This is a genomic window from Leclercia sp. TB492 (assembly GCF_049974505.2).
GTDB lineage: Bacteria > Pseudomonadota > Gammaproteobacteria > Enterobacterales > Enterobacteriaceae > Enterobacter > Enterobacter adecarboxylatus_C.
The window spans coordinates 4,396,704-4,627,389 of record NZ_CM127572.1; the positions used below are offsets into that span (position 1 = coordinate 4,396,704).

A 230,686-nucleotide genomic window follows, 5' to 3' on the forward strand; every position below is an offset into this window, starting at 1 on the left:
GGCACCTTCAATGGTAGATGCCCGCTGCCTGGATTGCTTCGCCGGAAGCGGTGCGCTGGGTCTCGAAGCCCTGTCGCGCTACGCCGCCAGCGCCACGCTGCTGGAGATGGATCGCAGCGTGGCCCAGCAGTTGCAGCAAAACCTGGTCACCCTGAAGGCCGCGCACGCGAAAGTCGAAAATACCAACACCCTCGCCTTCCTTGCGCAGGCGGGCAGGCCGCACGATGTGGTGTTTGTCGATCCGCCTTTTCGCAAAGGGCTGCTGGAAGAGACGCTGACGCTGCTGGAAAACAACGGCTGGCTGGCGGATGATGCGCTAATCTACGTCGAGAGCGAGGTAGAAAATGGTTTACCGCCGGTGCCCGCCCACTGGGATCTGCACCGGGAAAAAGTGGCCGGCCAGGTCGCCTATCGTCTTTATCACCGTCAATCACAAGGAGAGACTGATGCCGGTACTGATTAATCTGGGTCGTTTGCTGATGATCGGGGTCTGGGCCTTTTTGTTGCTTAACCTCGTCCACCCCTTCCCGCGTCCGATGAATATCTTCGTCAACGTGGCGCTGATCTTCACCTCATTTATGCACGCCCTGCAGATGGTGATGCTCAAAAACGGCATGCCGAAGGATGGCCCGAAAATGACCGGCTGGCAGCAGCTGCGGGTGTTTATTTTTGGCGTGTTTGAACTGCTGGTGTGGATGAATAAGTTTAAGGCGCAGGCGAAGAAGTAATCTGCGCGCTGTTGCCCGGTGGCGCGATGCTTACCGGGCCTACGGTTCGTCCGGGTCGATAATCACGGCGCCGGACTAAACCCCTCAAACCGCGACCCTTTGTAGCTCAACGTCCCTTTATCCCCCACCGTCAGTTGATGATACTGCTTCTCGTCGAGGCGAAAAGTCATCTCCAGACCGCCGCTCTCCGGCTTAAAGCTCGCCTCATAGCGCATTGCAGTGCCAGCGGGCGTCACCTGCTGCTGCCGCGATCGGCGATCGTTGAGCGCTTTTTCCCGTTTATTGCTCACCACCACCTGCTTTTGCTGCAGCGGGGCGGCGTCGTTATCCGCCTTTTCCCGACGCTGCTGCACAAAGCGAAACGAGGCGGCAATGACGATAATCGCCAGCACGATAATAAAAAAAAGCGGCATCTTGCTCATTAGACAATCCTTAAGACCAGGCTGAAATCAGGATAGCGTGCCACGCTGTGCATTGCTATTGGCCCGTCTGCACCACTACACTGAAGTGAAACTGTTTGTTCAACAATAACAGATACAGGGACTTAATATGCTTTGGTCATTTATCGCTGTCTGTTTCTCCGCATGGCTGTATGTCGATGCGTCCTACCGCGGCCCTGCCTGGCAGCGCTGGCTGTTTAAACCCGTCACCTTGTTGCTCCTGTTACTGCTGGCCTGGCAAGCGCCGATGTTTAACGCCATCAGTTACCTGGTGCTCGCCGGGCTCTGCGCGTCGCTGGTGGGCGATGCTCTGACCCTGCTGCCGCGCCAGCGTCTGCTCTATGCCGTGGGGGCGTTCTTCTTATCGCACCTGCTTTATACCATCTATTTCGCCAGCCAGATGACGCTGTCGTTCTTCTGGCCGCTGCCGCTGGCGCTGCTGGTCATTGGCGCGCTGCTGATCGCCGTGATCTGGTCGCGTCTGGAGGAGCTGCGCTGGGCGGTATGTACCTTTATCGCCATGACCCTGGTGATGGTCTGGCTGGCGGGCGAGCTGTGGTTCTTCCGTCCGACGGCTCCTGCCCTGTCGGCCTTCATCGGCGCCACGCTCCTGCTGCTGGGCAATATCGTCTGGCTGGGTAGCCACTATCGTCGCCGTTTCGGCGCCGATAATGCCATTGCCGCCGCCTGCTACTTCGCCGGGCATTTCCTGATCGTGCGTTCGCTGTATATTTAAATAGCGCTTGACTCTGGAGTCGACTCCAGAGTGCATACTGCGGTTAATGAGAAAATTATCATTGCCGGAGAGTGCCATGTCGACTCCAGAAACGCCAAAAAAAGTGCCGCAGTTTTCGGCACTTAAGCTCGCCCCCCTTCCCGCCAAAGAGGCCTGCTGCGCCGCGGATCACGGTCCTGTGCAGGCCGAACCCGTGGCGCCCGTCCAGGGCCAGCGTTACAGCTGGGTGGTCAACGGCATGGACTGTGCCGCCTGCGCTCGCAAAGTGGAAACCGCCGTCCGCCAGGTGGTGGGCGTCAATCATGTCCAGGTCCTGTTTGCTACCGAAAAACTGCTGGTCGATGCCGACAGCAACGTCAGCGCCCAGGTCGAAGCGGCGGTCATCAATGCGGGCTATACGCTGCGCAATGAGAACGCTCCCGCCGAAAAAGCCTCGGTGCTGCGCGACAATCTGCCGCTCATCACGCTGGTTCTGCTGATGGGCATAAGCTGGGGGTTGGAGCAGTTCAACCACCCGCTCGGCAATCTCGCCTTTATCGCCACCACTCTGGTCGGGCTCTGGCCGGTGGCCCGCCAGGCGCTGCGCCTGATGAAAAGCGGCAGCTGGTTCGCCATTGAAACCCTGATGAGCGTGGCCGCCATCGGGGCGCTGTTTATCGGCGCCACGGCGGAAGCGGCGATGGTCTTGCTGCTGTTTTTGATTGGCGAGCGGCTCGAAGGCTGGGCGGCAAGCCGGGCGCGTAAAGGGGTCAGCGCGCTGATGGCGCTGAAGCCTGAAACTGCAACTCAGGTCATTAATGGCGAGCGTAAAACCGTGTCTATTGCCGCGCTGCGTCCGGGGGATGTGATTGAAGTTGCCGCCGGGGGTCGTCTGCCTGCTGACGGGACGCTGCTCACCGCCGCGGCCAGCTTTGATGAAAGCGCCCTCACCGGCGAATCCATTCCGGTCGACCGTGCGGCGGGTGAAAAAGTCCCGGCGGGGGCCACCAGCGTCGATCGTCTGGTACAGCTGACGGTCTTGTCCGAACCGGGCGACAGCGCTATCGACCGCATCCTGAAGCTGATCGAAGAGGCGGAAGAGCGCCGCGCCCCGGTGGAGCGCTTCATCGACCGCTTCAGCCGGATCTATACCCCGGTGATTATGCTGATTGCTCTGCTGGTCGCCGTAGTGCCGCCGCTGCTGTTCAGCGCGCCCTGGGAGGGCTGGATCTACAAAGGGCTGACCCTGCTGCTGATTGGCTGCCCGTGTGCGCTGGTGATCTCCACCCCGGCGGCCATCACCTCCGGGCTGGCGGCCGCCGCACGCCGTGGGGCGCTGATTAAGGGCGGTGCCGCACTGGAGCAGCTGGCGCAGGTGCAGCAGGTGGCATTCGACAAGACCGGCACCCTGACGGTGGGCAAGCCGCAGGTGACGGGCATTTATTCGGAGATGAGCGAGCAGGATCTGCTGGCGCTCGCCGCCGCGGTGGAGCAAGGTTCCACCCACCCGCTGGCGCAGGCGATTGTGCGTGAAGCGCAGACCTGCGGGCTGGCTGTTCCGACGGCTACCGGCCAGCGGGCGCTGATGGGCTCGGGGATCGAAGCCGAAGTCGCGGGCAGCAAGGTGCTCATTTGCGCGGCAGATAAATTCCCTGCTCCGCACCTGGCGGCGCAAATCGGTACCCTGGAGCAGGCCGGGCAGACGGTAGTGATGGTGGTTCAGGACGGCGAGGCAAAAGGTCTGATCGCCCTGCGTGATACCCTGCGTAATGACGCGAAAGAGGCCGTTAGCGCCCTGCATCAGCTCGGCGTCAACGGCGTGATCCTGACCGGCGATAACCCGCGCGCCGCCGCAGCCATTGCCGGCGAGCTGGCGCTGGATTACCGGGCGGGGCTGCTGCCAGCCGATAAAGTGCAGGCGGTAACGGCCCTGAATGCGCAAGCGCCGCTGGCGATGGTCGGGGACGGGATTAACGACGCCCCGGCGATGAAGGCGGCAACGCTTGGCATTGCGATGGGTAGCGGCACCGACGTGGCGCTGGAGACCGCCGATGCGGCGCTCACCCACAACCGCCTGACCGGGCTGGCGCAGATGATCGGTCTGGCCCGCGCCACCCGCGCCAATATCCGGCAGAACATCGCCATCGCGCTGGGGTTGAAGGGGATTTTCCTGGTGACGACCCTGCTGGGCATGACGGGATTGTGGCTGGCGGTGCTGGCGGATACCGGGGCGACGGTGCTGGTGACCGCGAACGCGTTGCGGCTGTTGCGCCAGAGGTAAAAAAATGCCCGGTGGCGCTACGCTTACCGGGCCTACAAAAACCCATGAACCGTAGCGCCGCCCGGCATTATCACTACTGCATCCCCAACATCCGCGGTAACCACAGCGATATCGCCGGAATATAGGTCACCAACCCTAACACCACCAGCAGCATGCCGTAGAACGGCAGCATCTCACGCACCACGGCTTCGATCTTCTGCTTACTCACCGCGCTGGCGACAAACAGCACCGATCCCACCGGCGGCGTAATCAGCCCCATCCCGAGGTTCACCATCATGATCATCCCGAAATGCACCGGATCGATACCCAGCGCATTGGTCACCGGCAGCAGCACCGGAGTCAGGATCAGAATGATCGGTGCCATGTCCATCAGGGTGCCAATCAGCAGCAGCATGATGTTGATGTACATCAGGATCACGTACTTGTTGTCCGAGAGCGAGGTGAAGAACTCGGTGATCCGCATCGGCAGCTGCATATAAGTCATCACCGCGCCAAAGGCCGCTGCAAAGCCGATCAGGATCATCACGATCGTTACCGTCTTCACCGTGCGGCACATCAGCTTCGGCAGCTCGTTCCACTTGTAGTCGCGGTAGATAAACATGGTGACAAAGAACGCCCACAGACAGGCAACCGCCGCGGATTCGGTGGCGGTAAAGATCCCCGACAAAATGCCGCCGAGAATAATCACCACCGTCATCAGACCCCACAGGGCATCGAAGAAAATCTTCAGCGCCTGCTTAAAGGGGATCCTCTCGCCTTTTGGGTAACCGCGCTTGTGGGCAAAGCCCAGGCACAGCACCATTAGTGAGACCCCGAGCAGCAGGCCCGGCAGGACGCCGGCGATAAACAGCGTCGCAATCGACACCGTACCCCCCGCCGCCAGGGAGTAGATCACCGAGTTATGGCTGGGGGGGATCAGGATCGCCTGTACCGAGCCGCTGGCGGTCACCGCCGCTGCGTACTCACGCGGATAGCCCTTCTTCTCCATCTCCGGGATCATCACGGTACCGATGGAGGCGGTATCTGCCACCGACGAGCCCGAAATAGCACCGAAGAAGGTCGAGGCGACAATATTCACCAGCGACAACCCGCCGCGAATAAAGCCGACAAAGATATAGGCAAAGTTCACCAACCGGCGGGCAATGCCCCCTTCCGCCATGATCGCCCCCGCCAGGATAAAGAACGGGATCGCCAGCAGGGTAAATTTATTCACCCCGCTGGTGATCTGAATCATCAGTGCCTCCAGCGGCAGATCAATCCACAGCGCGCCAGCCACGGCGCTTAAGCCCACGGCGAAAGCCACCGGCATCCCCAGCGCCAGTAAGATGGCGAGGGTGAATAACAAAACAAATGCGTCCATCACTCACCCCTTAACTGTGGTTGCCGATCATGACGACCGGGCGATGTTCCTGAGAGCCAAACAGCAGGCGCTCAAGAACAAACAGGAGCAGAACTGCCGATCCAATCGGCAGCGGCAAGTAGCTTTCACCGGAGGTCAAAATGGGAAACTCCGCTACCGGCTGTTCCCACAGTTCAACGCAAAGCAAATAGCTGTACCACAACATCAGGCCCGAAATGACCAGCATCAGAAGATCTACGATCCGCGCGCATACAATTTTCATCGCGTCAGACAGCCGGTCGGTAAGCATATTCACCGCAATATGCGAGCCGGCGCGGTAGCTCACCGCCGCGCCGATAAAGGTGAATGTCACCATACAAATAATGGCAATCGGCTCCGGCCAGGACTCACCACGGTTAAGGACATAGCGCGAGAAAATGCCAATCGGAATAACAATGGTCATCACCAGCAGCGACAGGCCTGCCACGCCCATCGCCAGCAAATAGAGACGGTCCATCCACTTAAGATAGAGTTCGGACATAAGTCCCCCGGTTACTTAACGTCAGCGATAGCTTTCATCAGATCCTGATGCTTATCGCCATACTGGGCGCGCACCGGCTCTGTCGCCTTCACGAAGACCGCTTTATCAATGTCGTGGAACTGCACGCCGCCCGCCTTCATCTTCTGCAGAGCTTCGTCGTTATAGGCCTGCCACAGCTTGCGCTGCTCAAACTGCGCTTCGCGGGCCAGGGTCAGAATTTTTTGCTGTTCGTCGGCGCTCAGCTTGTCCCATTTCACTTTGGAGTAGAGCAGCATTTCCGGGGTGATGAAGTGGCCGCTGAGGGTGTAGTTTTTGGCGACAGGCATGTAGTTGTGAGCGATGTAGGTTGGCGGGTTGTTCTCGGCACCGTCGATAACGCCGGTCTGCATGCCGCTGTAGACTTCACTTACCCCCATTGCCACCGAGTTGGCTCCCATATCTTTCAGCGTGGCCAGCGCCACCGGGCTACCCTGCACGCGGATTTTTTTACCCTTTAGATCTTCCGGTTTAACAATGGGATCTTTGGTGATCAGGTTACGGGTGCCGGAGTCCATCCAGCCGAGGAACACCAGCCGCGATTTCGGGTTGGCGGTGAGTTTATCGCCGATCGATTTCCCGATATCGCCGTCGATCACTTTGTGCATATGGTCTTCGTCACGGAAGACATAGGGGAGCGTAAAGACTTCAATATCCGGCAGGATGGCGGCAACCGGGGCCATGGAGACGCGAATCATATCGATTGCCCCCATCTGCGCCTGCTCAATCATCTGCTTTTCATCGCCCAGCACGCCGCCAGGGAAGACTTTGATCTCCAGCTTGCCGTCGGTTTGTTGTTTGAGTTTTTCACCCATGTGCTGTACTGCCACCACGTTCGGGTAGCCTTCAGGATGCACATCAGCGGCTTTAATGGTTTGAGCAGAAACAGAGCAGGCAAAAGCAGACAGGCACAGAGCGGCCAGCAACGGCTTGAGGGTCGTTTTCATTGAGTCAACTCCAGGGTAGTGAGGTAAGTATCGGAACGTTGTTTTAGTTTTAACGTTTAGAAACTAGCCCAATGCCTGGAAAGCGTAGGTGAAGCGCCTCACAAAAAGCGCTAAAAATTGAAATGGTGGTTTATTTTGGTGATGGAGGTCAAACGAAATGGCAATCGTAGGCCCGTGCAAGCGCAGCGCCGCCGGGCACGCCGGGTGGCGGCGATGCCTTACCCGGCCTACAAGGTCTATTACCCTTTGCGGATAAGATATTTGTACGGCAATACCCCGGTCTCCTGCGCCAGCAGCTCATGTTCCATAAAGGTACAGAAGCCCGGAATATCGCGGGTCGTGGCCGGATCGTCGGCGATAATTAACAGCGTTTCGCCGGACTGCATCGTGCGCACGGTTTTGCGCACCATCATGACGGGTTCCGGGCAGCGCAGGCCCTGCGCGTCAAGGGTGTGGTCCGGGTGGGTAAACAGATCGGTCATCTTGGTCTCGTCCAGATAAAAACGGCAGTAGTTTACGCCGCGAGCCGGGCAAAGCAAACCAGGTTAACGATTGCGTGAAAATTAGCCATTGCAAACTGTCGTTAAAGCAGTATCATGCGGCGGCTTTCAGAATCTGGCCCATTAGGCGTTATTGTTGAAGCCAGTCTGGAGACGGACAGCGCGCAGAAACCGGAGCGTACACTTAGTACGTGAGGATTTCGAGCACTGCCCGGATTCAGAATGGCGAATAAAATAGCCTAATGGGCCAGATTCATATTGGGTTCCCTCACCCCAAATTCTAATCAAAAAGGTCACAATATGACGCAGTTCTCTCAATCGCAGCGCGTAAAAGCGTTGTTCTGGCTTTCGCTTTTTCATCTGCTGGTGATCACCTCCAGTAACTACCTGGTGCAGCTGCCCATCTCCATTTTTGGTTTTCATACCACCTGGGGCGCATTCAGTTTCCCGTTTATCTTCCTTGCGACCGATCTCACCGTCCGTATCTTTGGCGCCCCGCTGGCCCGACGCATTATTTTTGCCGTCATGCTTCCGGCGCTGTTTGTTTCGTACGTGATCTCCTCGCTGTTCTATATGGGTAGCTGGCAGGGCTTTGAGGCGCTGACGCACTTTAACCTGTTCGTCGCCCGTATCGCCGCCGCCAGCTTTATGGCCTATGCGCTGGGACAGATCCTCGACGTACATGTGTTTAACCGCCTGCGGCAGAACCATCGCTGGTGGATGGCACCGACCGCCTCCACGCTGTTTGGTAACGTCAGCGATACCCTGGCCTTTTTCTTTATCGCCTTCTGGCGCAGCCCGGATGCGTTCATGGCGCAACACTGGATGGAAATTGCGCTCGTGGACTACGCCTTTAAGGTGCTTATCAGCCTGGTCTTCTTCCTGCCAATGTACGGCGTGCTGCTGAATATGTTGCTGAAAAGATTCGCGGATAAATCTGAAATCCCGGGATTGCAGGCTGGTTAAGGGTTCCCCTGAACAGTTGTGATAAGATGGATTGATGCGCCGTTATGGCCGTTTATCGAAAGGAAGAATGTAATGCGCAATCTGGTTAAATATGTCGGGATTGGCCTGCTGGTGATGGGGCTGGCAGCCTGTGATAACAGCGACACCAAAACGCCTGCTCAGGCTGCGTCTGCTGAAAGCAACGCCACGGGCCAACCGGTCAGCCTGATGGATGGCAAACTCAGCTTCTCTCTGCCGGCGGATATGACCGATCAGAGCGGCAAGCTGGGCACCCAGGCGAACAACATGCACGTTTATTCCGATGCTACCGGGCAAAAAGCGGTGATCGTGATCGTTGGTGATGACACCAATGAAGACCTGGGCGTGCTGGCGAAGCGTCTGGAAGATCAGCAGCGCAGCCGTGACCCGCAGCTGCAGGTCGTGACCAATAAAGCCATCGAGCTGAAAGACCACAAGCTGCAACAGCTGGACAGCATTATCTCTGCCAAAGGCCAGACGGCTTACTCCTCCGTAGTGCTGGGCAAAGTGGACAACAAGCTGCTGACCCTGCAGATCACGCTGCCTGCTGACGATCAGCAGAAAGCGCAAACTGCCGCAGAGAACATCATCAATACCCTCGTGATTCAGTAAGTTCTCACGATGAGATGGCCTCCTCCGGAGGCCATTTTTTTAGCCGCCACGTCAGCAGTAACGCCACCGCCACCAGCCCCGCTGCCGCCAGATAGATAACAGGTACCCCGGCCCACGCCATCACCAGCCCGGCCAGCGGCCCGGTGACCCCCAGCGACATATCCATAAACACCGTATAGGTCGCCAGCGCCGCGCCCTGGTTCTGCTGCGGCACCGCTTTCACCGCCACCACCCCCAGCGCCGGGAACACCAGCGAGAAGCCCGCGCCTGCGAGGAACACCCCGATCCGTGCCATCCAGGGCGCATCGGCAATTCCGGTCAGCAGCAGGCCGGCAATCTCAACGCTAAAGCAGATGATGGCCACGTTCAGCCCGCCCAGTCGGTTGATGCCGTTCGGGAAAAGCAGCCGCGTCCCGACGAAGGCACAGCTGAACAGGGTCAACGCAAAGGCCGCGCCGTCCCAGCCTTTATCGGCGTAGAACAGGGTGATGAAGGTGGCGATCACCCCAAAGCCTGCCGAGCCAAGGGCCAGCGCCATGCCGTAGGGCCAGACACGCCCCAGCACCGCGCGAAACGGCATCGGCTTGCCTTTGCTGGCTTTGACTTTCGGTCGCGGCAGCGCAAATACAATCGCCAGCAGCGCCACCACCATAATGGTAAGCGCCAGCCCGCTCAGGCCGGTGTAGCGATAGCAGAGCACGCCGAGCGGGGCCCCCATCGCCATCGCGCCGTAGGTGACGATCCCGTTCCAGGAGATCACCCGCCCGATGTGCGATGCCCCCACCACCCCGACGCCCCACAGCGTGGAGCCGGTTCCGGCGAGGCTTTGCCCGACCCCAAGGATCACCCGGCCAAGACAGAGCAGCGCCAGGCTCACCATCGGCCAGGCGCTGGTTAACCCGGCGAGGAGATAGCTCACTCCGCTCAGGAAGCAGCCGCAGAGCCCCAGCACCACAATGCTTTTCGGGCCAAACAGGTCGGCATAGCGCCCGGCGTAAGGACGGCTTAACAGCGTGGCGAAGTATTGCAGGCTGATCACAAGGCCCGCCCAGAAGGCGCTAAAGCCCATAATGTCATGGACATAGCCCGGCAGCACGGCCAGCGGCAGGCCGATGGTCAGGTAGCTGGCAAAGTTGAAAATAACGACGGAAACAATACGCAGGTTGAGGCGTAATCCACTCAGTGCCGGTTCGGCGGCGGGTTCGGGCATCAGGTTCACCAGAATTTTTACAACAGTGTTTCACTATTACCATGACAGGGGCCGAAATGCAGCAGCGACTTTAAGATTAACGGCCTCCGCCGAAGCGCTGCGCGCGCACTACACTTATGAGCATCTCATAAGAGGAAACACTATGTTAACCACGCCACCCGGTAAACCGGGTCTTACACAGCCTGATAAATCCGGTCTTCATATTCTGCTCAAACTGGCCTGCCTGGTGGTGATCCTCGCAGGTATTCACGCCGCAGCGGATATTCTCGTGCAGCTGCTGCTGGCGCTCTTTTTCGCCATCGTCCTCAACCCCCTCGTCACCTGGTTTTTGCGTCGCGGATTTAGCCGCCCCCTGGCCATCACCATTGTGGTGGTGGTGATGCTGATTGGCCTGACGGCGCTGTTTGGGGTGCTGGCGGCCTCACTTAATGAATTTGCTGCCATGCTGCCGAAATACAATAAAGAGCTGACGCGCAAACTGGTCGATGTGCAGGAGATGTTTCCCTTTCTCAACCTGCATATCTCCCCGGAGCGGATGCTGAAACGGATGGACTCGGAAAAGGTGATGACCTTTGCCACCGCGCTGATGACCCAGCTTTCCGGGGCGATGGCCAGCGTCCTGCTGCTGGTGATGACGGTGGTGTTTATGCTGTTTGAAGTGCGCCACGTGCCGTACAAAATGCGTTTTGCCCTCAATAATCCGCAGATCCACATCGCCGGTCTGCACCGGGCGCTGAAGGGCGTTTCCCACTATCTGGCGCTGAAAACGCTGTTAAGCCTGTGGACGGGCGCGATTGTCTGGCTGGGGCTGACGCTGCTGGGGGTACAGTTCGCCCTGATGTGGGGTGTGCTGGCCTTCCTGCTGAACTATGTGCCTAATATTGGCGCGGTCATCTCCGCCGTCCCGCCGATGATCCAGGCGTTTCTGTTCAATGGTCTCTATGAGTGCGCCATGGTGGGGGCGCTGTTCCTGATCGTCCATATGGTGCTGGGCAATATCGTTGAGCCCCGGATGATGGGCCACCGGCTGGGGATGTCCACCATGGTGGTGTTCCTGTCGTTACTGATCTGGGGCTGGTTACTGGGCCCGGTCGGGATGTTATTGTCCGTTCCGCTGACCAGCGTCTGTAAGATCTGGATGGAGACTACCCAGGGGGGCAGCAAGCTGGCGATCCTGCTCGGCCCGGGCCGACCGAAAAGCCGCCTACCGGGATAACGCATGTACGAAAAGGACACCCTCAGCGCGCTGGAGGCCATCACCGAAGCGCAGCGTATCGCCTTTGCCCCGATGCTGTTTCAGACCGCGCTTTGTCTGCGTAACACCGGCATCCTCGCCTGGCTGGATAAACAGGGCACGCGCGGCGCTTCTCTCGAGGAGATCGTGGCAAACAGCACGCTCAGCGAATATGGCGCTGGCGTATTGCTGGATATGGGATTAAGCGGGCGGATAGTGACCCACAGCGAGGGGCGATATTATCTGGCCAAAATTGGTCACTATCTGCTGCATGACAGCATGACCCGCGTCAATATGGATTTCACCCAGGATGTTTGCTATCAGGGCCTGTTTCATCTTGCCGATGCATTGAAAGCGGAAAAACCGGCCGGGCTCGCTGTCTTTGGTGAATGGCCGACCATTTATCCGGCACTCTCCGCCCTACCCGAACAGGCGCAGCGGAGCTGGTTTGCTTTCGATCACTTCTATTCCGATGGCGCATTTGATGCCGCGTTACCCTATATATTCGCAAGCTCGCCGACAAAATTGTACGATGTCGGCGGAAATACGGGTAAATGGGCGCTACGCTGCTGTCGTTACGATGAAAATATCGCCGTGACGCTGCTCGATCTGCCGCAGCAAATTGCCCTGGCCCAGGAAAATATCGCAAAAGCAGGATTATCTCATCGTATTGGGCTCTATCCTGTCGATATGCTTAGCGACGCTGCTCTGCCGGATGACGCTGATATCTGGTGGATGAGCCAGTTTCTGGACTGCTTCTCTCCCGATCAGATTGTGAACCTGCTGAGCAACGTGGCGAAGGTGATGAAGCCAGGTGCCCGCCTGTGCATTCTGGAGCTGTTCTGGGATGCGCAACGATTCGAAGCGGCCTCCTTCAGCCTGAACGCAACCTCGCTCTATTTCACCTGTATGGCGAACGGCAACAGCCGTTTTTACAGCGTAGAGAAATTTTATCACTATCTGGAGAGAGCAGGATTCCGGGTAGAACAACGGCATGACAATCTCGGTGTGGGCCACACCTTATTGATTTGCCAGAAAATAAACAATAACGCGACCTGACCTTCGGCTGCGTTACTGGATAACGGGTTTATCGCGGACGCGCGCAGATGAAATTTGCACTTAACATTCTCGACTGGCAAGCCAGAGCGCCAGGCCTTAGTGATGCCAGCCACTGGCAGGCATGGTCACAGGGTTTGCATGCCATCGATTCTGCTGCGCCGCAGGCCAAACTGTCCGAACTGCCGATGATGACCGCCCGCCGCCTCAGTTCCGGCAGTAAACTGGCGGTCGATTGCGGTATGGCGATGGTGCGAAAGCATGCCATCGATGCCGTGGTTTACACCAGCCGTCACGGTGAGCTGGAGCGTAACTATCGCCTCCTGCATGCGCTGGCGACCGGGCAGGATGTTTCCCCGACCGATTTCGCCATGTCGGTCCACAACTCTGCGGTGGGCAATCTGACTATCGCGGCGCGTCAGCCGATTGTCTCGTCATCCCTCTCCGCCGGAATGGACACCTTCCAGCAGGGGTTGTGCGAAGTGCTGAGCCTGCTACATGCCGGATATACGCGGGTGTTAATGGTCGATTTCGATGGCGCCCTGCCCGATTTTTACCGCTCTGCACTCCCGCCGCAGATGCCGACCTGGCCCTATGCCCTGGCGCTGGTCATCGAAGCCGGTGACACTCTGCGCTGCGAAACGCAATCCGTCCGTTGCCCCGAAGCGCTCTCGCTGCCGCAGAGCCTGCTGTTCCTGCGCCACTACCTGCGAGACGATCGGCAGTTTGTGGTGCCCGGCGAGCGCCTGCTGTGGCAGTGGACCCGCGCATGATACGCGTAAGGGCGGCCCTCAGCCGCGGCTGGCGGCTGGTGATGACCGGCTTGTGCTTCGTGCTGTTTGGCGCGGGCGGACTGCTGCTGTCGCTGGTGTGGTTCAACCTGCTGAACCTGGTCCAGCGCGATCGCGCGCGTCGTCGTCGCCTCGCCCGACGCAGTATTGCCGCCAGCTTCCGTGCTTTTTTAACCGTCGCCCGCACCCTCGGCGTGCTCGATTACCGATTCAATAACCTCGACGCGCTGCGCCACGAACGCGGCTGTCTGGTAGTGGCGAACCACCCGACGCTTATCGACTACGTGCTGATCGCGTCGGTGATGCCGGAAACCGACTGCCTGGTGAAAAGCGCCCTGCTGCGTAACCCTTTTCTCAGCGGGGCGATCCGGGCGGCCGATTACCTGATCAACAGCGAAGCCGACGCCCTGTTAAGCGCCTGTCAGCAACGGCTGAGCCAGGGCGACACCCTGCTGATCTTCCCGGAAGGGACGCGCACGCAGGCGGGGAAAGCCATCACGCTGCAACGCGGTGCGGCCAATATTGCCGTGCGTTGCGCCAGCGACCTGCGGGTGGTGCTCATCCACTGCAGCGAGCACCTGCTTGATAAACACAGCCGGTGGTATGACATACCGCCAGACAAACCCTTTTTCACGATCGATGTCCGTGAGCGGGTCAATATTAGTGATTTTTACGATGCAGCAGTACAGGAGCCAGCCCTGGCGGCAAGACAGCTCAACCGGCACCTGCAGCATCGCTTAACATCCGGTCTTCAATCTTTGTCAGGAATGAATGATGCAAGCGCTCTACCTTGAAATTAAAAATCTTATCATTACTACCCTCAATCTGGACGAATTGACCGCAGAGGATATCGATACGGATGCCGCGCTGTTTGGCGATGGGTTGGGCCTTGACTCGATCGATGCCCTTGAGCTGGGGCTGGCGGTAAAAAACCAGTACGGCGTGGTGTTGTCTGCCGAAAGCGAAGAGATGCGTCAACATTTTTACTCCGTCGCCACCCTGGCCTCTTTCATCACCGCCCAACGCGCCTGAGACCGAATTTACTATGACTACAGAACACAAATCCGTTTATCAGGAAGTCATCACTCTCCTGATCACCCTGTTTGAAATTGCGCCGGAAGCCATCACCCCGGAGGCGCGCCTGTATGAGGATCTGGAGCTGGACAGCATCGACGCCGTCGACATGGTTGTTCACCTGCAGAAACGAACCGGCGCCCGAATCAAACCGGAAACCTTCAAGTCGGTACGTACCGTGCAGGACGTAGTGGATGCGGTAGAAAAGCTCCTGCGTGAAGCATAAGACACCATGCGTGGCGGACGATCCTTCCCGGCAATCCCACTGCTGACGGGGTTAATGCTGGTCGCATGGCCCTTTCTGATTGGCTTCGGGTTGTCGCACAACAGCCTGCACTGGCTGCTGCCGCTGATGGCAATCCTGCTGCTGTTCCGTTTTCGCCAGGCGCGGCTTAATTCCGGACCGATGCGCTATGTGACCCAGAGCGTTGCCCTGGCGGGTATCGTCCTGTGCGCCGCCAGCTACTTCCTGAAAGCGCATCAGTGGCTGCTGTTCTATCCGGTGATCGTTAACCTGGCGATGCTGGCCGTTTTCGGCGGGTCGCTGTGGACGGCGATGCCGCTGGTCGAACGGCTGGCGCGACTGCGGGAACCGAATTTATCCCCTTCCGGTGTGCGCTATACCCGCGTTGTCACCCGGGTTTGGTGCGGCTTTTTCATCTTCAACGGGGGAGTGGCGCTGTTCACCGTGTTGCGGGGGGACATGCGGCTCTGGACGCTGTGGAACGGCATGATCGCCTATATCCTGATGGGAACGTTAATGGCAAGCGAGTGGATGGTGCGTCAACGGATGATCAAAAAAGAGCAGCGCGATGCATAACCCCCTCCCGCTGAGCCAGTGGCTGAACGCCCCACGCCCGGACGACACCCCTGTCGCCTGGTCTGGTGATCGCTGCTGGACGCTCGGGCAGCTGCGTGACGACGTCAGCGCCCTGACGGCCTGTTTGCAGCAGCAGGAAGGCGATCGCTGGGCGCTCTGTTTTGACAACAGCTATCTGTTTATCGTTGCCCTGCTGGCAACGCTGCATGCGGGCAAAACCCCGGTGCTGCCCGGACACAGCCGGGAATCGCTGCTGGAGGAGCAGCAGGGACTGTTCAGCGGCGTGCTGAGCGACAGGACGCTGAGCTTCCGGGGCCGCCTGCTGGTGGTCAGCTCTGCCCGCCGAAGTGCGCCGCCGTTCATGCCGCTGCCGGCCATTGATGACGCCCGCGTTATCGAACTGTTCACCTCCGGCTCGACCGGAGCCCCTGAACGGATCGTCAAGCGTGTCGCCCAGCTCGATCGGGAAGCCAGGCTGCTGGCAGCCCGCTTTGGCGAGCGGCTGAACGGCTGCTGCGTGGTCTCCTCGGTTGTGCCCCAGCATCTGTACGGCCTGACGTTTCGCATTGTATTGCCGATGGCGCTGGCGCTGCCGCTGCATGCGGAGATGATCTCCTATGCCGAACAGCTGGCGGCCGTGGATCATACCCGGCGCTACCTGTTTATCAGCAGCCCGGCGTTTCTGAAGCGGCTCGATACGCAGCTCGCTCCGCCGCCCGTTGCCGTCCTGGTCTCGGCCGGAGGCGTACTGATGTGGGAGTCGGCCTGCAATACCTACCGTTGGCTGGGACTCTGGCCGGATGAAATTTACGGCAGTAGCGAAACCGGCGTCCTCGCCTGGCGTTACCGTCAGGCGGACAAATGCCTCTGGCAACCCTTCCCCGGGGTGACCTTTAGCCGCGATAATGGCGCCCTGCGCGTCACCTCGCCGCTGATCGATGAGGCGGACGGCGTTCTGCTCGACGATATTCTGCACGTCGGGGATGATGGTCAGTTCAGCCTTATTGGCCGCCAGGGACGGGTGGTGAAAATCGAAGAGAAACGTATCTCGCTGACCGAGGTTGAACAGCGTCTGCTGGCGCTGGACGGCATCTGCGAAGCGGCGGCGCTGCCGGTTACGCGCGGTGGACGCCAGGGCGTTGGCGTACTGCTGGTGCTGGATGACGCCGCGCGTCAACAGCTGCACCAGCGCGGCAGTAAAGCGCAGATCATGGCCTGGCGACGCGCCCTGCGGCCGTGGCTCGAACCGGTCGCGATCCCTCGCTACTGGCGCATCATTGATGAAATGCCGGTAAACAGTATGAACAAGCGTGTCTATGCGCAGTTACAGGAGTTATTTCATGAAAATCCATGAAATCGAGCGCCATCAGGCACAACCGCAGCAACTTGAGATCGTCCTGCACCTCGATCCGGCGCTGTTCTGGTTCCAGGGCCATTTTGCCGTGCAGCCGCTGCTGCCCGGCGTCGCTCAGCTTGACTGGGTAATGCACTACGCCACCACGCTACTGGCACCGGAGTATCGTTTTCACAGTATCCAGAACGTTAAATTTCAGGCACCGCTGCTCCCCGATGCCACCGTAACGTTGACCCTCGACTGGAACGCGGAGCGCCAGACCCTCACCTTCAGCTATCAACGCCACGACGGTGAACAGCGCCTCCTGGCCAGCAGCGGGAAGATTCGCTTATGCCGTTAACCTTTCGCCCCTGCATTCTGATCCCCTGCTACAACCATGGGGCGATGATGGCGAACGTCCTGAGCCGTCTGGCGCCGTTTCAGCTGCCGGTGATTGTGGTCGACGATGGCAGCGATGCCAGCACCCGTCAGGAACTGGATCGCCTGGCTGCCGACAATGCGCAGGTGACGCTGGTGCGGCTGATACACAACGCCGGCAAAGGGGCGGCGGTGATCCGTGGACTGAAAGTCTGCGCCGGGGCAGGTTTTACCCATGCGGTGCAGGTGGATGCCGACGGCCAGCATGCCATTGAGGATATCCCCCGGCTGCTGGCGCTGGCAGAGCGCCACCCGCAGGCGCTGATCTCCGGCCAGCCGGTCTTTGATGACTCGATCCCCCGCTCGCGACTGTATGGCCGCTGGATCACCCATGTCTGGGTCTGGATCGAAACCCTGTCATTGCAGCTCAAAGACAGCATGTGCGGCTTCCGGGTCTACCCGGTGGCCCCGACGTTACGGGTCATCAACAGCGTGCCGCTCGGCAAGCGAATGGATTTTGATACCGAAATCATGGTGCGCCTCTACTGGCAGGGCAATACCAGCTATTTTCTGCCCACCCGGGTGACCTATCCGCAGGATGGCATCTCCCATTTCGATGCCCTGAACGACAACCTGCGCATCTCCTGGATGCACACCCGGCTGTTCTTCGGCATGCTGCCGCGCATCCCTTCCCTGCTCTTTCGCCGCCGCAGCCAGCACTGGGCGCAGCAGCAGGAGGTGAAAGGCCTGTACGGCATGCGCCTGATGTTACGGGTCTGGCAGCTGCTCGGCCGCAGGGCGTTTACCCTCCTGCTGTGGCCGGTGATTGCCGTCTACTGGCTGACGGCCCGCCCGGCCCGCCAGGCATCGCAACAGTGGATCGCCCGCGTGAGCGAGACGCTGGCGCTGCGCCAGCAGCCCAAGCCCGCGCGCCTGAACAGCTTTTTCCACTTCCTGCGTTTTGGCAATGCGATGCTGGATAAGGTCGCCAGCTGGCAGGGCGAACTCAGACTGGGCAGGGACGTGGTCTTCGCCCCTGGCGCACGGGAAAAGCTCGATCTTAGCGTGCCTGAGGGCAAGCTGCTGCTGGCCTCCCATCTTGGCGATGTCGAGGCGTGCCGCGCCCTGGCGCAGCTCGACGGCGGCAAGACCATCAATGCGCTGGTCTTCAGCGATAACGCCCAACGCTTCAAACAGATTATGCAGGAGATGGCGCCGCAGGCCGGGCTGAACCTGATCCCGGTGACCGATATTGGCCCGGAGACCGCCATCCTCCTGAAAGAGAAGATCGATCGCGGGGAATGGGTGGCGATCGTCGGGGATCGGATCGCCGTCGATCCGCAGCGCGGCGGCAGCTGGCGCGTGGTATGGAGCGACTTTATGGGCCAGCCTGCGCCGTTTCCTGAGGGGCCATTTATTCTCGCCTCGCTGATGCGCTGCCCGGTGATGCTGATTTTCGCCCTGCGCCAGCAGCAGAAGCTGCATATCCACTGCGAAGACTTTGCCGATCCGCTGCTGTTGCCGCGCAGCGGGCGCCAGCAGGCGTTACAGCAGACCGTCGACCGTTATGCCCAACGGCTGGAGCACTTTGCGCTGCAGGCCCCGCTCGACTGGTTTAATTTTTTCGATTTCTGGCGTCTGCCGGATGCCAAAGAGAAGGAGTAAAGGGTGCTGACCGATCCCCGCTTTACGACCGAAGTAGAGCTGACCGTGCCGTTTCACGACGTCGATATGATGGGCGTGGTCTGGCATGGCAACTATTTCCGCTATTTTGAGATTGCCCGCGAGGCCCTGCTCAACCAGTTCGATTATGGCTATCGCCAGATGAAGGCATCCGGCTATCTCTGGCCGGTGGTCGACACCCGGGTGAAATACCGTGATGTCCTCACCTTTGAGCAACGGATCCGCGTCCGGGCCCATATCGAAGAGTTTGAGAACCGCCTGCGTATCGCCTATCAGATTTTTGACGCCACCAGCGGCAAACGGACCACCACCGGCTACACCATTCAGGTGGCGGTGGAAGAGAAGAGCCGCGAGTTGTGTTTTGTCAGCCCGGCGATCCTGTTTGAGCGTATGGGAGTTACGCCATGAAGAGGTTATTGCTGCTTGCCCTGCTGATCAGTCCGTGGGTCAACGCCGTCACGCTGGATGAATTACAGCAGCGCTTTACCGAACAGCCGGTAGTACGCGCCCACTTTGAGCAGACCCGCACCATCAAGGATCTGCCCCAGCCGCTGCGATCCCAGGGTGAGATGCTGATCGCCCGCGACAGCGGGCTGCTGTGGGATCAAAAAGCGCCTTTCCCGATGACGCTGCTGTTGGACGACAAACGGATGGTGCAGGTCATCAACGGCCAGCCGCCGCAGACCATCACCGCTGAAAACAACCCGCAGATGTTCCAGTTCAATCACCTGCTGCGCGCCCTGTTCCAGGCGGATCGCAAGGTGCTGGAGGAGAATTTCCGCATCAACTTTAAAGATCTTGGTGAAGATCGCTGGTCGCTGGTGCTGACTCCCACCACCACGCCGCTGGACAAGATTTTCGCCTCGCTGGATCTGAGTGGTGCAACCTATGTGGAATCCATCGTGCTGAACGATAAGCAGGGCGATCGTACCGCTATCGCCCTCTCCCGCCACCAGCTCACGCCCGCCAGCCTGACCGATGCCGAACGCCAACGCTTTGCCGCACCGTAACGCCCGACGCCCGGCCCTGGTGTGGGCCGCGGTATGCCTGGTGCTGCTGGGCATGCTGCTGACGCTGCTGCCGGGGGCGCGGCTGAACAGCAGCGTGCTGGCGATGCTGCCCAAACAGAGCCTCGGGGCGATCCCCCCGGCCCTGAACGACGGCTTTATTGAACGCCTCGATCGTCAGCTGGTGTGGCTGGTCAGCCCCGGAAAACAACCCGACCCGCAGGTGGCGCAGCATTGGCTGAGCCTGTTGCAGGGGGCGGGATCGCTGCACGAGGTAAAAGGGCCGATGGACGCCGCCGGGCAGAAAGCCTGGGGGGCGTTTTTCTGGCAGCACCGCAACGGCCTGATCGACCCTGCCACCCGCGCGCGCCTGCAAAACGGCGGCGAGGCGCAGGCCCAGTGGGTTTTATCCCAGCTGTATTCGGCCTTCTCCGGAGTCAGCGGTAAAGAGCTGCAAAACGACCCGCTGATGCTGATGCGCGGCTCCCAGCTGGCGCTGGCACAAAACAGCCAAAAGCTACGGCTGATGGACGGCTGGCTGGTGACAAAAGACGATGCCGGAAATTACTGGTATCTGCTGCACGGCGAGCTGGCCGGTTCGTCGTTCGATATGCAGGAAACCCACCGGCTGGTGACCCGGCTCCACGACCTCGAAAGCCAGCTGAAAACGCAGTATCCGCAGGCGCAGCTGCTGTCGCGCGGCACGGTGTTTTACAGCGACTACGCCAGCCAGCAGGCAAAGCGGGATATCTCGACCCTCGGCGTCGCCACCGTGCTGGGGGTGATCCTGCTGATTGTGGCGGTGTTCCGCTCCCTGCGCCCGCTGCTCCTGTGCCTGCTCTCCATCGCCATGGGCGCGCTGGCCGGCACGGTCACGACGCTGCTGCTGTTTGGTGAACTGCATTTGATGACCCTGGTGATGAGCATGAGCATCATCGGCATCTCGGCGGACTACACGCTTTATTACCTGACCGAGCGGATGGTTCACGGCGGCCAGGACTCGCCGTGGCAAAGCCTGGCGAAAGTGCGCAACGCCCTGCTGCTGGCGCTGCTCACCACCGTGGCGGCCTATTTCATCATGATGCTGGCGCCCTTCCCGGGCATCCGCCAGATGTCGGTGTTTGCCGCTGCGGGCTTAAGCGCCGCCTGCCTGACGGTCATTTTCTGGCATCCGTGGCTGTGCCGCGGCTTACCGGTGCGACCGGTTCCGGCGAGGGCGTTCATGCTGCGCTGGCTGTCGGCATGGCGCGACAGACGCGTGTCGGTTGGCCTGCCGGTTGCGCTGGCCCTGGCCGCTCTCGCGGGTATCGCCACGCTGCGGGTGGATGACGATATCGCCCAGCTACAGGCCCTGCCGCAGGATATTCTGGCTCAGGAGAAAACCATTACCGCCCTGACCGGGCAGCGTGTCGATCAGAAATGGTTCATGGTGCATGGCGCATCGGCCCAGCAGACGCTGGAGCGGCTGGAGGCCTTTACCCCGACGCTGGCACGGGCGCAGCAGGCGGGTGACCTGAAATCCTGGCGCACCCTGCCGCTGAACTCGCTGGCGCAGCAAGAGCGCGATCTGGCGCTGCTGCGCCAGGCGGCTCCGGCAGTAACGAGGGTCCTGCAAAACGCCGGGATGACGACGGTATCACCGGATTTGAATGCCACCCCGGTGCAGGTCGATACGTGGCTTGCCAGCCCGGCCAGTGAAGGCTGGCGTCTGCTGTGGCTCACGTTGCCCGGCGGCGAAAGCGGCGTGCTGGTACCGGTGGATGGGGTGAAAAACAGCCCGGCGCTGCGCGAGCTGGCGGAGCAACATCCGGGCGTGGTGTGGGTGGATCGCAAGGCGAGTTTCGACAGCCTGTTTGCCCTCTACCGCGCAGTGCTGACCGGCCTGCTGGTTGTCGCCCTGGCGACGATCGCCTGCGGTGCCATGCTGCGCCTCGGCTGGCGTAAGGGGCTGATCACCCTCGTGCCCTCGCTGGTGTCGCTGGGTTGCGGCCTCGCCGCGCTGGCGGTCTCGGGTCATCCGGTTAACCTGTTTTCCCTGCTGGCGCTGGTGCTGGTACTCGGCATCGGGATCAACTACACGCTATTCTTCAACAACCCACGCGGCACGCCGTTGACCTCGATGCTGGCCATTACCCTGGCGATGATGACCACCCTGTTAACCCTCGGCATGCTGGTATTCAGCGCCACGCAGGCGATCGGCAGTTTCGGCATTGTACTGGTCAGCGGTATTTTCACCGCCTTTCTGCTGGCTCCTCTGGCGATGCCAGCCCAAAAAGAGAGAAAACAATGATCACCCCTTTTTACCGCGCCGCCGCCCTGATCGGCGCGCTGTTGCTGGCCGGTTGCAGCCACACGGCCCCGAAGCGTGACGATGCCCGACCGCAGGCATGGCTCCAGCCGGGTACCCGGGTGACGCTACCGCCGCCGGGTATTACTCCGGCGCTGAGCTCCCAGCAGTTGCTGACCGGCAGCTTTAATGGCAAGACCCAGTCGCTGCTGGTGATGCTGAATGCCGATGCGCAGAAGGTGACCCTCGCCGGGCTGTCATCGGTGGGTATTCGCCTGTTCCTCGCCACCTATAATGAAACGGGCATCCATACTGAACAGTCGATTGTTGCGCCAGAGCTGCCTCCGGCCAGCCAGGTGCTGGCGGACGTGATGCTCAGCCACTGGCCGATCGACGCCTGGCTGCCGCAGTTGCCGAAGGGCTGGACGTTGCAGGATCGCGGCGACCGTCGCGAGCTGCGCAATGCCGACGGCAAGCTGGTGACGGAGATTGTCTACCTGCAGCGCAAAGGCAAGCGCGTGCCGATCAGCATCGAACAACAGGTGTTCCACTACCACATCACCATTCAATATCTGGATGACTGAGATGATCTACATTTCTGCCGTTGGCCTGATCAATGCCCTGGGCAATTCGCCTGACGAGATTGCCGCTAACCTGACGCGCGGGGTCGCCCCCGGTATGCGCCTGCGCAGCGGCTGGCTGCAGGGTCAGGATGCGGTGCTGGGCGGCGTCGACGGCGAGCTGCCTGCGATCCCGGAAAGCTTTGCCCTGCACCGCTCGCGCAATAATCAGCTCCTGCTGGCGGCGCTGGCGCAGATCCAGCCTGTCGTGGATGAGGCCATTGCCCGCTACGGCCGTGACCGGGTGGCAGTGGTCATGGGCACCAGCACCTCCGGGCTCGACGAGGGCGACGAACATGTGCGTCTGTCGATGAGCGGCGAAGCCAGCGTCAACTGGCACTACGCCCAGCAGGAGCTGGGCGATCCGTCGCGCTTTCTGGCGAACTGGCTCGGTCTGGAGGGCCCGGCTTACACCCTGTCGACCGCCTGCTCCTCCAGCGCGCGGGCAATCATCAGCGGACGTCGGCTGATTGATGCCGGGCTGGCAGATATCGCCATCGTCGGCGGGGCAGATACCCTGAGTCGGATGCCGGTGAATGGCTTTAACAGCCTTGAGTCACTCTCCACCACGCTGTGCGAGCCCTTTGGCCGTGACCGGCGGGGGATCACCATTGGCGAAGCGGCAGCTCTGATGGTGCTGACCCGCGAGCCCCAGCCGGTGGCGCTGCTGGGTACCGGCGAGTCGAGCGACGCGTACCATATTTCCGCCCCCCATCCACAGGGTGAAGGGGCCATCAGCGCCATTAACCAGGCGCTGAAGGAGGCCGGAATAAAACCGGATGAGGTGGGCTACATCAATCTGCACGGTACGGCAACGCCGCTGAATGACCAGATTGAATCGCAGGTGGTGCACGATCTGTTTGGCGAGGCGGTGCCCTGCAGCTCCACCAAGCACCTGACCGGCCATACGCTGGGGGCGGCGGGGATCACCGAAGCAGCGCTGAGCTGGCTGATCCTGACCCGTGACCTCCCCTTACCCGCCCAGGATTTCACCCGCTATACACCGGATCCGACGCTCGCCCCCTGCGGCGTGCTGCATCAGCCCACCGCGCTGAAAAAAGCGGTGATCTTGTCAAATTCGTTCGCCTTTGGCGGCAATAACGCCAGCATCCTGCTGGGGAGAGTGTCATGAGTTATTTATCCCCGACCGAGTATCTGCCCCACGATGCCCCCATGCTGCTGCTGGAATCTGTCCACAGCGTGACCGCTGAGTCTGCCGTCTGCCGCGTCACCGTCAGTCCGCAGGGCGTGCTGGCGCCCTTTCTGAATACCGCGGGCGATCTGCCGGGCTGGTACGCCCTTGAGTTGATGGCCCAGACCGTTGGCATCTGGTCAGGCTGGCACCGTCAGCAGAAGGGTCAGGAGAGCATTTCGCTCGGCATGGTACTGGGGGCGCGGGAACTGGTTTGCGCCGCAGGGTGCTTCCCGGCCAGCAGCCTGTTAACCATCACGGTCACGCTGCTGATGCAGGATGAACGCTTTAGCAGCTTCGAGTGCGCCATCCTCACAGATGAAGAGACGCTGGCAACCGGGCGCGTCAATACCTTCCAGCCAGGCCAGCAGGAATTAGCATCACTGTTTAAACAGGGAGTGAATCAATGAGTCGTTCCGTTCTGGTCACCGGTGCCAGCAAAGGCATTGGCCGGGCTATCGCCCTCAAACTTGCCGCAGACGGGTTCACCCTCGGCGTGCATTACCACCGCGACGTCGCTGGCGCACAGGACACCCTGAATGCTATCGAGCAGGCGGGGGGAAACGGGCGTCTGCTCTCGTTTGACGTGGGCAATCGCGCGCAGTGCCGCGAGGTGCTGGAGCAGGATATGGACGTTAACGGTCCCTGGTATGGCGTGGTCAGCAACGCCGGGATCGCCCGGGATGGTGCCTTCCCGGCGCTCAGCGACGAGGACTGGGACAGCGTGATCCACACCAATCTCGACAGCTTTTACAACGTCATTCACCCCTGCATCATGCCCATGATTGGCACCCGCAAAGGCGGACGTATTATTACTCTGTCGTCGGTTTCAGGGGTGATGGGCAACCGCGGCCAGGTAAATTACAGCGCGGCCAAAGCGGGTATTATCGGTGCCACCAAAGCCCTGGCGATGGAGCTGGCGAAGCGCAAAATTACCGTCAACTGCATCGCACCCGGGCTGATAGATACCGGGATGATCGAGATGGAAGAGGCCGCGCTGAAAGAGGCAATGGCCATGATCCCCATGAAACGGATGGGTCAGGCAGACGAGGTGGCCGGACTGGCCAGCTATCTGATGTCGGATATTGCGGGCTATGTGACCCGCCAGGTGATCTCCATTAACGGGGGCATGTTATGACGCGTCGGGTGGTGATTACCGGCATGGGCGGCGTGACCGCCTTCGGTGAAGAGTGGCAGTCGGTTTCTGCCCGCTTGCTGGAGTATAAAAACGCGGTACGCAAGATGCCGGAGTGGACGGTGTATGAGGGTCTGCATACCCTGCTGGCGGCACCAATCGATGATTTTACCCTGCCGGAGCACTACACCCGCAAGCGCATCCGCGCCATGGGCCGCGTGTCTTTACTGTCGACCCGCGCCACCGAACTCGCGCTGGCGCAGGCCGGGCTGATTGACGATCCGATCCTGACTCAGGGCGAAACCGGCATTGCTTACGGCTCGTCGACCGGCAGCACCGGCCCGGTCAGCGAGTTCGCCACCATGCTCACCGAGAAGCACACCAACAACATCACCGGCACCACCTACGTGCAGATGATGCCGCACACCACGGCAGTCAATACCGGCCTGTTCTTCGGCCTCCGCGGGCGGGTGATCCCCACCTCCAGCGCCTGCACCTCCGGCAGCCAGGCGATAGGCTATGCGTGGGAAGCCATCCGCCACGGATATCAGACGGTGATGGTGGCAGGAGGGGCCGAAGAGCTCTGCCCGTCGGAAGCGGCGGTGTTCGATACCCTTTTCGCCACCAGCCAGCGTAATGACGATCCGGAAGCCACCCCGTCACCCTTCGATATCCAGCGCGATGGGCTGGTAATTGGCGAAGGGGCGGGAACGTTGATCCTGGAAGAGCTGGAGCATGCGCAGGCGCGTGGCGCGACCATTTACGGAGAGATCGTCGGCTTCGCCACCAACTGCGACGCGGCGCACATCACCCAGCCGCAGCGGGAAACCATGCAGATCTGCATGGAAAAGTCGCTGCGCATCGCCGGACTGAGTCCGCAGGATATTGGCTACATTTCGGCGCACGGCACCGCCACCGACCGGGGGGATATTGCCGAAAGCCTGGCCACCGCCGCCGTATTTGGCGACAGCGTACCTGTCTCGTCATTGAAGAGTTATTTCGGCCACACGTTGGGTGCCTGCGGTGCGCTGGAAGCCTGGATGAGTCTGGAGATGATGCGCGAGGGCTGGTTCGCACCGACCATCAATTTAAGACAACCAGATGAGCAATGCGGCGCGTTAGATTATATTATGGGGAAAGCCCGTCACATTGATTGCGAATATCTGCAAAGCAATAACTTCGCGTTCGGCGGCATTAATACTTCCATAATCATTAAACGCTGGGCGTGACTATGTACCAGTTCCTGCTGGGAAAAATTTCTACCCTCAGCGCTGACCCTCTGGCGTCAGCGCTGGCCGAACAGGCGCCTGAGGGCGCGCGTCGCACTCCCTGGCTGGCCGGGCGGACCCTGCTCGCCCGGGCGTTATCGCCCTCCCCGGTGCCGGAGATCGTCTTCGGTGAACAGGGGAAACCCGCCTTCGTTGATGCTCATCCGTACTGGTTTAACCTCAGCCACAGCGGGGATGATATCGCCCTGCTGTTAAGCGATGAGGGCGAAGTGGGCTGCGACATCGAAGTGATCCGCCCCCGGGATAACTGGCAGGCGCTGGCGAATGCCGTCTTTAGCGTCGCGGAACACGACGAGCTGGAGCGGGAGGCGCCCGAGGCAAAGCTGTCGGCCTTCTGGCGAATCTGGACGCGCAAAGAGGCTATCGTCAAACAGCGCGGCGGGAGCGCCTGGCAAATTGTCAGCGTCGATAGCACCTTTACCTCCGCGCTGAGCGTCAGCCACGTCCAGCACGGCGAACTCAGCCTCGCCGTCTGTACGCCAACGCCCTTCACCCTCCATAACGGTGCGCTTCAGGTTCTGTAACCCGCTTATTTCAAATTATTCGGAAAGTCTGCCGGCAGCTCGCTGGCAGCACAGTCAATGACAGCATCGTTATTGGCGCCGCAGTCGCGCACAAAGGTAATGGTGGCGAACTCATCAATAACCTCGGTTGGGTAGGCCGGGCCCGCCTCGCGATAAGAGACCATCAGCGGAATATGATCGTTCTGGAAGCAGACGGTTTTTTCCGGGTTATTCATCACCCAACGCGGGAAGAAGATAGTGCCGTGGAACAGCCTGTCGCCGAGGTTCACAATCAGGCTCACATCGGTACCGGTCGGTTCAGTCCACGAAATTTTATAAATACTCTCGCCCACGCGAACGATATAAGCCTGCTGATCTTTTACCCAACGGTTTGCCACGATCCCGCTGTGAATACGGTAGTCGAGGGTCTGCTCGTTTTTGACATAAATCTCGTAGTTCCAGCCGTTATCGTAGGTGTAGACCAGATGTTTGCCGACGAAACCGCTCAAATCATGTTTATCAAAATGGCTCATATTCTGTCTCCTCTGTTTCAATGAGCCCATCTTACGCCTGCAAAAATTGGATGAATAACGCTATGATTTAATCAAATTCATTCAAAAATTAGATGAGTCATGCACAAAACTACCCTTGAGCAGTGGGCACTGCTTGAACGCGTCGTTGAGTTAGGCAGCTTTGCCCGCGCCGCAGAGGAGACGCACCGCAGCCAATCTTCCGTCAGTTATAACCTGGCGTTGTTGCAGGAGCGGCTGGGCGTGGCGCTCCTGGTTCAGGCGGGGCGTAAGGCGGTGCTGACCCCGGAAGGGGAGCTGCTGTTAAATCAGGTCAAACCGCTGCTAAACGCCTTTACCCTGCTGGAGACTCGCGCCACGACGCTACGCAACGGGATGCGTACCCGACTGGATGTGGTGGTGGACAGCATTTTCCCTCGCCGTCATCTGTTTGCCATTCTGCGCCAGTTTCAACAGCGCTATCCGCAAACCGAGGTGCATCTGACCGAAATACTTGAGAACGCCGGCGAGGCGCTGACCCAGAGCGAAGCCGACGTGATGGTGCTAACCCGCCGCCAGGATGTGACCGGGCGCGGCGAGTGGCTGATGAATATCGATTTTGTCGCCGTGGCGCATCGGGAGCATCCACTGTTTGAACGCGACACGCCGCTCACTGATGAAATGCTACGCCCCTGGCCAATCATCCAGATCGCCGGGCAGAACTACGCCGCGCCTCCCGGCGGCGAAGCCTGGACCTTCTCCACCATCGATGCCGCTATCGATGCGGTGATGTATCAGGTGGGGTATGGCTGGCTGCCGGAAGAGCGAATTCAGCAACAGCTGGAAAGCGGTGTGCTGAAAACACTGCCCCTGAACCACGGCACGCGCCGTGCTACACCGCTGCATCTGATTGTAAAACGCACGCTCGCCCCGCTCGACGAACAGGTTGAGACCTTACTGCACCTCTTCCGCCAGCCGTCGTAAAGGTGAACTGCTACGCTTAACGGTCTGAACTTCAACTATGAAAAGGAGCAGACCGTGAAAATCGATCTTACGGGAAAAGTGGCGTTAGTAACCGCCTCCACAGGCGGCATTGGCTTCGCCATTGCCAGAGGGCTGGCGGAGAGCGGTGCCGAGGTGATTGTTAACGGGCGCAGCGTCGACTCGGTCAACCGGGGGATCCAACAGCTGCAGCAGGTCATACCCGGCGTCCAGGTGCGGGCGGCGATTGCCGACCTCAGCACCCCTGACGGGGTGGATGCTCTGCTGAAGGTTGCCACCGGCGTCGATATCCTCGTGAACAACGCCGGGATTTATGGGCCGCAGGATTTTTACGCCACCGACGATGAGACCTGGGATCGCTACTGGCAAACTAACGTGATGTCCGGCGTACGCCTGTCGCGCGCCCTGCTGCCCGGCATGGTGCAAAAGGGCTGGGGCCGGGTAGTGTTTATCTCCTCGGAGTCGGCCTGCAATATTCCGGCAGACATGATCCACTACGGGGTGACCAAAACCGCCCAGCTGTCGCTGGCGCGCGGGCTGGCGAAATTTGTCGCGGGCAGCGGCGTTACCGTGAACAGCGTTTTGCCGGGCCCGACGATGTCGGACGGCTTTGCCGACATGATGAAAGACGAGATAGAGAAAACCGGCAAATCACTGGAGACGCTGGCGAAAGAGTTCGTCATGGTGCACCGTCCGAGCTCGGTTATTCAGCGGGCCGCCACGGTAGAAGAGGTCGCCAACATGGTGGTCTACGTCTGTTCACAGCAGGCGTCCGCTACCTCCGGCGCGGCGCTGCGCGTCGATGGCGGCGTGGTGGACGATATTATCTAGCCATGCCGTTGCCGCCCGTCCGCTGGCGGGTGGCATCTGACGCTAAAGCAGGTAAACTGATGGGCAGAATGTGTATTTCAGCTAAGACGTAGCTATGACCAATATGATTGCCGATGAGGCAGTGGCAAAATCCAGCGTACTTTCGGTGTTCGACTTCGACGGCACGCTGACGCATCACGACAGCTTTATCCCTTTCTTACGCTTTGCGTTCGGCAAACGCTATTTTGCCGGTCGCCTGGTCCGGATGGCCTTGCCTACCCTGCACTGTGTGCGCCGCAAGCTGACCCGTGATGAGCTGAAAGAGGTGCTGATCAGAACCTTTCTGACCGGCGTGGATGAGCACTGGCTGCGTCAGCAGGCAGAGCTGTTCTGCGAGAAATACTGGAACAAACTGATGCGCCCGCAGGGCGTACTGGCGGTGGCCGCGGAAGTCAATTCCGGTGCGGAAGTGACGATCTGCTCCGCCTCGCCGGCCCTGGTATTGCAGCCCTGGGCCGACAAGCTTGGCATTAAGCTTATCGGCACCCAGCTGGAAGTGAAAGACGGCAAGCTGACCGGGCGGATCACCGGCCATAACTGTCGCTGTGCGCAGAAGGTGGCCCGGCTGGAGCACGTGTATGGCAGCCTGACCAATTACCACGTGCGCGCCTGGGGCGACACCCGCGGCGATCACGAGCTGCTGGCCGCGGCGCAGGATCCGCACTGGCGCCATTTCCACCCGCCGCGCGCGCGCCGGAATTCACCTATTAAACCGTAAAACATGCCGGGTGGCGGCTTCGCCTTACCCGGCCTACAACATCCACAGGCCGGGCAATACCACTCAGGCTTCCCGTTTCCCCGGGAACAGCAGGCTCGCCACAATCCCCACCGCCAGTACGCCCAGCACCACTAACAGACTCGCCGTGGCGCCGATGCCGTAGCCGTGATGCCAGAAGTGATCCGTGGCGTTCAGACCGAGCTTGAAGGCCACAAAGAACAGCAGCGCGATCACCGCTTTCTCCAGATGGACCAGATACTGCTTCAGCGCCTCCAGCACGAAATAGAGGGTACGCAGGCCGAGGATCGCGAACATCATGGCGCTGTAGATAATCAGCGGCTCGCGGCTAACGGCGATGATCGCCGGCACCGAGTCAAAGGCGAACATCACGTCTGACAGCTCAACCACCGCCACGCAGAGCAGCAGCGGCGTGGCATAGCGCTTCGCCTTCTTCACACGGCCGACCATCACATCCTGGTTCTCTGGTTTTTCCAGCTCGGCATCCACCTCTTTCTGGCTCAGCAGGAAGGCGTTGCCGGTGATTTTTGGCCAGATCGGATAGAAGCGTTTGACCGCGCGGTAGGCCAGGTGCTGAGAGTAATCTTCGATCTCGTCCTGCTCTTCACCGCGCTTGAGCATCATCACCGCCGTCCAGGCCACAATCAGGGCAAAGACCACTTCCACGTACGGCCCGAGGCTCAGCAGGCTGGTGCCGATGGCGACGAAGATCCCACGGAAGACGATAGCGCCAATCACCCCCCAGTAAAGCACCCGGTGACGGTACTGATCCGGCACGCCAAACCAGGCGAAGATCGCCATCATCACGAACAGGTTGTCGACGGAGAGCACCTCTTCCAGCGCGTAACCGGTGAGGAACAGGCTCGCCACCTCAGCACCGTGGTGAACGTACAGGAACCCGGCGAACGCCATCGCGGTCATCACCCAGAAGATCGACCAGAGCGAAGCACTTTTCAGTGAAATCGGTTTGTCATGGCGATGCATGAAGAGGTCGATAAACATCGCCCCGACAGCCATAACCACGAATACAACAACGGTTTCCGTCGGGAAACCGAGATGAGCAGATGACATACACAACCCTTTTTGAAGACAAAATACAAACCATGCAGACTGGCGAAGCCAGTAAAGAAAAAGGGGGGGCCGTTAACAGCCTTCTCCCCTTAAGAAGTAAACCGGCGCAGGATGTACCTGCGCCGGATAGTCTATTTTAACTCACATCAACGCGGTTCTGCATACCCGGTCAGTTTTTATTCTCTGCCGCCAGCGCCTCTGCGCAGGCCCAGGCGCTGGCCCACGCCCACTGGAAGTTATAGCCGCCCAGCCAGCCGGTCACGTCCACCACCTCACCGATAAAATAGAGCCCCGGCACGTTGCGGGCCTCCATGGTGCGCGAGGAGAGTTCGTTGGTGTCCACCCCGCCGAGCGTCACTTCCGCAGTGCGATAGCCTTCGGTGCCGTTGGGCTGGACGCGCCAGGCGGTTAAGGTCTCCACCAGCGTCTGCTGGTCACGGCTGTTGAGCTGCTTCAGCGACACATCGGGAATTTGCCCCAGCAGCTGCAGGCACTCCACCAGCCGCTTCGGCAGCTGCATGGCTAACGTGTTTTTCAGGCTCTGGTTGGGGTGCGCCGCGCGCTGTTCATCCAGGAAGCTCGCCAGTTCGCAGTCCGGCACTAAATTGACGGTGACGAACTCCCCCGGCTGCCAGTAGCTGGAGATTTGCAGGACCGCCGGGCCGGAGAGGCCGCGATGGGTGAACAGCAGGTTCTCACGGAATACGGTGCCGTCTTCAGCCGTGATGACCGAAGGCACCGAGACGCCGGAGAGGGTTTGCAGCTGCTCCAGCAAGGGTTTATGCAGGGTGAACGGCACCAGACCGGCTCGGGTCGGAAGCACCTTCAGGCCAAACTGTTCAGCAATTTTATAGCCAAACGGCGACGCGCCCAGCCCCGGCATCGAGAGCCCGCCGCTGGCGATCACCAGCTTTTCCGCGCTCACCGTTTCGCCATTGAGTTGCAGGGTATATCCCGCCTCGTCACGGGCGACTTCCAGCACTTCACTGCGCAGACGCAGGGTAACCTGGCCTTTTTCGCACTCGGCCACCAGCATATCGACAATCTGTTGCGCCGAATCGTCGCAAAATAGCTGGCCCAGGGTTTTTTCATGCCAGGCAATGCCGTGTTTACCCACCAGGTCAATAAAGTCCCATTGGGTATAGCGGGCAAGAGCAGATTTACAAAAATGGCGGTTCTGGCTCAGATAGGCCGCGGGTTCGATATAAAGGTTAGTAAAGTTGCAGCGGCCCCCGCCAGACATGAGGATTTTACGACCAGGTTTTTTACCGTTATCGAGCAGCAGAACCCGGCGCCCTGCCTGTCCGGCCATTGCCGCACAGAATAAACCCGCCGCACCGGCGCCAATAATGATGGCATCATACTTTTCCACGTCTCGATTCTCCTGGTTTTGAGGGCGCGGATTGTAAAGTTTCCTCAAGAAGCGTGCCAGCGTAAATATCCGCGATCTCGTTCATTTTATTGAAATTTAAAAAATAATTCTTTTACTGCTACGCTTATGTCAGTAGGCAAATCAAAAAAAGTCTATATTTCACTTTGCCCGTTGCGCATTTGTCCTGGATAATGCGCCGCGTTCATGTCCTCAAGATGGCGTAACGTCCTATGCTACATTTGTTTGCCGGCCTGGATTTTCATACCGGGCTTTTACTCTTGCTTGCTCTGGCCTTTGTATTGTTCTACGAAGCGATTAACGGCTTCCACGACACTGCGAACGCAGTCGCAACCGTTATTTACACCCGTGCTTTACGATCGCAGGTTGCGGTTGTGATGGCTGCGGTGTTTAACTTCTTTGGTGTTCTTCTGGGGGGTCTGAGCGTAGCCTACGCCATTGTGCATATGCTGCCAACGGATCTGCTACTGAATGTCAGTTCCGGCCATGGCCTGGCCATGGTGTTCTCTCTGCTGTTTGCTGCAATTATCTGGAACCTCGGTACCTGGTATTTCGGCCTGCCAGCATCCAGTTCTCACACGCTCATCGGCGCCATCATCGGTATTGGTTTAACCAATGCGCTGATGACCGGTACGTCTGTGGTGGACGCACTGAATATTCCTAAAGTTCTGGGTATTTTCGGTTCACTGATTGTTTCTCCCATTGTCGGTCTGGTTGTGGCGGGTGGCTTAATTTTCCTGCTGCGTCGTTACTGGAGCGGCACCAAAAAACGTGCCCGTATCCACCTGACGCCAGCCGAGCGTGAAAAGAAAGACGGTAAGAAAAAGCCGCCATTCTGGACGCGTATCGCCCTGATCGTTTCTGCTATCGGCGTGGCCTTCTCTCATGGCGCGAACGACGGTCAGAAAGGGATTGGTCTGGTTATGCTGGTGCTGATTGGTGTGGCACCTGCGGGCTTCGTGGTGAACATGAATGCCACCGGTTACGAAATTACCCGTACCCGCGACGCCATCAACAACGTCGAAACCTATTTCCAGCAGCGTCCCGACCTGCTGAAAAAGGCGACTGGCGTTGATCAGCTGATCCCTTCTCCGGAAGCAGGCGCAACCAAACCGGCTGAGTTCCACTGCCATCCGGCCAATGCGATTAACGCACTGGAGCGGGCAAAAGGCATGCTGACGGATGTCGAAAGCTACGAGAAGCTCACTCCGGAGCAGCGTGGCCAGATGCGTCGCATCATGCTGTGCATCTCTGACGTGACCGAGAAAGTCTCTAAGCTGCCTGAAGTCTCTGCTGACGATCAGCGTCTGCTGAAGAAGCTGAAGGTCGACATGCTGAATACCATCGAGTACGCACCGATCTGGATCATCATGGCGGTCGCACTGGCGCTGGGTCTCGGTACGATGGTCGGCTGGCGTCGCGTGGCGACAACCATTGGCGAGAAGATCGGTAAGAAAGGCATGACCTATGCCCAGGGGATGTCTGCTCAGATGACGGCAGCGGTCTCTATCGGTCTGGCCAGCTACACCGGTATGCCGGTATCCACAACCCACGTTCTCTCTTCGTCCGTGGCGGGTACCATGCTGGTTGATGGCGGTGGTCTGCAACGCAAAACCGTGACCAGCATCCTGATGGCCTGGGTGTTTACCCTGCCAGCATCGATTCTGCTGTCTGGTGGTCTGTACTGGATCTCCCTGCAATTCCTGTAATTGCAGGCAGGTTACGCGAAGAGCGGGTCAGGTAACTGGCCCGCTTTTTTTTGCGCTCAATGCCAGATGAGGAGAGCAATCATACTCACCACCACCAGGCCGCACAGTGCGCTGGTCAGGATGAACTGACGACGCAGGCGTTCACAGCGGCGGATAAACTCATCATCATGATGATCCCGATAACGCTGGGCGTAGATATACCACACCAGGCGCATCTGTTTGCTGGGCTGCCCGTGCGAGGTGAAAAATCCCCCGCCGTCCACATATTGATAAAGCAATGGATCGCAGCCACGCAGTACCACTAACAGGGCGCGTAAAGACGAGAAATAACGCGCCATATTCACGATGCAAACTACACATAACGCCCAAAATAATGCGACGGTGCTAATCATACTTCCTCCCCGGCGTCCGCCCGCGAAGCAATGCTCCGGGACTACCGCACCCATGCCCTGACAGACGGTTCAGTGAAAGAGAGACTCAAAAGCCGATCGGCTTCACATTTTAGTATCCGAACGGCTTATTCAATAGTGTAGGAGATCCGCTAATTTTTTTGCCACAAGGTTAATCGTTATCAACACCAATGCTTGAAAATTTTGTTTAACTGGGCCGTAATGAAGGCAGGTAGACGACTGCTACACGCATTGGTCATCGATAACTTAAGGAAGGAGTAACACTATGGCTTATAAACACATTCTTATCGCGGTTGACCTCTCCCCGGAGAGCAAAGTCCTGGTTGATAAAGCGGTATCCATGGCGCGTCCGTACAATGCGAAAGTTTCCTTGATTCACGTGGACGTGAATTACTCCGATCTCTATACCGGCCTGATTGACGTGAATCTGGGCGACATGCAGAAGCGTATCTCCGAAGAGACCCACCAGGCGCTGACCGAACTCTCCACCAACGCGGGCTATCCGATCACCGAAACCCTGAGCGGCAGCGGCGACCTGGGCCAGGTGCTGGTTGATGCAATCAAGAAATACGATATGGATCTGGTGGTCTGCGGTCATCACCAGGACTTCTGGAGCAAGCTGATGTCGTCAGCGCGTCAGCTGATTAACACCGTGCACGTGGACATGTTGATTGTGCCGCTGCGCGACGAAGACGACGAGTAAGTGTAAAAAAGCCCGGTGGCGCTAACGCTTACCGGGCCTACAAATGGCACTGCACGTAGGCCGGGTAAGGCGAAGCCGCCTCCCGGCTTTTTTATTCCGGCGTACCGGAGTAGATATCAAACCGGTGCCCTTTGGTGGTCACCGCATTGGTGGTGGCGACCTCCGCCAGCGGCGGTGCATAGTCAGGACGTTTCACCACTACCCGCTTTGTCGCCAGCAGGCGAGCAGGCTCCAGCAGGCCATCTGCGTCTAAGTCCGGCCCCACCAGCGACTGAAACACCCGCATCTCTTTCTTCACCAGCGCGCTTTTCTGCTTATGCGGGAACATTGGGTCGAGATAGACCACCTGCGGACGCGGGGTGATATCCGTCAGTGCCGTCAGGCTCGAGGCGTGGATCAGCTGTAGTCGCTCCTGCAACCAGCCGCCGATTTCCGGATCGGCATAGCCGCGAGCAAGGCCATCATCCAGCAGGGCGGCGACCACCGGGTTGCGCTCCAGCATCCGCACCCGACAGCCTACAGAGGCGAGCACAAAGGCATCGCGCCCCAGTCCGGCGGTGGCATCCACCACGTCCGGCAGATAGCTGCCTTTGATCCCGACCGCTTTGGCGACCGCTTCGCCACGTCCGCCGCCGAACTTGCGCCGGTGTGCCATGGCGCCACCGACAAAGTCGACAAAAATCCCGCCGAGTTTCGGTTCGTCACGTTTACGTAACTCCAGATGCGCTGTAGTCATCACCAGCGCCATCAGGTTTTCTTCATCGTGTTCCAGCCCCCATCGGGCCGCCAGAACAGATAAGGCGCCGTCTCCGGCGCCTGTCTCATCTACTAAGTGAATCTTCACGAATCAACTAACCCTTGATGCCGTAATGCTCAAGCATCGCGTCCAGCTGCGGCTCGCGGCCACGGAAGCGTTTGAACAGCTCCATTGGCTCTTCGGAACCGCCGCGGGTCAGGATGTTATCGAGGAACGACTGCCCGGTTTCGCGGTTGAAAATCCCCTCTTCTTCGAAGCGGGAGTAAGCGTCTGCCGCCAGCACGTCCGCCCACAGGTAGCTGTAGTAACCCGCCGCATAGCCGCCAGCAAAGATATGGCTGAACGCGTGCGGGAAGCGACCCCATGCCGGGCCAGGGATCAGGGCCACCTGCTTCTTGATCTCCGCCAGGGTTTCGAGGACCTTCGCCCCTTGCTCCGGGCTGAACTCGGCATGCAGACGGAAATCGAACAGGCCGAACTCCAGCTGGCGCAGGATAAACATCGCCGCCTGGTAGTTTTTCGCTTCCAGCATCTTATCCAGCAGCGCTTTTGGCAGCGGCTCGCCGGTCTCGTAGTGACCGGAGATAAACGCCAGCGCGTCCGGCTCCCAGCACCAGTTTTCCATAAACTGGCTCGGCAGCTCGACCGCATCCCACGGCACGCCGCTGATACCGGCCACGCCTGCAGCTTCGATACGGGTCAGCATATGGTGCAGACCGTGACCGAACTCGTGGAACAGGGTGATCACTTCGTCATGGGTAAAGAGCGCAGGTTTACCGCTGACCGGACGGTTGAAGTTACAGGTCAGGTAGGCCACCGGCTTTTGCAGCGAGCCGTCGGCTTTACGCATCTGGCCTACGCAGTCATCCATCCACGCCCCGCCGCGCTTGTTCTCACGGGCATACAGGTCAAGGTAGAAGCTGCCGCGCAGTTCGTTTTTATCGTCATACAGCTCGAAGAAACGCACGTCGTCATGCCACACTTCCACATCGTTGCGCTCTTTAGCGGTAATGCCATAGATGCGCTTCACCACTTCGAACAGGCCGTTAACGGCTTTGTTTTCCGGGAAGTATGGGCGCAGCTGCTCATCGCTGATGCTGTAAAGGTGCTGCTTCTGTTTCTCGCTGTAGTACGCGATATCCCACGGCTGCAGCTCATCGACGCCGAACTCCGCTTTCGCAAAGGCGCGCAGCTGGGCCAGCTCTTTCTCGCCCTGAGGACGGGCGCGTTTGGCCAGATCGGTTAAGAAATCGAGCACCTGCTGGGGGTTTTCCGCCATTTTGGTGGCGAGGGATTTATCCGCGTAGCTGTCAAAGCCCAGCAGCTGTGCCAGCTCGTGACGCAGGGCGAGGATCTCCGCCATCACCGGGGTGTTATCCCACTTGCCGGCGTTCGGGCCCTGATCGGAGGCGCGGGTGCTGTAGGCGCGATACATCTCTTCACGCAGGGCCTGGTTGTCACAGTAGGTCATCACCGGCAGATAGCTCGGGATATCCAGGGTCAGCAGGAAACCTTCCTGCTCTTTCGCCTCGGCCTGGGCTTTCGCCGCCGCCAGCGCGCTCTCCGGCATACCCGCCAGTTCGGCTTCGTCGGTAATCAGCTTCGTCCAGCCCATGGTGGCATCCAGCACGTTGTTGCTGTACTGGTTGCCCAGCTCGGACAGGCGGGTCGCGATTTCGCCGTAGCGCTGCTGTTTATCTTTCGCGAGGCCAATGCCCGACAGTTCAAAATCGCGCAGGGCGTTATCAACCGCCTTTTTCTGGGCGATGTTCAGGGTCGCATAGTTATCGCCCTCGCGCAGGTCGCGGTACGCTTTATACAGCCCTTCGTGCTGCCCGACCCAGGTGCTGTATTCCGACAGCAGCGGCAGGGTTTGTTCGTAGGCTTCACGCAGCTCCGGGCTGTTTTTCACCGAGTTCAGGTGGCTGACCGGGGAGAAGATGCGGCCGAGCACATCATCTACTTCCGCCAGCGGCTGACACAGGTTTTCCCAGCTGTAAGGGGCGCCCTGCGCAACCACGCTCTCGACGGCGGTACGGCAATCGTCCAGTGCTTTGGTGACAGCGGGAACAACATGTTCAGGCAGAATGGAGGAAAACGGTGGCAACGAAAAAGGCGTCAGTAATGGGTTGGTCATAAGCACTGTCCTGTTAAATGAGTGAATGAAGCGCGCATCCTGCGCGAGCATATTGTTTCCAGGATGGGGTTAAGTGTAGTGAATTTCAATGGCTGAGGTGACAGAAAAACCGCCGCCGCGACGGTGCGTGCCGGGCCTGCGGGTAATCTGCGCCGTTCTGCTGTAAACTGTGGCCAATCGACATTATCGGAACATATCTACCCATGCTCAGTTATCGCCACAGCTTTCACGCGGGCAACCACGCCGACGTTCTTAAACATACCGTTCAGAGCCTGATTATCGAGGCGCTCAAAGAGAAAGATAAGCCTTTTCTCTATCTGGACACCCATGCCGGCGCGGGCCGCTATCAGCTGAGCGGTGAACACGCCGAGCGCACCGGGGAGTACCTCGAAGGCATCGCCCGTATCTGGCAGCAGGACGACCTGCCGGCCGAGCTTGAGCCGTACATCAGCGTCATTAATCACTTCAACCGCAGCGGCCAGCTACGTTACTACCCGGGCTCGCCGCTGATTGCCCGTCAGTTGCTGCGCGAGCAGGACAGCATTCAGCTGACCGAACTGCACCCGAGCGACTACCCGCTACTGCGCTCTGAATTCCAGAAAGACAGCCGCGCGCGCGTCGAGAAATCGGACGGCTACCAGCAGCTGAAAGCGAAATTACCACCGGTGTCCCGTCGCGGCCTGGTGCTGATCGACCCGCCTTATGAGATCAAAAGTGACTATCAGGCGGTGGTGGCGGGCATCCACGAAGGGTACAAACGCTTTGCCACCGGCACCTATGCCCTGTGGTATCCGGTGGTGCTGCGTTCGCAGATCAAGCGCATGATTAAGGATCTGGAAGCGACCGGTATCCGTAAGATCCTGCAAATTGAGCTGGCGGTTCTCCCCGACAGCGATCGACGCGGCATGACCGCCTCCGGCATGATCGTGGTTAACCCACCGTGGAAGCTGGAAGCGCAGATGAACAACGTTCTGCCGTGGCTGCACAAAAAGCTGGTTCCGGCCGGTACTGGCCACGCCACCGTCAGCTGGATCGTGCCTGAGTAATTACAGCAATCGGTGGAAGCTATTGATTTCAGGTATACAATCGCGGCAATTAACGATTAAGGATAAGACCATGACTAAGCATTATGACTACATCGCTATCGGCGGCGGCAGCGGCGGTATCGCCTCGATTAACCGTGCGGCCATGTATGGCCAGAAGTGCGCCCTGATTGAAGCGAAAGACCTCGGCGGCACCTGCGTCAACGTCGGTTGTGTACCGAAGAAAGTGATGTGGCATGCGGCGCAGATCCGTGAGGCCATCCACCTGTATGGCCCGGATTATGGTTTTGACACCACCATCAATAACTTCGACTGGGATCGCCTGATCGCCAGCCGTACGGCATACATTGACCGGATTCATACCTCCTACGACAACGTGCTGGGTAAGAACAACGTCGATGTAATCCGCGGTTTCGCCCGTTTTGTGGATGCGAAGACCATCGAAGTGAACGGCGAGACGATCACCGCCGATCATATCCTGATCGCCACCGGCGGCCGTCCGAGCCATCCGTCTATTCCGGGCGCGGAATATGGCATCGACTCCGACGGTTTCTTTGAGCTGCCTGCCCTGCCGAAACGCGTTGCCGTTGTGGGCGCGGGCTACATCGCCGTAGAACTGGCGGGCGTGATTAACGGCCTGGGCGCGGAAGCGCACCTGTTCGTGCGCAAACACGCCCCGCTGCGCAGCTTCGATCCGCTGATCGTCGATACGCTGGTGGAAGTGATGAACGCAGAAGGCCCTCATCTGCATACGGAAGCCATTCCGAAAGCGGTCGTGAAAAACGCCGACGGCAGCCTGACCCTGGAGCTGGAAGATGGCCGCAGCCAGACCGTTGATTGCCTGATCTGGGCGATCGGTCGTGAACCGGCAAACGACAACTTCAACCTCGCCGTAACCGGGGTTGAGACCAATGAGAAAGGCTATATCGTTGTCGATAAGTTCCAGAACACCAGCGTGCCGGGCATTTACGCGGTGGGCGATAACACCGGTGCCGTTGAGCTGACCCCGGTAGCGGTGGCCGCGGGCCGTCGTCTCTCCGAGCGTCTGTTTAACAACAAACCGGACGAGCACCTCGACTACAGCAACATCCCGACCGTGGTCTTCAGCCATCCGCCGATCGGCACCGTCGGTTTAACCGAACCGCAGGCGCGCGAGCAGTATGGCGACGACCAGGTGAAAGTGTATAAATCGGCCTTCACCGCCATGTATACCGCCGTCACCGCTCACCGTCAGCCATGCCGCATGAAGCTGGTCTGCGTTGGGCCGGAGGAGAAGATCGTCGGTATTCACGGTATTGGCTTCGGTATGGATGAGATCCTGCAGGGCTTTGCCGTGGCGCTGAAAATGGGTGCGACCAAGAAAGACTTCGATAACACCGTGGCGATCCACCCAACGGCGGCAGAAGAGTTTGTGACCATGCGTTAATACGCTTTGCCACTCGCGATTCTGCGCTTATAAAGACCGGTCCTCAGTGGCCGGTTTTTTTATGCCCCCTCAGCCCGGCTGTACAAACGGTAACAAAATTCACCGGAAACGGCGGCAGACCTGGCTAACCTTAAAAAGTATTAATTGCTTATCTGGATCGATTATTTAAGGTTAGAGAAAACATAATGCAAGTGAAGATCAACGCAAAAAGCCTGGCTAAATTCCACCTGATTCTTGCCCTTGTCTGGGCGATGTTAACCATACCCACCCTGCTATGGTGGAAAAACAGTATCCTCTGGGTCTCGCTGATGAGTATTTACGCTATCGTGGTTTCGCATCTGGCGGCCTATAGCGCGGCGCATGCGGAAAAAGCGGCCAGCAATGCCCTGAATCAGAGCTAAGAGACGAAGCAAAAAACGGAGAAACTGACTGGCGATCCACGGCAGGCGCATTAACGCTGCGTCACCGTACTCTCTGGCAAAAGCCCTCTGATTCATACTCTGTCGCAAAGCGAATGATCCGAATTTTAGATCGCCTCCGCACTGCTGGATCGGCTGTTTATTGCCTGTAATAACATCAACATGCCACCCGCAGTGCCGGTTTTTCTCTTCCAGTAAAATGTGATCTACCGCACATATACCTCTTCACAGACCGAAGCGAATGTCTAAGCTTAGTAGGCAACCGGATAAAACCAGACCCGAGACAACGCTAACCGGAGGTCCTGACCACCATGTTCAACCAGAATATACGCACTGTAGAGACCGTAGAGTTCGATATAGAACAAGAACTTCTCTACGAAATCGATCCCTGCGAGTTAAAACTGGATGAAATGCTCGAGGCGGAGCCGGAACCTGAAATGATTGAAGGGCTGCCCGCATCCGATGCGCTCACCCCTGCCGATCGCTACCTTGAGCTCTTTGAGCATGTGCAGTCGACGCGACTGTTTGCCGACAGCAAAACTTTCCCCGACTGCGCACCAAAAATGGATCCGCTCGATATCCTCATCCGCTACCGTAAGGTAAGACGTCACCGGGACTTCAATCTGCGCCAGTTTGTGGAGAATCACTTCTGGCTGCCGGAAGTCCTGTCGAGCGAGTATGTTTCCGATCCGTCCCTCTCGCTCAAGGAACATATCGACAACCTGTGGCCGGTGCTGACCCGTGAGCCCCAGGATCACATCCCCTGGTCGTCGCTGCTGGCGCTGCCGCAGGCCTATATTGTGCCCGGCGGGCGATTCAGCGAAACCTACTACTGGGACTCCTATTTCACCATGCTGGGGCTGGCCGAAAGCGGACGCCACGACATGCTTAAGTGCATGGCGGATAACTTTGCGTGGATGATTGAACGCTACGGCCATATTCCCAATGGCAACCGTACCTACTATCTGAGCCGCTCTCAGCCGCCGGTTTTTGCCCTGATGGTTGAGCTGTTTGAAGAGGACGGCGTGCGCGGCGCCAAGCGCTATCTGGATCACCTGAAAATGGAGTATGCCTTCTGGATGGACGGCGCGGAGTCGCTGCTGCTCAACCAGGCCTACCGCAGCGCGGTGCGCATGCCGGATGGCTCTCTGCTTAACCGCTATTGGGATGACCGCGACACTCCGCGGGACGAATCCTGGATAGAGGACGTTGAAACCGCCCGCCACTCCGGTCGTCCGCCTAACGAGGTTTATCGCGATCTGCGCGCCGGGGCCGCTTCCGGCTGGGACTACTCCTCGCGCTGGCTGCGGGATCCGAGCCGGCTGGCGAGTATTCGCACCACCCAGTTTATCCCAATCGATCTCAACGCCTTCCTGTTCAAGCTGGAGAGCGCCATCGCCAATATCTCGGCCTCGAAGGGGGACAAAGAGACGGCAGAGATCTTCCGCCAGAAGGCGAGCGATCGTCGCGCGGCGGTAAACCGCTATTTGTGGGATGAGGAAAACGGCTGCTATCGCGATTACGACTGGCGCCGGGAGGCACTGGCGCTCTTTTCTGCCGCCAGCATTGTGCCGCTGTACGTCGGTATGGCCACCCACGAGCAGGCTGAACGTCTGTCGGATGCCGTAAAAGCCCGCCTGCTGACGCCGGGCGGTATTCTGGCTACCGAGTACGAAACCGGCGAGCAGTGGGATAAACCCAACGGCTGGGCGCCATTGCAGTGGATGGCAATCCAGGGCTTCAAGCAGTACGGCAACGACTCGCTGGGGGATGAAATCGCCTGGAGCTGGCTGCAGACGGTTAACCATTTCTACAAGACGCACTACAAGCTGATTGAGAAGTACCACATCGCCAGCAGCCAGCCTCGCGAAGGGGGCGGGGGTGAGTACCCCCTGCAGGACGGGTTTGGCTGGACCAACGGCGTGGTTCGCCGCCTGATTGGCCTGTATGGGGAGCCGTAACTCCCCGACCTCTCAGCGAATCACTTCATAAATGGCCGTCTGGATCGACTGCCATTTTTTAGTGCTTTCGTTCGGCTGTGCTTGTGCCCGCCGCTTCGCCTGATCCATCTCGCGTCGCTGACGTTCAACCACCGCCGGGACGGTACAAAATGCCTGGAGATACTCCTTACGCAGGCCCGTCAGCGGTTGCCCTGCTGACATCGCATGGCCGAGGTTGGTAATAAACTGCCGACAGGGCTTTGGCTGCGCCATTTGCAGACGATAGCGCATCAGGACCTCCAGTACCTCGCGATGGCCGACGGAGAGCGCATGCTCCGTCCAGGAGAGTTTCCAGTTCATCCCCGCTTTCAGGAACAACAGTGCCACCCGTGTATCGTTGCGGTCTATCGCCGCGCGGAAGTTATTCTCATCCCAGGTGACACCCATCCGCGTCAGCGTTTCGCGGGAGGAAGGCGTCTCGCGCATCTCTTCCACCACTGCCTTCACGGGCGCTACGGTACTGGCCGCCTGGGTCGGGGCGCTGCTTTCAATTAACAGCCAGGTGCCCATCATCATCATCCCCATCACCATGACCCCAACCGCACCCCATAGCACGACGGAAATCAGGTAATCGCGCTGCTCCGGAGTGCGCGCAGGCCGACGGTTCGGTTTATCGATGGTGTCGCGCACCTCAAAAATATCGTCGCCGGTGGCTTTATTTTTTTTGCGCGCGTTCTCCCAGAAGAGATTCAGCTCGTGAACGCCTTCAGCCATCAGCCCGGCCGGGTTGACGGCGGTGCGGCCCTCTTCAAATGCCCGCTGCACGGGACCGGCGATCTGGGCATAGTAGTTATCCAGCAGCAACGTCTGCGCTGAGGTCAGCGGCTGGCTGGCAATGATGTTGTTGCGGATCAGGCGGATATCATCAAGAAAGGACTGGAGCGTTTTACGCGGCTCCACCATCAGCGTCAGCAGAGACGGATCGCTGAACAGCGCCGAGTAGGAGCGGGAATACTCTTTTTTATCCACCAGCATCAGGGCCAGCTCGCTGAACATCATGCCGCCGAGTGCGTCATTACGTTCCCCCTGCCGCAGCCAGCCGCGCACCCGATCGGCGCTGAACAGGGTTTTCAGGTGATTATTCAGGCGCGTCGGATCCGGCCACGCCTGCATAATCAGCCCTTTAATCATCAGCTCCAGCGCCCGCACCTGCTTTTGTGCGAGCTGCTGACGTAGCTCATCGCTGGGGCCCATTTCCGTACTGTAGGTCAGCAGCGGCTGCTGCAGACGCAAATGTTCAAGCGCCGTCACAAAGCGCGTCGCGGCGATCAGCTGGTTGTCGCTTACATCCTGTCCACTTTCATACTGCGGCACTCGCTGCTGTAACAGCCGCAGCTGTAACGTGAACTGCGACAGTTCCGCATCGTTCAGGTTGAGCTGCTTTGCCACCCTCGCCCAGCCCCCCAGCGCCAGCCTGGCGGAATCGAGCTGCTCAAGGAACCAACGGGGATCTTTGCCTTCGGCAACGTGTACCTTTAACAGGAGCAGAATTTCCACGGAGGCCTGACGAATAATTCCCAGACAGCGTTCAAACTGCTCGCGGATCAGGTGCGATTTACTGAGGGTCATCATTTTCCTTTACGTGCTGCGCACATATGCAGAGGCAGCTGTCGGAGAGCGGTCTTTTTTCAAGTGGTTATACCAGATTAAACATAACCGATAACGGTCACTATTTCAGTGATAATGTTAAAATCATTTACAAAAGTTCAGGAGACCTGGCATGCCTGTATTGCACACCCCGCGTTTAACCTGCTCCCCGCTGCAGGAAGGAGACTGGCCCTTTTTTCTCTCGCTTCAGCAGCACCCCGATGTGATGCGCTACGTGGCCGAAGCCCGCCCGGAGGAGGCCATTCGCGAGGCTTTTGATGCGCGTCTGCCGGCATGGTCGCCGGGCAGCGATCGCTGGCTGTGCCTGGTGGTGTGCGATAACACCAGCCAGATGCCGCTCGGGGTCACCGGGTATATTCATCATGATGAGGATTGCGCCGAAGTGGGATTCTTGTTTGCTCCCCTGGCTCAGGGAAAAGGCTACGGCTTTGAGTCCTTACAGGCGGTGTGCGATTACGCCTTCGGCCAGGGAGGCATTCGCCGCTTAACCGCCACGGTGACGGCGGGCAACGTGGCCTCGAAACGCCTGCTGGAAAAGGTGGGATTTGTGCTGGAAGGGGAACTGCGCGAAAGCTACTGGCTGGCAGGCCAGTGGCACAACGACTGGCTGTTTGGGCTGTTAAAGAAAGAGTACCGCTAAGGGTGCCGCGGGGATCCCTCCCCGGCACCAGGTTACAGAAACATTCCCCCGGAGAGTTCAATCCGCTGCGCATTCATCCAGCCAAGCTCGTCGCTGAGCAGGGCCGCAATCGCATCGCCAATGTCGTCCGGCAGCCCGACGCGCCCCAGCGCCGTCTGTGAAGCAATGTGCTGGTTCAACTCCTTGTTATCGCGCACGCGCCCGCCGCCAAAGTCAGTTTCAATGGCGCCGGGAGCAATAATATTGGCCGTGATCCCACGCGCCCCCAGCTCTTTTGCCTGATAGCGGGTAAGCACTTCCATCGCCCCTTTCATCGCCGCGTAGGTGCTCGAGCCCGGCAGGGTGATACGTGCCAGACCGGAGGAGACATTCAGGATCCGCCCGCCGTTTTTTATCAAGGGTAACAGGCACTGCGTCAGGAAGAAGGGGCCCTTGAAATGGATGTTCATCACCTCATCAAACTGCGCTTCGGTGGTCTCAACATAAGGGGCGTATAAACCCACGCCTGCGTTGTTCAACAAATAATCGAAGCTGTTGCGCTGCCATACCGAATGCAGTGTTTCCCTCACCTGTCCGGTAAAGGCGTCGAAGCTGGCAACTTCCCCGACGTTCAGCTGCAATGCCGCCGCCTTTACCCCTTTTAGCTCAATTTCGCGCACAACTTCGAGCGCCTCCTGCTGGCTACGGTTCCAGGTCAGGAGGATCCCGACACCTTTGTCTGCCAGCTTCAGCGCAGCGTTTTTACCGAGCCCGCGGCTGCCGCCAGTCACTAATGCAATACGTTCAGTCATAAGAAACCTCGTTTCGGCTGTGGTGGTGATTGAGAAAGAGCTTATTAGGTGATAGAAAATCAATAAATATGGCTAGCAACGCTTCACTGTTTCATATCCAACAACAATGAGTGCTCCCTATGGATAAAATTCAGGCAATGCAGTTGTTCATTCGCGTCGCTGAACTGGAGAGTTTTTCCCGGGCAGCAGACTTGATGGGCCTTCCTAAAGGTAGCGTATCCCGTCAGATCCAGGCCCTGGAGAACGGGCTTGGCACCCGGCTGCTGCACCGCACCACGCGGCGCGTCAGCCTGACTCAGGACGGAATGGTCTATTACGAGCGGGCCAAAGATCTGCTGACCAACATGGATGAACTGGATGGTCTTTTTTTGCACGACCCTGCCAGCGTCAGCGGAAGACTGCGGGTGGATATGCCCGTAAGCGTTGCGCGAAATTTAGTCATCCCTCGCCTGCCGCTTTTTCTACAACAGTATCCCGGCATAGAACTGGAGCTGAGCAGCAGCGACCGGCTGGTGGATGTGGTGCGGGAAGGGTTCGACTGCGTGGTGCGCGTTGGCACCCTGAAGGATTCCGGCTTAATTGCCCGACCGCTTGGCAGGCTGTCGGTAATCAACTGCGCCAGCCCCGATTATCTGTCGCGTTTCGGCTATCCCGACGGGCTGGAGGATTTAGCCTCCCATGCGGTGGTGCACTACGCGGCGCACCCTGGCACCCGATCACAGGGTTTCGAATACTACGACGGCGAGGCGAGCCACTGGGTTAAAACCGGCGGCGTGTTGACGGTCAACACTACCGAGACTTATAACGCTTCGGCACTCGCCGGGCTGGGGATTATTCAGGCACCGCGGGTAGGCGTGCGTGACGCGCTGCGCACCAAAAAGCTGCTGGAGATCCTGCCGCAGTACCGCGCCCGACCGATGCCGGTGTCGCTCATCTATCCCCACCGCCGCAACCTCTCCCGCCGGGTGCATCTGTTTATGGCCTGGCTCACGGATATCATGAAAGCGTACGTTGACTGAGTGCAGGCTATAATTTTAAGGACCTCCCGCTAATCAATAAGGAAAGTGCGCGTGACGCCGGAAAATAGTGAGCAACGCCCCACCCATGATCTGGACTTCGAACCGATTAAAAAACTGGAAAACAGTCCGCCTCCGCCGGCTGAACCTAAAGTCACCTCTATACGTAAAACGGGGAGCCTGCTGGACAAAGCGAAGGACGCCTTCCAGCTGATTCAGCAGCAGCCGGTCATTGCCCACCTGCTGCGTGCCACCGAGCGGTTTAACGATCGACTGGGCAATCAGTTTGGCGCGGCGATCACCTACTTCTCATTTTTGTCGATGATCCCCATCCTGATGCTCTCTTTTGCCGCGGCGGGTTTCATTCTGGTGTCGCACCCGACCCTGCTGCAGGACATCTTCGGTAAAATTCTGCAGAACGTCAGCGATCCAACGCTGGCGGCCACCCTTAAAAGCACCATCAGCACCGCCGTACAGCAGCGTACCACCGTGGGGATTGTCGGGCTGTTTGTGGCGCTCTACTCCGGCATTAACTGGATGGGCAACCTGCGGGAAGCGATCCGCGCCCAGTCGCGTGACGTCTGGGAGCGTAAACCGCAGGATGAGGAGAAAATCTGGATCAAGTATTTCCGCGATTTCGTTTCGCTGATTGGCCTGCTGGTGGCGCTGATTATCACCCTCTCCATCACCTCTGCGGCAGGCGCAGCGCAGGAGATGATTATCTCTGCGCTTTATCTCGATACCATCGAGTGGCTGAAGCCCGTCTGGCATCTGGTGGGGCTGGCGATCTCGATGCTGGCGAACTATCTGCTGTTCTTCTGGATCTTCTGGCGTCTGCCGCGCCACCGGCCGCGGCGAAAAGCGCTGATCCGCGGCACCTTCATTGCCGCGATTGGTTTTGAGGTGATCAAAATTGTCATGACCTACACCCTTCCGTCGCTGGTGTCTTCTCCATCCGGGGCGGCATTCGGCTCCGTGCTGGGGTTGATGGCCTTCTTCTACTTCTTCGCCAGGCTGACGCTGTTCTGCGCGGCGTGGATCGCCACCGCCCAGTACCCGGATGACCGGAGAATGCCCGGCAAAACACACCGTTAAGCACCTCATCGGGCTGGATAAGAATGCAATATTTCAGCCCGATTCATCATTTCAGCATATAAATCCAGCCTGTAACTTTTATTTAACCAAAAACCAGTTTTATCCTCTAAGTATTAATTTCTGTGAAGCATTTCATAGATGTGAATTTCCAGGTCTGAAAATTATTCACTTTTTGCCGGCTTTTTCGCCATTCGCTGCGTTTGTTACAGATTGAAATGTCGCTTTTGCTGTGCGTAATATGGCCTTTCGTTCGCCAAAAATAAGAAAAGTTTATGCAAGCCACAGCCACAACACTCAATTCAGAGCAGGAAAACGCCCCGGTTAACTCGCGCAATAAAGTCGTCGTCGCATCGCTGATTGGCACCGCCATCGAATTCTTCGACTTCTATATTTACGCGACCGCTGCGGTCATCGTTTTCCCGCATATCTTCTTCCCGCAGGGCGACCCGACGGCGGCTACCCTGCAGTCGCTGGCGACCTTCGCCATCGCCTTTATCGCACGTCCTATTGGTTCAGCGCTGTTCGGCCACTTCGGCGATCGCGTCGGGCGTAAGGTGACGCTGGTCGCCTCGCTGCTGACCATGGGGATCTCTACCGTCGCCATCGGCCTGCTGCCGACCTACGAAACCATCGGTATTCTGGCTCCGCTGCTGCTGGCGCTAGCCCGTTTTGGTCAGGGTCTGGGTCTGGGCGGTGAATGGGGCGGCGCGGCGCTGCTGGCCACCGAGAATGCGCCACCGCGCAAGCGCGCGCTGTACGGCTCCTTCCCGCAGCTGGGCGCGCCGATTGGCTTCTTCTTTGCCAACGGCACCTTCCTGCTGCTCTCCTGGCTGCTGACCGACGAGCAGTTCATGACCTGGGGCTGGCGTATTCCGTTTATCTTCTCGGCGGTGCTGGTGCTGATCGGCCTGTATGTGCGCGTCTCCCTGCATGAGACCCCGGTGTTCGCCAAAGTGGCCGCCGCGAAGAAACAGGTAAAAATCCCGCTCGGCACGCTGCTGACCAAACACGTCCGCGTGACGGTGCTCGGTACCTTCATCATGCTGGCGACCTATACGCTGTTCTACATCATGACCGTCTACTCCATGACCTTCAGCACCACCGCTGCGCCTGTGGGTCTGGGTCTGCCGCGTAACGAAGTGCTGTGGATGCTGATGATGGCGGTGATTGGTTTTGGCGTGATGGTGCCGATTGCAGGGCTGCTGGCTGACCGCTTTGGTCGTCGCCCGAGCATGATCGTTATCACTTCACTGATCATTCTGTTTGCGCTGTTCGTCTTCCCGCCGCTGCTGGGTTCCGGTAACCCGGCGCTGGTGATGGCTTATCTGCTGATTGGTCTGAGCCTGATGGGGCTGACGTTCGGTCCGATGGGTGCGCTGCTGCCAGAGCTGTTCCCAACCGAAGTACGTTATACCGGAGCGTCATTCTCCTATAACGTCTCCTCGATTCTGGGGGCCTCTGTAGCGCCGTATATCGCCACCTGGCTGCAGGCGAACTACGGTCTGGCGTATGTCGGGTTCTACCTGGCGGCAATGGCGGCGCTGACGCTGATTGCCCTGCTGCTGACCCACGAGACCCGCCATCAATCATTGTAATTCAAACTACCCTCTCCCAAAGGGAGAGGGTGAATAACACCCAGGCCCGGCAAGCAATACGCCGCCGGGCAAATCCCCGCTCTATTTCTTCATCTGCGACAGAATCACCTGACACTGATTGGCCTGCCCCTCTGACGGGGAAATGAGCGCCAGCAGTGCTGCCGCTGGCGTCACCAGCGTTGCCAGCGCCGCAGCCACCGCACCACGCGCAATCAACGGCCCCGCCTTCACTCCCGCATCCGGATCTTTAAAGCTACCGCGTACGTACAACGGCGAGCGCAGCGTCACGATGCGAATGCCTTTACTTTCAGGGTTAATCGTCAGATCCAGCTGCTCAGAAGCCATGCTGGCCGTGCCGGTAATATTGATCACCGCATTTTCAGTATCAAAAGCAAAGATCTGCGGACGGGCAACGCCGTTGACCAGGTCGATATTGGCCGCCGCACAGTTGACCCTCACCTCATCGTCACCAAAAATCTGCCCGACCAGGAAGTTGCCAACGTTAAGCCCGAGGATCTCCATCAGGTTGCGGCTGACCAGCCCATCGTTCATCAGCAGCTTCAGGTTACCGTTACCGTTGCCCAGCAGGGCCGCCACGGAGTTACCCGTGCCACGGATGGTCGCATCGCCGTTCATCTCCCCGAGGGTTTTTTGCATCAGCTCCACATCGGGCATCAGCTGTTTAAGCTTCAGCCGGCGGGCCTGGATCTCCGCCTGGCCGCGCATCGGTTTCTTGTCACCTTCCAGCTTGATGTTGGCCGAGATCGTCCCGCCCGCCATGCCAAATTTCAGCGGCTTCAGCTGCAGGTCAGCATTTTTGAGAATGATATGGGTCGAGAGATCGCTGAGCGGCAGGCTGCTGCCATGCTCGATTCGACGCCCCTTGAAGCGCACGTCGGCATCCATCACATCCCATTTATCGGTTTCGAAGCGGTCGTTAGGCAGCACTTTCCCTGACGGCGGTGCCTCCTTTCTCACCTTCTGCGCCTTGGTGCCTTTGCCGGAGTCAACGCCAATCAGCGGCCCCAGATCGGCCAGCCTCAGCTGCCGGGACTCCATGTCGCCTTCCAGCTTCGGCCGTGGTTTACCGGTGCTGTAGGTCAGCGAGCCATGAATATCGCTGTCACCGATCCGGCCATTGAAGTCGCGGTAGTCATAGACGGACGATTTTTCAGGGTCGATTTTTGCCACCAGATGGCCGTCGGTTTCAAACGGTGGGGTATCCGGGAGCAGTACCCCGGTCAGTTCGTACAGCTCGCCCAGCGAATCCCCGGAGAATTTGAGGCGCAAATCGACCCCGCCCATCTTCATGGGATCGCTCACCGTGCCGACAAAGGCCACCCGGGTGTTGCCGGAGCGGAAATCGGCCTGCACCGGGAAGGGAGTGCCTTCGCTGCGCAGGGCCAGCATGCCGCCAATTTTGCCGCTACCTTTCAGAGGCTGATCGTTGTAACGCCCCTCGGCTTTCAGGCCAAAGACGTAATCGCCCACTTTGCCTTTATCATCTTTGCCCTTCGCGCCGGTGACTTCGCTAAAAGGCAGCGCTTTACCCAGCGGATCGACGAAGATTTCGAGGTTGGCTTTGCTCACCGTATCGTCAATGGTGACGCGCCCGCGATCGAAAATAATGTTGTCGAGACGGAACGACCAGGACGAGGGTTTAGCTGCGGCCTCTTTGTCTTCGCTTTCGGCGAAATCAAAGGTCCAGTTGTTGGTCTTTTCCGACAGGCGGATCAGCCGGGCATCGGGCTTCTGGAGTTTGATCCACGGCAGATAGACCGTTTTGGTCAGCAGCGACAGCGGGGCCAGCGTGGCTTCGACGCGCGGCAGATGCACCATAGTGATTTCAGGAATATCGGGTGGGTTGCCGAGAATAACGTCGTCGGCATGCACGTGTGGCCATGGGACCCAGCTGCGCCAGCCCGTTTCGCCCTTCTGGCGCTCCCATACAACGCCCAGATCGCCGCGAATGGCGAATGGACGGTTGAGTTCAGTCGAGACTTTCTGGTTGATGGTCGGTTTGAGGCGGTTCCAGTCAAATGTCGCGATCACGACAATAAGCACCACAATCAGCAACAAGAAGACCCCCCCGGACCAGGTGATAATCTTCGCTGTTTTTGTCATCCCATATTTCCCTTTTTACCTTGCCAGTCATGAATATAGTTCAGACAAGCAAAAAAGGGGCGGCAGCGTCCGGTAATAACGCGTTAACCACGCGCTATTATGGGAAGCAGCCAGGGATTACAGAGTGATGATAACGTTGTCGAGCGTCTCCATCGGTACCGGACGGGAAAGGAAATAGCCCTGCGCGGCGGCGGCGGGTGAGTTTTGCACATCGCGCCACTCTTCCAGCGTCTCGACACCTTCGACAATCACGCCCTGGCAGTAGCGGTTCATGAGCTGTAATAACAGCGTGAACAGGTTGCGGCCTTCCGGGGTCTGACGCAGCATAATGAACAGGTCCCGCGCCACTTTGATGTAGTCGTAACGCACTTCGCTCAGGGCGGAGAAGTTCGCCATGCCGGTGCCAAAGTCGTCCAGCCACAGGGGGCCAAATTCGCACATGGTGGCAAACGAGGAGTCCTGCGGCAGACGCACGTGCTCCACCAGCTCAAAGCGCAGCCACGGCAGCTGTTGAATCAGCTTCTGCAGGCTCTCATCCTGACGCACCGCCAGCAGGGTTGGACCATCAACGTTGACCGAGGCCAGAATGCTGTTGTCGGCGAAGAAGTCCTGTTTTGCCGTCAGCATGCTGAGCTGCTCTTCAAGGATATCCAGGCGGTGGCGCACCGGCAGTTCCGCAAAATAGCGATCCGGGGCGATCCGCTGTGCCGGGTTGGAGGGATGGGTCACGACGGTCAGGATCTCGATCGCCATCAGTTTACCGTCGGTGCGGTAAATGGGCTGATAAGTATAAGCACGCTGACATTGCAGCCAGTAGCGATGTTCCTGCAAGTTCTCAATACTTGCCTCAGGGATGCTCAGCAGCTGGATGTCCTGCCTTAACTTCATTTCAGATATCCTGTTGAATAGGGAAGAGCCTGTCGGGACTGGTCAAAGGATTATCGGCCCGGGCTAAGAGAACTTTATGTTCGGTTGCGGACGAATATTAAAATCTGGGATCTGAAACTCCCCCGAAACTTGTCCGGGTTCAAAAAAATAATGGAACGTCGTTTTAATACAGTTGACCACTCTCGGGCTGCAGCGCACACTAGCGCTAATTTAACTGTTCAGGTTCACGACTATGTCTAAGAAAATTGCCGTGATCGGCGAATGTATGATCGAACTGTCCCAGAAAGGCGCGGAAGTGAACCGTGGCTTTGGTGGCGATACCTTAAACACCTCGGTGTATATTGCCCGTCAGGTTGATGCTGATGCGCTGGCGGTCAACTATGTGACTGCCCTGGGCATGGATAATTTCAGCCAGCAGATGCTGGACGCCTGGCAGAGTGAAAACGTTGATATCTCTCTGACCCAGCGGATGGAAAACCGCCTGCCGGGTCTCTATTACATTGAGACCGACAGCACCGGCGAGCGCACCTTCTACTACTGGCGTAACGAAGCCGCCGCCAAATTCTGGCTGGAGAGCGACAGCGCCGATCGCATCTGCGAAACGCTGGCCCACTTTGACTATCTCTACCTGAGCGGCATCAGCCTGGCGATCCTCAGCCCAAACAGCCGTGAAAAACTCTTCTCCCTGCTGCGCGAATGCCGCGCCAACGGCGGAAAGGTGATTTTCGACAATAACTACCGTCCACGCCTGTGGGCCAGCCGCGAAGAGACGCAGCAGGTTTATACCCGCATGCTTGAATGCACCGATATCGCCTTCTTAACCCTCGATGACGAAGATGCCCTGTGGGGCGAAAAGCCGGTTGATGAGGTGATCGCCCGTACTCAGGCTGCTGGTGTATCTGAAGTCGTGATTAAGCGCGGGGCAGACTCCTGCCTGGTGGCGGTTGCCGGGGAAGCGGTTGTTGACGTGCCTGCGGTGAAGCTGGCGAAAGAGAAAGTGATTGATACCACCGCGGCGGGTGACTCCTTCAGCGCCGGTTATCTTGCGGTGCGTCTGACGGGCGGAACCCCGGAAGCGGCAGCGCAGCGCGGCCACCTGACCGCCAGCACGGTGATTCAGTATCGCGGCGCGATCATCCCGCGTGAGGCGATGCCTGCATAACTGCGGTCTGGTGCCCTCGTCCCAACCCTCTCCTTTAGTCTGAGGGAGCAAACATTAAAAAAGGCAACTTACGTTGCCTTTTTGCTTTTATTTCGCGGGTGCCATAATCCCATCCCACGTCGCCTGCAGATCCTTCATGTTGTATTCCGGCTCGCCTTTCGGCTGCATCAGAATCAGCGACATATCCTGTGAAAGCTGCTGACGCAGATCCTGGCTCAGCATCTCTGCGGTCAGGCTGTTAAGGAAGTCCTGACGCAGTTTCTGATACTGCTCCGGCGCGATATCCACCACCTGGTTTTGCAGCGAGCGAATACGCTGGCTGATCAGAATATCGGTATCGGTCCGGGCATAGGTGGCGAACAGTTTTTGCAGCTCGAGGTTTTTCTGCGCCACCAGCGCGTTGAACTCCTCTTCGCTCAGGCCGTTCTCACGCACCTTCGCCAGCTCTTTGGCGACCACCGCCATATTGGCGTTCAGCTTGTCGCCCGGCGACTCCACGTTAATGGCGCACTGGGCGCGCTGGAACAGCACCCGGCAATCAAAGCCCAGACCAATGTCTTTGGCGTTGTTCTTGCTCAGGGTTTGCTGAACGTGCCAGAACAGCGCCTCACGGGCTAAATCGGCGCGCCAGTAACGCAGCAGCGCGGCAGATTCGCGAATCGGCTGCCACGGGCTGTCCCACATAATAGAGAGTCGCTCCTGACGCACGGCATCGGTCATGATGCTGACCGGCTCTGCACGCAGCGGCGACAGGGTGGGTACCGGCGCAGGGGTACTGCGTTTGCCCTTCAGCTCGCCAAAGGTTTTGCTGATCTGCTCGATCACCGAGCGGCTATCAATGTTGCCGACCACAATCAGGGTCATGGCGTCCGGGGTGTACCAGGTCTGGTAGAACGATTTGACCTGCTCGATATCAACCGGTTGTTTCAGCGGCTCCGCCGGATCGTGGCCCAGCAGCGCAGAGCCTTTCAGGCGATAGCGCCACCAGCCCTCTTTGGTATCCGCGGGCCAGGTCGCCACCATATCGCTGTTGCTCAGGGCATAATTCACGGTATCAGGCGTAATCGAGACGCTACCGGCGGTATCGGACAGCCAGGTCAACGCCTCTTTGAGCAGATCGTTACGGTTGTTTGGCAGGCTGAGGTTAAACATGGTGTAGTCATAGGAGACAACGGCAGGCGGCAAAGGACGCTTAGGGTCAATACCCTGTTGCCACAGTGAACGAACCTGTACGGCCTGCAGGCTGCCGCTTTGGGTCAGCGCCAGACGGGGAAGAAAATGGCTGAAACCGCTCTGTTGCGTACTCTCGGTCAGGGAGCCGGTATTGACGGAAAGGCGGATTTCAATGCGGTCGCTGGGGCGTTGTGGTGTGGCTAAAACCTGCCACTGAAAACCGTTCGCCAGCGTACCCTGTTGCCAGGCCGGGTCCGGCTGGAGCGCGTCAGCCTGCACGTAACTGGCTGCTGCCATCATGAGCAAACCGCCGGTTAAGAGTCGAATTTTTGTGCCCTGCATGTGAACCCCTGATCAACATTCCTGGTTATAAAGAGTGCCACACGCCCTGTCGCACTCTAAAGATGATGTTCAAAACACTCCGATTAGACCGCGCGTGAAGCGAAACGTCACGGCAAGAAGTGAAATATACCCGAAATAAATCTTGTCCGATTATGACAAGTATTCAGGGCCATTATGCGCAGGAGCCCGCACCCCGACAAGGGAATGCGGGCCAGAGAGAAGATTTTAGGAGGACAAACCCTGTGTTTTGCCGTCTGGCGCACGATTATTCAGCGTATCGTCGAGTTTTTTGTGGTCCAGCTCTTTCACCCACTTCGCCACCACGATGGTCGCCACGCCGTTACCCACCAGGTTGGTCAGCGCGCGGGCTTCAGACATAAAGCGATCGATACCGAGGATCAGCGCCAGCCCGGCCACCGGCAGGTGCCCTACCGCAGAGATGGTGGCTGCCAGCACGATAAAGCCGCTGCCCGTCACCCCTGCTGCGCCTTTCGAGGAGAGCAGAAGCACCACCAGCAGCGTGATCTGATGGAAGATATCCATATGGCTGTTGGTGGCCTGAGCGATAAACACCGCCGCCATCGTCAGGTAGATCGAGGTGCCATCAAGGTTAAAGGAGTAACCGGTCGGGATAACCAGCCCCACCACCGATTTACGACAGCCCAGCTTCTCCATCTTGTCGAGCATGCGCGGCAAAGCCGATTCGGACGAGGAAGTACCCAGCACGATCAGCAGCTCTTCACGAATATAGCGGATGAACTTAAAGATGTTGAAGCCTGTGGCACGCGCAATACTGCCCAGCACCACCACCACAAACAGGATACAGGTAATATAGAAGCAGATGATCAGCTGGCCGAGCTGCACCAGGGTGCCAACGCCATATTTGCCGATGGTAAAGGCCATCGCCCCGAAGGCCCCGATCGGTGCCAGGCGCATAATCATGTTGATAATGCCGAAGATGACCTGCGAGAAGCTTTCAATCACGTTGAAAATCAGCTGGCCTTTGCTGCCGAGGCGATGCAGAGCGAAGCCAAACATCACGGCGAACAACAGCACCTGCAGGATGTTGCCGCTGGCGAAGGCGCCAATCACGCTGCCGGGGATCACATCCAGCAGGAAGGCGACCACGCCCTGATCCTTCGCCTGCTCGGCGTAGACCGCCACCGCTTTCGCATCCAGCGTCGAGGGGTCAACGTTCATACCCGCGCCTGGCTGAACCACGTTCACAATGATCAGGCCGATGATCAGCGCGAGGGTGCTGACCACTTCAAAATAGAGAAGCGCAACCGCACCCGTGCGGCCCACGGCTTTCATGCTTTCCATGCCTGCGATGCCGGTCACGACGGTACAAAATATAACCGGAGCGATCACCATCTTAATCAGCTTAACGAAGGCATCGCCAAGCGGTTTCATTTGGGCGCCTAATTCAGGGTAGTAATGGCCAAGCAGAATACCGATGGCGATGGCGGTTAAGACCTGAAAATAAAGACTTCTGAAGAGAGAGGTTTTCATAAGATGTCCTTGGGAAGAAAAACCGCAGGCAGTGTAGGGTTACTGCTCACCTGCGGCCTTAAAATAGCACCCAATAATCAGGACAAATAGAAGCTCAGGCTGAATTTGAAACACAAATGTTAAGAAACTTGAGCTGGCTCGCACAAGCCAGCAACATTTCATTCAACTGTGTGATTGTCATTCTGGTGAAGGTAACGGCTTTCAAAAACATCGCCTGGAACGGCTTTAGCAAACAAAAATCCCTGTCCGCACTCCACCCCGGCATCAGCCAGCCAGCGTCGCTGAGCGTCGGTCTCGACACCCTCGGCGATAATCTCCAGCTTCAGGCTGTGCGCCATCTGGATAATCGCCTCCACCATGCTGCTGTCGTCAGGCAGCTCCTCGACAAAGGCCTTATCGATTTTCAGCACGTCTACCGGCAGGGTTTTCATATGCTGGAGTTGACGCAGCCCGGCGTACCCCATGCCAAAATCGTCCAGCGCAATGCGCACGCCGGCATTACGTAGCGGGCGGAGTATCGCCACGGCTTCGTTAGGATCGTCGATCCGACGGCTCTCGGTCACTTCCAGTATCAGGGTATCAGGCTGGATGCGGTAGCGACCGATCATCTCCAGCAGCTCCGGGACCATGTTCGGGTGCATCAGCTGTAATGCCGACAGGTTAACCGACAATGGCATCATTATTCCCCGCGACTGCCAGGCTGACAGCAAACGGCAGGACTCCTCCAGCACCCAGTGACCTACGGTCACAATCAGACCGCAGTTCTCAATGCGGTCGATCAGCCCTTCCGGGAGCTCCCAGCTGCCATCGGCCTGGCGCATCCGCAGCAGCGCTTCAGCACTCCTTACCTTGCCGGTATGCAGATCCACCTGTGGCTGTAGCCAGATAGCGAAGTGGTTGTGATCCAGCGCGGTCAGAATATCGTTCTCTTCTGAGAGCCGCTGCTGCGCCTTCTCCATCTGCTCCGGTTCGAAGAACTGGATCTGGTTCTTTCCTTTCTGCCGGGCAGTAAATGCGGCAGAGAATGCCCGGCGGTAGAGCTGCTCGCCGGTCAGGTTGCCGTTAAACATGGCGATGCCGATACTGGCGCTCGGGCGCAGCTGGATCCCCTGTACCGGCAACCGTTCATTTATAACAGTGAGTACTTGCTGACCCAGCGTAATGGCGTGCCACGGTTCTTTGACGCCATTGGCGATAATCACAAAGTCATAGGCGCTTACCTGGGTCAGCACCATCCGTGGTGCCAGTACGGATTTGAGCTTTTCGACCAGCGTCAGCAACACCATTTCCCGCTGGCTCTCCTTCAGCACACCAGCGGTGTCCTGCAGGGTTTCACAGGCCACCACCATCAGTGCGGTAGTCTGCTGGCGTTTCACCGCCTGCTCCAGCAACGCCATCAGAAATGCCTTGTTGGGCAGATCCGACACTGCGAAGCGGGTGGCGTTGTGGTTGAGCTCTTCATGCTGGCGCATCATGCGCTGCTGATTCAGATTGTAGCTGCGTACCAGCATGCCAATTTCGTCGTCATGATGCAGACGAGGGACGGGTAGCTGATGCCCGATCTGCTGCTGCGGCGAAAGGGTATCCAGCTCGCGGGCAATCCGGCGCAGCGGGTGGACGATCAGCCGGTTGATGCACCAGGTCAGCGCCACGGTGAGCATCAGCGTCAACAATAAGTAAGTGGTTACCAACGTTGAGACCCAACTGATCACGAATTTGTACATTCGCCATGAGTCCGATTGCAGCACCAGATACGCCAGCGGCTGCGGGTTCGCCGGACGCTGCAGGGAATAGACCGGCAGCGAGATTTGTACCGGCAACTCAAACAGGCGCTTCACCATCACCGGTACCGGACGCTCCGGAATAAAGTTCATGCGCAGCGCCTGAAACTGATTGGGCAGCACCACATCGGCCTGGCTGACGACGCCTGCCGGCCTGATGCTCTTAATAATGGATTCCGCCTGGGGAATGTCGCCCTTAAGAATGGCCGCAGAAAGGGGCTCACGGATTGAGCGGGCAATACTTTCGAGTTGCGAAGCCGTGTTGTAGCGATTCTGCTGAATGGCATGAAACAGCAAAATGACGCAAAAGACAAAAACAAACACCATAGTGACGGCAGTCACCATCGCCATTTGTTTGATAGTTAAAGAGCGGCTGACACGCAAAATGAATCTCCAGAAACGCGAAACGCAGGTTAATCAACTGTTACCCCGCTGCTTTCAGAGTATACCTTATCGTGATGTATTTAAGAGAGTGTAACCAACCGTTTAGGGATTATTCTGGTTCCCGCTCCGCACAGGGTGTGGAGCGGTTGTTCAGGCCGGCTACAGCCCCGTATAACGGGGGCTGTAGCCTGGTGCCTTATTCGGCGCTGCGCAGTGAAATCTCACCACCTACCCAGGGTTTTATAACTCCATCCTGCTCCAGCAACAGTGCGCCCTGCTCGTTAATACCCCGCGAGGTGCCGTAGATCTCTTTATCGCCGATAATGAGCTTCACCGGACGGTGAACAAAATTATCCAGCTTCTCCCAGCGAGGCAGGAACGGCGTTAACCCTTCCTGTTCGAAGATTTTCAGCGAGTGACGCAGCTCATTGATGACCTGCACCGCCAGGACGTTACGATCGATAGCGATCCCCGCTTCCTGCAGGTTGATCCAGCCCTGATTGATATCGTCTGCCTGCACGTTACGCATCACCAGATTGATCCCGGCACCCATCACGATCTGCGCCGCGTCGCCGGTTTTACCCGTCAGTTCGACCAGAATGCCGGCCAGTTTGCGATCCTTAAGATAGAGATCGTTTGGCCACTTCACCCGCACGTCATCAGCACCAAGGGATTGCAGGACCTCTGCCAGCACAATACCAATCACCAGGCTAAGACCGATGGCGGCAGCGGGCCCCTGCTCCAGACGCCAGTACATAGACAGGTAGAGGTTGGCGCCAAAAGGCGAAAACCATTTACGTCCCCGGCGGCCGCGACCTGCCTGCTGGTACTCAGCCACACAGCTGTCGCCTGACTTCAGTTCGTTGAGCCTGTTGAGCAGATACTGGTTGGTGGAATCAATCACCGGCAGAACGGCGACGCTGTTATCGACAATCTGACTGTGGATAAAGGCTTCGTTCAACAGCTGAACCGGCTCCGGCAGGCTGTAGCCTTTGCCCGGCACGGTAAAGACATCCACGCCCCAGTCGCGCAGGGTCTGAATATGCTTGTTAATAGCGGCACGGCTCATTCCCAGCTGTTCACCGAGCTGTTCACCGGAATGAAAATCGCCGTCGGCCAGAATGGCGATCAGCTTCAGGGGGACAGTATGGTCTTTCATGCAATGGTCTCCACCGCGTTCACTTCACCGTGATGCCCGATAAAGCGCACTTCCGGCTCCAGCCAGACATTGAACTTCTCACCCACGCGCTGACGCACCTGATGGGCCAGCTGCACGACGTCATCGCTGGTCGCATTATTTTCGTTGATAAGCACCAGCGCCTGCTGGCGATGTACCGCCGCGCCGCCAAAGGTGGTGCCTTTGAGCTGACACTGATCGATCAACCAGCCAGCAGCCAGCTTAACGCTGCCATCTGCCTGCGGATAGTGCGGCGCATTCGGCCACTGGGCAAGCAATGTTTGCGCATTTTCGGCGCCGATCACCGGGTTTTTAAAGAAACTCCCGGCATTACCATTCACTCTCGGATCGGGCAATTTGCTCATGCGCATCTGGCAAACTGCCGTAAAAATCTCTTTCGCGGTCACAGTAGCGGGATCCAGACGGGTTAAATCACCGTAGGAGAGAACCGGCTTCCAGTTTTTTGTCAGGCGCAGACCGACCGCGACGATGACATATTTGTCCTGATATTCATGTTTGAAAATGCTGTCGCGGTAGCCGAAACGGCATTCATCAGCTTGTAAACGACGTGCTTCACCGGTAGCCAGCTCGATACAGTCTACATATTCACAGACGTTTTTGAGTTCAATACCGTACGCACCAATGTTCTGAATAGGGGATGAACCGGCACAGCCTGGGATCAGAGCAAGGTTTTCCAGCCCCGGCATGTTGTGTTCAAGGGTAAATTGCACCAGATCGTGCCAGTTTTCTCCGGCACCCACGTGCAGACGCCAGCATTCTTGCGTCTCCTCAACCGCGATCCCACGGATGCGGTTAACGATCACCGTGCCGGAAAAGTCTTCCAGAAAGAGAACGTTACTGCCCTCGCCCAGAATAAGAACGGGTTGGTGGTGTTGCGTGGCATGATTCCATGCGGCCAGCAGCTGCTGCGCATCGTCGGCTCGCACGATCTGTCGGGCATTTCGGTCGATACCGAAGGTATTCCAGGGCTTAAGGGAGTGATTCATAGAGGCTATCCAGATGCAAAAACCGGGATAGTTTACCCCATCGGGGGATCTTTGTCGGCTGGAATTGCCGGGCCAGGGGGTGTTGTAGGCCGGGTAAGGCGCAGCCGCCGCCCGGCGGGTTTCCCGGCGCAACGCAAAAAGCCCATCCGGGAGGATGGGCTTTCGCATGATTTGATGCCTGGCAGTTCCCTACTCTCGCATGGGGAGACCCCACACTACCATCGGCGCTACGGCGTTTCACTTCTGAGTTCGGCATGGGGTCAGGTGGGACCACCGCGCTACAGCCGCCAGGCAAATTCTGTTGTCACCCCGCCCGCAGGCGCAGTGACTAATCTGTATCAGAGCTGAAAATCTCTCAAATCCGCCGAAACAGCTTCGGCGTTGTAAGGTTAAGCCTCACGGTTCATTAGTATCGGTTAGCTCAACGCATCGCTGCGCTTACACACCCGACCTATCAACGTCGTCGTCTTCAACGTTCCTTCAGGACTCTCAAGGAGTCAGGGAGAACTCATCTCGGGGCAAGTTTCGTGCTTAGATGCTTTCAGCACTTATCTCTTCCGCATTTAGCTACCGGGCAGTGCCATTGGCATGACAACCCGAACACCAGTGATGCGTCCACTCCGGTCCTCTCGTACTAGGAGCAGCCCCCCTCAATTCTCCAGCGCCCACGGCAGATAGGGACCGAACTGTCTCACGACGTTCTAAACCCAGCTCGCGTACCACTTTAAACGGCGAACAGCCGTACCCTTGGGACCTACTTCAGCCCCAGGATGTGATGAGCCGACATCGAGGTGCCAAACACCGCCGTCGATATGAACTCTTGGGCGGTATCAGCCTGTTATCCCCGGAGTACCTTTTATCCGTTGAGCGATGGCCCTTCCATACAGAACCACCGGATCACTATGACCTGCTTTCGCACCTGCTCGAGCCGTCACTCTCGCAGTCAAGCTAGCTTATGCCATTGCACTAACCTCCTGATGTCCGACCAGGATTAGCTAACCTTCGTGCTCCTCCGTTACTCTTTAGGAGGAGACCGCCCCAGTCAAACTACCCACCAGACACTGTCCGCAACCCGGGTAACGGGTCTACGTTAGAACACCAGCCATTAAAGGGTGGTATTTCAAGGATGGCTCCACGCAGACTGGCGTCCACGCTTCAAAGCCTCCCACCTATCCTACACATCAAGGACCAGTGTTCAGTGTCAAGCTATAGTAAAGGTTCACGGGGTCTTTCCGTCTTGCCGCGGGTACACTGCATCTTCACAGCGATTTCAATTTCACTGAGTCTCGGGTGGAGACAGCCTGGCCATCATTACGCCATTCGTGCAGGTCGGAACTTACCCGACAAGGAATTTCGCTACCTTAGGACCGTTATAGTTACGGCCGCCGTTTACCGGGGCTTCGATCAAGAGCTTCGCGTTGCCGCTAACCCCATCAATTAACCTTCCGGCACCGGGCAGGCGTCACACCGTATACGTCCACTTTCGTGTTTGCACAGTGCTGTGTTTTTAATAAACAGTTGCAGCCAGCTGGTATCTTCGACTGATTTCAGCTCCACCCGCAGGGGCTTCACCTACACATCAGCGTGCCTTCTCCCGAAGTTACGGCACCATTTTGCCTAGTTCCTTCACCCGAGTTCTCTCAAGCGCCTTGGTATTCTCTACCTGACCACCTGTGTCGGTTTGGGGTACGATTTGATGTTACCTGATGCTTAGAGGCTTTTCCTGGAAGCAGGGCATTTGTTGCTTCAGCACCGTAGTGCCTCGTCATCACACCTCAGCGTTAACAAGGCTCCGGATTTACCTGGAACCTCCGCCTACATGCTTAAACCGGGACAACCGTCGCCCGGCCAACATAGCCTTCTCCGTCCCCCCTTCGCAGTAACACCGAGTACAGGAATATTAACCTGTTTCCCATCGACTACGCCTTTCGGCCTCGCCTTAGGGGTCGACTCACCCTGCCCCGATTAACGTTGGACAGGAACCCTTGGTCTTCCGGCGAGCGGGTTTTTCACCCGCTTTATCGTTACTTATGTCAGCATTCGCACTTCTGATACCTCCAGCATGCCTCACAGCACACCTTCGACGGCTTACAGAACGCTCCCCTACCCAACAACGCATAAGCGTCGCTGCCGCAGCTTCGGTGCATGGTTTAGCCCCGTTACATCTTCCGCGCAGGCCGACTCGACCAGTGAGCTATTACGCTTTCTTTAAATGATGGCTGCTTCTAAGCCAACATCCTGGCTGTCTGTGCCTTCCCACATCGTTTCCCACTTAACCATGACTTTGGGACCTTAGCTGGCGGTCTGGGTTGTTTCCCTCTTCACGACGGACGTTAGCACCCGCCGTGTGTCTCCCGTGATAACATTCTCCGGTATTCGCAGTTTGCATCGGGTTGGTAAGCCGGGATGGCCCCCTAGCCGAAACAGTGCTCTACCCCCGGAGATGAGTTCACGAGGCGCTACCTAAATAGCTTTCGGGGAGAACCAGCTATCTCCCGGTTTGATTGGCCTTTCACCCCCAGCCACAGGTCATCCGCTAATTTTTCAACATTAGTCGGTTCGGTCCTCCAGTTAGTGTTACCCAACCTTCAACCTGCCCATGGCTAGATCACCGGGTTTCGGGTCTATACCCTGCAACTTAACGCCCAGTTAAGACTCGGTTTCCCTTCGGCTCCCCTATACGGTTAACCTTGCTACAGAATATAAGTCGCTGACCCATTATACAAAAGGTACGCAGTCACACCCCAAAGGGTGCTCCCACTGCTTGTACGTACACGGTTTCAGGTTCTTTTTCACTCCCCTCGCCGGGGTTCTTTTCGCCTTTCCCTCACGGTACTGGTTCACTATCGGTCAGTCAGGAGTATTTAGCCTTGGAGGATGGTCCCCCCATATTCAGACAGGATACCACGTGTCCCGCCCTACTCTTCGAGTTCACAGCAAGTGTATCTTCGTGTACGGGAGTATCACCCTGTACCCTGCGACTTTCCAGACGCTTCCACTGACACACATGCTGATTCAGACTCCGGGCTGCTCCCCGTTCGCTCGCCGCTACTGGGGGAATCTCGGTTGATTTCTTTTCCTCAGGGTACTTAGATGTTTCAGTTCCCCTGGTTCGCTTCGTTAAGCTATGTATTCACCTAACGATAGTGTGTCGAAACACACTGGGTTTCCCCATTCGGAAATCGTCGGTTATAACGGTTCATATCACCTTACCGACGCTTATCGCAGATTAGCACGTCCTTCATCGCCTCTGACTGCCTAGGCATCCACCGTGTACGCTTGGTCGCTTAACCTCACAACCCGAAGATGTTTCACTTCTGATTGCGAAAATTTGAGAGACTCTGACACACCGCTTATCTGCTCTTATTACGGAGAACAGACAGGGCATGTCGTTTCAATTTTCAGCTTGATCCAGATTTTTAAAGAGCAAAACTTCGCAGCGCACCTTCTCAGGTACACTCTGAAGTTTTCTTGTTGTCGCAGTAAAGGATGGTGGAGCTATGCGGGATCGAACCGCAGACCTCCTGCGTGCAAGGCAGGCGCTCTCCCAGCTGAGCTATAACCCCATCGCAAAATGCTAATCTCTGTACCGCTAATTCTTTCTGAGACAAGGCGTGGAATAACGAAGCATACTTAAGTATGTGAGTTATTCTGCAACGCAGTATCAGGAAGAATTTGGTAGGCCTGAGTGGACTTGAACCACCGACCTCACCCTTATCAGGGGTGCGCTCTAACCACCTGAGCTACAAGCCTGCAGAGATTTTTACTGCTGTTTTTTCATCAGACAATCTGTGTGAGCACTGCAAAGGCAGGTTCTTTAAGGTAAGGAGGTGATCCAACCGCAGGTTCCCCTACGGTTACCTTGTTACGACTTCACCCCAGTCATGAATCACAAAGTGGTAAGCGCCCTCCCGAAGGTTAAGCTACCTACTTCTTTTGCAACCCACTCCCATGGTGTGACGGGCGGTGTGTACAAGGCCCGGGAACGTATTCACCGTAGCATTCTGATCTACGATTACTAGCGATTCCGACTTCATGGAGTCGAGTTGCAGACTCCAATCCGGACTACGACGCACTTTATGAGGTCCGCTTGCTCTCGCGAGGTCGCTTCTCTTTGTATGCGCCATTGTAGCACGTGTGTAGCCCTACTCGTAAGGGCCATGATGACTTGACGTCATCCCCACCTTCCTCCAGTTTATCACTGGCAGTCTCCTTTGAGTTCCCGGCCTAACCGCTGGCAACAAAGGATAAGGGTTGCGCTCGTTGCGGGACTTAACCCAACATTTCACAACACGAGCTGACGACAGCCATGCAGCACCTGTCTCAGAGTTCCCGAAGGCACCAAAGCATCTCTGCTAAGTTCTCTGGATGTCAAGAGTAGGTAAGGTTCTTCGCGTTGCATCGAATTAAACCACATGCTCCACCGCTTGTGCGGGCCCCCGTCAATTCATTTGAGTTTTAACCTTGCGGCCGTACTCCCCAGGCGGTCGACTTAACGCGTTAGCTCCGGAAGCCACTCCTCAAGGGAACAACCTCCAAGTCGACATCGTTTACGGCGTGGACTACCAGGGTATCTAATCCTGTTTGCTCCCCACGCTTTCGCACCTGAGCGTCAGTCTTTGTCCAGGGGGCCGCCTTCGCCACCGGTATTCCTCCAGATCTCTACGCATTTCACCGCTACACCTGGAATTCTACCCCCCTCTACAAGACTCTAGCCTGCCAGTTTCGAATGCAGTTCCCAGGTTGAGCCCGGGGATTTCACATCCGACTTGACAGACCGCCTGCGTGCGCTTTACGCCCAGTAATTCCGATTAACGCTTGCACCCTCCGTATTACCGCGGCTGCTGGCACGGAGTTAGCCGGTGCTTCTTCTGCGAGTAACGTCAATCGATGAGGTTATTAACCTCACCGCCTTCCTCCTCGCTGAAAGTACTTTACAACCCGAAGGCCTTCTTCATACACGCGGCATGGCTGCATCAGGCTTGCGCCCATTGTGCAATATTCCCCACTGCTGCCTCCCGTAGGAGTCTGGACCGTGTCTCAGTTCCAGTGTGGCTGGTCATCCTCTCAGACCAGCTAGGGATCGTCGCCTAGGTGAGCCGTTACCCCACCTACTAGCTAATCCCATCTGGGCACATCTGATGGCAAGAGGCCCGAAGGTCCCCCTCTTTGGTCTTGCGACGTTATGCGGTATTAGCTACCGTTTCCAGTAGTTATCCCCCTCCATCAGGCAGTTTCCCAGACATTACTCACCCGTCCGCCGCTCGTCACCCGGGAGCAAGCTCCCTGTGTTACCGCTCGACTTGCATGTGTTAGGCCTGCCGCCAGCGTTCAATCTGAGCCATGATCAAACTCTTCAATTTAAGTTTGATGCTCGTGAATTAAACTTCGTAATGAATTACGTATGTTCACTCAGAGACTTTGGTATTCATTTATTGTCCGGAGACATTAAGAATCCATGTCACTTTGAGTGCCCACACAGATTGTCTGATAAATTGTTAAAGAGCAGTGCAACGCGGCTTTCGCTCACCGTTGCGAGGTGGCGTATATTACGCTTTCCTCTTTCAGAGTCAAGCGATAATTTCACGCTTTTCTCTGCTGACCCGGCGGCTTGTTTGCCGTTGTTCCGTGTCAGTGGAGGCGCATTATAGGGAGTTCTTCGGCGGTGACAAGCATAAATCTCAAAAAGTTTTCCGTTCGCTTACTTTTCAATCTTTACGTTTATTAAAGCCGCGGATTGCCGGTTAATTGTGCGATTTCCCGGGCAAAACTGGAGACCTGGGACCAGTCGGTGTAGACCACTTCTTTGCGTGTATCCGTTTCGCCGCCGGTCATCTTCATAATAAGACGGATCATAAAGCGATCGTACCAGCGATAGCGTGGGTAACGCAGGGCACCGGCAAAGACGGCACAGGCCGTTGGCTTCCAGGGCGAGTTCAGCAAAAACTTACGCGTGTAGCTGTTGGTCTGCGGGGTACGCTTTTCCGCTTTACGCGCCACCAGGTTAACGGAGAAGAAAGCGCCGGGCAGGCTGTTCAGCGTTGCCGTATGCTTTTTCACAAAGCGATCCACCGCCGGATGGAAATGGCCGTAGCGGATGGAGGCGCCGATCACCACCCGGTCATACTCCTGCCACGCAATCTCTTCGGTGCGGTTCAGGTTAATGACGTCGGCATAGATGCCCTGCTCTTTTAACTCAGAAGCCAGAAAAGCGGCAATCTCGCGCGTTTGCCCGTCGCGTGTTGAAAATAGAATGAGTGTTTTCACAAATGGCTCCCTTTATTCGCGCCAGAATGTTGGCGTAAAGAGGACCAACAGCGTAAAGACCTCAAGACGCCCGAACAGCATGTTGGCAATCAGGATCCACTTCGCGGTCGGATTCATGCTGGCAAAGTTATCTGCGACCACGCCAAGGCCCGGTCCCAGGTTATTTAATGTAGCCACAACGGAGGCAAACGCCGAGAAGTCATCCACGCCCGTCGCGATAATCGCCAGCATGCTGACGATAAAGACCAGCGCGTAGGCGGAGAAGAAACCCCACACCGCTTCGAGAATACGTTCTGGCAGCGCACGGTTACCCAGCTTGATGCTGTAAACCGCATTCGGGTGCACCAGACGCTTAAGCTCGCGGTTGCCCTGCTTAAACAGCAGCAGGATGCGGATCACTTTTAACCCGCCCCCCGTCGACCCGGCGCAGCCGCCGATAAAGGCCGAACAGAGCAGCAGAACCGGCAGGAAGAGCGGCCAGCGCGCAATGCTGTCGGTGGTAAAGCCTGCGGTCGTCGCCATCGACACCACCTGGAAGAAGGCCTGGTTCAGCGTGGTGACCGCCGAGGCGTAGACATCGTGTAGCCACAGCACCAGGGTGCAGATCACTACCAGCGTCAGCTGCACGCCGATAAACATGCGGAATTCCGGATCGCGCCAGTAGACCTTCAGGTTACGGCCACTGAGTAGAGAGAAGTGCAGACCATAGTTACAGCCGGAGATCAGCAGGAAGATTGCAATAATAGTGTTGATGGTCGGGCTGTCAAAATAGCCGATGCTGGCATCATGGGTGGAGAACCCGCCAATCGCGATGGTGGCAAAGCTATGGCCGATGGCGTCAAAGGCCGGCATGCCGGCGAACCACAGCGCCAGCGCGCAGGCGACGGTCAGCAGCACATAGATGAGCCACAAGGTTTTCGCTGTCTCAGCAATACGCGGGCGCATCTTGTTATCTTTCAGCGGCCCCGGCATCTCGGCCCGGTAGAGCTGCATCCCCCCGACGCCCAGTATCGGCAGGATCGCCACGGCCAATACGATGATCCCCATCCCGCCGAACCACTGCAACATCTGACGGTAGAAGAGGATGGCATGAGGCAGTGAGTCCAGCCCTACCAGCGTGGTAGCCCCGGTGGTGGTCAGCCCGGAGAAGGATTCAAAGAACGCATCGGTGATGGTCAGGTTGGGCTGTTCAGAGAAGATAAAGGGCAATGCCCCTACGCTGCCCAGCACGGTCCAGAACAGCACCACGATAAGGAAGCCTTCGCGGGATTTCAGCTCCCCTTTCTCACGGCGGTTAGGCCACCACAGCAGGGAGCCAATCATCAGCGCGACGAAAAAGGTCTGCGTAAAGGCACGGCCCGCACCATCCCGATAAATAAGCGCCACCAGTCCGGGGAGGATCATCGTCCCGGAAAAGAGTATGACCAGCAATCCAACGATTCGGGTTATGGCACGAAAATGCATCTCTGCCGCTTCCTTAGGTATTCAATAAGTAAGGTGGGGATTATTCTTCAATCGGCCGTAATTGCAACGAACCACGACTAAAATCAGCCAGTTTTGCTGAGAATACCGGAAGCGACGCCTGGGGTAGCGCCACACGCAATTGCACCGTCGCCTGGTAATCACTGTGCACAATCAGGCCCTGATACTGCTTCAGCAACGCTTCGATGCCGGATAACTGGGCGTAATCACACAATAAAGTATATTCGGTAAGTGGCGTTTTGCGGATCGTTGTCAGATGATTCAGCGCCTGCTGAACCCCGCCGCCATAGGCCTTGACCAGCCCGCCTGTGCCTAATAATACGCCGCCGTAGTAACGCACCACGACGGCGGTGATTTCGCCCACGCCGCTGCCCATTAACTGAGAGAGCATTGGTTTGCCCGCCGTGCCCGCCGGTTCACCATCATCCGAGAACCCCAGCTTCTGTGAATCGTCGGGCGGCCCCGCTACCCACGCCACGCAGTGGTGGCGGGCGTCAGGATGTTCTGCCCGTACTGACTCAACAAAGGCTTTTGCCGCCTCCACGCCGTCGGTATGCGCCAGCAACGTGATGAAACGGCTTTTTTTGATCTCTTCCGTAAAGGTGACCGGCGCTGCCGGTATGAGCCAGCTTTCCATTACGCCAGCTTCAGGTCCCGCGTCATGTTTTCAGTACCGTTTTCGTGGATCACCACGTTATCTTCGATACGGATGCCACCAAACGGCTTCAGCGCCTCAATTTTCTGCCAGTTGAAGTGCTTGCTGAACTGCCCTTCGCGCCACGGCGCCAGCAGAGACTCAATGAAGTAGATGCCCGGCTCGATGGTCAGCACCATGCGCGGTTGCAGGATGCGGGTGCAGCGCAGGTAAGGATATTTGGACGGCGCTGCCAGATGGGTGCCGGTGTCATCCTGCATAAAGCCAGCGGTGTCGTGCACCTGCAGACCCAGCGGGTGGCCGATACCGTGCGGCATAAACGGCCCGGTCAGGTCGTTTTCCACCATCGCCTCTTCACTCATATCGCTGACGATCTGGTGCTTACGCAGCAGCTTCGCAATGCGCTGATGGAACTGGATGTGGTAATCCACATAGCTCACTCCGGCCTTCATGGTAGCGATCAGGGCCAGTTGCTCTTCATTGACGTCTTTGATCAGCTGAGCGAACTCGGTATCGCTGTTCCCGGCCCAGGTGCGGGTCAGGTCCGCGGCATAGCCGTTATATTCCGCACCGGCATCCAGCAGGAAGCTGCGCATTTCGGACGGCGCGCGGTGATCGAGTTTAGTGTAGTGCAGCACCGCCGCGTGCTCATTCAGCGCCACAATGTTGCTGTACGGCACGTCGGTGTCACGATGGCCGGTGGCCGTCAGGTAAGCCAGGTTAATGTCGAACTCGCTCATGCCGGACAGGAAGGCTTCGTGTGCTGCACGGTGGCCGTTGACCGCGGTTTTTTGCGCTTCACGCATGCACGCCAGCTCATAGTCGGTCTTATAGGAGCGGTAGTAGTGCAGATAGTCGATCACGCCTTTCGGGTTGATGTTATCTGCGGCGATTTCCAGACCGCGCGCACGTTCCGGTACCGGGCCAATATAGGCGATGTTGCCGCGGGCAGCAGGTAACTGGTTGCCAATGCCGTCGGCTTTAGGCAGGGCAATCACCTCGATCTCTTCCGTCCAGAAGGAGGTCGGCAGCGGTTCAACGTTGTGCCAGTAATCCACCGGTAGATAGAACCACAGTTTCGGCTTGTTCACGCCGTCCACCAGCAACCAGCAATTGGGAACCTGGGTTACCGGCACCCAGGCTTTAAATTGCGGATTCACCTTGAAGGGATAAGCGTGATCGTCGAGAAAGACATTGAACAGCTCGCCGGAGTGGATGAGTAGGGCATCCAGCTTAAAGCGAGCCAGTACGTCGCGGGTACGTTCCTGTAACGTAACAATGTGATTTTTATACAGCGCGGCCAGTGAGTCCATCATTTTTCCTTTTGTTTTGACCTCAAGTCACCGCATCTTAGCACACCTCAGAAAGGCTGCGTGATCTCCGCCGATCGTGATCAGACCTACAATTATTTAATGAGTAATTTGCATTTCATTAACACAAATCCCACACTCCGAATCATCTGGTATGACCAGATCCAATTGCTGGATTCAGGAGACCGACATGCTCTACAAAGGCGACACCCTGTACGTAGACTGGCTGGAAGGTGGCATTGCCGAACTGGTGTTCGACGCCCCCGGCTCAGTGAATAAACTGGACACCGCAACCGTGGCCAGCCTTGGCCATGCGCTGGACGTGCTTGAAAAAGAGTCCGACTTAAAAGGTCTGCTGCTGCGTTCCGAAAAAGCGGCATTTATCGTCGGCGCAGACATCACCGAATTTCTCTCCCTGTTCCTGGTCCCCCAGGAGCAGCTGAGCCAGTGGCTGCATTTTGCCAACAGCGTCTTTAACCGCCTGGAAGATCTGCCGGTCCCGACGATTGCTGCGGTCAACGGCTATGCGCTCGGCGGCGGCTGCGAATGCGTGCTGGCGACCGATTACCGTCTGGCTACGCCGGATCTACGCATCGGCCTGCCGGAAACCAAACTGGGCATTATGCCGGGCTTTGGCGGCTCGGTCCGTCTGCCGCGCCTGCTGGGTGCCGACAGCGCTCTCGAGATCATCGCTGCCGGTAAAGACGTCGGTGCCGACCAGGCGTTAAAACTCGGTCTGGTGGATGGCGTGGTTAAGCCTGAAAAACTGCATGAAGGAGCGCTGGCCATTCTGCGTCAGGCGATCAACGGCGACCTTGACTGGAAAGCGAAACGCCAGCCGAAGCTGGAGCCGCTGCACTTAAGTAAAATTGAAGCCACCATGAGTTTCACCATCGCCAAAGGCATGGTGATGCAGACGGCGGGTAAACACTATCCGGCGCCTATCACCGCGGTGAAAACCATTGAAGCCGCCGCACGTCTGGGCCGTGACGAAGCACTGAAATTAGAAAACCAAAGTTTCGTCCCACTGGCTCACACCAACGAAGCCCGCGCGCTGGTCGGTATTTTCCTCAATGACCAGTATGTGAAGGGTAAAGCGAAGCAGCTCACCAAAAACATCGAGACGCCAAAACAGGCGGCGGTGTTGGGCGCAGGCATTATGGGCGGCGGCATTGCCTACCAGTCGGCCTGGAAAGGCGTGCCGGTGGTGATGAAAGACATCAACGAGAAGTCGCTGACCCTGGGCATGACCGAAGCGGCCAAGCTGCTGAATAAACAGCTCGAACGCGGCAAAATCGACGGCCTGAAGCTCTCCGGGGTGATCTCCACTATTCATCCGACGCTGGAATACAGCGGCTTCGATCGCGTGGATGTGGTCGTCGAAGCGGTGGTCGAAAACCCGAAAGTGAAAAAAGCGGTACTGGCAGAAACCGAAGATAAAGTACGCCCGGACACCGTGCTGGCCTCCAACACCTCCACCATTCCAATCAGCGAACTGGCCAGCGTTCTCAAGCGCCCGGAAAACTTCTGCGGCATGCACTTCTTTAACCCGGTGCACCGTATGCCGCTGGTTGAAGTGATCCGCGGTGAAAAAACCTCTGACGAAACCCTCGCTAAAGTCGTGGCCTGGGCCAGCAAGATGGGCAAAACTCCGATTGTGGTGAACGACTGCCCGGGCTTCTTCGTCAACCGCGTGCTGTTCCCCTACTTTGCCGGTTTCAGCCAGCTGCTGCGCGACGGAGCGGATTTCCGCAAGATCGACAAAGTAATGGAAAAACAGTTTGGCTGGCCGATGGGCCCGGCGTATCTGCTGGATGTGGTCGGCATTGATACCGCGCATCACGCTCAGGCGGTGATGGCGGCAGGTTTCCCGCAGCGCATGCAGAAAGATTACCGCGATGCCATCGACGCCCTGTTTGAATCGAACCGCTACGGTCAGAAAAACGGCCTCGGCTTCTGGCGTTATAAAGAAGACAGCAAAGGCAAGCCGAAGAAAGAGGAAGACGCAGCCGTGGATAGCCTGCTGGCCGACGTCAGTCACGCGAAGCGCGATTTCAGCGACGAAGAGATTATCGCCCGCATGATGATCCCGATGGTCAACGAAGTGGTGCGCTGTCTCGAAGAGGGTATTATCGCCAGCCCGGCGGAAGCAGACATGGCGCTGGTGTACGGCCTGGGCTTCCCTCCGTTCCACGGCGGCGCGTTCCGCTGGCTGGATACGCTGGGCAGCGCCCGCTACCTGGATATGACGCAGCAGTATGAACATCTCGGCGCGCTTTATCAGGCACCGGAAGGTCTGCGTACCAAAGCGCGTAATAACGAAGCGTACTATCCCCCGGTTGAGCCCGCCCGTCCGGTTGGCGCACTGAAAACGGCTTAAGGAGTCACAATGGAACAGGTTGTCATTGTCGATGCAATTCGCACCCCGATGGGCCGTTCGAAGGGCGGCGCATTTCGTAACGTGCGCGCGGAAGATCTCTCCGCACATTTAATGCGTAGCCTGCTGGCGCGCAACCCGGCTCTGGAAGCCACCGCGCTGGACGATATCTACTGGGGCTGCGTGCAGCAGACCCTGGAGCAGGGCTTTAACATCGCCCGTAACGCGGCGCTGCTGGCGGAAATCCCGCATTCGGTACCGGCTGTCACCGTCAACCGCCTGTGCGGTTCATCGATGCAGGCCCTGCACGATGCGGCGCGTATGATCATGACCGGCGATGCGCAGGTGTGCATGATCGGCGGCGTGGAGCACATGGGCCACGTGCCGATGAACCACGGGGTCGATTTCCATCCCGGCATGAGCCGCACCGTAGCGAAAGCCGCAGGAATGATGGGGCTGACGGCAGAAATGCTCTCCCGCCTGCACGGTATCAGCCGTGAAATGCAGGACAGCTTTGCCGCCCGCTCCCACGCCCGTGCCTGGGCCGCGACGCAGTCCGGCGCATTCAAGAATGAAATTCTGCCCACCGGCGGTCACGACGCTGACGGCGTGCTGAAGCAGTTCTATTTCGATGAAGTGATCCGCCCGGAAACTACCGTTGAGGCCCTCTCGACGCTGAAACCGGCCTTTGATCCGGTCACCGGTACCGTGACGGCGGGCAGCTCTTCTGCCCTGTCCGATGGTGCGGCGGCGATGCTGGTAATGAGCGAAAGCCGCGCCCGCGAGCTGGGCCTGACGCCGCGCGCGCGCATCCGCTCGATGGCGGTGGTGGGTTGCGATCCGTCAATCATGGGTTACGGCCCGGTGCCAGCCTCAAAGCTGGCGCTGAAAAAAGCCGGGCTTTCCGCCAGCGATATCGACCTCTTTGAGATGAACGAAGCTTTCGCCGCACAGATCCTGCCGTGTATTAAGGATCTGGGCCTGATGGATCAGATCGACGAGAAGATTAACCTCAACGGCGGTGCCATTGCGCTGGGTCACCCGCTGGGTTGTTCCGGGGCGCGTATCAGCACCACGCTGATTAACCTGATGGAACGCAAGGACGCCCAGTTTGGTCTGGCAACCATGTGTATCGGCCTGGGTCAGGGGATCGCGACGGTATTTGAAAGGGTGTAATCGAAGAATATTCCCCTAAATCATTCGCGTTGCATCGCGGCGGCAACTGCGCGAATCCCCGGGAGCATAGTTAACTATGTGACCGGGGTGAGCAAAGGCAGCCAACAAAGAGGCAGCGTGAATGATGACGGGGAAAGGTTTAGTTGCCGTTTTCCCGCCTGTCAGGGGCGGGTTTTTTTCGTCTCAAATAAAGGCAAACGCGTCGCCAAACAGACGATCTTCACGGGCGTTACGTTCGTTGCAGAACAGATCCCGGGCAATTTTCGCCATCTCAAAACGACCGGCAATATAAATATCGTGATTCACCAGCGTGCCATGATCCTGCAGCACCGCCGTTAACACGGTGCCGCTGCGACCGCGCCAACCCTCTTCCGGCTGTTCAACTACTGGCTCAACGCGCAGGTTCGGATGGGTCACGCTCAGCGCTTCCAGCTCAGACAGATCGTAGAGATGCTTCGCCTCGCGGCCACCCCAGTAGATGGTAATATCACGGTCCGGGTTACGCGCCAGCGCCGTCAGCAGGATGGAGCGCGCGTAGGAGAAACCGGTGCCGCCCGCAATCAGGATCAGCGGACGCTCTTCGTCATCACGCAGCCAGGCTTCGCCGTGAGGAATATCAATCTCGATCTCATTCTCTTTCAGAATGCGATCCATGACTGCCATCGCATACAGGTTGAGCTCAGACGCCCCAATGTGCAGCTCGATAAACTCTTGCTCGTCCGGCGTCGAGGCCATTGAGAAAGGGCGCTTATCCCGCTCATCCATCACCACCATCAGATACTGGCCAGCGCGGAAGGAGAACGCCGATTCAGGTACTAAACGGACGCGATATACGGTGTCGGTGATAGCGTCTACCGAAGTCACTTTACAGCTTAAGGTTGTCATTCGCTCTCTCTGTCGGGAAGTCTATAGGGCATAACGGCGCATTCAGGCGTCTTTACCGTTATTCATTATGGCCAGTTCATCCCAGATCGCGTCAATTCGCGCAGTCACCTCAGGATCCTTTTTGATCGGACGACCCCATTCACGTTGGGTTTCGCCGGGCCATTTATTGGTGGCATCCAGTCCCATTTTTGAGCCAAGACCGGAAACCGGCGAGGCAAAATCCAGGTAATCTATCGGCGTGTTTTCCACTAACACGGTATCGCGTGCCGGATCCATACGGGTGGTAATGGCCCAGATCACGTCATTCCAGTCACGGGCGTTGACGTCATCATCGCAAACGATCACAAACTTGGTATACATAAACTGGCGCAGGAAAGACCATACGCCCATCATCACCCGTTTAGCGTGACCCGCATACTGCTTCTTAATGGTTACCACCGCCAGGCGATAGGAGCACCCTTCCGGCGGCAGATAGAAATCAACGATTTCCGGGAACTGCTTTTGCAGGATCGGCACAAACACTTCGTTCAGCGCCACGCCCAGCACCGCGGGTTCATCCGGCGGACGTCCGGTGTAGGTGGAGTGGTAAATGGCATCTTCACGCTGGGTAATGTGCGTCACGGTAAACACCGGGAAGCTGTCGATTTCGTTGTAATAGCCGGTGTGGTCGCCATACGGCCCTTCCGGTGCCATCTCACCCGCCTCAATGTAGCCTTCGAGCACGATTTCAGCGCTGGCAGGTACTTCCAGATCGTTCGAAACGCACTTCACCACTTCGGTTTTGGTGCCGCGCAGCAGCCCGGCAAAGGCGTATTCCGACAGGGTGTCCGGCACCGGCGTGACGGCACCGAGAATGGTGGCCGGATCGGCACCCAGCGCCACGGCGACCGGGAAGCGTTCGCCCGGATGGGCCTCGCACCACTCCTGAAAATCAAGCGCACCGCCGCGATGCGACAGCCAGCGCATAATCAATTTATTTTTACCGATCAGCTGCTGACGATAGATCCCAAGATTCTGCCGCTCTTTATGCGGCCCGCGCGTCACGGTCAGACCCCAGGTAATCAGCGGGGCGGCGTCTTCGGGCCAGCACTGCATGATCGGGATACGCGTCAGATCGACCGCATCGCCTTCCACGATTTTCTGCTGGCAGGGCGCGCCGCGCAGCCGTTTGGTCGGCATATTCAGGACTTGCTTAAACTGCGGCAGCTTATCGAAGAGATCGCGAAACCCTTTTGGCGGCTCAGGCTCTTTTAAAAAGGCCAGCAGCTTACCCACTTCACGCAACGCGCTGACATCCTCCTGCCCCATCCCCATCGCCACACGTTTTGGTGTGCCAAACAGGTTACAGAGCACCGGCATGGTGTAGCCTTTCGGATTTTCAAACAGGAGCGCTGGCCCACCCGCGCGGAGCGTGCGGTCGGCAATCTCTGTCATTTCCAGGTAAGGATCGACAGGAAGGGTGATGCGTTTGAGTTCGCCCTGCTTTTCCAGCAGTTCCAGGAAGTCGCGTAGATCGTTGTATTTCATGCAGTTAGTCAAGCTCTCTCTGTAAGCGTTTCATTATACGGCGTAAGACTGCCTGATGCTGTATTTTTGTTAAATTAGCGTGAAGATTCACGGCTTCTTCTGTGTATGGCCATTATAATCAGCTTAGCGATCCCGCCAGGGTTTTGATATGCTTGCCGGCATAACAAGCGGAAAAGAGTCATTATGCAGGCCTGGTATTTACTGTATTGCAAACGCGGACAACTTCAGCGTGCTCAGGAACATCTGGAACGCCAGGCAGTGAACTGTCTGACGCCAGCGATCACGCTGGAAAAAATGGTCCGTGGTAAACGCACAACCGTCAGTGAACCGCTGTTCCCTAACTACCTGTTTGTTGAATTCGACCCCGAAGTGATCCACACCACCACCATCAATGCGACGCGCGGTGTCAGCCACTTCGTACGCTTTGGCGCGCACCCGGCTACCGTGCCCTCTTCCGTGATCCACCAGCTCTCGGTCTACAAACAGCCTGAAGGCATTACCGATCCCGATACCCCCTTCTCCGGCGACGATGTAGTCATCACCGAAGGGGCCTTTGAAGGGCTGGTAGCCATTTTCGCTGAGCCGGACGGTGAAGCCCGCTCCATGCTGCTGCTGAACTTACTGAATAAAGAAGTGAAGCAGAGCGTAAAAAATACCAGCTTCCGCAAAGTTTAAAAGTCGACGCCAAACAGACGACGTACGTTGTCATCCGTCTGCGCTGCCAGCCACTGCGCCTCTTCGCCGCGCCAGTGGGCGACCCGTTCCATGATATGTCCCAGATAAGCCGGTTCATTGCGTCGCGATGCCGGTTTTGGACGGAGATCGCGCGGCAGCAGATAAGGTGCATCAGTCTCAACCAACAGGCGTTCGGCAGGAATAACCGGCAGCAGCTCGCGCAGCTCCAGCCCGCGCCGTTCATCGCAGACCCAGCCGGTGATCCCCAGATACAAACCGCGATCCAGACAGGCTATCGCCTCCTCGCGCGTGCCGGTAAAACAGTGCAGCACCGCCCCGGGCAGTTTATCCAGCCAGGGCTCCAGCAGCGCCAGAAAACGGTCATGAGCGTCGCGGCAGTGCATAAACACCGGCATGCCCAGCTCCGCGGCTAATGCCAGCTGGGCACTAAAGGCATGCTCCTGCTCGGCGGGAGTAGAGAAGTTGCGATTAAAGTCGAGACCACACTCACCGATAGCCACCACCTCAGGGGATGCGGCTAAAGCCCGGAGTGCGCTGGCACTTTCCGTCGTCCAGTGGCTGCTGTCGTGCGGATGGACGCCCGCCGTTGACCAGCAGCGGTCGTAGCGCTGCGCCAGCTGTCGCGCCTGTTCACTTTCGTGCAGGTTGGTGCCCGTCAGCAGTAAGCCGTTGACCCCGGCGGCGATGGCCCTTGCCACCACCTCGTCACGATCCTGGGCAAACTGCGGGCTGGTCAGATTCAGACCGATATCAAACATACTGGCTCCCATATGACAACCGCCCTGGCGGGCGGTTGGGGTTATTCTTCTGTTCCTTCGGACTCTTCGTCGTGATCTTCACGTCGCTTGCCGGTATAGAAGCGTGCGAAGAAGACACCGACTTCAAACAGGCAATACATCGGGATTGCCAGCAGGGTTTGCGAGAAGACATCCGGCGGCGTTAAAAGCATGCCCACTACAAAGGCACCGACCAGAATGTAAGGCCGTTTTTTGCGTAATTCATCCGGGGTGGTGATCCCCATCCAGCAGAGCAGCACGATGGCAACCGGCACCTCAAACGCCACGCCGAAGGCCATAAACAGCGCCATCACGAAGCTGAGATAACTGGCAATATCGGTGGAGACCTGGACCCCTACCGGTGCGGTATTTGCCAGAAAGCCAAAGGCCAGCGGGAAGACTACGAAGTAGGCAAAGGCCATGCCGATATAAAACAGCAGCGAGCTGGAGACCAGCAGCGGGATCACCAGGCGGCGTTCATGCTTATACAGCGCGGGGGCAATAAAGGCCCAGACCTGATAGAGGATCACCGGCGCAGAGGCAATCAGCGACACCCAGAAGGTCAGCTTAATTGGCGTGAAAAAGGGCGATGCCACGTCGGTGGCGATCATGGTGGCCCCAAGCGGCATCTGCTTAATCAGGGGGGCAGAGACCACCTGATAGATATCGTTGGCAAAATAGACCAGGCATAAAAAAATGAGCAAAACCGCAATAATGCAGTTCAGCAGGCGTTTACGCAGCTCGATCAGGTGCGCAATCAGCGGTTGAGTTTCATCTACTGCCATGTTTACGCTTTATCACTCGACGAGAGGGACGCGTCAGCGGCGGGTGCAGGCTTTTTCTCTGCGGGCGCTGGCGTCGGTTCTTGTTTTGGGGTCACCGGCTCGGCTGGCGCCTGTTCGGGCGCAGTGGCCTGATGCTCAGCAGTGGCAGGCGTCACGCCTTCATGCTGCGCTTCGTTATCTTTGACCAGCGGGTTGCGAATGGTATTGGCTTCATCGCTCGCTTTTTCCGGATCGTTGACGCTGTAGGAGCGCTTCATGGATTCCGCCGCTTCGCGCAGTTCGTCCATCGAGGCTTTCAGTTCCGGCGTCAGGTTATCCATGCTCGCCTTTTCAACCTTTTTCAGGCTGTCCTGAAACTCCTGCAGCTTAAGCTCCTGCGCCAGCTCATTTTGCACCGTAGTCGCCAGCGATCGCAGCGCACGCACCCAGCCTGCAACCGTTTTTACTGCCACAGGCAGACGTTGTGGCCCCAGAACAATGAGACCAATCACGAAGACCAGCAGCAGTTCACTAAAACCGATATCGAACACGAATTACACCTGCTCGTTATCGTGGCGTTTAGCATTTTCCTTTTTGGCATCGTCTTGTTTATCAGCGATGGATTTAGCAGTGAAATCCGCATCCTGGCTGGATTTATCCTGCTTCTCGTCATCATCTTTGATCGCTTTTTTAAAGCCTTTGATGGACGCACCGAGATCGGAACCGATAGAACCGAGTTTTTTGGTACCGAACAGCAGCACGACGATGACGGCAATGATCAACAATTGCCAGATACTGATACCACCCATACATCTTCCCCAGTTATAGATGAATAATTAATCAGGCCGCATTATACGTTATGCGGCCCTGCTATAGCGACGCAATTCAGCGCGTTTTGCGCCATCCGGCTAGCCAGACAACCACGCCGCCCGCCATCAACCAGGCAGGCATGAGCTCCCACTCAGGACGATTGATCAGCAGCAGCGTGCCGCTTAACAACAGTGTCGCCCCAATGCCAAACAGATACCGGGACTGCCCCTGACGCACATGGTTGGTTTGCAACTCGCGGGCAATTTTATCCACGCTGTGTTGCAAGTTTTTGCTCTGACGCAAACTGTCATACACCAGTTCAGGAATTTCAGGCATTTTTTCAATCCAGAACGGCGCTTTCTCTTTCAGGGAGCGCACCAGCGCCGGAAGACCCACCTGGTCCTTGATCCACGACTCAAGGAAGGGTTTTGCCGTTTTCCATAAGTCTAACTGAGGATAAAGCTGTCGCCCCACCCCTTCAACGTAAAGTAATGTTTTCTGAAGTAAAACTAACTGGGGCTGTACTTCCATATTAAAGCGGCGGGCGGTATTGAACAGGTTCAGCAGCACATGGCCGAACGAGATCTCAGCCAGCGGCTTCTCGAAAATAGGCTCACAGACCGTACGAATGGCGAACTCAAACTCTTCTACGTTGGTATCCGGCGGAACCCAGCCGGAATCGACGTGCAGCTCGGCCACTTTACGATAATCGCGGTTAAAGAAGGCGATAAAGTTCTCGGCCAGATAGCGCTTATCTTCTTTGTTCAGCGAGCCGACGATACCGCAGTCGATGCCGATATACTGCGGATCTTCAGGATGCTCGTAGCTGACGAAGATATTCCCCGGGTGCATGTCGGCGTGGAAGAAGCTGTCCCGGAACACCTGGGTGAAGAAGACCTGCACGCCACGCTCGGCCAGCAGCTTCATGTTGGTACCCTGCTTTTCCAGGGTTGCGACGTCCGAGACCGGGATCCCGTAGATGCGCTCCATCACCATCATGTCCTGGCTGCAATAGTCGGAATAGACTTCCGGCACATACAGCATCGGGCTGTTTTCAAAGTTACGGCGCAGCTGAATGGCGTTCGCCGATTCCCGCAGCAGGTTCAGCTCATCAATTAGCGTCTTTTCATATTCGCGCACCACTTCCATCGGGCGCAGGCGGCGGCCGTCAGGCAGCAGACGCGGCACCCAGCGGGCCAGGCGGTAGATGAGTTTCATGTCGGCTCGGATGATCGGCAGAATGTCCGGGCGGATCACCTTGATGACCACCTCTTTGCCATTCTCTTTCAGCCGTGCGGTGTGAACCTGCGCAATGGAGGCGGAAGCCAGCGGCTGGATGTCGAAATCATCGAACCAGGTTTCAACCGGGAGATCGCCCATCGCTTTTTCGATCTGCTGCTTTGCCAGCTTACCGTCGAACGGGGCAACTTTATCCTGCAGCAGCGCCAGCTGATCGGCGATCATTGGCGGGAACAGGTCACGACGGGTGGAGAGCATCTGGCCGAACTTGATCCAGACAGGCCCCAGCTCCTGAAGCGCCAAACGCAGTCGCTCACCAAGCAGTTTGTCCTGATGGCGATTTGGCATCCAGAATAGCGTTCGCCGCCAGATACGCAGCGGCAGTGTGATGCGCATTCGGGGGATAAGCTCGTCGAGCCCGTAACTTAAAAAGGTGCGGATGATAAAGTAGAGGCGCCGAATTTCACCAGGCGTCATTTGCCCTCCAGTTTTTCAAGCCGTTTTGTCAGTGCATCAACTGCACGCTCAACCGCGGCGGTCTCTTCTGCAAACCATGCCGCTTCCAGCGGCCCCGGCGCCATGCGCCACTCCTCGGTCAGCACTTCCGCGGCATAGCGCTGCTGGCGCTGAAACCCCTTCTTCAGCAACGAGGCACCGCCGCGCAGTACTTTACCAATCCCCTCAGCGGCAATATCGCCGGTCCAGGGGGCCAGCAGCTCTGCCGGGTCGAACTCGGCCAGATCGGCCAGCGCGACAAAGTTCTGCACCACCTGGATATCGCCTTGAACCTCCAGCTCGCCGCTGCGGATCAGGGCGGTAAGCTGCTGGCGATCGCGCAGTTTAGGCAGGGTGCTCATATGGGTGATGACGGAGCAGTCGGCCTCGCCTTCCCACTCCCCCAGCACGTCGAGCTGACGCTCGCTGAACACCAGCACCAGCGGAGTCGAAAACTCTTTTAATACTACCCGCAGCACTTTGCCGTTCAGACGCTGACGCGCCGTTTTTAGCGCGGGAGACCGGTACAGAAAGGTATTGAGTACGTTTTCCACACCGGCTGTGATCAAGGGTTTAAACGGCATTTGCCACCTCCACTCAGAACTTATAACCGCGATGCAGCGCGACAACGCCTGCCGTCATGTTGAAGTAATCAACATTGTCAAAGCCTGCATCCTGCATCATGGCTTTTAAGGTGTCCTGGTTTGGGTGCATACGGATGGATTCGGCCAGATAGCGATAGCTGTCTGCATCGTTGGCAACCATTTCGCCAATGCGCGGCAGAATATGGAACGAATAGGCGTCGTAGGCTTTGCTCAGCGGCTCAATAATCGGCTTCGAGAACTCCAGCACCAGCAGACGTCCACCCGGTTTCAGCACGCGGTACATGGAACGCAGCGCTTTCTCTTTATCGGTGACGTTACGCAGACCGAAAGAGATGGTAATGCAGTCAAAGGTGTTATCCGGGAAAGGCAGCGCTTCAGCGTTCGCCTGGACATATTCAACGTTGCCGACCACGCCAATATTGCGCAGTTTTTCACGACCCATTTTCAGCATGGAGTCGTTGATATCAGCCAGCACCACGCGGCCCGTTTCGCCCACCAGACGCGAGAATTTCGCTGTCAGGTCGCCGGTGCCGCCTGCCAGATCCAGCACGGTTTGTCCACGACGCACGCCGCTACAGTCAATAGTGAAGCGCTTCCACAAGCGATGAATGCCGAATGACATCAGGTCATTCATTACATCGTACTTCGCCGCCACGGAATGGAATACGTGGGCCACCATGTCAGCTTTCTGCGCTTTAGCGACAGTCTGAAAGCCAAAGTGCGTTGTGTCTTGTGAATCTTCAACCATCTCAGAGCCTGCTTATCAGTCAAATGTTTGAGAAGTGTAACAGATTGGGCGCATTTGCCCTACGATTCAACCACCCCGGGAATAACGCTCCAGGGGGTCTGCCGACGCCTGCGCGCCTGCTAAGGTGTTGTTTGTATTTTGAACGGGCTCATCACTGCGCAGCCGGTACTCTTCATCCTGCGACGTGGCCTGTTCAACTAATTCCGGATTAATCTCGCGTTTTACTTCCACGCCCAGGCTGCGGAACGATTCGGCCTGAGCCAGCAGGTTACCCCGCCCGGAGGCCAGCTTTTTCATCGCCTGACGGTAGTTATCCTGGGCGCGATCCAGGCTCTGCCCGACCGACGACATATCATCGACGAACAGGCGCATTTTGTCATACAGGCGGCTGGCGCGATCGGCAATCTGCTGGGCATTGCGGCTCTGGTGCTCATAGCGCCACAGATTAGTAATGGTGCGCAGCGCCACCAGCAGCGTGGTGGGGCTGACCAGCATAATGTTGTTTTTCAGCGCCTCGGAGATCAGCTCCGGCTGGCGGTCCAGCGCCAGTAAAAAGGCTGGTTCAACCGGGATAAACATTAGCACGTAGTCGAGCGAACGCAGGCCGGGCAGCTGCTGATAGTCTTTGCGTCCCAGCAGACGGATATGGTTACGCACCGAGGCGATATGCTCCTGCAGCGCCGACTCGCGGGTGTAGTCATCTTCGGCGTTGAAGTAGCGCTCATAGGCCACCAGGGTCATTTTGGCATCGATGACCACGTCCTTATCCTGCGGCAGACGCACAATGACGTCGGGCTGCATTCGCGCGCGGCTCTCAGTTTCAATGCTGACCTGGGTTTGATATTCGTGGCCCTCTCGCAGGCCAGAGGCTTCCAGCACGCGGGTCAGGACGACTTCGCCCCAGTTACCCTGGGTTTTATTGTCGCCTTTCAGCGCTTTAGTGAGGTTGATGGCCTCCTGCGCCATCTGGGCATTCAGCTGCTGGAGGTTGCGGATTTCATGGGCCAGCGTGTGGCGCTCCCGCGCCTCCTGACCGAAGCTGTCCTGCACCTGGCGACGAAAGCCGTCCAGCTGTTCGCGCAGGGGCGACAGCAGGCCGTTCAGGCTCTGGCGGTTTTGTTCATCGACGCGGCGGTTACTCTGCTCAAAGATGCGGTTGGCGAGGTTTTCGAACTGCTCGCTCAGGCGCTGTTCGCTGTTGATCATCTGGCGGATTTTGTCTTCCGCATGCAGCTGGGTGGACTCCAGCCGGGTAGTGACTTCGCGCAGGTCAGCTTCCAGCGAGGTGTTGATATCCCGCAGATTGCGCAGCTCGTTGTTGAGCAGCTCGCATTCGTCGCGCCAGTGCCCGCTCTGGGCTATGTTCTGTCTTAATGCACTGAGATCGGCCACCATCTCTTCGCGTTCGGCAAGCTGATCGGCCTTCTGCTGCGCATGCTGATAGCTGGCGAACAACCAGCCCACGCCGACGCTGACCAGCGCAATAACGGCATAAAAAAGGTTGGAAATATCCACGACGCCCCCTGCATCAAGGTATGACCCGCACAAAATAGAATTGTGCTGTATAAACGTCCAGTTTGAAAAGGGTTTTCTGCGAGGCGCTACGCAAAGAAAAAGGCCGAACAGGTCGGCCTTTGGCAAGGAAAAGGGGAAATTACAGCAGGCGGCGGGCCGCTTCCACCACGATTTTCACCGCGTGGCTTTCGGTCTGCTTCATGGTCTCGGCGTTAGGGATCTCTTGCTGGGTGCGGTTAACAATGACGCCCGCAACCATACCGGCACGCAGACCCTGGCTTGCGCACATGGTCAGCAGCGTGGCAGATTCCATTTCATAGTTCATCACCCCCATCGACTGCCACTCTTCCATCGAGCCTTTGAAACGGTTGACTACGCGACCGGAGAAGGTGTCGTAGCGCTCCTGGCCAGGATAGAAGGTATCAGAGGAGGCGGTCACGCCAACGTGCGTGGTCGCGCCGACGGATTTCGCGGCTTCTACCAGCGCGGTGGTGCACTCGAAATCGGCCACTGCCGGGAACTCCATTGGCGCAAAGTGCAGGCTCGCGCCGTCCAGACGCACGGACGCGGTGGTAACCAGTACGTCGCCGACATTGATATGCGGCTGAATCGCACCGGTCGTACCGATACGCAGGAAAGTACGGATGCCCAGCTGCGCCAGCTCTTCAACGGCAATTGAGGTAGACGGGCCACCGATTCCGGTAGAGCACACGATCACCGCTTTGCCATCCAGCTCTGCCCGCCAGGTCGTGAATTCGCGATGGGCTGCCAGCTTAACCGGCTTATCCATCAGCGCGGCGATCTTTTCCACACGCTCAGGATCGCCAGGGACGATAGCGAGCGTAGCCCCTTGTAAATCGTTTTTAGTGAGGCCGAGATGAAAAACATCAGACTTAGACATAGAAAACTCCTCTGTGGGTCAGTTTGTCAGCAGAAGCAAAGCGGTACTTTACCGGAGGAACCGGCCTTGTTTCGTGACAGACATCACCATGAATAAAATTGATTGCAGTTAATTACCATGAAATAGTGATTAACATCACATTAACGAGTTATATCGTTATCTGTTGCACAAAAGATAGCCTGTTTCGGGCACTGTGGATTGTTAACCTGCGGACTATATTTACTTTTGCGCTAATTGGTACGGAGAATGCCATGACTGGAAAATCTGGATTTGCCCCTGCTGCTGACCTGCAAGCCTCAACCGTTGTCACTACCCCCGAAGAGGCGATTACCGCCGGGGAGACTTCGATTCCGACCCAGGGCGATAATATGCCCGCTTACCATGCCCGGCCCAAAAATGCGCAAGGGGCATTGCCGATCGTCATCGTGATTCAGGAAATTTTCGGCGTACATGAGCACATTCGCGATCTCTGCCGTCGCCTGGCGCTGGAAGGCTATCTGGCCGTCGCGCCTGAGCTCTATTTCCGTCAGGGCGACCCGAACGATTACAACGACATTCTTGGCCTGTTCAGCAACTTGGTCACTAAAGTGCCGGATGCGCAGGTGCTGGCGGATCTTGACCACGTCGCCAACTGGGCGGCGCGCAACGGGGGCGATCCCCATCGTCTGCTGGCAACCGGCTTCTGCTGGGGCGGCCGTATCAGCTGGCTGTATGCCGCGCACAACCCGCAGCTGAAAGCCGCCGTGGCGTGGTATGGCAAGCTGGTGGGCGAAAAGACGCTGAATTCACCGAAGCATCCGGTTGATATTGCAACCGATTTGAACGCGCCCGTCCTCGGGTTGTATGGCGCAGAAGATACCGGGATCCCGCTGGATACGGTAGAGACCATGCGTCATGCCCTGCGTGCGGCAAACGCAACGGCGGAGATTGTGGTTTATCCGGGAGCCGGACACGCTTTCAACGCTGATTATCGCCCGAGCTATCACGCGGAATCAGCCAAAGATGGCTGGCAGCGGATGCTGGCCTGGTTCCAACAATATGGTGGTAAAAAAGGTTAAGCGGCTCACATTTCGCTACGCAAAGTGACGCGACTGTTTGACTTTTAAACACAATCTGGACGATATAAAAACCACAGGCGTGTAACTACGATCCGTAGGCAAGACCTGAACCCCCTCTCCGTTTTCGAGCGGAGAGGGGGTTCAGGTCTTTTTTTTTGCTCTGGAGACAGGGGCCAGAACATGAACCACTTGCAAACAGCGCTGGACATCATCGCCCAGGTCGGCGGTGCTGAGAATATCGAACATATCGAACACTGTTCCACCCGTTTACGGCTGAGCCTGTACGACAATGGCAAGGTCAACGAAGCGGCGCTGGCAAAGGTCGACGGCGTGCTGGGCGTGCGGGTGAACGTGCAGTGCCAGGTGATTATTGGTCACGAAGTGGTGCAGGTCTTTGAGGCGGTGCGCTCGCTGGTGGGGGCCCCTCAGGCGGGCGGACAACATACACCTGTCAGAATCAGCCGTGGCGCGCAGGTTGTCGATTTCGTGATAAGCATTTTTCAGCCGCTGGTGCCTGCCATTGCTGGTGGCGGCGTCCTGAAATCGCTGCTGCTGTTGCTGGACGTCATGGGCTGGCTCAGCCGGGACAGTTCGACCTACAAGGTACTGGATAATATCGGCTCCGCGCCGCTCTACTTCCTGCCGATCCTGGTGGCGATCACCACGGCGATGAAGCTGAAGGTGAACGTGCTGGTGGCCGTCTCGGCAGTTTCCGTGATGGTGCTGCCGGCGATGACCAAACAGCTGGCCGACGGGACGGCATTCATGTCGTTCGATCTGCGCAACGTCGCCTACGCCTCGCAGGTATTCCCGGCCATTCTGTGCGTGCTGTTTTACGCCCGGACGGAGAAGCTGTTCAACCGCTACTCCCCCGGCGCGCTGCGCATTTTTCTCTCGCCGATGCTCTCTCTGCTGGTGACGGTCCCCGTTACGCTGCTGATCCTGGGGCCGCTGGGCTACGAGCTGGGGGCCGGCCTGGCAACGGTGATTTTATGGCTCTACGGCAAACTCGGTTTTGTCGCCACCGGGCTGCTGGCCGCCGCCCTGCCCTTCATGGTCGCCGCCGGGATGCACAAGCCGATGCTGCCCTACGCCGTGGCCTCCATGAGCCAGTTCGGGCGCGAGATGCTCTATCTGCCCGCGTCGCTGGCGCACAACATTGCCGAGTCCGGCGCGTGCCTGGCGATTGCGCTCAAGAGCAAAGACAAGGTGCTGAAATCTACGGCCTTCTCCGCCGGGATCTCCGCCCTGTTCGGCATTACCGAACCGGCGCTGTATGGCGTTACGTTGCTGAATAAAAAGGCGCTTTACAGTGTGATCCTCGGCAGCATCGTGGGTGGGGCATTTATTGGCTGGATGGCGATTCAGGCCTTTGCCCTTGTCGGCCCTGGCCTTGCCAGTATCTCAATGTTTGTCTCTCCGGATAACCCGATGAACATCGTCTGGGCCTTCGCCGGGGCGGGGCTATCTTTTGCCGTCGCCTTTATCAGCGCCTTCGTGCTGTGGCGTGATAAAGCGGCTGAACACACCGACGCGCTGAGCCTCACCCGCCCGGTCGAAGGGCAGATCATCCCGCTTGAAAACGTTAACGATGACGTCTTCTCCCGCAAAATCATGGGCGACGGCATCGCTATTATTCCTTCCCAGGGCGTGCTGCGGGCCCCGGCGGATGGAACCATCGTGAACGTATTTGACAGCGGCCATGCGCTGAGCCTGCTCACCGACGCGGGCGTCGAGCTGATTTTCCATATCGGCATCGACACCATCCGGCTGCAGGGTGAAGGTTTCTCCCCACGGGTGGTGGAGGGCCAACATGTGAAGAGCGGCGACACGCTGATTGAATTTTCACTCGATACCATCACTTCCGCCGGGCTCGATCCGGTGGTGATGATGGTGGTGACGAACGGCGAACGCTTTTCGCTGACACCAGGTAATACCGACGATAAGAATCCAGACCCGCATATCATCATGACGCTTAAGGAGTCCGTGTAATGGAGAAATCCCTCCCGTTTCCGCAAGGTTTTTTATGGGGTGGCGCTATAGCCGCTAATCAGGCCGAAGGGGCATGGAATGTGGATGGCAAAGGGCCGTCCGTAGCTGACGCCATCACCTGGAAGCCCAACCTGTCCGTGAAGGATTACAGCGGCCATATGGCGCTGACGGACGAGAACATCCGCGACGCGTTTGAAGGTAAAAATGACGCGCTCTACCCGAAACGCCGCGGCATCGATTTTTATCACCACTATAAGGACGATATCGCCCTGTTTGCTGAGATGGGCTATACCGTGCTGCGGGTGTCGATCGCCTGGTCGCGTATCTTCCCGACCGGTGAAGACGCTGCGCCAAACGAGGCAGGATTGCAGTTTTATCAAGAGATGTTCCGCGAGCTGCGTCGCCACAACATCGAGCCGCTGGTGACCCTCTCTCACTACGAAATGCCGCTGGCCCTGAGCGAAAAGTACAACGGCTGGGTGCACCGCAACGTGGTGGATGCTTTTGTGCGCTTCAGCAACGTCTGTTTCGATCGCTATAAAGATCTGGTCCGCTACTGGCTGACGTTTAATGAGATCGACAGTATCCATCGCCACCCCTTTACCACGGCGGGCATCCGGGAAGAGAAAAGCGCGCCGGGCAAAGCCCAGCAGGATATCTACCAGGGGCTGCATCACCAGTTTGTCGCCTCTGCGCTGGTGACGCGCGACTGCCACGCCAAAATCCCGGGCAGCCAGGTCGGGTGCATGCTGACCAAACTCACCACCTATCCGCACAGCTGCCGTCCCGAAGACGTGGAAGCGACGCTGAAGAAGAATCTGGAGAACTATTTCTACGCCGATGTGCAGGTGTTTGGCGAGTATCCGCCGCTGATCCTGCGCGATCTGGCGCGGCGGGATATCCAGATTGCGATGCAGGCCGACGATCAGCGCATCTTAAAGGATCATACCGTCGACTTCGTCTCCTTTAGCTACTACATGTCGATGACAGAATCGACCCAGCCGGACGTGGAGCGCATCCCGGGGAATACCGTTCTCGGGGTGAAAAACCCGTACCTGCCGGCATCCGAATGGGGCTGGCAGATTGACCCTGTCGGGCTGAAAATCTCCCTGCTGGAGCTGTATGACCGTTACCAGAAGCCACTGTTTATCGTGGAGAATGGTCTTGGCGCGAAAGATGTCGTGGAAAACGGCGCGATCCACGACAGCTACCGCATCGACTACTTCCGCGCCCACTTCGAGCAAACGTTGGCAGCTATAAATGAAGGGGTGGATGTGATGGGATTCACCACCTGGGGCTGCATCGACATTATCAGTGCGGGCACCTCGCAGATGTCCAAGCGCTACGGCTTTATCTATGTCGATCAGGACGATGAAGGCAAAGGCACGCTGAAGCGCCTGAAAAAAGACTCCTTCTGGTGGTACAAAAAAGTGATTGCCAGCAATGGCGCAGACATGAGCTAACCGGCCATGCCGCAGGAATAACCGTGATAACGATAAAAAAGTCGCTTAATAACAGCATGCTGCTGGTCGATAACGACCAGCGGGAGATGATTTTGTTCGGCAAGGGGATCGGCTTTGGGGCGAAACCCGGTACCCATATCGACCTGGCGCAGGTGGAGAAAGTGTTCCTGCCGCTGAGCGATCTCAAATCCCGCCATTTTTTATCCCTGACGGACACCATTCCTGCGGCGTTCTTCGACATTAGCCATGAAATTCTTATCCTCGCGCGCCGCCTGTGTGGGGATAAGCTCAATTCCGTATTGCTCTTTACCCTTGCGGAGCATCTGCACTTTGCGGTGGAGCGCAGCCGCAGCGGGCAGACGATCCTCAATAAGCTGAGCTGGGAAGTGAAGCGTTACTATCCGCAGGAGTACAGTGTCGGTTTGCAGGCACGCGCCCAGGTGAATGAGAAGTTTGACATCGAGTTACCTGAAGAAGAGGCGGTAAATATCGCCTTTCATCTGATCAACGCCAGCAGCCAGGACGACGACAGCACCGCCCACCAGCAGGTTGAGCTGGTCAACCGCATCGCCGATATCGTGCGCTATAAGATGGGCAAGAGCATCGATACGCAGTCGGTTAACTATATGCGCTTTATCACCCATCTGCGTTATTTTGCCGAGCGGGTGCTGGCCGGGAAAATCGCCCTCAGCGAGACTGAAGATTTTTATCAGGAGCTGATGCGCCACCGCCCGGACGCAATGACCGTGGCGTGGGTGATCCGTGATTATGTGCAGGATAAATATCAGCTCACTCTGCCGAAAGATGAGCTGACGTGGTTGAGCATCCATATTAGCCGGCTGATGGATGGGCAGGCGTAAATCGCCCGGTGGCGGCTGCGCCTTACCGGGCCTACAAATGACATTTAATCGTGCTTCGGGGTTAACCTCTTCATCTATTAATTTCGTGATCCTTCACAAAGTACAAACGCTTTAGGAAATTAACCATACTTTTATGGTTCCCTGTTTTGTATGCCGGGCGTACGCTGGATTTAATATCCATCGTTAAAACAGGAGGTTATAAGATGGCTATACCCGTCTATCTTTGGCTAACAGACTACGCAGGAAATCATGTTAAAGGCTCTGTTGATATACGAGGAAGAGAAGGAAGCATTGAGATTATAGAGTTTATGCATTCTGTCGATCTTCCCACGGACAACCTTACAGGCAAAATTACCGGCAAACGTATCCATGGTGATTTTGCTTTAATTAAAGAAATCGATAGTTCATCGCCTTACCTTTATAAAGGCGTATCTACTGGTAAAACCTTTAAGCAAGCAGAACTTAAATTCTATCGTATAAATCATAATGGTCAGGAAGAAGAGTATTTCCGTATAACGATGGGAAATGTAAGGGTTAATGGAATAGAACCGTTAATGTTCGACATTAAAAACCCCACTTTTGAAAGGCACAATCATCTTGAAGCCTTTTATTTAGCTTATGAGATAATTACGTGGCACTATCTGGATGGGAATATTATTCATACAGACAGATGGGGTGCTGAGCAGGAGGCTGTAGTATGACGTGGGTTTATAAAGTAAGTTCGCACTCTTTTTATCTGGATGGCACTTATCAGTTTGATGCTCAGTATGCAGGGAGGCCTGGGTTTAAAAACGACTCGGCAAATGAATGCGTAAAAAACAAAGGCCCGTTACCAAGATGAACTTATACAATAGGGCCTGCCTTCTATCACCCTAAAACCAAAGCATGGACGATGAGATTAACATCTTATGCCGGTATCGACATGTGTGGTCGGGATGGCTTCATGATACATGGTGAAAGTTCAGTTCACCCGGGAGAAGCATCCGATGGCTGTATCATTCTGAACATATCCAGTCGAAAAATTATTGCCGCAAGCAGCGATAAAATATTAGTCGTGGAGGATTAAATGTTTAAAAAAACACTTCTCTGGATATTAATAATGGTTCCGTTGTTCTCAGAGGCACAGAACAAGGGGTGTGCTATTGTCGGTGCCTCAATGGAAACCACTTTATTTAATACTATTTCACGAGATTTGCAGATCGATACATCGACCATTCTGAGAAACAAAACGATTGTTAACGTTATCGATACCTCTTCCGTATCAAAACTTTACGCAAGATCGTTAGCTAAGATCGATTATGAAATTGCGATGGCACAGGGTAAAGCGACAATACCTGAAAGTGCTTACTTTGACAGTTATTATGAAAATCATACGCAATCGCTAATAGCCAAATACATTTATATTAATAAGGAGATGAAGAGAAATGTATTCATTGCTTCCGGCCTTATAAATAAAGATGAATGCTCTGTCAGGTTTAATGGCTATATTACGCTTTCAAGGGAATTTTAATTTCTCTGGAAGATTAACCCAGGCCGGGCAAGCGTCAGCGCCGCCCGGCAATCGTGCGCCGGGATTAACCCTGGCGCAAATTCTGCGCCGCCTTAACCATGTTCGCCAGCGCGCTACGGGTCTCCGGCCAGCCGCGGGTTTTCAGGCCGCAGTCCGGGTTCACCCACAGGCGCTCTGCGGGGATACGCTGCGCCGCTTTCTTCAGCAGGGCTTCAATCCACTCCACGCTCGGGACGTTCGGGGAGTGAATGTCGTACACGCCCGGCCCGATCTCGTTCGGGTAGTCGAACTCTTCGAACGACTCCAGCAGCTCCATGTCTGAGCGCGAGGTCTCGATGGTGATCACGTCAGCATCCAGGGCGGCGATGGAGTCCATGATGTCGTTAAACTCGCAGTAACACATATGGGTATGGATCTGGGTGTCATCCTTCGCCACGGCGGCGTTGATACGGAAGGCTTCCACGCCCCACGCCAGGTAGGCATCCCAGTCGCTGCGACGCAGCGGCAAACCTTCGCGCAGCGCCGGTTCGTCGATCTGGATGATGCCAATGCCCGCCGCTTCCAGATCCGCCACTTCATCACGCAGCGCCAGGGCAATCTGTTTGGCGATGGTCTCACGGGTCACGTCTTCGCGCGGGAAGGACCAGCAAAGGATGGTCACCGGACCGGTCAGCATGCCTTTTACCGGCTTGTCGGTCAGAGACTGAGCATATTTCGCCCACTCCACGGTGATCGCTTCCGGACGGCTGACGTCGCCAATCACTACCGGCGGCTTCACGCAGCGGGAGCCGTAGCTCTGCACCCAGCCGTTCTGGGTAAAGACAAACCCATCGAGGTGTTCACCGAAGTACTCCACCATGTCGTTACGCTCGGCTTCACCGTGCACCAGCACGTCGAGTCCTAAACGCTCCTGCTCCACAATGGCCTGTTTGATGTGTTCGGCGATGCCGGTGCGGTAGTTACCCGCATCCAGGTTGCCCTTTTTGAAGTCCAGACGCAGGCCGCGGATCTCGGTGGTCTGCGGGAAGGAACCGATGGTGGTGGTCGGCCAGGCCGGCAGGTTGAAACGGGCACGCTGGGCTTCGGCACGCACCTCATAGCCATTCTGACGCTGGCTGTCCTGGGCAGTGATGGCCGCCAGACGTTTTTCCACGGCGGCATTGTGCACGCGCGTCGAGTGACGACGGGCCTGAATCGGCGCGCTCCATTCGGTGATAGCGGCGGTGTCACCCGTATTCAGCGCATCACGCAGCAACGCCAGCTCTTCGCATTTTTGCAGGGCGAAGGCGAACCAGCTCTTCACTTCCGCATCCAGGCGGGTCTCGACGTTCAGGTCGATTGGGCTGTGCAGCAGTGAACAAGAGGAGGCGACCCATAGCTCGCGCTTGTCAATAATGCCCTTGATTTGATTATATTTTTCTTTCAGGTCGGCGCGCCAGACGTTACGCCCGTTCACCAGTCCGGCAGAGAGCAGCCAGTTCGCAGGCAGACGGGTGTGCAGCTCGGCTACCTCATCTTTACCGTGAACCAGGTCTACGTGCAGCCCCTGCACCGGCAGCGCGGTGATGGTGTCGAGGTTCGGCGTCACCCCTTCGAAATAGGTGGTCAGCAGCAGTTTTACCCGGCCCGCGAGCGCGTCGTACGCCGGTTTGAAAGCATCCAGCCATGCCTGCGGCAGCTCCAGCACCAGCGCCGGTTCGTCGATCTGCACCCACTCAACGCCGCGTTTTGCCAGCTCGCCCAGCACCTGCTGATACACCGGCAGGATGTCGTTCAGCAGGCTCAGGCGGTCAAACTGCTCGCCCTTCACTTTACCCAGCCACAGATACGTAACCGGGCCCAGCAGGACAGGTTTGACCTTGTGGCCCAGCGCCAGCGCTTCGTCCACCTCATCCAGCAGCTGGGTCCAGGTCAGTTTGAACTGCTGACCTTTAACGAACTCCGGCACCATGTAGTGATAGTTAGTGTTAAACCATTTGGTCATTTCCGCTGCCGCCGCGGGCTCGCCGGTCGGTGCGCGGCCACGGCCAATACGGAACAGGGTGTCGATATCCACCGATCCATCGCTGTTCTGATGACGAGCCGGCACGTTGCCAAGCAGCAGGCTGGTGGTCAGAACATGGTCGTACCAGGCAAAATCGCCCACCGGGAGCAGATCCACGCCAGCCTGCTTTTGCTGGTCCCAGTGGCGGGCGCGCAGCTCGCGCCCTACCGCCAGCAGTTCTTCACGCGTGGCGTTGCCCGCCCAGTAGCTCTCTTGTGCTTTTTTCAGTTCGCGACGAAGGCCGACGCGTGGAAAACCGAGGGTGTGGTTACGAATTGTCATGGTATGCCCCTTATGGAATTTTCAGGATTTAGACGTCCAGATGTTTACACTTCCATATTGTAAAGGTACTGTATATTCCTCAAGCGCAAATTGCTCATGGCGAAGTGAAGGACTTTCATGATCGAGATAAAACACCTGAAAACGCTCCAGGCGTTGCGGAACTGCGGTTCTCTCGCGGCGGCGGCGGCCACGCTGCACCAGACGCAGTCCGCCCTTTCCCACCAGTTCAGCGATCTGGAACAACGCCTTGGCTTCCGTCTGTTCGTGCGTAAAAGTCAGCCGCTGCGCTTTACGCCGCAGGGCGAAATCTTGCTACAGCTGGCCAATCAGGTGCTGCCGCAGATCGCCAGCGCGCTGCAGGCCTGTCATGAGCCGGAGCAGACCAGGCTGCGCATCGCCATCGAGTGTCACAGCTGTATTCAGTGGCTGACCCCCGCGCTTGAGAACTTCCGCCAGAGGTGGCCGCAGGTGGAGATGGACTTTAAATCCGGCGTGACCTTTGATCCGCAGCCCTCCCTGGTGCAGGGCGAGCTGGATCTGGTGATGACCTCGGACATTCTGCCGCGCAGCGGCCTGCACTATTCGCCCATGTTTGATTTTGAAGTGCGTCTGGTGCTGGCCCCGGACCATCCTCTGGCCGCCAGAGCGCGCATCACGCCGGAAGATCTGGCGACGGAAACGCTGCTAATCTACCCGGTTCAGCGCAGTCGTCTGGATATCTGGCGTCACTTCCTGCAGCCGGCGGGCATTAGCCCGCAGCTGAAAAGCGTGGATAACACCCTGCTGTTGATTCAGATGGTGGCGGCCAGAATGGGCATCGCGGCGCTGCCGCACTGGGTGGTGGAGAGTTTTGAACGCCAGGGTCTGGTGGTGACTAAAACCCTGGGCGAGGGATTGTGGAGCCGGTTGTACGCCGCCGTGCGCGATGGCGAGCAGCGTCAACCGGTTACCGAGGCCTTTATTCGCTCAGCGCGGAACCATGCTTGCGACCATCTACCGTTTGTCCGGAGCGCGGAGCGACCCAACGGCGATGTACCCACAGTGAAGCCAGGATCACCGTCCCCCCAATAATGAAGCTCGGCCAGTGCGGTTGTTCCTGCCAGATGGCGAGGTTCACCAGCAGGCCCGCAGGGACGTGGACGTTGTTCATGATCCCCAGCGTCCCGGCGTCCACCTGCGTGGCGCCGTAGTTCCACATGAAGTAACCCAGCCCGGATGCCACCACCCCCAGCCAGATCAGCACGCTCCACTGCAGCGTGGTGGTCGGCAGCTTCTGCGGATTACCCAGCATGAACCACGCCGCCACCGCTACTATCGCTGCCCCCATATAGAACCAGGCAAAGGCGTTGTGCTGCGGCATTGGCCGGGTCTCCATCAGGCGTTTATAGCCCACCATGCCAATCGCAAAGCTGATGTTGGCGAGCTGGACGAACATCAGTCCGGTCCAGAAATGATCGCTCACTTTGTCATAGCGAATGATCGCCGCACCCACTACCGCCAGCGCGGCGCTCAGCAGGTAGCCCCAGCGCAGCCGGCGCTTGCTCAGCAGATCGTAAATCAGGGTGATATAGAGCGGCGTCAGCACGGTAAACAGCAGGAATTCCGATACCGACAGATAAACGTAAGCCCGGAAGCTGAACAGATACATGATGCCAAGCTGCATCGCGCCCACCAGCATATAGAGCAGGATAGTTTTCAGCGTTTGCCCGCGCGTACGCAGGAACGGCAGGAACACCAGCGCCGCCAGCCCGACGCGCATCAGCACCGAGAAGTAGCTGTCGACATGTCCGGCAAGATATTCACCGATCAGGCTAAAGGAGAAGGCCCACAGGATAGTGGTGATGATGAGTAGCGCCACAATGCTTGTCTCTCTGGAAGATGGACAGGCATTGTAGCGAACTCTTTGGTTGACAACTGAACGTTAAACAACCAAATGAAGATTATTCAAGGAACAGCTTACGCAGGTATTTTGGCACCGCGTTGTCACCGTTGGTGCCGATCACTTCCAGCTCCGGGTGCAGGTCTTTCAGGCGCTGGTGGGCGTTTTCCATGATGCAGCCTTTCCCCGCCATGGAGAGCATTTCGGCGTCGTTCATACCGTCGCCAAAGGCAATGCAGTCCTGCAGATCAAAGCCCAGACGTTTGGCAACCGCTTCCAGAGCATGACCCTTGGAGACGCCGCCCGCCATTACTTCCAGACAGGTAAGCGTGGAGAAGCTGACGTTAACCCGATCGCCCCAGCGGGCGTTGATCGCCTGCTCCAGCGGCAGCAACGCTTCGTGGCTGTCGGTGGTGAAGAATACCTTGCTGATGCCTTCCGGCTCCAGCAGGCCCGGTTCATACAGCGAATAGTTGAAGACCGCCTCTTTGAAGAAACGCATCTCGTCCGGGCGGTGACGGTTCATAAACCACTCATCATCGCGATAGACGTTGGTGATGATATCGGGGTTGTTATGCATGATCCCGAACAGATCGGTGGCGATGTCGCGATCGAGGTTATGGGTGAAGATCAGATTCCCGTCCAGATCGTGCACGCGGGCACCGTTGGAGGTGATCATGTAGGACTTGATCTCCAGATTATCGCGGATCTGCCCCACATCAACGTGGTGGCGGCCAGTGGCGAAGACGAAATTCACGCCACGGGCAGTCAGGAGTTTTAAGGTCTCTTTCGCGTAAGGCGATAAAGTGTGGTCGGGAGAGAGCAGCGTGCCATCTAAATCAGACGCGACAACCTGGTACATAGAAAAATTTAACCTCTGGTGAATATCAGTTATGCCTGCCGAAAAAGTCGACGATGGCGTTGAGTGCGACTGAGCGCATGGCGTCCTTTTCAAAAAGGATCTCATGGTACGCGCCGTTTATGACCAGCGGTTTACCCCCTTCGCAAGGGTGACCGGCTGCGGCTCGCAGTTCACAGAAGCGGTCGTGCATGCGGTTATCCACTACCCGCTCCTCTTCTGCCTGAAGGATAATTGTGGGGGTATCGTCCTGGCCGGCGCCCGCCATCGCCTCCTCACCTGCCAGAATGCCTTCGCGCACCCAGTGGTAAGTGGGACCACCGACGCGTAAACGCGGTTCATCCGCATAAAAGCGCAGGTTGCGGCGATAACGCTGCCGACTGTGGGTTAACACGTTAATGGCAAACGGCAGTGCGCGCCAGCGCCCGGTGCCGATGGCGTAGCCTTCACGAATGCGCTGATGGCCCTCAGCCCAGTCGAGGATATGGCGTACCATCCAGTCCGGAAAACGCATGACGATGCCAAACATCGGGGCGCTCAGGGCAATGGCATCACACTGATGCTGCGGGTGGCGCTGTAAAAACAGCGTGGCGATCGCGCCGCCCATCGAGTGCGCCAGAATAAACCGTTTTCGCCAACGGCCGGGCTGCACTTCCTGCTGCCAGAAGGCGGCAAAATCATCGACGTAATCGCTGAAATGACTTACATGGCCGCGGTGCGTGTCGGACAGCATTCGTCCGGAGCGCCCCTGACCACGGTGGTCGATAATCAGCACGTCATAACCCAGCCGGAAGAGATCGTATGCCAGCTCGGCATACTTGACGTAACTTTCGATCCGTCCGGGACAAATTATTATCACCGAATCATGGGCTTCGGCCTGAAAACGAACAAAGCGCACAGGAACATCATCGACGCCTGTAAACCCGCCCTCTTCGCGCTGGCGCCAGAAATCGGTCAACGGCCCCATAGAGAAAGCGGCAAAAGCCTTTTCTCGCGTTTCCCAGTCCTTATTCTGCTGAAACATCGGGTTTACACCCCTGTAAGCCAAGGAATATCGTTTTTTCGTGACAGGTCGTAAAATGACGCAACATTAGCGTATTGTGGCATAAAAATAGACGATTCGGGAGCTTCAAATGACCTTCGAGTGGTGGTTCGCCTACCTGCTGACATCCATCATCCTCAGCCTTTCACCGGGTTCCGGGGCCATCAATACCATGACCACCGCCATGAACCATGGCTATCGCGGAGCGGCGGCGTCGATTGCCGGATTGCAGACCGGGCTGGGGATTCACATCGTGCTGGTCGGCATAGGGCTCGGCACCCTGTTCTCCCGCTCGGTACTGGCCTTCGAAGTGCTGAAGTGGGCCGGCGCGGCCTACCTTATCTGGCTGGGGATCCAGCAGTGGCGCGCCGCGGGTGCCCTGGATCTGAATACGCTCGCCCAGACCCAGAGCCGGGGCCGCCTGTTTAAACGCGCGGTGTTTGTGAACCTGACCAACCCGAAAAGCATCGTCTTTCTGGCCGCCCTGTTTCCGCAGTTTATCGTGCCGCATCAGCCCCAGATCATGCAGTACGTGGTGCTGGGCGTGACCACCATTGTGGTCGATATTATTGTGATGATTGGCTATGCGACGCTGGCAACGCGGATTGCGACATGGATTAAAGGGCCTCGTCAGATGAAGGCCCTGAATAAAGTGTTTGGTTCGCTGTTTATGCTGGTGGGCGCGCTGCTGGCGTCAGCAAGGCACGCTTAGCGCGACAGGATCAGATGAATGCCGAAGCCGGCGAATAACGCGCCGGCAACGCCGTCAATCCACTTCGCCAGGCGTTGATATCCGCGGCGCATCGAGGGCAAAGCAAACAGGCTCGCAACGATTGTGAACCAGGCGAAGGTCTCCAGCACGATCAGCAGGAAAATGCCCCAGCGCGCACCGGCCCCGACGTCTTCACCCACGAACAGTGAAAATACCGAGCCAAAATAGATGATTGCTTTTGGATTGGCGAGGTTGGTCAGCAGCCCTTTCACAAAGCTGCGCCCGCTGGCCGCCAGCTCCATTTTTGGCTCCGGTGCATCGCTGTCCTCTTTCTTAAACGCCCCACGCAGCATCTGATAGCCCATCCAGCACAGATACAGACCGCCGCCGACCATAATGATGTTGTGCAGCCACGCCATTTTTTCGAGGATCAGGTTCAGGCCCAGCAGCGCCACGGCAGCCCAGACCATGACGCCAAGGGTAATACCCAGCACGCCCATCATCGCCTCTTTGCGGGAGCGGCTCACCGCCGTCTGTGAGACGAAGAAAAAGTCAGGGCCAGGGCTCATCAGCGCCACAATATGCACCAGCGCCACGGTCAGAAACAGGGTTAACATAATTAACTCGCGGGGAAATAGTTCAGGGAGTCATCATCCTGGCACTTTTTTGCCGGACTGACTACTCCTCATCATCGCCATCCGTATGGGAACGAATCAGCGCCATAAACTCTTTACCAAAACGTTCCAGCTTACGCGTGCCGACGCCGTTGACGCTGAGCATTTCGCTTGCGCTGAGCGGCATCTGTTCGGCCATCTCAATCAGCGTCGCGTCGTTAAACACCACGTACGGCGGGATATTCTCTTCATCCGCGATGGCTTTGCGCAGCTTACGCAGCTTGGCGAACAGCTTGCGATCGTAGTTACCGCCGTAAGATTTCTGCATCACCCGCGGTTTCAGCGCCACCACGCGCGGCACGGCCAGCTGCAGCTCCACGACGCCACGCAGCACCGGGCGGGCAGCTTCGGTGAGCTGCAGCGCAGAGTGCTGGGCAATGTTCTGGGTCGCAAAACCGAGGTGGATCAGCTGACGGATGACGCTCACCCAGTGCTCATGGCTCTGATCGCGACCAATACCGTAGACCGGCAGCTTGTCATGACCCATCTCGCGGATACGCTGGTTGTTGGCACCGCGCAGCACCTCCACCACGTAGCCCATACCGAAGCGTTGATTGACGCGGCCAATGGTGGAGAGCGCCTTACGCGCGTCCATCAGGCCATCGTACTGCTTCGGCGGATCGAGGCAGATATCACAGTTGCCGCACGGCTCCTGGCGCCCCTCGCCAAAATAGTTCAGCAGCACCAGGCGGCGGCAGGTTTGCGCTTCGGCAAAGGCCCCCATCGCGTTGAGCTTGTGGCGCTCGATATCCTGCAACGGCCCCTGCGGTTTCTCTTCCAGGCAGCGGCGCAGCCAGGCCATATCGGCCGGATCGTAGAACAGCATCGCTTCCGCAGGCAGGCCGTCACGCCCGGCGCGGCCCGTCTCCTGATAGTAAGATTCGATATTGCGCGGAATGTCGAAATGCACCACAAAGCGCACGTTCGGCTTGTTAATGCCCATGCCAAAGGCGACGGTCGCCACCACGATTTGCAGGTCGTCGCGCTGGAACTTCTCCTGCACCTCGGCGCGAATGTGGTTTTCCAGCCCGGCATGATAGGCGGCTGCGCTGAAACCCCGGCTTTGCAGTCGCGCGGCGGTGTCTTCCACCTTCGCCCGGCTGTTGCAGTAGATGATGCCCGACTTGCCGCGCTGCTCCTGGACATAGCGCAACAGCTGATCCAGCGGCTTGAATTTTTCCATCAGCATGTAGCGGATATTCGGGCGGTCGAAGCTGCTGACCTGGATTAGCGGATCGTTAAGGCCCAGCAGACGAACAATATCCTGGCGGGTGGTGTCGTCGGCGGTGGCGGTGAGCGCCATAAACGGCAGCTCGGGGAAACGCTGGCGCAGATGACCGAGGGCCGCGTACTCCGGACGGAAATCATGACCCCACTGGGAAATACAGTGCGCTTCGTCCACCGCCAGCAGCACCGGATTCCAGTGCGCCAGATGCTCAAGGAAGTTATCCAGCATCAGGCGTTCCGGGGCGATATACAGCAGACGCACCTGCCCGGTGCGGCACCCGGCCATGACTTCCTGCTGCTGCTCGCGGGTTTGGGTGGAGTTGATACAGGCCGCCGCAACGCCGTTCGCCAGCAGCTGGTCGACCTGATCTTTCATCAGCGAGATCAGCGGTGATACCACCACCGTCAGGCCGTTCATCACCAGGGCGGGAACCTGATAACACAGGGATTTCCCGCCGCCGGTCGGCATCACCACCAGACAGTCACGGCCCCCAAGAGCAGTATTAATGATGGTTTCCTGGCCCGGGCGGAACTGCTGGTAGCCAAAGGTTTCGTGCAAAACCTGTTTAGCCAGCAACTCCTGATTTACGACTTCCGCCTGCACCACATCAACCCCATTTGCCTGAAATAAAAACAGGCGCTATTTTCAGCGCCTGCGAGAGAAACTTCAACGTTTAAGACAAAAACATTCGAGGAGGCTAGAAAAGATCGTTCAGCATCACGCCCACGCCGACGCGGGTCTGGTTGAAGTTGTAGTCGATCAGCGATTCGCCGTAACCGCTGTAGACCTGGGTATAGAAACGAACATGTTTGGTTAACGGGTAGCTGACGCCCATCTCCGCGCCGCCGTAGCCGGTGTTCCAGTTGTACTGCCCCTTCACGCTCAGCACCGCTTCGCCCAGCTGATAGCCCACCCGCAGCTGGTAGTAGCCCATGTATTTGGTGATATCCGGGTTATCGTCGGTGTTGCCCACCACGTACCAGGGCTTCACCTCCACCAGCCAGTTGCCGTTCTGCGCCATCAGGCGGGTATAGAGGCGGTTCCAGCTGCGCGACGTTGGGTCGGAGCGGCCATTAGACATGTGGTTGTAGCCAAACTCAACGTCCCGCAGGGTCCAGCCCGCCAGCGAGTAATCGGTGGCAAAGCCAAGGAAAAGCTGCGGCTCATAGTTGGTCTCACGAAACGGCGAAGATTCATCGCTGTTCGACAGCTGCCACCAGGATTTTTGCGTGTAGGAGCCACCGAGAATCGAATTCGGCCCCAAAATGCCGCGCCATAGCGGGAAGGCAAGGCTCAGCTGAAACTTCACCTCATCTTTTTGCGAATCGTCGGCCCAGTCATAGGTGCGGATCGCCTCTTTATTGAGGTCGCTGGTGGCGGTATAGATGAGGTAGTTGCTGTCATAGGGATAGAGCGTAAAAGGATTATCGTGCTCTTCCAAAAGGTTAGCGATGATGCTGCCCCGTACAGCAGGCACCTCCTGAGTTACCGCTTCCTGCGCGAATGCCACAGAGGGCAGCGTAACCGCCGCCAGGAACCCGGCCTGATATATCCGCATCGGTGATGCTCTCCTGCGAAATTGTTTTAATGAATAGTTATGGTTTATTCATTTTACAGAATTAATGATTAACTGCTTATATCCGGGGTCTGAAAGTAGAAATTCACACTAATGAGGCATAAAATCAACAGCCTTTTAACAATAAGGATGTGACGCGCTATGTCTGCCACGCTAACTGCCGACCAGGCCCTGAAGCTTGTCGGGGAGATCTTCGTCTACCATATGCCGTTCAACCGTGCGCTGGGGCTCGAGCTGGAGCGTTACGAAAAAGATTTTGCCCAACTGAGCTTTAACAACCAGCCGATGATGGTCGGTAACTGGGCGCAAAGCATTCTCCATGGCGGGGTGATCGCCTCTGCCCTTGATGTTGCCGCTGGTCTGGTCTGCGTCGGCAGCACCCTGACCCGCCACGACACCATCAACGAAGACGAGCTGCGCCAGCGCCTGTCGCGGATGGGCACCATCGACCTGCGCGTCGATTATCTGCGCCCTGGCCGTGGGAATCGCTTTACTGCCAGCAGCAGCCTGCTGCGGGCGGGCAATAAAGTCGCGGTCGCGCGCGTCGAGCTACACAACGAAGATCAGGTTTATATCGCCAGCGCAACCGCCACTTATATGGTGGGTTGAGAAGGTAAAATCGGGTAAAATTGCGTTACTTTTTTGTAACGGATTTTCCTGATGGATGCTAAACAGACGCGGCAGGGCGTTTTACTCGCCCTTGCCGCTTATTTTATCTGGGGTATCGCGCCCGCCTACTTCAAGCTGATTCACTACGTCCCCGCTGACGAAATTCTTACCCACCGCGTGATCTGGTCGTTTTTCTTTATGGTGGCGCTGATGAGCGTAAGCCGTCAGTGGTCGGGGGTGAAAACGCTCCTGCAAACGCCAAAGAAAATTTTCCTGCTGGCCCTCTCTGCCGTATTGATTGGCGGCAACTGGCTCCTGTTTATCTGGTCAGTCAATAACCATCATATGCTGGAAGCGAGCCTCGGCTACTTCATTAACCCACTGGTGAATATCGTGCTGGGGATGCTGTTCCTTGGCGAGCGCTTCCGCCGGATGCAGTGGCTGGCGGTGATGCTCGCCCTCTGCGGCGTTCTGGTTCAGCTCTGGACCTTCGGCTCGCTGCCGGTCATTGCCCTGGGGCTGGCGTTCAGCTTTGCCTTCTATGGCCTGGTGCGCAAGAAAATTGCAGTTGAAGCGCAAACCGGGATGCTGTTTGAAACCCTGTGGCTGCTGCCAGTGGCCGCGATTTACCTGTTCGGCATTGCCGACAGCAGCACCAGCCATATGGGCAGTAACCCGTGGACGCTGAACGTGATGCTGATGGCGGCCGGTGTGGTCACCACCATCCCGCTGCTGTGCTTTACCGGTGCGGCAACGCGTCTGCGCCTGTCGACGCTGGGTTTCTTTCAGTACATCGGCCCGACGCTGATGTTCCTGCTGGCGGTGCTGTTCTACGGCGAAGTGCCGGGCGCGGATAAGATGGTGACCTTTGCCTTTATCTGGGTGGCGCTGGCGGTGTTTGTGGCAGATGCGATTTATACCCAGCGCAGGACGCGCAAAGGGTTGTAGTGCTTTTTGCCGGATGGCGGCTGCGCCTTATCCGGCCTACGGGATCTGTAGGCCCGGTAAGCGTAGCGCCACCGGGCGCAACCATCACAGCCAGTTACGGCGCTTAAAGTAGAGATACGGCGCGAGACCGGCGAGCACCATAAAGACAATCGCTCCCGGATAACCAAAGCTCCATTTCAGCTCCGGCATAAACTCAAAGTTCATCCCGTAGCTGGAGGCCACCAGCGTAGGCGGCAGGAACACTACCGAGACCACCGAGAAGATCTTGATGATGCGGTTCTGCTCGATGTTGATAAAGCCCATCGCCGCCTGCATCAGGAAGTTCACCTTCTGGAACAGGGATTCGTTGTGCGGCAGCAGGGATTCGATATCGCGCAGGATCTCACGCGCCTGCTCCAGCTGACCGCCCGGCAGACGCGCCTTGCGCACCAGGAAGTTCAGCGCGCGCTGGGTATCCATCAGACACAGACGCACCTTCCAGCCGATATCTTCCAGCTCTGCCAGGGTTGAGAGCGCTTCGTCGTACTCATCGCCCTGATGGCCTTCCATGATCACCCGGCTCAGCGCTTCCAGATCGCTGTAGATGTTTTCGATTTCATCCGCCAGCTGTTCGATTTTAGTTTCAAACAGGTCGAGCAGCAGCTCATAGGCATTGCCGTCCACCATCGCCTGGCTACGGGCGCGCATGCGGTAGAGACGGAACGCGGGCAGTTCACGCTCACGCAGGGTAAACAGGCGGCCATCGCGGATGGTGAATGCGACGGTAGAGTTACCGGCGTGATCTTCCGCATCTTCGAAGAAGAAAAAGGAGTGGATGTGCAGACCGTCTTCGTCTTCGAAGAAACGGGCCGACGCCTCGATGTCTTCCAGTTCCGGGCGGGTGGCCAGGCTTTGTCCAAGTTCAGATTGTACGCGCAGGCGTTCGTCGTCATCCGGCTCGACCAGATCCACCCAAACGGCATCAATGAGGGGTTGTGACTCTTCAGCTTCAAGCCGAATCAGTCGGTTCTTTTCCAGTTGAAATGCGCTCAGCATGACCGGGACTCCCAATGCAAAAAATATCGGACAGTTCGGTGGGCACACAGAAACAAATTGGGTTTCAGACCATTAAACAGCCTGACTCAGCGCGACGGGAATAACTGTCGCTGACAACCACTAAGGGCATCAGCGTGAGGAGATAGCCTTAGGAGTTGTTCCTGGATGACAGGGAATTGAGCCAGCATCTACTGGGTGTGTCCAAGGCGAATGTCCTCTTAGCGTAATCGTGCGCGCATGTTACGCCAGCAGTCACAGCGGCGTCAACACGCAACGAAACGCTGAAGAACTTTAAATGCCCTTCAGCGTTTAAGCCTGGCAGCTTATTAAAAAATAGTGATATTTTTCGGAAAGTTACACTGCTTCCAGTCGGGCGTAAGCGGCCACCAGCCATTTGATACCCTGCCCCTGGAATGCCACCTGCAGGCGGCTGTGTTCCCCGCTGCCCTCCAGGTTCACAATGGTGCCTTCACCGAATTTGGCGTGGCGCACGCGCTGGCCGAGTTTGAATCCGCTGTCGTTTTCCGAGACTGGCGCACCCAGACGCTGATGGCTGACCGGGCGGCTGATGCTGGCCCGCAGACGAACCTCTTCCACGCACTCTTCCGGCAGTTCGCCAACAAAACGCGACGGCCGGTGGTAAACCTCTTTGCCGTACAGACGGCGGGTTTCCGCATAGGTCAGGGTCAGCTTTTGCATCGCGCGGGTCACGCCGACGTAGGCCAGGCGACGCTCCTCTTCCAGACGACCGCCCTCATCCAGCGACATCTGGCTCGGGAACATCCCCTCCTCCATGCCGACGATAAACACCTGCGGGAACTCCAGCCCTTTGGCCGAGTGGAGGGTCATCAGCTGGACCGCATCCTGCCAGGTGTCGGCCTGCCCTTCGCCCGCTTCCAGCGCGGCATGGGACAGGAACGCCTGCAGCGGCATCAGGTCTTCATCTTCTTCGTTGTAGCTGAACTGGCGCGTGGCCGTCACTAGCTCCTCTAAGTTCTCGATACGGGTCTGGCCCTTCTCGCCCTTCTCCTGCTCGTACATCATGCGCAGGCCGGAGTCTTTAATCACCCGGTCGGTCTGAACGTGCAGCGGCATGTCGGCGGTTTCCTGAGCCAGGGCTTCGATCAGCTCCAGGAAGCGCTGCAGCGCGCTGGCCGCACGTCCGGCGAGGGCCTTCTCCTGCAGCAGCTCGCGACACGCCTGCCACAGGGTCAGCTGGCGATCGCGGGAGGTCTGACGCACCACGTCAAGGGTGCGATCGCCGATGCCGCGCGTGGGGGTGTTGACCACGCGCTCAAAGGCCGCGTCGTCGTTACGGTTGGCAATCAGCCGCAGATAGGAGAGCGCGTCTTTAATTTCCTGGCGTTCGAAGAAGCGCATCCCGCCATAGATGCGGTACGGCATGCTGGCCTGCAGCAGCGCCTCTTCCAGCACGCGCGACTGGGCGTTGCTGCGGTAGAGAATGGCGCACTTCTCCAGCGCGCCGCCGTTGTCCTGCCAGGTTTTGATCCGGTTGACCACGAAGCGGGCTTCGTCCAGCTCGTTGAAGGCGCAGTAAAGCGAGATCGGCTCGCCGTCGATGCCCTCGGTCCACAGCTTTTTACCCAGACGCCCGTTGTTGTTCTCAATCAGGGCGTTGGCCGCGCTCAGAATGTTGTTGGTGGAGCGGTAGTTCTGCTCCAGGCGGATGGTTTCGGCGCCCGGGAAGTCCTTGAGGAAGCGCTGGATGTTCTCCACCTGGGCGCCGCGCCAGCCGTAGATCGACTGATCGTCATCGCCGACAATCATCACCTTGCTGGAATCGCCCGCCAGCAGGCGGATCCATGCGTACTGAATGTTGTTGGTATCCTGGAATTCGTCCACCAGGATGTTGGTGAAGCGTTCGCGGTAGTGCTGCAGGATATGCGGCTTGTTGAGCCACAGCTCATGGGCGCGCAGCAGCAGCTCGGCAAAATCCACCAGCCCGGCGCGATCGCAGGCCTCCTGGTAGGCCTGATAGACCTTCTGCCAGGTCTGCTCAATCGGGTTGCCAAAGCTCTGGATGTGGTGCGGGCGCAGCCCTTCGTCTTTCTGGCTGTTGATGTACCACATCGCCTGACGCGGCGGCCACTGCTTCTCGTCGAGGTTCATGGCCTTGATCAGGCGCTTCAGCAGGCGCAGCTGGTCTTCGCTGTCGAGGATCTGAAAGTCCTGCGGCAGGTTGGCATCCAGATGGTGTGCACGCAGCAGGCGGTGCGCCAGCCCGTGGAAGGTGCCAACCCACATGCCGCCCTGGCTGGTGCCCATCAGCTGGGCAATACGGTGGCGCATCTCCGCCGCCGCTTTGTTGGTGAAGGTTACCGCCATAATCGAGTACGGGGAGCAGTTCTCCACGCTCTGCAGCCAGGCAATGCGGTGTACCAGCACGCGTGTCTTACCACTGCCCGCCCCTGCCAGCACCAGCATATTGGTGCGCGTCGCGGCAACCGCGTCACGCTGTTTGTCATTAAGGCTGTCGAGCAGGTAAGAAACGTCCATTGGCACCGTCACGTAGTAATCAGGAACACGGCAAAACGCCCGCAGGCGCTTCGCTTACCGGGCCTACAACTGCAAAACCCTGGTAATTTATACAATACTACTGGTGATTATATCAGCGTGGTGAGGGATGCCAACCGTGAAATTTCGATGTGCGGCAGCAGGCGGCTGTCAGCGGTCTGCATCAGATCGGCATTTTCCGGCTTGATCCAGCAGGCCTGCATTCCGCAGCGGATCGCCCCCGCCACGTCGGTGGTGAGGTCATCGCCCACGTGCAGGATCTCCCCCAGCGGCAGGTCGAGCTTCTCTGCCGCCAGATGGTACATATCGTTGAACGGCTTGGAGCGCCCGTGCGGGCCCGCGCGCAGTACAAACTCGAAGTAGTCGCCCAGGCCGAACAGCTCCGGCTGCGCATTGCCGTTGGTGATGGCCACCAGCGGCCACTTCTCGCCCAGTTTCGCCAGGGTGTCGTGGGTCTCCTGCGGCACGTCGATACGGCTGCGCCATTGGGCGAAGTGCGCCATCGAGGCTTCTGCGCCAAGCGCGGCTTCGGCGGCGGTCAGGCCAGCATTCAGCATTGCCTGCTCAACGGCGCGGCGGCGCCACTCGGTGACGTCGTGGTAAATTTCCGGCTCGGTTTGCCGTAACGCCTGGCGCAGGCGGTGAAACTCTTTGTTTTCCAGCGTTTTTAACGCGGGATGGTAGTTTTGCACAAACGCCAGCGCTTCCTGCTCGGTACGCAGGATCACCTCGCGGTTGTCGTAAAGGGTGTCATCAAGGTCGAACGTCAGTGCTGAAATATGGCCTAAAGGACGATAAAAACGCATTATTTCCCCCGTTTGGCGCGTGGATGCGCCGCGTCGTACACCGAGGCAAGGTGTTGAAAATCAAGATGGGTATAAATCTGGGTGGTGGACAAATTGGCGTGGCCCAGCAGCTCCTGCACCCCACGCAGATCGCCGCTGGACTCGAGCATGTGCGTGGCGAAGGAGTGGCGCAGTTTATGCGGATGCACATGGCTGTTCAGCCCCTGCTTGATCCCCCACTCGGCAAAACGTTTCTGCACGTTACGCGCCGAGATGCGCTTCCCGAGCTTCGAGAGGAACAGCGCATCGTCTTCGGTGCCAAACAGGCCGCGCAGATCGAGCCAGTGCTCAATCCACGCCACGGCGTTACGGCCAATGGGCAGGCGGCGCTCTTTGCTGCCTTTGCCCATCACCCACACTTCGCCGGTGTCCAGATCGAGGTGTTTGATATCGAGGTTCACCAGCTCGGAAAGACGTAACCCCGCGCCGTACATCACCTCCAGCATCGCCCGATCCCGTACCGCCAGCGGATCGTTGAGATCGATATCCAGCAGGCGGTTAACGTCATCGACATCGATATTTTTGGGCAGGTGGCGCGGCGCTTTTGGCGCGGCGATCCCTTTGGCCGGGTTGGCGTTAAGCTCGCCCTGGCTTACCTGCCAGTCGAAGAAGCTGCGCAGGGCTGAAAGACGCAGCGCGAGGCTGGCAGGGCCAAGCCCTTTCCGGCGGCTGCGCACGGCAAAGGTCCGAACCGTGGCGGCATCACATTGCTGCCAGCTCTTCAGGCCGATCTCGTCGGCCAGCTGCATGATGGCATCAAGCTGACGCTGGTAGTTTACCAGGGTGATTGGGCTGAGCTGGCGCTCAACGCCCAGATAGCGCAGAAAACGCGTAACGGCAGGCGCCAGCAGAGCATCCGTCATACGCGTTCAATCCAGCGCTCCAGCAGCTCGGGCAGCATCTGCGCGATCTCCTGGAGCAGCTGCGTCCCTTGTCCCTGCTGATAGTGCTGCGGATCACGGCTGGTAAACAGCATCACCCCGAGATCGCCATCGCGTCCCATCAGCGACATCGCCACCGAACCGATGGCCTTGGCCTCCGGCAGAACGATCAGCAGTTCCGGGCCATGCAGCGGCCCGAGGTAGTGGTTCTCATGCCCCATGCGCTGAATGCGCAGCGGCTCAAACGCCTGCCGCGATAGCGCCAGCTGGGTAAAGCTGGAGGGGGCGCCAATGCGCCAGCGATCCGGGAACAGGCGCAGGGTCGCCCCAGCCAGCCCCAGCTCGCGCGCCCAGCGATGCAGGCGGAGCAGAAATTCGTCCAGGCTGCTGGCGGAGGCCAGTCGCGACTGCAGGTGCAGCAGACGATAGAACAGGCTCTCATTACTGGTGGCCTGCTCCATCAGCAGCGAAATATTCTCTTCCAGATGGTTGATATGATTGCGCGCGCGCGCCATATGCCATTCGACCAGCGAGACCGTCCCGCGGATCGGATGTGGCACGCGCATCTCTTCAACCACGCGGGCATTACGAATGAAAAACTCAGGATGGCGCAGCAGATAATCAACAACCGCCCGGTCGTCCATCTCCGTCAGCGTTTCCTGCAGTTCTTCTCCTGGTTGTTTCATAGATGGATAAACCCGTCGTAGACTTGTGTCGCCGGGCCGGTCATATACAGCGGCTGGCCCGGGCCTTTCCAGGCGATATCAAGACGGCCGCCTGGTAAATCCACGCGAACCTCTTCCGCCAGTAAACCCTGCGCAATCCCCACCGCGACGGCCGCACAGGCACCGCTACCGCACGCCTGTGTTTCACCAGCTCCGCGTTCAAAGACGCGCAGACGGATGTGATCGCGAGTGATGACCTGCATAAATCCAATATTGGCGCGCTCAGGAAAACGTTCATGGCTTTCCAGCACCGGACCAAGCGTCTCAACGGGCGCGGTCGCGACATCATCAACCTGAATCACGCAGTGCGGATTCCCCATGGAGACCACGCCGCACAAGACTGTCTGTTCCGCGGCGCGCATGATATAGGTCTTTTCCGCTTTGTTGGCGCGGAACGGCACCTGCGATGGCTCGAAGTTCGGCTCGCCCATGTTGACCCGCACCAGCTCATCGTCGGTGACGCTCAGCACCATTCGCCCATTAGCAGTGCTGACGCGAATATCACGCTTGTTGGTCAGCCCTTTCAGCCGGACAAAGCGGGCAAAACAGCGCGCGCCGTTGCCACACTGAGAGACTTCGCTGCCGTCAGCATTAAAGATGCGGTAGTGAAAATCGAGATCGGGATCGTAAGGCGGCTCAACCACCAGCAGCTGATCAAACCCGACCCCGAGGTGCCGATCGGCCAGGCGGCGGATCAGCTCCGGAGAAAAGAAGACATTCTGCGTTACCGCGTCGACGACCATAAAATCATTGCCAAGGCCATGCATTTTAGAGAACTGCATTATTTACTCCATTGCGCGGTTCGCAACGCGCGTCAGTAATTCACCTGGCTTGGGCCGCCATTGTCGCCGCGATCGTTACGATCTGGCATGGTGGTTTGTACGGGGCTTTGCGCTTTTTTGGTCGGTGGCGGCGCGGTTTTATCTGCCGGTGGGAAATAGAGCGGCCCTTTCAGACCACAGCCACTCAGGCTAAACAGTGCGAGGAGAACGGCAAGCGTTCCAAAAACGTTTTTCATTATCAGGTTGCCTGTAAGTTCATGCTTTCTGTTTTCTATCATCGCAGGAGAAGGCACAAAAGCAAGAGTTTGCCGCTAACCTGCAACCGGAATTATTTAGCGTTATACTGCCGCCATCACGAAAAACAGGAACAGAACCATGAATGACAGTGAATTCCATCGCCTCGCCGATAACCTGTGGCAAACCATCGAAGAACGTCTTGACGACTGGGATGGCGACAGCGACATCGATTGTGAAATCAACGGCGGCGTGCTGACCATCAGCTTTGAAAACGGCAGCAAGATCATTATTAACCGTCAGGAACCGCTTCACCAGGTGTGGCTGGCCACCAAGCAGGGCGGCTACCATTTCGACCTCAAGGGCGACGAGTGGATTTGCGATCGCAGCGGTGAAGCGTTCTGGGATCTGCTTGAGCAGGCCGCGACCACGCAGTCGGGCGAAGAGGTGAGCTTCCGCTAAGGTTTATTGCCCGGTGGCGCTGCGCTTACCGGGCCTACAACGGCTCGAACCGTAGGCCGGATAAGCAAAGCGCATCCGGCACAGCGGCTCAGGAGAAATACTGCTGCAACAGCGGGGTGTTGGCGTCCTGATTGGCCGGTGCGGCTGCAATCACCTGGGTACGGAACGGGATCACCTGCGCACGGCCATCGACCTTCACAATCTGGTAGAACTGCGGCAGGTTGAAGTTGATGAAGCTGGAACCGTAGGTAAAGCGATCGTGTGAGGACGAGTAGAAGCGGCTGACGTCGCGCACCAGCTCCTCTTTGCTGCCTTCACAGTGGTGATACACTTCGGCGCGGTTGGTTTCATCAAGGATATAGATATTGAAACCGGCATCGTCGCCCGACTCTTCAAAGAAGAACTGAATAATCCCTTCGCTGGCAAAACCATCCACCACCTGCGGCAGCTTGACGTGGTTAGTCTCAACCTGTACCGACAGACCGTGCAGTTTATTGTGCGAAATGGCGCCATAGAACTCGATGGCATTTTCCAGCTTCTGCACCGAGACGTTCAGACGCTCAAAGAACAGGCCCCAGGTTTGCCCGGAGACGCGCAGCGCTTTGAAGCGGCCGGTTTCCTGACGGGTACTGGAGAGACGCAGGTCGATACACTCGGAGACCAGCTGCTGCACGCGGGTACGGATCAGGCCGCGCAGATGCTGGCTGTAGCAGAAGACCTCGACGCTGTCCGGTGGAGCAGCATCCTGGTGCATCTTGCCAAGAATGGTTTTCAGCGCTTCGATCATCGCCTGCTCGCCGTTGAAATGCAGAGTACGCACTTCGTTCCACGAGTTGCGGTACAGCAGGTCGACGCTGCCCACCAGGCAGTTTTGCTGCTCGCCAAAGCTGAACACGTCCAGCTTGCGGAAATCAAAATGCACCACCTGATTGCGGAACGCCGCCGTCGGGTCGTATTCCAGGTTGACGATGATCGCCAGATGGCGAATTTCGCACGGGCTGTAGAGCGCTTTCGGCGTCGGCGCAGGCAGACGCAGCGGGAAGTGATGCGACACATCCGCCACCATCTCCTGCAGTTTGGCGAGATCGACGATCTCGTTACCCTTAATAAACAGGCGGGTACGCGACGTCAGCAGGCCGTTAAACCAGGCCCAGGCCACCAGCTTGTTCAGATAGCGGTTATATTCCAGCGGCTGATGGCTGATGATCGAATCCATGCTCGGCGCACGGTTGTACAGATACCACCCGGTGCGGTTCGCGCGACCCGGCGGCACATAGATAAAGGTCAGGTTTGGTTCAGACAGGTCCGGCGAAATCTGCGGGTTCACCAGCGTCACTTTACCCGGCAGCGCTTCAAACGCGGCGTACAGCTTACGGGTCAGAACACCGATATCCTGCGGGCTGGCGGAAACGCTGAGGTTGTTACGACGGGCAAAGCGGATCAGGTTACGGTAGCTCTGCATCATGGCATCGAGCAGCTCGTTGTGCGCTTCACGCACCTGATCGATCTTCCAGTTGGCGCGGTTATCGAGCATCGACAGACGCTCTTCGTCCCATCCCCACTCTTTGACTAATTGACTAACCACTTCACGACGCCAGCCGACACATGCCCGTTCGCGGCTGAGCTTCTCACAGACTTTGAGATAGAAACATCGACGGACCAGGTCCAGACGGGTCGGATCGTCAATGGCTTTCAGGTATTCGGTGACGCGCTCGAGCATCATGCAGTAGGCATCAAGACCGAAAGAGACGATCTCGCCATCATGCAGACGCTGTTTAATGTCTTTCGCCAACAGGCGCGGCGTCGGGTATTCCCACGAGTAGGCTTCAAGCAGCAGGGTTTTCAGCACCGCTTTGTACGGAGAATCGATACTTTTATACAGCTGCCACAGGCTTGCACCGAAATACTCTTCGGCGGACAGGGAGCTTAAGCCGCCCAGATCCAGCCACTCGTTTGGCGTCAGGACCCCCTGGGCGTAGAGCTTCATGACGTAATCGTCGTAATGCTCTTCTTCGTCGCACGGCACCATACTCCAGAGAATACGCTTCCCGGCCAGGCGCACGGCGGTACGGTAAAACTCATCCAGCAATAAGATGTGCTGCGTCGAGCCGCAGTCTTCACCCCCCAGACTGCCGCTTTCATTATGGCGGAAACGGTTTTCATCAATCAGGAAGAAGCTCACTTCCACGCCGAGCGAGGCCGCCCAGCTCTCCAGCAGGCTGCATTTACGCTGCAGCAGCTGACGCTCGTCGTTATCGAGCCAGGACTGATGGCAGACCCAGATATCCAGATCCGAAGAACAGCTTTGCCCTACCGAAGAGGTACTGCCCATGGTGTAGAGGCCGGTGATCGGCAGTTCACCTTTCGGAGACTCCTGCGGCGGCATGCCACGGTAGAGCTCCAGCTCTTTCAGGTAGTGTTCTTGGGTTTCATCAGGCGTGAAAAGGCAGATGCCCTTGGGAACGTTACCGTCGAGGTAACCCGGCATCAGTGGGTGGTGATAGTGCAACAATGTCGGCAGAAGACTGTAAACCTGCTGGAAAGCAGGGCCCATCGCAGCAAGCGCGCGATCGACACGCAGTTGGTTGATGGCATCCAGTCTCTGTTTCAGAGTCTCAATATAGAGGTACAAGACGTATCGCCTGATGTTCAGAAGGCACTAATCCTCACCAGGACCGAGGATTACGCGTTCACAGTATTTCGAAAGTAACCGTCGCCCTTTTTCGCCCTTATCTTTCTGGTCTCGGAGACGAAAAAATGGTCTAAAACGTGATCAATTTAACACCTTGCCGTTTGACCGTAAAGAAAGATGCGCTACATACAAGTGTAGCACCGTTCTGTACGTGTAAATTCCTGAATACGGCAGCAGGCAACCTCTATCGCTGCCCTGTCCTGAACCCCTCAACGTCCGTAAACCTGACACTCCCAGGACAACAATGTTAGGATGGTCAGTAGATGATTAAGACGGTAACAAGCATGTTAGACAATGTTTTAAGAATTGCCACACGCCAAAGCCCCCTCGCGCTCTGGCAGGCACATTATGTAAAGCAGCGCCTCGAAGCCTGCCATGAAGGCTTGCGGGTTGAGCTGGTGCCGATGGTCACGCGCGGCGATGTCATTCTTGATACACCGCTGGCGAAAGTGGGCGGCAAAGGCCTGTTCGTGAAAGAGCTGGAGCTGGCACTGCTTGAGGATCGCGCAGATATCGCGGTCCACTCCATGAAGGACGTCCCGGTTGATTTCCCTGAGGGACTGGGGCTGGTCACCATTTGCGAGCGTGAAGATCCGCGCGACGCCTTTGTTTCAAACCGCTACGACTCGCTGGATGCCTTGCCACAGGGCAGCATCGTTGGCACGTCAAGTTTACGCCGCCAGTGCCAGCTGGCCGAGTCGCGTCCGGACCTGGTTATCCGCTCCCTGCGCGGCAACGTCGGTACCCGTCTCGGCAAGTTGGATAATGGCGAATATGACGCCATCATCCTGGCGGTTGCCGGCCTGAAGCGCCTGGGTCTGGAGTCGCGCATTAAGGTGGCGTTGCCACCGGAACAGTCGCTGCCGGCCGTCGGTCAGGGCGCGGTGGGCATTGAGTGCCGACTCGACGATACACGCACCCATGCGCTGCTGGCGCCGCTCAATCACAACGAGACGGTCATCCGCGTCCAGGCAGAGCGCGCCATGAACACTCGCCTGGAAGGGGGATGTCAGGTGCCGATTGGCAGCTATGCTGAATTAATTGATGGCGAACTGTGGCTGCGCGCGCTGGTTGGCGCGCCGGACGGTTCGCAGATGGTGCGCGGCGAACGCCGTGGTCGTCCCCAGGATGCAGAACAGCTGGGTATTTCGCTGGCTGAAGAGCTGCTCGATAACGGCGCGCGTGAAATTCTCGCGGATGTCTATAACGGAGAACCCCCGGCATGAGTATTCTCGTCACCCGCCCTTCTCCCGCTGGAGATCAGTTAGTGAGCCGTCTGCGCGCACTGGGGCAGGTGGCGTGGAGCTTTCCGCTGATTGAGTTCACCCCGGGCCGGGAACTGCCCCTGCTTGCCGGTCATCTTGGTGCGCTGCAGGCCGATGACATGCTGTTTGCCCTTTCACAACATGCCGTGGAATTTGCCCACGCCCGGCTGCAACAGGACGGCCTGCGCTGGCCGGACGCGCCACGCTATTTCGCCATCGGCAGAACCACCGCCCTGGCGCTGCATACCGAAAGTGGCAAAGACGTCCGCTATCCGCTGGATCGGGAAATCAGCGAAGTATTGCTACAATTACCTGAATTACAAACCGTTGTCGGGAAGCGCGCCCTGATTTTGCGCGGCAACGGTGGACGTGAACTGCTGGGCGACACGCTGCGTGAGCGTGGAGCAGAAGTGACATTTTGTGAATGTTATCAACGTTGTAATAAACACTATGACGGTGCGGAAGAGGCGATGCGCTGGCAGTCTCGCGGCGTTACAACCCTGGTAGTAACCAGCGGTGAAATGCTGCAACACCTCTGGTCGCTGATGCCACAATGGTATCGTGAAAACTGGTTACTCCGCTGTCGGCTTCTGGTCGTCAGTGAGCGTCTGGCGAACCTCGCCCGGGAACTGGGCTGGCAAGATATTCGGATCGCTGATAACGCCGACAACGATGCGCTGCTGCGCGCATTACAATAACTCTCATAATGGGAAGCCATAATGACGGAACAAGAAAAATCCTCCGCCGTGGTTGAAGAGACCAGGGAGACTGTGGACACCACGCCACAGCCAGAAACGACAGAGAAAAAGCATGGCAGCAATAAAACCAGCCTGGCGTTAAGCGCGATTGCTATCGCCATTGCGCTGGCTGCAGGTATCGGCCTGTACGGTCTGGTGAAAAAGCAAGCCACTAATCAGACCGCCGCCAGCGACGCGCTGGTTACCCAGGTCACTGCCCTGCAACAGGCACAGCAGTCGCAGAAAGCCGAGCTGGATGCGGTGATCAAACAGCAGGCAGCCCAGCTGGCCGACGCGAACCGTCAGCAGGCCGAGCTGACGAAGCAGCTGGATGAGATGCAGCAAAAAGTGGCCACCATTTCCGGCACCGACGCCAAAACCTGGCTGCTGGCGCAGGCGGATTTCCTCGTCAAACTGGCCGGGCGTAAGCTGTGGAGCGATCAGGACGTCACAACCGCCGCCGCGCTGCTGAAAAGTGCCGATGCCAGCCTGGGAGACATGAACGACCCGAGCCTGATCGCTGCCCGTCGCGCCCTCACCGAAGATATCGCCAGCCTGGGCACCGTTTCGCAGGTGGACTACGACGGCATCATTCTGAAAGTGAATCAGCTGTCGAACCAGATCGATAACCTGCGTCTGGCAGACAATAACGACGACGACTCCCCGATGGATTCCGACAGCAGCGAACTCTCCAGCTCGCTGAGCGAGTGGCGCATCAACCTGCAGAAAAGCTGGCAGAACTTTATGGACAGCTTTATCACCGTTCGCCGCCGCGATGAGACCACCGTGCCGCTGTTAGCCCCGAATCAGGACGTCTATCTGCGCGAAAACCTGCGTTCACGCCTGCTGGTGGCCGCGCAGGCGGTGCCTCGCCATCAGGAAGAGACCTACAAGCAGGCGCTGGACAACGTCTCGACCTGGGTGCGTGCCTACTACGATACCGACGATGCCACCACCACGGCCTTCCTCGAAGATGTGGACAAGCTGAGCCAACAGAACATCACCATGAACGTCCCGGATAAGCTGGAAAGCCAGCCGATTCTGGAGAAGCTGATGCAGACGCGCGTGCGCAACCTGCTGGCACAGCCGGGCGTGGCCGCAGAGCAAGCCCCCGCTTCCGCTCCGGCCCCTGACAGCGCGCCACAAGGAGAGTAAATATGTTGAAAGTTCTGTTACTCTTCGCACTGTTGCTCGCCGGGATCGTGCTTGGTCCTATGCTGGCGGGTCATCAGGGTTACGTGCTGATCCAGACCGATAACTACAATATCGAAACCAGCGTCACCGGGCTGGTGATCATTCTGATCCTGGTGATGGTGGCGTTTCTGGCGATCGAATGGATCCTGCGCCGCATCTTCCGCACCGGGGCGCATACCCGCAGCTGGTTTGTCGGCCGCAAACGCCGTCGTGCCCGCAAGCAGACCGAACAGGCGCTGCTCAAGCTGGCCGAAGGCGACTATCAGCAGGTTGAGAAGCTGATGTCGAAGAACGCCGACCACGCTGAACAGCCGGTGGTCAACTACCTGCTGGCGGCCGAAGCGGCCCAGCAGCGCGGCGACGAAGTGCGCGCCAATCAGCATCTGGAGCGCGCCTCCGAACTGGCCGAAAACGATCCGATCCCGGTGGAGATCACCCGGGTGCGTCTGCAGCTGGCGCGTAACGAAAACCATGCCGCCCGCCACGGCGTCGATCGTCTGCTGGAGATCGCCCCGCGTCATCCGGAAGTGCTGCGTCTGGCTGAGCAAGCCTATATCCGCACCGGCGCCTGGGGCTCGCTGCTGGACATCATCCCGTCGATGGCAAAAGCAGACGTGGGTGACGATGAGCAGCGCGACGATCTGCAACGTCAGGCCTGGATTGGTCTGATGGACCAGGCCCGCGCCGATCAGGGCAGCGATGGACTGAAAGAGTGGTGGAAAAATCAGAGCCGTAAAACGCGCCAGCAGGTCCCCCTGCAGGTGGCGATGGCGGAGCACCTGATTGAGTGTGACGATCACGATACCGCACAGAGCATCATTCTTGATGGCCTGAAACGCCAGTATGACGATCGGCTGGTGATGGTGATCCCGCGCCTGAAAACCAATAATCCGGAGCAGATCGAGAAGATGCTTCGCCAGCAGATCAAAACCGTGGGCGATCGGCCGCTGCTGTGGAGCACCCTCGGTCAGTCCCTGGCCAGACATGGCGAATGGAAAGAGGCCAGCCTCGCCTTCCGCGCCGCGTTAAAACAGCGCCCGGATGCGTTCGATTACGCCTGGCTGGCGGATACGCTGGACAAGCTTCATCTGCCAGAGGAGGCCGCTGCGATGCGTCGCGATGGCCTGCTGCTGACGTTGCAGAACAATCCCCCGCAGCAATAATTACCCAGGAGGCCTGACGGCCTCCTTTTTTATTTGCTACATTCTTTGCATCATCTTCATGAGACCGCTTCCGCCAATGTAACGACCTCCTTTCATTAAACATTTTTCCTGCACACGCCTTTGCGGCGTGGACTAAATCGTTTTTGAAAGGATCGTTTCATGAACACGCTTTTGTACGCGCTTTTTCGCGCGCTCCGCAGCCATCGCTGGCTGCGCCTGCTGGCCTGCGCTTTTCTCTTTACCTCTGTGGGGAATGGCTTAACCCAGGTCATGGTCTTTGGCCTGCTGCTGGACTGGCAGGCTCCCGCCTCTTTACTGACCCTGGCATATCTGTTTGCCATGCTACCCGGCTTTGTGGGCAGCCTCGTTGGAGAGAGGCTCTGTATGCGCTTTTCGCCCATCCGCCTGCTGGTCCTGACCGAGTGGCTGGGTCTGCTCGCCCTGCTGTTTCCCCTGATGGGCATTCAGTATCACAGCATGGTGGCGCTGCTGGCGGTGCAGTCCACCGAGGCCTTTCTGGCGGGCATGAGCTGGCCGGCTCTGACCCTGCTGTTCCGTCGGGGATTATCCGAAGCCGAGCTGCCCGCGGCGACATGCCTGGAGACGATGATTTTTGCGTCGCAGGTGCTGCTGGGTACCGGGCTGGGTATGGTGCTGTTCCATCAGTTGCCCGCCCTGACACTCCTTGGGTTCGACGCGCTCACCTTTGTGGGTTCCTTGCTGATGTTGCTCCTCGCCGGCAGCGCGTTGCCTTCTCTGGCGCCTGGACAGGCAGCAGAAACCGAAAGACCGGTGGCAGTGCACTGGCAGGCGCTGGCCCCGCAGCAAAAACGCAGCCTGTTACTGCTTCCCGCCCTCGCCGCCGTGGGATCGCCCGCTATGGCGCTGCTGCCTGCGCTGGCGCAGCAGATCGAACCGGAGGATGCTGCCGGGCTGGCTCTACCCCTGCTCTTTGCCCGCAGCCTGGGGCAGCTGTGCGGCCCGCTGCTGCTGAAGAGAGAGAGCCTGCCCCGCTACGCCGGGCAAAACCGTCTCCTGCTGACCTGCCTCGGCCTCTTTTTATTCGCTTACGGAACGATCCCCCTGTTATCGGGGATGCAGGCGCTGGGGGTAGTATTTATCGCCCATCTGGCCTCAAATATCGTTTTTGCGGTGGGCACTTTTAGCCTGCTGAGCAGCTTTCAGGCTGACCAGGTTTCTTCGGCCAGCGGCAGGGCGTGGCGATGGCAAACCGCCAGTGCGTCAATTTTTACCTGCCTCACGGCACTGATTGCTGACGTATGGGGGCCGCTGCAGGCGCTGTATGGCGTTTCGGCCTGTGCCTTGCTGATTGTCGTGGGGACCCTGAGGCGCTACGGCAGATAAGGCATAAAAAAACGCCTGCTAAAAAGCAGGCGTTAAACAGGTCTGTTCGACAACTTGTGGTGCTTCACTCAACGTTGTGCCCATGGTGTTTGATGAGGCCGAAGCGACATCTGTCAGTGGACGATAAGCACCGTAAATGGCTCTGCATCATTCCGGGGTTTATGAGGCGCTAAGGCGAACATAAGAGATGGAATGAGCATCTACATGTGTATTATTGCATGCAACGTGCCAGGTTTGCATCCCGAAGTTGTCCGATCTCCAACTTTTTAAGATAAAAGGAAATTATGCTATTCAGGCAGGTCGAGAGGGGCAGAATGTATCGCGAACGCGGACAAAGTGTCTCCTGAAAACGACATCCTGGAACAGAAAGAAATATATTGTTATTTATCAGAAGGTTAAGTGTCACTTATTCACGACAGGCTGGCGGAATGCTGTCGGCGATAAGCAACAGAGGCAGGAATAGCAGAAAACAAAAAACCCCGCCGAAGCGGGGTTCAAAATTGGTCGGCGAGAGAGGATTCGAACCTCCGACCCACTGGTCCCAAACCAGTTGCGCTACCAAGCTGCGCTACTCGCCGTTGTACTGCTTTTTGAATTTTTAGTTCAATTCATTAAAAGTCGTGGTGCGAGGGGGGGGACTCGAACCCCCACATCCTAAGGACACTAACACCTGAAGCTAGCGCGTCTACCAATTCCGCCACCTTCGCAATTCACAACTCTTTAAATAATGGGGTGGCTAATGGGATTCGAACCCACGACAACTGGAATCACAATCCAGGGCTCTACCAACTGAGCTATAGCCACCACTACTTAATACTTTACTTCCACGCGGTTCTGCCTACTTAACAGACCACCGCAGCTCCAGCACCGGGTAAATGGTGCGCCCGACAGGATTCGAACCTGAGACCTCTGCCTCCGGAGGGCAGCGCTCTATCCAGCTGAGCTACGGGCGCTTAGCGCCGTTGCGGGGCTGGATATTACGGAGGTCTCGCTCTGCTGTCTAGTGCTTTTTTAAAATAAATGCGCGTTTGCTTACAGTTTGCGCACTTTGCCGCATATTACTGCGTTTTTGCTTTTTCGACGTGCCGTCCCAAGCCAAAAAGCTTATATCCCAGGCTCACGGCAGCGATAAATATCATCCCGACATACAGTGACATGCGGGTATCTTCATTGAAGTACATGCCGATGAGCACACAGATCAGGAACGCCATGGTCAGATAGTTCGCCCACGGGAACAGAATGGAGCGGAACGGATGGCTGGCAATCGCTTTTTTATGCGCCTGACGGAAACGCAGCTGGCTAATCAGGATCACAAACCACGGCACCATTCCCGGCAGCACGCTGGCGCTGTACACGTAGACGAAGACACGCTGCGGGTTCGGGATGATGTAATTCAGGCACGACCCCACCAGCAGGATGGCAATCGAGATAGCTACACCCGCTACCGGCACCCCTGCGCGGGAAACTTTGCCCACCGCCGCCGGAAGCTGGCGGTTTTTCGCCAGGGCATAAAGCATACGCCCGCAGCTGTACATGCCGCTGTTACAGCCAGAGAGCGCCGCCGTCAGCACCACAAAGTTGATAATGCCTGCCGCCGCGGTAATACCGATTTTGGCGAAAGTCAGCACGAACGGGCTGCCGGTGGTGCCAATCTCATTCCACGGGAAGATGGTGACGATGACAAAAATCGCGCCCACGTAGAAGATCAGAATGCGCCACAGCACTTTGCCTACCGCGCTGCGCAGGGTTACCTGCGGATTTTTGGCTTCACCGGCGGTGATACCGATCAGCTCAACGCCCTGGTAGGAGGCCACTACGATACAGAGCGCGGTCAGGAAACCTTTCCAGCCTCCGGCAAAGAACCCGCCGTGCTCGGTCAGGTTGCCAAAGCCAATCGCCTGCCCGCCATTACCAAAGCCGAAGAAGATCACCCCCACCCCGATGACGATCATCACGATGATGGTGGTGACTTTGATCATCGCAAACCAGAACTCGATCTCACCGTACAGGCGCACGGCTGCGAGGTTAGCCAGCGCCACCAGCCCCACGGCGATCAGCGCGGGTATCCACTGCGCCATCTCCGGGAACCAGAACTGCACGTAGACCCCGATGGCGGTAATCTCCGATATCCCGACCGCCATCCACATAAACCAGTACGACCAGGCCGTTAAATAGCCAAAAAACGGGCTCATGTAGCGGTGGGCGTAGACAGCGAACGAACCGGCAACCGGTTCGAGGAACAGCATTTCGCCCATCGAGCGCATGATAAAGAAGACGAACAGCCCGGCGATGATATACGCCAGCAGGACCGACGGCCCGGCCCATTTCAGGGTGCTGGCGGAGCCCATAAATAGCCCTACACCAATCGTCCCGCCCAGGGCGATAAGTTCAATATGACGAGCTTCCAGCCCACGCTGAAGCTCCGGTTTTTTCTCTGCCATAAATCCTCGGTTGTGCTTGCGACTCTCCCGGCCTTGGCCGGTTATTGTTATAGGTACAGATGTGCTATCACGGGCTGTGCGATATGGACCGTTTATGTTAACGGTTGATGCAAAAACAGCCTGGTACGGTAGTGCGGGGAGGAATGGTTTCTTAAATTTTGTAAAATGGCAAACGATGCGTTAAAAAAATGAATGTATTGCACAGAAAAGCAGCAGATTTGCAGGCAGGTTGCAGCGCGAACAGCAGATCGCGCTGCAAATCACAGATTAAAGTCGACCGGAGTAGTGCCAGCCAAGATAACGCAGCAGACGCAGCTGGCGGGTGATGCGGCTGGGCTGTGACAGCAGGCGATACAGCCACTCCAGCCCCAGATTCTGCCAGGCTTTTGGCGCACGCTTTACGCAGCCGGTGAAGACATCGTAGGTGCCACCAGCGCCCATATAGAGCGCGTCCGGGTAGACCTGACGGCAGTCGCGCATCAGGATCTCCTGACGCGGGGAACCCATCGCCACGGTGACAATCTGCGCCCCGCTGTCGCGAATGCGGGCAAACAGCGCCTGCTGCTGATCGGCACTGAAGTAACCGTCCTGACTACCGACGATATTCACCTGCCACTGGTCACGCAGCTTCTGCTCGGTTTGCGCCAGAATCTCCGGTTTGCCGCCAATGAGAAACACCGGCGTGCCGTCTGCGCCCGCCCGGGCCATCAGCGCTTCCCAGAGGTCAGCCCCCGCCACGCGGGAGATGTCTGCATCCGGGTATTTCTTACGCAAGGAGCGCACCACGCTGATGCCGTCAGCGTATTTAAATTCTGCCGCCTCAATGAGATCGCGTACTTGGGCGTTATCCTCAATGGTAAGCATTTTTTCTGCGTTAATGGCCACCAGCGTGCCGGTTCTCATTCCGTCACTGGCGCAGAGATAGTCCAGCGCATGTTGCATATCACGCCAGCCAATCAGCTTCAGGCCCCGCAGGTCATACAGCGGCGCAGAGGTATTGTCAGTCATTATTATCCTTACTCAGACTCGCGAAAACGCCCTGCCGCTTGCCGGCTCGCGCTTATGTACTAACCCGGCGCTGTCGAACAGCCAGTACAGCAGCTTCGCCATCAGCAGACAGGCGCCAAAAACCACCATGAAAAAGACCACGCGAGAGACGAACGAGTCCAGCCCCTCTCGCGCCAGCACGATCATATTGAAAATGGCACCGAAACAGAAACTATGCAAAATCGCTGCCTTGTAGCGATTGGTCTCCTGATTGCCCAGCGTATAGAGCCAGTCGAACCATTTGATAATCAGCCCTACGGCGATCGCCCCCGGCAGGATAAACCAGCCGCCGCCCATCACCACCAGCGAGCCGATCAGCGTCGGTGAGATCGCCAGACCGGAGTGGTTGTTAAGCACTTCCCAGGTAAAGTAGTTGGCGGTGTTCAGAACCACGCCCGGCCTGTCCGGCCACAGCCAGGTGGGGATAAAGACATAAAAATCGCGCACGATGGGCGCCAGCCCCTGAAAGTCGATTTTGTCGTAGTTCTGCAGCAGCAGGGCCAGGTTCTCCCACGGCGAGAAGGTATCCCGGGTGAGGTACAGGAAGGTGTAAAACGCCTCATCGCCGCTGACGTCCATGCCATAGCGTTTCAGCGCCAGCCAGAACATCCCGACAATCCCCATCACCCCTGCAGCAGCCAGCATCCACAGCGAGATCCAGCCGCGAATGATGCCGATAAACAGGAAGATGGCAAAGGCGATAATGATGTTCGCGCGCGTGCCGCCGACAATCATGTAGGTCAGCAGGCCAAACGCCACGGTGCTGACCAGGAAAAACAACCACGCCCGGGCATCCTGGCGCAGAAAATAGACCACCAGCATCGCCGGAATGAAGAAGTAGAAGAAGCGCTTGAGCGCCACCCCGGAGACTTCGCTGGAGAAGATCTGGCTGTAGGAGTGCAGCTTAAACAGCAAAAATCCGTTGTGCATGAAGAAGATGCCGACGGTAATTAGCGCGATCCCCATCAGCATCACCCAGGTCAGGTGGGTCTCGACCCGGTTCATGGTAAACAGCGGTCGTCGCTCAGCGCCAGAGCTGGCGGGTTTCAGCCGCGTCTTGTAGGCGACGTAGTAGACCCCATAGAAACAGGTGGCCGACAGCAGGGCCTGCATCAGGATCTCCGGCGGTACGACGGCCACGTCGAAGCGGAACACCAGCACGCTGGTCAGCGGGAAGCCAAAGTAAAAGGTCAGCAGAAACAGCAGCGAGAAAAAGACGTTGAAATTAAAGCGCACCCGCCGAAACTCGAACCAGGTCAGGGTGGCGATAAAGAGCGCGCTCAGAAGCCAGATGACCAACAGGCCGCTAAATTGCAACTGGCTCATGCTTTCTCCCCTGAGGCGATCCGCAGCGCCTTGTGCCACGGCGTAAGGTAGTTCGGGCTGAAAAAATCGATGGTGTTTTTATCCACCTGCGTCAGCTGTCGCTGCGCTTCGCGCACCACCTCTTCATTCAGGTCGTCCGTGGTGAACAGCACCGGAATGTGCTGCTCCGCCATATCCTGCCAGAACGGGTTGTCGCGATTGAGCACGCAGGGCACGCCCGCCTGGATCAGCAGACACAGCGTGCCAATCCCCTGCTGGCGCGCGAAGATGAAGTAACCCAGATCGCACTGGCGCAGCAGGGCCAGGTAGTCGTCAAAGGCCAGCTTATCGCTGAGGATCTGCAGATTCTCCGGGCTGAACAACGCCAGCCCGCTCTGGCGAACTTCATTGATGTACGCCGCGTTATTAGCAGGATAGCCCATGGGTACGATCACGTTGACCGTATCGCCAAATTGCTGATGCACCGCCTTCAGGGCCGCGATATGTTCGTTGCTGCGATCCCCGGAATTACCCACCAGAATCGTCAGCTTCCCCTCGCGCTTCACATCGCTGGCTAACCCGTTCAGGGACGGATCCATGCGGGTCGGAAAATAGAGCAGCTCGCCGCGGACGTTCGGATGACGTTGGGCGAAATAGTTCAGATCGCCGCGGGTGGCAAAGATGCAGCCCACCCGCCCCTGCGCCATGCGACGCAGCGGATAGAAAAGACGGAATTTCCAGCCCTGGGAGACTTCATACAGATCTGCCCCCCAGATATGCCAGTTAAACTGCGCGGGCTTGATGCCCCCACTCAGTAGCGCCAGCCACAGGCCGGTATTGAACTGACCGTGGAAAAAGAAACGCTGCTGGCGATCCGCTTTGGCTCTGGCGATCACCGCGTTGGCAAGCGACGCTTTATCCGGCCAGAAAGTCAGCTGCAGTGCCGGGCAGGCGGCGCTCAGGCCGGTATCCTTCCCTACTACCATAAATTCGCGCGCCAGGGCGCTGCCGGGTGCCAGCTCATCGTTAAAGAACCGCAGTACGGTCTGGTTATGGTGTGGGATATCCGATCCCAGGACGTGAATCAGTGCAGTCATGCGCGTTTATGCCAAAGTAAAAAGACGCCGCAACAGGCAGCAAAATAGACAATATAGGTGGCCATGTAGGCCTGGGCCGCCCCCAGTGCGCCATGCGTGGGGATCAGCCAGTGCGAGAATGCCGTCAGCAGGGTGAACTGGCTGATTTCCGCGAGAATATAGAGCCGCAGCGAGGCTTTGGCGATCACCAGATAGCCAAAGACGTAAGCGCCTACTTTCAGCACATCCCCCACCAGCTGCCAGGCAAACAGATCGCGCATCGCGGTAAATTTAGCGGAGAACAGCAGCCAGATGGCGACATCGCGCAGCAACCAGACGGTAAAACTGGCGATAGCCACCGCCGGCAAGACGAAGCGCAGGGAACGGAGTATCTCGCGGGTGATCTCCTGACGCCCCGTCAGACGCGACAGGGTTGGCAGCAGGTAGACGCTAAAAGAGGCGGTAATGAACTGCAGGTAGGCATCGGAGATGCTGCTGACGCCTTGCCAGATCCCCACCTCATCCCAGCTGTAGTGCGCCGCCAGCAGATTTCGCATCATCACATAGGCTACCGGCAGAGTGACCGAGGTGATAAGCGCCATCAGGGTAAATTTGCCCAGCTGTCCCGCAAGGATCTTGTCCCATTGCGGCTTAAGATAGTGCAGCGGGACAGTACCTCTGCGCATCAGCATGATAGCCGCCGGGATCACCACCAGCGCTGGCACCAGCGCCAGCCCCAGCAGCGCGCCTTCGTAGCCGCCGAGACGATAACAGGCGTAATAGGCGACAACCCCAATCACGCTGCCGACGATCAGCGCCAGCGCATTGCCGGCGGCATCGCGGAAGCCCTTCATCAGCGCCAGCAGCAGGTTAGCCCAGGCGATACCCATCTGCACCAGCGCCACCAGCCGCACCAGGCCCTGATAGCCCGTATGACCAAACAGCCCCTGGCTGATGGGCGCGGCTGCCAGTAAAAAGATCACCGCCAGCAGGGTGGAAAAGCCCAGCACCATCGCGGATGAGGTCCCGACCACCGTACGTAATTGCGCCTTATCATCATGATATTGCGCCACGTACTTAGTCACGCCGTTGAAGATACCCGCCCCGGCCAGCACGCCCAGCACGGTGACCAGCTGACGGAAGTTCCCCGCCTGCCCAACGCCCGCCGGGCCAAATGAGACGGCCAGCAGTTTGACGACTAACAGGCCCGTGCCGATCTTGACGAGTGTGGACGCGGCGGTCCACACCGATGCTTTCGCCAGAGACATATCAGCCGAAATAACTCAGAAGGGTATTAATGACCGTGCGCTGGTTGACTGCAGCGAGGTTGTAGAACAGCGGTAAGCGGAGTAACCGCTCACTTTCTTTGGTGGTGAAGCGATCGTCACCCACGAATTGGCCAAAGGCTTCCCCTGCCGGGCTGGAGTGCAGCGGAATATAGTGGAACACCGCCAGGATCTCGGCCTCTTTCAGGTATGCGATCAGCTCGCTGCGATCGTCGTTATCCCGCAGCTTGATGTAGAACATATGCGCGTTATGCACGCAGTCCGCCGGGATGGTTGGCAGCTCAATACGGCCTTTTCGCGCCAGCGGGGCCAGCGCATCGTAATAGGTCTGCCACAGCGCCAGGCGCTGCTGGTTGATGCGGTCTGCCGCTTCCAGCTGGGCCCACAGGTATGCCGCCTGCAGATCCGCCATCAGGTAGCTGGAGCCGATATCGCGCCAGGTGTACTTATCCACCTGTCCGCGGAAGAACTGGCTACGGTTGGTGCCTTTCTCACGGATGATCTCTGCGCGCTCCACCAGGGCGCGATCGTTAATCAGGGTCGCACCGCCCTCACCGCCTGCGGTGTAGTTTTTGGTTTCGTGAAAGCTGAAGCAACCAATATGACCGATAGTGCCCAGCGCGCGGCCTTTGTAGGTGGACATCACCCCCTGCGCGGCATCTTCCACCACATACAGGTTGTGCTTTTTGGCGATCGCCATGATGGTGTCCATCTCGCACGCCACGCCGGCATAGTGTACCGGCACGATGGCACGGGTCTTGTCGGTGATCGCCGCTTCAATCAGCGTCTCGTCGATGTTCATGGTGTCCGGACGGATATCCACGAAGATGATTTTCGCTCCACGCAGCACGAAGGCGTTAGCGGTCGAGACAAAGGTGTAGCTCGGCATGATCACTTCATCGCCAGGACCGATATCCAGCAATAGCGCCGCCATCTCCAGCGAGGCGGTGCAGGACGGCGTGAGCAGCACCTTCGCGCTCTGAAAACGCTGTTCCATCCACTGCTGGCAACGGCGAGTATAGCCGCCATCGCCACACAGTTTGCCGCTGCCCATCGCAGACTGCATGTAATCAAGTTCGGTGCCCACCACGGGAGGCGCATTAAATGGGATCATCTTGTCACCTGTATAGCCAGTAAGCGGTCGTTTCGATGTTGCCGCCGCTTGCAATATAACGTTTAAGCGCGGCGGTGTTGCCCATCTGGGTCGCCACCCGCAATGTGGAAAGCTGCTGTTGTCCGGCCCAGCACAGCGCCGCCTGCATCAACCGCTCGCCCATGCCGCGCCCGGCCAGCAGGCCGATACGCGCGTCGGTGTCATTCAGTTTACGCAGAGAGACAAAGCCCAGGATGGCGCCATCCGGTGCACGGAATATCAGGCAGAGGTGATCGAAGGTGCCTTTTACCGCATTTTCGATCCACTGGGCATAGAAGCGACCGCTGTCGTCCGGGGCGTACCAGGGCGCGCGAAAGCGGCTCAGGGCAAACGCCTGCGCGGCCAGCTGGCGCAGCGCCGGAATATCATGTTCGGTAGCGATCTCAGCGCCTGGGCAGGCATGCTGAGTCACCTGGATCGCGAGATCGGCTTCGCCTTCAACCAGCCTGAAGCCCTGCTGCTGGAGTGCATCCAGCCAGTCGGTGCGGGTGGCCGGAATTTTAGCCTGCACGCGTTGCCAGGCGGATAAATCGTCGGCCGCCAGCAACGGGGCGTCATCAGACAGGCGCACAATGGCCGTAGGCAGGGAAAAAAACTGACTTTCCCAGTCCAGCGGCTGTAACGCACCACGCAGCTGACTCAACGCCATACGCCTTTGGTATCAACGATAAATTCCTGACGCACGGCATCGCCCGGAATCGCTTTAAACTCGCTGTGATCCACCAGCAGCACCAGCACATCGGCGGTGGCCAGCGCATCATTAACGCGTGTCAGGGTGCAGTGACCGGCCAGCTTTTTCGGCAGCTCGTGGATATTGGGTTCCACTACCTGCGTTTCGCCACTGTGCCAGTCGGCAATCATCTCAGCAATTTCCATCGCAGGGCTTTCACGCAGATCGTCGATGTTCGGCTTAAAGGCGAGACCAAAACAGGCGATAGTCACCTCATTTGCCCGCTTGCCGCTCTGCGTCAGGTAATCCGCCACCGTGGCCTTCACCTGGTTCAGCACCCAGTGCGGTTTGCTGTCGTTCACTTCGCGGGCCGTACGGATCAGACGCGCCTGCTGCGGGTTCTGCGCCACGATAAACCACGGGTCGACCGCGATACAGTGACCGCCTACGCCCGGGCCGGGTTGCAGGATATTGACGCGCGGATGGCGGTTCGCCAGACGAATCAATTCCCAGACGTTGATCCCCTGATCGGCGCAAATCAGCGATAACTCATTGGCAAACGCGATATTGACGTCGCGGAAGCTGTTTTCCGTCAGCTTGCACATCTCGGCGGTACGGGAGTTGGTGACGACGCACTCACCTTCCAGGAAGATGTTATAGAGCTCGCTGGCGCGGGCGGAACAGACCGGCGTCATCCCGCCAATAACACGATCGTTTTTAATCAGTTCGACCATCACCTGCCCCGGCAGCACGCGCTCCGGACAGTAGGCGACGTTGATATCCGCCCGCTCGCCCGCCTGCTGCGGGAAGGTAAGATCCGGGCGCGCCTCGGCCAGCCACTGTGCCATCTGCTCGGTGGCACCCACCGGGGAGGTCGACTCCAGGATCACCAGGGCGCCTTTTTTCAGCACCGGCGCGATGGATTTTGCTGCCGCTTCGACATACGCCATATCCGGCTCATGCTCGCCTTTGAACGGCGTCGGCACGGCAATCAGGTAAGCATCGGCGACTACCGGCGTGGTGCTGGCCTTCAGGTACCCTCCCTCAACGGCCGTTTTCACTACCTTGTCGAGATCCGGTTCAACAATGTGAATTTCACCCTTGTTGATCGTCGCAACCGCATGCTGGTTGATGTCCACACCTACGACCTGTTTTTGACGGGAGGCAAATGCCGCCGCCGTTGGCAGCCCAATGTAGCCAAGCCCAATGACAGAAATGGTCGTAAAACTCATAGCGATACCCGATTATGTTTAAGTGCGTGCAAAATACGGTCACAGGCCTGGCCATCACCATAGGGATTATGGGCCCGGCTCATGGTCTGATACTCTTTATCGTCGTGCAGCAGGCGCGTCACCTCTTCCACGATCAGTCGCGAATCGGTGCCCACCAGCCGCACGGTTCCGGCTTTGACCGCTTCCGGGCGCTCGGTGGTCTCACGCATTACCAGCACCGGTTTGCCCAATGAAGGCGCCTCTTCCTGAATACCGCCAGAGTCGGTCAGGATCAGCCAGGCGTGGTTCATCAGCCAGACGAAAGGCAGATAGTCCTGCGGCTCAATAAGTATGACGTTTTTGACGTGCCCCAGGATGCGGTTGACCGGTTCACTGACGTTGGGATTCAGGTGCACCGGATAGACGATCTGCACATCTTCATTAAGTGCAGCGATTTCCGCCAGCGCATGGCAGATTTGCTCGAATCCCTGACCAAAGCTTTCCCGACGGTGTCCGGTCACCAGGATCATCTTTTTACCATTGGCCAGGAACGGATACTGCTCGGCCAGCTCCCCACGCAGGGTGTCACTCGCCAGCACCCGGTCACGCACCCAGATCAGCGCGTCGATCACCGTGTTGCCGGTGACAAAGATATGCTGGTCTTTTATGTTCTCGCGCAGCAGGTTCTGACGGGAGTTCTCCGTCGGTGCGAAGTGATACATCGCCAGATGCCCGGTCAGGGTACGGTTCGCCTCTTCAGGCCAGGGAGAGTAAAGATCGCCAGTACGCAATCCCGCTTCGACATGCCCCACTGGAATACGCTGATAGAACGCCGCCAGGCTGGTGGCGATGGTGGTAGTGGTATCACCGTGCACCAGCACGACATCAGGCCTGAACGACTCCAGAATGGGTTTTAACCCTTCCAGAATACGGCAGGTAATTTCGGTTAATCCTTGCCCCGGCTTCATAATATTGAGGTCGTAATCGGGAACAATAGAAAAGAGGTTAAGGACCTGATCCAGCATCTCCCGATGCTGTGCGGTAACGCAAACTTTCGCCTCAAAATAAGGGTCGCTTGCCAGCGCATGAACCAGAGGCGCCATCTTGATGGCTTCCGGCCTCGTACCAAAGACGGTTAGTACTTTCACATCGATTCTCTTCGATTAAGCGATGAAGGCCATAAGCCTTCATCGTAGATGGCGTTCTTAAATTTTGCGACGACGGGTTAATGCCACGCCTGCGCCAATTAAAGCACCCACAATCCCCCACATAATCATCAGGAATGCGCGACGTGGACTATCGCGTTTTACAGGTTCTTCAGGTGTTCGCAAATAACGATAGGTCTGAAAACGTGGGTCCAGTGTCGGACCTACGTTGAGGGTTGTGAGCATGGCGCGGTTTTGATCGTAGTCGAGGTCAACATCCGGACCTACGGCCTGCAGGTTTTCCAGGCGCGCCTGCAGCATTGGGCGGCCCAGCAGGAACATTTCAGAATCTGGCAGTTCGTCGGCCGGCACGTCGGTTTCGCTGCGGGAGATATTGCTCTTCTCCGCAATCTTCAGCGCTTGCTCAATATTATGAACCCGGCGATTAAAGATCGCTTTCGCCACCTCTTCCTGACGTTTGACCTGCGCTTTCATCTGCACGGTACGCGCTGCCCAGGCCCCTTTCAGCTCATCATTCAGATGACTTGCCGCTCGCTGGCTGGCGAAAGCGACATACTGACGCAGCAGATTGTTGGCATCCGGCGCGGTTTCCGCGATCAGTTTGACGCTGTCGTTAATGTTGCGCAGCGGGTCGCCCGCCATGAACTGAATATTGTTGATCAGTTCGTCCAGCAGGGCGGCATCCGCCTTGCTGTTGCCCACCATCCGCTGTTTGAAATAGTCGGTCTGGTTCCAGAAATCACGGCGCGTATCCCAGGAGGCGAGCTGCATAATGAACTCTTTGTACGACTCGTCCATCACCGAGGGCTGCTCGGCGGAGGCTGGATTTGCTTTCACATCCAGGTTACGCAGAAACTGTTGCTGAGAGTAGAAGCCCCCGAGCATGTTCACCGTCGGACGATCGGTAATGGCCGTCGCGCTCCACTCCTGTCGGGCGAAAAAGGTATACGCCAGTGCGATAAGTGCAAAGCCCAGCGCAATACCTGCAATCCAAAACTTGCCCGCCCATAACACGCGGAACAAGCCACGAACATCCAGCTCATTCTCAGTTACCACTGATTTTGCTCCCGCCAACGGTTGAGTCATTACAGTCCCGATTTACTTGGTTAAAGTTGGGTTATTGCCATTTCGACGCATTCGGCGTTTTACGCGTTTAATAAAGCGCGCCACTTTCCATGCGCGCTTTATACAATAGCCGTACAGGAAAAATGCTAGCAAGAACAATACCAACATTACCCATTCAGGGATGAAATGTGCATATTCTGCGGCGACACCAATGCTGGCCAGCAGCGCAGCGGCGAGGGTGATTAAGACAAACGCCTGACGCGAGGTGAAGCCGGCGCGCATAATCAGATGGTGAATATGTTGACGATCTGGCGAGAACGGGCTCATCCCTTTGCGCAGACGGCGATACATAATCGCCACCATATCCATCAGCGGAATGGCAATAATCCACAGGGCTGTTACCGGACTGATCGGATGGGTATTCCCCTGAGTGGTTTCCAGCAGGATCCAGATAACGGTAAAACCAATCAGCGTACTCCCGGCATCGCCCATAAAGACTTTGTAGCGACGGCCCAGGACGCCAAGGTTAAGGAGGATATATGGCAGAATGGCGGCAATCATCGCAAAGCACCACATCGACAGGCTGTACTGACCGTCGAACCACAGGATGATGCCGATTGCGGCGAACGAAACGCTGGAGAGCCCCCCCAGCAGGCCGTCGATGCCGTCCACCATGTTAAAGGCGTTAATCGCCGCCCACACGGCAAACAGCGTCAGGAAGTAGCCGAACGGCCCCAGTACCATCTCCCAGGTACCGAAAATATAGCCGAGGCTGCTGAGGTAGAGTTTCCCAACCACCATCATGATGACGCCGATGGCCGCCTGAACCGCAGCGCGGAATTTCACGCTAATATCAAACCTGTCGTCCAGCGCCCCCACCAAAACCAGCACGCCGGCACACGCCAGATAGAGCGCCGCATGCGGGATATAGTAATCCGCAATACTGAAGGTGAAACAGATGCCCGCATAAACAGAGATTCCGCCAACCAGCGGAATCAAGCCTTGATGGCGTTTACGATAGTTGGGCTTATCCACCAGACCCACTCTCTTCGCCGCCTTGCGGGCGAGAAATAAAAAGCAGGTGGTGAAAAGAAAAATACTGATTAGCTCAGTCACCGCGGTGAGTAGATTCACTATGGATACTCTCAACAAATGTTAATCCCGGAAGTATAACCTTGAAGGCTCGGCTCCAGAAGGAAAAAGCAGGCCTCACCCAAGTCCCTTTGTTTATTTTTCAGACAATTACTTTTCTGCTTTGACGAACATTCCCATTTTCGTCTCCGGCAGAGATAATTGGACAGCACACAGTTACAGCGTATAAGCCACAAAAGAAAAACGCCACGTAAAAACGTGGCGTTTCGACGCTTTATTTCCTTTACGAGCGCTTCATCATATCGAAGAAATCGTCGTTAGTTTTGGTCATCGCCAGTTTGTTAATGAGGAACTCCATCGCGTCGATTTCACCCATTGGATGGATAATTTTGCGCAGGATCCACATTTTCTGCAGCTCTTCCTGAGTGGTGAGCAGCTCTTCTTTACGGGTACCGGAACGGTTATAGTCGATAGCCGGGAAGACGCGCTTTTCAGCGATTTTACGAGAGAGGTGCAGTTCCATGTTGCCTGTACCTTTAAACTCTTCGTAAATAACTTCATCCATCTTCGAACCGGTGTCGATCAGCGCGGTTGCGATGATGGTCAGGCTTCCGCCCTCTTCCACGTTACGCGCAGCACCGAAGAAACGCTTCGGACGGTGCAGGGCGTTGGCATCCACACCACCGGTCAGTACTTTACCGGAAGCCGGAACCACGGTGTTGTAGGCACGCGCCAGACGGGTGATGGAGTCGAGGAGGATGATAACGTCTTTTTTATGCTCAACCAGACGCTTCGCCTTCTCGATAACCATTTCCGCAACCTGAACGTGACGGGATGCCGGTTCGTCAAAGGTAGAGGCTACAACCTCACCTTTCACCAGGCGCTGCATCTCGGTCACTTCTTCCGGCCGTTCGTCAATCAGCAGTACCATCAGCACGCAGTCTGGGTGGTTGTAAGCGATGCTCTGGGCGATGTTCTGCAGCAGCATGGTTTTACCGGCTTTCGGCGGTGCCACAATCAGGCCACGCTGGCCACGACCAATCGGAGACGCCAGATCCAGAACGCGAGCGGTTAAGTCTTCGGTAGAACCGTTACCACGTTCCATGCGCAGGCGAGAGTTCGCGTGCAGCGGCGTTAAGTTTTCAAACAGGATCTTATTGCGCGAGTTTTCTGGTTTGTCGTAGTTAACTTCATTAACTTTCAACAGCGCAAAGTAGCGTTCACCCTCTTTAGGAGGACGAATCTTACCTGAAATGGTGTCACCAGTGCGGAGGTTGAAACGGCGGATTTGGCTGGGGGAAACGTAGATATCATCAGGACCGGCGAGGTAGGAGCTGTCTGCAGAGCGGAGGAAACCAAATCCGTCCTGCAATATCTCCAGCACACCGTCGCCAAAGATATCTTCGCCACTCTTTGCGTGCTGCTTCAGGATGGCAAAAATGATGTCCTGCTTGCGCATACGAGCCTGGTTTTCCAGTCCCATATTTTCGCCGAGAGTGATCAGCTCAGAAACCGGCGTATTCTTTAATTCGGTAAGATTCATAATGGTGTGGGTTCTTAAACTCGGGGTGATACTCGAACTTAATTTGTGAATGGTATGGCAGGGTCATCCATGCCTGTTAGCGGCCATCAACTCATGTCTGTTCGCTGTCTGGTCACAGGGAAAGCACAGAACTGAAACGACAAGACGGATTGAGTGACAAGCCCGGAATCTATCCACTTCACGCACTGTTTATGTCAACAACGGGAAGTATCGGGTAAAACAAGATTCAAACAACAAGGTATGTTTAAAACGAAGTCATAGCTAACTTAGCACGACTCTAGCCGGGCGTCCAGAGATCCAAACAATTTAGAAACCCTGGACGCACAGCCGAGAACCTTACGCCAGGTTGGCGTCCAGGAACTCTTTCAGTTGACCTTTGGACAGCGCGCCCACTTTGGTCGCCGCAACTTCACCGTTTTTGAACAGCAGCAGGGTTGGGATACCACGAATGCCATACTTAGGTGCGGTGCCCGGGTTCTGGTCGATGTTCAGTTTCGCTACGGTCAGTTTGCCCTGATATTCGTCAGCGATCTCATCCAGAATCGGGGCGATCATTTTGCAAGGACCACACCATTCAGCCCAGAAATCGACGAGGATCAGCCCGTCAGCTTTAAGTACGTCCGTGTCAAAACTGTCGTCAGTCAGGTGAATAATTTTATCGCTCATATATAACTCCACAGGAATAAGCCTGGTGCGTTGATCTCGCTTCCATCAACGACCTGTTGATGTAGCATTAACCAACTAAAGGTTGACTTTATTTCACCGGATACGCTTTCGTAAAGCAATAGATAGCTGATATTCTACCACACTATGAGCAAAACACATTTAACAGAACAGAAGTTTTCCGACTTCGCCCTGCACCCAAAAGTGATCGAAGCCCTTGAAAATAAAGGGTTTCATAACTGCACGCCCATTCAGGCTCTCGCCCTCCCGCTAACGCTGGCAGGTCGCGATGTTGCAGGGCAGGCGCAAACCGGTACCGGCAAAACGATGGCGTTTTTAACGTCAACGTTTCATTATTTACTGACTCACCCGGCAATTGCTGACCGCAAAGTTAACCAGCCGCGCGCGCTGATCATGGCCCCGACGCGAGAACTGGCGGTACAGATCCACGCTGACGCAGAACCGCTGGCACAGGCCACCGGTCTGAAGCTCGGCCTGGCCTACGGCGGTGACGGTTACGACAAACAGCTGAAAGTGCTGGAAAGCGGCGTCGATATTCTGATTGGCACCACTGGCCGTCTGATCGATTATGCAAAACAGAACCACATTAACCTCGGCGCTATCCAGGTTGTGGTGCTGGATGAAGCCGATCGTATGTACGATCTGGGCTTTATTAAAGATATCCGCTGGCTGTTCCGTCGTATGCCTGCCGCTAACCAGCGCCTGAACATGCTGTTCTCAGCTACGCTGTCTTATCGCGTCCGTGAGCTGGCGTTCGAACAAATGAACAACGCTGAATACGTCGAAGTGGAGCCGGAACAGAAAACCGGCCACCGTATTAAAGAAGAGCTCTTCTACCCGTCTAACGAAGAAAAAATGCGTTTACTGCAAACGCTGATTGAAGAAGAGTGGCCGGATCGCGCCATCGTATTCGCTAACACCAAACACCGCTGTGAAGATATCTGGGGCCATCTGGCTGCGGATGGGCATCGTGTGGGTCTGTTGACCGGTGATGTGGCGCAGAAAAAACGACTGCGCATTCTCGAGGATTTCACTCGTGGCGATCTGGATATTCTGGTGGCAACGGACGTGGCCGCACGTGGTCTGCATATCCCGGCGGTCACCCATGTCTTTAACTACGATCTGCCGGACGATTGCGAAGATTACGTTCACCGTATCGGCCGTACCGGTCGTGCGGGCGCCAGCGGTCACTCCATCAGCCTTGCCTGCGAAGAGTATGCGCTGAACCTGCCGGCGATTGAAACCTATATCGGCCACTCAATTCCGCAGAGTAAATACAACCCGGAAGCGCTGTTAAGCGAACTGCCGCCGGCGAAGCGCCTGACCCGCGCCCGTTCCGGCAATGGCCCGCGCCGTAACAGCGCCCCGCGTAATCGTCGTCGTTCAGGCTAAAAACTATGCTCCGGTCCACCTCGCTCTATGCAGCTATTGATTTAGGTTCGAATAGTTTTCATATGCTGGTTGTACGCGAGGTGGCGGGAAGTATACAGACGCTGACGCGTATTAAGCGCAAGGTCCGTCTCGCGGCGGGCCTGAGTGCGGATAATCATCTCTCTCCTGAAGCCATGGAGCGCGGCTGGCAATGCCTGCGTCTCTTTGCCGAACGCCTGCAGGATATTCCCCCCCAGCAAATCCGTGTTGTCGCCACCGCAACCCTGCGTCTGGCGGTGAATGCCGGGGAGTTTATTGCTACCGCGCAGGCAATCCTCGGCTGCCCGGTACAGGTGATTAGCGGTGAAGAAGAAGCCCGTCTGATTTATCAGGGCGTGGCGCATACCACAGGCGGCGATGAACGTCGTCTGGTGGTGGATATCGGCGGTGCAAGCACTGAGCTGGTCACCGGTATCGGTGCGCAGGCAACCTCCCTGAATAGCCTGTCGATGGGCTGTGTCACCTGGCTTGAACGCTACTTTACCGATCGCAATCTGGCGCAAGAGAACTTCGATGACGCGGAAAAAGCCGCCCGCGAGGTACTGCGTCCGGTGGCGGATGAGCTGCGTTATCACGGCTGGAAGGTCTGCGTTGGCGCGTCCGGCACCGTCCAGGCGCTGCAGGAAATCATGATGGCGCAGGGGATGGATGAGCGTATTACGCTGGCGAAACTGCAGCAGTTAAAGCAGCGCGCAATCCACTGTGGTCGTCTGGAAGAGCTCGAAATTGAAGGGCTGACCCTTGAGCGTGCCCTGGTGTTCCCAAGCGGGCTGGCGATCCTGATTGCCATTTTCACCGAACTGAATATTCAGTGCATGACCCTTGCGGGCGGTGCGCTACGGGAAGGGCTGGTCTACGGCATGCTGCATCTGGCCGTCGATCAGGACATTCGCAACCATACGCTGCGCAATATTCAGCGCCGGTTTATGGTGGATATCGAACAGGCGCATCGGGTCGCGAACCTGGCGGTCAGTTTCCTCGATCAGGTTGAAAGCGAGTGGCATCTTGAGCCTGTCAGCCGCGAGCTGCTGGTGAGTGCCTGTCAGCTGCATGAGATCGGCCTGAGCGTCGATTTCAAACAGGCACCGCTGCATGCCGCCTACCTGGTACGCAATCTCGATCTGCCCGGTTATACCCCGGCGCAGAAAAAGCTGCTGGCCACGTTGCTGTTAAACCAGACCAATCCCGTCGATCTCTCTTCGCTCCACCAGCAAAATGCGGTGCCGCCGCGCGTGGCGGAGCATCTCTGCCGCCTGCTGCGTCTGGCGATCCTCTTTGCCAGCCGTCGGCGCGACGATTTGCTGCCCGCCATGACGTTGATGGCGGAAGGCGAAAAGCTGACGTTGAATTTGCCGGAAAAATGGCTGGATAGCCATCCGCTGGGAGCAGAAATGCTGGTGCAGGAGTGTCAGTGGCAGAGTTATGTGCACTGGGTACTTGAAGCACAATAACCCCGATTAAACGCCCGGCGGCGCGACGCCTACCGGGCCCTCAAACTAGCGGTTTTTTGCCTTCTCCATCATCGCGCGAATATTGGCGATACTGGCCTGCCCTTTATGCATCCGTTCTTCGGCGGTAATCACTTTACGCTCCTGCTCCCAGAGCACATCATCCTGCGGTAATTCCAGCAGGAAGCGGCTCGGCTCCGGACGCACCAGCTCCCCGTACTGACGGCGCTCTTTACAGAGCGTGAAGGTCAGTTCTTTCTGTGCCCGCGTGATGCCCACATAGGCCAGGCGGCGCTCTTCATCAACGTTATCTTCATCGATGCTGCTCTGATGCGGCAGGATTCCCTCTTCCATGCCCACCAGATAGACATAGGGGAACTCCAGCCCTTTCGAGGCGTGCAGGGTCATGAGCTGCACCTGATCCGCCTCTTCTTCGCTTTCTCCGCGCTCCATCATGTCGCGCAGGGTAAAGCGTGTGACGACCTGGGTCAGGGTCATCGGCTCGTCGATATCGGAACCTTCCAGCATCTCGGTCATCCAGCTAAAGAGCTGGTTAACGTTCTTCATCCGCATCTCTGCCGCTTTCGGGCTGGCGGAGGTTTCATACAACCAGGATTCATAGTCGATGCCGCGGATCAGATCGCGCACCGCCGCGATCGGCTCCCGCTCGCTCAGCAGCTGGATCTCGCGCAGCCAGTGGGTAAAGCGGGTCAGCGATTCATAGCCACGCCCGGTTAAGCTCTGGCTCAGGCCCATATCGAAGCTGGCTGTCAGCAGGCTCTTATTGCGGGTCATTGCCCACTCACCCAGTTTTTGCAGCGTCGCCGGCCCAATCTCCCGCTTCGGCGTATTCACGATCCGCAGGAAAGCACTGTCATCATCCGGGTTGGTCAGCACGCGCAGGTAGGCGAGCAGATCCTTGATTTCCGGGCGCGAGAAGAACGAGGTGCCGCCGGAAATTTTGTACGGGATACGATTCTGCATCAGCATCTTTTCAAAGACGCGCGACTGGTGATTCCCGCGATAGAGAATGGCGTAATCTTTGTAGTCGGTCTTATTCACGAAGTGATGGGCAATCAGCTCCCCCGCCACGCGTTCGGCTTCGTGATCTTCGTTATTGGCGCTCAACACCTTGAGCTCGGTGCCATAGCCCAGCTCGGAGAAGAGGCGCTTTTCAAACACGTGCGGGTTATTGGCGATCAGGATGTTGGCCGCCTTCAGTATACGCCCGGAGGAGCGGTAGTTCTGCTCCAGCTTGATCACCTGCAGCGCCGGGAAGTCTTTGCTCAGCAGGACCAGGTTTTGCGGACGAGCGCCGCGCCAGGAGTAGATCGACTGGTCGTCATCACCCACGACGGTAAAACGCGCCCGCTGCCCTACCAGCAGTTTTACCAGCTCGTACTGGCTGGTGTTGGTGTCCTGGTATTCATCCACCAGCAGATAGCGGATCTTGTTCTGCCAGCGCTCGCGCACCTCTTCATTACGCTGTAGCAGCAGCGTCGGCAGCAGGATCAGGTCATCGAAATCGAGCACGTTACAGGCTTTGAGATGATCGTTGTACAGGCTGTAGCAGTGGGCGAAGATCCGATCCCGCTCCCCTTTGGCGTTTGCAGCGGCCTGGGCAGGGCCCATCAGATCGTTTTTCCAGTTAGAGATCGTAGAGATCAACTGCTGCAGCACCATTTTATCGTCTTCAATCAGCCCTTCGGTCAACTCTTTCAGCAGCGCCACCTGATCGGTGTCGTCGAACAGGGAGAAGTTTGACTTCATACCCAGTGCCGCGTATTCGCGCTTAATGATATCCAGCCCCAGGGTATGGAAGGTGGAGATCATCAGGCCGCGGGCCTCTTTACGCCCTAACGTCTGCCCGACACGCTCTTTCATCTCGCGCGCCGCTTTGTTAGTAAAGGTCACCGCCGCGATATGGCGTGCCTGATAGCCGCAGCCGCGGATCAGATGGGCGATTTTGTTGGTGATCACGCGGGTTTTACCGGAACCGGCCCCTGCCAGCACCAGGCATGGTCCAGTTACGAATTCGACCGCTTGTTGTTGTCCAGGGTTTAAACGCATGGGAATATTGCTCAATCTTCGAACGGGGTGGGGATTGTAGCAGAAAGCCGGGCGCAGATTTACCGGCTAATGATAAAGTGAAGAAAACGCGATGAACCCCGGGAACAGAACCATGAAAAAGACCGCAGCGGCCCTGCACATTCTGGTAAAGGAAGAGAAGCTGGCGCAGGAGATCCTCGCCAAACTGGAGCGCGGCATTAGCTTCGATCATCTGGCAAAGCGCTACTCGAAATGCCCTTCCGGGCGTAACGGCGGCGATTTAGGTGAATTTAAGCAGGGTGCGATGGTGGGACCCTTCGATCAGGCGGTCTTCAGTTGCCCGTTGCTGAAGCCTTACGGCCCGGTGAAAACCAAATTTGGCTACCATATCATTAAGGTGCTGTACCGCAGCTAACGCGTGGTATATTGCGCCCCGATTTTACTCAACCCTTCAAGGCACGATCATGGCGAAAACAGCGGCAGCAATGCACATCCTGGTAAAAGAAGAGAAACTGGCTCTGGAGCTTCTGGAGCAGATCAAGAACGGCGGCGACTTCGAAAAGCTGGCGAAAAAGCACTCCACCTGCCCATCCGGTAAAAAAGGCGGCCACTTAGGTGAATTCCGTCAGGGCCAGATGGTTCCGGCGTTCGATAAAGTGGTGTTCTCCTGCCCGGTGCTGGAACCAACCGGCCCGCTGCACACCCAGTTCGGTTACCACATCATTAAGGTGCTGTACCGCAACTAATAAAAAGCCCGGTGGCGCTAACGCTTACCGGGCCTACGATTTTGCGCTTTTCCAGGTCGGGTAAGGCGTAGCCGCCACCCGACAATTTACTTAACCCGCTACGGCGATACGTTTCATATCGGTCATGTAGCCACGCAGCTTCTGACCCACTTTCTCAATCTCGTGGCTGCGAATCGCTTCGTTCACGTCACGCAGCTGGGCATTATCTACCGCGCCTTCGGTAATGGCTTTACCCAGGTCGCCGGTCTGCAGAGTGGTCATGAACTCTTTCAGCAGCGGTACGCATGCGTAAGAGAACAGGTAGTTACCGTACTCTGCGGTATCAGAGATCACCACGTTCATCTCATACAGACGCTTACGGGCGATGGTGTTCGCGATCAGCGGCAGCTCGTGCAGTGATTCGTAGTACGCAGACTCTTCGATGATGCCGGAATCCACCATGGTTTCGAAGGCCAGCTCAACGCCCGCTTTCACCATTGCAATCATCAGAACGCCTTTGTCGAAGTACTCCTGCTCGCTGATTTTGCCATCGAACTGCGCGGCGGTTTCGAACGCGGTTTTACCGGTCTCTTCACGCCAGGTCAGCAGATTTTTGTCGTCGTTTGCCCAGTCAGCCATCATGCCGGAAGAGAACTCACCGGAGATGATGTCGTCCATGTGTTTCTGGAACAGCGGCGCCATGATGGTTTTCAGCTGCTCGGACAGCGCGAATGCACGCAGTTTCGCCGGGTTAGACAGACGGTCCATCATCAGGGTGATACCGCCCTGCTTCAGCGCTTCGGTGATGGTTTCCCAGCCAAACTGAATCAGTTTTTCTGCGTATGCCGGGTCGGTGCCCTCTTCCACCAGCTTGTCAAAGCACAGGAGAGAACCGGCCTGCAGCATACCGCACAGGATAGTCTGCTCACCCATCAGGTCAGATTTCACTTCCGCAACGAAAGAGGATTCCAGAACGCCTGCACGGTGGCCGCCGGTGGCCGCCGCCCATGCTTTGGCAATCGCCATGCCTTCGCCTTTCGGATCGTTTTCCGGGTGAACCGCGATCAGCGTCGGCACGCCGAAACCACGTTTGTACTCTTCACGTACTTCGGTACCCGGGCACTTCGGTGCCACCATCACAACGGTGATGTCTTTACGGATCTGCTCGCCCACTTCAACAATGTTGAAGCCGTGGGAGTAACCCAGCGCCGCACCGTCTTTCATCAGCGGCTGCACGGAACGCACAACGTCAGAGTGCTGTTTGTCCGGCGTCAGGTTAACTACCAGATCCGCCTGCGGGATCAGCTCTTCGTAGGTACCCACTTTGAAGCCGTTTTCGGTCGCTTTACGCCAGGATGCACGCTTCTCAGCGATGGCTTCTTTACGCAGGGCGTAGGAGATATCCAGACCGGAATCACGCATGTTCAGGCCCTGGTTCAGACCCTGAGCGCCGCAGCCGACGATGACCACTTTTTTACCCTGAAGATAGCTTGCGCCATCGGCAAATTCATCGCGCGCCATAAAGCGGCATTTGCCCAGCTGAGCCAGCTGCTGGCGCAGATTCAGTGTGTTGAAGTAGTTAGCCATGGTGATACCTCGTGATGTTGTGTGTCTTATTGTTCGGTTCGCGTTTCAGCGAGAATGTACCCACATTACAACAGGAAATTTATTGCGGAAATTGATATATTCACAACGTCACGTTGCAATTTCTGCAATATAAAACCCTGGAGTGGAATCGGTGGATTTACGCGATCTGAAAATGTTCCTGCATCTGGCGGAAAGCCGTCATTTTGGCCGCAGCGCGCGGGCGATGCACGTCAGCCCCTCCACGCTTTCGCGTCAGATCCAGCGCCTGGAGGAGGACCTCGGCCAGCCCCTGTTTGTACGTGATAACCGCACGGTGACGCTCACCGAAGCCGGAGAAGAGTTGCGTACGTTTGCGCAGCAAACCTTGCTGCAGTACCAGCAGCTGCGCCACACCATCGACCAGCAGGGCCCCTCGCTTTCCGGTGAACTCCATATCTTCTGTTCGGTGACCGCCGCCTATAGCCACCTGCCACCCATCCTCGATCGCTTCCGCGCTGAGCATCCGTCGGTTGAGATCAAACTCACCACCGGCGATGCCGCCGATGCGATGGAAAAGGTGGTAACGGGCGAAGCGGATCTCGCGATTGCCGGGAAACCGGAAACCCTGCCGGGGGCGGTGGCGTTTTCGATGCTGGAAAATCTGGCGGTGGTACTGATCGCCCCGGCGCTGCCCTGCCCGGTGCGTAACCAGGTGTCGGTGGAAAAACCAGACTGGTCAACGGTGCCCTTTATCATGGCCGATCAGGGGCCGGTGCGCCGCCGCATCGAGCTGTGGTTCCGTCGCCAGAAGATCAGCAATCCGTCAATTTACGCAACGGTTGGCGGCCACGAGGCGATGGTCTCGATGGTGGCGCTCGGCTGCGGCGTGGCGCTGCTGCCGGAAGTGGTGCTGGAGAACAGCCCGGAACCGGTGCGCAATCGTGTAATGATTCTGGAGCGCAGCGACGAGAAAACGCCGTTTGAGCTTGGCGTCTGTGCACAAAAAAAGCGGCTGCATGAGCCGCTTATTGATGCGTTCTGGAATTTATTGCCGAATCATTAGCTGCGCTAACCCGGCCTACGATTCACTTAACCCGCCAGGAAGAACCTGAATGCCGGGTTGTGGGTCTCGTCATGACAGTCATAACCCAGCTCGTTGAGCCGCGTTTCGAAATCCGGCTCGTGCTCGCCCAGTTCGAATGCCGCCAGCACGCGGCCATAGTCGGTGCCGTGGCTGCGATAGTGGAACAGGGAGATGTTCCAGTGCGTGCCGAGAGTATGCAGGAACTTCAGCAGCGCACCCGGTGATTCCGGAAACTCGAAGCTGAACAGGCGTTCCTGTAACGGCTTCGATGGACGTCCGCCCACCATGTAGCGCACGTGCAGCTTCGCCATCTCGTCGTCGGAGAGATCCACCACGCTGTAGCCACCCAGGTGCAACAGGTTGAGGATCTCTTTACGCTCTTCCAGCCCGCGACTCAGACGTACGCCGACAAAAATGCAGGCATCTTTAGCATCGGCGAAACGGTAGTTAAACTCCGTCACCGAGCGACCGCCAAGCAGCTGACAGAACTTAAGGAAGCTGCCCTTCTCTTCCGGAATCGTCACCGCTAACAACGCTTCACGCTGCTCACCCAGCTCGCAACGCTCGGAAACGTAACGCAGACCGTGGAAGTTGACGTTCGCACCAGAAAGCACGTGAGCCAGACGTTCGCCGCGAATGTTGTGCTGGGCGATGTATTTTTTCATGCCCGCCAGCGCCAGCGCGCCGGACGGTTCTGCCACCGCGCGCACATCCTCGAACAGATCCTTCATCGCCGCGCAGATCGCATCGCTGTCGACGGTGATGATGTCGTCGAGATACTCCTGGCAGACGCGGAAGGTTTCATCCCCGATGCGTTTCACCGCTACGCCTTCGGCAAACAGCCCGACGCGCGGTAAGTCCACCGGATGACCAGCATCCAGCGCCGCCTTCAGGCAGGCAGAATCCTCGGCTTCAACGGCGATGACTTTGATCTGCGGCATCAGCTGTTTGATCAGCACCGCCACGCCCGCAGCTAACCCGCCGCCGCCAACCGGGACAAACACGCGGTCGAGATGGGCATCCTGCTGCAACAACTCCAGCGCCAGGGTGCCCTGGCCGGCAATCACCATCGGGTGATCGAACGGCGGCACCCAGGTGAAGCCCTGCTGCTGCGCCAGATCGATGGCTTTGGCTTTCGCTTCGTCAAAATTGGCACCGTGGAGCAGCACTTCGCCGCCAAAACCCCGCACCGCATCGACTTTAATATCTGCGGTTGCCACAGGCATGACAATCAGGGCTTTCAGCCCCAGTCGCGCGGCAGAGAACGCCACGCCCTGGGCATGGTTGCCCGCAGACGCCGTGATCACGCCCCGCGCTTTTTGCTCGTCGGTCAGCCCAGCCATCATCGCGTAGGCGCCGCGCAGCTTGAAGCTGTGCACTGGCTGGCGGTCTTCGCGCTTCACCAGAATAACGTTATCCAGCCGCGAGGACAGCTTGTCCATTTTTTGCAGCGGCGTCACCTGCACCGCTTCATAGACCGGCGCACGCAGCACCGCCCGGAGATATTCTGCCCCCTCAGGGGCAGACGATAAGGGTTGGGATTCGGCCATCATTAGCCCCCAAGCTTGGATTTATCGCGCACCGCGCCTTTATCCGCACTGGTGGCAAGGGTGGCGTAGGCGCGCAGGGCAAAGGAGACTTCGCGCTGACGATCTTTCGGCGTCCAGGCTTTATCCCCACGCGCGTCCTGTGCTTCACGGCGGGCAGCGATCTCCTGAGGGCTCAGCTGCAGCTGAATGCCGCGATTCGGAATGTCGATTTCGATCAGATCGCCATCTTCGATAATCGCGATGTTGCCGCCGCTGGCCGCTTCCGGTGAAACGTGGCCGATAGAGAGGCCTGATGTGCCGCCGGAGAAACGACCGTCGGTGATCAGCGCACAGGCTTTACCGAGGCCCATGGATTTCAGGAAGGTGGTCGGGTAGAGCATCTCCTGCATCCCCGGCCCGCCTTTCGGCCCTTCGTAGCGGATTACCACCACGTCGCCAGCCACCACTTTACCGCCGAGGATTGCTTCTACCGCATCGTCCTGACTTTCGTACACTTTTGCCGGACCGGTGAATTTCAGGATGCTGTCGTCCACGCCCGCGGTTTTAACGATACAGCCGTTTTCCGCGAAGTTGCCGTACAGAACCGCCAGACCACCATCTTTGCTGTAGGCGTTTTCCAGGGAACGGATACAGCCTTCCGCGCGATCGTCATCCAGGGTGTCCCAGCGACAATCCTGCGAGAAGGCCTGCGTGGTGCGGATCCCTGCCGGACCGGCGCGGAACATTTTTTTCACTGATTCGTCTTTGGTCAGCATTACATCGTATTGATCCAGCGTTTGCGGCAGCGTCAGACCCAGCACGTTTTTCACGTCACGGTTCATCAGCCCGGCGCGATCCAGCTCGCCAAGAATACCCAGTACGCCACCGGCACGGTGAACGTCTTCCATGTGGTATTTCTGCGTGCTCGGCGCAACCTTACACAGCTGCGGCACTTTACGGGACAGCTGGTCGATGTCCGTCATGGTGAAATCAATCTCTGCTTCCTGGGCGGCGGCCAGCAGGTGCAGAACGGTGTTGGTGGAACCGCCCATGGCGATATCCAGCGTCATAGCGTTTTCAAACGCCGCTTTGCTGGCGATATTGCGCGGCAGCGCGCTGGCATCGTCCTGCTCGTAGTAGCGTTTGGTCAGTTCAACGATGCGCTTACCGGCGTTAAGGAACAGCTCTTTACGGTCGGCGTGGGTCGCCAGCAGCGAACCGTTACCCGGCTGGGACAGGCCCAGCGCTTCGGTCAGACAGTTCATCGAGTTGGCGGTGAACATACCGGAACAGGAGCCGCAGGTCGGACAGGCGGAACGTTCAACCTGCTCGCTCTGCTCGTCGGAGACTTTCGGGTCGGCGCCCTGAATCATCGCGTCGACCAGGTCGAGCTTGATGATTTTATCGGAAAGCTTGGTTTTACCCGCTTCCATTGGACCGCCGGAGACGAAGATCACCGGAATGTTCAGGCGCAGGGAGGCCATCAGCATCCCCGGGGTGATTTTGTCGCAGTTGGAGATGCAGACCATCGCATCGGCACAGTGGGCGTTAACCATGTACTCCACCGAGTCGGCAATCAATTCGCGCGACGGCAGTGAATAAAGCATGCCCCCGTGCCCCATCGCGATCCCGTCATCCACGGCGATGGTGTTGAACTCTTTCGCCACGCCGCCGGAGGCTTCAATCTGCTCGGCAACCAGCTTCCCGAGATCGCGAAGATGAACGTGACCCGGAACGAACTGGGTGAACGAGTTGACCACGGCGATAATCGGTTTCCCGAAGTCGGCGTCGGTCATTCCGGTGGCGCGCCACAGCGCGCGGGCACCCGCCATGTTGCGGCCGTGAGTGGTGGTGGCGGAACGGTACTTAGGCATGCGTTATTTACTCCCGTCTATCTGGTAAATGGGACGGTGCGTGCCGTCCCATAATTATGCTTATTGATTAACCTGATCCAACCAACCCCATTTATCTTCGGTTTCACCGGTAAAGAGGCCAAAGAATGCTTCCTGGATACGTTTGGTAACCGGACCACGGCGGCCTTCGCCCACCTGGATGCCGTCAACGCTGCGTACCGGCGTAATTTCTGCTGCGGTACCGGACATAAATACTTCATCGGCCAGATACAGAGATTCGCGGGACAGTACCTGCTCGCGCACTTCGATACCCAGATCCTGCGCCAGCTTGATGATGGCGTCACGGGTGATGCCCGGCAGAGCTGAAGAGGTGAATGGCGGGGTGAACAGAATGCCATCTTTCACTTCAAACAGGTTCTCACCTGCGCCTTCGGAGATGTAGCCGTTCACATCCAGAGCGATACCTTCCTGATAGCCGTGGCGACGTGCTTCGCTGCCAACCAGCAGGGAGGAGAGGTAGTTACCGCCCGCTTTGGCTGCGGTCGGGATAGTGTTTGGTGCCACACGGTTCCAGGAGGAAACCATCGCGTCGATCCCCTGCTCCAGCGCTTCTGCGCCGAGGTAGGCTCCCCACGGGAACGCGGCGATGATCACATCGGTGGTGTAACCGGCTGGCGGGTTAACGCCCATCCCCACATCGCCCACAAATACCAGAGGACGGATATAGGCGCTGGTCAGGTTGTTTTTGCGCAGAACGGCGCGGCAAGCTTCCATCAGCTCGTCAACGCTCTGGGAAACCGGGAAACGATAAATTTTGGCTGAATCACGCAGACGCTGCATGTGTTCGCGATGGCGGAACACCACTGGTCCTTTGTGAGAGTCGTAGCAACGGATGCCTTCAAAAACAGACGTACCGTAGTGAAGCGCGTGGGACATCACGTGGACTTTAGCGTCCTCCCAGCGAATCATCTCACCATTGGACCAAATGAAATCAGCTTTTTTCGTCGTCATTTTTCTTCCTATTGCGCTCAGGCGCGAATTTGTTGTGTTTGCGATGTAGCGGCACGCTGCTGGATATCGACCCGTGCGACGTCGACCAGTTTGCTCAACTGGCTAAACAGTAATTCGACGGGGCGCTGGCTGGCAACGGTCAATTCGATATTTATGTTCTGCGCGTCGGTGGCGGTTTCCATGTTCATGGAACATATCTGGAAACCACGATGGCGCACCACGCGCAACACACGTTCTAATGTTTCCGGGTTGAAGCGAGCCTGCACGGCGACCTGATGTTGCATCATGATAATTTCTCCAGCATTTGTGAGTTACTGGCGCCGGGCGGCACCAACGGCCAGACATTCTCAAGCTCGTCGATTGAGACATGAAGCAGGTAAGGCCCCTTGCTTGACAGCATTTCATCAAGTGCCGCTTCAACCTGGTCTTTACGGGTGATGTGCTGGCCAGGGATGCCAAAGGCGCTGGCCAGAACGAGGAAATCGGGGTTATCGGTCAGGGTGGTTTCGCTGTAACGCTCCTGGAAAAAGAGCTGCTGCCACTGGCGCACCATGCCTAAACGTTGGTTATCCAGCAGCACGATCTTCACCGGCAGCTGCTTACGCTTGATGGTGCCCAGCTCCTGGACGTTCATCATGAAGGAGCCGTCACCGGAGATACAGATAACCGTATCGTCCGGGCGTGCGACCTGGGCACCCACCGCAGCGGGTAAGCCAAAGCCCATGGTACCTAAGCCGCTTGAGGTGATGAAGTTTTCCGGGCGCGTGTAGGTCATGTGCTGGGCTGACCACATCTGATGCTGACCTACGTCGGTAGTCACTACGCTGTCCGCAGGCTTACGATCTGAAAGTTGCTTCAACAGTAACGGGGCATAGATCGCCTCACCTGGATGATCGTAACGCCAGTCATGTTCACGGCGCATCTCTGCTGCATGCTGACGCCACGCGTCGATCGTTAAGGGCTGTTGTAATGCGGGCAGCAGCGAATTGAGATCGCCCTGCAAGGCCACGTGCGCCTGGCGGAGCTTATTCATCTCTGCCGGGTCGATATCCATATGAATGACTTTGGCATTCGGTGCGAAAGTGTTCAGCTTGCCGGTTACGCGATCGTCAAAACGTGCGCCCACGGCAATCAGCAGGTCACACTCCTGCACGGCAAGGTTGGCGGCTTTGGTGCCATGCATCCCCAGCATGCCAAGATAGTAAGGGTAGTCGGCATCCACCGCGCCCAGCCCTTTTAACGTGCAGGTCGCTGGCATTTGGGTGGCCGCGATAAATTCGCGCAGGGCCGGAACCGCCTGCGCCATCCCCACGCCGCCGCCGACATAGAGCATCGGTTTTTGCGCGTGGGCCAGCATCTGGCTGGCTTCGCTGACTTCGGCAAACGGGAACGCATCGTCATTCTCAACGGTGGAGAAGTGCGGCTCCAGATCGCCCAACGCAACCTGAATATCTTTTGGGATATCAACCAGAACCGGGCCAGGACGGCCTGAGTTTGCCACCTCAAAGGCTTCCGCCATGACGCGCGGCAGCTCTTCCAGAGATTGCACGAGGAAGCTGTGTTTCGTACAAGCCAGTGACAAACCGAGAACGTCCACTTCCTGGAAAGCATCGGTCCCGATGAAGGGAGAAGCAACCTGGCCAGTGATGGCCACAACAGGAACGGAATCAAGCAGCGCATCAGCCAGGCCGGTGATCAGGTTAGTTGCGCCCGGGCCGGAGGTCGCCATGCAGACGCCTGTTTTCCCGGTTGCACGCGCATAGCCAATGGCCGCCATCGCCGCACCCTGCTCGTGTCGGCACAACAGATGTTCCACGCCGCCGTCATACAACGCATCGTAAATCGGCATAATTGCGCCGCCCGGGTAACCGAAGATGGTATCGACTCCCTGCGCTCGCAACGCATGTACTACCCACTGTGCGCCATTCATAGTTACTTCCCCGTCGTAAATCGAGAGAAACAGAATTTTATGCTATTACTCATCGTCTGCTCCTCGCTTATGTTTTAAGGTCATAAAAAAACCCCCGGACCTTTCGGTGCGGGGGTCTTAGTTCGTTAAGGCTTGATTATTAAGCCTTTCCTCGTCCAAGTGCAGCCCCGCACGGTGGGATAATAATCACCACCACGCTAATCACGACCAGGCTAATCACTAGTAGAAGGGCTGTCATTTTCTATTCTTTTTGCATCTTGTTCGAAGGAATACCTAAAGAGTTATCACAGATATCGAGACGAAGACAACATTTTTTTATAATTCACTTTCTTATTACGCTAATAGTTTAGATAAAAATCATTGTTTTTTATGAGAAAAATAGAAAATGAATTATTTTCATTTTTTTGTTGCTTAGCCAAAGCCGAGAAGGAAAGCTTATTGCTATTTGCGAGCGGCCTTCCATAGCGATGAAAAGCTTACAATTTCGGGGAAATATTAAGGAACCGGCCGCGTAAAAACGCGATTTGCCGATAAAAATCGGCACCTCATAGTGGCATAGTGGCGCTTCAAGGAGGCTCTTTATGTCACTGTCGGTTGTTTATACCCGCGCTGCGCTAGGTGTTAAAGCGCCGCTGATTTCCGTTGAGGTTCACCTCAGTAATGGCCTGCCGGGCTTAACGCTGGTTGGCTTGCCAGAAACTACTGTCAAGGAAGCCAGAGACCGGGTACGCAGCGCAATCATCAATAGCGGTTATACCTTTCCGGCCAAAAAGATCACGATTAACCTGGCGCCAGCCGATCTACCCAAGGAAGGCGGACGATATGATTTACCTATCGCCATTGCGCTTCTCGCCGCCTCTGAGCAACTCTCCTCCCCCAGACTAAGCGCATACGAGTTTGTGGGTGAGCTGGCGCTCACAGGCGCATTAAGAGGGGTTCCTGGCGCAATATCTGGTGCCCTGGCGGCCATTCAGGCTGGCAGAGAGATTATCGTTGCCAACGATAACGCTGCCGAAGTCAGCCTTATCGAACAAAAAGGCTGCCTGGTGGCAGAACACCTACAGGAAGTGTGCGCCTTTCTTGAGGGCCGCCACGAGCTGGCTGCGCCCGTTCAGGAGCCTTTTGCAGTAGAAAACAGCGATCAGGATATCAGCGATATTATCGGCCAGGCGCAGGGTAAAAGGGCGCTGGAGATCACCGCAGCCGGCGCGCACAACCTGCTGCTGATTGGCCCACCCGGCACAGGCAAAACCATGCTCGCGAGCCGACTCAATGGTCTGCTACCACCACTCAGCAACCATGAGGCGCTGGAGAGTGCGGCAATCGTCAGTCTGGTCAACGCCACATCGATGTATAAGCAGTGGCGCCGGCGTCCCTTTCGCGCACCGCACCACAGCGCTTCGCTCGTGGCCATGGTAGGCGGGGGTGCAATCCCCGCCCCGGGAGAGATCTCACTGGCGCATAACGGCATTCTCTTTCTGGATGAGTTACCCGAGTTTGAACGGCGTGTGCTGGATGCTTTACGTGAGCCTATCGAATCGGGTCAGATTAACATCTCCCGTACCCGTGCAAAGATCAGTTATCCGGCTCGTTTCCAGCTTATCGCCGCCATGAACCCCAGCCCAACGGGTCATTATCAAGGTAACCATAACCGCTGTTCGCCCGAACAGACGCTTCGCTATCTGGGACGCTTATCGGGCCCGTTTCTCGATCGCTTCGATTTATCGCTTGAGATCCCGCTACCGCCGCCAGGTTTGCTAAGCCAGGCGCACAGAGCAGGAGAAACCAGTCTCACCGTACGAAACAGAGTGATCGCCGCGCAGGAGCGTCAGCTGGTGCGGCAGAATAAACTTAATGCCCATCTGGATAATGCGGAGATCCGCAGATTTTGCCCCCTCATGGCAGAGGATGCCCTGTGGCTGGAAGAGACCCTCACCCGATTCGGCCTGTCGGTACGTGCCTGGCAACGGCTGCTAAAGGTGGCCCGTACGATTGCCGACCTGGGGGAAAGTGAAAAGATTGAACGCAGACACCTGCAGGAAGCCTTAAGCTATCGCGCTATCGACCGTTTACTCATGCACCTGCAAAAGATGCTGGAATAAAAAAAGGGGCCGTAGCCCCTTATTCTTAATCGTCTGATTCGGTGTAGTCTTCCGCACCTTCCATCTGTGGTTTACCACCAGACAGGGTGTGGAAACGCTTTGGACGTTTGATACGTGCCATATACTTGATCCATACGCGCTCCGCTTCCGTTACCGGCTCACGTTCGCCACGGCAGACGGCAACAAACGACTTTTCGTCTTCAGTGGAGGGTTCGCGTTTTCCCAAATCCAGTTCATTGAAAGCATAACCGTGGCGCTCAAGCAGTTGTGCTTCTTTGATGGTGAAATCACCATGGCGAGAAAATCCGCGTGGATAATTTTTATTGTCGAAAAAACGATTAGTCGTCGTAAAGCTTTCCGCCATCCTACACGCTCCTATATCTTTGGCCGAGCTATTTATGGCGCGGAGTATTAGTTACGCTTGACAGAGCGTCCAACAAAACATTTAAATCATAACGACAAATTATTTTGCGGAGAAAACCGTGGATACGGAATTGCTAAAAACTTTCCTCGAAGTGAGCAGAACTCGCCACTTTGGGCGCGCCGCAGAAGCGCTTTATCTGACGCAGTCGGCGGTGAGCTTTCGTATTCGTCAGCTTGAAAATCAGCTTGGAGTGAACCTTTTTACCCGCCATCGCAACAACATTCGATTAACGCCTGCCGGTGAAAAGCTTCTGCCCTATGCAGAAACTTTAATGAATACCTGGCAGGCCGCGCGTAAGGAAGTTGCTCATACCTCAAAGCATAATGAATTTTCTATCGGTGCCAGCGCCTCTTTATGGGAGTGTATGCTCAGCCCCTGGCTTAGTCGCTTATACCGCTCTCACGCACAACTGCAGTTTGAGGCCCGCATTGCGCAGCGACAGTCTCTGGTTAAGCAGTTACATGAACGACAGCTGGATCTGCTGATCACCACCGAAGCCCCGAAAATGGATGAATTTAGCAGCCAGATCCTCGGGCAGTTCACCCTGGCGCTTTATGCTGCTGAACCTTCGGCCATGAAAAGCGACCTGAACTATCTGCGACTGGAATGGGGGCCTGATTTCCAGCCGCATGAGACGGGTTTGATTGCCATTGATGATGTTCCGGTCCTGACCACCAGTTCTGCCGAGATAGCCTGCCAGCAACTCGCATCGCTAAAAGGTTGTACCTGGTTGCCACAGCGCTGGGCCAGTCAGAAAGCCGGCCTGTATACGGTGACGGATTCAGCCCTGCTTCAGAGGCCGCTGTACGCCATCTGGCTGCAGAACAGTGACAAGCAAGGGCAAATTAAAGATCTGCTTAAAATCAATGTGATGGATTAAGGGAAGTGTTGCAGGGACGCAACGCAAAGACGACTGAGAGGGAGGTATTTGCTTTCTGACAGGCAAAAAAAATCCTTTGCCGAAGCAAAGGATTCTTATATGGCAGGGGCGGAGAGACTCGAACTCGCGACACCCGGTTTTGGAGACCGGTGCTCTACCAACTGAGCTACGCCCCTAAATTTCTTACTACTAAGCCTGCTAATAAAGCAGGCTTAGTTTAAATAGGTGGCGGAACGGACGGGACTCGAACCCGCGACCCCCTGCGTGACAGGCAGGTATTCTAACCGACTGAACTACCGCTCCACCGAATACTTCTGTAACCACCGGTTTAATGCCCCGGTTCACTACGTAATTTGATGCCTGGCAGTTCCCTACTCTCGCATGGGGAGACCCCACACTACCATCGGCGCTACGGCGTTTCACTTCTGAGTTCGGCATGGGGTCAGGTGGGACCACCGCGCTACAGCCGCCAGGCAAATTCTGTTGTCACCCCGCCCGCAGGCGCAGTGACTAATCTGTATCAGAGCTGAAAATCTCTCAAATCCGCCGAAACAGCTTCGGCGTTGTAAGGTTAAGCCTCACGGTTCATTAGTATCGGTTAGCTCAACGCATCGCTGCGCTTACACACCCGACCTATCAACGTCGTCGTCTTCAACGTTCCTTCAGGACTCTCAAGGAGTCAGGGAGAACTCATCTCGGGGCAAGTTTCGTGCTTAGATGCTTTCAGCACTTATCTCTTCCGCATTTAGCTACCGGGCAGTGCCATTGGCATGACAACCCGAACACCAGTGATGCGTCCACTCCGGTCCTCTCGTACTAGGAGCAGCCCCCCTCAATTCTCCAGCGCCCACGGCAGATAGGGACCGAACTGTCTCACGACGTTCTAAACCCAGCTCGCGTACCACTTTAAACGGCGAACAGCCGTACCCTTGGGACCTACTTCAGCCCCAGGATGTGATGAGCCGACATCGAGGTGCCAAACACCGCCGTCGATATGAACTCTTGGGCGGTATCAGCCTGTTATCCCCGGAGTACCTTTTATCCGTTGAGCGATGGCCCTTCCATACAGAACCACCGGATCACTATGACCTGCTTTCGCACCTGCTCGAGCCGTCACTCTCGCAGTCAAGCTAGCTTATGCCATTGCACTAACCTCCTGATGTCCGACCAGGATTAGCTAACCTTCGTGCTCCTCCGTTACTCTTTAGGAGGAGACCGCCCCAGTCAAACTACCCACCAGACACTGTCCGCAACCCGGATTACGGGTCTACGTTAGAACACCAGCCATTAAAGGGTGGTATTTCAAGGATGGCTCCACGCAGACTGGCGTCCACGCTTCAAAGCCTCCCACCTATCCTACACATCAAGGACCAGTGTTCAGTGTCAAGCTATAGTAAAGGTTCACGGGGTCTTTCCGTCTTGCCGCGGGTACACTGCATCTTCACAGCGATTTCAATTTCACTGAGTCTCGGGTGGAGACAGCCTGGCCATCATTACGCCATTCGTGCAGGTCGGAACTTACCCGACAAGGAATTTCGCTACCTTAGGACCGTTATAGTTACGGCCGCCGTTTACCGGGGCTTCGATCAAGAGCTTCGCGTTGCCGCTAACCCCATCAATTAACCTTCCGGCACCGGGCAGGCGTCACACCGTATACGTCCACTTTCGTGTTTGCACAGTGCTGTGTTTTTAATAAACAGTTGCAGCCAGCTGGTATCTTCGACTGATTTCAGCTCCACCCGCAGGGGCTTCACCTACACATCAGCGTGCCTTCTCCCGAAGTTACGGCACCATTTTGCCTAGTTCCTTCACCCGAGTTCTCTCAAGCGCCTTGGTATTCTCTACCTGACCACCTGTGTCGGTTTGGGGTACGATTTGATGTTACCTGATGCTTAGAGGCTTTTCCTGGAAGCAGGGCATTTGTTGCTTCAGCACCGTAGTGCCTCGTCATCACACCTCAGCGTTAGTAAGGCTCCGGATTTACCTGGAACCTCCGCCTACATGCTTAAACCGGGACAACCGTCGCCCGGCCAACATAGCCTTCTCCGTCCCCCCTTCGCAGTAACACCGAGTACAGGAATATTAACCTGTTTCCCATCGACTACGCCTTTCGGCCTCGCCTTAGGGGTCGACTCACCCTGCCCCGATTAACGTTGGACAGGAACCCTTGGTCTTCCGGCGAGCGGGTTTTTCACCCGCTTTATCGTTACTTATGTCAGCATTCGCACTTCTGATACCTCCAGCATGCCTCACAGCACACCTTCGACGGCTTACAGAACGCTCCCCTACCCAACAACACATAGTGTCGCTGCCGCAGCTTCGGTGCATGGTTTAGCCCCGTTACATCTTCCGCGCAGGCCGACTCGACCAGTGAGCTATTACGCTTTCTTTAAATGATGGCTGCTTCTAAGCCAACATCCTGGCTGTCTGTGCCTTCCCACATCGTTTCCCACTTAACCATGACTTTGGGACCTTAGCTGGCGGTCTGGGTTGTTTCCCTCTTCACGACGGACGTTAGCACCCGCCGTGTGTCTCCCGTGATAACATTCTCCGGTATTCGCAGTTTGCATCGGGTTGGTAAGCCGGGATGGCCCCCTAGCCGAAACAGTGCTCTACCCCCGGAGATGAATTCACGAGGCGCTACCTAAATAGCTTTCGGGGAGAACCAGCTATCTCCCGGTTTGATTGGCCTTTCACCCCCAGCCACAGGTCATCCGCTAATTTTTCAACATTAGTCGGTTCGGTCCTCCAGTTAGTGTTACCCAACCTTCAACCTGCCCATGGCTAGATCACCGGGTTTCGGGTCTATACCCTGCAACTTAACGCCCAGTTAAGACTCGGTTTCCCTTCGGCTCCCCTATACGGTTAACCTTGCTACAGAATATAAGTCGCTGACCCATTATACAAAAGGTACGCAGTCACACCACAAGGGTGCTCCCACTGCTTGTACGTACACGGTTTCAGGTTCTTTTTCACTCCCCTCGCCGGGGTTCTTTTCGCCTTTCCCTCACGGTACTGGTTCACTATCGGTCAGTCAGGAGTATTTAGCCTTGGAGGATGGTCCCCCCATATTCAGACAGGATACCACGTGTCCCGCCCTACTCTTCGAGTTCACAGCAAGTGTATCTTCGTGTACGGGAGTATCACCCTGTACCCTGCGACTTTCCAGACGCTTCCACTGACACACATGCTGATTCAGACTCCGGGCTGCTCCCCGTTCGCTCGCCGCTACTGGGGGAATCTCGGTTGATTTCTTTTCCTCAGGGTACTTAGATGTTTCAGTTCCCCTGGTTCGCTTCGTTAAGCTATGTATTCACTTAACGATAGTGTGACGAGTCACACTGGGTTTCCCCATTCGGAAATCGTCGGTTATAACGGTTCATATCACCTTACCGACGCTTATCGCAGATTAGCACGTCCTTCATCGCCTCTGACTGCCTAGGCATCCACCGTGTACGCTTGGTCGCTTAACCTCACAACCCGAAGATGTTTCACTTCATGATTGCGAAAATTTGAGAGACTCTGACACACCGCTTATCTGCTCTTGTTTACGGAGAACAGACACGGCGTGTCGTTTCAATTTTCAGCTTGATCCAGATTTTTAAAGAGCAAAACTTCGCAGCGCACCTTCTCAGGTACACTCTGAAGTTTTCTTGTTGTCGCAGTAAAGGATGGTGGAGCTATGCGGGATCGAACCGCAGACCTCCTGCGTGCAAGGCAGGCGCTCTCCCAGCTGAGCTATAGCCCCATCGTAGTTAATCTCTTCAAATTTGCATCGCAAATTTGGTAGGCCTGAGTGGACTTGAACCACCGACCTCACCCTTATCAGGGGTGCGCTCTAACCACCTGAGCTACAAGCCTGCAGAGATTTTTACTGCTGTTTTTTCATCAGACAATCTGTGTGAGCACTGCAAAGGCAGGTTCTTTAAGGTAAGGAGGTGATCCAACCGCAGGTTCCCCTACGGTTACCTTGTTACGACTTCACCCCAGTCATGAATCACAAAGTGGTAAGCGCCCTCCCGAAGGTTAAGCTACCTACTTCTTTTGCAACCCACTCCCATGGTGTGACGGGCGGTGTGTACAAGGCCCGGGAACGTATTCACCGTAGCATTCTGATCTACGATTACTAGCGATTCCGACTTCATGGAGTCGAGTTGCAGACTCCAATCCGGACTACGACGCACTTTATGAGGTCCGCTTGCTCTCGCGAGGTCGCTTCTCTTTGTATGCGCCATTGTAGCACGTGTGTAGCCCTACTCGTAAGGGCCATGATGACTTGACGTCATCCCCACCTTCCTCCAGTTTATCACTGGCAGTCTCCTTTGAGTTCCCGGCCTAACCGCTGGCAACAAAGGATAAGGGTTGCGCTCGTTGCGGGACTTAACCCAACATTTCACAACACGAGCTGACGACAGCCATGCAGCACCTGTCTCAGAGTTCCCGAAGGCACCAAAGCATCTCTGCTAAGTTCTCTGGATGTCAAGAGTAGGTAAGGTTCTTCGCGTTGCATCGAATTAAACCACATGCTCCACCGCTTGTGCGGGCCCCCGTCAATTCATTTGAGTTTTAACCTTGCGGCCGTACTCCCCAGGCGGTCGACTTAACGCGTTAGCTCCGGAAGCCACTCCTCAAGGGAACAACCTCCAAGTCGACATCGTTTACGGCGTGGACTACCAGGGTATCTAATCCTGTTTGCTCCCCACGCTTTCGCACCTGAGCGTCAGTCTTTGTCCAGGGGGCCGCCTTCGCCACCGGTATTCCTCCAGATCTCTACGCATTTCACCGCTACACCTGGAATTCTACCCCCCTCTACAAGACTCTAGCCTGCCAGTTTCGAATGCAGTTCCCAGGTTGAGCCCGGGGATTTCACATCCGACTTGACAGACCGCCTGCGTGCGCTTTACGCCCAGTAATTCCGATTAACGCTTGCACCCTCCGTATTACCGCGGCTGCTGGCACGGAGTTAGCCGGTGCTTCTTCTGCGAGTAACGTCAATCACTGTGGTTATTAACCACAATGCCTTCCTCCTCGCTGAAAGTACTTTACAACCCGAAGGCCTTCTTCATACACGCGGCATGGCTGCATCAGGCTTGCGCCCATTGTGCAATATTCCCCACTGCTGCCTCCCGTAGGAGTCTGGACCGTGTCTCAGTTCCAGTGTGGCTGGTCATCCTCTCAGACCAGCTAGGGATCGTCGCCTAGGTGAGCCATTACCCCACCTACTAGCTAATCCCATCTGGGCACATCTGATGGCAAGAGGCCCGAAGGTCCCCCTCTTTGGTCTTGCGACATTATGCGGTATTAGCTACCGTTTCCAGTAGTTATCCCCCTCCATCAGGCAGTTTCCCAGACATTACTCACCCGTCCGCCGCTCGTCACCCGAGAGCAAGCTCTCTGTGCTACCGCTCGACTTGCATGTGTTAGGCCTGCCGCCAGCGTTCAATCTGAGCCATGATCAAACTCTTCAATTTAAGTTTGATGCTCGTGAATTAAACTTCGTAATGAATTACGTATGTTCACTCAGAGACTTGGTATTCATTTATCGTCTTGCGACGTTAAGAATCCATGTCACTTTGAGTGCCCACACAGATTGTCTGATAAATTGTTAAAGAGCAGTGCAACGCGGCTTTCGCTCACCGTTGCGAGGTCCCGTATAATACGTTTTCCTCATTCAGAGTCAAGCAATTATTTTTCGCTTTTCTCCGTCGGCATTCATCGCTGAAGCCTGCTGTCACGGCGGTTTGTAATCCGTTGTTCCGTGTCAGTGGAGGCGCATTATAGGGAGTTCTCCGGCAGTGACAAGAGCTAATTTAAAAAAATCTTTCAACCGTCTTTTTTTTGCTCAAAAACGTGCTATAGCGCTAGTTTTTCGAGCGTTTCGAAGCCGTAACGCTGCAAAACGGGTAAAAGTTGCTCAGTCTCAGCAGTCAATGCCATGCAATAAGCGACATTCGCGTCGGCAGATTTTGCATCTGGCGCTTCATGTTCAAGTAGCCACGCAGTGCGACGAGCGATAGCCGCGCCCGAATCCACCAGTCGGGTACCTTCCGGCAGTACGGCAAGCAGCTCTTCCTGCAATAAAGGGAAATGCGTGCAGCCCAGCACTACCGTGTCTGGCGGCTCCGCCATACGCAGCCAGGGACGCAGAATACGGCGCAGCTCTTCCAGCGACACCGGTTGACCGTGCAGTTTCGCTTCTGCCATCTCCACCAGCTCGGCAGACCCTAACATCGCGATCTGACATTCATTGGCAAAGCGTTCGATCAGTTCGCGGGTATAGGGGCGCTTCACCGTACCGCGCGTTGCCAGCAATCCCACCACACCATTCGCCGTCAGGCGCGCCGCAGGTTTAATCGCAGGCACCACGCCGACAACCGGGAACGGGAATTTTTCGCGTAAGGCGGGGAGGGAAACCGTACTCGCCGTATTACAGGCAATCACCGCCAGTGCGAGAGGGTAATGCTGTTGTACGGCGGTGACGATTTCAACGACGCGTTCGACGATAAACGCTTCGCTCTTTTCCCCATACGGAAAAGCCACATTATCGAATGCATAGATGTAATGAAGATCCGGCAGGAGATGTCGAATCTCATCATAGACTGAAAGCCCACCGACACCGGAGTCAAACACCAGTACGGTGGGACGTGGGTCAGAAGGTGTAGCTGCCAGACAAGGTGTATTCCCGTCCTGCAGTTTCGTAGCCATAAACTGTCTCGTAGTCTTTATCGAACAGGTTGGCGATTTTACCACGAACTGTAAGGTGAGAGGTGACAGGATATGAAACTGCGAGATCCCACAGGCTTACGCCGCCCATTTTTACTCTGCGAGACGGGTACGAACTGAAGTCATCGTCATAACGGGTACCCAGGTAGCGATAGGCCAGATTCCAGTCGAGATCCCACACCTGCGTATCCAGCTGGTACTTCACCTGCTGCTTCGAACGGCGAGCGAGCACTTCGTTGGTTTTGGCATTCCGCGGATCAACATAGTCATAAGAAATCTGATGCCCTACCGGCCCGGTATCGAACTGGGCCGTGGCTTCGATGCCTTTGATGCGCGCTTTATTAACGTTGTAATAACGGAACGTGCGCGGGTCGCTGCTGATCAGGTTGTCAATATCGTTACGATAACCCGATACACGCCAGGTCACCGGGCCGGTCAGCCCCTCGAAGCCGCCTTCCCACTGCTTGCTCTCTTCCGGCTTCAGGTCCGGGTTGCCATAGCTCGAACTATGGATCTGGCTCATGGTCGGCGCTTTATAGGCCGTGCCGTAGGAAGCGATGATCCGGTAACCGTCGATAAACTCCCATCCGGCGCTGGTCTGCCAGGTGTTATGGTTACCAAAGTTAGAGTTATCATCATTACGCGCTGCGGCTTCCAGGGTGACGCTATCGAACTGCTGCATGGCAGACAGGAATACGCCGGTGTTGCGCTGGTCGTAGCCTTTCTCCAGATAACCCGTTCCTGCCTGGGTTTTTTGCTTCTGCCAGTCCAGACCAGCACCGATATTGCCGTGACCAACTGTGACGGTGTTCATCCACTGGGTGGTGTACTGCTTAACATCATCCATGGTAGCGGAAGAAGCATACCGGCCTTTGCTCGGATCGTAGTTCTGGTCTTTACTGCGACCGTAACCGGCTACCAGCTGCGTCTGATAGATCCCCTGGTTATAGCGCAGACCGGTGTCCCAGTTCTGGCTGTAAAGCTGACGGGTGTCCGGGCGACCATCAATACCCGTTGCGCCATAGCTATCATAGCCGTCATACGCGGTGCGGTTGTCATAACCGAGCCCACGCACGAAACCGCTCAGGTTGTCGGTGATCTGCTGCTCAACAGAGCCAAATAACGACTTACTCATAAAGCCGTCGCGATCGGGCTGGCGTGGCGCATCGGCCGCATCGATATCGAAGCCGCGGGTGTACGTGTAATTGCCAGCCATGGTGATTTTGGTTTTATCCAGTACCTGCTGGAATGAACCATCGTAGGATTGATAGCCTTTCGAGCCGACGCTGGCGGTGATTTCCGCCCCTGGCTTGTCCCGACCCGTAATGATGTTAATCACGCCGCCAATCGCATCCGAACCATACAGGGCCGAGCGCGGGCCACGAATGTATTCGACACGCTGAATGAGCGAAACGGGGATTTGGCTGAGATCAGGTGAGTTACTGATCCCGGCGTTATTCAGTGGAATACCGTCGATCAGCACCAGCACATGACGGGATTCCGTCCCGCGAATAAAGGTAGAGGAGTTGGCACCCATGCCGCCGCTTTGGGCGATATCCACACCCGGTAAGCGTGACATGACTTCAACGACGCTTTTTGCCTGCCAGCGTTCAATATCTTCCCGGGTAACAACGGAGCTGGGAGCCAGAACGGTATTAGCCGGTTGTGCAACACGGTTTGCCGTCACCACCAACGCGTCTGCGCTATCCTGCGCCCAGCCCGAAAATGCCGTGACGGAAAGCGCCGTCAGCAGCGATACTTTTTTAATCATTGTAAAAGCATCCACAATATAAGAAGGATGCCGCAGGCCTCACCCATAGCACGCGATGATGAAACCAAATGCGACGTGATCCCGGCAGGTCTTCGGGCTAGGTGGCTTTAGAAGGATGAAGACTTCCCATTTTCACAGTGTCTACAGCTCTCATCCCGCCAGTCTTTACCGCTGCGCGTCAGCTCCAGATTTGCACTGGATTCCCTTTTCACTCAAAAGAGACCGGAAACATAATGCTACATTTAGACACGTATAGATGTCCAGACTGCCGTTAACCATTAAGGCTGGACATCCCCTGCACAATCCCTACAATCCCCGCGTAATTCATCATCAATCAGGAAGCATCATGACCCCCGAACACCTCCCGACAGAACAGTACGACGCGCAACTGGCAGAGAAAGTCGTCCGTCTGCAAAGTATGATGACGCCTTTTGCTGCGCCTGCGCCTGAGGTGTTCCGCTCCCCGGTCAGCCACTACCGTATGCGTGCCGAATTCCGCATCTGGCACGACGGCGACGACCTGTATCACATCATTTTCGATCAGCAGACCAAAAGCCGTATCCGCGTGGACAGTTTCCCGGCGGCCAGCGAGCTGATTAACCAGTTAATGACGCTGATAATGGACGGCGTGCGCAATAATCCGCTGCTGCGCCATAAGCTGTTCCAGATTGACTACCTGACCACCCAAAGCAATCAGGCCATTGTCTCCCTGCTGTACCATAAAGCGCTGAATGACGAGTGGCGCCAGGCCGCAGAAGCCCTGCGTGATGCGCTGCGCGCGCAGAATATCAACGTGCACCTGATTGGCCGCGCGACAAAAACCAAAATCACGCTGGATCAGGATTTCATCGATGAGCGCCTGCCGGTAGCGGGCAAAGAGATGATTTATCGCCAGGTTGAGAACAGCTTTACTCAGCCGAACGCGGCAATGAACGTGCAGATGCTGGAATGGGCGCTGAAGGCTACTGAAGGTTCAACCGGCGATCTGCTGGAGCTGTACTGCGGTAACGGTAACTTCTCGCTGGCGCTGGCGCGTAACTTTAATCGCGTACTGGCTACCGAAATCGCCAAACCGTCGGTCGCTTCCGCACAGTACAACATCGCGGCGAACCACATTGATAATGTGCAGATCGTTCGCATGTCGGCGGAAGAGTTTACTCAGGCGATGAACGGCGTGCGGGAGTTTAACCGTCTGCAGGGGATTGATCTGAAGAGCTACCAGTGTGAGACGATTTTCGTCGATCCGCCGCGCAGCGGGCTGGACAGCGAAACCGAGAAGATGGTGCAGGCATACCCGCGTATTCTGTATATCTCCTGTAACCCGGAGACCTTATGCAAGAACCTGGAAACATTAAGCCAGACGCACAAGGTTGAACGTCTGGCATTGTTCGATCAGTTCCCGTATACGCACCATATGGAGTGCGGCGTATTACTGACGGCCCGGTAAGTCGTATTGCCGGGTGGCGCTGCGCTTACCCGGCCTACAAAACCGTTACTCTGGCAGTTGCTGCTTACGGTTACGCATTTTAAAGCCGATCCAGAAGACCAGCGCTACCGACAGCACCGCTGGCAGGAAGTTAGAGCCAATGTCCGGGTACTCTGCACGCACCACGGTGCTATACAGCAGGACACCCAGCACAAAGAACGCCGCCGACAATGCCGGTAACCCCACCGGCATGGTGCGATTCTGATAACGCTGATGCAGACAGTACACCGTCAGCACCAGAGAGATCATCGGGAAAACCGAGAACGGTACAATAGAGCTAAAAATCGCTGCAAAGGTACCGTTAATGGATAAGCCAGCGATCAATGCCAGCAACAATGTTCCTTTATCCTGTCCTGTCTGTTTCATTACTCACCTTTCACTCATCGGATTGATGCGCCAGTTTTTCTTGTTCACGGCGATACCAGTAATACGCTCCCTTAGAGATCATCCGCAGTTGCAATACCAGTCGCTCTTCGAGTTGCTTGCGTTGTTCAACGCTTACATCCAGTGCTTCGGCGCCCGCACTGAAGACTATTGTCACCATCGCCTCGGCCTGCGCTTCAGTGAAGGCGCGCGGCATATGGTTTTCGAGTTCAAGATAGTCGGCAAGTTCCGCAATAAAATGCTGAATCTCACGCGCCACGGCGGCACGAAACGCGGCCGAGGTACCCGAGCGTTCCCGCAACAGTAAACGAAATGCGTTAGGATTGTTGCCGATAAACTCCATAAAGGTGGAAACGGAGGTGCGGATCACGCTGCCCCCTTTGGCGATACGCTGACGCGCCTGGCGCATCAGCTGGCGGAGCATCAGCCCGCTCTCATCCACCATGGTCAGACCCAGTTCATCTACGTCACGGAAGTGACGGTAGAAAGAGGTAGGCGCAATCCCGGCTTCGCGTGCGACTTCGCGCAGGCTCAGACTGGCAAAACTTCGCTCGGCACTCAGTTGACTGAATGCGGCTTCTACCAGCGAACGCCGGGTTTTCTCTTTTTGTTGTGCTCTTACGCCCATCACGATAGTTGAATCCTTCCAAAGGCCCGCTGGCACTATACCAGAGAATAAAATTAATCGGTTTACCTGGCTTACAGAATGAGGGTTTCCATGTTGTTTGTGCTCCATCACGCGAAAAGAGCACAACGATAATTGGGTTATCCTGCCAATGATGTTACTATTCTGTTGCTTTTATGTATAAGAACAGGTAAGCCTTACCATGTCACATTCCTACGATTACGACGCAATAGTTATTGGTTCCGGCCCCGGCGGCGAAGGCGCTGCTATGGGACTGGTAAAACAGGGAGCCAGAGTAGCGGTCATTGAGCGCTACCATAACGTTGGCGGCGGCTGTACCCACTGGGGCACCATCCCTTCCAAAGCCCTCCGCCACGCCGTCAGCCGCATTATTGAATTCAATCAGAACCCTCTTTACAGCGATCACTCCCGTCTTCTCCGCTCCTCTTTTGCCGATATCCTGAATCATGCGGATACCGTGATTAATCAGCAGACGCGGATGCGCCAGGGTTTTTATGAGCGCAACCACTGTGAAATTCTGCAGGGCAGCGCACATTTCGTTGATGATCACACGCTGGCGCTGGAGTGTCATGACGGTTCCGTCGAGACCATCACCGCCGAGAAATTTGTGATCGCCTGTGGCTCGCGCCCGTACCGTCCGGCCGATGTGGATTTCTCCCACCCGCGCGTTTACGACAGCGACTCCATTCTGAGCCTGCACCACGAGCCGCGCCACGTGCTGATCTACGGCGCCGGGGTGATCGGCTGTGAATATGCTTCCATCTTCCGCGGCATGAACGTCAAAGTTGACCTGATCAACACCCGCGACCGTCTGCTGGCGTTCCTCGATCAGGAGATGTCCGACTCGCTCTCGTATCACTTCTGGAACAGCGGCGTCGTCATTCGTCACAACGAAGAGTACGAGAAGATCGAACCCTGCGATGATGGCGTGATCATGCACCTGAAGTCCGGCAAAAAGCTGAAAGCAGACTGCCTGCTGTATGCCAACGGCCGTACAGGTAATACCGATTCGCTGGCGCTGGAAAACATCGGCCTGACCACCGACAGTCGTGGACAGCTCAAGGTCAACAGCATGTATCAGACCGCCCTGCCGCATATCTATGCCGTGGGTGACGTGATTGGTTATCCAAGCCTGGCGTCAGCGGCGTATGACCAGGGGCGCATTGCCGCTCAGGCGCTGGTGAAAGGTGAAGCGACGGCCCATCTGATTGAAGATATCCCGACCGGCATTTACACCATTCCGGAGATCAGCTCAGTCGGTAAAACCGAACAGCAGCTGACGGCCATGAAGGTGCCTTACGAGGTGGGTCGTGCCCAGTTTAAACATCTGGCACGGGCGCAAATCGTCGGGATGAGCGTGGGTACGCTGAAGATCCTGTTCCATCGCGAAACGAAAGAGATCCTCGGCATTCACTGCTTCGGTGAGCGTGCGGCGGAAATCATTCACATCGGCCAGGCGATCATGGAGCAAAAAGGTGGCGGTAACACCATCGAATACTTTGTTAATACCACCTTTAACTACCCGACCATGGCGGAAGCCTATCGGGTAGCGGCGCTGAACGGCTTAAACCGCCTGTTTTAACGCACTGTCGAAACGGCCATCCATCGAACTGCGGATGGCCTCTGCCAGCTGCTCATAGCGGCTGCGCAGCGGCGACCCCGGACGATAGACCAGACCAATAGTACGACGTGGCTCCGGCTTGATGCACGGCAGATAAACCACTCCATCGCGACGACGCTCCGGCGGCACTGACAGCGCGGGCAGCAGTGTAATACCGCTTCCTGCCGCCACCATGTTGCGCAGCGTTTCCAGGCTGGTTGCACGGAAGTGGGTATCTTCATCGGCACCCGCTTCAAAACAGAAGCCCATCGCCTGATCGCGCAGGCAGTGGCCATCTTCCAGCATCAGCAGTTTTTCACCGGCCAGATCGGCCATCGGCACACGATCGCGGTTTGCCCACGGGTGATCCTCGTAGATCGCCAGCATCATCGGCTCGTCAAACAGCGGCACTTCGATAAAGGCTTCACTCTCTTTGACCAGCGCCAGAATGGCACAGTCGAGCTTACCGCTATCTAACTGCGCCAGCAGCTGATGGGTTTGCGCTTCGTGCAGGTACATTTCGAGTTTCGGGAAGGTCTGATGCAGCATCGGAATAATTTGCGGCAACAGGTACGGGCCAACGGTTGGGATCAGGCCAATATGCAGCGGGCCGGACATGGTCTCCCCCTGCTGGCTTGCCATTTCCTTGAGCACTTTGACCTCGCGCAGTACGGTGCGCGCCTGATCCACCAGCAGAAGACCTGCCTGGGTGAACAGCACTTTACGACTGGTGCGCTCCAGCAGCATCACACCCAGTTCGTCTTCCAGCTTACGGATCTGACCGCTAAGCGTAGGCTGACTGACGTGGCAGGAATCTGCCGCGCGGCGAAAATGGCGGTGTTCAGCTAATGCGACCAGGTATTCAAGATCACGAATATTCATTATTCATCCTCCGTCGCCACGATAGTTCATGGCGATAGATAGCATAGCAACGAACGATTATCCCTATCAAGCGTTCTGTTGAATAATGCATCACAGAGACGAGGCGGCACCGATTACCCTTGAAGTCCCGCCCCGTCTTACGAGTTTCTCTCAAAACTCGAACAACTAAAGCCAACGTGAACTTTTGCGGACCCCGTGGTCCGCTTTTTTTTTGCGTAAAAAAGCCCAACTCGAGGTTGGGCTTCAGTACGTAGGCCGGGTAAGCGAAGCGCCACCCGGCGTTTAAACCGTCATACCAGGCGGTTTTTCGCATCCGCAATCGCCTGCGCCACCTGCTTCGGCGACACGCCGCCTTTCGCCGCACGCTTATCCAGACAGGATTGCAGCGCCAGGATTGGATAAACATCATCGCCAATCACGCTGCTGAATTTCTGCAGGTCGGCCAGCGGCAGATCTTCCAGCGGTTTGCCCTGACGAATGGCCTCAACAACCGCTTCACCGACAATATGGTGCGCCTCACGGAAGGGTACGCCTTTGGCGACCAGGTAATCCGCCAGCTCGGTGGAGTTCGCATAGCCCTGCTGGGCCGCTTCCTGGCAACGCGGGCGTTTCACCTGAATGCCGTCCAGCACCAGCGCCGCCATATGCAGACAGTCCAGCCAGGTGTCGAGCGCGTCGAACAGCCCTTCTTTGTCTTCCTGCATATCTTTGTTGTAGGCCAGCGGGAGCCCTTTCAGGGTCATCATCATGCCGGTCAGCGCGCCCTGCACACGGCCACACTTGCCGCGGATCAGCTCCAGCGCATCCGGGTTTTTCTTCTGCGGCATCAGGGAGGAGCCGGAGGTCACACGATCCGACAGCTCAACAAAACCGGCTTCACCAGAGTTGAAGAAGATCAGGTCTTCGGCAAAGCGCGACAGGTGCACCATACCGATAGAGGCATTGGAAAGCAGCTCCAGCACGTGATCGCGGTCGGACACGCTGTCCAGGCTGTTGCGGGTCGCAGAGGCAAAACCCAGCCAGCCGGCCAGCTGTTCACGGTCAATTTCATAGGCGGTACCGGCCAGCGCGCCGCTGCCCAGCGGGCTCACGTCCAGACGCTTCAGGGTATCCTGCAGACGGCTCTCGTCACGCGCCAGCATTTCAACGTAGGCCAGCGACCAGTGAGCAAAAGTGACAGGCTGCGCACGCTGCAGGTGGGTATAGCCCGGCATCACCGCGTCCTGGTTGTTCTGCGCGGTCTCTACCAGCGCGTTCTGCAGCTGACGATTCGCCGCCAGCAGCTCCACCACGGTATCTTTACACCACAGCTTCAGGTCGGTTGCGACCTGATCGTTACGGCTCCGGCCGGTGTGCAGCTTTTTACCCAGTTGGCCAACTTTGTCGATCAGTTTGCCTTCCACCCAGCTGTGAATATCTTCGGCGTCGCTCTCGAGGATTTGCTGCGGGTTCAGACGCACCTCTTCCAGCAGGTTGTTTAGCGCCTCTTCCAGCTGCAGCTGTTCGTCAGTGGACAGCACGCCCACGGTGACCAGCGCTTTGGACCAGGCCACAGAGCCGACGATATCCTGTTCGGCTAGGCGGTAGTCGAAGCGCAAAGAGTCGTTGAACTGCTTGAACCGCTGATCCGCTGCCTGTGTAAAACGCCCACCCCAAAGTGCCATAACATCGTTCCTTTATTCGTTAGTTCCGCCGGGTGGCGCTTCGCTTACCCGGCCTACGGTCATTCAATAAAAACTTAGGCTAAAATACGCGTGCCAATCGGCGTGCCGTTAAACAGCGCCGGCAGTTGCTCCGCGTTGCGCCAGGAGGCGATATCCACCGGCCGACCCAGCGTGCGGGCGGCATCCAGCGCCGCATTCACTTTCACAATCATGCCGTCGGTAATAATGCCCTGAGCGATCAGCTGTTCGGCTTTCTCAGCCGTCATTTCCGCAATGCGCTGGCCTTTGCCGTCCAGAATACCGCTCACGTCAGAGAGCAGGATCAGGTCAGCACCCAGCGTCGCCGCCAGGGCGGTTGCCGCCTGGTCCGCGTTGACGTTCATTAGATCGCCCTCTTCGGTCACACCGATAGAGCTCACTACTGGCAGAAAACCACCTTCCAGCAGCGTATTAATCAGTTTTGGCGAACCCGGCTGGGCAAGCCCTACATGGCCCAGCTCTTCATCAAGCTGGGTCACTTTCACGCTGTCGCCATCGCCCAGATAAAGGCCAACGGAAGCGATATGGTGTTTCTTCGCCCAGGACAGCAGAGTTTTGTTGGCGGTGCCCGCCAGCGCGCCGGTAATAATATCGATCTGGTCAGCAGGCGTGACGCGTAGGCCGTTCTTCTTTTTCACCGGCAGGTTAAGGCCTTTCATTAACTCATCGACCACACAGCCGCCGCCGTGAACAATCACCAGCGGGCGTTGATGGGATTCGCGATAGTTGACCAGCGCGGTAAACAGACGCTCCAGCGCCTCTTCGCTGTCCAGCAGTACACCACCAAGCTTGATAATTAATGGGTTCATCATCACACCTTAAATAAGAGACTGCGTTTCAGCATAGCCAAAACGAATATTTGCGCACTGCATTGCCTGGGCGGCTGCGCCTTTGAGTAAGTTATCTTCTGCGGCCACCACAATCAGGTGCTCGCCCTGCACGGCGAAGCCGATATCGCAGAACGGCAGGCCGACCACGTTTTTCAGCGCCGGCACGCCTTTGTCATACAGACGCACCAGTGGTTTATCCGCATAGGCCGTCGTGAAGACCGCATTCACCTGGTCTTTAGTCACGCCCGGCTTCAGGCGGCAGGTAATGGTTTCGAGGATCCCGCGCGGGAAGCTGCCCAGATGCGGAGTGAAGATGACATCCGCCCCCAGATGGGTGGTGATTTCCGGGTGATGACGGTGATTGAACACGCCATACGGCTGCAGGCTCACTTCGCAGAAGCTGTTGGAGATAGCGGCCTTGCGCCCCGCTCCGCTGACGCCGCTGGTGGCGTTGATCACCGGCCACTGGTTCAGATCCAGCAGGTCCGCGTCGATCAGCGGCTTCAGAGAGAGCTGCGCTGCCGTCGGGTAGCAACCTGGTACAGCAATCAGGTTCGCTTCTTTCAGCGCATCTGCGCTCCACTCCGCCAGACCATACACCGCTTTTTCAAGCAGGTCCGGGTGCTGGTGGGTGAAGCCATAGTATTTTTCATAGAACGCGGCGTCGTTCACACGGAACGCACCGGAGAGGTCGAATACCACGCAGCCGGCGGCCAGGAACTGCGGCGCCAGGTCGTGGCTGACTTCGTGAGCGGTGGCTAAAAACACCACGTCCACGCCGTCGGTAAACTCGCTGATATCCGACATTGGCTGCAACGGCAGATCGACAATCCCTTTAAGTTGCGGATGTAAATCGGAAATTAACTTTCCTGCATCATTGCTTTGCGCTGAGACAGTCAAAGCGGTTATGGTCATATGAGGATGGCGATTCACGTAGCTTACAAGCTCTGCGCCCGCATAACCGCTAGCGCCTACAATCAGCGTATTCAACATCGGGTTCCTTTATGCTCAACGTTAATGTATTTTTATTCACATTTATTGCATGAATATTGATACTATCACGACCTAAGGTGTGTCAACAATGAAAATGAATTTACCGCCATTTATCGAGATCTACCGCGCCCTGATTGCCACGCCGTCCATCAGCGCAACGGAAGAAGCGCTGGATCAGAGTAATGAGACTTTAATCAATCTGCTGGCGGGATGGTTCAGCGATCTTGGGTTTAAGGTGGAGGTTCAGCCGGTCCCGGGAACCCGTAATAAATTTAACCTGCTCGCCAGTACCGGTCAGGGTGCGGGCGGGCTGCTGCTGGCGGGACATACCGATACCGTGCCGTTTGACGATGGCCGCTGGACGCGCGATCCCTTCACCCTGACCGAGCACGACAATAAGCTCTACGGGCTGGGCACCGCCGACATGAAAGGCTTCTTCGCCTTTATCCTCGACGCGCTGCGTGACGTGGACGTGACAAAACTGAAAAAGCCGCTCTATATTCTGGCGACCGCCGACGAAGAGACCAGCATGGCGGGCGCACGCTACTTCTCTGAAAACACGTCAATTCGCCCGGATTGCGCCATCATCGGCGAGCCGACTTCCCTGCAGCCAATCCGCGCGCACAAAGGCCATATCTCCACGGCAGTACGCGTGCTGGGCCAATCCGGCCACTCCAGCGATCCGGCGCGCGGCGTGAACGCCATCGAGCTGATGCATGACGCCATCGGCCGCATCATGACGCTGCGTGACGACCTGAAGGAGCGTTATCACTACGAGGCCTTCACCGTGCCTTATCCGACGCTGAATCTCGGCAGCCTGCACGGCGGCGATGCCTCCAACCGCATCTGCGCCTGCTGCGAACTGCATATGGACATCCGTCCGCTGCCGGGCATGACGCTTAGCGACCTCGACGGCTTGCTGAATGAAGCGCTGGCGCCGGTGAGCGAGCGCTGGCCGGGTCGTCTGACGGTTTCTGAACTGCATCCGCCGATCCCGGGCTATGAGTGCCCGCCGGACCATCAGCTGGTCGAAGTGGTGGAAAAACTGCTCGGCGAGAAAACCGACGTGGTGAACTACTGCACCGAAGCGCCGTTTATTCAGACCCTCTGTCCGACGCTGGTCCTCGGACCGGGCTCCATCAACCAGGCTCACCAGCCGGATGAGTACCTGGAAACACGCTTTATCAAACCAACCCGTGAGTTAATTACTCAGGTTGTGCATCACTTCTGCTGGCATTAATGACTGCTCCCCTCTCTCACGAGAGGGGAAAAATCTCATGATCTTCGTCACACTCTCATAAGCATCTCTTATCTGACGCAAAGCCAATTAAATTTCGTAAATTGCCCGCATTTATTCGTTTGCTGAACCGTTTTCGCAGCAATTGACGACGGGGGTTTTACGTGGCTTTATAAAGGGAGATGACAAAATAATGTCCGTTAGATGTCTGGCCGGGCATAAACAAAAATGATGGGGTGACTGGGTTTTTATGAACGAACAATATTCCGCGTTGCGTAGTAATGTCAGTATGCTCGGCAAGGTGCTGGGAGATACCATCAAGGATGCGTTGGGCGAGAACATTCTCGATCGCGTTGAAACAATCCGTAAGCTGTCTAAATCTTCCCGTGCCGGTAACGAAGCCAATCGTCAGGAGCTGCTCACCACGCTGCAGAACCTTTCCAACGACGAGCTGCTGCCTGTAGCTCGTGCCTTCAGCCAGTTCCTTAACCTGGCGAATACCGCCGAGCAGTACCACAGCATTTCGCCGAATGGCGAAGGGGCCAGCAACCCGGAAGTGATTGCCCGCACGCTCAGAAAACTCAAGGACCAGCCCGACCTCAACGAAGCGACCATCAAGAAGGCCGTCGAGTCTCTGTCACTGGAGCTGGTGTTAACCGCCCACCCGACCGAGATCACCCGCCGCACCCTGATCCACAAAATGGGTGAAGTGAACAGCTGCCTCAAGCAGCTGGATAACAAAGAGATTGCCGACTACGAACGTAACCAGCTGATGCGCCGTCTGCGCCAGCTGATTGCTCAGTCCTGGCATACCGATGAAATTCGTAAGCACCGCCCAAGCCCGGTTGACGAAGCCAAGTGGGGCTTTGCGGTGGTGGAAAACAGCCTGTGGAAAGGGGTACCTGACTACCTGCGTGAGCTGAATGAACAGCTGGAAGAGAACCTCGGCTATCGCCTGCCGGTGGATTTTGTGCCGGTGCGTTTCACCTCCTGGATGGGCGGCGACCGCGACGGCAACCCGAACGTCACCGCCGAGATCACCCGTCACGTCCTGCTGCTGAGCCGCTGGAAAGCCACCGATCTGTTCCTGAAAGACATTCAGGTGCTGATTTCAGAGCTGTCGATGGTTGAAGCCACGCCGGAACTGCTTGAGCTGGTGGGTGAAGCCGGTGCAACTGAACCTTACCGCTTCCTGCTCAAAAACCTGCGCAGCCAGCTGCTGGCCACTCAGGCCTGGCTGGAAGCGCGCCTTAAGGGCCAACGCCTGCCGAAGCCTGCCGGTCTGCTGAGCCAGAACGAGCAGCTGTGGGAGCCGCTGTACGCCTGTTATCAGTCGCTGCAGGCCTGCGGGATGGGCATCATCGCTAACGGCGAGCTGCTCGATACCCTGCGCCGCGTGAAGTGTTTCGGCGTGCCGCTGGTGCGTATCGATGTGCGTCAGGAGAGCACCCGCCACACCGAGGCGCTGGGCGAACTGACCCGCTACCTCGGCATTGGCGACTACGAAAGCTGGTCAGAAGCTGACAAACAGGCTTTCCTGATCCGCGAACTGAATTCCAAACGTCCGCTACTGCCGCGGAGCTGGGCACCCAGCGAAGAGACCCGCGAAGTGCTCGACACCTGCAAAGCGATCGTCGATGCGCCGAAAGGATCGGTGGCCGCCTATGTGATCTCCATGGCGAAAACCCCGTCCGACGTGCTGGCGGTTCACCTGCTGCTGAAAGAGGCGGGTATCACCTTCGCGCTGCCGGTTGCGCCGCTGTTTGAAACCCTCGACGACCTGAATAACGCTAACGACGTGATGACCCAACTGCTGAATATCGACTGGTATCGCGGCTTTATCCAGGGCAAGCAAATGGTCATGATTGGCTATTCCGACTCCGCAAAAGATGCGGGCGTCATGGCCGCCTCGTGGGCGCAGTATCAGGCCCAGGATGCGCTGATCAAAACCTGCGAAAAGGCCGGGATTGAACTGACCCTGTTCCACGGTCGCGGCGGCTCGATTGGCCGTGGCGGTGCCCCAGCCCATGCGGCCCTGCTCTCCCAGCCGCCGGGCAGCCTGAAAGGCGGCCTGCGTGTGACTGAACAGGGCGAGATGATCCGCTTCAAGTACGGTCTGCCGGAAGTGACCATCAGCAGTCTGTCGCTCTACACCAGCGCGATCCTCGAAGCGAACCTGCTGCCGCCGCCGGAGCCTAAAGACGCCTGGCGCCATATCATGGACGAGCTGTCGGATATCTCCTGCGATATGTATCGCGGCTATGTGCGCGAAAACAAAGACTTTGTGCCTTATTTCCGCTCGGCAACGCCGGAGCAGGAGCTGGGCAAACTGCCGCTGGGTTCACGTCCGGCAAAACGTCGTCCGACCGGCGGCGTGGAGTCCCTGCGTGCTATCCCGTGGATCTTCGCCTGGACGCAGAACCGCCTGATGCTGCCAGCTTGGCTGGGAGCCGGTGCCGCGCTGCAAAAAGTGGTGGAAGATGGCAAACAGAGCGAGCTGGAAACGATGTGTCGCGACTGGCCGTTCTTCTCTACCCGCCTCGGCATGCTGGAAATGGTGTTCTCCAAAGCTGACCTGTGGCTGGCAGAATACTACGATCAGCGTCTGGTGAAACCGGAGCTGTGGGCGCTGGGTAGCGAGCTGCGCGAGCTGCTGGAAGACGATATCAAAGTGGTGCTGGATATCGCCAACGACTCCCATCTGATGGCCGATCTGCCGTGGATTGCCGAGTCTATCCAGCTGCGTAACATCTATACCGACCCGCTGAACGTGCTGCAGGCAGAGCTGCTGTACCGCTCGCGTAAAGCGGAAGAAGAGGGTCTGGAGCCGGATCCACGCGTGGAACAAGCGCTGATGGTCACCATCGCGGGCGTTGCGGCGGGGATGCGTAACACCGGTTAAGGCTTTATGCCCGGCGGCGCTGCGCTTGCACGGGCCTACGATAAGTAGGCCGGGTAAGCGTTAGCGCCACCCGGCACATTTCGGTAGTCTCACTATGCAACACGATATAAATCCTATCCTCACCGATCTGATCAACGGCGTGTCGCCTTTGCGTCAGGTGCATTTTGCTTCTTCGGCCGAACAGATCCCCCACGCCTCTCCTCGTCTGATGATTGTGCCTGAGGGCCAGACCCATGACGCGGTGTTCTCTTCATCCGGGCATGTTCCTCTGCAACCCACAACCTGTCTCAGCATCAGCTTCGGTAAGCAACAGCTGACGATCCAGCTACAGCGTGACGCCACCGTTTTATGCCAGCAGCAGGTCGCCAGGCGCGGGCCGAGAACGGGTGCTTTTCTACTGCAAACGCTGGCCGAATTGCAGATGCAGCCGGATGAGCAGGAAACCGCCAGGCTGGTGGTCTTAAGTCTGCTCAGCCACTGTCGCGATCTGCTGGGCAGCGATATCCACACGGCTTCCCGCAGCCGGGCGCTGTTTGAAGCCATTCGGACGTATATCGAAGAACACCATGACTCAGCCCTTACCCGCGAGTCGGTAGCGCAGGCGTTTTACATTTCACCGAACTACCTTTCGCATCTTTTTCAAAAGACCGGCAGCGTTGGGTTCAATGAATATCTGACAAAGACCCGTCTCGAACATGCCCGGCAGTTACTCAAAGGCTACGACCTAAAAATTAAAGAGATCGCCACACACTGCGGCTTTACGGACAGCAACTACTTCTGCCGCCTGTTTCGCAAGCACACCGAGCGCTCGCCCTCGGAATATCGCCGCCAGTATCACAGCCATCTTACCGCCAAAAACTAGCATTGTGATCCCTCTCTCACTTCGCTAAGGACCTTACATTTGTCCAGTATTTAGCAAAATTGACCTCTGGTTCCCCCCGTCCGGCCCGCCGTATCCTTAATTCAGACCTGGAGACTTAAGGAAAAATAATGGAACTGTATCTGGATACCGCCAACGTGGCGGACGTTGAACGCCTGGCGCAAATCTTCCCGATTGCAGGCGTAACCACCAACCCGAGCATTATTGCCGCCAACGGCGAATCCATCTGGGACGTGCTGCCGCGCCTGCAAAACGCTATCGGTCCGGACGGCATTCTGTTTGCCCAGACCATGAGCCGTGATGCACCGGGCATGATCGCCGAGGCCAGACAGCTGAGTAAGGCTATCCCCGGTCTTGTGGTCAAAGTCCCGGTGACTGCGCAGGGGCTTATCGCCATTAAAACCCTTAAAAAAGAGAAAATTACCACCCTCGGCACCGCGGTTTACAGCGCTTCACAAGGGTTGCTGGCCGCGCTGGCCGGAGCGAAATATATCGCGCCGTACGTCAATCGCGTGGATGCCCAGGGCGGCGACGGGATCCGCACGGTGCAGGAGCTGCAAAGCCTGCTGGAAATGCACGCGCCGGAGAGCAAGGTGCTAGCCGCCAGCTTCAAAACCCCGCGTCAGGCGCTGGACTGCCTGCTCGCCGGCTGCGAAGCAATCACCCTGCCCACCGATGTCGCGCAGCAAATGCTCAATACTCCCGCCGTAGAGTCGGCCATCGACAAGTTTGAGCAGGACTGGAACAACGCGTTTGGTAACCTCATGCTCTAAGGGAGACACAGTATGGACCGTATTATTCAATCACCCGGAAAATACATTCAGGGTGCCGATGTGCTGACCCGCCTCGGCGATTATCTCAAGCCGCTGGCGGCACGCTGGCTGGTTGTTAGCGATAAATTTGTGCTGGGATTTGCTGAAGAGACGCTGCGTCAGAGCTTCGAACAAGCACAACTGTATGTCGAAATTGCGCCCTTCGGCGGCGAATGTTCGCAAAATGAGATCGACCGGCTGCGTGAGCTGGCGAAAAATGCCGATTGCCAGGCTATTCTCGGCATCGGTGGCGGTAAGACGCTGGATACCGCAAAAGCGCTGGCGCACTTTATGGATGTCCCGGTCGCCATCGCCCCGACCATTGCCTCTACCGATGCGCCCTGCAGCGCGCTTTCCGTGATCTACACCGACAGCGGCGAGTTCGATCGCTATCTGATGCTGCCGCACAACCCGAACATGGTGATTGTGGATACGAAAGTGGTGGCAGGGGCTCCTGCACGCCTGCTGGCTGCCGGGATTGGCGACGCGCTGGCGACCTGGTTTGAAGCCCGGGCCTGCTCACGCAGCGGCGCAACCACCATGGCGGGTGGCAAGTGCACCCAGGCCGCGCTGGCGCTGGCCGAGCTATGCTACAACACGCTGGTTGAAGAGGGCGAAAAAGCGATGCTGGCGGCGGAGCAGCATGTGGTGACCCCGGCCCTTGAGCGGGTGATTGAAGCCAATACCTATCTCAGCGGCGTCGGTTTTGAAAGCGGCGGCCTGGCAGCGGCACATGCGATCCACAACGGTCTGACCGCCATACCGGATGCCCATCATTACTACCACGGCGAGAAAGTGGCCTTTGGCACCCTGACCCAGCTGGTGCTGGAGAACGCCCCGGTGGAAGAGATCGAAACCGTCGCGGCCTTATGTCACAGCGTGGGGCTGCCCATTACCCTGGCGCAGCTGGATATCACTGCCGATATCCCGGCTAAAATGCGCTTAGTGGCGACTGCGTCCTGTGCGAAAGATGAAACCATCCACAACATGCCGGGCGGTGCAACGCCGGACCAGGTGTATGCCGCGCTGTTGGTTGCCGACCAGTATGGTCAGCGCTTCCTGCAGGAATGGGAGTAGCCATTATTGCCGGGTGGCGGCTTCGCCTTACCCGGCCTACAAAACCCGTAGGCCCGTGCAAGCGCAGCGCCGCCGGGCAAAAAAATCCCCGCCGAAGCGGGGATTTTCTGGTTTACAGCAGATCAAACCGGTCGAGGTTCATCACTTTCACCCATGCCGCCACAAAGTCCTTCACGAACTTCTCGTGGGCATCGCTGCTGGCATAAACCTCAGCCAGGGCGCGCAGCACGGAGTTGGAACCAAACACTAGGTCAGCACGGCTCGCCAGGTATTTCACGTCCCCGCTCACGCGGTCGCGGCCTTCAAACAGCTCGCTGGACTCGTCGGTGGCCTTCCACTGGGTGCCCATATCCAGCAGATTGACGAAGAAGTCCGTGCTGAGTACGCCCACGCGATCGGTAAAGACACCGCTCTTACCGCCATCGAAGTTAGCGCCCAGCACGCGCAGCCCGCCCAGCAGCACCGTCATCTCTGGCGCGGTCAGCGTCAGCTGCTGCGCTTTATCAATCAGCAACGATTCGGTGGTCGACACGTCGATCGCCGCCCGGTAGTTACGGAAACCATCGGCAACCGGCTGCAGCAGCGTAAACATGCCGATATCGGTCTGATCCTGGCGCGCGTCAACCCGGCCCGGCGTAAAGGGCACGGTGATGTTGACGCCAGCGGCTTTGGCCGCCTGCTCAACGCCCACCACACCCGCCAGCACGATGATGTCAGCCAGGGACGCCTTATGCGCCGATTTATAAATACCTTCCAGCACCGGCAGCACGCGCGCGGCTACGGCGTTGACATCCCAGCTGCGCTGCGGTGCCAGCGCCAGACGGGCACCGTTGGCCCCACCACGCTTATCGCCACCACGGAAGGTGGATGCCGAGGCCCATGCCACCGACACCAGCTCGCTGACCGAGAGCCCGGAAGCCGCAATATCCTCTTTCAGGCTTTGAATATCTTCCGCGGTCGGATGGAAGAACGGCTGTGGCAGCGGATCCTGCCAAATCAGCTCTTCTTTCGGCACTTCCGGCCCGATATAACGTGCAATCGGCCCCATATCTCGGTGGGTCAGTTTGAACCACGCCCGGGCGAAGGCTTCGTTAAAGGCCTGCGGATCGTTAAGGAAACGTCGGGAAATCTTGTCGAATTCAGGATCGAAACGCAGCGTCAGGTCGGTAACCAGCATGGTCGGTTTACGTTTTTTCGACGGGTCGAAGGGATCGGGCATGATTTCCGGCGCATTCGACGCTTCGAACTGGATAGCACCTGCCGGACTGCGGGTCTGCACCCAGTCGTATTTATACAGGTTCTCAAAGAAGTAGTTGCTCCACTGGGTCGGCGTCTGGGACCAGATCACTTCCAGACCGGAGGTAATGGTGTCGGCACCGAAACCGCTGCCGTGTGTACTGGCCCAGCCCAGGCCCTGCGCTTCAAGCGGGCCGCCTTCCGGATCGATACCCACGTGGGTCGCTTCCCCGGCACCGTGAGTTTTACCCAGCGTATGACCTCCGGCAATCAGCGCGACGGTCTCTTCATCGTTCATCCCCATGTTGCCGAAGGTGGCGCGGATCGCCGCCGCCGCAGATAGCGGTTCACCGCTGGCGTTTGGCCCTTCCGGGTTCACGTAGATCAGCCCCATCTCGGTGGCGCCAACGGCGCTTTTCGCCAGGCTTTCGGGATGACGATGCTCGAGCCAGGCTTTCTCATCGCCCCAGTTAACGTCCAGATCCGGCTCCCAGACGTCTTCACGCCCGGCACCAAAGCCAAAGGTACGGAAGCCGGAGTTCTCCAGCGCCACGTTACCGGCAAGAATAAACAGATCAGCCCAGGAGATTTTCTGCCCATATTTTTGCTTGATCGGCCACAGCAGACGACGCGCCTTATCGAGGCTGACGTTATCCGGCCAGGAGTTGAGAGGAGAGAAACGCTGTTGACCCCGGCCCGCGCCGCCGCGTCCGTCCACGGAGCGGTAGGTCCCCGCGCCGTGCCACGCCATACGGATGAACAGACCGGCGTAGCTGCCCCAGTCCGCAGGCCACCACGGCTGGGAATCGGTGAGCAGGGCTTTCAGATCGCCTTTCAGGGCGGAGTAGTCTAATTTGCTGAATTCTTTGCGGTAGTTGAAGTCTTTGCCTAGCGGGTTGGAACGTTCGGAGTGCTGATTAAGAAGGTCGATACGAAGCTGTTTGGGCCACCAGTCCCGGCTGTTGGTGCCGGCACCCGCGCTCTTGTCATAACTGCCCTGATGGAAAGGGCACTTACCTGAATTCTGATTCTCGTCGGACGTACTCATCGCTCTGCTCCCTCTATGGTTTTATCGTTAGGATATACACCACCGGGAACAAGAGATAATTGAAACCATCCACAGATTTGATAGTTAATACCGTTGATATCTGCCTGAAATATAAAAGCCCCCATATTATTGAGGGCTTTGCCGTTACAGACCCGGGCGAACCCCCAGCGTATGGCAGATCGCGTAGCTCATTTCGGCGCGGTTAAGGGTATAAAAATGGAAATCTTTCACCCCTTCGCGGCTTAAAATCTTCACCATATCCATGGCGATATTGGCCCCCACCAGCTTGCGGGTTTCGGCGTCATCGTCCAGGCCTTCGTACATCTTCGCCATCCACAGCGGGATACGCACGTTGGTCATGTCGGCAAATTTCTTCGCCTGCTTGAAGTTAGAGACCGGCAGAATGCCCGGAATAATTTCAACGTCGATACCGGCAGAGACGCAACGGTCGCGGAAGCGCAGATAGCTTTCGACATCAAAGAAGAACTGGGTGATGGCGCGGTTGGCGCCGGCATCCACTTTGCGTTTCAGGTTGAGCAGATCTGCCTGGGCGCTTTTCGCTTCCGGGTGCACTTCCGGGTAAGCCGCCACGGAGATGTCGAAGTCGCCCACCTCTTTCAGCAACGCCACCAGATCGGTCGCGTACATGTCCGGCTTACCGCTGCCCGGCGGCAGGTCGCCGCGCAGGGCCACGATGTGACGGATGCCGTTGTTCCAGTAATCCTGGGCGATAGTGCGCAGTTCGTCGCGGGTGGCGTCGATACAGGTCAGATGCGGCGCGGCTTCCAGACCGGTACGATCCTTAATGCCTTTGATGATGCTGTGCGTGCGGTCGCGCTCGCCGGAGTTCGCACCGTAGGTCACCGAGACAAATTTCGGCTTCAGGCTGCTCAGGCGATCGATAGAGGCCCACAGGGTCTGCTCCATTTCACTGGTGCGCGGCGGGAAAAATTCAAAAGAGACATTAATCTGGCCGTTTACTTCAGCCAGGCTCTGATTCAGGGCTTCCCGCTGGTTGGCGTGAAAAAAGCTCATACCTTACCTCATCAATCGCGTGTCGTTATGTGTTGTGTTCGAACTTCTATACGTTTAGACGTCCAGATGTAAAAATGACGGAAAAGCGGACTGGCGTCAACTGAAAATATCATCATTGACGGTGAGGAATGTTCAGGGAAGGTGAAAAAAGTTCAGGGTGGGGGTGACTGCTCCCTCTCCCCTGTGGGGAGAGGGAGAAACATAGGGGCTACAACAGCTGCGCCAGACGATTGATATCTGACTGGATCGCCCCGGCGGTCACGTCGCGGCCCGCGCCCGGACCGCGGATCACCAGCGGGTTATCGCGATACCAGCGGCTTTCGATGGCGAAGACGTTATCGCACGGCAGCAGCGCCGCCAGCGGATGTTCCGGGCGTACGGCCTCAACGCCGACCCGCGCTTTACCATTGGCATCGAAACGCGCCACGTAGCGCAGAACCAGACCCATTTCGCGGGCCGCTTCCAGGCGCTGTAACATCTGCTCGTTCAGGGCATCGCCGTTCTCGAAGAAGTGATCGACAGACCCCTCTTCGCAGCCTGCCGGCACCAGCGACTCCACACGCACCTGATTCGGCTCGATGTCGTAGCCCGCTTCACGCGCCACAATCACCAGCTTGCGCATCACGTCTTTACCGGAGAGATCGACGCGCGGGTCGGGCTCGGTCAGCCCCTGCTGCCACGCCTGATCCACCAGGTCGGTGAAGGGCACGGTGCCATCAAACTGCAGGAACAGCCACGACAGGGTGCCAGAGAAAATACCGCTGATCGCCAGAATGCTGTCGCCGCTTTCAATCAGATCGCGCACGGTGTGGTTCACCGGCAAACCGGCACCCACGGTGGCGTTGTACAGCCAGTGACGACCCGTTTTTTCAAAGGCGTCGTGGATCTGGCGATAGTTGCGGGTATTGCTGGCGCCCGCCAGTTTGTTGGCGCTGATGACGTGGAAACCGTGGCTGGCAAAATCGAGATACTGATCGGCCAGCTGCTCGCTGGCGGTCACATCCAGCACCACCAGGTCATCGTATGGGTGAGCGCGCATCCACAGGAACAGCGACTCTTCATCCTGCTCAATGGCTTCGTCGTTAAAGAAGGCCAGCGCACGGCTGGCATCCAGCCCTTCGTAGCTGAGCAGGCTGCGGCGGCTATCCACTACGCCCGCCAGCACAAATTCAAAGCCGGTACGTGCCGAGAGCGTGGTCTGTTCGCGGGCAAACAGCTCCAGCCAGCGGGAGCCGATGTTGCCTTTACCAAACAGCACCAGGCCGATACGTTTTTCAGCGCGGAATAGGGACTGGTGCAGGCCCTGGATCAGGCTCTCGGTTGGCCCGGTACGCATCACCGCCACCAGACTGATCCCCTCTTCCGACTGCCAGGTAAACTCTACCGGTTGACCTTTCAGCTGCTGCCAGAAGCGGTGGCAGTGCAGCGGATTACGGGTAACGCCCGCGCCTACCATCGCAATCAGCGCCAGCCCCTGACGCAGACGAAGCTCGCCCGGCAGGCCCGCTTCATCGAGGATTTTCAGCGCGCTGTCGGCCACTTCTGCGGTGTAGCAGAACTGCAGCAGGTGACGGTCAGTGTGCACCCCCACCGCCAGCGGGCGGATGTGGGCCCGCTTCAGGATCAGGTCGATCTCTTTATGCGTCTGTTTGAAATCATGTCCGGCAGGGACGAGGAATTCGATCAGGCAGATATCGTCATGGCTGGTGACGATACGCGCCCCCGTGCCGGAGGCCAGCACGCGCTCAATACGGGTCGAGCCCTGATCCGGCGTATAGCTACAACGCAGCTGCAGGTCGATATCGCTGCCGGAAACCGGCTGCAGGGTACGGGCGTGAAGCACCGGGGCCGCCAGACGGGCCAGCTCGCTGGCTTCGTCGAGACGCAATAGCGGCAGCAGGCAGGCATCTTTAACCTTACGCGGGTCAGCGCTGTAGACACCGGCTACGTCGCTCCAGATGGTGACGCGGGATACGCCCGCCAGAGCACCGATCTGCGTTGCGGAGTAGTCGGAGCCGTTACGTCCCAGCAATACGGTTTCACCCGCGTTGCTGCGGCTGATAAAGCCGGTCACGACAATACGTTTATTCGGGTGCTGCACCAACAGCTGCTGGAGCAGAGGATAAGAGAGGCCTTCATCAACCTGCGGCTGGGCGCCGCGCTCGGCACGCAGGAAATCACGTGCGTCCAGCCAGGCCGCTTCCAGGCCCTGCTGTTGCAGAACGGCTGCCATCAGACGGGCAGACCACACTTCACCGTGGCCCACCACTTCGGCATAGACGGCGTCGGTGACGCCGCTGTCGAGTAAACCGGCCAGCCGCTCCAGATCCTGGATAAAGGTGCTAATCAGGCCATCGGCCACGTCGGCAGGCAATAAACCGGCGATCAGTTCACTCTGGTAACGGCGTAACGCTTGTTGAACCTGATGCGCAGAGAGACGATCGGTCTGGCTTAACTTCAGCCAGCTAATCAACTGATTGGTGGTGCTGCCTGCCGCAGAGACAACCATCATGTCCCCCGGCATCGAATACTCTGCCATGATCCCCGCGACCCGCAGGTAACATTTCACATCAGCAAGACTACTACCACCAAACTTGTGCAGCTGGCGACCCTTCGCCCCTGCCTGCGCTATCACACTCATGATTACCCCTTGGCTGCGACCCGGAAGCCATTTTCCAGATCGGCAATTAAATCTTCACAATCTTCAATACCGGTTGAGATACGCAGCAGCGTCTCAGAGATCCCGGCGGCGGCACGCGCTTCTGGTGCCATGCCTGCGTGCGTCATTGTTGCGGCGTGGGAGATTAAGCTTTCGACTCCCCCTAATGATTCCGCCAGCGTAAACAGTGACAACCCGCTCAGGAAGCGACGCAGCGTCTGCTCATCGCCATCCAGTTCGAAACTTAACATCGCGCCAAAACCCTTTTGTTGACGCGCAGCAATCTCGTGCCCCTGATTCTCCGGCAGCGACGGGTGATAAAGCTTCTTCACCAGCGGCTGGGTCTTCAGGAAATCGACAATCGCCTGGGCATTACGCTGCGCCACCTCCATACGCGGCGACAGGGTACGCAGCCCGCGTAACAACAGATAGCTGTCAAACGCACTGCCGGTGACGCCGATATTATTCGCCCACCATGCCAGTTCGGTGACAAGCTCCGGATCTTTAGCAATCACGACCCCGGCCACGACGTCAGAGTGGCCGTTCAGGTATTTGGTGCATGAATGCAATACCAGATCTGCTCCCAGCGCCAGCGGGTTCTGCAAGGCCGGACTGAGGAAGGTATTATCCACTACACTTATCGCTCCCGCATCCCTCGTAAGCTGACAAATTTTCGCAATATCCACCACGCGCAGCAGCGGGTTGCTTGGACTCTCGATTAAAACCAGCTTCGGTTTTTCTGCCAGCGCCTGTTTCAGCGCCTGCTCATCACCCTGATCGACAAACAGCACGCGATAGCAACCGCGCTTCGCCAGGCTGTCGAACAGACGGTAGCTGCCGCCGTAGCAGTCGTGCGGGGCCACCAGCAGATCGCCAGGCTTCAGGAACACGGTGGTCACCAGGTGGATAGCCGACATGCCGGTATTGGTCATCACCGCGCCTGCGCCGCCTTCCAGTTCCGCCAGCGCACGCTGGGTGACATCACGCGTCGGGTTGCCACGGCGCGAGTAGTCATGGGCGCGTGGTTCATTAAATCCGGTGAAGTTATAGGTACTGGAGAGATGAATCGGCGGGACAACGCAGCCGTACTGTTCGTCATCATTCAATCCGCTACGCACTGCGATGGTGGCCTGTTTACGCGTCATGGTGAAGGCTTCCTGGCTTAATGGATGAAAAGTCAGGCACCAGAGTAAACATTGATTATATGGACGTCAATACATCTGGACATCTAAACTTCTTTGCGTATAGATTGAGCAATACGCAAATAGCCGTTAAAATTACATGCTTTAGCGCATAACGCAGAGGCAATATCCGTGTCACGGTGGCGTCTCTACGGTAAACTACGCAAGATTATGGCGCGAAACCCTGCGAACCGCTGCGGTATCGGCCTCATATTAATGACAGAGAGGATTAAAGGTATCTCATGGCTGAATGGAGCGGCGAATATATCAGCCCATACGCTGAGCACGGTAAGAAGAGTGAACAAGTAAAAAAAATTACGGTTTCCATTCCTCTGAAGGTGTTAAAGATCCTCACCGATGAACGCACGCGTCGTCAGGTGAATAACCTGCGTCACGCTACCAACAGCGAACTGCTGTGCGAAGCGTTCCTGCACGCGTTTACCGGTCAACCGTTGCCGAACGATGAAGACCTGCGCAAAGAGCGTAGTGACGAAATTCCGGAAGAGGCGAAGGTGATCATGCGTGAGCTGGGTATCGACCCGGATACGTGGGAATACTGATTTACAGATATAAAAAAAGCGCCTTGCGGCGCTTTTTTTTCGGGATGCATCTTACTTGGAAGAGCCCGGGATGCTGAAACGCTTGTTGAAGCGGTCAACACGGCCACCGGTTGCAACGTCACGCTGCTTACCAGTGTAGAACGGGTGGCACTGGCCGCACACGTCCAGGTTCAGATCGTGGCCCACGGTAGAGCGGATCTGGATAGAGTTACCGCAAGAGCAGTTTGCAGTAATCATTTCGTATTTAGGATGGATATCTTTTTTCATGGGGAGAACCTCAGTTAAGGCCGCGTCGCTCTTCCAGCCCTAACGCCAGACACCACGCGATGTTGAATGTAAGTTCTTTGATGCAAAGTGCACCAAAGGCGGCGAATCATACAGAATTTAACCAGGGTATGCAAACTGATCCGCACGCCGTCTTTCACTAATGTGTATACTAACGCGCCACTTTTCAAGTCAGGAAGATTCGATGCCCGTTGCTCACGTTGCCCTGCCCGTTCCGCTTCCCCGTACCTTTGATTACCTGCTCCCGGACAGCATGCAGGCCAAAGCGGGCTGTCGCGTGACGGTGCCCTTTGGCAAACAGCAGCGGGTGGGCATTGTGGTCTCCGTGAGCGAGAAAAGCGAGCTGCCCCTCAATGAGCTGAAAAGCGTGGTGGAGGTGCTGGACGATGAGCCGGTGTTCTCGGATAGCGTCTGGCGCCTGCTGCTGTGGGCCGCCGACTACTATCACCATCCCATTGGCGACGTGCTGTTCCACGCCCTGCCCATTCTGCTGCGGCAGGGTAAAAGCGCCAGCCACGCGCCGATGTGGTACTGGTTTGCCACCGAGCAGGGGCAAGCGGTGGATATCAACAGCCTGAAACGCTCCCCAAAACAGCAGCAGGCGCTGGCGGCGTTACGCCAGGGCAGGATCTGGCGTCATCAGGTTGAAAGCCTCGATTTTAACGACGCGGCGCTGCAGAGCTTACGCAAAAAGGGGCTGAGCGAGCTGGCCTGCGAAGCCCCTGCGCTGGTCGACTGGCGCGACGGCTTTAGCGTGGCGGGTGATCGCCTGCGTCTTAATACCGAACAGGCCACCGCCGTCGGGGCGATCCACAGCGCCTCGGATCGCTTCTCGGCCTGGCTGCTGGCGGGCGTCACCGGCTCCGGTAAGACTGAAGTCTATCTGAGCGTGCTGGAAAACGTGCTGGCACAGGGCAAGCAGGCCCTGGTGATGGTGCCGGAAATCGGCCTGACCCCGCAGACCATCGCCCGTTTCCGCGAGCGGTTTAACGCCCCGGTCGAGGTGCTGCACTCCGGTTTAAACGACAGCGAACGCCTCAGCGCCTGGCTGAAAGCCCGAAATGGCGAAGCGGCGATCGTGATTGGCACCCGCTCGTCGCTGTTCACACCGTTCAAAAACCTGGGTGTGATCGTCATCGACGAAGAGCACGACAGCTCCTATAAACAGCAGGAAGGCTGGCGCTATCACGCCCGCGATCTGGCGGTGTACCGCGCCCACAGCGAGCAGATCCCGATTATCCTCGGCTCGGCCACCCCTGCGCTGGAGACGCTGCACAACGTGCGCCAGCGCAAATACCACATGCTGCGCCTGACGCGCCGGGCGGGGAATGCGCGCCCTGCCGTACAACATGTTCTCGATCTGAAAGGCCAGCAGGTGCAGGCGGGACTAGCCCCGGCGCTGATCGCCCGCATGCGCCAGCATCTGCAGGCCAACAACCAGGTGATCCTGTTTCTCAACCGGCGCGGTTTTGCCCCGGCGCTGCTTTGCCATGATTGCGGCTGGATAGCCGAATGCCCGCGCTGCGATCATTACTACACTCTGCATCAGGCCCAGCACCACCTGCGCTGTCACCACTGCGACAGCCAGCGGCCGATCCCGCGTCAGTGTCCGTCCTGCGGCTCGACGCATATGGTGCCGGTCGGGCTGGGCACCGAGCAGCTGGAACAGGCGTTAACCCCCTTCTTCCCCGGCGTGGCGATCTCGCGTATCGACCGCGACACCACCAGCCGCAAGGGGGCGCTTGAGCAGCAGCTGGCGGAAGTGCATCGCGGCGGAGCGCGGATCCTGATTGGCACCCAGATGCTGGCGAAAGGGCACCACTTCCCGGACGTGACGCTGGTGGCGCTGCTGGACGTTGACGGCGCGCTGTTCTCGGCGGATTTCCGCTCCGCAGAGCGCTTTGCCCAGCTCTATACCCAGGTGGCAGGCCGCGCCGGGCGTGCCGGCAAGCAGGGCGAAGTCGTGCTGCAAACTCACCATCCCGAGCATCCGCTGCTGCAAACCCTGTTGCATAAAGGCTATGACGCCTTTGCCGAGCAGGCGCTGGCCGAGCGCCAGACCCTGCAATTACCGCCCTGGACCAGCCATGTGATTATCCGCGCCGAGGATCACAACAACCAGCAGGCACCGCTGTTCCTCCAGCAGCTGCGCAATCTGCTGCAGGCCAGCCCGCTGGTGGATAATCAGCTGTGGATTTTAGGCCCGGTTCCGGCACTGGCACCGAAACGCGGCGGGCGCTACCGCTGGCAAATCCTGCTGCAACACCCGTCGCGGATCCGCCTGCAACATATCGTCAGCGGTACCCTGGCGTTAATTAACACGCTGCCGGAAGCGCGCAAAGTGAAGTGGGTGCTGGACGTCGATCCCATCGAAAGCTAAAAAATGGTGGGAGGCGGATCGAAAAATTCAACATGCCTCACACTTTTTATGAAAATTCTGTAACCGCTTCCATTCGCAATCTGATAAAACTGATTCAGTCAGAAGAGCGGTGATACGCCGGCGAGGAGAAGAGGTTGAAGTCCAGGAAAGAGGTCGCCTCAGCGACCATGAAAGATGTTGCCCTGAAAGCAAAAGTCTCAACGGCAACGGTATCCCGAGCCTTAATGAATCCCGATAAAGTCTCTCAGACCACACGCAATCGTGTTGAGCAGGCTGCGCTGGAGGTGGGTTATCTGCCCCAGGCGATGGGACGTAACGTCAAACGTAACGAATCCCGCACCATCCTGGTCATTGTGCCCGACATCTGCGATCCCTTTTTCAGCGAAATCATCCGCGGCATTGAAGTGACCGCCGCGGCCCAGGGTTACCTGGTGCTGATTGGCGACTGCGCCCACCAGAACCAGCAGGAAAAAACCTTCATCGACCTGATCATTACCAAGCAGATCGACGGCATGCTGCTGCTCGGTTCACGCCTGCCCTTCGATGCCAGCATTGAAGAGCAGCGCAACCTGCCGCCGATGGTGATGGCCAACGAGTTCGCCCCCGAGCTGGAACTGCCTACCGTTCACATTGATAACCTCACCGCTGCGTTCAACGCCGTGAACTATCTGCAGGAGCTGGGCCATAAACGCATCGGCTGCATCGCCGGGCCGGAAGAGATGCCGCTGTGTCATTATCGCCTGCAGGGCTACGTTCAGGCGCTGCGCCGCACCGGGGTGACGGTGGATCCACACTATATTGCCCGGGGCGACTTTACCTATGCCGCAGGCGGGCTGGCGCTGGAAAAACTGCTGTCGCTGCCACAGCCGCCGACCGCGGTGTTCTGTCACAGCGACGTGATGGCGCTCGGCGCACTCTCGTATGCGAAGCGGCACGGTCTGAATGTGCCGAAAGACCTCTCCATCATTGGCTTCGATAACATTTCCCTGTCTGAGTTTTGCGATCCGCCGCTCACAACCGTGGCGCAGCCTCGCTATGAGATTGGCCGGGAAGCGATGCTGCTGTTATTGGATCAACTCAACGGCCAGACGGTCAGCAGCGGTTCCCGTTTACTGGACTGCGAATTGATCGTTCGCGGCTCAACCCAGCCGCTAACGTAAAGCCGCCGCCTTTCAGACTTCCTCGACTGGTCAAAGGCCCGCCGCTTAAGTAACATGGCGGGCTGACAAACGAATAAATACAGCGAAACGATAGTGGCACAACGAGATTATGTACGTCGCGGCCAGCCGGCACCTTCGCGACGCAAAAAGAGTAGCTCACGGAGCCCGCAACGCAGCCTGCCTGCGGTCTCGCCTGCCATGGTCGCGATTGCAGCGGCGGTACTGGTGGCATTCATCGGCGGCCTCTGGTTCATTACGCACCATAAAAAAGAAGAAGCGGAAGCGCTGCAGGGCAATAAAGTTGTCGGCAATGGCTTACCACCGAAGCCGGAAGAGCGCTGGCGCTATATCAAAGAGCTTGAGAGCCGCCAGCCGGGCGTCCGCGCGCCGACAGAACCTTCTGCCGGTGGCGAGGTGGTGGATCCTACCCAGTTAACCAACGAACAGCGTCAGCTGCTGGCTCAGATGCAGGCCGATATGCGCCAGCAGCCTACCCAGCTCAACGAAGTGCCGTGGAATGAGCAGACGGCGGCGCAGCGCCAGCAAACGCTCCAGCGTCAACGTCAGGCGCAGCAACAAATTCAGCAGCAACAGCAACAACAGCAGTGGGCGCAGAGCCAGACGGTACAGCAGCCGAAAGCGCAGCCGCGGGTAACGGAACAGCCGTATCAGCAACCGCGTACCGCGCAGACGCAGCCGGTTCAGCAGCCTAAAGCGCAGCCGGCTAAGCAAAATCAGCCATATCAGGATCTGCTGCAGACCCCGGCGCATACCACCGCCCAGCAGCCGAAAGCCGCGCCGATCACCAAAGAGACAGAGGCGCCAAAGCAGACGGCTGCGAAGAAAGACGAACGCCGCTGGATGGTGCAGTGCGGCTCCTTTAAAGGCGCAGAGCAGGCAGAAACCGTGCGTGCGCAGCTGGCTTTTGAAGGCTTTGATTCACGCATCACCACCAACAACGGCTGGAATCGCGTGGTGATTGGCCCGGTCAAAGGTAAAGACAATGCCGATGGCACCATCTCTCGTCTGAAGATGGCAGGTCACACAAACTGCATTCGACTCGCTTCCGGGGGTTGAAACCCCCAAAATCCCCCCCATCTATCATTCTATTCAGCCCTGAGCACAGGCTCAGGGCTTCTGTTTCCCGATTCTGTAACCAGGGGGTCTGCTCGTGACAACAATAGTAAGTGTACGCCGTAACGGCCAGGTGGTGATTGCCGGTGATGGCCAGGCCACGCTGGGTAATACCGTCATGAAAGGCAACGTGAAAAAAGTGCGTCGTCTGTATAACGACAAAGTGATCGCCGGTTTTGCAGGCGGTACTGCTGACGCCTTCACGCTGTTTGAACTGTTTGAACGCAAACTGGAAATGCATCAGGGCCATCTGGTGAAAGCCGCCGTTGAGCTGGCGAAGGACTGGCGTACCGACCGCATGCTGCGCAAACTCGAAGCGCTGTTGGCGGTAGCCGATGAAAATGCCTCGCTGATCATCACCGGTAACGGTGACGTGGTCCAGCCAGAAAACGATCTGATTGCTATCGGTTCCGGCGGCCCGTACGCCCAGGCCGCCGCTCGCGCGCTGTTGGAAAACTCCGACCTGAGCGCGCGCGATATCGCTGTGAAGGCGTTGGATATTGCAGGTGATATCTGCATCTACACCAACCACTTCCACACCATCGAAGAATTGCCGTCTAAGGCGTAAGGATTTCTCATGTCTGAAATGACTCCACGCGAAATTGTCAGCGAACTGAACAAACACATCATCGGCCAGGATAACGCCAAGCGTTCCGTGGCGATCGCCCTGCGTAACCGCTGGCGTCGTATGCAGCTGGATGAAGTACTGCGCCATGAAGTAACGCCAAAAAACATTCTGATGATCGGCCCAACCGGTGTCGGTAAAACCGAGATCGCCCGTCGCCTGGCCAAACTGGCGAACGCGCCTTTTATCAAAGTTGAAGCGACGAAGTTCACCGAAGTGGGCTATGTCGGGAAAGAAGTGGACTCTATCATCCGCGATCTGACCGATTCCGCAATCAAAATGGTACGCGTCCAGTCCATCGAGAAAAACCGCTATCGCGCCGAAGAGATGGCGGAAGAGCGCGTGCTGGACGTCCTGATCCCACCGGCGAAAAACAACTGGGGCCAGGCAGAGCAACCTGCAGAGCCGTCTGCTGCACGCCAGGCATTCCGCAAAAAACTGCGCGAAGGCCAGCTGGATGACAAAGAGATTGAGATCGATCTCGCCGCCGCGCCGATGGGCGTGGAAATCATGTCCCCTCCGGGCATGGAAGAGATGACCAGCCAGCTCCAGTCCATGTTCCAGAACCTGGGCGGGCAGAAGCAGAAGCCGCGTAAGCTGAAAATCAAAGATGCGATGAAGCTGCTGATTGAAGAAGAAGCCGCAAAACTGGTGAACCCGGAAGAGCTGAAGCAGGACGCCATCGACGCTGTAGAGCAGCACGGCATCGTGTTTATCGATGAGATCGATAAAATCTGTAAGCGCGGTGAGTCCAACGGTCCGGACGTCTCCCGTGAAGGCGTACAGCGCGACCTGCTGCCGCTGGTTGAAGGCTGCACCGTCTCCACCAAGCACGGCATGGTGAAAACCGACCACATTCTGTTTATCGCCTCTGGCGCATTCCAGGTGGCCAAGCCGTCTGACCTGATCCCGGAACTGCAGGGTCGTCTGCCGATCCGCGTTGAATTGCAGGCGCTGACCACCGAAGACTTCGAGCGCATCCTGACCGAGCCGAACGCCTCTGTGACCGTACAGTACAAAGCGCTGATGGCGACCGAAGGCGTGAACATTGAGTTCACCGAAGACGGTATCAAGCGTATCGCCCAGGCGGCGTGGCAGGTTAACGAAACCACCGAAAACATCGGCGCACGTCGCCTGCACACCGTACTGGAACGCCTGATGGAAGACATCTCCTATGATGCAAGCGACCTGAATGGTCAAAGCATTACCATTGATGCCGACTATGTGAGTAAGCACCTTGATGCTTTAGTAGCAGATGAAGATCTGAGCCGTTTTATCTTATAATCGCGGTCATTGCATTTTCATCACTGATGATGGGGCTGAAAAGCCCCATTTTTATTGGCTAAACATCCTATGACTAAAATCAGCCGTACGCGTGCCTGGCTGGAAAGCCTGCGTCCTAAAACCCTTCCTCTCGCTTTCGCCGCCATTGTGGTGGGCACAGCCCTGGCGTGGTGGCAGGGACATTTCGACCCTCTGGTGGCTGCGCTGGCGCTGATCACCGCCGGGCTCCTGCAAATCCTCTCTAACCTCGCCAACGACTATGGCGATGCCGTTAAGGGCAGCGATAAACCCGACCGTATCGGGCCTTTGCGCGGGATGCAGAAAGGGGTGATCACTCAGGCGCAGATGAAGCGGGCGCTGATTATCACCGTGGTGCTGATTTGTCTCTCCGGGATTGCGCTGGTGCTGGTGGCCTGTAAAACCCCTGCGGATGCGGTTGGCTTCCTCGTGCTCGGCCTGCTGGCGATTGTTGCGGCGATAACCTATACCGTCGGCACCCGCCCTTACGGATACATCGGGCTGGGCGACATTTCGGTGCTGGTGTTCTTCGGCTGGCTGAGCGTGATGGGCAGTTGGTATCTGCAGGCACATACCCTGATCCCGGCCCTGTTCCTGCCGGCCACCGCCTGCGGCATGCTGGCGACGGCGGTGCTCAACATTAACAACCTGCGCGATATCGACAGCGATCGACTGAACGGGAAAAACACCCTGGCGGTCCGTCTGGGGCCGGTAAATGCGCGCCGCTACCATGCCTGCCTGCTAATGGGCGCCCTGCTCTGTCTGGCGTTGTTTAACCTGCTTTCCCTGCACAGCCTGTGGGGCTGGCTGTTTGTGCTCGCCACGCCGCTGCTGGTCAAACAGGCGCGGTACGTGATCCGCGAACAGAGCGCCTCGGCCATGCCGCCAATGCTGGAACGCACGGTAAAAGGGGCACTGCTTACTAACCTGTTGTTCGTGGTGGGAATAGTGCTCAGCCAGACGCTGAGCTAGCTGACAAATATCAATTAACAATTGATGATTTTGCCAACAATGCGTTTCGCGCGATATACTGAAATCACTCGCAGCAACTGAACCTTAAGCCTATGAAATACGATACCTCTGAGCTTTGTGACATCTACCAGGAAGATATCAACGTCGTAGAACCGCTGTTTTCCAACTTTGGAGGACGGTCATCGTTTGGCGGACAGATCATCACGGTGAAATGTTTTGAGGACAACGGGTTGCTGTACGATCTGCTCGAACAGAACGGCCGTGGTCGCATTCTGCTGATTGACGGCGGCGGCTCCGTGCGTCGCGCATTAATCGATGCAGAACTTGCCCGTCTCGCCACGCAAAACGAGTGGGAAGGCATGGTGGTGTATGGCGCAGTGCGCCAGGTGGACGACCTTGAAGAGCTGGACATCGGCATTCAGGCAATTGCTGCTATTCCGGTGGGTGCCGCAGGTGAAGGCATTGGCGAAAGCGACGTCCGCGTCAATTTCGGCGGAGTGACGTTCTTCTCCGGCGACCATCTGTATGCCGATAATACCGGTATTATCCTGTCGGAAGATCCGCTGGATATTGAGTAACAAAAAGCCGGGTGGCGGCTTCGCCTTACCCGGCCTACAAATTCTACTCTGCCTTTTGCAGAAACAAAAAAAGCATCCTCAGGATGCTTTTTTATGTCGAAAGAAAATCACACTTCTTCCATACGTCCCAGCAGGGCGTGCAGACGATCCTGCCAGCCGGTCTGCTGTTCGCGCAGATGGTGGTTTTCACGCTCCAGCTCTTCACGACCTTGCTGAGCAGTCTGAATTTCCTGCGACAGCGCGTTGTTTTTTTCTTTCAGCTCTTCGATTTCCATCTGCAGCAGGGTGATGGTATCAATCGCCTGCTGTACTTTGGATTCCAGTTTCTCAAACACTTCTAAAGACATAATCCTACCTCTCCTGAATTTGCAAGGCGACGCTTTGACGTAAACGCGCACAACACCTGGTGTCGATTGTATGGAGCCCCGCCCTCCCTGTCCAGCGGCAGACCGCGCAGATTGCGGTTTGCAACACTTTTCAGCCTCCTCCTGGTGCGTTCGCATCATATACCCCTAAATTGTTAACACTTTAGTTAATGGAATGCTTCAGCCCGCCTCCGCGTATAAACGCTAACGCACACTTAATGGCGCGTTATCGCTCATTTTGTTGACGCGGCACACACATTTTAAGTTCGATATTTCTCGTTTTTGCTCGTTAACGATAAATTAACACTGTGTCTACAGGACATCGTGGCAAGAGTAACGATCGCCGCGATGACAATAACCATTAATTTTCTGTCAGGATCCGATTATGAGTGAAACATCAACCTTGAAAGGCCAGTGCATCGCAGAGTTCCTGGGTACTGGGTTGTTGATTTTCTTTGGCGTAGGATGCGTGGCGGCGCTGAAAGTAGCGGGCGCCAGCTTTGGGCAGTGGGAAATCAGCATCATCTGGGGTCTGGGCGTGGCGATGGCCATCTACCTGACGGCGGGTGTTTCAGGTGCCCATCTTAACCCTGCGGTTACCATCGCGCTGTGGCTGTTTGCTTGCTTCGATAAACGCAAGGTTGTGCCCTTTATTGTGGCGCAGTTTGCCGGTGCCTTTTGTGCAGCGGCGTTAGTTTACGGGCTCTATTACAATCTGTTTATCGACTTCGAACAGACGCACCAGATGGTGCGTGGCAGTACCGAGAGCCTCGAGCTGGCCGGCATCTTCTCAACCTATCCGAACCCGCATATTAACTTTGTGCAGGCCTTCGCGGTGGAGATGGTGATCACCGCTATCTTGATGGGCGTCATCATGGCGCTGGGTGATGACGGCAACGGCATTCCACGCGGCCCGCTGGCACCGCTGCTGATTGGTTTACTGATTGCGGTCATCGGCGCATCGATGGGACCACTGACCGGCTTCGCCATGAACCCGGCACGTGACCTGGGGCCGAAGACCTTTGCCTTCTTCGCGGGCTGGGGCAACGTGGCCTTTACCGGTGCGAAAGATATTCCCTACTTCCTGGTGCCGCTGTTCGGCCCGATCGTTGGGGCATCGCTGGGCGCATTCGGCTATCGTAAGCTGATTGGACGCCATCTGCCGTGCGACACCTGTGTGGTTGAGGAGAAAAAAAGCCTCTCCCCGACTGAATCAAAAGCTTCGCTGTAATCTGACTACGGGACTCATAAAATGACCGACAAAAAATATATCGTTGCGCTCGACCAGGGCACGACCAGCTCCCGCGCTGTCGTTATGGATCATGACGCGAACATTGTCAGCGTGTCACAGCGCGAATTCGAGCAAATCTATCCTAAGCCAGGCTGGGTTGAACACGACCCGATGGAAATCTGGGCCTCGCAAAGCTCGACGCTGGTTGAAGTGCTGGCGAAAGCCGATATCAGTTCCGACGAGATTGCGGCCATTGGCATCACCAACCAGCGTGAAACGGCCATCGTCTGGGAACGCGAAACCGGTAAACCGATTTATAACGCCATCGTCTGGCAGTGTCGCCGTACCGCGGATATCTGCGAGAAGCTCAAGCGTGACGGCATGGAAGAGTACGTGCGCAGCGCCACCGGCCTGGTGGTGGACCCGTATTTCTCCGGCACCAAGGTGAAGTGGATCCTCGACCATGTGGAAGGCTCTCGCGAGCGTGCCAAACGTGGTGAACTGCTGTTCGGCACGGTGGATACCTGGCTTATCTGGAAGATGACTCAGGGACGCGTCCACGTTACCGACTACACCAACGCCTCGCGCACTATGCTGTTCAACATCCACGATCTGGACTGGGATGACAAAATGCTGGACGCGCTGGATATCCCGCGTGCCATGCTGCCGCAGGTGCGAAAGTCCTCTGAAGTGTACGGCCAGACCAACATCGGCGGTAAAGGCGGCACCCGTATTCCGATTGCCGGGATCGCCGGGGACCAGCAGGCGGCGCTGTTTGGCCAGCTGTGCGTGAAAGAAGGGATGGCGAAAAACACCTACGGCACCGGCTGCTTTATGCTGATGAACACCGGCGAGAAAGCGGTGAAATCAGAGCATGGCCTGCTGACCACTATCGCCTGCGGCCCTCGCGGAGAGGTGAACTACGCCCTCGAAGGCGCGGTGTTTATGGCCGGAGCCTCTATCCAGTGGCTGCGCGATGAGATGAAGCTTATCAGCGACGCTTTCGACTCGGAGTATTTCGCTACTAAAGTGAAAGACACCAACGGGGTGTACGTCGTACCGGCCTTTACCGGGCTGGGCGCGCCGTACTGGGATCCCTATGCTCGCGGGGCGATTTTCGGCCTGACGCGTGGGGTGAACTCGAACCACATCATTCGCGCCACGCTGGAGTCAATTGCCTATCAGACCCGCGACGTGCTGGAAGCGATGCAGGCCGACTCCGGCATTCGTCTCCACGCCCTGCGCGTGGACGGCGGCGCGGTGGCTAACAATTTCCTGATGCAGTTCCAGTCCGACATTCTGGGCACCCGCGTGGAGCGTCCGGAAGTGCGTGAAGTGACGGCGCTGGGGGCGGCTTACCTTGCCGGTCTGGCGGTCGGCTTCTGGCAGAACCTGGACGAGCTGCAGGAGAAAGCGGTCATCGAACGCGAATTCCGCCCGGGCATCGAAACCACCGAGCGTAACTTCCGCTACAGCGGCTGGAAGAAAGCCGTGAAACGCGCGCTGGCGTGGGAAGATCACGACGAGTCGTAATCCACTTCACATTCCCTCTCCCTTTGGGGAGAGGGGTCCTCAGCCCGCACCCCACCCCACTCTGTGATAAACTTCGTGCAATTCCTTTTGACCGCACGAGTACCCAATGAAACGTGAACTTGCTATCGAATTTTCCCGCGTGACCGAAGCCGCCGCTCTGGCGGGCTACAAGTGGCTTGGCCGTGGCGACAAAAATATCGCCGACGGTGCAGCCGTCCATGCCATGCGCATTATGCTTAACCAGGTCAATATCGACGGCACCATCGTGATTGGTGAAGGCGAAATCGACGAAGCGCCAATGCTGTTTATCGGTGAAAAAGTCGGGACCGGCAAGGGAGACGCGGTGGATATCGCCGTCGACCCGATTGAAGGCACCCGCATGACCGCCATGGGTCAGGCTAACGCCCTGGCCGTACTGGCCGTGGGCGACAAAGGCACCTTCCTCAACGCGCCTGATATGTATATGGAGAAGCTGATTGTCGGGCCGGGCGCCAAAGGGGTTATCGACCTCAACCTGCCGCTGGCGGACAACCTGCGTAACATCGCCGCCGCGCTCAATAAACCGCTGAGCGAACTGACGGTCACCATCCTGGCCAAACCGCGTCATGATGTCACCATCGCCCATATGCAGCAGCTGGGCGTGCGCGTCTTTGCTATTCCCGATGGCGACGTGGCAGCCTCCATCCTTACCTGCATGCCGGACAGCGAAGTGGACGTGCTGTACGGCATCGGCGGCGCGCCGGAAGGGGTGGTTTCTGCCGCAGTGATCCGCGCCCTCGACGGTGACATGCAGGGTCGTCTGCTGGCCCGCCATGAAGTGAAAGGCGACAGCGAAGAGAACCGCCGTATCGGTGAACAGGAGCTAGCCCGCTGCGCCGCGATGGGCATCGAGGCCAATACCGTGCTGCGTCTGGATGATATGGCGCGCAACGATAACGTCGTCTTCTCGGCCACCGGTATCACCAAAGGCGATCTGCTGGACGGCATCACCCGCAAAGGCAATATGGCGACCACCGAAACGCTGCTGATCCGCGGTAAATCACGCACCATTCGCCGCATCCAGTCGATTCACTATCTCGACCGCAAAGATCCCGACGTGCAGACTCACATTCTGTAAAACCGTTTGATCAATTGAGCTTTCCGGCCTGCACGGGCTGGAAATCTCTCCCTCAGGTAAGGAAGATAGAACCCGAGATCAGTACAGGAGAACATCATGGCAGACTGGGTAACAGGTAAAGTCAAAAAGGTAGAGTTCTGGACCGATGCGCTATTTAGTCTTACCGTCAATGCGCCCATCCATCCCTTCACGGCCGGACAATTCGCCAAGCTGGGGCTGGAAATCGACGGTGAACGCGTGCAGCGCGCCTACTCCTATGTCAACCCGCCGGATAACCCGGATCTCGAGTTCTATCTTGTCACCGTTCCCGATGGCAAACTCAGCCCGCGCCTGGCGGCCCTCAAACCCGGTGACGAGATCCAGATAGTCAGCGAAGCCGCAGGCTTCTTCGTGCTGGATGAAGTGCCGGACTGCGACACCCTGTGGATGCTGGCGACCGGTACCGCCATCGGCCCGTACCTTTCGATCCTGCAATACGGGAAAGACCTGGAGCGTTTTAAAAATATCGTGCTGGTGCATGCCGCACGCTATGCCGCAGACCTGAGCTACCTGCCGCAGATGCTGGAGTTGCAGCAACGCTATGAAGGGAAAGTGAAAATTCAGACGGTGGTGAGCCGTGAAACGGTGGCGGGCTCACTGACCGGCCGCGTGCCGGCCCTGATTGAAAGCGGTGAACTGGAAGCTGCGGTTGGCCTGCCGATGACGGCCGAAAGCAGCCATGTCATGCTGTGCGGCAACCCGCAGATGGTGCGCGACACCCAACAGCTGCTGAAAGAGACCCGGCAGATGACCAAACATTTACGCCGCCGTCCGGGCCATATGACTGCAGAACACTACTGGTAATTAGCGGTACTTTACGTCGATCGTATCTTTACCGTATTTATTCTCGCCCTGGGTGCCCACGAACGCGCCCAGGTCGACAATAATCATCACAAAAATAATGGTAGGGATCAGCCTGCCAACCGCCCACGGCAGCATGGAGGGCAGCATCGACCAGTTGCCTGCCAACAGCATCCACGCCAGCACCACCAGCAGCGACCACAGCCCCGAGCGGCCACGATCGTGCAGACGTTTCACTAACACCGCCGCGGTCGGCCACAGCAGCGAAACCAGCGCGAATGCCGCCGTCTGGGTATTCAGCCACGCGTTATTCGCAAAAATAAACAGACCCAGCATGGCGACAATCCATACGCCAATCCAGATCCAGAAATCACGGCGTCCAATACGCCCTTTGAATGAAAACAACCACTGCTGTATGGTCATGTCAGGTTCCTTAAAATCATTGCGGAGCGTAGTTTACCCTGGAGTCGCATCCTTTTGACAAGCCAGCCAGATATCGTTTTAATCGTGACAGTAACATTCAGAGACTTTATTGATGAAGATGTGGTTTCACCTTATTTGGCTGGGTTTAACACTGTCGTGCGCGAGCGTTTCTCTGCGCGCTGCCGAGACCTCCGCACCTGCCACTGCCCCCTACGTGATGCCGGGCGCGCCGTCGTTTGATCAATCCATTAGCCTGTTCCGCGAGGCCTTCAACAGCGCTAACCCTGGCCTGTCGCTGAATGAGTTTCGCGCCATCGATGGCACCCGCGATACCCCCAACCTGACCCGTGCCGCCAGCAAGATTAACGAGAATCTGTACGCCTCAACGGCGCTGGAGCGTGGAACGCTCAAAATTAAGAGTATGCAGATTACCTGGTTGCCGATTCAGGGGCCGGAGCAAAAGGCCGCCAAAGCCAAAGCGCTGGAGTATATGAGCGCCATTTTACGGGCGTTCACCCCGGCGTTAACCAAATCACAAAGCCAGCAAAGGCTGCAAAAGCTGCTGGCTGCCGGTAAAAACAAACGTTATTACGCCGAAACGGAAGGCGCGGTTCGCTATGTGGTGGCAGATAACGGCGAAAAGGGGCTGACCTTCGCTGTTGAACCGATTAAGCTGGCGTTATCTGAGACCCTCGGCGGGGCGAATTAATGACAAAAAGCAAAGCCTTTCGAGGGAAAATCTCTATACTGATTCACAGACCATGCTGCCCAGCCGGGTGGCCATATTCCTTAATTCGCTCTTGAGCGTGGAGAATTGAAATGCGACATCCTTTAGTGATGGGTAACTGGAAACTGAACGGCAGCCGCCACATGGTAAACGAGCTGGTAGCTAACCTGCGTAAAGAGCTGGCTGGCGTGACTGGCTGTGCTGTTGCGATCGCTCCGCCGGACATGTACCTGGATATGGCTAAACACGCCGCTGACGGCAGCCACATCGTTCTGGGTGCGCAGAACGTTGACGTTAACCTGTCTGGCGCGTTCACCGGTGAAACCTCCGCTGAAATGCTGAAAGATATCGGCGCAAAATACATCATCATCGGCCACTCTGAGCGTCGTACCTACCACAAAGAGTCCGACGAATTCATCGCTAAAAAATTCGCGGTACTGAAAGAGCAGGGTCTGATCCCGGTTCTGTGCATCGGTGAAACCGAAGCTGAAAACGAAGCGGGCAAAACTGAAGAAGTGTGCGCACGCCAGATCGACGCAGTGTTGACCACTCAGGGCGCGAGCGCGTTCGAAGGCGCGGTCATTGCTTACGAGCCAGTATGGGCGATCGGTACCGGCAAATCTGCAACCCCAGCTCAGGCTCAGGCGGTTCACAAATTCATCCGTGACCATATTGCTAAAGCAGACGCGAAAGTGGCTGAGCAAGTAATCATCCAGTACGGCGGTTCCGTAAACGCAGCGAACGCAGCAGAGCTGTTCACCCAGCCGGACATCGACGGCGCGCTGGTTGGCGGCGCATCCCTGAAAGCAGACGCTTTCGCGGTGATCGTTAAAGCAGCAGAAGCGGCTAAACAGGCGTAAAAAACCTTTGCGGCGGGTGGCGCTTCGCTAACCCGCCCTACGGTTCTCCAGGCCCGGTAAGCGCCAGCGCCACCGGGCTTTTTTACAGCCGTCCCAGGATACTAAACCACAGATAATCCAGCGGCAGCAGCACCAGATAGGTTGCCACCGCTAGCGCCAGGCAGAGCAGCATCCCCGCCCGCGCAGGCACTCTTCCCAGCCCCATCGCCACCACTATCGGCGACGCCTGATACGGCAGCAGCGGCGTGGAGTATCCCAGCACCTGAATCATAATCACCGACAATAACGGGAAGCCGGTGGCGTCCGAGAAGCTTTGCGCCAGAGTGGTATACAGCGCCGGAACACCGTTGGCGGTCATGATAAAATTCAGCGCGGTAGTGATGCCGGTTAACGCCAGGAAACTGGTGAAGGGTGCGTCGGCATCCAACGGCATCACCCGCATCAGCGCCTCGCCCACGGCACTGCCGATCCCGGTCTGCGTCACGGTGATCGCCAGCCCGAGAATGCCCGCCACGTAAATACAGGTGCGCATGTTCACCCCGGCCGAGAACTCCTCCCCGGTGATAAAACCGATCCGCGGCAGCATCACCACCAGCGATGCCGCAAGCCCGGTCCATGCCGGGCCGATACCGTGCCAGCTCTCCGTCACCCACATCACCAGCACTACCGCCAGCAGCCAGGCGAGGCGCTTTTCATCACGGCCCATGGGCTCCGGCGGAGACAGATCTTTCGCCGGTTTGGGGACGCCGGGAAACAGCCAGCAGATCAGGCCGATCAGAATCAGGCCCTTGAGAATGCCCAGCACCGGAGTGTGCAGCAGCAGGTACGGAACATAGTTGAGATGAATACCGTACGATCCTTCCGCCGCCCCGCTCATTACCAGATTAGGTACGTTAGCCGGGAGGATAGTGGCCGATAGCTGGAAGGTGCCAAACCCCACCGCCAGCGCCAGGCCAAACCACGCCCGGGAGCCATCGGCAATGCCCGCCCGCTTCGCCATCGCCGCCACAATCGGCATCAGCAGCGCGATGCGCCCCATGTTGGAGGGCATCACAAACGCCAGCGCATAGGTAAGCAGCACGACGCTGGCCACCATCAGCGGCCAGGAGTCGGTCAGCCTGGACGACAACGCCCGCGCGGCTCTGTCCGCCAGCCCGGTTTTACGGATCGCCACGCCCAGCACAAACCCGCTGAACACCAGCCAGAATGCCGACGAGGCAAACCCGCCGAATATTACCTCCGGCGGCGCAATTTTGGCGATCATCGCTGCGGTAAAGAACAGCAGCGCGGTGAGGAATTCCGGCAGCAGCGAGGTCGCCCACAGGATGATGGTGACGACGATAATCAGCGAGGGCAGAAACAGCGGGTGAGTGATCCAAAGCGACATGCCTGTCTCCTGTAGAATTTTTCAGCAAGTCTACGGCGGCAGGCAGCGGGAGTAAACGCTATTTATGGTGGGGTCAATTCAGGATATGACATTGATGATCCTGTAATTCCTCAGCGGAGGCCAGGTTGAACGTCAGCAGATTGCGCTCGGTCGCCAGCAGGACAAAAGAGCCGTCCGCCTGCTGCGCCATCGCCAGCGCAAAGCGTCCCATATGGTCGCGCGCTTCCGGCAGCTCTTCTGCCAGCATCATAAACGGGCTGCGTTTCACCAGCTCCGCTTCCGTTACCCGACGCGCCAGATATTCGTGCCCTTCCAGCCCACCGGGAAACGGCAGCCATTGGGTGCTGATTTGCCCCTGATGAGTATTGAGCTTCTCGCGCACGTCCGGCCGCAGGCACGAGATATGGATATGAAAATGATTTTGCGTACGGCCCGTTGGGGAGTTAATGGTCAGGGAAATGGCGCTGTCAGGCACTTTGGTACCCCGCTTCATGCTCATAAAGTTGCGCGACTGCCACGCCAGCCAGAAGAAGTTCGGCGTATAGGCCTCAGTCAGAAGCGGGCTTTCGGTGCCGTTGATGCGGTACGTTGGCATCAGAAGATATTGCAGGGGGCCGTTGCGGTCTTTGAATACCACATATCCCGCATCCCTCTTCACCAGGACACAGGGCGCCGGGTTACGGTTTTGCATCTGACTGGGTACACACTGGTCGAGAACGATATGCCGTAATGCGTTTGGGTTACCCGACTTCATCCAGAACCAGCCCCCCGTAGCAAGCGCGATGAGGATCAGTACCAGCACAATTATTTTTTTCACAACGCGTTCCCTGTATCCGGTTGAACCAAAAGAGTAACGCACTTTGATGACAAACAAAAAAGCCCGGCAGTATGATTCTGCCGGGCTTTTTAAACGCTATGGGTGATTAACGTTTGCTGATCTGATCGAAGGTGCCGCCATTCGAGAAGTGATCTTTCTGCGCTTTGGTCCAGCCGCCAAACTCTTCATCGATAGTGAACAGCTTCAGTTTCGGGAATTCGTTCTCATACTTCTTCGCCACCGCTTCATCACGTGGACGATAGAAATTCTTCGCGGCGATCTCCTGACCTTCCGGGGTGTAAAGGTACTTCAGGTAGGCTTCCGCCACGGCCTGGGTGCCTTTCTTATCCGCCACTTTGTCGACCACAGAGACGGTCGGCTCAGCCAGAATCGATTCGCTTGGGGTCACGATTTCAAACTTGTCTTTACCCAGCTCGTTGGTCGCCAGCAGCGCTTCGTTTTCCCATGCAATCAGCACATCGCCAATGCCGCGTTCAACAAAGGTGTTGGTTGCGCCACGCGCGCCGGAGTCCAGCACTTCAACGTTTTTAAACAGCGATTTCACGAAGTCCTGGGCTTTGGCCTGATCGCCATTGTTGTGGTGCAGGGCGTAGCCCCAGGCTGCAAGATAGTTCCAGCGCGCGCCGCCGGAGCTTTTCGGGTTCGGGGTAATCACGGAAACGCCCGGCTTAATCAGGTCGTTCCAGTCGTGGATCTGTTTCGGGTTGCCTTTACGCACCAGGAAAACGATGGTGGAGGTGTATGGCGCAGAGTTGTCTGGCAGACGTTTGATCCAGTTTTTATCGATACGACCGCGTTCCGCAATGGCGTCCACGTCGTACGCCAGCGCCAGAGTCACGACATCGGCTTCAATACCGTTAATCACCGAGGTCGCCTGCTTGCCGGAGCCGCCGTGCGACTGACGGATCACCACGTTATCGCCGGTTTCCTGTTTCCAGTGTGCGGCAAACGCTTTGTTGTACTGTTCGTACAGTTCACGTGTCGGATCGTAAGACACGTTCAGTAACTGGATATCCTTTGCCAGAACGCTGGTCGATGCCAGCAATAAAGTTAACCCCACGCCCCACTTGTTCATCGTCCCACTCTCTTAATGTTGTGTTTGATGAATGCAGCGTGCCAGAAAGGAAACCAATGATTAAAGAATAAAAAAAGATTGGCTATAACTTCAGGGAATAAAAAGCGGTATTGTGCACACAAAAAAGCCCGGTGGCGCTTCGCTTACCGGGCCTACGCACCCTGCTTTTGTAGACCGGGTAAGGCGTAGCCGCCACCCGGCAACAATCTGCTGATTAGTACAGTTTTTTCGCGCAGTCCAGCCAGTCACCTTTGAACGGACGCTTCATGTTTTCGATAGCGTCGATGATGTCATGGTGAACCAGTTTTTCGTTCTGAATGCCGACGCAACGACCGCCGAAGCCCTGCTGCAGCAGTTCAATCGCGTACGCACCCATACGGGAGGCCAGGATACGGTCGTAAGGACCCGGGGAGCCGCCGCGCTGGATGTGGCCGAGAACGGTGGCGCGGGTTTCGCGTTTGGTTTCGGTTTCGATGTACTTCGCCAGCTCGTCAACGTCGCAGATGTGCTCGGTGATGGCTACGATGGCGTGTTTCTTACCTTTCGCGATACCGGCTTTGATTTCCGCAACCAGGTCTTCACGGCTGAATTCCACTTCCGGAACCACGACAAACTCACAGCCACCGGCAATCGCCGCGGCCAGAGTCAGGTCGCCACAGTAGCGGCCCATTACTTCAACGATAGAGATACGCTGGTGAGAAGAAGAGGTGTCGCGCAGGCGGTCAATCGCTTCAACCACGGTGCCCAGGGCAGTGAAGTAGCCGATGGTGTAGTCGGTACCTTTGATGTCATTGTCGATGGTGCCAGGCAGACCGATGCACGGGAAGCCCATTTCGGTCAAACGTTTGGCGCCCATATAGGAACCGTCACCACCGATAACGACCAGCGCGTCGAGGCCGCGTTTTTTCATGTTTTCGATAGCCACTTCACGGATGCGGTCATCGCGGAATTCCGGGAAACGAGCGGAACCCAGGAAGGTACCGCCGCGGTTAATCATGTCGGACACGCTGTAGCGGTCGAGCTGCACCATGCGATCTTCATACAGGCCCAGATAACCGTCATAGATACCAAAAACTTCCAGACCTTCCGTCAACGCAGCACGAACTACACCACGAATTGCTGCGTTCATGCCGGGCGCATCACCGCCGCTTGTCAACACACCGATTTTCTTAATCATGACTACCTCTGAACTTAGGAATGCAAAAATGAAATCTGTTGCCGGAAGACTTCTGACGACCAACGAATACTGCAAATAGTATATCAATCACTTCCAGCTGAATTGATTCAGGTCAGGCCATATGGCGGTTATTTTTCCACAAAATGCTGGCCCGGTTCACTTTTTTACAACGAATTACGAAAGCTCAAAATGTCCATTGCCTGGCTTAGGTACGACTGAACAGGGATCCTGGTGAATAATGACGTCTGACCCCGGGAAACGCTGCAAAATCGCCTGCTCAACCTGCTCAGCCACCAGATGTGCCTGAACCAGCGGCAGGTTATCTTCCATTTCTAAATGAATCTGAATAAAGCGGGTCGGCCCTGACTGCCGCGTGCGAAGATCGTGAGCGCCGCTGACGCCGGGCCAGGAGGTCACAATTTCGAAGATTTCATGCCGTTCTGCGTCTGGCAAGGCGCGATCGAGAAGCGATTGCACCGCATCGTACCCCATGCGCAACGCACTGTATAAAATATAAAAGCCAATCCCTAACGCAAATAGCGCATCGGCCCGATGCCAGCCATACCAGGCCAGACCGAGCGCAATCAGGATCGCGCCGTTCATCATAACATCAGACTGATAATGAAGCATATCGGCCCGTACCGCCTGACTTTGCGTTTTGCGCACAACCCAGCGTTGGAACGTTACCAGAATCAATGTGCTAATAAGTGCAATAACCGTGACGACAACGCCCACGCCCGGATCTTTCATCGGTGACGGGGTATACAGATGCTGAATACCGGTCAAAAAGAGGAACAGCGCCGAACCGGAAATAAACATGCTTTGTGCCAGCGCCGCCAGCGACTCGGCTTTGCCGTGACCAAAGGTATGCTCTTCATCCGCCGGCTGCAGCGAGTAACGCACCACCCACAGGTTAGTGAGCGAAGCGGCAATATCCACCAGCGAATCGACCAGCGCCGCCAGAATACTGACTGAACCGGTATACCACCACGCAAAAATTTTAATCACTAACAGGCACGACGCCATGATCGTCGCAGCCAATGCGGCCCGGCTTACCAGCCGCCCATAGGATTGATTCATAAACACTCCTGTCATGCTATGCCGCTAGTATAACGGATGCAGAGGAGTCATTAAGATGAATAAACGGTTACTACGTTTGAATGACGGGCAAAAAAAACCCCCTCATCATGAGGGGGAAGACAGGGATGGTGTCTATGGCAAGGAAAACAGGGTCTACTGGTTACTACGGGTATTGCTACTAAAAAGCGTCGATTCAGCGTTCTTTTGCATCCGTGCAACCTCACGCAACTGATCCATACGTTGCTGGTGTTTCTGGTTCAAAACCGCTTGCTGCTCGGGCGTTAGCAGGTGGAACATCTGGTTGCGGACTTTAGCCATTTCGACCTGTCGGGCAACCTGCTCCTGCGCCATTTTGTCTGCCTGAGCGCGCACAGCGTTTTCGTCAAAATTTTCTGCGGTGACAAGGCGATGCATTGTCTCCATTTCGCTAACATTAACAGGGGGCTGGTCATGTCGAGCCCGCTGCATCAGATCTCGCATCTGTTGACGCTGATGTTCGGTTAAACTTATGCCGTCGAACATATGGCCCTGGCCACTCTGCTGCGCGATGCCCTCTGCTGAAGGACGGTTATCGCCGGTGATGACTCCAGCAGCCTGGCTAAATGCACTAAACGCCAGCGTTGAGGCCATGACGGCAGCGGTAACTTTGCGCATCACTTACTCCCAAAATCTTTCGTGTCGCGATTCAACGAGAACCAGTCTACGATTCAGGCTGCAAACATGCGTCAGGGGGTGTAAAACAACGTAAAGTCATGGATTAGAGAGCCTTGATGACGTAATTTCTGCCTCGGAGGTATTTAAACAATGAATAAAATCCTGTTAGTTGATGATGACCGAGAGCTGACATCCCTTTTAAAGGAGTTGCTCGACATGGAAGGCTTTGACGTGTCGGTGGCCCATGACGGGGAGCAGGCGCTGAGTCAACTCGACGATAGCATCGACTTGCTTTTGCTCGACGTCATGATGCCGAAGAAGAACGGTATCGACACCCTTAAAGAGCTGCGCCAGACTCACCAGACCCCTGTAATTATGCTGACCGCGCGCGGCAGCGAACTCGATCGCGTGCTGGGCCTTGAGCTGGGTGCCGATGACTATCTGCCTAAGCCGTTTAACGACCGGGAGCTGGTGGCACGTATTCGGGCGATCCTGCGTCGTTCCCACTGGAGCGAGCAGCAGCAGAACACCGACAACGGTTCGCCAACCCTTGAAGTGGACTCCCTGAGCCTCAACCCGGGCCGCCAGGAGGCCAGTTTCGACGGCCAGGCGCTGGAGCTGACCGGCACCGAATTCACCCTGCTTTATCTGCTGGCGCAGCATCTGGGCCAGGTGGTATCGCGTGAACATCTGAGCCAGGAAGTGCTGGGTAAGCGCCTGACCCCGTTCGACCGTGCCATTGATATGCACATCTCCAACCTGCGCCGCAAATTACCGGAGCGCAAGGATGGTCACCCGTGGTTTAAAACCCTGCGCGGACGCGGCTATCTGATGGTGTCCGCTTCATGATAGGCAGCTTAACCGCCCGCATCTTCGCCATCTTCTGGCTGACGCTGGCACTGGTGTTAATGCTGGTTTTGATGTTACCCAAACTCGACTCACGCCAGATGACGGAGCTCCTCGACAGCGAGCAACGTCAGGGTGTGATGATCGAGCAGCACGTAGAAGCAGAGCTGGCCATCGATCCGCCCAATGATTTGATGTGGTGGCGCAGGCTGTTTCGCGCTATCGAAAAATGGGCGCCGCCGGGGCAACGCCTGCTGCTGGTCACCAGCGAAGGCCGCGTAATCGGTGCCGATCGCAATGAAATGCAGATCATCCGCAACTTCATTGGCCAGGCGGATAACGCCGATCATCCGCAAAAGAAAAAATATGGTCGGGTAGAGATGGTGGGGCCGTTCTCCGTCAATGACGGGGAAGATAACTACCAGCTCTATCTGATTCGTCCGGCGAGCAACTCCCAGTCCGACTTTATCAACCTGCTGTTTGACCGCCCGCTGCTGCTCTTAATCGTCACTATGCTGGTGAGTTCACCGCTGCTGCTGTGGCTGGCGTGGAGCCTGGCGAAACCGGCGCGTAAGTTGAAAAACGCCGCGGATGAAGTGGCGCAGGGTAACCTGCGGCAGCACCCGGAACTGGAAGCCGGGCCGCAGGAGTTCCTGGCGGCGGGTGCCAGCTTCAACCAGATGGTGACGGCGCTGGAGCGGATGATGACCACACAGCAGCGTCTGCTCTCTGATATCTCCCACGAACTGCGCACTCCGCTGACGCGTCTGCAACTGGGCACCGCCCTGCTGCGCCGCCGCGGCGGAGAGAGCAAAGAGCTGGAGCGTATCGAAACGGAAGCGCATCGTCTGGACAGCATGATCAATGACCTGCTGGTGATGTCTCGCAATCAGCAGAAAAACGCGCTGGTGAGCGAAACGGTGAAAGCTAACCACCTGTGGCATGAGGTGCTGGATAACGCGGCATTCGAAGCCGAGCAGATGGGGAAATCCTTCACGGTTAACTTCCCACCGGGGCCATGGCCGCTGTACGGTAACCCCAATACGCTGGAAAGCGCGCTGGAAAATATTGTACGTAACGCCCTGCGCTACTCGCATACCAAAATCGAGGTGGCGTTCTCGGTGGATAAAGACGGTATCACCATCAACGTCGATGACGATGGTCCTGGCGTGAGCCCGGAAGATCGCGAGCAGATTTTCCGTCCGTTCTATCGTACCGATGAGGCACGCGACAGGGAATCTGGCGGTACCGGGCTGGGCCTGGCGATTGTCGAAACCGCCATTCAGCAGCACCGCGGCTGGGTGAAAGCCGACGACAGCCCGCTGGGCGGATTACGGTTAACGCTCTGGTTGCCGTTGTACAAACGATCGTAGCTATTGTGCCGGGTGGCGGCTTCGCCTTACCCGGCCTACCTTCCCCATAATCTCCGGGAATTATCCTCGATCTTGTTGCTAATTCGCCGCTTCTGCATGGTTCTTGTCCAGCTGGTCGATAGCCCCGCCGCCGACAGCAGGCGGCGGTACTGGTCATCGTCAAAGGGCATGTGCCAGGCGATGGCGCAGGCGTCATGCACCGACACATCGCTCAGGCGGGAGACCAACGTCAGCGGCGCATCAGCCGAAACCTGCCCTGCCAGTACCACGCGATAGAGCCAGCCGGTTTTCGCTGCGTTCTGTAACTGCGTGGCCATGTCGTTAATGCCGAAATGGAAGTTGAGTTTGAAGCACGGGGAGCGCGGCTGGGTCACCTGGATCAGGGCGTCGCCCCAGCGAAAGATATCCCCGATAAAGACGTTCTTCTCCGTCAGCCCCTCAGTGGAGAGGTTTTCGCCGAACGCCGGCGCGACAAAAAGCCCGGCCTGGGCAGGATATTCGCTCGCCCAGTGCTGATAATGCTCGCGTGGATAGTGGCACAGCGCCCGATCCGGCCCGCCGTGGATTTTCTTCTCCGCTTGCTCATCTCCCGTCAGACCCAGTTCGGTTAACGTCAGTTCTCCGTCAACCTGCAGTTTGGCAATCGCGCTCGGGCGGCTACCGTCATAGTCCCTTATTTTTCCGGTGAATACATTAACGGGATAGTTCATCGCGGCTCCTTGTGCAGATTGTGGGTATAAAAAAAGCGAGTCATCAGACTCGCTTCTCACAGGCGGCTTTGCAACCTTATTTTTTAGCGGCGAAACGTGCTGCTGCTTCGTCCCAGTTCACCACGTCCCAGAAGGCTTTGATGTAGTCCGGGCGACGGTTCTGGAATTTCAGGTAGTAAGCGTGTTCCCACACGTCCAGGCCCACGATTGGGAAGCCAGACGCGCCAGAAATTGCTTCGCCCATCAGCGGGGAATCCTGGTTCGCGGTAGAAACCACAGCCAGTTTGTCGCCTTTCAGTACCAGCCACGCCCAGCCAGAGCCGAAACGGGTCGCAGCGGCTTTTTCAAACTCAGCTTTGAAGTTATCAACGGAGCCGAAGTCGCGCTCGATAGCGGCTTTCAGGTCACCCTGCAGGGTGGTGCCGGTTTTCAGGCCTTTCCAGAAGAAGCTGTGGTTAGCGTGGCCGCCAGCGTTGTTACGCAGTACGGTTTTCTTGTCAGCTGGCAGTTGATCCAGTTTGGTGATCAGCTCTTCAGCAGGCAGGCTGGCGAACTCTGGCAGGCTTTCCAGCGCCGCGTTGGCGTTGTTAACGTAAGTCTGGTGGTGTTTGGTGTGATGGATCTCCATCGTCTGCTTGTCGAAATGCGGCTCAAGGGCGTCGTAAGCGTACGGCAGGGATGGCAGGGTATAGCTCATAATCATCTCCATTATAGTCGGGCGGCAAACGTGTTAATGCCGCGTAAGCAGTTGGTTCATTATAGTTAATTAAATGATATTGAAAATGTTTATCAATGCCGTAGTTTTAATAAGGTTATTCAGTTTTGATAAATAACGAATTTGTGAGTCTGCTCACGCGGTTAACGCGTTGATTGCCATTCAAAACGAAGGTGCGGCAACCTACCGAAGGTACCCAAACCGCCTAATTTTTACACTCATCAAGTCGGCGGGAAGCTACTGACTATAAAAACGATGAGGATGTAAAAATGAATCATGTGATTACGATGGGTATTTTCTGGCATTTGATAGGCGCGGCCAGTGCAGCCTGTTTCTATGCCCCGTTTAAAAAGGTTAAAGGCTGGTCATGGGAAACCATGTGGTCCGTTGGCGGTACCGTGTCATGGCTGATTTTACCCTGGACCATTAGCGCCATGCTGCTTCCGGATTTCTGGGGTTACTTCTCTTCCTTCAGCGCCTCCACCCTGCTGCCGGTGTTTCTGTTTGGTGCCATGTGGGGCATCGGCAACATCAACTACGGCCTGACCATGCGCTACCTTGGCATGTCGATGGGTATCGGCATCGCGATCGGCATTACGCTGATTGTCGGCACCCTGATGACGCCGATCCTCAACGGCAACTTCGACGTGCTGATCAACACCGAAGGCGGCCGTATGACGCTGTTGGGGGTGCTGGTGGCGGTGATCGGCGTGGGTATTGTCACCCGCGCAGGTCAGTTGAAAGAGCGCAAAATGGGCATCAAGGCAGAGGACTTCAACCTGAAGAAAGGCCTGGTGCTGGCGGTCATGTGCGGCATCTTCTCAGCGGGGATGTCGTTTGCGATGAACGCCGCCAAACCGATGCATGAAGCCGCAGCCGCGCTGGGGGTCGATCCGCTGTACGTCGCTCTGCCAAGCTACGTGGTGATCATGGGCGGCGGCGCGCTGGTTAACCTCGGCGTCTGCTTTATTCGTCTGGCAAAAGTGAAGGATCTGTCAGTAAAAGCGGATTTCTCGCTGGCAAAATCGCTGCTCGTCACCAACGTGCTGCTCTCGGCGCTCGGCGGCCTGATGTGGTATCTACAGTTTTTCTTCTACGCCTGGGGCCACGCCAGTATTCCGGCGCAGTATGACTACATGAGCTGGATGCTGCACATGAGCTTCTACGTGCTCTGCGGCGGGCTGGTGGGCTTGATCCTGAAGGAGTGGAACAACGCCGGGCGTCGTCCGGTGGGCGTGCTGAGCCTGGGCTGCGTGGTGATTATTATCGCGGCCAACATTGTCGGCCTCGGCATGGCGAACTGATTACGCGGCCTTTCGACTGCGATGACGCCACTGTACCGGCGTCATCGCTACCTCCCGGTTAAACACCACCGAAAAGTAATTACTGTCCTCAAAGCCACAGCGCATCGCCACTTCGCTGACCATCAGCTCCGTGTGTTGCAGCAGATACTGGGCGTGGCAGATGCGCAGCTGGCGCAAATAGTGGTTTACCGTCATCCCGGTCTGGGAGCGGAACTGCTGGCGCAGGGCTCGCTCGCTGCACTGCTCCTGCTCACAAAATTTCTCCAGCACGAAGCTTTTGTTCAGGCTGCCCGCCAGGGTGGTGATCAGCTTATCGAGCAGGGCTTCCTGGGCAGTGGCTAAGGGGTTATCGGTGGCGTAACGATGGCGATTAAGGGTCATTACCAGTTGGGCGAAGAGCAGCTCCGCCATCTGGTTAGCAACAGGATCGCTTTTCTGGCTCTCCTGCTCCAGCTGGGAGATCACCTGACGCACCTGAGTCATGCCGTTGCTGCTTAAGCGCCAGTGCGGCGTGCTCTTTGCTTCATTAAAACGGGGGATATTGGCGGCCCAGTCGACGTTGAGTTTCAGCCTTTCCGGGCAGTAAATGACGTTCTGCAATACCAGGTCGTTCACTGAGGCGTAGGAGTGTTTATCTTCGGCGCGGATGTAGAACAGATCCCCGCGGGTAATGCGGTAGGGCCGATCGTTGAGAACGTGCAAGCCGTTGCCGCGCCAGACCAGCACCAGTTCACAGAACTCATGGGTGTGCTCAGCAAAGACGTTTTGCGGATAGCGATCCGCCACCGCGACGGCCTGGCCTGCGGAGGTAAAAAAATCATCTTTACGGAGAATTAACTGAGCAACCACACCATCACCTCAACGGCCAATAACCTGACATTATTAGCCTTTTTGCGGTGAAAAACGGTGACTGCCTTCGCGTTACTGAAGTGAGGCGTCCTTGCCGTGGCGTATGTCTCGCGGCGACCAGTTAAACTCGCGACGAAAAAGCGTCGAAAAGTGGTTACTGTCGCCGAAACCGCAGCGATAGGCGATATCCGTCACGCTTTCGTCGGTATGGCGCAGCAGGTGACGGGCTTTGATTAAACGCAGCCGGTTGAGATAGCGCTGGGGCGTCAGGCCGGTGTGCTGCTTAAGCTGGCGATGCAGGGTGCGCAGCGACAGGGAAAAATCATCCGCCAGCGTTTCCCAGCAGACATCCTCAGCAAAGTGATCTTCCAGCCAGGCCATCAGCTGGTTTAACCGCGCGTCGTTATTGTCCAGCCCTTCCACCAGGCTACTGCGGCGCAGCAGCACCAGTAGCTGCATAAACAACAGCTCGCGGGTGGCAATGGCGTGCGTTTCCTGACCGTCTTCGCTCTTCTCCATCTGGCTTACCAGCTGACGCACCTGCTGGAGCGTGGATTGATTCACCCGCCAGTGTGACGGATAGTGCCCGTCCTTTTCCTGCGGCAGCAGCTGGTTCAGCCCGGAGAGAAACTGGAACGCGTCCGGGGAGCGGTAGAGCACATTGGTCAGGCACAGGTTGTCGGTATGTTCATACAGGTGCCTGTCATGGTCGCGCACAAAGCACACCGTGCCGCCGCTGATGGTGTACGGCTGGCCGTTAAATACGTGAATGCCCGTACCGTGCTCAACGATAACAATCTCATGAAAATCATGATGATGTTCTGGAAACGCTGCCTGAGGGAGCCGTGGCTCAATCGCGACAGGCGAACCTCCCGCAGGAAAAAAATCCACGCTGTGTAGTACGGTCATAACGGCCCCCACCAATGAGAAATGTTCTCAAAATAGTAATTAAGGCTCTCCGGACTCACCTTAAATTTTCGGCAGCAAACCTCGCAAAAGCTGTCTGTTTTTCAAGAAACAGGCGGAAAGATCAGGAAATGCGGTAACCATCACATTGCCCACAAACCCCGCCATTACTGGAAACTGTGAACTTCCTCACGTTCATCTTTGCTTTCTTGCCAGCCGCAGATTTCGTCTGTCAGTGGCGAGAAGGTGGCTTTTTCTTCCCTTTCTTACACTCATCGCCAATGACTTAAAGAAGGACCCGACCATGACTTTTCGCCATTGTGTGGCAGTCGATTTAGGCGCATCCAGCGGCCGCGTCATGCTGGCCACCTGGGACTGTAACCAGCGCACGCTTTCGCTTCGTGAAATGCACCGTTTTGCTAACTGCCTGCAAAAGCAGGATGGCTTCGATACCTGGGATATTGACGCTCTGGAGACGGAGATCCGTACCGGCCTGGCCAACGTCTGCAATGAAGGCATTCTCATTGACAGCATTGGCATTGATACCTGGGGCGTTGACTACGTGCTGCTTAACCGCCACGGCGAGCGCGTCGGCCTGCCAGTCTCCTATCGTGATAACCGTACCGATGGCGTGATGGCGCATGCTATTGCCCAGCTTGGCAAAGAGACCATTTACGGGCGCAGCGGCATCCAGTTCCTGCCCTTTAACACGCTGTACCAGCTGCGCGCGCTGGTTGAGCAACAGCCGGACCTGGCCGCCAGCGTGGCGCACGCGCTGCTGATCCCGGACTATTTCAGCTATCGCCTGACCGGCAACATGAACTGGGAATATACCAACGCGACCACCACCCAACTGGTTAATATCAACTCGGATAACTGGGATGAAAAGCTGCTGAACTGGACCGGCGCCTCGCCCGCCTGGTTTGGCACACCAACCCATCCGGGTAATGTGATCGGTCAGTGGCTTTGCCCGCAGGGCAATCACATTCCGGTGGTCGCGGTGGCAAGCCACGATACTGCCAGCGCGGTCATCGCCTCTCCGCTTGCCAGTAAAGACGCCGCCTATCTCTCCTCCGGCACCTGGTCGCTGATGGGCTTTGAGAGCAAGACTCCGTACACCAGCGATGCGGCAATGGCGGCGAACATCACCAATGAAGGCGGCGCCGAAGGCCGCTACCGGGTGCTGAAAAACATCATGGGCCTGTGGCTGCTGCAGCGGGTGCTGAAAGAGCAAAACATTACCGACCTGCCTGCGCTGATCGCCGAGACCGAAAAGCTGACGGCCTGCACGTTCCTGATCAACCCAAACGACGACCGCTTTATCAATCCGGCGCACATGAGCGCTGAGATCCAGGCCGCTTGCTTCGAGGCCGGACACCCGGTTCCTTCCCGCCCGGCCGAACTGGCGCGCTGCATTTTCGACAGCCTTGCCCTGCTGTATGCCGACATTCTGCACGAACTGGCTGACCTGCGCGGTAAGCCATTCAGCCAGCTGCATATCGTGGGCGGCGGTTGCCAGAACGCGCTGCTCAACCAGCTTTGTGCCGATGCCTGCGGTATTACCGTAGTGGCGGGCCCGGTCGAGGCCTCTACCCTCGGCAATATCGGCATTCAGCTGATGACCCTGGACGAGCTGACCAACGTGGACGATTTCCGTTCGGTGGTATCCGCGAATTACGGCCTGACCACCTTCACACCCAATCCCTGCCATGAAATTGCCCGCTACCGGGCGCAGTTTCAGCAAAAACGACTGACTAAGGAGCTTTGCGCATGACCACTCAACTTGAACAAGCCTGGGAACTGGCTAAACAGCGTTTCGCCGCCGTGGGCGTGGATGTCGAGGAGGCTCTGCGTCAGCTCGACCGTCTGCCCGTCTCTATGCACTGCTGGCAGGGCGATGACGTCGCCGGTTTTGAGAATCCGGGCGGCGCGCTGACCGGCGGTATTCAGGCCACCGGTAACTATCCGGGCAAGGCGCGTAACGCCGCCGAACTGCGGGCCGATCTGGAGCTGGCCCTGAGCCTGATCCCGGGGCCAAAACGCCTGAACCTGCACGCCATCTATCTGGAGTCCGACACGCCGGTCGATCGCAACGCCATCAAGCCGGAACATTTTAAGAACTGGGTCGAGTGGGCCAAAGCCAACAAGCTGGGGCTCGATTTTAACCCCTCCTGCTTCTCGCATCCCCTGAGCGCCGACGGCTTTACCCTCGCCCATGCCGATGACGAGATCCGTCAGTTCTGGATCGACCACGTGAAGGCCAGCCGTCGCGTGTCGGCGTACTTTGGCGAGCAGCTGGGCACCCCGTCGGTGATGAACATCTGGATCCCGGACGGGATGAAAGACATTACCGTTGACCGCCTCGCCCCCCGTCAGCGCCTGCTGGCCGCGCTGGATGAAGCGATCAGCGAAAAGCTGGACCCGGCGCACCACATCGACGCCGTGGAGAGCAAGCTGTTCGGCATTGGCGCCGAGAGCTACACCGTGGGTTCCAACGAGTTCTACATGGGCTACGCCACCAGCCGTCAGACCGCGCTGTGCCTGGATGCGGGACACTTCCATCCCACCGAAGTGATCTCCGACAAAATATCCGCCGCGATGCTGTATGTGCCGCACCTGCTGCTGCACGTCAGCCGTCCGGTGCGCTGGGACAGCGACCACGTGGTGCTGCTGGATGACGAAACCCAGGCCATCGCCAGCGAGATCGTCCGCCATGACCTGTTTGACCGGGTGCATATCGGCCTCGACTTCTTCGACGCCTCCATCAACCGCATCGCGGCCTGGGTTATCGGCACCCGCAACATGAAGAAAGCCCTGCTGCGCGCCCTGCTGGAGCCGACCTCCGAGCTGCGCGCGCTGGAAGCCGCAGGGGATTACACCGCACGTCTGGCACTGCTGGAGGAGCAAAAATCACTGCCGTGGCAGGCGGTATGGGAAATGTACTGCCAGCGCAACGACGCCCCGGCGGGCAGCCAGTGGCTGGATACCGTGCGGGCGTATGAGCAGGACGTATTAGCTAATCGTAAGTAAAGACATTGCCCGGCGGCGCTTCGCTTGCCGGGCCTACGGGTAAAAGTAGGCCGGGTCAGCGCAGCGCCACCCGGCATTTTCAAAGGAAACACAGAATGCAGACCATCACCCAATCCTGGTTCGTTCAGGGCATGATCAAAGCCACCTCCGACGCCTGGCTGAAAGGCTGGGACGAGCGCAACGGCGGCAACCTGACGCTGCGCCTGGATGACGCGGATATTGAACCCTTTGCCGCCGACTTCCATCAGAAGCCGCGCTATATCGCCCTGAGCCAGCCGATGCCGCTGCTCGCCAACACGCCGTTTATCGTCACCGGTTCCGGCAAATTCTTCCGCAACGTGCAGCTCGATCCCACCGCGAATTTAGGGGTGGTAAAAGTGGACAGCGACGGCGCGGGCTACCACATTCTTTGGGGACTGACGGACGAAGCGGTGCCAACCTCTGAGCTGCCGGCCCACTTCCTCTCCCACTGCGAACGTATCAAGGCCACCAGTGGGAAAGATCGCGTGATCATGCACTGCCACGCCACCAACCTGATCGCCCTGACCTTCGTCCTGGAGAACAACACTGACGTTATTACCCGTCAGCTGTGGGAAGGCAGCACCGAGTGCCTGGTGGTATTCCCGGATGGCGTGGGCATTCTGCCGTGGATGGTGCCGGGTACCGACGAGATCGGCGCAGCCACGGCGATTGAGATGCAAACACACTCTCTGGTGCTGTGGCCGTTCCACGGCGTGTTCGGCAGCGGCCCGACGCTCGATGAAACCTTTGGTCTGATCGACACCGCCGAGAAGTCTGCCGAAGTGTTGGTAAAAGTGTATTCGATGGGTGGCATGAAGCAGACCATCACCCGGGAAGAACTGATTGCGCTGGGCAAACGCTTTGGCGTTAACCCTGTGCAGTCGGCGTTAGATCTGTACAAATAAGAACATCGCGCCCCGCTCACTGAGACGGGGCGAAGCTACACCTGCAATCCCTACACAAATCACCTAATTAAGTGGAGTAAAAGCAATGAAAATAAAGACAAGCTTGATCCTCACCGTTGCCGCCCTGGCGTTGTCCGGTTCTGCTTTAGCTGAAGTGAAAATCGCCCTGGTGGCGAAATCCTTAGGTAATGGCTTCTTTGAAGCGGCAAACGTGGGTGCCCAGGAGGCAGCCAAAGAGTTAGGTGATGTCAAAGTGATCTATACCGGGCCGACCACCACCACCGCCGAAGCGCAGATCGAAGTGCTGAACGGGTTGATCGCTCAGGGTGTGGATGCGATCGCTATCTCCGCCAACGATCCTGATGCCGTGGTGCCGGTGCTGAAAAAAGCGATGCAGCGCGGGATCAAAGTGGTGTCATGGGACTCCGGCGTGGCGAAAGCCGGGCGCCAGATCCACCTCAACCCTTCCAATAACGCGCTGATTGGCGAGACGAACGTCAAGCTGGCGGCCGAAGCGCTGAAAGCGCTGAACGTGGAGAAAGGCGACGTGGCGGTGCTGAGCGCCACCCCAACCTCCACCAACCAGAACACCTGGATTGCCGAGATGAAAAAGGTGCTGCCGCAGTACCCGTCCGTCAATCTGGTGACCGTGGCCTATGGCGACGATCTGTCGGATAAGAGCTACCGCCAAGCGGTCGGCCTGCTGAAAACCTACCCGGATCTGAAAGTGATCGTCTCTCCGTCGTCGGTCGGCATCGTGGCGGCGGCGCAGGCGGTGAAAGATCAGGGCAAGATCGGCAAAGTGTACGTCACCGGTCTGGGCCTGCCGTCTGAGATGGCGGGCGCGGTGAAATCCGGTGCCAGCAAGAGCTTCGCCATCTGGAACCCGATCGACCTCGGGTATGCCGCCACTTACTTAGCGGATGACCTGGTGAAAGGCACGGCGACCAAAGAAGAAGCCAGCATGGGCAAACTGGGCAAAGTGAAGCTGGATGCCGACGGCAGCGGCGCGATGGCTGAGCCGTTTGTTTACGATGCCAGCAACATTGATAAGTTCTCGAAAATCTTCTGATTCCTTCTCCCTCTCCCCTCTCCCGAGGGGAGAGGAGATCAAATGGAGAACTATCATGACCCCATTGCTTCAACTTAAAGGCATCACCAAGGTTTTCCCCGGTGTGCGCGCCCTTGAGAACGTGCAGCTTGAACTCTGGCCCGGCAAAGTCACCGCCCTGATCGGTGAAAACGGCGCGGGTAAATCGACGCTGGTCAAAGTAATGACCGGCATCTACCAGCCCGACGAGGGCGAGATCCTCTACAAAACCATTCCTATCCACCTGCCGACGCCCGATTCGGCGCACAAGGTGGGCATTACCGCAATTCACCAGGAGACCGTGCTGTTCGATGAGCTGTCGGTCACCGAAAATATTTTTGTCGGTCAGTACCTCTATAAAGGCATTTTCAAAAAACTCGACTGGCCGGAGATGCACCGCCGGGCGCAGGCGATCCTCACCCGTCTGGAGGTGCAGATTGACCCGCGCGCGACGCTGAAAACCCTGAGCATCGCCCAGCGGCATATGGTGGCGATTGCCCGGGCGCTGTCGTTTGACGCCCAGGTGGTGATCCTCGATGAACCCACCGCCGCCCTGTCGCAGCATGAAATTCTTGAGTTCTATCAGATCGTCGAACGCCTGAAACAGGAGGGGAAAGCGATCCTGTTTATCTCGCACAAGTTCGACGAGATTTTTGAGCTGGCGGATCACTACACCATCCTGCGCGACGGCGTGTTTGTTGGTGCTGGAGCCATTAACGACATCACCGAAGAGCGGATGGTGGCGATGATGGTCGGCCGCGCCATTACCCAGACCTTCCCGAAAGTGGCGTGCGAAAAAGGCGACACCGTGCTGGAGGTGAAAAATCTCTGCCATCCCACCGAGTTCGCGAATATCTCCTTTAGCCTGCGCAAAGGCGAGATCCTCGGCTTTTATGGGCTGGTGGGGGCCGGGCGTACTGAGCTGATGCAGGCGCTCTCCGGCGTCTCGCGTCCCTCCTCCGGCAGCATCGTGCTGAACGGTAAAGAGCAGCATTTCCGCCAGCCGGCGGACGCCATCCGGGCCGGGATTGTCTGCGTGCCTGAAGAACGCCAGAAGCAGGGGGCGATTATCGAGCTGTCGATTGCGCAGAACATCAGCCTGCCGCAGCTCAGCAAGCTCAACGCCAGCGGGGTGCTGAATGACGATCGCGAGTGGCAGCTGGCGGATGAATATGCCAAACGCCTGCAGGTGAAAGCCTTTAGCTGGAAACAGGCGGTGGAAACGCTCTCCGGCGGCAACCAGCAGAAAGTGGTGATCGGCAAATGGCTGGCGACCCAACCGGACGTCATTATCCTCGATGAGCCGACCAAAGGGATCGATATCGGCTCCAAAGCGGCAGTGCATCAGTTTATGTCCGAGCTGGTTGGTCAGGGGCTGGCGGTGATCATGGTCTCCTCCGAACTGCCGGAAGTGATGGGCATGGCCGACCGCATTATCGTCATGCATGAAGGATTAATGGTGGCGGAATATCAGGCGGGAGGCGCGACGGCCGAAACCATCGTCAGCGCCGCCAGCGGTGCCAGACAGGAGGCCGCATAATGGTGCAACAGCTGCTTAAACACCGCGAGGCGCTGCTGGCGGCGGTGATCGTGCTGATGGCGATCGCCATCGGCACCCGCGTCCCGTCGTTTATCGCCCCGGGCAACCTGGTGGAGATGTTTAACGACACCTCCATTCTGATCATTCTCGCTCTCGGGCAGATGATGGTGCTGCTCACCAGAGGCATCGACCTGTCGATGGCGGCCAACCTGGCGCTGACCGGGATGATTGTCGCCCTGATTAACTTTAACTATCCCGGGGTACCGGTCTGGGCGCTGCTGATCCTGGCCACCGCGCTGGGCCTGGTGATGGGGCTCATCAACGGCCTGCTGGTATGGAAGATGGGCATTCCGGCGATTGTGGTGACGCTGGGCACCATGAGCATCTATCGCGGGATTATCTTTCTGCTCTCCGGCGGCGGCTGGGTTAACTCCAACCAGATGGGTGCCGACTTCCTCGGCCTGCCGCGGGCGTCGGTGCTGGGCTTACCGGTGCTGAGCTGGTGCGCCATTGCCGCCCTGCTGCTGGTGGGCTACTTCCTGCGCTACAGCCGCACCGGGCGGGCGCTCTACACCGCAGGCGGTAACGCGACGGCGGCGTACTACACCGGGATCAACGCGGGCAAAATGCAGTTCGTCAGCTTCTGCCTCTCCGGGGCGCTGGCCGGGTTCTGCGGCTATCTGTGGATCTCCCGCTTTGCGGTGGCCTATGTCGATGTGGCGAACGGCTTTGAGCTTCAGGTGGTGGCGGCCTGCGTGATCGGCGGCATCAGCACCATGGGCGGCACCGGCCGGGTGCTGGGTTGCCTATGCGGAGCGCTGTTCCTCGGAGTGATCAACAATGCCCTGCCGGTGATCGGCGTGTCGCCGTTCTGGCAGATGGCGATCTCCGGGACGGTGATCGTGATTGCGGTACTGCTCAATGAGCGCGGCAACAAACGCAAAGGACGGCTGATCCTGCGTGATGCGGCGCTGGCACGTCAGAAACAGGCGGTAAGATCATGAGTAAAGTAATGACGTCTGAAGAGATTAAAAATACCCCCGCCCCGGCAGGCATTTTCCAGCGCCTGCTGTGCTGGGAAGGCTTTCTGCTGGCGGTCACCCTGGCGGTGTTCGTGGTTAACGCCCTGGCCTCCCCCTATTTCCTCGATATCTGGAACCTGTCCGACGCCACGTTCAACTTCACCGAAAAAGCGATCATCGTGCTGCCGATGGCGATGCTGATTATTGCCCGTGAAATTGACCTGTCGGTGGCCTCCACCATCGCCCTGAGTTCCACGGTGATGGGCTTTTGCGCGGCGGCCGGGCTGGATACCCCGTGGCTGGTCTGCGTCGGCCTGGGGGTTGGCCTGCTGTGCGGGCTGTTCAACGGCCTGCTGGTGACCCGCTTTAACCTGTCGTCGATTGTGATCACCATCGGCACCATGAGCCTCTATCGCGGCATCACCTACATTCTGCTGGGCGACCAGGCCCTGAACGCGTACCCGGAGAGCTTCGCCTGGTTTGGTCAGGGGTATGTCTGGGGGGCGCTGTCGTTTGAGTTCACGCTGTTCATCGTGCTGGCGGCCGTGTTTGCCTTCGTGCTGCACAAGACCAACTTCGGGCGCCGCACTTATGCCATCGGCAATAACCCGACCGGGGCATGGTATTCCGGCATCAACGTCAAGCGTCACAACCTGATTCTATTTGCCTTGGTGGGGCTGATGGCCGGGCTGGCCTCGGTGCTGCTCACCTCGCGTCTGGGCAGTACCCGCCCGACCATTGCGATGGGCTGGGAGCTGGCGGTGGTGACCATGGCAGTGCTCGGCGGGGTCAATATTCTCGGCGGTTCCGGCAGCATGGTGGGCGTGATTATCGCCGCCTTCCTGATGGGGCTGGTCACCTTCGGCCTGAGCCTGCTCAACGTGCCGGGCATCGTAATGTCGGTGATCATCGGCGCGATGCTGATTGTGGTGATCTCCCTGCCGATCATCACCCGCCGGATTATGCAGCGAAGACGGATCTAAATGCCGGGAGGCGCTGCGTGCAAGCGCAGCGCCGCCGGGCATAAAAATCACCGTAATTAAGGAGAATTATCATGAGCTTTATGTTGGCGCTGCCGAAAATCAGCCTGCACGGCGCAGGCGCAATCGGCGATATGGTTAAGCTGGTGGCAAACAAACAGTGGGGCACCGCGTTGATCGTCACTGACGGTCAGCTGGTGAAAATGGGCCTGCTCGACAGCCTGTTTACCGCCCTCGACGCGCAGCAGATGTCTTATCACCTGTTCGACGCGGTCTTCCCGAACCCGACCGAAGAACTGGTGCAGCAGGGCTATGCCGCGTATCAGGACGCGCACTGTGATTACATCATTGCCTTCGGCGGCGGCAGCCCGATCGATACCGCGAAAGCGATTAAGATTCTCACCGCTAACCCGGGTCCGTCTACCGCCTATTCCGGCGTCGGCAAGGTGATCAACGCTGGCGTGCCGCTGGTGGCCATCAACACTACCGCAGGCACGGCGGCAGAGATGACCAGCAATGCGGTGATCATCGACTCCACGCGTCAGGTGAAAGAGGTGATTATCGACCCGAACATCATTCCGGATATCGCCGTGGATGACGCCAGCGTGATGCTCGACATTCCGGCTTCCGTCACCGCCGCCACCGGAATGGATGCCCTGACCCACGCCATCGAAGCCTATGTCTCCGTCGGCGCCCATCCGCTGACCGACGCCAATGCGCTGGAGGCCATTCGCCTGATCGCCCACTGGCTGCCGGAGGCGGTGGACAACGGCCACAATATTGTCGCGCGCGAGCAGATGGCCTTCGGCCAGTATCTGGCCGGCATGGCCTTTAACAGCGCCGGGCTCGGGCTGGTGCACGCCCTGGCCCACCAGCCGGGGGCCACGCACAACCTGCCGCACGGTGTATGCAACGCCATCCTGCTGCCGATCATCGAGAACTTTAACCGCCCGAACGCCGTGGAACGCTTTGCCCGCGTGGCGCAGGCGATGGGCGTCGATACCCGTGACATGAGCGACGAAGCGGCCAGCATGGCGGCCATCAACGCTATCCGTGCCCTGAGCACCCGCGTCGGGATCCCGTCCGGCTTCAGCAAGCTCGGCGTCACCAAAGCCGATATCGAAGGCTGGCTCGACAAAGCCCTCGCCGACCCGTGCGCCCCCTGCAACCCGCGCAGCGCCAGCCGCGACGAGGTGCGCGAACTCTATCTGGAGGCATTATGATCCGCAAAGCCTTTGTAATGCAGGTGAACCCTGATGCACACGAGGAGTATGAGCGTCGCCACAACCCGATCTGGCCCGAGCTGGAAGCGGTGCTGAAAGACCACGGCGCGCACCACTACGCCATTTATCTGGATAAGACCCGCAACTTGCTGTTTGCCACGGTGGAGATTGAATCGGAAGAGCGCTGGAACGCGGTAGCTAACATCGATGTCTGCCAGCGCTGGTGGAAATATATGGGGGAGGTGATGCCGTCTAACCCGGATAACAGCCCGGTGAGCACCGGGCTGCAGGAGGTGTTTTATTTAGCATAATCATAAGGCAGGTGATGCAAGTAAGTGTCACCTGCTTTTAGCGCACCGTTCTTAGGCCATACACCGTCGCATCATGCTCCCATATAATGGTTTCATTTCTCTCTTTCGCATCGCGGCAGGGTTGTTCAATGACTGAAATCTGCTCGGGTGATAACGCACAATAGGGTTTGGTATAGCGAAAAATATCCAGCTCCTCTACTGAACAAACCCGTCTGGCATTTTCAAACAGTCCCACCTTTTTCGTTACATTAAGTAAATTGATATCAAGGGCTTCGATGACAAGTTCGATCTTATTTATCTTGACCCTAATCGTATCGATAGCTGTTCTTGCATCGTTAACATTAGGCGCTTTGACCCAGATAGGTTCATGATGGGAGATACGGTTTCTGTACTCTCTCAGTTCAAAGATGATATCAATCAGCTCTTTTCTGACCCTTTGCGGATTCGCGTTGATTTTTGCGTAATTCTTAAAGACCTTACTTAAGGATTTAGGCCACAAGTACAGCGGGTTGTCTCGCGGCGCGGGGGCACTGTACTCATTATTTAATACATAATGCCAGGTACTAAAATCCGTTGCGGCAATAATCTGATCGTGAGTCCAGTCCGGCACAGAGCGGGCCTGTGCATGTACGCCCCGCCTGCGTCTCATCTCTTTTTTACGCCATTCACGAACGAGGCAATCTTTAGCCTTTTCAAGATTTTTATGGAAATGACATTGTTCTCTGCCTTTTGTGCTGTGAATGCTTTCCCACCACATTTCGCCAAATCTTGCCCTTGCTTCTCTGTCAACGGCGTTCCTTAACGAAATCTCAAGGTTTTGGAGTAACGGATAAATAGACGCTGCTGCATGCTGGGACCAGATGTATATTCCATACAGCTCACACTCATCAGCGGGACGAAAAGTCGTGCGATAACTATCAAGGCGTATTGACGAGATCAATGAAATAATCGGTTTATAATGAGTAGCTTGCGGCATTTCTTCTTGCTCCCATAACAATGGGTCGAAGCATACCATATACTCGTAGAAGGGTTGACGAAGAAACCATCAATCTATAGTATCTGCTCCCAGCAGCCTGTACTGTCTACTTCCCCTTTTATAGGTTCTAGTTGCGTACATCATAGGCAAAGCGATTTATGAAACCCACCTCTGGTGGGTTTCGTCGTTTTCGCGGGCCTCAACCTGGTTCAGCGTCTTTTTAGTTCACCTCCGCCGTATTACCGCGCGCCGCGATCTCCTGCCTGCTGCTCAGCGTAAAGGCTGACAACACCGTTACCGCCAGCACAAAACAGCCCAGCATCAGGTAGGTATCCTGGAAGCCGATCCGGTCATACATATTCCCGGCAAAGGCGGAGAGGAAAATCGCCGCCAGCTGTTTGGCAAAGTTGAAACCAATCAGATAGATGGTAGCGGACAGTCGGGTATCGAACACGCCGGTGATGTACTTGAACGCGCCCACCAGCAGGAACGGCACCTCCAGCGCGTGCAGCATCTTCAGGGCCACCACTTCCACGGCGGTGGTCGCAAATGACGAACCAATAATGCGCGTCGCCATAATCACCCCGGCGATCAGCAGCGTATTTTTCGCGCCAATGCGGTTAATGATCCACGGCGAGCAGAACATGATGATGGCGTTGCAGATCTCCCCGGCTGTGGTGGCAAAACCAAACGCCCGCGTCCCTTCCTCCGGCGTGGCGAAGAAGGTTTTAAAGAAGGTGGCGAACTGCTGATCGAAGACGTCATACACGCAGGCCACGCCAATCACGTACAAAATGAACATCCACATTTTGCGCTGGCGGAACAGGTTAATCACGGTTCTGGCGGTGATCTGCGGCTGGTTAGCACCGAGGGCGTTCATCACCTGCGCGGTCTGGTTAGGCTTCGGTTTTGCCACCACCAACAGTACCATCAGCACCAGCGCCGCCGCGGAACCCATCCAGAACACATACGAGGGGTCAATCCCAAACAGGATCCCGCCCGTCGTGGCACACAGCCCCCACCCGAGACAGCCAAACATCCGCGCCTTGCCGTATTCAAAGAAGCTGTTGCGACTCACGCGCTCAATGTAGGCCTCAATCGCGCCCGCTCCCGCCGAGAAGACGAAGCCGATATAGACCCCCCCGCTCAGGGCCCCGAGCCAGATGTTGGTCTTCAGCAGCGGAGCGAAGACGTAGAGGAAAAAGGGTGCGAAGAGAAACAGCAGGACCGCGATGATCCACAGCAGGTGTTTTTTCAGCCCCAGCTTATCCGACACGACTCCCAGCACCGGCTGGAACGAGATGGCAAACAGCGAGATGCAGGAGAAGACGATCCCGGTATCGGTTTTATTCAGGCCGATGATATCCGACAGCCAGATCGGCAGGAACGGAAAGCAGGTGGCCATGATGAAGAAGTAGAGAAAGAAGAACGACCCGAAGATCCAGAAGTTCGGGTTGTCTTTGTGGGTACAGGCAGTCGTGTTCATTATTTTTATCCTCAACTCAGGGCCGGTTGCCCGGCCCATTGCCCTTATACGCGTTCAACGCCAATCAGGATGGCGGTTTCCGGATCCAGAACCGGCAGGGCAAGCCCCGCCTGCATCAACCATTCGCCGCTCACCGTTTGCGGGGATTCCATCCACGCCGGCAGCTTGCGCATGGTGTGCCCCCCTTCGCCGGTCAGGCGGATGTTGGGGTGGTCGAGCAGCGTGATACGGTACTGGGCGTTAGCCGCCAGCCCCGGCATGCGCAGCGGCATCATCAGGGTGTAATCCGGCATCGCCAACTGGCTGACAATAAACAGGCCCTGGCCCTGATCCTGACTCACTATCCCCTGCGCCAGCGTGGTGCTGTCGGGCATATCCACCCGCCACTGGGTGCCGCGGTGGATCACCTCCCGCCACTGCTTATGCAGGGCCGCATAGTGCCGATAGCCTTCGCGCTCCTGCTCATCCACGGCGAGCGGATCCAGCTCCAGCCCCATATGGCCGAACAGCGCCGTCAGGCCCCGGAAGGCGATGCTGTGCTGGCGGAAAGTGGCATGGCATTTATGATGACCGATATGCGCCCCCATCACCTCCGGCGGGAAGAAGTAGCTCATGCCACGCTGGATAGTATTACGTTCCAGCGCGTCGTTGTTATCCGAAGCCCAGAAACGATGGCAGCGGGTCAGGACCTCATAGTCGATACGCCCGCCGCCGGAGGAGCAGGATTCAAACTCCACGTGCGGGAAGCGCTCGCCCAGGGTGTCCAGCAGACGGTAGAACTGGCGGGTCTGGGCGTCGGCAGCGGCCCTGCCGTTATGGCCCGGCTGCACCAGCTCGCGGTTCATGTCCCACTTCACATAGTCCACCTGGTGCTCACCCAGCAGCCAGCTCATGCGCTCCAGCAGGTAGTTGAACGCGGCAGGAATGTTGAGGTTCAGCACCCACTGGTGGCGACCGGTGGCCTGCGCATAGCCTGGCAGAGCCAGCACCCAGTCCGGGTGAGCGCGATACAGATCGGAGTCCGGGTTGATCATCTCTGGCTCGACCCAGATACCAAACTCCATCCCGAGGCTTTTGACGTGGTCGATCACCGGCGTTAAGCCATTGGGGTATTTCTGCTCGTCGAGATACCAGTCTCCCAGCGCAGCATGGTCGTCGTTGCGTCCTTTAAACCAGCCATCGTCAATGATAAAGCGCTCCACCCCCAGCGAGGCCGCTTCGTCTGCCATCCGCATGATGTACTCAGGATCGTGGTTAAAGTAGATCCCCTCCCAGGTGTTGAGATGCACCGGACGCGGTTTGTTCTCCGGGAAACGAATAATGTTGTCGCGCAGATAGCGGTGGAACTGCTGGCTCATGCCGTTCAGCCCCTGAGCGGAGTAGCTGGCGTAGAGCCGCGGCGTCCACAGGGTTTCACCCTCCTCAATCGCCTTTTCACCCGGCAGGTACAGCGCTTCAGCCTGCAGATAACGACGGCCATCGGTTTTGGCCTCCGCGCGCAGACGATGGTTGCCGCTCCAGCCCAGATGCACGCCCCAGACGTCGCCGTGCATTTCGCTGAAGCCCGGCGTGCCGCTAATCAGGGCCGGGAAATGCTCGTGGGAGCTGCGCCCGCGGCGGTTTTCAATCACGAAGCTGTCATGCTCCAGCAGCAGGCGATGCGGCTGGAATTCGCGGATCCAGCGGCCATGAAACGCCATCACCTCGCGGGCACGTTCCGCCAGCGGCAGGGTGACGGCCAGGCGCTCAACCTGCCACGGCTGGCTTTTGAGATTGGTCAGGCCATGACGAACCGCCAGCACGCCGCTGTCATCGAGGGCGATCTCGCTGGTCAGACGCAGGCCGGCGATGTCATCTTCGGCGGTAAGGGTCAGGGTTTGTCCCTGCTGCGCGACCGCAACGGTACGGAACAGCGGCGAACCATCCAGCCCCTGACGGTGGCCTTCAATGCCCGGCGCGCCGAACAGGCCGTGGGCAAGTTCCGCCATCAGCGTCACCGGCGAGTCAACGTCCAGTCTGCCGTTGGCGATCGGGCGGGAAAGCGTGGCCGCATCCTGCGGTGAAAAATGGCGAAGGTGCGGCCCCCAGTAAAGAATTTCGGCGAACGGATGGGTTTTGATCACCACATCGACCGTTTCGCTCGCGAGTCGTAAAACTGCCTCTTGCATCGGACATCTCCTGTCATCGGGATATCCTGAGTGTTGATCCGAAACGTTTCGGATACAAACCAAAACGTTTCGGATTTGTGATCGGGTTTAGAATTTAGGGAAATTTATGCCGTCTGGCCCGGAGAGAATTCCGGTTGCCACAGCACCTGCAGCTGGCTGATGTCATCGCCGTTAATCAGCTGCAGCACCATGTCGGCAATCTGCTTGCCCACCCCCTGTCGGGTGGACTGGATCACCGCCGCCACGTCGATATCGACAATGCTGTCCTGCGGCAGACCATCGTAGACTACCAGCGCAACGGCGTTCTCGCCCGTTAAGCGCCCCATCTGCGCCAGCGCCATCGCGGCCCCGTCGCCATGGGTATTGCAGTCGGTGACGATCGCCGTGGGAGCGACATCCAGCGCCAGCAGCGCCTGGGTGGTGGTGTAGCCCGCGCGGCGGGAAGGCGGCATGGTGCGTAGCCATTCGCTGGAGAGCCCTGCCTCGTTCAGAGCATCAAGGTAGCCCTGACGGCGCTGGGTAATAAACGCCTGATTGTTGCTCTCACCCAACAGCGCGATGCGCTGATGCCCCCGCTCAATTAACCGCCGGGTCGCGGTGTACGTGCCCGCATAATTATCGAAATCGAACCAGGCATAGGGTTCAGGCAGATGGCTGCGGCCGAGTGCCAGGAAGGGGAACCCGGCGGCCTGAAGTTGCTCAAGTCGCGGATCGTTGTCCAGAGTATGGGCCACGATCAGCGCATCCACGCGACGGCTCTGCACCATGCGCATGTAGCTGTGTTTGTCGGCCAGATCGTCATCGGCAATCAGCAGCAAATCGATCTCATGTTGCGCCAGTTCGTGGCTAATTTCGCCGACCATGTCCATAAAGACGCTGTTATTGAGCGGAACGGGATGCACCGGAAAGACCAGCCCCACGGCGTCGATCTTGCCCATCTTCAGACGACGGGCGAAGGTGTTCGGGCGATAGCCGCGACGCTGCGCTTCGGCTTCCACGCGGGCGCGCGTCTCGCTGGAAACGTCAAAATAGCCGTTGAGGGCGCGGCTCACCGTCGTTACCGACAGTCCCAGTTCTTTAGCAATGGCTTTAAGCGACATGATTATCCGTGTCTTAGTGTGTCAGTTTTGTTCCGCCACCATGAGCGCGTAAGTGTCTGGCTCAAGGGCTTTGAAGATGTGCGGCTGGTCGGCAGGATAGCAAATATAGTCCCCAATCCCGAGCTCTTCCGGTGCCCCGGTGAGGCCAACCAGCGCCCGGCCCTTCATGACAATAATATGCTCAACCGACCCCGGCGGGTGCGGATGGGAGATACGGTCGGCCCCGGGCTGCGCCGTCAGGATATAGATATCGCGTCGCGCGCCCGGCGGACAGGTCGCCAGCAAAATGGCCTCAAAGTTAGCCTGTTCAGCAATGACTTTTGTTCCTTCCCCCAGGCGGATCACCTGGGTGGTGGGCTGCTGCGGTTCGAGCAAACGGGCAAAGGGAATATCCAGCGCCACGCAGAGCGACCACAGGGTTTCGAGGCTGGGGTTGCCGTTCCCGGACTCCAGCTGAGAGAGTGTTGATTTGGCGATCCCGGCCCGGCGAGCGATTTCCGCTAGTGAAAGTCCGGTCCGCATGCGCTCCCGCACCAGACTTTTGGCGATTACGCTGATTGGCTGCGTCATAAAACGGTCTCTTGTTCTATAAATCGAACGAATCGTTCATCTTGATAAACGAATGTGATGCGTTCATTATAATGGATACTCGTTCGTTATGGCTAAAAATGTATGAAACACGCGTTCTCTTGTCTCAAAAGCGACACCATCAAGGCGATTATTCTCGTGTGTCTGGCGGTGGGTGTTGTGGGGATGTCCTACGGCTCGCTGGCGATGGCGTATGGCTTCCCGCTGTGGGTGCCCTTTGTGCTCTCCCTTTCAGTGCTGGCGGGCGCTTCGGAATTTATGTTTATCGGCATCGTCGCCAGCGGGGGCAATCC

The 230,686-nt window shown here is 57.2% G+C and carries 202 protein-coding genes, 10 tRNA genes, 6 rRNA genes, 2 pseudogenes and 1 riboswitch (2 of these 221 only partly in view); of the genes and pseudogenes, 99 read left to right on the forward strand and 121 right to left on the reverse strand.

Going from position 1 to position 230,686, the window contains the following annotated elements; genetic code table 11:
* A protein-coding gene (gene rsmD / locus ACP4QI_RS20890) for a 16S rRNA (guanine(966)-N(2))-methyltransferase (RefSeq protein WP_142487429.1) crosses the window boundary here: on the forward strand, positions 1-463 show its 3' portion. Its footprint begins 140 nt before the window's first position; only the last 463 of its 603 coding nucleotides appear in the window; its start codon lies off the left edge, out of view; the stop codon is at positions 461-463.
* Entirely contained in the window at positions 447-728 is a 282-nt protein-coding gene (locus ACP4QI_RS20895; RefSeq protein ID WP_032614948.1) for a DUF1145 family protein, read from the forward strand. The genes rsmD and ACP4QI_RS20895 overlap by 17 nt, the downstream gene beginning before the upstream one ends.
* 62 nt (positions 729-790) lie before the next feature.
* Here ACP4QI_RS20895 and ACP4QI_RS20900 read toward each other — a convergent pair whose 3' ends face one another.
* Positions 791-1,150 (reverse strand): DUF2500 domain-containing protein, encoded by a 360-nt coding sequence (locus tag ACP4QI_RS20900; RefSeq protein ID WP_142487430.1) that lies wholly within the window; start codon positions 1,148-1,150, stop codon positions 791-793.
* A gap of 127 nt (positions 1,151-1,277) precedes the next feature.
* Between ACP4QI_RS20900 and ACP4QI_RS20905 the strand changes: the two genes are divergently transcribed.
* A complete protein-coding gene (locus ACP4QI_RS20905) occupies positions 1,278-1,904 on the forward strand; it encodes a lysoplasmalogenase (protein WP_142487431.1) in 627 nt (208 codons plus the stop codon).
* A 76-nt stretch (positions 1,905-1,980) separates the two neighbouring features.
* Positions 1,981-4,164 (forward strand): Zn(II)/Cd(II)/Pb(II) translocating P-type ATPase ZntA, encoded by a 2,184-nt coding sequence (gene zntA / locus ACP4QI_RS20910; protein ID WP_426495874.1) that lies wholly within the window; start codon positions 1,981-1,983, stop codon positions 4,162-4,164.
* 73 nt (positions 4,165-4,237) lie between these two features.
* On the opposite strand, the gene ACP4QI_RS20915 is transcribed toward zntA, so the two are convergent.
* The 4 genes from ACP4QI_RS20915 to tusA all read right to left on the reverse strand — a co-directional run bounded on the left by ACP4QI_RS20915 (position 4,238) and on the right by tusA (position 7,509).
* Complete coding sequence (locus ACP4QI_RS20915; RefSeq protein ID WP_285112416.1) at positions 4,238-5,524, reverse strand: TRAP transporter large permease; 1,287 nt, start codon at positions 5,522-5,524, stop codon at positions 4,238-4,240.
* A 10-nt stretch (positions 5,525-5,534) separates the two neighbouring features.
* Complete coding sequence (locus ACP4QI_RS20920; RefSeq protein ID WP_231313495.1) at positions 5,535-6,044, reverse strand: TRAP transporter small permease; 510 nt, start codon at positions 6,042-6,044, stop codon at positions 5,535-5,537.
* A gap of 11 nt (positions 6,045-6,055) precedes the next feature.
* Positions 6,056-7,027 carry a TRAP transporter substrate-binding protein gene (locus ACP4QI_RS20925; RefSeq protein WP_231313493.1) on the reverse strand — a complete coding sequence of 324 codons (972 nt, stop codon included), beginning with the start codon at positions 7,025-7,027 and terminating at the stop codon, positions 6,056-6,058.
* Between the two features lie 239 nt (positions 7,028-7,266).
* Complete coding sequence (gene tusA / locus ACP4QI_RS20930; protein WP_142487436.1) at positions 7,267-7,509, reverse strand: sulfurtransferase TusA; 243 nt, start codon at positions 7,507-7,509, stop codon at positions 7,267-7,269.
* A 318-nt stretch (positions 7,510-7,827) separates the two neighbouring features.
* Here tusA and ACP4QI_RS20935 point away from each other — a divergent pair, with 318 nt between their 5' ends.
* Together ACP4QI_RS20935 and ACP4QI_RS20940 are read left to right on the forward strand one after the other, a co-directional pair.
* Positions 7,828-8,493, forward strand: coding sequence for a 7-cyano-7-deazaguanine/7-aminomethyl-7-deazaguanine transporter (locus tag ACP4QI_RS20935; RefSeq protein ID WP_106995269.1), 666 nt, complete (start codon positions 7,828-7,830; stop codon positions 8,491-8,493).
* 72 nt (positions 8,494-8,565) lie between these two features.
* Positions 8,566-9,123: a DcrB family lipoprotein gene (locus ACP4QI_RS20940; protein WP_032614966.1), complete on the forward strand. Its 558-nt coding sequence runs from the start codon at positions 8,566-8,568 to the stop codon at positions 9,121-9,123.
* Between the two features lie 4 nt (positions 9,124-9,127).
* Here the strand turns inward: ACP4QI_RS20940 and ACP4QI_RS20945 are convergent.
* Positions 9,128-10,367, reverse strand: a pseudogene (locus ACP4QI_RS20945) (MFS transporter).
* Positions 10,368-10,475: 108 nt separating this feature from the next.
* On the opposite strand from ACP4QI_RS20945, the gene ACP4QI_RS20950 reads away from it, so the two are divergent.
* From ACP4QI_RS20950 to acpT, 19 genes are read left to right on the forward strand one after another with little or no spacing between them, the layout of a single operon-like run.
* A complete protein-coding gene (locus tag ACP4QI_RS20950) occupies positions 10,476-11,549 on the forward strand; it encodes an AI-2E family transporter (protein WP_426495875.1) in 1,074 nt (357 codons plus the stop codon).
* 3 nt (positions 11,550-11,552) lie between these two features.
* Positions 11,553-12,626 carry a methyltransferase gene (locus tag ACP4QI_RS20955; protein ID WP_426495876.1) on the forward strand — a complete coding sequence of 358 codons (1,074 nt, stop codon included), beginning with the start codon at positions 11,553-11,555 and terminating at the stop codon, positions 12,624-12,626.
* Between the two features lie 47 nt (positions 12,627-12,673).
* The gene (locus ACP4QI_RS20960; RefSeq protein WP_426495877.1) at positions 12,674-13,396 is read left to right on the forward strand and encodes a beta-ketoacyl synthase chain length factor; all 723 of its coding nucleotides are present in this window, start codon (positions 12,674-12,676) and stop codon (positions 13,394-13,396) included.
* Positions 13,393-14,208: a lysophospholipid acyltransferase family protein gene (locus tag ACP4QI_RS20965; RefSeq protein ID WP_426495878.1), complete on the forward strand. Its 816-nt coding sequence runs from the start codon at positions 13,393-13,395 to the stop codon at positions 14,206-14,208. The genes ACP4QI_RS20960 and ACP4QI_RS20965 overlap by 4 nt, the downstream gene beginning before the upstream one ends.
* A complete protein-coding gene (locus tag ACP4QI_RS20970; RefSeq protein ID WP_106995276.1) occupies positions 14,189-14,446 on the forward strand; it encodes a phosphopantetheine-binding protein in 258 nt (85 codons plus the stop codon). Before ACP4QI_RS20965 ends, ACP4QI_RS20970 begins: the two co-directional genes overlap by 20 nt.
* Positions 14,447-14,459: 13 nt before the next feature.
* Complete coding sequence (locus ACP4QI_RS20975; RefSeq protein WP_285129041.1) at positions 14,460-14,714, forward strand: acyl carrier protein; 255 nt, start codon at positions 14,460-14,462, stop codon at positions 14,712-14,714.
* Positions 14,715-14,720: 6 nt separating this feature from the next.
* Positions 14,721-15,308, forward strand: coding sequence for a COG4648 family protein (locus ACP4QI_RS20980; protein WP_426495879.1), 588 nt, complete (start codon positions 14,721-14,723; stop codon positions 15,306-15,308).
* Positions 15,301-16,662 (forward strand): AMP-dependent synthetase, encoded by a 1,362-nt coding sequence (locus ACP4QI_RS20985; protein ID WP_426495880.1) that lies wholly within the window; start codon positions 15,301-15,303, stop codon positions 16,660-16,662. The genes ACP4QI_RS20980 and ACP4QI_RS20985 overlap by 8 nt, the downstream gene beginning before the upstream one ends.
* On the forward strand, positions 16,649-17,002 hold the full coding sequence (locus ACP4QI_RS20990; RefSeq protein ID WP_142487445.1) for an ApeI family dehydratase: 354 nt from the start codon (positions 16,649-16,651) through the stop codon (positions 17,000-17,002). Before ACP4QI_RS20985 ends, ACP4QI_RS20990 begins: the two co-directional genes overlap by 14 nt.
* Positions 16,993-18,684, forward strand: coding sequence for a glycosyltransferase family 2 protein (locus ACP4QI_RS20995; protein ID WP_285129038.1), 1,692 nt, complete (start codon positions 16,993-16,995; stop codon positions 18,682-18,684). The genes ACP4QI_RS20990 and ACP4QI_RS20995 overlap by 10 nt, the downstream gene beginning before the upstream one ends.
* 3 nt (positions 18,685-18,687) lie before the next feature.
* Entirely contained in the window at positions 18,688-19,110 is a 423-nt protein-coding gene (locus ACP4QI_RS21000; RefSeq protein WP_106995282.1) for an acyl-CoA thioesterase, read from the forward strand.
* Entirely contained in the window at positions 19,107-19,712 is a 606-nt protein-coding gene (locus ACP4QI_RS21005) for an outer membrane lipoprotein carrier protein LolA (RefSeq protein WP_156264818.1), read from the forward strand. Before ACP4QI_RS21000 ends, ACP4QI_RS21005 begins: the two co-directional genes overlap by 4 nt.
* Positions 19,681-21,999 (forward strand): MMPL family transporter, encoded by a 2,319-nt coding sequence (locus tag ACP4QI_RS21010; protein WP_426495881.1) that lies wholly within the window; start codon positions 19,681-19,683, stop codon positions 21,997-21,999. Before ACP4QI_RS21005 ends, ACP4QI_RS21010 begins: the two co-directional genes overlap by 32 nt.
* A complete protein-coding gene (locus tag ACP4QI_RS21015) occupies positions 21,996-22,580 on the forward strand; it encodes a DUF3261 domain-containing protein (protein WP_156264820.1) in 585 nt (194 codons plus the stop codon). Before ACP4QI_RS21010 ends, ACP4QI_RS21015 begins: the two co-directional genes overlap by 4 nt.
* Before the next feature lies 1 nt (position 22,581).
* Positions 22,582-23,748 (forward strand): beta-ketoacyl-[acyl-carrier-protein] synthase family protein, encoded by a 1,167-nt coding sequence (locus ACP4QI_RS21020; RefSeq protein WP_426495882.1) that lies wholly within the window; start codon positions 22,582-22,584, stop codon positions 23,746-23,748.
* Positions 23,745-24,218, forward strand: coding sequence for an ApeP family dehydratase (locus ACP4QI_RS21025; RefSeq protein WP_142487451.1), 474 nt, complete (start codon positions 23,745-23,747; stop codon positions 24,216-24,218). Before ACP4QI_RS21020 ends, ACP4QI_RS21025 begins: the two co-directional genes overlap by 4 nt.
* Positions 24,215-24,946: a 3-ketoacyl-ACP reductase FabG2 gene (locus ACP4QI_RS21030; RefSeq protein WP_142487452.1), complete on the forward strand. Its 732-nt coding sequence runs from the start codon at positions 24,215-24,217 to the stop codon at positions 24,944-24,946. Before ACP4QI_RS21025 ends, ACP4QI_RS21030 begins: the two co-directional genes overlap by 4 nt.
* Entirely contained in the window at positions 24,943-26,172 is a 1,230-nt protein-coding gene (locus ACP4QI_RS21035) for a beta-ketoacyl-ACP synthase (protein ID WP_285129035.1), read from the forward strand. The genes ACP4QI_RS21030 and ACP4QI_RS21035 overlap by 4 nt, the downstream gene beginning before the upstream one ends.
* A gap of 2 nt (positions 26,173-26,174) precedes the next feature.
* Positions 26,175-26,756, forward strand: coding sequence for a 4'-phosphopantetheinyl transferase AcpT (gene acpT / locus ACP4QI_RS21040; protein WP_142487454.1), 582 nt, complete (start codon positions 26,175-26,177; stop codon positions 26,754-26,756).
* Positions 26,757-26,761: 5 nt separating this feature from the next.
* Here acpT and ACP4QI_RS21045 read toward each other — a convergent pair whose 3' ends face one another.
* Positions 26,762-27,268 (reverse strand): phenolic acid decarboxylase, encoded by a 507-nt coding sequence (locus tag ACP4QI_RS21045; RefSeq protein ID WP_039032475.1) that lies wholly within the window; start codon positions 27,266-27,268, stop codon positions 26,762-26,764.
* Positions 27,269-27,367: 99 nt separating this feature from the next.
* Between ACP4QI_RS21045 and ACP4QI_RS21050 the strand changes: the two genes are divergently transcribed.
* From ACP4QI_RS21050 to ACP4QI_RS21060, 3 genes are all read left to right on the forward strand, one after another.
* On the forward strand, positions 27,368-28,228 hold the full coding sequence (locus ACP4QI_RS21050) for a LysR family transcriptional regulator (RefSeq protein WP_285129034.1): 861 nt from the start codon (positions 27,368-27,370) through the stop codon (positions 28,226-28,228).
* A 54-nt stretch (positions 28,229-28,282) separates the two neighbouring features.
* A complete protein-coding gene (locus ACP4QI_RS21055) occupies positions 28,283-29,077 on the forward strand; it encodes an SDR family NAD(P)-dependent oxidoreductase (protein WP_426495883.1) in 795 nt (264 codons plus the stop codon).
* A 94-nt stretch (positions 29,078-29,171) separates the two neighbouring features.
* Complete coding sequence (locus tag ACP4QI_RS21060; RefSeq protein ID WP_142487457.1) at positions 29,172-29,834, forward strand: HAD family hydrolase; 663 nt, start codon at positions 29,172-29,174, stop codon at positions 29,832-29,834.
* A 63-nt stretch (positions 29,835-29,897) separates the two neighbouring features.
* On the opposite strand, the gene ACP4QI_RS21065 is transcribed toward ACP4QI_RS21060, so the two are convergent.
* Both ACP4QI_RS21065 and ACP4QI_RS21070 read right to left on the reverse strand, forming a co-directional pair.
* Positions 29,898-30,923 carry a TerC/Alx family metal homeostasis membrane protein gene (locus ACP4QI_RS21065; RefSeq protein ID WP_142487458.1) on the reverse strand — a complete coding sequence of 342 codons (1,026 nt, stop codon included), beginning with the start codon at positions 30,921-30,923 and terminating at the stop codon, positions 29,898-29,900.
* A 169-nt stretch (positions 30,924-31,092) separates the two neighbouring features.
* A complete protein-coding gene (locus ACP4QI_RS21070) occupies positions 31,093-32,295 on the reverse strand; it encodes a BaiN/RdsA family NAD(P)/FAD-dependent oxidoreductase (RefSeq protein WP_285129032.1) in 1,203 nt (400 codons plus the stop codon).
* Between the two features lie 230 nt (positions 32,296-32,525).
* On the opposite strand from ACP4QI_RS21070, the gene pitA reads away from it, so the two are divergent.
* Entirely contained in the window at positions 32,526-34,022 is a 1,497-nt protein-coding gene (gene pitA / locus ACP4QI_RS21075) for an inorganic phosphate transporter PitA (protein ID WP_231313475.1), read from the forward strand.
* Positions 34,023-34,078: 56 nt separating this feature from the next.
* Here pitA and uspB read toward each other — a convergent pair whose 3' ends face one another.
* Positions 34,079-34,414 carry a universal stress protein UspB gene (gene uspB, locus ACP4QI_RS21080; protein ID WP_032615027.1) on the reverse strand — a complete coding sequence of 112 codons (336 nt, stop codon included), beginning with the start codon at positions 34,412-34,414 and terminating at the stop codon, positions 34,079-34,081.
* A gap of 283 nt (positions 34,415-34,697) precedes the next feature.
* Between uspB and uspA the strand changes: the two genes are divergently transcribed.
* Entirely contained in the window at positions 34,698-35,135 is a 438-nt protein-coding gene (uspA, locus tag ACP4QI_RS21085) for a universal stress protein UspA (protein WP_032615029.1), read from the forward strand.
* 91 nt (positions 35,136-35,226) lie between these two features.
* On the opposite strand, the gene rsmJ is transcribed toward uspA, so the two are convergent.
* Both rsmJ and prlC read right to left on the reverse strand, forming a co-directional pair.
* The gene (rsmJ, locus tag ACP4QI_RS21090; protein ID WP_142487461.1) at positions 35,227-35,979 is read right to left on the reverse strand and encodes a 16S rRNA (guanine(1516)-N(2))-methyltransferase RsmJ; all 753 of its coding nucleotides are present in this window, start codon (positions 35,977-35,979) and stop codon (positions 35,227-35,229) included.
* Positions 35,980-35,986: 7 nt separating this feature from the next.
* A complete protein-coding gene (gene prlC / locus ACP4QI_RS21095; protein WP_142487462.1) occupies positions 35,987-38,029 on the reverse strand; it encodes an oligopeptidase A in 2,043 nt (680 codons plus the stop codon).
* A gap of 203 nt (positions 38,030-38,232) precedes the next feature.
* Between prlC and ACP4QI_RS21100 the strand changes: the two genes are divergently transcribed.
* The 4 genes from ACP4QI_RS21100 (at position 38,233) to ACP4QI_RS21115 (ending at position 42,878) form a co-directional block, all read left to right on the forward strand.
* Positions 38,233-39,075, forward strand: coding sequence for a 23S rRNA (adenine(2030)-N(6))-methyltransferase RlmJ (locus tag ACP4QI_RS21100; RefSeq protein WP_142487463.1), 843 nt, complete (start codon positions 38,233-38,235; stop codon positions 39,073-39,075).
* Positions 39,076-39,145: 70 nt separating this feature from the next.
* Positions 39,146-40,498, forward strand: a complete 1,353-nt coding sequence (gene gorA / locus ACP4QI_RS21105; RefSeq protein ID WP_142487464.1) for a glutathione-disulfide reductase — start codon at positions 39,146-39,148, stop codon at positions 40,496-40,498.
* Positions 40,499-40,683: 185 nt separating this feature from the next.
* Positions 40,684-40,899, forward strand: a complete 216-nt coding sequence (locus ACP4QI_RS21110) for a monooxygenase (RefSeq protein ID WP_426495884.1) — start codon at positions 40,684-40,686, stop codon at positions 40,897-40,899.
* A gap of 329 nt (positions 40,900-41,228) precedes the next feature.
* Positions 41,229-42,878, forward strand: a complete 1,650-nt coding sequence (locus ACP4QI_RS21115) for an alpha,alpha-trehalase (RefSeq protein ID WP_142487468.1) — start codon at positions 41,229-41,231, stop codon at positions 42,876-42,878.
* A 12-nt stretch (positions 42,879-42,890) separates the two neighbouring features.
* On the opposite strand, the gene ACP4QI_RS21120 is transcribed toward ACP4QI_RS21115, so the two are convergent.
* Positions 42,891-44,486 (reverse strand): STY4199 family HEPN domain-containing protein, encoded by a 1,596-nt coding sequence (locus ACP4QI_RS21120; protein ID WP_426495885.1) that lies wholly within the window; start codon positions 44,484-44,486, stop codon positions 42,891-42,893.
* Positions 44,487-44,637: 151 nt separating this feature from the next.
* Here ACP4QI_RS21120 and ACP4QI_RS21125 point away from each other — a divergent pair, with 151 nt between their 5' ends.
* On the forward strand, positions 44,638-45,165 hold the full coding sequence (locus ACP4QI_RS21125) for a GNAT family N-acetyltransferase (protein ID WP_426495886.1): 528 nt from the start codon (positions 44,638-44,640) through the stop codon (positions 45,163-45,165).
* Positions 45,166-45,197: 32 nt separating this feature from the next.
* Here ACP4QI_RS21125 and ACP4QI_RS21130 read toward each other — a convergent pair whose 3' ends face one another.
* Positions 45,198-45,956 (reverse strand): SDR family NAD(P)-dependent oxidoreductase, encoded by a 759-nt coding sequence (locus tag ACP4QI_RS21130; RefSeq protein WP_426495887.1) that lies wholly within the window; start codon positions 45,954-45,956, stop codon positions 45,198-45,200.
* Between the two features lie 119 nt (positions 45,957-46,075).
* Between ACP4QI_RS21130 and ACP4QI_RS21135 the strand changes: the two genes are divergently transcribed.
* The 3 genes from ACP4QI_RS21135 (at position 46,076) to ACP4QI_RS21145 (ending at position 49,662) form a co-directional block, all read left to right on the forward strand.
* The gene (locus tag ACP4QI_RS21135; RefSeq protein WP_285129028.1) at positions 46,076-46,975 is read left to right on the forward strand and encodes a LysR family transcriptional regulator; all 900 of its coding nucleotides are present in this window, start codon (positions 46,076-46,078) and stop codon (positions 46,973-46,975) included.
* Positions 46,976-47,026: 51 nt separating this feature from the next.
* Positions 47,027-48,067 carry an inner membrane protein YhjD gene (gene yhjD, locus ACP4QI_RS21140; protein ID WP_231313469.1) on the forward strand — a complete coding sequence of 347 codons (1,041 nt, stop codon included), beginning with the start codon at positions 47,027-47,029 and terminating at the stop codon, positions 48,065-48,067.
* 272 nt (positions 48,068-48,339) lie between these two features.
* Positions 48,340-49,662: an MFS transporter gene (locus tag ACP4QI_RS21145; protein WP_142487475.1), complete on the forward strand. Its 1,323-nt coding sequence runs from the start codon at positions 48,340-48,342 to the stop codon at positions 49,660-49,662.
* 81 nt (positions 49,663-49,743) lie between these two features.
* Here the strand turns inward: ACP4QI_RS21145 and ACP4QI_RS21150 are convergent, their stop codons facing one another.
* The gene (locus ACP4QI_RS21150; RefSeq protein ID WP_285112445.1) at positions 49,744-51,786 is read right to left on the reverse strand and encodes an AsmA family protein; all 2,043 of its coding nucleotides are present in this window, start codon (positions 51,784-51,786) and stop codon (positions 49,744-49,746) included.
* A 117-nt stretch (positions 51,787-51,903) separates the two neighbouring features.
* The gene (gene pdeH / locus ACP4QI_RS21155) at positions 51,904-52,674 is read right to left on the reverse strand and encodes a cyclic-guanylate-specific phosphodiesterase (protein ID WP_142487477.1); all 771 of its coding nucleotides are present in this window, start codon (positions 52,672-52,674) and stop codon (positions 51,904-51,906) included.
* A 232-nt stretch (positions 52,675-52,906) separates the two neighbouring features.
* Here pdeH and ACP4QI_RS21160 point away from each other — a divergent pair, with 232 nt between their 5' ends.
* Positions 52,907-53,836, forward strand: a complete 930-nt coding sequence (locus tag ACP4QI_RS21160; protein ID WP_426495888.1) for a sugar kinase — start codon at positions 52,907-52,909, stop codon at positions 53,834-53,836.
* A 96-nt stretch (positions 53,837-53,932) separates the two neighbouring features.
* Here ACP4QI_RS21160 and ACP4QI_RS21165 read toward each other — a convergent pair.
* From ACP4QI_RS21165 to pepQ, 14 genes and pseudogenes are all read right to left on the reverse strand, one after another.
* A pseudogene (locus ACP4QI_RS21165) lies at positions 53,933-55,351 on the reverse strand (M16 family metallopeptidase); the annotation flags it as partial.
* Between the two features lie 225 nt (positions 55,352-55,576).
* On the reverse strand, positions 55,577-56,863 hold the full coding sequence (dctA, locus tag ACP4QI_RS21170; RefSeq protein WP_142487480.1) for a C4-dicarboxylate transporter DctC: 1,287 nt from the start codon (positions 56,861-56,863) through the stop codon (positions 55,577-55,579).
* A 158-nt stretch (positions 56,864-57,021) separates the two neighbouring features.
* The gene (gene hmsP / locus ACP4QI_RS21175; RefSeq protein ID WP_231313465.1) at positions 57,022-59,028 is read right to left on the reverse strand and encodes a biofilm formation regulator HmsP; all 2,007 of its coding nucleotides are present in this window, start codon (positions 59,026-59,028) and stop codon (positions 57,022-57,024) included.
* Between the two features lie 196 nt (positions 59,029-59,224).
* Positions 59,225-60,187 (reverse strand): bifunctional biotin--[acetyl-CoA-carboxylase] ligase/biotin operon repressor BirA, encoded by a 963-nt coding sequence (birA, locus tag ACP4QI_RS21180; protein WP_142487482.1) that lies wholly within the window; start codon positions 60,185-60,187, stop codon positions 59,225-59,227.
* Positions 60,184-61,212 carry a UDP-N-acetylmuramate dehydrogenase gene (murB, locus tag ACP4QI_RS21185; protein WP_142487483.1) on the reverse strand — a complete coding sequence of 343 codons (1,029 nt, stop codon included), beginning with the start codon at positions 61,210-61,212 and terminating at the stop codon, positions 60,184-60,186. The genes birA and murB overlap by 4 nt, the downstream gene beginning before the upstream one ends.
* Positions 61,213-61,388: 176 nt before the next feature.
* Positions 61,389-61,504 (reverse strand): 5S ribosomal RNA (rrf, locus tag ACP4QI_RS21190).
* A gap of 93 nt (positions 61,505-61,597) precedes the next feature.
* A 23S ribosomal RNA gene (locus tag ACP4QI_RS21195) occupies positions 61,598-64,505 on the reverse strand.
* A gap of 197 nt (positions 64,506-64,702) precedes the next feature.
* Positions 64,703-64,778 (reverse strand) — tRNA-Ala (locus tag ACP4QI_RS21200).
* Between the two features lie 110 nt (positions 64,779-64,888).
* Positions 64,889-64,965 (reverse strand) — tRNA-Ile (locus ACP4QI_RS21205).
* A gap of 70 nt (positions 64,966-65,035) precedes the next feature.
* Positions 65,036-66,575 (reverse strand): 16S ribosomal RNA (locus ACP4QI_RS21210).
* The 16S, 23S and 5S rRNA genes sit together here with 2 tRNA genes alongside, the layout of an rRNA operon.
* A 361-nt stretch (positions 66,576-66,936) precedes the next feature.
* Complete coding sequence (hemG, locus tag ACP4QI_RS21215) at positions 66,937-67,479, reverse strand: menaquinone-dependent protoporphyrinogen IX dehydrogenase (RefSeq protein ID WP_142487484.1); 543 nt, start codon at positions 67,477-67,479, stop codon at positions 66,937-66,939.
* Between the two features lie 12 nt (positions 67,480-67,491).
* Positions 67,492-68,943: a Trk system potassium transporter TrkH gene (gene trkH / locus ACP4QI_RS21220; protein ID WP_106995894.1), complete on the reverse strand. Its 1,452-nt coding sequence runs from the start codon at positions 68,941-68,943 to the stop codon at positions 67,492-67,494.
* Between the two features lie 40 nt (positions 68,944-68,983).
* A complete protein-coding gene (locus tag ACP4QI_RS21225; RefSeq protein ID WP_426495989.1) occupies positions 68,984-69,598 on the reverse strand; it encodes an IMPACT family protein in 615 nt (204 codons plus the stop codon).
* The gene (gene pepQ, locus ACP4QI_RS21230; protein ID WP_142490033.1) at positions 69,598-70,929 is read right to left on the reverse strand and encodes a Xaa-Pro dipeptidase; all 1,332 of its coding nucleotides are present in this window, start codon (positions 70,927-70,929) and stop codon (positions 69,598-69,600) included. Before pepQ ends, ACP4QI_RS21225 begins: the two co-directional genes overlap by 1 nt.
* Before the next feature lie 187 nt (positions 70,930-71,116).
* On the opposite strand from pepQ, the gene fadB reads away from it, so the two are divergent.
* Both fadB and fadA read left to right on the forward strand, forming a co-directional pair.
* Complete coding sequence (gene fadB, locus ACP4QI_RS21235) at positions 71,117-73,306, forward strand: fatty acid oxidation complex subunit alpha FadB (protein WP_426496008.1); 2,190 nt, start codon at positions 71,117-71,119, stop codon at positions 73,304-73,306.
* A gap of 9 nt (positions 73,307-73,315) precedes the next feature.
* The gene (fadA, locus tag ACP4QI_RS21240; RefSeq protein ID WP_231313462.1) at positions 73,316-74,479 is read left to right on the forward strand and encodes an acetyl-CoA C-acyltransferase FadA; all 1,164 of its coding nucleotides are present in this window, start codon (positions 73,316-73,318) and stop codon (positions 74,477-74,479) included.
* 183 nt (positions 74,480-74,662) lie between these two features.
* Here the strand turns inward: fadA and fre are convergent, their stop codons facing one another.
* Together fre and ubiD are read right to left on the reverse strand one after the other, a co-directional pair.
* Entirely contained in the window at positions 74,663-75,364 is a 702-nt protein-coding gene (gene fre, locus ACP4QI_RS21245; protein ID WP_142487488.1) for an NAD(P)H-flavin reductase, read from the reverse strand.
* A 42-nt stretch (positions 75,365-75,406) separates the two neighbouring features.
* Positions 75,407-76,891 (reverse strand): 4-hydroxy-3-polyprenylbenzoate decarboxylase, encoded by a 1,485-nt coding sequence (gene ubiD / locus ACP4QI_RS21250; RefSeq protein WP_285129288.1) that lies wholly within the window; start codon positions 76,889-76,891, stop codon positions 75,407-75,409.
* A gap of 183 nt (positions 76,892-77,074) precedes the next feature.
* Between ubiD and rfaH the strand changes: the two genes are divergently transcribed.
* Positions 77,075-77,566 carry a transcription/translation regulatory transformer protein RfaH gene (rfaH, locus tag ACP4QI_RS21255; protein WP_106995902.1) on the forward strand — a complete coding sequence of 164 codons (492 nt, stop codon included), beginning with the start codon at positions 77,075-77,077 and terminating at the stop codon, positions 77,564-77,566.
* On the opposite strand, the gene tatD is transcribed toward rfaH, so the two are convergent.
* From tatD to udp, 9 genes are all read right to left on the reverse strand, one after another.
* Positions 77,563-78,345: a 3'-5' ssDNA/RNA exonuclease TatD gene (tatD, locus tag ACP4QI_RS21260; protein ID WP_426495990.1), complete on the reverse strand. Its 783-nt coding sequence runs from the start codon at positions 78,343-78,345 to the stop codon at positions 77,563-77,565. The genes rfaH and tatD overlap by 4 nt on opposite strands.
* A gap of 41 nt (positions 78,346-78,386) precedes the next feature.
* Positions 78,387-79,148, reverse strand: coding sequence for a Sec-independent protein translocase subunit TatC (tatC, locus tag ACP4QI_RS21265; protein ID WP_142487491.1), 762 nt, complete (start codon positions 79,146-79,148; stop codon positions 78,387-78,389).
* Between the two features lie 2 nt (positions 79,149-79,150).
* The gene (gene tatB, locus ACP4QI_RS21270; RefSeq protein WP_285129286.1) at positions 79,151-79,678 is read right to left on the reverse strand and encodes a Sec-independent protein translocase protein TatB; all 528 of its coding nucleotides are present in this window, start codon (positions 79,676-79,678) and stop codon (positions 79,151-79,153) included.
* A 3-nt stretch (positions 79,679-79,681) separates the two neighbouring features.
* Complete coding sequence (tatA, locus tag ACP4QI_RS21275; RefSeq protein WP_032615095.1) at positions 79,682-79,936, reverse strand: Sec-independent protein translocase subunit TatA; 255 nt, start codon at positions 79,934-79,936, stop codon at positions 79,682-79,684.
* A 76-nt stretch (positions 79,937-80,012) separates the two neighbouring features.
* Complete coding sequence (gene ubiB / locus ACP4QI_RS21280; RefSeq protein ID WP_142487493.1) at positions 80,013-81,653, reverse strand: ubiquinone biosynthesis regulatory protein kinase UbiB; 1,641 nt, start codon at positions 81,651-81,653, stop codon at positions 80,013-80,015.
* Positions 81,650-82,255: a ubiquinone biosynthesis protein UbiJ gene (ubiJ, locus tag ACP4QI_RS21285; RefSeq protein WP_142487494.1), complete on the reverse strand. Its 606-nt coding sequence runs from the start codon at positions 82,253-82,255 to the stop codon at positions 81,650-81,652. The genes ubiB and ubiJ overlap by 4 nt, the downstream gene beginning before the upstream one ends.
* Positions 82,256-82,268: 13 nt before the next feature.
* Positions 82,269-83,024, reverse strand: a complete 756-nt coding sequence (gene ubiE / locus ACP4QI_RS21290) for a bifunctional demethylmenaquinone methyltransferase/2-methoxy-6-polyprenyl-1,4-benzoquinol methylase UbiE (protein ID WP_032615102.1) — start codon at positions 83,022-83,024, stop codon at positions 82,269-82,271.
* A gap of 66 nt (positions 83,025-83,090) precedes the next feature.
* Positions 83,091-84,539: a DNA recombination protein RmuC gene (rmuC, locus tag ACP4QI_RS21295; protein WP_426495991.1), complete on the reverse strand. Its 1,449-nt coding sequence runs from the start codon at positions 84,537-84,539 to the stop codon at positions 83,091-83,093.
* Positions 84,540-84,678: 139 nt separating this feature from the next.
* Positions 84,679-85,440, reverse strand: coding sequence for a uridine phosphorylase (gene udp / locus ACP4QI_RS21300; protein ID WP_106995909.1), 762 nt, complete (start codon positions 85,438-85,440; stop codon positions 84,679-84,681).
* Between the two features lie 251 nt (positions 85,441-85,691).
* Here udp and ACP4QI_RS21305 point away from each other — a divergent pair, with 251 nt between their 5' ends.
* The 6 genes from ACP4QI_RS21305 to ACP4QI_RS21330 all read left to right on the forward strand — a co-directional run bounded on the left by ACP4QI_RS21305 (position 85,692) and on the right by ACP4QI_RS21330 (position 92,323).
* Entirely contained in the window at positions 85,692-86,498 is an 807-nt protein-coding gene (locus ACP4QI_RS21305) for a dienelactone hydrolase family protein (RefSeq protein ID WP_426495992.1), read from the forward strand.
* A gap of 180 nt (positions 86,499-86,678) precedes the next feature.
* The gene (locus tag ACP4QI_RS21310) at positions 86,679-88,490 is read left to right on the forward strand and encodes a beta-glucoside-specific PTS transporter subunit IIABC (protein ID WP_426495993.1); all 1,812 of its coding nucleotides are present in this window, start codon (positions 86,679-86,681) and stop codon (positions 88,488-88,490) included.
* Complete coding sequence (locus ACP4QI_RS21315) at positions 88,490-89,953, forward strand: glycoside hydrolase family 1 protein (protein ID WP_426495994.1); 1,464 nt, start codon at positions 88,490-88,492, stop codon at positions 89,951-89,953. Before ACP4QI_RS21310 ends, ACP4QI_RS21315 begins: the two co-directional genes overlap by 1 nt.
* Positions 89,954-89,976: 23 nt before the next feature.
* On the forward strand, positions 89,977-90,813 hold the full coding sequence (locus tag ACP4QI_RS21320) for a PRD domain-containing protein (RefSeq protein WP_426495995.1): 837 nt from the start codon (positions 89,977-89,979) through the stop codon (positions 90,811-90,813).
* Positions 90,814-91,016: 203 nt separating this feature from the next.
* Positions 91,017-91,514, forward strand: coding sequence for an Hcp family type VI secretion system effector (locus ACP4QI_RS21325; RefSeq protein ID WP_285131363.1), 498 nt, complete (start codon positions 91,017-91,019; stop codon positions 91,512-91,514).
* A 398-nt stretch (positions 91,515-91,912) separates the two neighbouring features.
* The gene (locus tag ACP4QI_RS21330) at positions 91,913-92,323 is read left to right on the forward strand and encodes a Shiga toxin A subunit (RefSeq protein WP_370649960.1); all 411 of its coding nucleotides are present in this window, start codon (positions 91,913-91,915) and stop codon (positions 92,321-92,323) included.
* 64 nt (positions 92,324-92,387) lie between these two features.
* On the opposite strand, the gene metE is transcribed toward ACP4QI_RS21330, so the two are convergent.
* Entirely contained in the window at positions 92,388-94,649 is a 2,262-nt protein-coding gene (metE, locus tag ACP4QI_RS21335; RefSeq protein WP_426495996.1) for a 5-methyltetrahydropteroyltriglutamate--homocysteine S-methyltransferase, read from the reverse strand.
* A 117-nt stretch (positions 94,650-94,766) separates the two neighbouring features.
* On the opposite strand from metE, the gene metR reads away from it, so the two are divergent.
* On the forward strand, positions 94,767-95,720 hold the full coding sequence (gene metR, locus ACP4QI_RS21340) for an HTH-type transcriptional regulator MetR (RefSeq protein ID WP_142487501.1): 954 nt from the start codon (positions 94,767-94,769) through the stop codon (positions 95,718-95,720).
* Here metR and ACP4QI_RS21345 read toward each other — a convergent pair.
* The 3 genes from ACP4QI_RS21345 to pldB all read right to left on the reverse strand — a co-directional run bounded on the left by ACP4QI_RS21345 (position 95,608) and on the right by pldB (position 98,411).
* Positions 95,608-96,507 carry a carboxylate/amino acid/amine transporter gene (locus ACP4QI_RS21345; RefSeq protein ID WP_142487502.1) on the reverse strand — a complete coding sequence of 300 codons (900 nt, stop codon included), beginning with the start codon at positions 96,505-96,507 and terminating at the stop codon, positions 95,608-95,610. The two genes, metR and ACP4QI_RS21345, sit on opposite strands and share 113 nt — an antisense overlap.
* 82 nt (positions 96,508-96,589) lie before the next feature.
* On the reverse strand, positions 96,590-97,390 hold the full coding sequence (yigL, locus tag ACP4QI_RS21350; RefSeq protein ID WP_142487503.1) for a sugar/pyridoxal phosphate phosphatase YigL: 801 nt from the start codon (positions 97,388-97,390) through the stop codon (positions 96,590-96,592).
* 25 nt (positions 97,391-97,415) lie between these two features.
* Positions 97,416-98,411 carry a lysophospholipase L2 gene (gene pldB / locus ACP4QI_RS21355; protein WP_231313451.1) on the reverse strand — a complete coding sequence of 332 codons (996 nt, stop codon included), beginning with the start codon at positions 98,409-98,411 and terminating at the stop codon, positions 97,416-97,418.
* A 109-nt stretch (positions 98,412-98,520) separates the two neighbouring features.
* On the opposite strand from pldB, the gene rhtB reads away from it, so the two are divergent.
* Entirely contained in the window at positions 98,521-99,141 is a 621-nt protein-coding gene (rhtB, locus tag ACP4QI_RS21360; protein ID WP_106995919.1) for a homoserine/homoserine lactone efflux protein, read from the forward strand.
* Here rhtB and rhtC read toward each other — a convergent pair.
* The 3 genes from rhtC to pldA form a co-directional block, all read right to left on the reverse strand.
* The gene (gene rhtC, locus ACP4QI_RS21365; protein ID WP_142487505.1) at positions 99,138-99,758 is read right to left on the reverse strand and encodes a threonine export protein RhtC; all 621 of its coding nucleotides are present in this window, start codon (positions 99,756-99,758) and stop codon (positions 99,138-99,140) included. The genes rhtB and rhtC overlap by 4 nt on opposite strands.
* A 61-nt stretch (positions 99,759-99,819) precedes the next feature.
* The gene (gene recQ / locus ACP4QI_RS21370; protein WP_426495997.1) at positions 99,820-101,649 is read right to left on the reverse strand and encodes an ATP-dependent DNA helicase RecQ; all 1,830 of its coding nucleotides are present in this window, start codon (positions 101,647-101,649) and stop codon (positions 99,820-99,822) included.
* Between the two features lie 91 nt (positions 101,650-101,740).
* The gene (pldA, locus tag ACP4QI_RS21375) at positions 101,741-102,601 is read right to left on the reverse strand and encodes a phospholipase A (RefSeq protein WP_142487507.1); all 861 of its coding nucleotides are present in this window, start codon (positions 102,599-102,601) and stop codon (positions 101,741-101,743) included.
* Positions 102,602-102,760: 159 nt separating this feature from the next.
* Between pldA and yigI the strand changes: the two genes are divergently transcribed.
* Positions 102,761-103,228, forward strand: coding sequence for an acyl-CoA thioesterase YigI (gene yigI / locus ACP4QI_RS21380; RefSeq protein ID WP_142487508.1), 468 nt, complete (start codon positions 102,761-102,763; stop codon positions 103,226-103,228).
* 51 nt (positions 103,229-103,279) lie between these two features.
* Positions 103,280-104,176 carry an EamA family transporter RarD gene (gene rarD, locus ACP4QI_RS21385; protein WP_156264853.1) on the forward strand — a complete coding sequence of 299 codons (897 nt, stop codon included), beginning with the start codon at positions 103,280-103,282 and terminating at the stop codon, positions 104,174-104,176.
* An 84-nt stretch (positions 104,177-104,260) separates the two neighbouring features.
* On the opposite strand, the gene corA is transcribed toward rarD, so the two are convergent.
* From corA to lptM, 8 genes are all read right to left on the reverse strand, one after another.
* Positions 104,261-105,211 carry a magnesium/cobalt transporter CorA gene (corA, locus tag ACP4QI_RS21390; protein ID WP_142487510.1) on the reverse strand — a complete coding sequence of 317 codons (951 nt, stop codon included), beginning with the start codon at positions 105,209-105,211 and terminating at the stop codon, positions 104,261-104,263.
* Between the two features lie 148 nt (positions 105,212-105,359).
* Positions 105,360-105,605, reverse strand: a complete 246-nt coding sequence (gene ysgD / locus ACP4QI_RS21395; protein WP_350223562.1) for a YsgD/CorL family protein — start codon at positions 105,603-105,605, stop codon at positions 105,360-105,362.
* Positions 105,566-107,728: a DNA helicase II gene (gene uvrD, locus ACP4QI_RS21400; protein ID WP_142487511.1), complete on the reverse strand. Its 2,163-nt coding sequence runs from the start codon at positions 107,726-107,728 to the stop codon at positions 105,566-105,568. The genes ysgD and uvrD overlap by 40 nt, the downstream gene beginning before the upstream one ends.
* 107 nt (positions 107,729-107,835) lie before the next feature.
* Positions 107,836-108,552, reverse strand: a complete 717-nt coding sequence (gene yigB / locus ACP4QI_RS21405; protein ID WP_156264854.1) for a 5-amino-6-(5-phospho-D-ribitylamino)uracil phosphatase YigB — start codon at positions 108,550-108,552, stop codon at positions 107,836-107,838.
* Positions 108,552-109,454 carry a tyrosine recombinase XerC gene (gene xerC, locus ACP4QI_RS21410; protein ID WP_285129275.1) on the reverse strand — a complete coding sequence of 301 codons (903 nt, stop codon included), beginning with the start codon at positions 109,452-109,454 and terminating at the stop codon, positions 108,552-108,554. The genes yigB and xerC overlap by 1 nt, the downstream gene beginning before the upstream one ends.
* Positions 109,451-110,158 carry a DUF484 domain-containing protein gene (locus tag ACP4QI_RS21415; protein WP_426495998.1) on the reverse strand — a complete coding sequence of 236 codons (708 nt, stop codon included), beginning with the start codon at positions 110,156-110,158 and terminating at the stop codon, positions 109,451-109,453. The genes xerC and ACP4QI_RS21415 overlap by 4 nt, the downstream gene beginning before the upstream one ends.
* Positions 110,155-110,979: a diaminopimelate epimerase gene (dapF, locus tag ACP4QI_RS21420; protein WP_156264856.1), complete on the reverse strand. Its 825-nt coding sequence runs from the start codon at positions 110,977-110,979 to the stop codon at positions 110,155-110,157. Before dapF ends, ACP4QI_RS21415 begins: the two co-directional genes overlap by 4 nt.
* Positions 110,980-111,011: 32 nt before the next feature.
* Entirely contained in the window at positions 111,012-111,215 is a 204-nt protein-coding gene (gene lptM, locus ACP4QI_RS21425) for an LPS translocon maturation chaperone LptM (protein ID WP_106995931.1), read from the reverse strand.
* Positions 111,216-111,354: 139 nt separating this feature from the next.
* On the opposite strand from lptM, the gene cyaY reads away from it, so the two are divergent.
* Positions 111,355-111,675, forward strand: a complete 321-nt coding sequence (cyaY, locus tag ACP4QI_RS21430) for an iron donor protein CyaY (protein ID WP_142487516.1) — start codon at positions 111,355-111,357, stop codon at positions 111,673-111,675.
* A gap of 88 nt (positions 111,676-111,763) precedes the next feature.
* Here cyaY and cyaA read toward each other — a convergent pair whose 3' ends face one another.
* Positions 111,764-114,307 carry a class I adenylate cyclase gene (gene cyaA / locus ACP4QI_RS21435; RefSeq protein ID WP_156264858.1) on the reverse strand — a complete coding sequence of 848 codons (2,544 nt, stop codon included), beginning with the start codon at positions 114,305-114,307 and terminating at the stop codon, positions 111,764-111,766.
* A 344-nt stretch (positions 114,308-114,651) separates the two neighbouring features.
* Here cyaA and hemC point away from each other — a divergent pair, with 344 nt between their 5' ends.
* From hemC to ACP4QI_RS21460, 5 genes are all read left to right on the forward strand, one after another.
* Entirely contained in the window at positions 114,652-115,593 is a 942-nt protein-coding gene (gene hemC / locus ACP4QI_RS21440; protein WP_426495999.1) for a hydroxymethylbilane synthase, read from the forward strand.
* Complete coding sequence (gene hemD, locus ACP4QI_RS21445; RefSeq protein WP_156264862.1) at positions 115,590-116,330, forward strand: uroporphyrinogen-III synthase; 741 nt, start codon at positions 115,590-115,592, stop codon at positions 116,328-116,330. Before hemC ends, hemD begins: the two co-directional genes overlap by 4 nt.
* A 21-nt stretch (positions 116,331-116,351) precedes the next feature.
* Positions 116,352-117,524: a uroporphyrinogen-III C-methyltransferase gene (gene hemX / locus ACP4QI_RS21450; RefSeq protein WP_142487520.1), complete on the forward strand. Its 1,173-nt coding sequence runs from the start codon at positions 116,352-116,354 to the stop codon at positions 117,522-117,524.
* A 2-nt stretch (positions 117,525-117,526) separates the two neighbouring features.
* Positions 117,527-118,726, forward strand: a complete 1,200-nt coding sequence (hemY, locus tag ACP4QI_RS21455) for a protoheme IX biogenesis protein HemY (RefSeq protein WP_156264866.1) — start codon at positions 117,527-117,529, stop codon at positions 118,724-118,726.
* 159 nt (positions 118,727-118,885) lie between these two features.
* A complete protein-coding gene (locus ACP4QI_RS21460) occupies positions 118,886-120,091 on the forward strand; it encodes an MFS transporter (RefSeq protein WP_426496000.1) in 1,206 nt (401 codons plus the stop codon).
* A 501-nt stretch (positions 120,092-120,592) separates the two neighbouring features.
* Here ACP4QI_RS21460 and ACP4QI_RS21465 read toward each other — a convergent pair.
* The 17 genes from ACP4QI_RS21465 to trxA form a co-directional block, all read right to left on the reverse strand.
* Positions 120,593-120,669, reverse strand: a tRNA-Pro gene (locus tag ACP4QI_RS21465).
* A 43-nt stretch (positions 120,670-120,712) separates the two neighbouring features.
* Positions 120,713-120,798 (reverse strand) — tRNA-Leu (locus ACP4QI_RS21470).
* A gap of 21 nt (positions 120,799-120,819) precedes the next feature.
* Positions 120,820-120,895 (reverse strand) — tRNA-His (locus ACP4QI_RS21475).
* 72 nt (positions 120,896-120,967) lie between these two features.
* Positions 120,968-121,044: transfer RNA gene (locus ACP4QI_RS21480), tRNA-Arg, on the reverse strand.
* Positions 121,045-121,149: 105 nt separating this feature from the next.
* Entirely contained in the window at positions 121,150-122,532 is a 1,383-nt protein-coding gene (gene thrP, locus ACP4QI_RS21485; protein WP_426496001.1) for a bifunctional threonine/serine APC transporter ThrP, read from the reverse strand.
* A 267-nt stretch (positions 122,533-122,799) separates the two neighbouring features.
* Positions 122,800-123,540 (reverse strand): lipopolysaccharide N-acetylmannosaminouronosyltransferase, encoded by a 741-nt coding sequence (gene wecG, locus ACP4QI_RS21490; RefSeq protein ID WP_285112574.1) that lies wholly within the window; start codon positions 123,538-123,540, stop codon positions 122,800-122,802.
* A gap of 12 nt (positions 123,541-123,552) precedes the next feature.
* Entirely contained in the window at positions 123,553-124,905 is a 1,353-nt protein-coding gene (gene wzyE / locus ACP4QI_RS21495) for an ECA oligosaccharide polymerase (RefSeq protein WP_426496002.1), read from the reverse strand.
* Positions 124,902-125,981, reverse strand: a complete 1,080-nt coding sequence (locus tag ACP4QI_RS21500; protein ID WP_426496003.1) for a TDP-N-acetylfucosamine:lipid II N-acetylfucosaminyltransferase — start codon at positions 125,979-125,981, stop codon at positions 124,902-124,904. The genes wzyE and ACP4QI_RS21500 overlap by 4 nt, the downstream gene beginning before the upstream one ends.
* Positions 125,978-127,228: a lipid III flippase WzxE gene (gene wzxE, locus ACP4QI_RS21505; protein WP_307763968.1), complete on the reverse strand. Its 1,251-nt coding sequence runs from the start codon at positions 127,226-127,228 to the stop codon at positions 125,978-125,980. The genes ACP4QI_RS21500 and wzxE overlap by 4 nt, the downstream gene beginning before the upstream one ends.
* A gap of 1 nt (position 127,229) precedes the next feature.
* A complete protein-coding gene (gene rffA, locus ACP4QI_RS21510; protein WP_285112572.1) occupies positions 127,230-128,360 on the reverse strand; it encodes a dTDP-4-amino-4,6-dideoxygalactose transaminase in 1,131 nt (376 codons plus the stop codon).
* Between the two features lie 4 nt (positions 128,361-128,364).
* The gene (rffC, locus tag ACP4QI_RS21515; protein ID WP_426496004.1) at positions 128,365-129,042 is read right to left on the reverse strand and encodes a dTDP-4-amino-4,6-dideoxy-D-galactose acyltransferase; all 678 of its coding nucleotides are present in this window, start codon (positions 129,040-129,042) and stop codon (positions 128,365-128,367) included.
* Positions 129,039-130,301, reverse strand: a complete 1,263-nt coding sequence (wecC, locus tag ACP4QI_RS21520; RefSeq protein ID WP_285129268.1) for a UDP-N-acetyl-D-mannosamine dehydrogenase — start codon at positions 130,299-130,301, stop codon at positions 129,039-129,041. Before wecC ends, rffC begins: the two co-directional genes overlap by 4 nt.
* Positions 130,298-131,428, reverse strand: a complete 1,131-nt coding sequence (wecB, locus tag ACP4QI_RS21525; protein ID WP_285112570.1) for a non-hydrolyzing UDP-N-acetylglucosamine 2-epimerase — start codon at positions 131,426-131,428, stop codon at positions 130,298-130,300. The genes wecC and wecB overlap by 4 nt, the downstream gene beginning before the upstream one ends.
* A gap of 57 nt (positions 131,429-131,485) precedes the next feature.
* On the reverse strand, positions 131,486-132,532 hold the full coding sequence (wzzE, locus tag ACP4QI_RS21530; protein WP_142487532.1) for an ECA polysaccharide chain length modulation protein: 1,047 nt from the start codon (positions 132,530-132,532) through the stop codon (positions 131,486-131,488).
* A 12-nt stretch (positions 132,533-132,544) separates the two neighbouring features.
* Positions 132,545-133,645 (reverse strand): UDP-N-acetylglucosamine--undecaprenyl-phosphate N-acetylglucosaminephosphotransferase, encoded by a 1,101-nt coding sequence (wecA, locus tag ACP4QI_RS21535; protein WP_285112568.1) that lies wholly within the window; start codon positions 133,643-133,645, stop codon positions 132,545-132,547.
* Between the two features lie 241 nt (positions 133,646-133,886).
* On the reverse strand, positions 133,887-135,146 hold the full coding sequence (gene rho / locus ACP4QI_RS21540; protein WP_001054528.1) for a transcription termination factor Rho: 1,260 nt from the start codon (positions 135,144-135,146) through the stop codon (positions 133,887-133,889).
* Between the two features lie 336 nt (positions 135,147-135,482).
* Entirely contained in the window at positions 135,483-135,812 is a 330-nt protein-coding gene (gene trxA, locus ACP4QI_RS21545) for a thioredoxin TrxA (protein ID WP_006179218.1), read from the reverse strand.
* A gap of 144 nt (positions 135,813-135,956) precedes the next feature.
* Here trxA and rhlB point away from each other — a divergent pair, with 144 nt between their 5' ends.
* Both rhlB and gppA read left to right on the forward strand, forming a co-directional pair.
* Positions 135,957-137,222 (forward strand): ATP-dependent RNA helicase RhlB, encoded by a 1,266-nt coding sequence (gene rhlB, locus ACP4QI_RS21550; protein ID WP_142487534.1) that lies wholly within the window; start codon positions 135,957-135,959, stop codon positions 137,220-137,222.
* A 5-nt stretch (positions 137,223-137,227) separates the two neighbouring features.
* Positions 137,228-138,712 (forward strand): guanosine-5'-triphosphate,3'-diphosphate diphosphatase, encoded by a 1,485-nt coding sequence (gene gppA / locus ACP4QI_RS21555; protein WP_426496005.1) that lies wholly within the window; start codon positions 137,228-137,230, stop codon positions 138,710-138,712.
* A 45-nt stretch (positions 138,713-138,757) separates the two neighbouring features.
* Here the strand turns inward: gppA and rep are convergent, their stop codons facing one another.
* Positions 138,758-140,779, reverse strand: a complete 2,022-nt coding sequence (gene rep, locus ACP4QI_RS21560; RefSeq protein WP_426496006.1) for a DNA helicase Rep — start codon at positions 140,777-140,779, stop codon at positions 138,758-138,760.
* A 112-nt stretch (positions 140,780-140,891) separates the two neighbouring features.
* Here rep and ppiC (ACP4QI_RS21565) point away from each other — a divergent pair, with 112 nt between their 5' ends.
* Together ppiC (ACP4QI_RS21565) and ppiC (ACP4QI_RS21570) are read left to right on the forward strand one after the other, a co-directional pair.
* Positions 140,892-141,173, forward strand: a complete 282-nt coding sequence (ppiC, locus tag ACP4QI_RS21565; RefSeq protein ID WP_106995953.1) for a peptidylprolyl isomerase PpiC — start codon at positions 140,892-140,894, stop codon at positions 141,171-141,173.
* Positions 141,174-141,222: 49 nt separating this feature from the next.
* Positions 141,223-141,504 (forward strand): peptidylprolyl isomerase PpiC, encoded by a 282-nt coding sequence (gene ppiC, locus ACP4QI_RS21570; RefSeq protein WP_032615193.1) that lies wholly within the window; start codon positions 141,223-141,225, stop codon positions 141,502-141,504.
* Between the two features lie 90 nt (positions 141,505-141,594).
* On the opposite strand, the gene ilvC is transcribed toward ppiC (ACP4QI_RS21570), so the two are convergent.
* On the reverse strand, positions 141,595-143,070 hold the full coding sequence (ilvC, locus tag ACP4QI_RS21575; RefSeq protein ID WP_032615195.1) for a ketol-acid reductoisomerase: 1,476 nt from the start codon (positions 143,068-143,070) through the stop codon (positions 141,595-141,597).
* Between the two features lie 151 nt (positions 143,071-143,221).
* On the opposite strand from ilvC, the gene ilvY reads away from it, so the two are divergent.
* Positions 143,222-144,112 (forward strand): HTH-type transcriptional activator IlvY, encoded by an 891-nt coding sequence (gene ilvY, locus ACP4QI_RS21580; protein WP_142487537.1) that lies wholly within the window; start codon positions 143,222-143,224, stop codon positions 144,110-144,112.
* Positions 144,113-144,138: 26 nt separating this feature from the next.
* Here the strand turns inward: ilvY and ilvA are convergent, their stop codons facing one another.
* The 7 genes from ilvA to ilvL form a co-directional block, all read right to left on the reverse strand.
* Complete coding sequence (ilvA, locus tag ACP4QI_RS21585) at positions 144,139-145,683, reverse strand: threonine ammonia-lyase, biosynthetic (protein WP_142490035.1); 1,545 nt, start codon at positions 145,681-145,683, stop codon at positions 144,139-144,141.
* Between the two features lie 2 nt (positions 145,684-145,685).
* Positions 145,686-147,536, reverse strand: coding sequence for a dihydroxy-acid dehydratase (ilvD, locus tag ACP4QI_RS21590; RefSeq protein ID WP_142487538.1), 1,851 nt, complete (start codon positions 147,534-147,536; stop codon positions 145,686-145,688).
* Positions 147,537-147,596: 60 nt separating this feature from the next.
* Complete coding sequence (gene ilvE / locus ACP4QI_RS21595) at positions 147,597-148,526, reverse strand: branched-chain-amino-acid transaminase (RefSeq protein WP_142487539.1); 930 nt, start codon at positions 148,524-148,526, stop codon at positions 147,597-147,599.
* 17 nt (positions 148,527-148,543) lie between these two features.
* Positions 148,544-148,813: an acetolactate synthase 2 small subunit gene (gene ilvM / locus ACP4QI_RS21600; RefSeq protein ID WP_032615208.1), complete on the reverse strand. Its 270-nt coding sequence runs from the start codon at positions 148,811-148,813 to the stop codon at positions 148,544-148,546.
* Positions 148,810-150,456: an acetolactate synthase 2 catalytic subunit gene (gene ilvG, locus ACP4QI_RS21605; protein ID WP_426496007.1), complete on the reverse strand. Its 1,647-nt coding sequence runs from the start codon at positions 150,454-150,456 to the stop codon at positions 148,810-148,812. Before ilvG ends, ilvM begins: the two co-directional genes overlap by 4 nt.
* Positions 150,457-150,458: 2 nt before the next feature.
* Positions 150,459-150,509, reverse strand: a complete 51-nt coding sequence (ilvX, locus tag ACP4QI_RS21610) for a peptide IlvX (RefSeq protein WP_197090613.1) — start codon at positions 150,507-150,509, stop codon at positions 150,459-150,461.
* An 86-nt stretch (positions 150,510-150,595) separates the two neighbouring features.
* Positions 150,596-150,694 carry an ilv operon leader peptide gene (gene ilvL, locus ACP4QI_RS21615; RefSeq protein ID WP_023620831.1) on the reverse strand — a complete coding sequence of 33 codons (99 nt, stop codon included), beginning with the start codon at positions 150,692-150,694 and terminating at the stop codon, positions 150,596-150,598.
* A 343-nt stretch (positions 150,695-151,037) separates the two neighbouring features.
* Here ilvL and ACP4QI_RS21620 point away from each other — a divergent pair, with 343 nt between their 5' ends.
* Entirely contained in the window at positions 151,038-152,558 is a 1,521-nt protein-coding gene (locus ACP4QI_RS21620) for a YifB family Mg chelatase-like AAA ATPase (protein ID WP_285129263.1), read from the forward strand.
* A 25-nt stretch (positions 152,559-152,583) separates the two neighbouring features.
* Here ACP4QI_RS21620 and ACP4QI_RS21625 read toward each other — a convergent pair whose 3' ends face one another.
* Entirely contained in the window at positions 152,584-152,922 is a 339-nt protein-coding gene (locus ACP4QI_RS21625; protein WP_142487543.1) for a DUF413 domain-containing protein, read from the reverse strand.
* Between the two features lie 118 nt (positions 152,923-153,040).
* On the opposite strand from ACP4QI_RS21625, the gene hdfR reads away from it, so the two are divergent.
* A complete protein-coding gene (gene hdfR, locus ACP4QI_RS21630) occupies positions 153,041-153,862 on the forward strand; it encodes an HTH-type transcriptional regulator HdfR (RefSeq protein WP_142487544.1) in 822 nt (273 codons plus the stop codon).
* A gap of 100 nt (positions 153,863-153,962) precedes the next feature.
* On the opposite strand, the gene ACP4QI_RS21635 is transcribed toward hdfR, so the two are convergent.
* From ACP4QI_RS21635 to btuB, 9 genes are all read right to left on the reverse strand, one after another.
* Positions 153,963-154,038: transfer RNA gene (locus ACP4QI_RS21635), tRNA-Trp, on the reverse strand.
* A 50-nt stretch (positions 154,039-154,088) separates the two neighbouring features.
* Positions 154,089-154,165 (reverse strand) — tRNA-Asp (locus tag ACP4QI_RS21640).
* Between the two features lie 55 nt (positions 154,166-154,220).
* Positions 154,221-154,336 (reverse strand): 5S ribosomal RNA (gene rrf, locus ACP4QI_RS21645).
* Between the two features lie 93 nt (positions 154,337-154,429).
* A 23S ribosomal RNA gene (locus tag ACP4QI_RS21650) occupies positions 154,430-157,335 on the reverse strand.
* A 199-nt stretch (positions 157,336-157,534) separates the two neighbouring features.
* Positions 157,535-157,610, reverse strand: a tRNA-Ala gene (locus ACP4QI_RS21655).
* 36 nt (positions 157,611-157,646) lie between these two features.
* Positions 157,647-157,723 (reverse strand) — tRNA-Ile (locus ACP4QI_RS21660).
* A gap of 70 nt (positions 157,724-157,793) precedes the next feature.
* A 16S ribosomal RNA gene (locus ACP4QI_RS21665) occupies positions 157,794-159,333 on the reverse strand.
* 382 nt (positions 159,334-159,715) lie between these two features.
* A complete protein-coding gene (gene murI / locus ACP4QI_RS21670) occupies positions 159,716-160,567 on the reverse strand; it encodes a glutamate racemase (protein ID WP_142487545.1) in 852 nt (283 codons plus the stop codon).
* Positions 160,512-162,356 (reverse strand): TonB-dependent vitamin B12 receptor BtuB, encoded by a 1,845-nt coding sequence (btuB, locus tag ACP4QI_RS21675; protein WP_426495967.1) that lies wholly within the window; start codon positions 162,354-162,356, stop codon positions 160,512-160,514. Before btuB ends, murI begins: the two co-directional genes overlap by 56 nt.
* Before the next feature lie 66 nt (positions 162,357-162,422).
* A riboswitch (cobalamin riboswitch) is annotated at positions 162,423-162,598 on the reverse strand.
* Positions 162,599-162,702: 104 nt separating this feature from the next.
* Between btuB and trmA the strand changes: the two genes are divergently transcribed.
* Positions 162,703-163,803 (forward strand): tRNA (uridine(54)-C5)-methyltransferase TrmA, encoded by a 1,101-nt coding sequence (gene trmA, locus ACP4QI_RS21680; RefSeq protein ID WP_426495966.1) that lies wholly within the window; start codon positions 162,703-162,705, stop codon positions 163,801-163,803.
* Between the two features lie 45 nt (positions 163,804-163,848).
* Here trmA and ACP4QI_RS21685 read toward each other — a convergent pair whose 3' ends face one another.
* Positions 163,849-164,208, reverse strand: a complete 360-nt coding sequence (locus ACP4QI_RS21685; protein ID WP_032615232.1) for a YijD family membrane protein — start codon at positions 164,206-164,208, stop codon at positions 163,849-163,851.
* A gap of 10 nt (positions 164,209-164,218) precedes the next feature.
* A complete protein-coding gene (gene fabR, locus ACP4QI_RS21690) occupies positions 164,219-164,857 on the reverse strand; it encodes an HTH-type transcriptional repressor FabR (RefSeq protein ID WP_032615233.1) in 639 nt (212 codons plus the stop codon).
* Positions 164,858-165,053: 196 nt separating this feature from the next.
* Between fabR and sthA the strand changes: the two genes are divergently transcribed.
* A complete protein-coding gene (gene sthA, locus ACP4QI_RS21695; RefSeq protein WP_285112447.1) occupies positions 165,054-166,454 on the forward strand; it encodes a Si-specific NAD(P)(+) transhydrogenase in 1,401 nt (466 codons plus the stop codon).
* Here sthA and oxyR read toward each other — a convergent pair.
* The 4 genes from oxyR to argC all read right to left on the reverse strand — a co-directional run bounded on the left by oxyR (position 166,437) and on the right by argC (position 170,880).
* The gene (gene oxyR / locus ACP4QI_RS21700; protein ID WP_142487549.1) at positions 166,437-167,354 is read right to left on the reverse strand and encodes a DNA-binding transcriptional regulator OxyR; all 918 of its coding nucleotides are present in this window, start codon (positions 167,352-167,354) and stop codon (positions 166,437-166,439) included. The genes sthA and oxyR overlap by 18 nt on opposite strands.
* Before the next feature lie 290 nt (positions 167,355-167,644).
* Positions 167,645-169,018, reverse strand: a complete 1,374-nt coding sequence (gene argH, locus ACP4QI_RS21705; RefSeq protein ID WP_231313430.1) for an argininosuccinate lyase — start codon at positions 169,016-169,018, stop codon at positions 167,645-167,647.
* Between the two features lie 74 nt (positions 169,019-169,092).
* A complete protein-coding gene (gene argB, locus ACP4QI_RS21710) occupies positions 169,093-169,869 on the reverse strand; it encodes an acetylglutamate kinase (RefSeq protein WP_142487551.1) in 777 nt (258 codons plus the stop codon).
* A 6-nt stretch (positions 169,870-169,875) separates the two neighbouring features.
* A complete protein-coding gene (gene argC, locus ACP4QI_RS21715; RefSeq protein WP_142487552.1) occupies positions 169,876-170,880 on the reverse strand; it encodes an N-acetyl-gamma-glutamyl-phosphate reductase in 1,005 nt (334 codons plus the stop codon).
* Between the two features lie 88 nt (positions 170,881-170,968).
* Here argC and argE point away from each other — a divergent pair, with 88 nt between their 5' ends.
* The 5 genes from argE to gldA all read left to right on the forward strand — a co-directional run bounded on the left by argE (position 170,969) and on the right by gldA (position 177,788).
* Positions 170,969-172,120 (forward strand): acetylornithine deacetylase, encoded by a 1,152-nt coding sequence (argE, locus tag ACP4QI_RS21720; protein WP_142487553.1) that lies wholly within the window; start codon positions 170,969-170,971, stop codon positions 172,118-172,120.
* 247 nt (positions 172,121-172,367) lie between these two features.
* Positions 172,368-175,019: a phosphoenolpyruvate carboxylase gene (ppc, locus tag ACP4QI_RS21725; RefSeq protein ID WP_142487554.1), complete on the forward strand. Its 2,652-nt coding sequence runs from the start codon at positions 172,368-172,370 to the stop codon at positions 175,017-175,019.
* A gap of 94 nt (positions 175,020-175,113) precedes the next feature.
* Positions 175,114-175,881 carry a helix-turn-helix transcriptional regulator gene (locus ACP4QI_RS21730; RefSeq protein ID WP_285129239.1) on the forward strand — a complete coding sequence of 256 codons (768 nt, stop codon included), beginning with the start codon at positions 175,114-175,116 and terminating at the stop codon, positions 175,879-175,881.
* Between the two features lie 128 nt (positions 175,882-176,009).
* A complete protein-coding gene (gene fsa, locus ACP4QI_RS21735) occupies positions 176,010-176,672 on the forward strand; it encodes a fructose-6-phosphate aldolase (RefSeq protein WP_156264908.1) in 663 nt (220 codons plus the stop codon).
* A 12-nt stretch (positions 176,673-176,684) separates the two neighbouring features.
* Positions 176,685-177,788, forward strand: a complete 1,104-nt coding sequence (gene gldA, locus ACP4QI_RS21740; protein WP_426495965.1) for a bifunctional L-1,2-propanediol dehydrogenase/glycerol dehydrogenase — start codon at positions 176,685-176,687, stop codon at positions 177,786-177,788.
* Between the two features lie 112 nt (positions 177,789-177,900).
* Here the strand turns inward: gldA and katG are convergent, their stop codons facing one another.
* The 4 genes from katG to metB form a co-directional block, all read right to left on the reverse strand.
* Positions 177,901-180,072: a catalase/peroxidase HPI gene (gene katG / locus ACP4QI_RS21745; RefSeq protein WP_142487558.1), complete on the reverse strand. Its 2,172-nt coding sequence runs from the start codon at positions 180,070-180,072 to the stop codon at positions 177,901-177,903.
* 144 nt (positions 180,073-180,216) lie between these two features.
* Positions 180,217-181,107 carry a methylenetetrahydrofolate reductase gene (gene metF / locus ACP4QI_RS21750; RefSeq protein ID WP_106995794.1) on the reverse strand — a complete coding sequence of 297 codons (891 nt, stop codon included), beginning with the start codon at positions 181,105-181,107 and terminating at the stop codon, positions 180,217-180,219.
* A 208-nt stretch (positions 181,108-181,315) separates the two neighbouring features.
* Positions 181,316-183,748 (reverse strand): bifunctional aspartate kinase/homoserine dehydrogenase II, encoded by a 2,433-nt coding sequence (locus ACP4QI_RS21755; RefSeq protein ID WP_142487559.1) that lies wholly within the window; start codon positions 183,746-183,748, stop codon positions 181,316-181,318.
* A 2-nt stretch (positions 183,749-183,750) separates the two neighbouring features.
* Positions 183,751-184,911 (reverse strand): cystathionine gamma-synthase, encoded by a 1,161-nt coding sequence (gene metB / locus ACP4QI_RS21760; protein WP_142487560.1) that lies wholly within the window; start codon positions 184,909-184,911, stop codon positions 183,751-183,753.
* 278 nt (positions 184,912-185,189) lie between these two features.
* Between metB and metJ the strand changes: the two genes are divergently transcribed.
* Positions 185,190-185,507, forward strand: coding sequence for a met regulon transcriptional regulator MetJ (gene metJ / locus ACP4QI_RS21765; protein ID WP_007369220.1), 318 nt, complete (start codon positions 185,190-185,192; stop codon positions 185,505-185,507).
* 51 nt (positions 185,508-185,558) lie between these two features.
* Here the strand turns inward: metJ and rpmE are convergent, their stop codons facing one another.
* Positions 185,559-185,774, reverse strand: a complete 216-nt coding sequence (gene rpmE / locus ACP4QI_RS21770; RefSeq protein ID WP_039032122.1) for a 50S ribosomal protein L31 — start codon at positions 185,772-185,774, stop codon at positions 185,559-185,561.
* Between the two features lie 202 nt (positions 185,775-185,976).
* Here rpmE and priA point away from each other — a divergent pair, with 202 nt between their 5' ends.
* The 7 genes from priA (at position 185,977) to rraA (ending at position 193,943) form a co-directional block, all read left to right on the forward strand.
* Positions 185,977-188,172, forward strand: coding sequence for a primosomal protein N' (priA, locus tag ACP4QI_RS21775; protein ID WP_142487561.1), 2,196 nt, complete (start codon positions 185,977-185,979; stop codon positions 188,170-188,172).
* A 134-nt stretch (positions 188,173-188,306) separates the two neighbouring features.
* Entirely contained in the window at positions 188,307-189,332 is a 1,026-nt protein-coding gene (gene cytR, locus ACP4QI_RS21780; RefSeq protein WP_285131234.1) for a DNA-binding transcriptional regulator CytR, read from the forward strand.
* A gap of 93 nt (positions 189,333-189,425) precedes the next feature.
* Positions 189,426-190,409, forward strand: a complete 984-nt coding sequence (ftsN, locus tag ACP4QI_RS21785) for a cell division protein FtsN (protein ID WP_426495964.1) — start codon at positions 189,426-189,428, stop codon at positions 190,407-190,409.
* A 94-nt stretch (positions 190,410-190,503) separates the two neighbouring features.
* Positions 190,504-191,034: an ATP-dependent protease subunit HslV gene (hslV, locus tag ACP4QI_RS21790; protein WP_039032126.1), complete on the forward strand. Its 531-nt coding sequence runs from the start codon at positions 190,504-190,506 to the stop codon at positions 191,032-191,034.
* A 9-nt stretch (positions 191,035-191,043) separates the two neighbouring features.
* Entirely contained in the window at positions 191,044-192,375 is a 1,332-nt protein-coding gene (gene hslU, locus ACP4QI_RS21795; RefSeq protein ID WP_142487564.1) for an HslU--HslV peptidase ATPase subunit, read from the forward strand.
* Between the two features lie 69 nt (positions 192,376-192,444).
* Positions 192,445-193,365: a 1,4-dihydroxy-2-naphthoate polyprenyltransferase gene (gene menA, locus ACP4QI_RS21800; protein ID WP_426495963.1), complete on the forward strand. Its 921-nt coding sequence runs from the start codon at positions 192,445-192,447 to the stop codon at positions 193,363-193,365.
* Positions 193,366-193,457: 92 nt separating this feature from the next.
* On the forward strand, positions 193,458-193,943 hold the full coding sequence (rraA, locus tag ACP4QI_RS21805; protein WP_142487566.1) for a ribonuclease E activity regulator RraA: 486 nt from the start codon (positions 193,458-193,460) through the stop codon (positions 193,941-193,943).
* Between the two features lie 107 nt (positions 193,944-194,050).
* Here rraA and zapB read toward each other — a convergent pair whose 3' ends face one another.
* Positions 194,051-194,290 (reverse strand): septal ring assembly protein ZapB, encoded by a 240-nt coding sequence (zapB, locus tag ACP4QI_RS21810; RefSeq protein WP_142487567.1) that lies wholly within the window; start codon positions 194,288-194,290, stop codon positions 194,051-194,053.
* Positions 194,291-194,693: 403 nt separating this feature from the next.
* Here zapB and ACP4QI_RS21815 point away from each other — a divergent pair, with 403 nt between their 5' ends.
* The 4 genes from ACP4QI_RS21815 to fpr all read left to right on the forward strand — a co-directional run bounded on the left by ACP4QI_RS21815 (position 194,694) and on the right by fpr (position 199,032).
* Complete coding sequence (locus tag ACP4QI_RS21815) at positions 194,694-195,539, forward strand: MIP/aquaporin family protein (RefSeq protein ID WP_285129244.1); 846 nt, start codon at positions 194,694-194,696, stop codon at positions 195,537-195,539.
* Between the two features lie 21 nt (positions 195,540-195,560).
* Positions 195,561-197,072 carry a glycerol kinase GlpK gene (gene glpK / locus ACP4QI_RS21820; protein WP_142487569.1) on the forward strand — a complete coding sequence of 504 codons (1,512 nt, stop codon included), beginning with the start codon at positions 195,561-195,563 and terminating at the stop codon, positions 197,070-197,072.
* 106 nt (positions 197,073-197,178) lie between these two features.
* Complete coding sequence (gene glpX, locus ACP4QI_RS21825; protein ID WP_142487570.1) at positions 197,179-198,189, forward strand: class II fructose-bisphosphatase; 1,011 nt, start codon at positions 197,179-197,181, stop codon at positions 198,187-198,189.
* Between the two features lie 96 nt (positions 198,190-198,285).
* Positions 198,286-199,032 carry a ferredoxin--NADP(+) reductase gene (gene fpr, locus ACP4QI_RS21830; RefSeq protein WP_142487571.1) on the forward strand — a complete coding sequence of 249 codons (747 nt, stop codon included), beginning with the start codon at positions 198,286-198,288 and terminating at the stop codon, positions 199,030-199,032.
* Here the strand turns inward: fpr and ACP4QI_RS21835 are convergent, their stop codons facing one another.
* Positions 199,033-199,452, reverse strand: a complete 420-nt coding sequence (locus tag ACP4QI_RS21835) for a DUF805 domain-containing protein (RefSeq protein WP_142487572.1) — start codon at positions 199,450-199,452, stop codon at positions 199,033-199,035. It abuts the gene before it with no gap.
* A gap of 112 nt (positions 199,453-199,564) precedes the next feature.
* On the opposite strand from ACP4QI_RS21835, the gene ACP4QI_RS21840 reads away from it, so the two are divergent.
* A complete protein-coding gene (locus tag ACP4QI_RS21840; protein ID WP_426495962.1) occupies positions 199,565-200,161 on the forward strand; it encodes a DUF1454 family protein in 597 nt (198 codons plus the stop codon).
* 110 nt (positions 200,162-200,271) lie between these two features.
* Positions 200,272-201,039: a triose-phosphate isomerase gene (gene tpiA / locus ACP4QI_RS21845; RefSeq protein WP_106995778.1), complete on the forward strand. Its 768-nt coding sequence runs from the start codon at positions 200,272-200,274 to the stop codon at positions 201,037-201,039.
* A gap of 82 nt (positions 201,040-201,121) precedes the next feature.
* On the opposite strand, the gene ACP4QI_RS21850 is transcribed toward tpiA, so the two are convergent.
* From ACP4QI_RS21850 to cpxP, 6 genes are all read right to left on the reverse strand, one after another.
* A complete protein-coding gene (locus ACP4QI_RS21850) occupies positions 201,122-202,426 on the reverse strand; it encodes an SLC13 family permease (protein ID WP_426495961.1) in 1,305 nt (434 codons plus the stop codon).
* 73 nt (positions 202,427-202,499) lie between these two features.
* Positions 202,500-203,243, reverse strand: a complete 744-nt coding sequence (locus ACP4QI_RS21855; protein ID WP_285129247.1) for a CDP-diacylglycerol diphosphatase — start codon at positions 203,241-203,243, stop codon at positions 202,500-202,502.
* Positions 203,244-203,349: 106 nt separating this feature from the next.
* Positions 203,350-204,339: a sulfate ABC transporter substrate-binding protein gene (locus ACP4QI_RS21860; protein ID WP_142487576.1), complete on the reverse strand. Its 990-nt coding sequence runs from the start codon at positions 204,337-204,339 to the stop codon at positions 203,350-203,352.
* A 214-nt stretch (positions 204,340-204,553) separates the two neighbouring features.
* The gene (gene pfkA, locus ACP4QI_RS21865; protein WP_142487577.1) at positions 204,554-205,516 is read right to left on the reverse strand and encodes a 6-phosphofructokinase; all 963 of its coding nucleotides are present in this window, start codon (positions 205,514-205,516) and stop codon (positions 204,554-204,556) included.
* Positions 205,517-205,690: 174 nt separating this feature from the next.
* Positions 205,691-206,596 (reverse strand): CDF family cation-efflux transporter FieF, encoded by a 906-nt coding sequence (gene fieF, locus ACP4QI_RS21870; RefSeq protein WP_142487578.1) that lies wholly within the window; start codon positions 206,594-206,596, stop codon positions 205,691-205,693.
* A 153-nt stretch (positions 206,597-206,749) separates the two neighbouring features.
* Positions 206,750-207,250: a cell-envelope stress modulator CpxP gene (gene cpxP / locus ACP4QI_RS21875; RefSeq protein WP_142487579.1), complete on the reverse strand. Its 501-nt coding sequence runs from the start codon at positions 207,248-207,250 to the stop codon at positions 206,750-206,752.
* A gap of 150 nt (positions 207,251-207,400) precedes the next feature.
* On the opposite strand from cpxP, the gene cpxR reads away from it, so the two are divergent.
* Together cpxR and cpxA are read left to right on the forward strand one after the other, a co-directional pair.
* Positions 207,401-208,099, forward strand: coding sequence for an envelope stress response regulator transcription factor CpxR (cpxR, locus tag ACP4QI_RS21880; protein ID WP_106995771.1), 699 nt, complete (start codon positions 207,401-207,403; stop codon positions 208,097-208,099).
* Positions 208,096-209,469 carry an envelope stress sensor histidine kinase CpxA gene (cpxA, locus tag ACP4QI_RS21885; protein ID WP_142487580.1) on the forward strand — a complete coding sequence of 458 codons (1,374 nt, stop codon included), beginning with the start codon at positions 208,096-208,098 and terminating at the stop codon, positions 209,467-209,469. Before cpxR ends, cpxA begins: the two co-directional genes overlap by 4 nt.
* 35 nt (positions 209,470-209,504) lie before the next feature.
* On the opposite strand, the gene yiiM is transcribed toward cpxA, so the two are convergent.
* Entirely contained in the window at positions 209,505-210,179 is a 675-nt protein-coding gene (gene yiiM / locus ACP4QI_RS21890) for a 6-hydroxyaminopurine reductase (RefSeq protein ID WP_142487581.1), read from the reverse strand.
* Positions 210,180-210,255: 76 nt separating this feature from the next.
* On the reverse strand, positions 210,256-210,876 hold the full coding sequence (gene sodA / locus ACP4QI_RS21895; protein ID WP_032615319.1) for a superoxide dismutase [Mn]: 621 nt from the start codon (positions 210,874-210,876) through the stop codon (positions 210,256-210,258).
* 287 nt (positions 210,877-211,163) lie between these two features.
* On the opposite strand from sodA, the gene rhaT reads away from it, so the two are divergent.
* Positions 211,164-212,198, forward strand: a complete 1,035-nt coding sequence (gene rhaT, locus ACP4QI_RS21900; RefSeq protein WP_426495960.1) for an L-rhamnose/proton symporter RhaT — start codon at positions 211,164-211,166, stop codon at positions 212,196-212,198.
* Here rhaT and rhaR read toward each other — a convergent pair whose 3' ends face one another.
* Both rhaR and rhaS (ACP4QI_RS21910) read right to left on the reverse strand, forming a co-directional pair.
* Positions 212,199-213,047 carry an HTH-type transcriptional activator RhaR gene (gene rhaR / locus ACP4QI_RS21905; RefSeq protein WP_426495959.1) on the reverse strand — a complete coding sequence of 283 codons (849 nt, stop codon included), beginning with the start codon at positions 213,045-213,047 and terminating at the stop codon, positions 212,199-212,201.
* Positions 213,048-213,119: 72 nt separating this feature from the next.
* The gene (gene rhaS / locus ACP4QI_RS21910) at positions 213,120-213,956 is read right to left on the reverse strand and encodes an HTH-type transcriptional activator RhaS (protein ID WP_426495958.1); all 837 of its coding nucleotides are present in this window, start codon (positions 213,954-213,956) and stop codon (positions 213,120-213,122) included.
* A 301-nt stretch (positions 213,957-214,257) separates the two neighbouring features.
* Here rhaS (ACP4QI_RS21910) and rhaB point away from each other — a divergent pair, with 301 nt between their 5' ends.
* From rhaB to rhaM, 9 genes are all read left to right on the forward strand, one after another.
* Positions 214,258-215,727: a rhamnulokinase gene (rhaB, locus tag ACP4QI_RS21915; protein ID WP_426495957.1), complete on the forward strand. Its 1,470-nt coding sequence runs from the start codon at positions 214,258-214,260 to the stop codon at positions 215,725-215,727.
* Positions 215,724-216,983, forward strand: coding sequence for an L-rhamnose isomerase (gene rhaA, locus ACP4QI_RS21920; protein ID WP_156264939.1), 1,260 nt, complete (start codon positions 215,724-215,726; stop codon positions 216,981-216,983). The genes rhaB and rhaA overlap by 4 nt, the downstream gene beginning before the upstream one ends.
* Positions 216,984-217,078: 95 nt before the next feature.
* Positions 217,079-217,909 (forward strand): rhamnulose-1-phosphate aldolase, encoded by an 831-nt coding sequence (gene rhaD / locus ACP4QI_RS21925; protein WP_426495956.1) that lies wholly within the window; start codon positions 217,079-217,081, stop codon positions 217,907-217,909.
* An 85-nt stretch (positions 217,910-217,994) separates the two neighbouring features.
* A complete protein-coding gene (gene rhaS, locus ACP4QI_RS21930; RefSeq protein WP_426495955.1) occupies positions 217,995-218,981 on the forward strand; it encodes a rhamnose ABC transporter substrate-binding protein in 987 nt (328 codons plus the stop codon).
* Between the two features lie 55 nt (positions 218,982-219,036).
* On the forward strand, positions 219,037-220,539 hold the full coding sequence (locus ACP4QI_RS21935; RefSeq protein WP_426495954.1) for a sugar ABC transporter ATP-binding protein: 1,503 nt from the start codon (positions 219,037-219,039) through the stop codon (positions 220,537-220,539).
* Positions 220,539-221,543: an ABC transporter permease gene (locus tag ACP4QI_RS21940; protein WP_142487589.1), complete on the forward strand. Its 1,005-nt coding sequence runs from the start codon at positions 220,539-220,541 to the stop codon at positions 221,541-221,543. The genes ACP4QI_RS21935 and ACP4QI_RS21940 overlap by 1 nt, the downstream gene beginning before the upstream one ends.
* Positions 221,540-222,544, forward strand: coding sequence for an ABC transporter permease (locus tag ACP4QI_RS21945; RefSeq protein ID WP_142487590.1), 1,005 nt, complete (start codon positions 221,540-221,542; stop codon positions 222,542-222,544). Before ACP4QI_RS21940 ends, ACP4QI_RS21945 begins: the two co-directional genes overlap by 4 nt.
* Positions 222,545-222,615: 71 nt before the next feature.
* Entirely contained in the window at positions 222,616-223,764 is a 1,149-nt protein-coding gene (fucO, locus tag ACP4QI_RS21950) for a lactaldehyde reductase (RefSeq protein ID WP_142487591.1), read from the forward strand.
* Positions 223,761-224,075, forward strand: a complete 315-nt coding sequence (gene rhaM / locus ACP4QI_RS21955; RefSeq protein ID WP_426495953.1) for an L-rhamnose mutarotase — start codon at positions 223,761-223,763, stop codon at positions 224,073-224,075. Before fucO ends, rhaM begins: the two co-directional genes overlap by 4 nt.
* Positions 224,076-224,112: 37 nt before the next feature.
* On the opposite strand, the gene ACP4QI_RS21960 is transcribed toward rhaM, so the two are convergent.
* From ACP4QI_RS21960 to ACP4QI_RS21980, 5 genes are all read right to left on the reverse strand, one after another.
* Complete coding sequence (locus ACP4QI_RS21960; protein ID WP_426495952.1) at positions 224,113-225,051, reverse strand: Abi family protein; 939 nt, start codon at positions 225,049-225,051, stop codon at positions 224,113-224,115.
* Positions 225,052-225,271: 220 nt separating this feature from the next.
* Complete coding sequence (locus ACP4QI_RS21965) at positions 225,272-226,537, reverse strand: MFS transporter (protein WP_426495951.1); 1,266 nt, start codon at positions 226,535-226,537, stop codon at positions 225,272-225,274.
* 44 nt (positions 226,538-226,581) lie between these two features.
* Entirely contained in the window at positions 226,582-228,705 is a 2,124-nt protein-coding gene (locus ACP4QI_RS21970; protein ID WP_426495950.1) for an alpha-galactosidase, read from the reverse strand.
* Between the two features lie 104 nt (positions 228,706-228,809).
* Positions 228,810-229,805, reverse strand: coding sequence for a LacI family DNA-binding transcriptional regulator (locus ACP4QI_RS21975; RefSeq protein ID WP_142487596.1), 996 nt, complete (start codon positions 229,803-229,805; stop codon positions 228,810-228,812).
* A gap of 21 nt (positions 229,806-229,826) precedes the next feature.
* On the reverse strand, positions 229,827-230,375 hold the full coding sequence (locus ACP4QI_RS21980) for a helix-turn-helix domain-containing protein (RefSeq protein WP_142487597.1): 549 nt from the start codon (positions 230,373-230,375) through the stop codon (positions 229,827-229,829).
* Positions 230,376-230,477: 102 nt separating this feature from the next.
* Here ACP4QI_RS21980 and ACP4QI_RS21985 point away from each other — a divergent pair, with 102 nt between their 5' ends.
* A protein-coding gene (locus ACP4QI_RS21985; RefSeq protein WP_426495949.1) for an AzlC family ABC transporter permease crosses the window boundary here: on the forward strand, positions 230,478-230,686 show its 5' portion. 451 nt of this gene lie beyond the right edge of the window; the window shows 209 of its 660 coding nt (coding positions 1-209); it begins with the start codon at positions 230,478-230,480; its stop codon lies beyond the right edge, outside the window.

What these genes read in the sequence shown, in the direction of transcription:
- ACP4QI_RS20895 (WP_032614948.1), top strand. Translation starts at nt 447, where the DNA reads ATGCCGGTACTGATTAATCTGGGTCGTTTGCTGATGATCGGGGTCTGG.
- ACP4QI_RS20900 (WP_142487430.1), bottom strand. Translation starts at nt 1,150, where the DNA reads ATGAGCAAGATGCCGCTTTTTTTTATTATCGTGCTGGCGATTATCGTC.
- ACP4QI_RS20905 (WP_142487431.1), top strand. Translation starts at nt 1,278, where the DNA reads ATGCTTTGGTCATTTATCGCTGTCTGTTTCTCCGCATGGCTGTATGTC.
- zntA (WP_426495874.1), top strand. Translation starts at nt 1,981, where the DNA reads ATGTCGACTCCAGAAACGCCAAAAAAAGTGCCGCAGTTTTCGGCACTT.
- ACP4QI_RS20915 (WP_285112416.1), bottom strand. Translation starts at nt 5,524, where the DNA reads ATGGACGCATTTGTTTTGTTATTCACCCTCGCCATCTTACTGGCGCTG.
- ACP4QI_RS20920 (WP_231313495.1), bottom strand. Translation starts at nt 6,044, where the DNA reads ATGTCCGAACTCTATCTTAAGTGGATGGACCGTCTCTATTTGCTGGCG.
- ACP4QI_RS20925 (WP_231313493.1), bottom strand. Translation starts at nt 7,027, where the DNA reads ATGAAAACGACCCTCAAGCCGTTGCTGGCCGCTCTGTGCCTGTCTGCT.
- tusA (WP_142487436.1), bottom strand. Translation starts at nt 7,509, where the DNA reads ATGACCGATCTGTTTACCCACCCGGACCACACCCTTGACGCGCAGGGC.
- ACP4QI_RS20935 (WP_106995269.1), top strand. Translation starts at nt 7,828, where the DNA reads ATGACGCAGTTCTCTCAATCGCAGCGCGTAAAAGCGTTGTTCTGGCTT.
- ACP4QI_RS20940 (WP_032614966.1), top strand. Translation starts at nt 8,566, where the DNA reads ATGCGCAATCTGGTTAAATATGTCGGGATTGGCCTGCTGGTGATGGGG.
- ACP4QI_RS20950 (WP_426495875.1), top strand. Translation starts at nt 10,476, where the DNA reads ATGTTAACCACGCCACCCGGTAAACCGGGTCTTACACAGCCTGATAAA.
- ACP4QI_RS20955 (WP_426495876.1), top strand. Translation starts at nt 11,553, where the DNA reads ATGTACGAAAAGGACACCCTCAGCGCGCTGGAGGCCATCACCGAAGCG.
- ACP4QI_RS20960 (WP_426495877.1), top strand. Translation starts at nt 12,674, where the DNA reads ATGAAATTTGCACTTAACATTCTCGACTGGCAAGCCAGAGCGCCAGGC.
- ACP4QI_RS20965 (WP_426495878.1), top strand. Translation starts at nt 13,393, where the DNA reads ATGATACGCGTAAGGGCGGCCCTCAGCCGCGGCTGGCGGCTGGTGATG.
- ACP4QI_RS20970 (WP_106995276.1), top strand. Translation starts at nt 14,189, where the DNA reads ATGCAAGCGCTCTACCTTGAAATTAAAAATCTTATCATTACTACCCTC.
- ACP4QI_RS20975 (WP_285129041.1), top strand. Translation starts at nt 14,460, where the DNA reads ATGACTACAGAACACAAATCCGTTTATCAGGAAGTCATCACTCTCCTG.
- ACP4QI_RS20980 (WP_426495879.1), top strand. Translation starts at nt 14,721, where the DNA reads ATGCGTGGCGGACGATCCTTCCCGGCAATCCCACTGCTGACGGGGTTA.
- ACP4QI_RS20985 (WP_426495880.1), top strand. Translation starts at nt 15,301, where the DNA reads ATGCATAACCCCCTCCCGCTGAGCCAGTGGCTGAACGCCCCACGCCCG.
- ACP4QI_RS20990 (WP_142487445.1), top strand. Translation starts at nt 16,649, where the DNA reads ATGAAAATCCATGAAATCGAGCGCCATCAGGCACAACCGCAGCAACTT.
- ACP4QI_RS20995 (WP_285129038.1), top strand. Translation starts at nt 16,993, where the DNA reads ATGCCGTTAACCTTTCGCCCCTGCATTCTGATCCCCTGCTACAACCAT.
- ACP4QI_RS21005 (WP_156264818.1), top strand. Translation starts at nt 19,107, where the DNA reads ATGAAGAGGTTATTGCTGCTTGCCCTGCTGATCAGTCCGTGGGTCAAC.
- ACP4QI_RS21010 (WP_426495881.1), top strand. Translation starts at nt 19,681, where the DNA reads ATGCCGAACGCCAACGCTTTGCCGCACCGTAACGCCCGACGCCCGGCC.
- ACP4QI_RS21015 (WP_156264820.1), top strand. Translation starts at nt 21,996, where the DNA reads ATGATCACCCCTTTTTACCGCGCCGCCGCCCTGATCGGCGCGCTGTTG.
- ACP4QI_RS21020 (WP_426495882.1), top strand. Translation starts at nt 22,582, where the DNA reads ATGATCTACATTTCTGCCGTTGGCCTGATCAATGCCCTGGGCAATTCG.
- ACP4QI_RS21025 (WP_142487451.1), top strand. Translation starts at nt 23,745, where the DNA reads ATGAGTTATTTATCCCCGACCGAGTATCTGCCCCACGATGCCCCCATG.
- ACP4QI_RS21030 (WP_142487452.1), top strand. Translation starts at nt 24,215, where the DNA reads ATGAGTCGTTCCGTTCTGGTCACCGGTGCCAGCAAAGGCATTGGCCGG.
- ACP4QI_RS21035 (WP_285129035.1), top strand. Translation starts at nt 24,943, where the DNA reads ATGACGCGTCGGGTGGTGATTACCGGCATGGGCGGCGTGACCGCCTTC.
- acpT (WP_142487454.1), top strand. Translation starts at nt 26,175, where the DNA reads ATGTACCAGTTCCTGCTGGGAAAAATTTCTACCCTCAGCGCTGACCCT.
- ACP4QI_RS21045 (WP_039032475.1), bottom strand. Translation starts at nt 27,268, where the DNA reads ATGAGCCATTTTGATAAACATGATTTGAGCGGTTTCGTCGGCAAACAT.
- ACP4QI_RS21050 (WP_285129034.1), top strand. Translation starts at nt 27,368, where the DNA reads ATGCACAAAACTACCCTTGAGCAGTGGGCACTGCTTGAACGCGTCGTT.
- ACP4QI_RS21060 (WP_142487457.1), top strand. Translation starts at nt 29,172, where the DNA reads ATGACCAATATGATTGCCGATGAGGCAGTGGCAAAATCCAGCGTACTT.
- ACP4QI_RS21065 (WP_142487458.1), bottom strand. Translation starts at nt 30,923, where the DNA reads ATGTCATCTGCTCATCTCGGTTTCCCGACGGAAACCGTTGTTGTATTC.
- pitA (WP_231313475.1), top strand. Translation starts at nt 32,526, where the DNA reads ATGCTACATTTGTTTGCCGGCCTGGATTTTCATACCGGGCTTTTACTC.
- uspB (WP_032615027.1), bottom strand. Translation starts at nt 34,414, where the DNA reads ATGATTAGCACCGTCGCATTATTTTGGGCGTTATGTGTAGTTTGCATC.
- uspA (WP_032615029.1), top strand. Translation starts at nt 34,698, where the DNA reads ATGGCTTATAAACACATTCTTATCGCGGTTGACCTCTCCCCGGAGAGC.
- prlC (WP_142487462.1), bottom strand. Translation starts at nt 38,029, where the DNA reads ATGACCAACCCATTACTGACGCCTTTTTCGTTGCCACCGTTTTCCTCC.
- ACP4QI_RS21100 (WP_142487463.1), top strand. Translation starts at nt 38,233, where the DNA reads ATGCTCAGTTATCGCCACAGCTTTCACGCGGGCAACCACGCCGACGTT.
- gorA (WP_142487464.1), top strand. Translation starts at nt 39,146, where the DNA reads ATGACTAAGCATTATGACTACATCGCTATCGGCGGCGGCAGCGGCGGT.
- ACP4QI_RS21110 (WP_426495884.1), top strand. Translation starts at nt 40,684, where the DNA reads ATGCAAGTGAAGATCAACGCAAAAAGCCTGGCTAAATTCCACCTGATT.
- ACP4QI_RS21115 (WP_142487468.1), top strand. Translation starts at nt 41,229, where the DNA reads ATGTTCAACCAGAATATACGCACTGTAGAGACCGTAGAGTTCGATATA.
- ACP4QI_RS21120 (WP_426495885.1), bottom strand. Translation starts at nt 44,486, where the DNA reads ATGACCCTCAGTAAATCGCACCTGATCCGCGAGCAGTTTGAACGCTGT.
- ACP4QI_RS21125 (WP_426495886.1), top strand. Translation starts at nt 44,638, where the DNA reads ATGCCTGTATTGCACACCCCGCGTTTAACCTGCTCCCCGCTGCAGGAA.
- ACP4QI_RS21130 (WP_426495887.1), bottom strand. Translation starts at nt 45,956, where the DNA reads ATGACTGAACGTATTGCATTAGTGACTGGCGGCAGCCGCGGGCTCGGT.
- ACP4QI_RS21135 (WP_285129028.1), top strand. Translation starts at nt 46,076, where the DNA reads ATGGATAAAATTCAGGCAATGCAGTTGTTCATTCGCGTCGCTGAACTG.
- ACP4QI_RS21145 (WP_142487475.1), top strand. Translation starts at nt 48,340, where the DNA reads ATGCAAGCCACAGCCACAACACTCAATTCAGAGCAGGAAAACGCCCCG.
- ACP4QI_RS21150 (WP_285112445.1), bottom strand. Translation starts at nt 51,786, where the DNA reads ATGACAAAAACAGCGAAGATTATCACCTGGTCCGGGGGGGTCTTCTTG.
- pdeH (WP_142487477.1), bottom strand. Translation starts at nt 52,674, where the DNA reads ATGAAGTTAAGGCAGGACATCCAGCTGCTGAGCATCCCTGAGGCAAGT.
- ACP4QI_RS21160 (WP_426495888.1), top strand. Translation starts at nt 52,907, where the DNA reads ATGTCTAAGAAAATTGCCGTGATCGGCGAATGTATGATCGAACTGTCC.
- dctA (WP_142487480.1), bottom strand. Translation starts at nt 56,863, where the DNA reads ATGAAAACCTCTCTCTTCAGAAGTCTTTATTTTCAGGTCTTAACCGCC.
- birA (WP_142487482.1), bottom strand. Translation starts at nt 60,187, where the DNA reads ATGAAAGACCATACTGTCCCCCTGAAGCTGATCGCCATTCTGGCCGAC.
- murB (WP_142487483.1), bottom strand. Translation starts at nt 61,212, where the DNA reads ATGAATCACTCCCTTAAGCCCTGGAATACCTTCGGTATCGACCGAAAT.
- trkH (WP_106995894.1), bottom strand. Translation starts at nt 68,943, where the DNA reads ATGCATTTTCGTGCCATAACCCGAATCGTTGGATTGCTGGTCATACTC.
- ACP4QI_RS21225 (WP_426495989.1), bottom strand. Translation starts at nt 69,598, where the DNA reads ATGGAAAGCTGGCTCATACCGGCAGCGCCGGTCACCTTTACGGAAGAG.
- pepQ (WP_142490033.1), bottom strand. Translation starts at nt 70,929, where the DNA reads ATGGACTCACTGGCCGCGCTGTATAAAAATCACATTGTTACGTTACAG.
- fadB (WP_426496008.1), top strand. Translation starts at nt 71,117, where the DNA reads ATGCTCTACAAAGGCGACACCCTGTACGTAGACTGGCTGGAAGGTGGC.
- fadA (WP_231313462.1), top strand. Translation starts at nt 73,316, where the DNA reads ATGGAACAGGTTGTCATTGTCGATGCAATTCGCACCCCGATGGGCCGT.
- fre (WP_142487488.1), bottom strand. Translation starts at nt 75,364, where the DNA reads ATGACAACCTTAAGCTGTAAAGTGACTTCGGTAGACGCTATCACCGAC.
- ubiD (WP_285129288.1), bottom strand. Translation starts at nt 76,891, where the DNA reads ATGAAATACAACGATCTACGCGACTTCCTGGAACTGCTGGAAAAGCAG.
- rfaH (WP_106995902.1), top strand. Translation starts at nt 77,075, where the DNA reads ATGCAGGCCTGGTATTTACTGTATTGCAAACGCGGACAACTTCAGCGT.
- tatD (WP_426495990.1), bottom strand. Translation starts at nt 78,345, where the DNA reads ATGTTTGATATCGGTCTGAATCTGACCAGCCCGCAGTTTGCCCAGGAT.
- tatC (WP_142487491.1), bottom strand. Translation starts at nt 79,148, where the DNA reads ATGGCAGTAGATGAAACTCAACCGCTGATTGCGCACCTGATCGAGCTG.
- tatA (WP_032615095.1), bottom strand. Translation starts at nt 79,936, where the DNA reads ATGGGTGGTATCAGTATCTGGCAATTGTTGATCATTGCCGTCATCGTC.
- ubiB (WP_142487493.1), bottom strand. Translation starts at nt 81,653, where the DNA reads ATGACGCCTGGTGAAATTCGGCGCCTCTACTTTATCATCCGCACCTTT.
- ubiJ (WP_142487494.1), bottom strand. Translation starts at nt 82,255, where the DNA reads ATGCCGTTTAAACCCTTGATCACAGCCGGTGTGGAAAACGTACTCAAT.
- ubiE (WP_032615102.1), bottom strand. Translation starts at nt 83,024, where the DNA reads ATGGTTGAAGATTCACAAGACACAACGCACTTTGGCTTTCAGACTGTC.
- udp (WP_106995909.1), bottom strand. Translation starts at nt 85,440, where the DNA reads ATGTCTAAGTCTGATGTTTTTCATCTCGGCCTCACTAAAAACGATTTA.
- ACP4QI_RS21305 (WP_426495992.1), top strand. Translation starts at nt 85,692, where the DNA reads ATGACTGGAAAATCTGGATTTGCCCCTGCTGCTGACCTGCAAGCCTCA.
- ACP4QI_RS21310 (WP_426495993.1), top strand. Translation starts at nt 86,679, where the DNA reads ATGAACCACTTGCAAACAGCGCTGGACATCATCGCCCAGGTCGGCGGT.
- ACP4QI_RS21315 (WP_426495994.1), top strand. Translation starts at nt 88,490, where the DNA reads ATGGAGAAATCCCTCCCGTTTCCGCAAGGTTTTTTATGGGGTGGCGCT.
- ACP4QI_RS21325 (WP_285131363.1), top strand. Translation starts at nt 91,017, where the DNA reads ATGGCTATACCCGTCTATCTTTGGCTAACAGACTACGCAGGAAATCAT.
- ACP4QI_RS21330 (WP_370649960.1), top strand. Translation starts at nt 91,913, where the DNA reads ATGGTTCCGTTGTTCTCAGAGGCACAGAACAAGGGGTGTGCTATTGTC.
- metE (WP_426495996.1), bottom strand. Translation starts at nt 94,649, where the DNA reads ATGACAATTCGTAACCACACCCTCGGTTTTCCACGCGTCGGCCTTCGT.
- metR (WP_142487501.1), top strand. Translation starts at nt 94,767, where the DNA reads ATGATCGAGATAAAACACCTGAAAACGCTCCAGGCGTTGCGGAACTGC.
- yigL (WP_142487503.1), bottom strand. Translation starts at nt 97,390, where the DNA reads ATGTACCAGGTTGTCGCGTCTGATTTAGATGGCACGCTGCTCTCTCCC.
- pldB (WP_231313451.1), bottom strand. Translation starts at nt 98,411, where the DNA reads ATGTTTCAGCAGAATAAGGACTGGGAAACGCGAGAAAAGGCTTTTGCC.
- rhtB (WP_106995919.1), top strand. Translation starts at nt 98,521, where the DNA reads ATGACCTTCGAGTGGTGGTTCGCCTACCTGCTGACATCCATCATCCTC.
- rhtC (WP_142487505.1), bottom strand. Translation starts at nt 99,758, where the DNA reads ATGTTAACCCTGTTTCTGACCGTGGCGCTGGTGCATATTGTGGCGCTG.
- pldA (WP_142487507.1), bottom strand. Translation starts at nt 102,601, where the DNA reads ATGCGGATATATCAGGCCGGGTTCCTGGCGGCGGTTACGCTGCCCTCT.
- yigI (WP_142487508.1), top strand. Translation starts at nt 102,761, where the DNA reads ATGTCTGCCACGCTAACTGCCGACCAGGCCCTGAAGCTTGTCGGGGAG.
- rarD (WP_156264853.1), top strand. Translation starts at nt 103,280, where the DNA reads ATGGATGCTAAACAGACGCGGCAGGGCGTTTTACTCGCCCTTGCCGCT.
- corA (WP_142487510.1), bottom strand. Translation starts at nt 105,211, where the DNA reads ATGCTGAGCGCATTTCAACTGGAAAAGAACCGACTGATTCGGCTTGAA.
- ysgD (WP_350223562.1), bottom strand. Translation starts at nt 105,605, where the DNA reads ATGGCTGGTGGCCGCTTACGCCCGACTGGAAGCAGTGTAACTTTCCGA.
- uvrD (WP_142487511.1), bottom strand. Translation starts at nt 107,728, where the DNA reads ATGGACGTTTCTTACCTGCTCGACAGCCTTAATGACAAACAGCGTGAC.
- yigB (WP_156264854.1), bottom strand. Translation starts at nt 108,552, where the DNA reads ATGCGTTTTTATCGTCCTTTAGGCCATATTTCAGCACTGACGTTCGAC.
- xerC (WP_285129275.1), bottom strand. Translation starts at nt 109,454, where the DNA reads ATGACGGATGCTCTGCTGGCGCCTGCCGTTACGCGTTTTCTGCGCTAT.
- ACP4QI_RS21415 (WP_426495998.1), bottom strand. Translation starts at nt 110,158, where the DNA reads ATGAAACAACCAGGAGAAGAACTGCAGGAAACGCTGACGGAGATGGAC.
- dapF (WP_156264856.1), bottom strand. Translation starts at nt 110,979, where the DNA reads ATGCAGTTCTCTAAAATGCATGGCCTTGGCAATGATTTTATGGTCGTC.
- lptM (WP_106995931.1), bottom strand. Translation starts at nt 111,215, where the DNA reads ATGAAAAACGTTTTTGGAACGCTTGCCGTTCTCCTCGCACTGTTTAGC.
- cyaY (WP_142487516.1), top strand. Translation starts at nt 111,355, where the DNA reads ATGAATGACAGTGAATTCCATCGCCTCGCCGATAACCTGTGGCAAACC.
- hemC (WP_426495999.1), top strand. Translation starts at nt 114,652, where the DNA reads ATGTTAGACAATGTTTTAAGAATTGCCACACGCCAAAGCCCCCTCGCG.
- hemD (WP_156264862.1), top strand. Translation starts at nt 115,590, where the DNA reads ATGAGTATTCTCGTCACCCGCCCTTCTCCCGCTGGAGATCAGTTAGTG.
- hemX (WP_142487520.1), top strand. Translation starts at nt 116,352, where the DNA reads ATGACGGAACAAGAAAAATCCTCCGCCGTGGTTGAAGAGACCAGGGAG.
- hemY (WP_156264866.1), top strand. Translation starts at nt 117,527, where the DNA reads ATGTTGAAAGTTCTGTTACTCTTCGCACTGTTGCTCGCCGGGATCGTG.
- ACP4QI_RS21460 (WP_426496000.1), top strand. Translation starts at nt 118,886, where the DNA reads ATGAACACGCTTTTGTACGCGCTTTTTCGCGCGCTCCGCAGCCATCGC.
- thrP (WP_426496001.1), bottom strand. Translation starts at nt 122,532, where the DNA reads ATGGCAGAGAAAAAACCGGAGCTTCAGCGTGGGCTGGAAGCTCGTCAT.
- wecG (WP_285112574.1), bottom strand. Translation starts at nt 123,540, where the DNA reads ATGACTGACAATACCTCTGCGCCGCTGTATGACCTGCGGGGCCTGAAG.
- wzyE (WP_426496002.1), bottom strand. Translation starts at nt 124,905, where the DNA reads ATGAGCCAGTTGCAATTTAGCGGCCTGTTGGTCATCTGGCTTCTGAGC.
- ACP4QI_RS21500 (WP_426496003.1), bottom strand. Translation starts at nt 125,981, where the DNA reads ATGACTGCACTGATTCACGTCCTGGGATCGGATATCCCACACCATAAC.
- wzxE (WP_307763968.1), bottom strand. Translation starts at nt 127,228, where the DNA reads ATGTCTCTGGCGAAAGCATCGGTGTGGACCGCCGCGTCCACACTCGTC.
- rffA (WP_285112572.1), bottom strand. Translation starts at nt 128,360, where the DNA reads ATGATCCCATTTAATGCGCCTCCCGTGGTGGGCACCGAACTTGATTAC.
- wecC (WP_285129268.1), bottom strand. Translation starts at nt 130,301, where the DNA reads ATGAGTTTTACGACCATTTCTGTCATTGGGCTTGGCTACATTGGGCTG.
- wzzE (WP_142487532.1), bottom strand. Translation starts at nt 132,532, where the DNA reads ATGACTCAACCGTTGGCGGGAGCAAAATCAGTGGTAACTGAGAATGAG.
- rho (WP_001054528.1), bottom strand. Translation starts at nt 135,146, where the DNA reads ATGAATCTTACCGAATTAAAGAATACGCCGGTTTCTGAGCTGATCACT.
- trxA (WP_006179218.1), bottom strand. Translation starts at nt 135,812, where the DNA reads ATGAGCGATAAAATTATTCACCTGACTGACGACAGTTTTGACACGGAC.
- rhlB (WP_142487534.1), top strand. Translation starts at nt 135,957, where the DNA reads ATGAGCAAAACACATTTAACAGAACAGAAGTTTTCCGACTTCGCCCTG.
- gppA (WP_426496005.1), top strand. Translation starts at nt 137,228, where the DNA reads ATGCTCCGGTCCACCTCGCTCTATGCAGCTATTGATTTAGGTTCGAAT.
- rep (WP_426496006.1), bottom strand. Translation starts at nt 140,779, where the DNA reads ATGCGTTTAAACCCTGGACAACAACAAGCGGTCGAATTCGTAACTGGA.
- ppiC (WP_106995953.1), top strand. Translation starts at nt 140,892, where the DNA reads ATGAAAAAGACCGCAGCGGCCCTGCACATTCTGGTAAAGGAAGAGAAG.
- ppiC (WP_032615193.1), top strand. Translation starts at nt 141,223, where the DNA reads ATGGCGAAAACAGCGGCAGCAATGCACATCCTGGTAAAAGAAGAGAAA.
- ilvC (WP_032615195.1), bottom strand. Translation starts at nt 143,070, where the DNA reads ATGGCTAACTACTTCAACACACTGAATCTGCGCCAGCAGCTGGCTCAG.
- ilvA (WP_142490035.1), bottom strand. Translation starts at nt 145,683, where the DNA reads ATGGCCGAATCCCAACCCTTATCGTCTGCCCCTGAGGGGGCAGAATAT.
- ilvD (WP_142487538.1), bottom strand. Translation starts at nt 147,536, where the DNA reads ATGCCTAAGTACCGTTCCGCCACCACCACTCACGGCCGCAACATGGCG.
- ilvE (WP_142487539.1), bottom strand. Translation starts at nt 148,526, where the DNA reads ATGACGACGAAAAAAGCTGATTTCATTTGGTCCAATGGTGAGATGATT.
- ilvM (WP_032615208.1), bottom strand. Translation starts at nt 148,813, where the DNA reads ATGATGCAACATCAGGTCGCCGTGCAGGCTCGCTTCAACCCGGAAACA.
- ilvG (WP_426496007.1), bottom strand. Translation starts at nt 150,456, where the DNA reads ATGAATGGCGCACAGTGGGTAGTACATGCGTTGCGAGCGCAGGGAGTC.
- ilvL (WP_023620831.1), bottom strand. Translation starts at nt 150,694, where the DNA reads ATGACAGCCCTTCTACTAGTGATTAGCCTGGTCGTGATTAGCGTGGTG.
- ACP4QI_RS21620 (WP_285129263.1), top strand. Translation starts at nt 151,038, where the DNA reads ATGTCACTGTCGGTTGTTTATACCCGCGCTGCGCTAGGTGTTAAAGCG.
- ACP4QI_RS21625 (WP_142487543.1), bottom strand. Translation starts at nt 152,922, where the DNA reads ATGGCGGAAAGCTTTACGACGACTAATCGTTTTTTCGACAATAAAAAT.
- murI (WP_142487545.1), bottom strand. Translation starts at nt 160,567, where the DNA reads ATGGCTACGAAACTGCAGGACGGGAATACACCTTGTCTGGCAGCTACA.
- btuB (WP_426495967.1), bottom strand. Translation starts at nt 162,356, where the DNA reads ATGATTAAAAAAGTATCGCTGCTGACGGCGCTTTCCGTCACGGCATTT.
- trmA (WP_426495966.1), top strand. Translation starts at nt 162,703, where the DNA reads ATGACCCCCGAACACCTCCCGACAGAACAGTACGACGCGCAACTGGCA.
- ACP4QI_RS21685 (WP_032615232.1), bottom strand. Translation starts at nt 164,208, where the DNA reads ATGAAACAGACAGGACAGGATAAAGGAACATTGTTGCTGGCATTGATC.
- sthA (WP_285112447.1), top strand. Translation starts at nt 165,054, where the DNA reads ATGTCACATTCCTACGATTACGACGCAATAGTTATTGGTTCCGGCCCC.
- oxyR (WP_142487549.1), bottom strand. Translation starts at nt 167,354, where the DNA reads ATGAATATTCGTGATCTTGAATACCTGGTCGCATTAGCTGAACACCGC.
- argH (WP_231313430.1), bottom strand. Translation starts at nt 169,018, where the DNA reads ATGGCACTTTGGGGTGGGCGTTTTACACAGGCAGCGGATCAGCGGTTC.
- argB (WP_142487551.1), bottom strand. Translation starts at nt 169,869, where the DNA reads ATGATGAACCCATTAATTATCAAGCTTGGTGGTGTACTGCTGGACAGC.
- argC (WP_142487552.1), bottom strand. Translation starts at nt 170,880, where the DNA reads ATGTTGAATACGCTGATTGTAGGCGCTAGCGGTTATGCGGGCGCAGAG.
- argE (WP_142487553.1), top strand. Translation starts at nt 170,969, where the DNA reads ATGAAAATGAATTTACCGCCATTTATCGAGATCTACCGCGCCCTGATT.
- ppc (WP_142487554.1), top strand. Translation starts at nt 172,368, where the DNA reads ATGAACGAACAATATTCCGCGTTGCGTAGTAATGTCAGTATGCTCGGC.
- ACP4QI_RS21730 (WP_285129239.1), top strand. Translation starts at nt 175,114, where the DNA reads ATGCAACACGATATAAATCCTATCCTCACCGATCTGATCAACGGCGTG.
- fsa (WP_156264908.1), top strand. Translation starts at nt 176,010, where the DNA reads ATGGAACTGTATCTGGATACCGCCAACGTGGCGGACGTTGAACGCCTG.
- gldA (WP_426495965.1), top strand. Translation starts at nt 176,685, where the DNA reads ATGGACCGTATTATTCAATCACCCGGAAAATACATTCAGGGTGCCGAT.
- katG (WP_142487558.1), bottom strand. Translation starts at nt 180,072, where the DNA reads ATGAGTACGTCCGACGAGAATCAGAATTCAGGTAAGTGCCCTTTCCAT.
- metF (WP_106995794.1), bottom strand. Translation starts at nt 181,107, where the DNA reads ATGAGCTTTTTTCACGCCAACCAGCGGGAAGCCCTGAATCAGAGCCTG.
- ACP4QI_RS21755 (WP_142487559.1), bottom strand. Translation starts at nt 183,748, where the DNA reads ATGAGTGTGATAGCGCAGGCAGGGGCGAAGGGTCGCCAGCTGCACAAG.
- metB (WP_142487560.1), bottom strand. Translation starts at nt 184,911, where the DNA reads ATGACGCGTAAACAGGCCACCATCGCAGTGCGTAGCGGATTGAATGAT.
- metJ (WP_007369220.1), top strand. Translation starts at nt 185,190, where the DNA reads ATGGCTGAATGGAGCGGCGAATATATCAGCCCATACGCTGAGCACGGT.
- rpmE (WP_039032122.1), bottom strand. Translation starts at nt 185,774, where the DNA reads ATGAAAAAAGATATCCATCCTAAATACGAAATGATTACTGCAAACTGC.
- priA (WP_142487561.1), top strand. Translation starts at nt 185,977, where the DNA reads ATGCCCGTTGCTCACGTTGCCCTGCCCGTTCCGCTTCCCCGTACCTTT.
- hslU (WP_142487564.1), top strand. Translation starts at nt 191,044, where the DNA reads ATGTCTGAAATGACTCCACGCGAAATTGTCAGCGAACTGAACAAACAC.
- menA (WP_426495963.1), top strand. Translation starts at nt 192,445, where the DNA reads ATGACTAAAATCAGCCGTACGCGTGCCTGGCTGGAAAGCCTGCGTCCT.
- rraA (WP_142487566.1), top strand. Translation starts at nt 193,458, where the DNA reads ATGAAATACGATACCTCTGAGCTTTGTGACATCTACCAGGAAGATATC.
- zapB (WP_142487567.1), bottom strand. Translation starts at nt 194,290, where the DNA reads ATGTCTTTAGAAGTGTTTGAGAAACTGGAATCCAAAGTACAGCAGGCG.
- ACP4QI_RS21815 (WP_285129244.1), top strand. Translation starts at nt 194,694, where the DNA reads ATGAGTGAAACATCAACCTTGAAAGGCCAGTGCATCGCAGAGTTCCTG.
- glpK (WP_142487569.1), top strand. Translation starts at nt 195,561, where the DNA reads ATGACCGACAAAAAATATATCGTTGCGCTCGACCAGGGCACGACCAGC.
- glpX (WP_142487570.1), top strand. Translation starts at nt 197,179, where the DNA reads ATGAAACGTGAACTTGCTATCGAATTTTCCCGCGTGACCGAAGCCGCC.
- fpr (WP_142487571.1), top strand. Translation starts at nt 198,286, where the DNA reads ATGGCAGACTGGGTAACAGGTAAAGTCAAAAAGGTAGAGTTCTGGACC.
- ACP4QI_RS21835 (WP_142487572.1), bottom strand. Translation starts at nt 199,452, where the DNA reads ATGACCATACAGCAGTGGTTGTTTTCATTCAAAGGGCGTATTGGACGC.
- ACP4QI_RS21840 (WP_426495962.1), top strand. Translation starts at nt 199,565, where the DNA reads ATGAAGATGTGGTTTCACCTTATTTGGCTGGGTTTAACACTGTCGTGC.
- tpiA (WP_106995778.1), top strand. Translation starts at nt 200,272, where the DNA reads ATGCGACATCCTTTAGTGATGGGTAACTGGAAACTGAACGGCAGCCGC.
- ACP4QI_RS21850 (WP_426495961.1), bottom strand. Translation starts at nt 202,426, where the DNA reads ATGTCGCTTTGGATCACTCACCCGCTGTTTCTGCCCTCGCTGATTATC.
- ACP4QI_RS21860 (WP_142487576.1), bottom strand. Translation starts at nt 204,339, where the DNA reads ATGAACAAGTGGGGCGTGGGGTTAACTTTATTGCTGGCATCGACCAGC.
- pfkA (WP_142487577.1), bottom strand. Translation starts at nt 205,516, where the DNA reads ATGATTAAGAAAATCGGTGTGTTGACAAGCGGCGGTGATGCGCCCGGC.
- fieF (WP_142487578.1), bottom strand. Translation starts at nt 206,596, where the DNA reads ATGAATCAATCCTATGGGCGGCTGGTAAGCCGGGCCGCATTGGCTGCG.
- cpxP (WP_142487579.1), bottom strand. Translation starts at nt 207,250, where the DNA reads ATGCGCAAAGTTACCGCTGCCGTCATGGCCTCAACGCTGGCGTTTAGT.
- cpxR (WP_106995771.1), top strand. Translation starts at nt 207,401, where the DNA reads ATGAATAAAATCCTGTTAGTTGATGATGACCGAGAGCTGACATCCCTT.
- cpxA (WP_142487580.1), top strand. Translation starts at nt 208,096, where the DNA reads ATGATAGGCAGCTTAACCGCCCGCATCTTCGCCATCTTCTGGCTGACG.
- yiiM (WP_142487581.1), bottom strand. Translation starts at nt 210,179, where the DNA reads ATGAACTATCCCGTTAATGTATTCACCGGAAAAATAAGGGACTATGAC.
- sodA (WP_032615319.1), bottom strand. Translation starts at nt 210,876, where the DNA reads ATGAGCTATACCCTGCCATCCCTGCCGTACGCTTACGACGCCCTTGAG.
- rhaT (WP_426495960.1), top strand. Translation starts at nt 211,164, where the DNA reads ATGAATCATGTGATTACGATGGGTATTTTCTGGCATTTGATAGGCGCG.
- rhaS (WP_426495958.1), bottom strand. Translation starts at nt 213,956, where the DNA reads ATGACCGTACTACACAGCGTGGATTTTTTTCCTGCGGGAGGTTCGCCT.
- rhaB (WP_426495957.1), top strand. Translation starts at nt 214,258, where the DNA reads ATGACTTTTCGCCATTGTGTGGCAGTCGATTTAGGCGCATCCAGCGGC.
- rhaA (WP_156264939.1), top strand. Translation starts at nt 215,724, where the DNA reads ATGACCACTCAACTTGAACAAGCCTGGGAACTGGCTAAACAGCGTTTC.
- rhaD (WP_426495956.1), top strand. Translation starts at nt 217,079, where the DNA reads ATGCAGACCATCACCCAATCCTGGTTCGTTCAGGGCATGATCAAAGCC.
- rhaS (WP_426495955.1), top strand. Translation starts at nt 217,995, where the DNA reads ATGAAAATAAAGACAAGCTTGATCCTCACCGTTGCCGCCCTGGCGTTG.
- ACP4QI_RS21935 (WP_426495954.1), top strand. Translation starts at nt 219,037, where the DNA reads ATGACCCCATTGCTTCAACTTAAAGGCATCACCAAGGTTTTCCCCGGT.
- ACP4QI_RS21940 (WP_142487589.1), top strand. Translation starts at nt 220,539, where the DNA reads ATGGTGCAACAGCTGCTTAAACACCGCGAGGCGCTGCTGGCGGCGGTG.
- ACP4QI_RS21945 (WP_142487590.1), top strand. Translation starts at nt 221,540, where the DNA reads ATGAGTAAAGTAATGACGTCTGAAGAGATTAAAAATACCCCCGCCCCG.
- fucO (WP_142487591.1), top strand. Translation starts at nt 222,616, where the DNA reads ATGAGCTTTATGTTGGCGCTGCCGAAAATCAGCCTGCACGGCGCAGGC.
- rhaM (WP_426495953.1), top strand. Translation starts at nt 223,761, where the DNA reads ATGATCCGCAAAGCCTTTGTAATGCAGGTGAACCCTGATGCACACGAG.
- ACP4QI_RS21960 (WP_426495952.1), bottom strand. Translation starts at nt 225,051, where the DNA reads ATGCCGCAAGCTACTCATTATAAACCGATTATTTCATTGATCTCGTCA.
- ACP4QI_RS21965 (WP_426495951.1), bottom strand. Translation starts at nt 226,537, where the DNA reads ATGAACACGACTGCCTGTACCCACAAAGACAACCCGAACTTCTGGATC.
- ACP4QI_RS21970 (WP_426495950.1), bottom strand. Translation starts at nt 228,705, where the DNA reads ATGCAAGAGGCAGTTTTACGACTCGCGAGCGAAACGGTCGATGTGGTG.
- ACP4QI_RS21975 (WP_142487596.1), bottom strand. Translation starts at nt 229,805, where the DNA reads ATGTCGCTTAAAGCCATTGCTAAAGAACTGGGACTGTCGGTAACGACG.
- ACP4QI_RS21980 (WP_142487597.1), bottom strand. Translation starts at nt 230,375, where the DNA reads ATGACGCAGCCAATCAGCGTAATCGCCAAAAGTCTGGTGCGGGAGCGC.